The sequence below is a fragment of the Polaromonas sp. Polasp52 genome, assembly GCF_059491565.1.
On record NZ_CP168513.1, the window covers coordinates 3344945 to 3566505 of the forward strand.

216 protein-coding genes, 5 tRNA genes and 1 pseudogene (2 of these 222 running past the window's edge) are annotated in these 221561 nt (G+C 64.5%); 117 read left to right on the plus strand and 105 right to left on the minus strand.

Features of this window, described 5'->3' with window-relative positions; translation table 11 throughout:
• From ACEN9P_RS15615 to ACEN9P_RS15650, 8 genes are all read left to right on the plus strand, one after another.
• Positions 1 to 677 carry the 3' portion of a transporter substrate-binding domain-containing protein gene (locus ACEN9P_RS15615; RefSeq protein ID WP_477661359.1) on the plus strand. It extends 73 nt beyond the left edge of the window, so only the last 677 of its 750 coding nucleotides appear in the window; its start codon lies off the left edge, out of view; it ends in the stop codon at positions 675 to 677.
• A gap of 17 nt (positions 678 to 694) precedes the next feature.
• Positions 695 to 1363: an amino acid ABC transporter permease gene (locus tag ACEN9P_RS15620; protein ID WP_074576377.1), complete on the plus strand. Its 669-nt coding sequence runs from the start codon at positions 695 to 697 to the stop codon at positions 1361 to 1363.
• Entirely contained in the window at positions 1360 to 2154 is a 795-nt protein-coding gene (locus ACEN9P_RS15625; RefSeq protein ID WP_495619750.1) for an amino acid ABC transporter ATP-binding protein, read from the plus strand. The genes ACEN9P_RS15620 and ACEN9P_RS15625 overlap by 4 nt, the downstream gene beginning before the upstream one ends.
• Before the next feature lie 51 nt (positions 2155 to 2205).
• Entirely contained in the window at positions 2206 to 3027 is an 822-nt protein-coding gene (gene hutG / locus ACEN9P_RS15630) for an N-formylglutamate deformylase (protein WP_495619751.1), read from the plus strand.
• Between the two features lie 6 nt (positions 3028 to 3033).
• Complete coding sequence (locus tag ACEN9P_RS15635) at positions 3034 to 4422, plus strand: formimidoylglutamate deiminase (protein WP_495619752.1); 1389 nt, start codon at positions 3034 to 3036, stop codon at positions 4420 to 4422.
• A 123-nt stretch (positions 4423 to 4545) separates the two neighbouring features.
• Complete coding sequence (locus ACEN9P_RS15640) at positions 4546 to 5439, plus strand: LysR family transcriptional regulator (RefSeq protein WP_477661355.1); 894 nt, start codon at positions 4546 to 4548, stop codon at positions 5437 to 5439.
• An 87-nt stretch (positions 5440 to 5526) separates the two neighbouring features.
• A complete protein-coding gene (locus tag ACEN9P_RS15645; protein ID WP_495619753.1) occupies positions 5527 to 6552 on the plus strand; it encodes a Bug family tripartite tricarboxylate transporter substrate binding protein in 1026 nt (341 codons plus the stop codon).
• A complete protein-coding gene (locus ACEN9P_RS15650; RefSeq protein ID WP_495619754.1) occupies positions 6552 to 7496 on the plus strand; it encodes a M14 family metallopeptidase in 945 nt (314 codons plus the stop codon). Before ACEN9P_RS15645 ends, ACEN9P_RS15650 begins: the two co-directional genes overlap by 1 nt.
• A 15-nt stretch (positions 7497 to 7511) precedes the next feature.
• On the opposite strand, the gene ACEN9P_RS15655 is transcribed toward ACEN9P_RS15650, so the two are convergent.
• From ACEN9P_RS15655 to ACEN9P_RS15665, 3 genes are all read right to left on the minus strand, one after another.
• The gene (locus tag ACEN9P_RS15655; RefSeq protein ID WP_477700920.1) at positions 7512 to 9449 is read right to left on the minus strand and encodes a CHASE2 domain-containing protein; all 1938 of its coding nucleotides are present in this window, start codon (positions 9447 to 9449) and stop codon (positions 7512 to 7514) included.
• Between the two features lie 6 nt (positions 9450 to 9455).
• Entirely contained in the window at positions 9456 to 11117 is a 1662-nt protein-coding gene (locus tag ACEN9P_RS15660; RefSeq protein ID WP_495619755.1) for a FecR family protein, read from the minus strand.
• 73 nt (positions 11118 to 11190) lie between these two features.
• Positions 11191 to 11898, minus strand: coding sequence for a response regulator transcription factor (locus ACEN9P_RS15665; protein ID WP_477661350.1), 708 nt, complete (start codon positions 11896 to 11898; stop codon positions 11191 to 11193).
• Between the two features lie 348 nt (positions 11899 to 12246).
• Here ACEN9P_RS15665 and ACEN9P_RS15670 point away from each other — a divergent pair, with 348 nt between their 5' ends.
• Both ACEN9P_RS15670 and ACEN9P_RS15675 read left to right on the plus strand, forming a co-directional pair.
• Positions 12247 to 19848 (plus strand): DUF7933 domain-containing protein, encoded by a 7602-nt coding sequence (locus ACEN9P_RS15670; protein WP_495619756.1) that lies wholly within the window; start codon positions 12247 to 12249, stop codon positions 19846 to 19848.
• Complete coding sequence (locus tag ACEN9P_RS15675) at positions 19845 to 23987, plus strand: OmpA family protein (protein WP_495619757.1); 4143 nt, start codon at positions 19845 to 19847, stop codon at positions 23985 to 23987. Before ACEN9P_RS15670 ends, ACEN9P_RS15675 begins: the two co-directional genes overlap by 4 nt.
• A 13-nt stretch (positions 23988 to 24000) precedes the next feature.
• Here ACEN9P_RS15675 and ACEN9P_RS15680 read toward each other — a convergent pair whose 3' ends face one another.
• Both ACEN9P_RS15680 and ACEN9P_RS15685 read right to left on the minus strand, forming a co-directional pair.
• A complete protein-coding gene (locus tag ACEN9P_RS15680; RefSeq protein ID WP_495619758.1) occupies positions 24001 to 25344 on the minus strand; it encodes a type II toxin-antitoxin system HipA family toxin in 1344 nt (447 codons plus the stop codon).
• A gap of 55 nt (positions 25345 to 25399) precedes the next feature.
• Positions 25400 to 25741: a helix-turn-helix domain-containing protein gene (locus tag ACEN9P_RS15685; RefSeq protein WP_495619759.1), complete on the minus strand. Its 342-nt coding sequence runs from the start codon at positions 25739 to 25741 to the stop codon at positions 25400 to 25402.
• Positions 25742 to 26021: 280 nt separating this feature from the next.
• On the opposite strand from ACEN9P_RS15685, the gene ACEN9P_RS15690 reads away from it, so the two are divergent.
• Positions 26022 to 26408 (plus strand): YkvA family protein, encoded by a 387-nt coding sequence (locus ACEN9P_RS15690; RefSeq protein ID WP_495619760.1) that lies wholly within the window; start codon positions 26022 to 26024, stop codon positions 26406 to 26408.
• 44 nt (positions 26409 to 26452) lie between these two features.
• Here the strand turns inward: ACEN9P_RS15690 and ACEN9P_RS15695 are convergent, their stop codons facing one another.
• The 3 genes from ACEN9P_RS15695 to ACEN9P_RS15705 form a co-directional block, all read right to left on the minus strand.
• Positions 26453 to 27676 (minus strand): MFS transporter, encoded by a 1224-nt coding sequence (locus ACEN9P_RS15695; protein WP_495619761.1) that lies wholly within the window; start codon positions 27674 to 27676, stop codon positions 26453 to 26455.
• A gap of 24 nt (positions 27677 to 27700) precedes the next feature.
• Positions 27701 to 28753, minus strand: coding sequence for a DMT family transporter (locus ACEN9P_RS15700; protein WP_495619762.1), 1053 nt, complete (start codon positions 28751 to 28753; stop codon positions 27701 to 27703).
• A 65-nt stretch (positions 28754 to 28818) separates the two neighbouring features.
• Positions 28819 to 29727 carry a LysR substrate-binding domain-containing protein gene (locus tag ACEN9P_RS15705; RefSeq protein ID WP_495619763.1) on the minus strand — a complete coding sequence of 303 codons (909 nt, stop codon included), beginning with the start codon at positions 29725 to 29727 and terminating at the stop codon, positions 28819 to 28821.
• Positions 29728 to 29833: 106 nt separating this feature from the next.
• Between ACEN9P_RS15705 and ACEN9P_RS15710 the strand changes: the two genes are divergently transcribed.
• Both ACEN9P_RS15710 and ACEN9P_RS15715 read left to right on the plus strand, forming a co-directional pair.
• Positions 29834 to 30814, plus strand: coding sequence for a Bug family tripartite tricarboxylate transporter substrate binding protein (locus ACEN9P_RS15710; protein WP_477661341.1), 981 nt, complete (start codon positions 29834 to 29836; stop codon positions 30812 to 30814).
• Between the two features lie 6 nt (positions 30815 to 30820).
• The gene (locus ACEN9P_RS15715; RefSeq protein WP_477661340.1) at positions 30821 to 32245 is read left to right on the plus strand and encodes an N-acyl-D-amino-acid deacylase family protein; all 1425 of its coding nucleotides are present in this window, start codon (positions 30821 to 30823) and stop codon (positions 32243 to 32245) included.
• Between the two features lie 25 nt (positions 32246 to 32270).
• Here the strand turns inward: ACEN9P_RS15715 and betA are convergent, their stop codons facing one another.
• The 3 genes from betA to ACEN9P_RS15730 form a co-directional block, all read right to left on the minus strand.
• Positions 32271 to 33929 (minus strand): choline dehydrogenase, encoded by a 1659-nt coding sequence (betA, locus tag ACEN9P_RS15720; RefSeq protein WP_495619764.1) that lies wholly within the window; start codon positions 33927 to 33929, stop codon positions 32271 to 32273.
• Between the two features lie 40 nt (positions 33930 to 33969).
• Complete coding sequence (betB, locus tag ACEN9P_RS15725; protein WP_495619765.1) at positions 33970 to 35433, minus strand: betaine-aldehyde dehydrogenase; 1464 nt, start codon at positions 35431 to 35433, stop codon at positions 33970 to 33972.
• Between the two features lie 169 nt (positions 35434 to 35602).
• Positions 35603 to 36637: a GlxA family transcriptional regulator gene (locus tag ACEN9P_RS15730; protein WP_495619766.1), complete on the minus strand. Its 1035-nt coding sequence runs from the start codon at positions 36635 to 36637 to the stop codon at positions 35603 to 35605.
• A 253-nt stretch (positions 36638 to 36890) separates the two neighbouring features.
• Between ACEN9P_RS15730 and ACEN9P_RS15735 the strand changes: the two genes are divergently transcribed.
• From ACEN9P_RS15735 to phnD, 3 genes are all read left to right on the plus strand, one after another.
• The gene (locus tag ACEN9P_RS15735) at positions 36891 to 37862 is read left to right on the plus strand and encodes a choline ABC transporter substrate-binding protein (RefSeq protein ID WP_495619767.1); all 972 of its coding nucleotides are present in this window, start codon (positions 36891 to 36893) and stop codon (positions 37860 to 37862) included.
• 82 nt (positions 37863 to 37944) lie between these two features.
• Positions 37945 to 39021, plus strand: a complete 1077-nt coding sequence (locus ACEN9P_RS15740) for an HAD family hydrolase (protein ID WP_495619768.1) — start codon at positions 37945 to 37947, stop codon at positions 39019 to 39021.
• A gap of 64 nt (positions 39022 to 39085) precedes the next feature.
• A complete protein-coding gene (phnD, locus tag ACEN9P_RS15745; RefSeq protein ID WP_495619769.1) occupies positions 39086 to 40123 on the plus strand; it encodes a phosphate/phosphite/phosphonate ABC transporter substrate-binding protein in 1038 nt (345 codons plus the stop codon).
• Positions 40124 to 40140: 17 nt separating this feature from the next.
• On the opposite strand, the gene ACEN9P_RS15750 is transcribed toward phnD, so the two are convergent.
• From ACEN9P_RS15750 to ACEN9P_RS15890, 29 genes are all read right to left on the minus strand, one after another.
• Positions 40141 to 40944 carry a substrate-binding periplasmic protein gene (locus ACEN9P_RS15750; RefSeq protein ID WP_495619770.1) on the minus strand — a complete coding sequence of 268 codons (804 nt, stop codon included), beginning with the start codon at positions 40942 to 40944 and terminating at the stop codon, positions 40141 to 40143.
• A 189-nt stretch (positions 40945 to 41133) separates the two neighbouring features.
• Positions 41134 to 41562: a dihydroneopterin aldolase gene (locus ACEN9P_RS15755; protein WP_495619771.1), complete on the minus strand. Its 429-nt coding sequence runs from the start codon at positions 41560 to 41562 to the stop codon at positions 41134 to 41136.
• 14 nt (positions 41563 to 41576) lie between these two features.
• On the minus strand, positions 41577 to 42968 hold the full coding sequence (locus tag ACEN9P_RS15760) for an L-serine ammonia-lyase (RefSeq protein ID WP_477712324.1): 1392 nt from the start codon (positions 42966 to 42968) through the stop codon (positions 41577 to 41579).
• A 93-nt stretch (positions 42969 to 43061) separates the two neighbouring features.
• A complete protein-coding gene (gene purU / locus ACEN9P_RS15765) occupies positions 43062 to 43922 on the minus strand; it encodes a formyltetrahydrofolate deformylase (protein ID WP_495619772.1) in 861 nt (286 codons plus the stop codon).
• A gap of 67 nt (positions 43923 to 43989) precedes the next feature.
• Positions 43990 to 45192 (minus strand): formaldehyde dehydrogenase, glutathione-independent, encoded by a 1203-nt coding sequence (gene fdhA / locus ACEN9P_RS15770; protein WP_495619773.1) that lies wholly within the window; start codon positions 45190 to 45192, stop codon positions 43990 to 43992.
• Positions 45193 to 45427: 235 nt separating this feature from the next.
• Positions 45428 to 46504: a GlxA family transcriptional regulator gene (locus tag ACEN9P_RS15775; protein WP_413325359.1), complete on the minus strand. Its 1077-nt coding sequence runs from the start codon at positions 46502 to 46504 to the stop codon at positions 45428 to 45430.
• Between the two features lie 19 nt (positions 46505 to 46523).
• Positions 46524 to 47396, minus strand: a complete 873-nt coding sequence (locus ACEN9P_RS15780; protein WP_477664405.1) for an ABC transporter permease — start codon at positions 47394 to 47396, stop codon at positions 46524 to 46526.
• Positions 47389 to 48426, minus strand: a complete 1038-nt coding sequence (locus ACEN9P_RS15785) for a quaternary amine ABC transporter ATP-binding protein (protein ID WP_495619774.1) — start codon at positions 48424 to 48426, stop codon at positions 47389 to 47391. The genes ACEN9P_RS15780 and ACEN9P_RS15785 overlap by 8 nt, the downstream gene beginning before the upstream one ends.
• A 208-nt stretch (positions 48427 to 48634) precedes the next feature.
• On the minus strand, positions 48635 to 49738 hold the full coding sequence (locus tag ACEN9P_RS15790; RefSeq protein WP_495619775.1) for an FAD-binding oxidoreductase: 1104 nt from the start codon (positions 49736 to 49738) through the stop codon (positions 48635 to 48637).
• Positions 49739 to 49795: 57 nt separating this feature from the next.
• On the minus strand, positions 49796 to 51052 hold the full coding sequence (locus ACEN9P_RS15795) for an aromatic ring-hydroxylating oxygenase subunit alpha (protein WP_495619776.1): 1257 nt from the start codon (positions 51050 to 51052) through the stop codon (positions 49796 to 49798).
• A gap of 13 nt (positions 51053 to 51065) precedes the next feature.
• Entirely contained in the window at positions 51066 to 51833 is a 768-nt protein-coding gene (locus ACEN9P_RS15800; RefSeq protein WP_495619777.1) for an electron transfer flavoprotein subunit beta/FixA family protein, read from the minus strand.
• The gene (locus tag ACEN9P_RS15805) at positions 51830 to 52942 is read right to left on the minus strand and encodes an electron transfer flavoprotein subunit alpha/FixB family protein (RefSeq protein ID WP_495619778.1); all 1113 of its coding nucleotides are present in this window, start codon (positions 52940 to 52942) and stop codon (positions 51830 to 51832) included. The genes ACEN9P_RS15800 and ACEN9P_RS15805 overlap by 4 nt, the downstream gene beginning before the upstream one ends.
• Positions 52939 to 54822, minus strand: a complete 1884-nt coding sequence (locus tag ACEN9P_RS15810; protein ID WP_495619779.1) for a (Fe-S)-binding protein — start codon at positions 54820 to 54822, stop codon at positions 52939 to 52941. Before ACEN9P_RS15810 ends, ACEN9P_RS15805 begins: the two co-directional genes overlap by 4 nt.
• A 1-nt stretch (position 54823) precedes the next feature.
• Positions 54824 to 56884 (minus strand): oxidoreductase, encoded by a 2061-nt coding sequence (locus ACEN9P_RS15815; protein WP_495619780.1) that lies wholly within the window; start codon positions 56882 to 56884, stop codon positions 54824 to 54826.
• A gap of 9 nt (positions 56885 to 56893) precedes the next feature.
• Positions 56894 to 57427, minus strand: coding sequence for a DUF5943 domain-containing protein (locus tag ACEN9P_RS15820; protein WP_477736532.1), 534 nt, complete (start codon positions 57425 to 57427; stop codon positions 56894 to 56896).
• Between the two features lie 181 nt (positions 57428 to 57608).
• Positions 57609 to 58490 (minus strand): glycine betaine ABC transporter substrate-binding protein, encoded by an 882-nt coding sequence (locus tag ACEN9P_RS15825; RefSeq protein WP_495622189.1) that lies wholly within the window; start codon positions 58488 to 58490, stop codon positions 57609 to 57611.
• Between the two features lie 72 nt (positions 58491 to 58562).
• Positions 58563 to 59534, minus strand: coding sequence for a dipeptidase (locus ACEN9P_RS15830; protein WP_477712313.1), 972 nt, complete (start codon positions 59532 to 59534; stop codon positions 58563 to 58565).
• A gap of 12 nt (positions 59535 to 59546) precedes the next feature.
• On the minus strand, positions 59547 to 60821 hold the full coding sequence (glyA, locus tag ACEN9P_RS15835) for a serine hydroxymethyltransferase (RefSeq protein ID WP_495619781.1): 1275 nt from the start codon (positions 60819 to 60821) through the stop codon (positions 59547 to 59549).
• A gap of 12 nt (positions 60822 to 60833) precedes the next feature.
• On the minus strand, positions 60834 to 61487 hold the full coding sequence (locus tag ACEN9P_RS15840) for a sarcosine oxidase subunit gamma (RefSeq protein ID WP_495619782.1): 654 nt from the start codon (positions 61485 to 61487) through the stop codon (positions 60834 to 60836).
• Positions 61480 to 64476, minus strand: a complete 2997-nt coding sequence (locus ACEN9P_RS15845; RefSeq protein WP_495619783.1) for a sarcosine oxidase subunit alpha family protein — start codon at positions 64474 to 64476, stop codon at positions 61480 to 61482. Before ACEN9P_RS15845 ends, ACEN9P_RS15840 begins: the two co-directional genes overlap by 8 nt.
• Positions 64473 to 64781 carry a sarcosine oxidase subunit delta gene (locus tag ACEN9P_RS15850; protein WP_413325329.1) on the minus strand — a complete coding sequence of 103 codons (309 nt, stop codon included), beginning with the start codon at positions 64779 to 64781 and terminating at the stop codon, positions 64473 to 64475. The genes ACEN9P_RS15845 and ACEN9P_RS15850 overlap by 4 nt, the downstream gene beginning before the upstream one ends.
• A gap of 1 nt (position 64782) precedes the next feature.
• Positions 64783 to 66042, minus strand: a complete 1260-nt coding sequence (locus ACEN9P_RS15855) for a sarcosine oxidase subunit beta family protein (protein WP_495619784.1) — start codon at positions 66040 to 66042, stop codon at positions 64783 to 64785.
• A gap of 197 nt (positions 66043 to 66239) precedes the next feature.
• Positions 66240 to 66314 (minus strand) — tRNA-Arg (locus tag ACEN9P_RS15860).
• 65 nt (positions 66315 to 66379) lie between these two features.
• Positions 66380 to 70297, minus strand: coding sequence for a translocation/assembly module TamB domain-containing protein (locus tag ACEN9P_RS15865; protein WP_495619785.1), 3918 nt, complete (start codon positions 70295 to 70297; stop codon positions 66380 to 66382).
• Positions 70297 to 72225: an autotransporter assembly complex protein TamA gene (locus ACEN9P_RS15870; protein ID WP_495619786.1), complete on the minus strand. Its 1929-nt coding sequence runs from the start codon at positions 72223 to 72225 to the stop codon at positions 70297 to 70299. Before ACEN9P_RS15870 ends, ACEN9P_RS15865 begins: the two co-directional genes overlap by 1 nt.
• A gap of 120 nt (positions 72226 to 72345) precedes the next feature.
• Complete coding sequence (locus ACEN9P_RS15875; RefSeq protein ID WP_074576492.1) at positions 72346 to 73560, minus strand: vWA domain-containing protein; 1215 nt, start codon at positions 73558 to 73560, stop codon at positions 72346 to 72348.
• 19 nt (positions 73561 to 73579) lie between these two features.
• Positions 73580 to 74167 carry a GNAT family N-acetyltransferase gene (locus ACEN9P_RS15880; protein WP_477662373.1) on the minus strand — a complete coding sequence of 196 codons (588 nt, stop codon included), beginning with the start codon at positions 74165 to 74167 and terminating at the stop codon, positions 73580 to 73582.
• A gap of 2 nt (positions 74168 to 74169) precedes the next feature.
• Complete coding sequence (locus ACEN9P_RS15885) at positions 74170 to 74397, minus strand: hypothetical protein (protein ID WP_413325310.1); 228 nt, start codon at positions 74395 to 74397, stop codon at positions 74170 to 74172.
• 16 nt (positions 74398 to 74413) lie between these two features.
• Positions 74414 to 75268 carry an AAA family ATPase gene (locus ACEN9P_RS15890; RefSeq protein WP_007863108.1) on the minus strand — a complete coding sequence of 285 codons (855 nt, stop codon included), beginning with the start codon at positions 75266 to 75268 and terminating at the stop codon, positions 74414 to 74416.
• A gap of 136 nt (positions 75269 to 75404) precedes the next feature.
• Between ACEN9P_RS15890 and ACEN9P_RS15895 the strand changes: the two genes are divergently transcribed.
• Positions 75405 to 76058 carry a c-type cytochrome gene (locus tag ACEN9P_RS15895; protein ID WP_074576499.1) on the plus strand — a complete coding sequence of 218 codons (654 nt, stop codon included), beginning with the start codon at positions 75405 to 75407 and terminating at the stop codon, positions 76056 to 76058.
• 55 nt (positions 76059 to 76113) lie between these two features.
• Here ACEN9P_RS15895 and ACEN9P_RS15900 read toward each other — a convergent pair whose 3' ends face one another.
• On the minus strand, positions 76114 to 76548 hold the full coding sequence (locus tag ACEN9P_RS15900) for a DUF1841 family protein (protein ID WP_092131785.1): 435 nt from the start codon (positions 76546 to 76548) through the stop codon (positions 76114 to 76116).
• Positions 76549 to 76739: 191 nt separating this feature from the next.
• On the opposite strand from ACEN9P_RS15900, the gene ACEN9P_RS15905 reads away from it, so the two are divergent.
• Entirely contained in the window at positions 76740 to 76961 is a 222-nt protein-coding gene (locus ACEN9P_RS15905) for a hypothetical protein (RefSeq protein ID WP_074576503.1), read from the plus strand.
• Positions 76962 to 76967: 6 nt separating this feature from the next.
• Here the strand turns inward: ACEN9P_RS15905 and ACEN9P_RS15910 are convergent, their stop codons facing one another.
• Entirely contained in the window at positions 76968 to 77771 is an 804-nt protein-coding gene (locus tag ACEN9P_RS15910; RefSeq protein WP_477662372.1) for an IclR family transcriptional regulator, read from the minus strand.
• A 113-nt stretch (positions 77772 to 77884) separates the two neighbouring features.
• Here ACEN9P_RS15910 and ACEN9P_RS15915 point away from each other — a divergent pair, with 113 nt between their 5' ends.
• From ACEN9P_RS15915 to ACEN9P_RS15940, 6 genes are all read left to right on the plus strand, one after another.
• Positions 77885 to 78601 (plus strand): 3-oxoacid CoA-transferase subunit A, encoded by a 717-nt coding sequence (locus ACEN9P_RS15915; RefSeq protein ID WP_074576507.1) that lies wholly within the window; start codon positions 77885 to 77887, stop codon positions 78599 to 78601.
• Complete coding sequence (locus tag ACEN9P_RS15920; protein WP_477662370.1) at positions 78598 to 79245, plus strand: 3-oxoacid CoA-transferase subunit B; 648 nt, start codon at positions 78598 to 78600, stop codon at positions 79243 to 79245. Before ACEN9P_RS15915 ends, ACEN9P_RS15920 begins: the two co-directional genes overlap by 4 nt.
• 34 nt (positions 79246 to 79279) lie before the next feature.
• A complete protein-coding gene (gene pcaF, locus ACEN9P_RS15925; protein ID WP_495619787.1) occupies positions 79280 to 80482 on the plus strand; it encodes a 3-oxoadipyl-CoA thiolase in 1203 nt (400 codons plus the stop codon).
• 106 nt (positions 80483 to 80588) lie between these two features.
• The gene (locus ACEN9P_RS15930) at positions 80589 to 81344 is read left to right on the plus strand and encodes a sulfite exporter TauE/SafE family protein (RefSeq protein ID WP_477662368.1); all 756 of its coding nucleotides are present in this window, start codon (positions 80589 to 80591) and stop codon (positions 81342 to 81344) included.
• 164 nt (positions 81345 to 81508) lie between these two features.
• Positions 81509 to 82399, plus strand: coding sequence for an adenylate/guanylate cyclase domain-containing protein (locus ACEN9P_RS15935; RefSeq protein ID WP_477662367.1), 891 nt, complete (start codon positions 81509 to 81511; stop codon positions 82397 to 82399).
• Between the two features lie 199 nt (positions 82400 to 82598).
• Entirely contained in the window at positions 82599 to 84899 is a 2301-nt protein-coding gene (locus ACEN9P_RS15940) for a serine/threonine-protein kinase (protein ID WP_495619788.1), read from the plus strand.
• 39 nt (positions 84900 to 84938) lie between these two features.
• Here ACEN9P_RS15940 and kefC read toward each other — a convergent pair whose 3' ends face one another.
• The gene (gene kefC, locus ACEN9P_RS15945; RefSeq protein ID WP_477662365.1) at positions 84939 to 86789 is read right to left on the minus strand and encodes a glutathione-regulated potassium-efflux system protein KefC; all 1851 of its coding nucleotides are present in this window, start codon (positions 86787 to 86789) and stop codon (positions 84939 to 84941) included.
• On the minus strand, positions 86789 to 87493 hold the full coding sequence (gene kefF / locus ACEN9P_RS15950; RefSeq protein ID WP_495619789.1) for a glutathione-regulated potassium-efflux system oxidoreductase KefF: 705 nt from the start codon (positions 87491 to 87493) through the stop codon (positions 86789 to 86791). Before kefF ends, kefC begins: the two co-directional genes overlap by 1 nt.
• A gap of 47 nt (positions 87494 to 87540) precedes the next feature.
• Here kefF and ACEN9P_RS15955 point away from each other — a divergent pair, with 47 nt between their 5' ends.
• Positions 87541 to 88158: a nucleotide-binding protein gene (locus ACEN9P_RS15955; RefSeq protein WP_477700930.1), complete on the plus strand. Its 618-nt coding sequence runs from the start codon at positions 87541 to 87543 to the stop codon at positions 88156 to 88158.
• Between the two features lie 63 nt (positions 88159 to 88221).
• Positions 88222 to 88677, plus strand: a complete 456-nt coding sequence (locus ACEN9P_RS15960; RefSeq protein WP_477662362.1) for a MaoC family dehydratase — start codon at positions 88222 to 88224, stop codon at positions 88675 to 88677.
• A 21-nt stretch (positions 88678 to 88698) separates the two neighbouring features.
• Here the strand turns inward: ACEN9P_RS15960 and ACEN9P_RS15965 are convergent, their stop codons facing one another.
• The 3 genes from ACEN9P_RS15965 to ACEN9P_RS15975 all read right to left on the minus strand — a co-directional run bounded on the left by ACEN9P_RS15965 (position 88699) and on the right by ACEN9P_RS15975 (position 90493).
• Positions 88699 to 89019 (minus strand): hypothetical protein, encoded by a 321-nt coding sequence (locus ACEN9P_RS15965; protein ID WP_477662361.1) that lies wholly within the window; start codon positions 89017 to 89019, stop codon positions 88699 to 88701.
• 177 nt (positions 89020 to 89196) lie between these two features.
• Entirely contained in the window at positions 89197 to 89673 is a 477-nt protein-coding gene (locus tag ACEN9P_RS15970; protein WP_495619790.1) for a tRNA (cytidine(34)-2'-O)-methyltransferase, read from the minus strand.
• Positions 89674 to 89704: 31 nt separating this feature from the next.
• On the minus strand, positions 89705 to 90493 hold the full coding sequence (locus tag ACEN9P_RS15975) for a ComF family protein (protein WP_495619791.1): 789 nt from the start codon (positions 90491 to 90493) through the stop codon (positions 89705 to 89707).
• A 50-nt stretch (positions 90494 to 90543) separates the two neighbouring features.
• On the opposite strand from ACEN9P_RS15975, the gene ACEN9P_RS15980 reads away from it, so the two are divergent.
• The 8 genes from ACEN9P_RS15980 to ACEN9P_RS16015 all read left to right on the plus strand — a co-directional run bounded on the left by ACEN9P_RS15980 (position 90544) and on the right by ACEN9P_RS16015 (position 97159).
• Positions 90544 to 91446 (plus strand): methyltransferase domain-containing protein, encoded by a 903-nt coding sequence (locus tag ACEN9P_RS15980; RefSeq protein ID WP_477662379.1) that lies wholly within the window; start codon positions 90544 to 90546, stop codon positions 91444 to 91446.
• 175 nt (positions 91447 to 91621) lie between these two features.
• The gene (locus tag ACEN9P_RS15985; RefSeq protein ID WP_083336811.1) at positions 91622 to 92122 is read left to right on the plus strand and encodes a DUF2244 domain-containing protein; all 501 of its coding nucleotides are present in this window, start codon (positions 91622 to 91624) and stop codon (positions 92120 to 92122) included.
• A gap of 137 nt (positions 92123 to 92259) precedes the next feature.
• The gene (gene coxB, locus ACEN9P_RS15990) at positions 92260 to 93435 is read left to right on the plus strand and encodes a cytochrome c oxidase subunit II (RefSeq protein ID WP_477662378.1); all 1176 of its coding nucleotides are present in this window, start codon (positions 92260 to 92262) and stop codon (positions 93433 to 93435) included.
• A 91-nt stretch (positions 93436 to 93526) separates the two neighbouring features.
• A complete protein-coding gene (gene ctaD / locus ACEN9P_RS15995; RefSeq protein ID WP_477700931.1) occupies positions 93527 to 95161 on the plus strand; it encodes a cytochrome c oxidase subunit I in 1635 nt (544 codons plus the stop codon).
• A 26-nt stretch (positions 95162 to 95187) separates the two neighbouring features.
• Positions 95188 to 95301, plus strand: coding sequence for a cytochrome oxidase small assembly protein (locus ACEN9P_RS16000; RefSeq protein WP_217631815.1), 114 nt, complete (start codon positions 95188 to 95190; stop codon positions 95299 to 95301).
• 41 nt (positions 95302 to 95342) lie between these two features.
• Positions 95343 to 95954 carry a cytochrome c oxidase assembly protein gene (locus ACEN9P_RS16005; protein WP_477662357.1) on the plus strand — a complete coding sequence of 204 codons (612 nt, stop codon included), beginning with the start codon at positions 95343 to 95345 and terminating at the stop codon, positions 95952 to 95954.
• Positions 95951 to 96166: a DUF2970 domain-containing protein gene (locus tag ACEN9P_RS16010; RefSeq protein ID WP_074576540.1), complete on the plus strand. Its 216-nt coding sequence runs from the start codon at positions 95951 to 95953 to the stop codon at positions 96164 to 96166. Before ACEN9P_RS16005 ends, ACEN9P_RS16010 begins: the two co-directional genes overlap by 4 nt.
• 75 nt (positions 96167 to 96241) lie before the next feature.
• On the plus strand, positions 96242 to 97159 hold the full coding sequence (locus tag ACEN9P_RS16015; RefSeq protein ID WP_413325275.1) for a cytochrome c oxidase subunit 3: 918 nt from the start codon (positions 96242 to 96244) through the stop codon (positions 97157 to 97159).
• A gap of 352 nt (positions 97160 to 97511) precedes the next feature.
• Here the strand turns inward: ACEN9P_RS16015 and ACEN9P_RS16020 are convergent, their stop codons facing one another.
• Positions 97512 to 97745, minus strand: a complete 234-nt coding sequence (locus ACEN9P_RS16020) for a twin transmembrane helix small protein (protein ID WP_477662356.1) — start codon at positions 97743 to 97745, stop codon at positions 97512 to 97514.
• 18 nt (positions 97746 to 97763) lie between these two features.
• On the opposite strand from ACEN9P_RS16020, the gene ACEN9P_RS16025 reads away from it, so the two are divergent.
• Genes ACEN9P_RS16025 through ACEN9P_RS16045 form a run of 5 tightly spaced genes read left to right on the plus strand, consistent with a single transcriptional unit; the run spans position 97764 to position 101980 of the window.
• Positions 97764 to 98525 (plus strand): SURF1 family protein, encoded by a 762-nt coding sequence (locus tag ACEN9P_RS16025; protein ID WP_495619792.1) that lies wholly within the window; start codon positions 97764 to 97766, stop codon positions 98523 to 98525.
• A gap of 35 nt (positions 98526 to 98560) precedes the next feature.
• Positions 98561 to 99238 carry a redox-active disulfide-containing membrane protein gene (locus tag ACEN9P_RS16030; RefSeq protein WP_495619793.1) on the plus strand — a complete coding sequence of 226 codons (678 nt, stop codon included), beginning with the start codon at positions 98561 to 98563 and terminating at the stop codon, positions 99236 to 99238.
• Between the two features lie 39 nt (positions 99239 to 99277).
• On the plus strand, positions 99278 to 100402 hold the full coding sequence (locus ACEN9P_RS16035; RefSeq protein WP_477662354.1) for a COX15/CtaA family protein: 1125 nt from the start codon (positions 99278 to 99280) through the stop codon (positions 100400 to 100402).
• 17 nt (positions 100403 to 100419) lie between these two features.
• The gene (gene cyoE, locus ACEN9P_RS16040) at positions 100420 to 101340 is read left to right on the plus strand and encodes a heme o synthase (protein WP_477662353.1); all 921 of its coding nucleotides are present in this window, start codon (positions 100420 to 100422) and stop codon (positions 101338 to 101340) included.
• Between the two features lie 7 nt (positions 101341 to 101347).
• On the plus strand, positions 101348 to 101980 hold the full coding sequence (locus ACEN9P_RS16045) for an SCO family protein (RefSeq protein ID WP_495619794.1): 633 nt from the start codon (positions 101348 to 101350) through the stop codon (positions 101978 to 101980).
• Positions 101981 to 101989: 9 nt separating this feature from the next.
• Here the strand turns inward: ACEN9P_RS16045 and ACEN9P_RS16050 are convergent, their stop codons facing one another.
• The 3 genes from ACEN9P_RS16050 to ACEN9P_RS16060 all read right to left on the minus strand — a co-directional run bounded on the left by ACEN9P_RS16050 (position 101990) and on the right by ACEN9P_RS16060 (position 105956).
• Positions 101990 to 103702, minus strand: coding sequence for a 7TM diverse intracellular signaling domain-containing protein (locus tag ACEN9P_RS16050; RefSeq protein ID WP_495619795.1), 1713 nt, complete (start codon positions 103700 to 103702; stop codon positions 101990 to 101992).
• Positions 103703 to 103999: 297 nt separating this feature from the next.
• Positions 104000 to 104962 carry an RNA polymerase sigma factor RpoH gene (gene rpoH / locus ACEN9P_RS16055; protein WP_007862907.1) on the minus strand — a complete coding sequence of 321 codons (963 nt, stop codon included), beginning with the start codon at positions 104960 to 104962 and terminating at the stop codon, positions 104000 to 104002.
• Positions 104963 to 105182: 220 nt separating this feature from the next.
• Positions 105183 to 105956 (minus strand): IclR family transcriptional regulator, encoded by a 774-nt coding sequence (locus ACEN9P_RS16060; protein WP_477662350.1) that lies wholly within the window; start codon positions 105954 to 105956, stop codon positions 105183 to 105185.
• 95 nt (positions 105957 to 106051) lie between these two features.
• Between ACEN9P_RS16060 and ACEN9P_RS16065 the strand changes: the two genes are divergently transcribed.
• The 3 genes from ACEN9P_RS16065 to ACEN9P_RS16075 are packed head-to-tail and all read left to right on the plus strand — an operon-like array spanning position 106052 to position 108683.
• A complete protein-coding gene (locus tag ACEN9P_RS16065) occupies positions 106052 to 107023 on the plus strand; it encodes a Bug family tripartite tricarboxylate transporter substrate binding protein (RefSeq protein ID WP_477662349.1) in 972 nt (323 codons plus the stop codon).
• Positions 107024 to 107067: 44 nt separating this feature from the next.
• Positions 107068 to 107751, plus strand: coding sequence for an RraA family protein (locus ACEN9P_RS16070; RefSeq protein WP_495619796.1), 684 nt, complete (start codon positions 107068 to 107070; stop codon positions 107749 to 107751).
• The gene (locus tag ACEN9P_RS16075) at positions 107748 to 108683 is read left to right on the plus strand and encodes an NAD(P)-dependent oxidoreductase (RefSeq protein WP_495619797.1); all 936 of its coding nucleotides are present in this window, start codon (positions 107748 to 107750) and stop codon (positions 108681 to 108683) included. Before ACEN9P_RS16070 ends, ACEN9P_RS16075 begins: the two co-directional genes overlap by 4 nt.
• A gap of 10 nt (positions 108684 to 108693) precedes the next feature.
• On the opposite strand, the gene ACEN9P_RS16080 is transcribed toward ACEN9P_RS16075, so the two are convergent.
• The 7 genes from ACEN9P_RS16080 to ACEN9P_RS16110 all read right to left on the minus strand — a co-directional run bounded on the left by ACEN9P_RS16080 (position 108694) and on the right by ACEN9P_RS16110 (position 114208).
• A complete protein-coding gene (locus ACEN9P_RS16080) occupies positions 108694 to 108987 on the minus strand; it encodes a hypothetical protein (RefSeq protein WP_477700933.1) in 294 nt (97 codons plus the stop codon).
• Positions 108988 to 109056: 69 nt separating this feature from the next.
• On the minus strand, positions 109057 to 109539 hold the full coding sequence (locus ACEN9P_RS16085) for an Mpo1 family 2-hydroxy fatty acid dioxygenase (RefSeq protein ID WP_477662345.1): 483 nt from the start codon (positions 109537 to 109539) through the stop codon (positions 109057 to 109059).
• A gap of 100 nt (positions 109540 to 109639) precedes the next feature.
• Complete coding sequence (locus tag ACEN9P_RS16090; RefSeq protein ID WP_074576576.1) at positions 109640 to 110614, minus strand: Bug family tripartite tricarboxylate transporter substrate binding protein; 975 nt, start codon at positions 110612 to 110614, stop codon at positions 109640 to 109642.
• Positions 110615 to 110635: 21 nt separating this feature from the next.
• Positions 110636 to 111661 carry an Ldh family oxidoreductase gene (locus ACEN9P_RS16095; protein WP_477662344.1) on the minus strand — a complete coding sequence of 342 codons (1026 nt, stop codon included), beginning with the start codon at positions 111659 to 111661 and terminating at the stop codon, positions 110636 to 110638.
• Entirely contained in the window at positions 111661 to 112587 is a 927-nt protein-coding gene (locus ACEN9P_RS16100; RefSeq protein ID WP_477662343.1) for a hydroxyacid dehydrogenase, read from the minus strand. The genes ACEN9P_RS16095 and ACEN9P_RS16100 overlap by 1 nt, the downstream gene beginning before the upstream one ends.
• Before the next feature lie 12 nt (positions 112588 to 112599).
• The gene (locus ACEN9P_RS16105) at positions 112600 to 113775 is read right to left on the minus strand and encodes a UxaA family hydrolase (protein ID WP_007862871.1); all 1176 of its coding nucleotides are present in this window, start codon (positions 113773 to 113775) and stop codon (positions 112600 to 112602) included.
• Between the two features lie 151 nt (positions 113776 to 113926).
• Positions 113927 to 114208 carry a UxaA family hydrolase gene (locus ACEN9P_RS16110; protein ID WP_007862870.1) on the minus strand — a complete coding sequence of 94 codons (282 nt, stop codon included), beginning with the start codon at positions 114206 to 114208 and terminating at the stop codon, positions 113927 to 113929.
• A 112-nt stretch (positions 114209 to 114320) separates the two neighbouring features.
• Between ACEN9P_RS16110 and ACEN9P_RS16115 the strand changes: the two genes are divergently transcribed.
• The 3 genes from ACEN9P_RS16115 to ACEN9P_RS16125 are packed head-to-tail and all read left to right on the plus strand — an operon-like array spanning position 114321 to position 116986.
• Positions 114321 to 115121 carry a GntR family transcriptional regulator gene (locus ACEN9P_RS16115; protein ID WP_477662342.1) on the plus strand — a complete coding sequence of 267 codons (801 nt, stop codon included), beginning with the start codon at positions 114321 to 114323 and terminating at the stop codon, positions 115119 to 115121.
• Between the two features lie 2 nt (positions 115122 to 115123).
• Positions 115124 to 115915, plus strand: a complete 792-nt coding sequence (locus tag ACEN9P_RS16120; RefSeq protein WP_495619798.1) for an inositol monophosphatase family protein — start codon at positions 115124 to 115126, stop codon at positions 115913 to 115915.
• 48 nt (positions 115916 to 115963) lie between these two features.
• Complete coding sequence (locus ACEN9P_RS16125; RefSeq protein ID WP_495619799.1) at positions 115964 to 116986, plus strand: YeiH family protein; 1023 nt, start codon at positions 115964 to 115966, stop codon at positions 116984 to 116986.
• Between the two features lie 9 nt (positions 116987 to 116995).
• Here ACEN9P_RS16125 and ftsY read toward each other — a convergent pair.
• A pseudogene (ftsY, locus tag ACEN9P_RS16130) lies at positions 116996 to 118098 on the minus strand (signal recognition particle-docking protein FtsY).
• 73 nt (positions 118099 to 118171) lie between these two features.
• Between ftsY and ACEN9P_RS16135 the strand changes: the two are divergent.
• The 5 genes from ACEN9P_RS16135 (at position 118172) to ACEN9P_RS16155 (ending at position 122555) form a co-directional block, all read left to right on the plus strand.
• Positions 118172 to 119674, plus strand: a complete 1503-nt coding sequence (locus ACEN9P_RS16135; protein ID WP_495619800.1) for a M16 family metallopeptidase — start codon at positions 118172 to 118174, stop codon at positions 119672 to 119674.
• 20 nt (positions 119675 to 119694) lie between these two features.
• Positions 119695 to 121059, plus strand: a complete 1365-nt coding sequence (locus ACEN9P_RS16140; RefSeq protein WP_495619801.1) for a M16 family metallopeptidase — start codon at positions 119695 to 119697, stop codon at positions 121057 to 121059.
• The gene (gene rsmD / locus ACEN9P_RS16145) at positions 121056 to 121703 is read left to right on the plus strand and encodes a 16S rRNA (guanine(966)-N(2))-methyltransferase RsmD (protein ID WP_477662336.1); all 648 of its coding nucleotides are present in this window, start codon (positions 121056 to 121058) and stop codon (positions 121701 to 121703) included. Before ACEN9P_RS16140 ends, rsmD begins: the two co-directional genes overlap by 4 nt.
• An 80-nt stretch (positions 121704 to 121783) precedes the next feature.
• Positions 121784 to 122284: a pantetheine-phosphate adenylyltransferase gene (gene coaD / locus ACEN9P_RS16150; RefSeq protein WP_477662335.1), complete on the plus strand. Its 501-nt coding sequence runs from the start codon at positions 121784 to 121786 to the stop codon at positions 122282 to 122284.
• Position 122285: 1 nt separating this feature from the next.
• The gene (locus tag ACEN9P_RS16155; protein ID WP_074576597.1) at positions 122286 to 122555 is read left to right on the plus strand and encodes a YfhL family 4Fe-4S dicluster ferredoxin; all 270 of its coding nucleotides are present in this window, start codon (positions 122286 to 122288) and stop codon (positions 122553 to 122555) included.
• A 25-nt stretch (positions 122556 to 122580) separates the two neighbouring features.
• On the opposite strand, the gene pth is transcribed toward ACEN9P_RS16155, so the two are convergent.
• The 7 genes from pth to ACEN9P_RS16190 all read right to left on the minus strand — a co-directional run bounded on the left by pth (position 122581) and on the right by ACEN9P_RS16190 (position 128892).
• Complete coding sequence (gene pth / locus ACEN9P_RS16160; protein ID WP_477662333.1) at positions 122581 to 123204, minus strand: aminoacyl-tRNA hydrolase; 624 nt, start codon at positions 123202 to 123204, stop codon at positions 122581 to 122583.
• 233 nt (positions 123205 to 123437) lie between these two features.
• Positions 123438 to 124133, minus strand: a complete 696-nt coding sequence (locus tag ACEN9P_RS16165) for a 50S ribosomal protein L25/general stress protein Ctc (protein ID WP_092132828.1) — start codon at positions 124131 to 124133, stop codon at positions 123438 to 123440.
• A 129-nt stretch (positions 124134 to 124262) separates the two neighbouring features.
• Positions 124263 to 125237 (minus strand): ribose-phosphate pyrophosphokinase, encoded by a 975-nt coding sequence (locus ACEN9P_RS16170; protein WP_007862847.1) that lies wholly within the window; start codon positions 125235 to 125237, stop codon positions 124263 to 124265.
• A 232-nt stretch (positions 125238 to 125469) separates the two neighbouring features.
• Positions 125470 to 125546, minus strand: a tRNA-Gln gene (locus tag ACEN9P_RS16175).
• Positions 125547 to 125631: 85 nt separating this feature from the next.
• The gene (locus tag ACEN9P_RS16180; protein ID WP_495619802.1) at positions 125632 to 126540 is read right to left on the minus strand and encodes a 4-(cytidine 5'-diphospho)-2-C-methyl-D-erythritol kinase; all 909 of its coding nucleotides are present in this window, start codon (positions 126538 to 126540) and stop codon (positions 125632 to 125634) included.
• A gap of 33 nt (positions 126541 to 126573) precedes the next feature.
• Positions 126574 to 127095 carry an outer membrane lipoprotein LolB gene (locus tag ACEN9P_RS16185; RefSeq protein WP_495619803.1) on the minus strand — a complete coding sequence of 174 codons (522 nt, stop codon included), beginning with the start codon at positions 127093 to 127095 and terminating at the stop codon, positions 126574 to 126576.
• Positions 127096 to 127110: 15 nt separating this feature from the next.
• The gene (locus tag ACEN9P_RS16190; protein ID WP_495619804.1) at positions 127111 to 128892 is read right to left on the minus strand and encodes a tetratricopeptide repeat protein; all 1782 of its coding nucleotides are present in this window, start codon (positions 128890 to 128892) and stop codon (positions 127111 to 127113) included.
• Positions 128893 to 129023: 131 nt separating this feature from the next.
• On the opposite strand from ACEN9P_RS16190, the gene mutM reads away from it, so the two are divergent.
• The 3 genes from mutM (at position 129024) to mutY (ending at position 132959) form a co-directional block, all read left to right on the plus strand.
• Positions 129024 to 129839 (plus strand): bifunctional DNA-formamidopyrimidine glycosylase/DNA-(apurinic or apyrimidinic site) lyase, encoded by an 816-nt coding sequence (gene mutM / locus ACEN9P_RS16195; RefSeq protein WP_477662329.1) that lies wholly within the window; start codon positions 129024 to 129026, stop codon positions 129837 to 129839.
• Positions 129840 to 129917: 78 nt separating this feature from the next.
• Complete coding sequence (locus tag ACEN9P_RS16200) at positions 129918 to 131897, plus strand: dynamin family protein (RefSeq protein WP_477662328.1); 1980 nt, start codon at positions 129918 to 129920, stop codon at positions 131895 to 131897.
• A gap of 3 nt (positions 131898 to 131900) precedes the next feature.
• Positions 131901 to 132959, plus strand: coding sequence for an A/G-specific adenine glycosylase (gene mutY / locus ACEN9P_RS16205; protein ID WP_477662327.1), 1059 nt, complete (start codon positions 131901 to 131903; stop codon positions 132957 to 132959).
• A 5-nt stretch (positions 132960 to 132964) separates the two neighbouring features.
• Here mutY and rapZ read toward each other — a convergent pair whose 3' ends face one another.
• The 3 genes from rapZ to ACEN9P_RS16220 are packed head-to-tail and all read right to left on the minus strand — an operon-like array spanning position 132965 to position 136368.
• Positions 132965 to 133831, minus strand: a complete 867-nt coding sequence (gene rapZ / locus ACEN9P_RS16210; protein ID WP_477662326.1) for an RNase adapter RapZ — start codon at positions 133829 to 133831, stop codon at positions 132965 to 132967.
• Positions 133831 to 135474 (minus strand): DNA repair protein RecN, encoded by a 1644-nt coding sequence (gene recN, locus ACEN9P_RS16215; RefSeq protein WP_495619805.1) that lies wholly within the window; start codon positions 135472 to 135474, stop codon positions 133831 to 133833. Before recN ends, rapZ begins: the two co-directional genes overlap by 1 nt.
• An 18-nt stretch (positions 135475 to 135492) precedes the next feature.
• Positions 135493 to 136368, minus strand: a complete 876-nt coding sequence (locus ACEN9P_RS16220) for an NAD kinase (protein WP_477662324.1) — start codon at positions 136366 to 136368, stop codon at positions 135493 to 135495.
• 48 nt (positions 136369 to 136416) lie between these two features.
• Here ACEN9P_RS16220 and hrcA point away from each other — a divergent pair, with 48 nt between their 5' ends.
• From hrcA to greB, 5 genes are all read left to right on the plus strand, one after another.
• Positions 136417 to 137436: a heat-inducible transcriptional repressor HrcA gene (hrcA, locus tag ACEN9P_RS16225; protein WP_477662323.1), complete on the plus strand. Its 1020-nt coding sequence runs from the start codon at positions 136417 to 136419 to the stop codon at positions 137434 to 137436.
• A 45-nt stretch (positions 137437 to 137481) separates the two neighbouring features.
• Positions 137482 to 137558: transfer RNA gene (locus ACEN9P_RS16230), tRNA-Ile, on the plus strand.
• A 27-nt stretch (positions 137559 to 137585) separates the two neighbouring features.
• Positions 137586 to 137662: transfer RNA gene (locus ACEN9P_RS16235), tRNA-Arg, on the plus strand.
• Positions 137663 to 137820: 158 nt separating this feature from the next.
• Positions 137821 to 138072, plus strand: a complete 252-nt coding sequence (locus tag ACEN9P_RS16240) for a hypothetical protein (protein ID WP_477662322.1) — start codon at positions 137821 to 137823, stop codon at positions 138070 to 138072.
• 44 nt (positions 138073 to 138116) lie between these two features.
• Entirely contained in the window at positions 138117 to 138686 is a 570-nt protein-coding gene (greB, locus tag ACEN9P_RS16245) for a transcription elongation factor GreB (RefSeq protein WP_495619806.1), read from the plus strand.
• 18 nt (positions 138687 to 138704) lie between these two features.
• Here the strand turns inward: greB and ACEN9P_RS16250 are convergent, their stop codons facing one another.
• The 4 genes from ACEN9P_RS16250 to ACEN9P_RS16265 form a co-directional block, all read right to left on the minus strand.
• Complete coding sequence (locus ACEN9P_RS16250) at positions 138705 to 140951, minus strand: RelA/SpoT family protein (protein ID WP_036840818.1); 2247 nt, start codon at positions 140949 to 140951, stop codon at positions 138705 to 138707.
• 109 nt (positions 140952 to 141060) lie between these two features.
• On the minus strand, positions 141061 to 141264 hold the full coding sequence (rpoZ, locus tag ACEN9P_RS16255; protein ID WP_007874743.1) for a DNA-directed RNA polymerase subunit omega: 204 nt from the start codon (positions 141262 to 141264) through the stop codon (positions 141061 to 141063).
• A 41-nt stretch (positions 141265 to 141305) separates the two neighbouring features.
• Complete coding sequence (gmk, locus tag ACEN9P_RS16260) at positions 141306 to 141926, minus strand: guanylate kinase (RefSeq protein WP_074576638.1); 621 nt, start codon at positions 141924 to 141926, stop codon at positions 141306 to 141308.
• 47 nt (positions 141927 to 141973) lie between these two features.
• A complete protein-coding gene (locus tag ACEN9P_RS16265) occupies positions 141974 to 142891 on the minus strand; it encodes a YicC/YloC family endoribonuclease (protein WP_495619807.1) in 918 nt (305 codons plus the stop codon).
• Between the two features lie 77 nt (positions 142892 to 142968).
• On the opposite strand from ACEN9P_RS16265, the gene ACEN9P_RS16270 reads away from it, so the two are divergent.
• From ACEN9P_RS16270 to ACEN9P_RS16295, 6 genes are all read left to right on the plus strand, one after another.
• Positions 142969 to 143976, plus strand: a complete 1008-nt coding sequence (locus ACEN9P_RS16270) for a serine/threonine protein kinase (RefSeq protein WP_007874747.1) — start codon at positions 142969 to 142971, stop codon at positions 143974 to 143976.
• A complete protein-coding gene (locus ACEN9P_RS16275) occupies positions 143973 to 144875 on the plus strand; it encodes a PP2C family protein-serine/threonine phosphatase (protein WP_007874749.1) in 903 nt (300 codons plus the stop codon). Before ACEN9P_RS16270 ends, ACEN9P_RS16275 begins: the two co-directional genes overlap by 4 nt.
• A 99-nt stretch (positions 144876 to 144974) precedes the next feature.
• The gene (rph, locus tag ACEN9P_RS16280) at positions 144975 to 145703 is read left to right on the plus strand and encodes a ribonuclease PH (RefSeq protein WP_477662319.1); all 729 of its coding nucleotides are present in this window, start codon (positions 144975 to 144977) and stop codon (positions 145701 to 145703) included.
• Positions 145704 to 145717: 14 nt separating this feature from the next.
• A complete protein-coding gene (gene rdgB, locus ACEN9P_RS16285) occupies positions 145718 to 146338 on the plus strand; it encodes an RdgB/HAM1 family non-canonical purine NTP pyrophosphatase (RefSeq protein ID WP_477662318.1) in 621 nt (206 codons plus the stop codon).
• 8 nt (positions 146339 to 146346) lie between these two features.
• Positions 146347 to 147537, plus strand: coding sequence for a radical SAM family heme chaperone HemW (hemW, locus tag ACEN9P_RS16290; protein ID WP_495619808.1), 1191 nt, complete (start codon positions 146347 to 146349; stop codon positions 147535 to 147537).
• A gap of 17 nt (positions 147538 to 147554) precedes the next feature.
• Positions 147555 to 147767, plus strand: coding sequence for a hypothetical protein (locus tag ACEN9P_RS16295; RefSeq protein ID WP_007874753.1), 213 nt, complete (start codon positions 147555 to 147557; stop codon positions 147765 to 147767).
• A 27-nt stretch (positions 147768 to 147794) separates the two neighbouring features.
• On the opposite strand, the gene ACEN9P_RS16300 is transcribed toward ACEN9P_RS16295, so the two are convergent.
• A complete protein-coding gene (locus tag ACEN9P_RS16300; RefSeq protein WP_495619809.1) occupies positions 147795 to 148106 on the minus strand; it encodes an I78 family peptidase inhibitor in 312 nt (103 codons plus the stop codon).
• Between ACEN9P_RS16300 and ACEN9P_RS16305 the strand changes: the two genes are divergently transcribed.
• Positions 148105 to 148410 (plus strand): hypothetical protein, encoded by a 306-nt coding sequence (locus ACEN9P_RS16305; protein WP_495619810.1) that lies wholly within the window; start codon positions 148105 to 148107, stop codon positions 148408 to 148410. The genes ACEN9P_RS16300 and ACEN9P_RS16305 overlap by 2 nt on opposite strands.
• Here ACEN9P_RS16305 and ACEN9P_RS16310 read toward each other — a convergent pair.
• Positions 148387 to 148737 carry a lysozyme inhibitor LprI family protein gene (locus ACEN9P_RS16310; RefSeq protein ID WP_477662314.1) on the minus strand — a complete coding sequence of 117 codons (351 nt, stop codon included), beginning with the start codon at positions 148735 to 148737 and terminating at the stop codon, positions 148387 to 148389. The genes ACEN9P_RS16305 and ACEN9P_RS16310 overlap by 24 nt on opposite strands.
• 293 nt (positions 148738 to 149030) lie before the next feature.
• Here ACEN9P_RS16310 and ACEN9P_RS16315 point away from each other — a divergent pair.
• The 14 genes from ACEN9P_RS16315 (at position 149031) to ACEN9P_RS16380 (ending at position 156877) form a co-directional block, all read left to right on the plus strand.
• Positions 149031 to 149120 (plus strand) — tRNA-Ser (locus ACEN9P_RS16315).
• A gap of 376 nt (positions 149121 to 149496) precedes the next feature.
• Complete coding sequence (locus ACEN9P_RS16320) at positions 149497 to 149754, plus strand: hypothetical protein (RefSeq protein ID WP_495619811.1); 258 nt, start codon at positions 149497 to 149499, stop codon at positions 149752 to 149754.
• Positions 149751 to 150953 carry a replication initiation factor domain-containing protein gene (locus ACEN9P_RS16325; RefSeq protein ID WP_495619812.1) on the plus strand — a complete coding sequence of 401 codons (1203 nt, stop codon included), beginning with the start codon at positions 149751 to 149753 and terminating at the stop codon, positions 150951 to 150953. Before ACEN9P_RS16320 ends, ACEN9P_RS16325 begins: the two co-directional genes overlap by 4 nt.
• A 27-nt stretch (positions 150954 to 150980) precedes the next feature.
• On the plus strand, positions 150981 to 151316 hold the full coding sequence (locus tag ACEN9P_RS16330; RefSeq protein ID WP_007870454.1) for a hypothetical protein: 336 nt from the start codon (positions 150981 to 150983) through the stop codon (positions 151314 to 151316).
• 2 nt (positions 151317 to 151318) lie between these two features.
• Positions 151319 to 151546 (plus strand): hypothetical protein, encoded by a 228-nt coding sequence (locus ACEN9P_RS16335; RefSeq protein WP_495619813.1) that lies wholly within the window; start codon positions 151319 to 151321, stop codon positions 151544 to 151546.
• A 23-nt stretch (positions 151547 to 151569) separates the two neighbouring features.
• Positions 151570 to 151710, plus strand: coding sequence for a hypothetical protein (locus ACEN9P_RS16340; protein WP_495619814.1), 141 nt, complete (start codon positions 151570 to 151572; stop codon positions 151708 to 151710).
• Between the two features lie 149 nt (positions 151711 to 151859).
• Positions 151860 to 152051 (plus strand): hypothetical protein, encoded by a 192-nt coding sequence (locus ACEN9P_RS16345; protein ID WP_495619815.1) that lies wholly within the window; start codon positions 151860 to 151862, stop codon positions 152049 to 152051.
• A complete protein-coding gene (locus ACEN9P_RS16350) occupies positions 152051 to 152263 on the plus strand; it encodes a hypothetical protein (RefSeq protein ID WP_495619816.1) in 213 nt (70 codons plus the stop codon). Before ACEN9P_RS16345 ends, ACEN9P_RS16350 begins: the two co-directional genes overlap by 1 nt.
• Before the next feature lie 97 nt (positions 152264 to 152360).
• The gene (locus ACEN9P_RS16355) at positions 152361 to 152618 is read left to right on the plus strand and encodes a hypothetical protein (protein WP_495619817.1); all 258 of its coding nucleotides are present in this window, start codon (positions 152361 to 152363) and stop codon (positions 152616 to 152618) included.
• Positions 152619 to 152754: 136 nt separating this feature from the next.
• Positions 152755 to 154137: a hypothetical protein gene (locus tag ACEN9P_RS16360; protein ID WP_495619818.1), complete on the plus strand. Its 1383-nt coding sequence runs from the start codon at positions 152755 to 152757 to the stop codon at positions 154135 to 154137.
• A 1-nt stretch (position 154138) separates the two neighbouring features.
• Positions 154139 to 154474, plus strand: a complete 336-nt coding sequence (locus tag ACEN9P_RS16365; protein WP_495619819.1) for a DUF2523 family protein — start codon at positions 154139 to 154141, stop codon at positions 154472 to 154474.
• Positions 154471 to 155700, plus strand: a complete 1230-nt coding sequence (locus ACEN9P_RS16370; RefSeq protein WP_495619820.1) for a zonular occludens toxin domain-containing protein — start codon at positions 154471 to 154473, stop codon at positions 155698 to 155700. The genes ACEN9P_RS16365 and ACEN9P_RS16370 overlap by 4 nt, the downstream gene beginning before the upstream one ends.
• A gap of 56 nt (positions 155701 to 155756) precedes the next feature.
• Entirely contained in the window at positions 155757 to 156299 is a 543-nt protein-coding gene (locus ACEN9P_RS16375) for a hypothetical protein (protein ID WP_495619821.1), read from the plus strand.
• On the plus strand, positions 156296 to 156877 hold the full coding sequence (locus ACEN9P_RS16380; RefSeq protein ID WP_495619822.1) for a recombinase family protein: 582 nt from the start codon (positions 156296 to 156298) through the stop codon (positions 156875 to 156877). The genes ACEN9P_RS16375 and ACEN9P_RS16380 overlap by 4 nt, the downstream gene beginning before the upstream one ends.
• A 7-nt stretch (positions 156878 to 156884) precedes the next feature.
• Here ACEN9P_RS16380 and ACEN9P_RS16385 read toward each other — a convergent pair whose 3' ends face one another.
• Both ACEN9P_RS16385 and ACEN9P_RS16390 read right to left on the minus strand, forming a co-directional pair.
• Entirely contained in the window at positions 156885 to 157073 is a 189-nt protein-coding gene (locus ACEN9P_RS16385; protein ID WP_495619823.1) for a hypothetical protein, read from the minus strand.
• A gap of 2 nt (positions 157074 to 157075) precedes the next feature.
• On the minus strand, positions 157076 to 157789 hold the full coding sequence (locus ACEN9P_RS16390; protein ID WP_495619824.1) for an SOS response-associated peptidase: 714 nt from the start codon (positions 157787 to 157789) through the stop codon (positions 157076 to 157078).
• Positions 157790 to 158235: 446 nt separating this feature from the next.
• On the opposite strand from ACEN9P_RS16390, the gene ACEN9P_RS16395 reads away from it, so the two are divergent.
• On the plus strand, positions 158236 to 158946 hold the full coding sequence (locus ACEN9P_RS16395) for a hypothetical protein (protein ID WP_495619825.1): 711 nt from the start codon (positions 158236 to 158238) through the stop codon (positions 158944 to 158946).
• Positions 158947 to 158949: 3 nt separating this feature from the next.
• Positions 158950 to 159681, plus strand: a complete 732-nt coding sequence (locus ACEN9P_RS16400; protein ID WP_495619826.1) for a DUF6602 domain-containing protein — start codon at positions 158950 to 158952, stop codon at positions 159679 to 159681.
• Between the two features lie 45 nt (positions 159682 to 159726).
• Here the strand turns inward: ACEN9P_RS16400 and ACEN9P_RS16405 are convergent, their stop codons facing one another.
• Both ACEN9P_RS16405 and ACEN9P_RS16410 read right to left on the minus strand, forming a co-directional pair.
• The gene (locus ACEN9P_RS16405; RefSeq protein ID WP_495619827.1) at positions 159727 to 159924 is read right to left on the minus strand and encodes a hypothetical protein; all 198 of its coding nucleotides are present in this window, start codon (positions 159922 to 159924) and stop codon (positions 159727 to 159729) included.
• An 11-nt stretch (positions 159925 to 159935) separates the two neighbouring features.
• On the minus strand, positions 159936 to 160583 hold the full coding sequence (locus ACEN9P_RS16410) for a transcription elongation protein SprT (RefSeq protein WP_495619828.1): 648 nt from the start codon (positions 160581 to 160583) through the stop codon (positions 159936 to 159938).
• A 958-nt stretch (positions 160584 to 161541) separates the two neighbouring features.
• Between ACEN9P_RS16410 and ACEN9P_RS16415 the strand changes: the two genes are divergently transcribed.
• Positions 161542 to 161850, plus strand: coding sequence for a hypothetical protein (locus tag ACEN9P_RS16415; RefSeq protein WP_007874756.1), 309 nt, complete (start codon positions 161542 to 161544; stop codon positions 161848 to 161850).
• A gap of 57 nt (positions 161851 to 161907) precedes the next feature.
• Here the strand turns inward: ACEN9P_RS16415 and ureG are convergent, their stop codons facing one another.
• Genes ureG through ACEN9P_RS16450 form a run of 7 tightly spaced genes read right to left on the minus strand, consistent with a single transcriptional unit; the run spans position 161908 to position 167035 of the window.
• The gene (gene ureG / locus ACEN9P_RS16420) at positions 161908 to 162579 is read right to left on the minus strand and encodes an urease accessory protein UreG (protein WP_477662313.1); all 672 of its coding nucleotides are present in this window, start codon (positions 162577 to 162579) and stop codon (positions 161908 to 161910) included.
• Between the two features lie 40 nt (positions 162580 to 162619).
• A complete protein-coding gene (locus tag ACEN9P_RS16425) occupies positions 162620 to 163336 on the minus strand; it encodes an urease accessory protein UreF (RefSeq protein ID WP_495619829.1) in 717 nt (238 codons plus the stop codon).
• 7 nt (positions 163337 to 163343) lie between these two features.
• Entirely contained in the window at positions 163344 to 164003 is a 660-nt protein-coding gene (ureE, locus tag ACEN9P_RS16430; protein WP_495619830.1) for an urease accessory protein UreE, read from the minus strand.
• 32 nt (positions 164004 to 164035) lie between these two features.
• Positions 164036 to 165754, minus strand: a complete 1719-nt coding sequence (gene ureC / locus ACEN9P_RS16435) for an urease subunit alpha (protein WP_495619831.1) — start codon at positions 165752 to 165754, stop codon at positions 164036 to 164038.
• The gene (locus tag ACEN9P_RS16440) at positions 165754 to 166059 is read right to left on the minus strand and encodes an urease subunit beta (protein ID WP_074576680.1); all 306 of its coding nucleotides are present in this window, start codon (positions 166057 to 166059) and stop codon (positions 165754 to 165756) included. Before ACEN9P_RS16440 ends, ureC begins: the two co-directional genes overlap by 1 nt.
• Before the next feature lie 9 nt (positions 166060 to 166068).
• Complete coding sequence (locus tag ACEN9P_RS16445) at positions 166069 to 166686, minus strand: HupE/UreJ family protein (protein WP_495619832.1); 618 nt, start codon at positions 166684 to 166686, stop codon at positions 166069 to 166071.
• A gap of 46 nt (positions 166687 to 166732) precedes the next feature.
• Complete coding sequence (locus ACEN9P_RS16450) at positions 166733 to 167035, minus strand: urease subunit gamma (protein WP_007874763.1); 303 nt, start codon at positions 167033 to 167035, stop codon at positions 166733 to 166735.
• A gap of 169 nt (positions 167036 to 167204) precedes the next feature.
• Here ACEN9P_RS16450 and ACEN9P_RS16455 point away from each other — a divergent pair, with 169 nt between their 5' ends.
• The 4 genes from ACEN9P_RS16455 (at position 167205) to infA (ending at position 172686) form a co-directional block, all read left to right on the plus strand.
• The gene (locus ACEN9P_RS16455; protein WP_495619833.1) at positions 167205 to 170729 is read left to right on the plus strand and encodes a hybrid sensor histidine kinase/response regulator; all 3525 of its coding nucleotides are present in this window, start codon (positions 167205 to 167207) and stop codon (positions 170727 to 170729) included.
• Positions 170713 to 171774: a response regulator gene (locus tag ACEN9P_RS16460; RefSeq protein WP_495619834.1), complete on the plus strand. Its 1062-nt coding sequence runs from the start codon at positions 170713 to 170715 to the stop codon at positions 171772 to 171774. Before ACEN9P_RS16455 ends, ACEN9P_RS16460 begins: the two co-directional genes overlap by 17 nt.
• Before the next feature lie 355 nt (positions 171775 to 172129).
• Positions 172130 to 172366, plus strand: a complete 237-nt coding sequence (locus tag ACEN9P_RS16465) for a hypothetical protein (RefSeq protein ID WP_074576687.1) — start codon at positions 172130 to 172132, stop codon at positions 172364 to 172366.
• 62 nt (positions 172367 to 172428) lie between these two features.
• Positions 172429 to 172686, plus strand: coding sequence for a translation initiation factor IF-1 (gene infA / locus ACEN9P_RS16470; RefSeq protein ID WP_007874777.1), 258 nt, complete (start codon positions 172429 to 172431; stop codon positions 172684 to 172686).
• A gap of 81 nt (positions 172687 to 172767) precedes the next feature.
• Here the strand turns inward: infA and ACEN9P_RS16475 are convergent, their stop codons facing one another.
• Both ACEN9P_RS16475 and ACEN9P_RS16480 read right to left on the minus strand, forming a co-directional pair.
• Complete coding sequence (locus ACEN9P_RS16475) at positions 172768 to 174123, minus strand: dicarboxylate/amino acid:cation symporter (RefSeq protein WP_477662305.1); 1356 nt, start codon at positions 174121 to 174123, stop codon at positions 172768 to 172770.
• Positions 174124 to 174261: 138 nt separating this feature from the next.
• Positions 174262 to 174879, minus strand: a complete 618-nt coding sequence (locus ACEN9P_RS16480) for a DUF502 domain-containing protein (RefSeq protein WP_477662304.1) — start codon at positions 174877 to 174879, stop codon at positions 174262 to 174264.
• Positions 174880 to 175277: 398 nt separating this feature from the next.
• On the opposite strand from ACEN9P_RS16480, the gene ACEN9P_RS16485 reads away from it, so the two are divergent.
• The 5 genes from ACEN9P_RS16485 (at position 175278) to ACEN9P_RS16505 (ending at position 178236) form a co-directional block, all read left to right on the plus strand.
• Positions 175278 to 175637, plus strand: a complete 360-nt coding sequence (locus ACEN9P_RS16485) for a hypothetical protein (RefSeq protein WP_074576691.1) — start codon at positions 175278 to 175280, stop codon at positions 175635 to 175637.
• Positions 175634 to 175807, plus strand: a complete 174-nt coding sequence (locus ACEN9P_RS16490) for a hypothetical protein (protein WP_477662303.1) — start codon at positions 175634 to 175636, stop codon at positions 175805 to 175807. The genes ACEN9P_RS16485 and ACEN9P_RS16490 overlap by 4 nt, the downstream gene beginning before the upstream one ends.
• A gap of 221 nt (positions 175808 to 176028) precedes the next feature.
• Entirely contained in the window at positions 176029 to 176250 is a 222-nt protein-coding gene (locus ACEN9P_RS16495) for a hypothetical protein (protein ID WP_477662302.1), read from the plus strand.
• 97 nt (positions 176251 to 176347) lie between these two features.
• Positions 176348 to 177163 carry a hypothetical protein gene (locus tag ACEN9P_RS16500; RefSeq protein ID WP_477662301.1) on the plus strand — a complete coding sequence of 272 codons (816 nt, stop codon included), beginning with the start codon at positions 176348 to 176350 and terminating at the stop codon, positions 177161 to 177163.
• A 365-nt stretch (positions 177164 to 177528) separates the two neighbouring features.
• Positions 177529 to 178236, plus strand: a complete 708-nt coding sequence (locus ACEN9P_RS16505; protein WP_477662300.1) for a hypothetical protein — start codon at positions 177529 to 177531, stop codon at positions 178234 to 178236.
• A gap of 320 nt (positions 178237 to 178556) precedes the next feature.
• On the opposite strand, the gene ACEN9P_RS16510 is transcribed toward ACEN9P_RS16505, so the two are convergent.
• On the minus strand, positions 178557 to 180893 hold the full coding sequence (locus tag ACEN9P_RS16510) for an ATP-dependent DNA helicase (protein WP_495619835.1): 2337 nt from the start codon (positions 180891 to 180893) through the stop codon (positions 178557 to 178559).
• 149 nt (positions 180894 to 181042) lie between these two features.
• On the opposite strand from ACEN9P_RS16510, the gene ACEN9P_RS16515 reads away from it, so the two are divergent.
• A complete protein-coding gene (locus ACEN9P_RS16515) occupies positions 181043 to 181981 on the plus strand; it encodes a rhodanese-like domain-containing protein (RefSeq protein WP_477700936.1) in 939 nt (312 codons plus the stop codon).
• Positions 181982 to 182347: 366 nt separating this feature from the next.
• Entirely contained in the window at positions 182348 to 187519 is a 5172-nt protein-coding gene (locus ACEN9P_RS16520) for a PAS domain S-box protein (protein WP_495619836.1), read from the plus strand.
• Positions 187520 to 187525: 6 nt separating this feature from the next.
• Here ACEN9P_RS16520 and ACEN9P_RS16525 read toward each other — a convergent pair whose 3' ends face one another.
• Both ACEN9P_RS16525 and ACEN9P_RS16530 read right to left on the minus strand, forming a co-directional pair.
• Positions 187526 to 187981 (minus strand): VOC family protein, encoded by a 456-nt coding sequence (locus ACEN9P_RS16525; RefSeq protein ID WP_495619837.1) that lies wholly within the window; start codon positions 187979 to 187981, stop codon positions 187526 to 187528.
• Between the two features lie 29 nt (positions 187982 to 188010).
• Positions 188011 to 188898, minus strand: coding sequence for a helix-turn-helix domain-containing protein (locus tag ACEN9P_RS16530; RefSeq protein ID WP_495619838.1), 888 nt, complete (start codon positions 188896 to 188898; stop codon positions 188011 to 188013).
• Positions 188899 to 189132: 234 nt separating this feature from the next.
• Here ACEN9P_RS16530 and ACEN9P_RS16535 point away from each other — a divergent pair, with 234 nt between their 5' ends.
• Positions 189133 to 190689 carry an ABC transporter substrate-binding protein gene (locus ACEN9P_RS16535; protein ID WP_495619839.1) on the plus strand — a complete coding sequence of 519 codons (1557 nt, stop codon included), beginning with the start codon at positions 189133 to 189135 and terminating at the stop codon, positions 190687 to 190689.
• 75 nt (positions 190690 to 190764) lie between these two features.
• On the opposite strand, the gene ACEN9P_RS16540 is transcribed toward ACEN9P_RS16535, so the two are convergent.
• Entirely contained in the window at positions 190765 to 191148 is a 384-nt protein-coding gene (locus tag ACEN9P_RS16540) for an EF-hand domain-containing protein (RefSeq protein ID WP_495619840.1), read from the minus strand.
• A 214-nt stretch (positions 191149 to 191362) separates the two neighbouring features.
• On the opposite strand from ACEN9P_RS16540, the gene ACEN9P_RS16545 reads away from it, so the two are divergent.
• Genes ACEN9P_RS16545 through ACEN9P_RS16560 form a run of 4 tightly spaced genes read left to right on the plus strand, consistent with a single transcriptional unit; the run spans position 191363 to position 193405 of the window.
• On the plus strand, positions 191363 to 191821 hold the full coding sequence (locus ACEN9P_RS16545; RefSeq protein WP_495619841.1) for an ArsR/SmtB family transcription factor: 459 nt from the start codon (positions 191363 to 191365) through the stop codon (positions 191819 to 191821).
• Positions 191713 to 192168, plus strand: coding sequence for an SRPBCC family protein (locus ACEN9P_RS16550; protein ID WP_495619842.1), 456 nt, complete (start codon positions 191713 to 191715; stop codon positions 192166 to 192168). Before ACEN9P_RS16545 ends, ACEN9P_RS16550 begins: the two co-directional genes overlap by 109 nt.
• 48 nt (positions 192169 to 192216) lie before the next feature.
• The gene (locus ACEN9P_RS16555) at positions 192217 to 192594 is read left to right on the plus strand and encodes a VOC family protein (protein ID WP_495619843.1); all 378 of its coding nucleotides are present in this window, start codon (positions 192217 to 192219) and stop codon (positions 192592 to 192594) included.
• A gap of 31 nt (positions 192595 to 192625) precedes the next feature.
• Positions 192626 to 193405, plus strand: coding sequence for a DUF899 domain-containing protein (locus ACEN9P_RS16560; RefSeq protein ID WP_495619844.1), 780 nt, complete (start codon positions 192626 to 192628; stop codon positions 193403 to 193405).
• Positions 193406 to 193413: 8 nt separating this feature from the next.
• Here the strand turns inward: ACEN9P_RS16560 and ACEN9P_RS16565 are convergent, their stop codons facing one another.
• Positions 193414 to 193548 (minus strand): hypothetical protein, encoded by a 135-nt coding sequence (locus tag ACEN9P_RS16565; protein WP_477662288.1) that lies wholly within the window; start codon positions 193546 to 193548, stop codon positions 193414 to 193416.
• 107 nt (positions 193549 to 193655) lie between these two features.
• On the opposite strand from ACEN9P_RS16565, the gene ACEN9P_RS16570 reads away from it, so the two are divergent.
• From ACEN9P_RS16570 to ACEN9P_RS16590, 5 genes are all read left to right on the plus strand, one after another.
• The gene (locus tag ACEN9P_RS16570) at positions 193656 to 194453 is read left to right on the plus strand and encodes an SDR family NAD(P)-dependent oxidoreductase (RefSeq protein WP_477662287.1); all 798 of its coding nucleotides are present in this window, start codon (positions 193656 to 193658) and stop codon (positions 194451 to 194453) included.
• Positions 194454 to 194510: 57 nt separating this feature from the next.
• Positions 194511 to 195962 carry a DHA2 family efflux MFS transporter permease subunit gene (locus tag ACEN9P_RS16575; protein WP_495619845.1) on the plus strand — a complete coding sequence of 484 codons (1452 nt, stop codon included), beginning with the start codon at positions 194511 to 194513 and terminating at the stop codon, positions 195960 to 195962.
• 155 nt (positions 195963 to 196117) lie between these two features.
• The gene (locus ACEN9P_RS16580) at positions 196118 to 196582 is read left to right on the plus strand and encodes a hemerythrin domain-containing protein (protein WP_074576723.1); all 465 of its coding nucleotides are present in this window, start codon (positions 196118 to 196120) and stop codon (positions 196580 to 196582) included.
• Positions 196583 to 196611: 29 nt separating this feature from the next.
• Complete coding sequence (locus tag ACEN9P_RS16585; RefSeq protein WP_477662284.1) at positions 196612 to 196755, plus strand: GFA family protein; 144 nt, start codon at positions 196612 to 196614, stop codon at positions 196753 to 196755.
• Between the two features lie 587 nt (positions 196756 to 197342).
• Complete coding sequence (locus ACEN9P_RS16590) at positions 197343 to 197522, plus strand: GFA family protein (protein ID WP_477662283.1); 180 nt, start codon at positions 197343 to 197345, stop codon at positions 197520 to 197522.
• Between the two features lie 12 nt (positions 197523 to 197534).
• On the opposite strand, the gene ACEN9P_RS16595 is transcribed toward ACEN9P_RS16590, so the two are convergent.
• Positions 197535 to 197756, minus strand: a complete 222-nt coding sequence (locus ACEN9P_RS16595) for a SlyX family protein (protein ID WP_495619846.1) — start codon at positions 197754 to 197756, stop codon at positions 197535 to 197537.
• 116 nt (positions 197757 to 197872) lie between these two features.
• Here ACEN9P_RS16595 and ACEN9P_RS16600 point away from each other — a divergent pair, with 116 nt between their 5' ends.
• Positions 197873 to 198589 carry a glutathione S-transferase N-terminal domain-containing protein gene (locus tag ACEN9P_RS16600; protein ID WP_495619847.1) on the plus strand — a complete coding sequence of 239 codons (717 nt, stop codon included), beginning with the start codon at positions 197873 to 197875 and terminating at the stop codon, positions 198587 to 198589.
• A 328-nt stretch (positions 198590 to 198917) separates the two neighbouring features.
• Here ACEN9P_RS16600 and ACEN9P_RS16605 read toward each other — a convergent pair whose 3' ends face one another.
• Entirely contained in the window at positions 198918 to 199928 is a 1011-nt protein-coding gene (locus ACEN9P_RS16605; RefSeq protein WP_495619848.1) for a lysylphosphatidylglycerol synthase domain-containing protein, read from the minus strand.
• Positions 199929 to 200711: 783 nt separating this feature from the next.
• Positions 200712 to 202034, minus strand: coding sequence for a sensor histidine kinase (locus tag ACEN9P_RS16610; protein ID WP_495619849.1), 1323 nt, complete (start codon positions 202032 to 202034; stop codon positions 200712 to 200714).
• Positions 202035 to 202750: 716 nt separating this feature from the next.
• Here ACEN9P_RS16610 and ACEN9P_RS16615 point away from each other — a divergent pair.
• From ACEN9P_RS16615 to ACEN9P_RS16635, 5 genes are all read left to right on the plus strand, one after another.
• Entirely contained in the window at positions 202751 to 203422 is a 672-nt protein-coding gene (locus tag ACEN9P_RS16615; RefSeq protein ID WP_477712218.1) for a hypothetical protein, read from the plus strand.
• A gap of 143 nt (positions 203423 to 203565) precedes the next feature.
• Positions 203566 to 204054: a hypothetical protein gene (locus ACEN9P_RS16620; RefSeq protein ID WP_477712217.1), complete on the plus strand. Its 489-nt coding sequence runs from the start codon at positions 203566 to 203568 to the stop codon at positions 204052 to 204054.
• A gap of 6 nt (positions 204055 to 204060) precedes the next feature.
• Positions 204061 to 204378, plus strand: a complete 318-nt coding sequence (locus ACEN9P_RS16625) for a toxin-antitoxin system YwqK family antitoxin (RefSeq protein WP_074580402.1) — start codon at positions 204061 to 204063, stop codon at positions 204376 to 204378.
• 56 nt (positions 204379 to 204434) lie between these two features.
• Complete coding sequence (locus tag ACEN9P_RS16630) at positions 204435 to 205109, plus strand: hypothetical protein (protein WP_495619850.1); 675 nt, start codon at positions 204435 to 204437, stop codon at positions 205107 to 205109.
• Positions 205110 to 205187: 78 nt separating this feature from the next.
• Positions 205188 to 205523: a hypothetical protein gene (locus tag ACEN9P_RS16635; protein ID WP_477712215.1), complete on the plus strand. Its 336-nt coding sequence runs from the start codon at positions 205188 to 205190 to the stop codon at positions 205521 to 205523.
• A gap of 35 nt (positions 205524 to 205558) precedes the next feature.
• Here ACEN9P_RS16635 and ACEN9P_RS16640 read toward each other — a convergent pair whose 3' ends face one another.
• Together ACEN9P_RS16640 and ACEN9P_RS16645 are read right to left on the minus strand one after the other, a co-directional pair.
• Positions 205559 to 205696, minus strand: coding sequence for a hypothetical protein (locus tag ACEN9P_RS16640; protein ID WP_495619851.1), 138 nt, complete (start codon positions 205694 to 205696; stop codon positions 205559 to 205561).
• Positions 205697 to 205750: 54 nt separating this feature from the next.
• Entirely contained in the window at positions 205751 to 206710 is a 960-nt protein-coding gene (locus tag ACEN9P_RS16645) for a LysR family transcriptional regulator (RefSeq protein WP_495619852.1), read from the minus strand.
• 57 nt (positions 206711 to 206767) lie between these two features.
• Here ACEN9P_RS16645 and ACEN9P_RS16650 point away from each other — a divergent pair, with 57 nt between their 5' ends.
• Together ACEN9P_RS16650 and ACEN9P_RS16655 are read left to right on the plus strand one after the other, a co-directional pair.
• A complete protein-coding gene (locus ACEN9P_RS16650) occupies positions 206768 to 207931 on the plus strand; it encodes a mandelate racemase/muconate lactonizing enzyme family protein (protein WP_495619853.1) in 1164 nt (387 codons plus the stop codon).
• A gap of 80 nt (positions 207932 to 208011) precedes the next feature.
• Entirely contained in the window at positions 208012 to 208986 is a 975-nt protein-coding gene (locus ACEN9P_RS16655) for a tripartite tricarboxylate transporter substrate-binding protein (RefSeq protein WP_495622190.1), read from the plus strand.
• Between the two features lie 141 nt (positions 208987 to 209127).
• On the opposite strand, the gene ACEN9P_RS16660 is transcribed toward ACEN9P_RS16655, so the two are convergent.
• The gene (locus tag ACEN9P_RS16660) at positions 209128 to 209646 is read right to left on the minus strand and encodes a hypothetical protein (protein ID WP_495619854.1); all 519 of its coding nucleotides are present in this window, start codon (positions 209644 to 209646) and stop codon (positions 209128 to 209130) included.
• Positions 209647 to 209928: 282 nt separating this feature from the next.
• Here ACEN9P_RS16660 and ACEN9P_RS16665 point away from each other — a divergent pair, with 282 nt between their 5' ends.
• Positions 209929 to 210366 (plus strand): NUDIX hydrolase, encoded by a 438-nt coding sequence (locus ACEN9P_RS16665; RefSeq protein WP_495619855.1) that lies wholly within the window; start codon positions 209929 to 209931, stop codon positions 210364 to 210366.
• A gap of 94 nt (positions 210367 to 210460) precedes the next feature.
• Here the strand turns inward: ACEN9P_RS16665 and ACEN9P_RS16670 are convergent, their stop codons facing one another.
• The 6 genes from ACEN9P_RS16670 to ACEN9P_RS16695 all read right to left on the minus strand — a co-directional run bounded on the left by ACEN9P_RS16670 (position 210461) and on the right by ACEN9P_RS16695 (position 214363).
• Positions 210461 to 210943, minus strand: coding sequence for a GreA/GreB family elongation factor (locus ACEN9P_RS16670; protein WP_074580397.1), 483 nt, complete (start codon positions 210941 to 210943; stop codon positions 210461 to 210463).
• A gap of 139 nt (positions 210944 to 211082) precedes the next feature.
• Entirely contained in the window at positions 211083 to 211763 is a 681-nt protein-coding gene (locus tag ACEN9P_RS16675; protein ID WP_495619856.1) for a glutathione S-transferase family protein, read from the minus strand.
• A 219-nt stretch (positions 211764 to 211982) separates the two neighbouring features.
• Complete coding sequence (locus ACEN9P_RS16680) at positions 211983 to 212912, minus strand: alpha/beta fold hydrolase (protein WP_495619857.1); 930 nt, start codon at positions 212910 to 212912, stop codon at positions 211983 to 211985.
• Between the two features lie 109 nt (positions 212913 to 213021).
• Complete coding sequence (locus tag ACEN9P_RS16685; protein WP_495619858.1) at positions 213022 to 213435, minus strand: VOC family protein; 414 nt, start codon at positions 213433 to 213435, stop codon at positions 213022 to 213024.
• A gap of 53 nt (positions 213436 to 213488) precedes the next feature.
• Positions 213489 to 213905 carry a YciI family protein gene (locus tag ACEN9P_RS16690; RefSeq protein WP_495619859.1) on the minus strand — a complete coding sequence of 139 codons (417 nt, stop codon included), beginning with the start codon at positions 213903 to 213905 and terminating at the stop codon, positions 213489 to 213491.
• A 41-nt stretch (positions 213906 to 213946) separates the two neighbouring features.
• Positions 213947 to 214363, minus strand: a complete 417-nt coding sequence (locus ACEN9P_RS16695) for a nuclear transport factor 2 family protein (protein ID WP_495619860.1) — start codon at positions 214361 to 214363, stop codon at positions 213947 to 213949.
• A 143-nt stretch (positions 214364 to 214506) separates the two neighbouring features.
• Between ACEN9P_RS16695 and ACEN9P_RS16700 the strand changes: the two genes are divergently transcribed.
• The 5 genes from ACEN9P_RS16700 to urtA all read left to right on the plus strand — a co-directional run.
• Positions 214507 to 215382: a LysR substrate-binding domain-containing protein gene (locus ACEN9P_RS16700; protein WP_495619861.1), complete on the plus strand. Its 876-nt coding sequence runs from the start codon at positions 214507 to 214509 to the stop codon at positions 215380 to 215382.
• A gap of 204 nt (positions 215383 to 215586) precedes the next feature.
• Entirely contained in the window at positions 215587 to 218556 is a 2970-nt protein-coding gene (locus tag ACEN9P_RS16705) for a hypothetical protein (protein WP_495619862.1), read from the plus strand.
• 3 nt (positions 218557 to 218559) lie between these two features.
• Positions 218560 to 219009 carry a response regulator gene (locus ACEN9P_RS16710; RefSeq protein ID WP_495619863.1) on the plus strand — a complete coding sequence of 150 codons (450 nt, stop codon included), beginning with the start codon at positions 218560 to 218562 and terminating at the stop codon, positions 219007 to 219009.
• Entirely contained in the window at positions 219006 to 220145 is a 1140-nt protein-coding gene (locus ACEN9P_RS16715) for a 5'-methylthioadenosine/S-adenosylhomocysteine nucleosidase family protein (protein ID WP_495619864.1), read from the plus strand. The genes ACEN9P_RS16710 and ACEN9P_RS16715 overlap by 4 nt, the downstream gene beginning before the upstream one ends.
• 326 nt (positions 220146 to 220471) lie before the next feature.
• Positions 220472 to 221561, plus strand: the 5' portion of a protein-coding gene (urtA, locus tag ACEN9P_RS16720) for an urea ABC transporter substrate-binding protein (protein WP_495619865.1). Its footprint extends 173 nt past the window's final position; 1090 of the gene's 1263 nt are visible here — the first part of the coding sequence; the start codon lies at positions 220472 to 220474; the stop codon falls past the right edge of the window.

Genomic DNA, 221561 nt, shown 5'->3' on the forward strand with positions numbered 1-221561 from the left:
AGGACGTGCTTCGCGTCGGGACCGATGCCACCTTCCCGCCCATGGAGTTCGTCGAAGGCGGCAAACGCACCGGCTTTGACATCGAACTGGTGGAGGCCGTTGCCAAGACCTTGAACAAACGTGTCGAATGGGTCGATATCGATTTCAAGGGCCTGATTCCCGGGCTGGTCTCCAAGCGCTTCGACATGGCGGTGTCGGCCATCTACATCACCGACGAGCGCAAAAAGGTCGTGGACTTCACCGACTCCTACTATGCGGGCGGCCTGGTGGCCATGGTGAAAGAGGGCAATACCGCCATCAAGACGCTGGCCGACCTGAACGGCAAGAAGGTGACCGTGCAGGTCGGGACCAAGTCCGTGAGCTACCTGGCCTCCAACTACCCGCAGGTGCAACTGGTGGAAGTCGAGAAAAACCAGGAGATGTTCAACCTGGTCGACATAGGCCGCGCCGACGCGGCCGTGACCGGCAAGCCTGCCGCTTTCCAGTATGTGCGCACCCGCGGCGGCCAGCGCGTGCTCGAGCAGCAACTCACCACCGAAGAGTACGGCATGGCGCTGCGCAAGGACACGCCCGAGCTGACCAAGGCCGTCAACGGCGCGCTGGCCAAGCTCAAGGCCGACGGCACCTATGCGCAGATCGTGAAGAAGTGGTTCAGCAACACCACCGCCGCTAAATAAGACCGGGAGCGCATCGGATGGAACTCGATTTCTCCCCGGCTTTCGCGGGATGGCGCAGCCTTCTTTCGGGCGCGCTGGTGACCGTGGAAATCACCGCGGTGGCCCTGGTGCTCGGCTGCATCATGGGTTTGCTGGTGGGGATAGGGCGCCTCAACCCGGCCCGGCGCGTGGTCTACGCGCTGTGCACCGGCTACGTGGCGGCCATACGCGGTACGCCGCTGCTGGTGCAGCTCTTCATCCTGTTTTTCGGCTTGCCGCAGTTCGGCATCATGCTGCCGGCCTTTGTCTGCGGCGTGATCGGCCTGGGCATTTATTCCGGCGCCTATGTGTCGGAGATCGTGCGCGGCGCCATCCAGTCCATCGACAAGGGCCAGATGGAGGCCGCGCGCTCCATCGGCATGTCTTACGGCACGGCCATGCGCAACATCATCTTGCCGCAGGCCCTGGTGCGCATGATCCCGCCACTGGGCAACGAGTTCATCGCGCTGATCAAGAACTCCGCGCTGGTGTCGCTGCTGACCATCCATGAGCTGATGCATGAGGGACAGAAAATCATCAGCGTTTCCTATCGTTCACTGGAGGTCTATCTTGTGATTGCCGTCATGTATTTTGTATTGACCGGCCTGACGACGCTCGCGCTGCGCCGCATCGAGCAGCGGCTGCGCGCCGGAGGCATGGTGCAATGAACATGCCGCAACCCGTCAACGGCACACCGGCCGCCGGTAAACCCATCGTCAACATCCGGGGACTGCGCAAGTCCTTCGGCGAGCACGTGGTGCTGCACGGCATTGATTTTGACGTCCAGCCTTCGCAGGTGGTGGTGGTCATAGGCCCCAGCGGCTCCGGCAAGAGCACGTTTTTACGCTGCTGCAACGGGCTGGAGAAACCCGACAGCGGCCGGGTTGAAATCTGCGGCCGCCTGCTGGCCGACGCCGGCCGCATGCTGGACGACCAGGCGCTGAACCATTTGCGCGAAGACGTCGGCATGGTGTTCCAGTCCTTCAACCTGTTTCCGCACCTGTCGGTCATCGACAACATCACCGTCGGCCCGCGCAAGGTGCGCGGCTTGTCCAGGCAGCAAACCGAAGCCGAAGCCCTGGCCCTGCTCGACAAGGTGGGCCTGCGGCAAAAGGCCCATGCCATGCCGGCCAGCCTGTCGGGCGGGCAGAAGCAGCGGGTGGCGATTGCCCGCGCGCTGGCCATGCAGCCCCAGCTGATGCTGTTTGACGAGCCCACTTCCGCGCTGGACCCCGAGCTGGTCGGCGAGGTGTTACAGGTCATGAAGCTGCTGGCCAGCGAGGGCATGACCATGATGGTCGTGACCCATGAAATGGATTTCGCGCGCGAGGTCGCCGACGTCGTGGTGGTGATGGACGGCGGCGCCTTGATTGAAGCCGGGCCGCCCGATATCATTTTTACCAGGCCCACACAGGCCCGCACGCGTGACTTCCTCCAGGCCGTGTTGTCCCGCAACTGACCGGGCCGCCATCTTCCGGGCTTTCGCGCCCCACTTTTTTCAGGGAATATCATGAGTGACTTCAGCGACGACAGCGAAGTGTTCAGCCTCCAGCGCGGCACGCTGCCGCTGCTGGTCAGCATGCCGCACGTAGGCACGGAGATCCCGGCCGAGCTGAAGGCCGGCTACACGCAAGAGGCGCTGGGCGTCGAAGACACCGACTGGCACCTGCACCGGCTCTATAAGTGCCTGCCCATTGCGGGCGCCAGCGTTTTGCGGCCCCGTTACTCGCGCTACGTGATAGACCTGAACCGTCCGCCCGACGATGCACCCATGTACCCGGGCGCGTCCAACACCGAGCTGTGCCCCACGCGCTTTTTCAGCGGCGCGCCGCTTTACCGGCCCGGCCATGAGCCCGGGCCCGAAGAGCGCGCGCGGCGGCGCGAAACTTATTGGCAGCCTTATCATGCGGCGCTGGCCGCCGAACTCGCGCGCCTGAAGGCGCAGCACGGCTTTGCCCTGCTGTGGGACGCGCACAGCATACGTTCGCACATTCCCTGGCTGTTCGAAGGCAAGCTTCCCGACCTCAACATCGGCACGGCCGGCGGGGCCAGCGCGCACGAGGCCATCACCGACGCGGTGGTGCAGGCCTGCGATGCCGCGCCTCACATCAGCCTCGCCGTCAACGGCCGCTTCAAGGGCGGCTACATCACGCGCCACTACGGCCGGCCTGCCGAGGACGTGCATGCCGTGCAGCTGGAGATGTGCCAGAGCCTGTACATGCAGGAAGTGCCGCCCTATGCTTATGACGAAGCCCTGGCGTGGCAGGTGCAGCCCTTGTTGAAGATGATGGTGACCGGCGCGCTGCACGCCGCCCTCCACCTGTACACCTGAACCGCCATGCGCAGCGATACCAAAACATTTTTCGCGCCCCAGGCCTGGGTGCAGGGGGCGTGGGCCAAGGACGTCCTGCTCACGGTAGCCGCCAATGGCAGCTGGCACAGCGTGCAGCCCGGCGCCACGGCGCAGCAACGGGAAGGCGCCACACGTTTGGGCGGCCCGGTGCTGCCCGGCCTGGTCAATGCGCACAGCCATGCCTTCCAGCGCGCCATGGCGGGCCTGACCGAGCGCCGCAGTGCGGGCGCCCGTGCCTCCGACGATTTCTGGAGCTGGCGCGACCGCATGTACAGCGCGGCCAACCGCATCACGCCGGACCAGCTCGAGGCAATTGCCGGCCAGCTCTATGCCGAGCTGCTGGCCGGCGGCTACACCGAGGTTTGCGACTTTCACTACCTGCACAACGATGTGAGTGGCGCGGCCTATGCCGACCCGGCCGAGATGTCGCTGGCTCTGGTGCGCGCGGCGCAGCGCACCGGCATAGGCCTGACCCTGCTGCCCACGCTCTACATGCGCTCGGGCTTCAAGGCCGCGGGCCTGCGCGAAGACCAGCGCCGTTTCTCGTCGACACCCGAGAGTGTGATGCGCGTCGTCGAGCAGGTGCGGCGCCAAACACAAGGCGATGCGCGCATCCATGTCGGCGTGGCTGTGCATTCGCTGCGCGCCGCCGAGCCGGCCGCCTTGAAGGAGCTCACAGCCGCGGCCAAGCAAGCCGGCCTGCCGGTGCACATCCACATCGCCGAGCAGACCCAGGAGGTCGAGGACTGCATCGCGCACACCGGCCAGCGCCCGATTGAATGGCTGCTGAACAATGCCGAAGTCGACGCCCGCTGGAACCTGGTGCATGCCACCCATGCGACGCCGGCCGAACTGCAGGGCGTGCAGGGCAAGGGTGCGGCCATCGTGATCTGTCCCGCGACCGAGGCCAACCTGGGCGACGGCGTGTTCGACCTGCCGGCCTATGCCGCCGCGGGCGGCAAGTGGTCCATAGGCTCCGACAGCCACGTCACGCGCAGCTGGCCCGAAGAGCTGCGCCTGCTCGAATATTCCCAGCGCCTCACGCTGCGCCAGCGCAATATCGCCGCGCGCGTTCTGGGCAGCGAAAGCAGTGCCGCCGGCTTGTTTGAAGCCGCGCTTGCAGGGGGCTTGCCGGCCACAGGCCAGATGCAAGCCGGCCTGGCACCCGGCCATCGCGCCGACTTCGTCACGCTGGACCTGGAATCCCCCGCGCTGCTGGGTGTGCCGGCCGGCCACCTGCTGGACGCGCTGGTGTTCTCCAGTCCGGGCGCGGCGTTTGGCGAGGTGTTTGTGGCCGGCCAGCGCGTCGCCGCGCCTTCGCCGGAGCGTGCGCAGTCCTTCGTGCGTGCCATGCGGGAGCTGTGGACGGACTGAGCTGATTTATTGGCCGTATCAATTGGCCGTATAGAACGCGAATTCGACAAAGCTACGGCCAATCCCCGCAGGGGTGTCCCGGCAGGCGATACCATCGCCTGATCTCCCCAACAAGGTGCTGCCATGGACCACAAATGGCTGGAAGACTTCATTGCCCTGGCACGCGAGCGCAGCTTTTCGCGTGCGGCCGAGCTGCGCCATGTGACCCAGCCGCAGTTCTCGCGCCGCGTGCGCGCGCTGGAACTCTGGGCCGGTGCCGACCTGGTCAACCGTGCCGTCGTGCCGCTGGCGCTCACGGCCGCCGGGGAGGAGCTGTTGCCCGTGGCGCGCCGCGTCGTGATGGGTCTCAATGATGTGCGTGCCCGCATACAGCACGCGCAGGGCGGCCTGGACTGGGTCACGCTGGCCACCGGCCGCACCTTGTCGCGCACCGCCGTGCCCGGCTGGCTGGCGCGCGTCAAGCGCGGTGCCGGCGAGTTCCGCCTGCGCATACTCACGGGCTCCATCCACGAAGGCGCGACCGCGCTGGAGCAGGGCGCGGCCGACTTCCTGCTGTCCTTCACGCACCCGCGCCTGCCCATGCTGCTGGACGGCCAGGCCTTCGAGGGACAGACCCTGGGCACCGACGAACTTGTGGCCGTGAGCGCGCCGCGCCCCGACGGCCGGGCGCTGCATGCCTTGCCCGGCAGCGCGCGCGAGCCGGCGCGCGTGCTCGGTTACGCGCCCACGCTGGCGCTGAGCCAGATCCTGCAGGACGGGCTGAGCCGCGATGCGCGCGAACTCTTTCTGCACACGGTGACCGAGTCCGACTTCGCCGAATCCCTGCATGAGCAGGCCCTGCAGGGCGTGGGCCTGGCCTGGCTGCCGCGCGGCCTGGTGGGCGATGATTTGCGCGGCGGCCGGCTGGTGGCTGCCGACCCGCAGGGGATTGCCGTGCGCTTCGAGATACGGCTTTACCGCAACCGCAGCCCGCGCAATGAGCTGGTGCAAAAGATCTGGACGGCCTCCAGCGCCTGAACAAACATACGCATGCGCCCATGCGTGATGCGCATGCGCTTGCCGGGCGCCGGTTCCTAGACTGCCTCCACCCACAAGGAGACAGCCATGCCCACACATTCCCCCGTCCTTCCATTTCCCCTGGCCCGCGCTTTGCGCGGGGCCGCGTCGGCTTTGCTGGCGCTGCTCGCCTGTTCGGCGCTTTCCACTGCGCAAGCCCAGGCTTGGCCCGCGGCCAAACCGATCTCGCTGGTGGTGGGCTACCCCGCCGGCGGCAGCGTGGACCTGGTCGCGCGCATCATCGCCGAGCCGCTGTCCAAGCGCCTGGGCACGCCCGTCGTCATCGAGAACGTGGGCGGCGCCGGCGGCACCATAGGCGCGCAGAAAGTCGTGAGCGCCAACCCGGACGGCTACACGCTGCTGCTGGGCTCGGGCAGCGAGGTGTCCATCGCCAGGCTTTACAACGCCGCCATCAAGTACAACGGCGAAACCGACCTGGCGCCGGTGGGGCTGATAGGCGTCACGCCCATGGTGTTTGTGACCAACACCCAGACCGGCGTCAAGACCATGGAAGAAGCCATCGCCAAGTCCAAACGCGAACGCAACCAGCTGAGTTTTGCGTCCTCGGGCATAGGCACGCCGCTGCACGTGTCGGGCGAGCTCATCAACCTGATGGCCGGCACCACGTTTCGCCACGTGCCCTACCGCGGCGCGGGCCAGCAGCTGCAGGACCTGCTGGGCGGCAACATCGAGTTCAGCGTCTCGGTGCTGTCCTCGGCGCTGCCGCACATCGAGTCCGGCAAGATGGTTCCGCTGGGCGTCACCACGCCCACACGCTCGCGCGCCGCGCCGCAAATTCCCGCGCTGGCCGAGAACCCCAGGCTCAAGGGCTATGACATGAACGTCTGGTTCGGCCTCTTCGGCCCGGCCAAGCTGCCCGCGCCCATGGTCGTGCGGCTCAACCGCGAACTCAACGAGATCCTGCGTGACGAAGCCGTCTGGCAAAAACTGCAGAAGGCCGGCATTTCCAACGAAGGCGGCACGCCGCAGGCGCTCACGGCCTTTGTGCGCGCCGAAACCCAGCGCGTGCGCGCCGTGGTCAACAAGGCCGTCAGCACCGGGGCGGCGAGCTGATGCACCATCCGGTCAATACGCTGGCGCCCAACCTGGCGCGCTGGTCGGCCTCGAACACCGGTGTCGACCATGTGCATGAGCGCAGCGGCGCGGCACCCGGCCCCGAGATCCTGGTGACGGCCCTGGTGCACGGCAATGAATACTCGGGCGCCATCGCGCTGGCCGAACTGCTGGCCGCCGGCTGGCGGCCGGCGCGCGGCCGGGTCACGCTGGCGTTTTGCAATGTCGCCGCGTTTGAACGCTTCGATGCCGCGCGGCCCGATGACTCGCGTTTTGCCGATGAAGATTTCAACCGTGTCTGGGCAGCCGAAACGCTGGACGGCCCGCGCCGCAGCGCCGAGCTGGACCGCGCGCGCCAGCTGCGGCCTTTTGTGGACCGCGCCACGCATTTGCTGGACCTGCACTCCATGCACGAGCCCTGCGTGCCCTTGCTGGTCACCGGCACGCTGGCGCGCAACATCGCCTTTGCCCAGGCCCTGCGCACCGCGTCGCAGGTGGTGGTCGACAGCGGCCATGCCGACGGCGTGCGCATGCGCGACTATGGTGAGTTTTCGGACGCGCACGGCGAGCGCATCGCGCTGCTGCTCGAAGCCGGCCAGCACTGGGACCCGCGCGCCGTCAGCGCCGTGCGCGACACCTTGATGCGTTTCCTGGTGCAAGCCGGCGCGCTGGCACGCAGCGAGGCGCCCATGGGCTGGTTATTGCCTGACCGGGAACCGCCCGCGCCCGTGGTGGTGACGGACCGCGTGGTCGCCGCATCCATGGATTTCCGTTTCAGCGACAGCTACAGCGGCGGCGAAGTGATTGCCAGGGCCGGCACGGTGATCGCGACCGATGCGGGCCGCGAGGTGACCACGCCTTATGACGATTGTGTGCTGGTCATGCCTTCGCTGCGGCAATTGCGCCCTGGTGTCACCACGGTGCGGCTGGGTCGGCGGGCCTGAGCCGACAGCGCTCGGCTACAGCAGCGGAAGCCGTATCCACAAACGCGCCCCGGCAGGCGCCAGCGCTTCATAACCCGCCTGGCCGCCGTGGCGCTCCGCCACGTTGTGCACAAAGTACAGGCCCAGGCCGGTGCCGTGAGCGGGGCGCTGCGTGGCTTTCTGCGTGCTGAAGCGTTCAAACAAATGGGGCAGCATTTCCGCGCTGACGCCCGGCCCCTGGTCGGCCACCGACAGCTCGGCCTGCCCGCCTTTGAGGGTCAGCGCCAAGGTGACGGTGGCGCCCGCCGGCGAGAAGCGCAGGGCGTTGTGCAGCAGGTTGTCCAGTGCGCGCTCCAGCAAGTGGAAGTCGCCGCGTATCCACACCGGCTCGTCGGGGATGTGGCGCAGCAGGCGCACCGATCGGGTCTGGGCCGATTCATAGACCGCGTCGACGGCCTGGTGCGCGACGCTGCCGAGGTCGATCTCGCGCAGGTCTTTTTGCTCCAGGCTTTGCACGCGGGCCAGCGACAAAAACGATTGCGCGAGTTTGTGCGCGCGGCGCAGTTGCTGGAACAGCCGGTGCTGATTCGTCTCGTCCAGCGTTCCGCCGCCCAGCTGCTGCACGGCCGCGGCCAGGGGCACGCGGATGTCGTGTGACAGGAAGGCCAAAGTCTCCTCGCGTTCCTTGTGCAGGTCGTGAAAGCGCTGCTGCGCCTGTTTCACATAGTCGATGCGCTGCTCGAACCTGAGCCGGTAAAACGGGCTGTCCGCGGGCGCGCCCGTCAGTTGATGGAGTTGCCAGTCCAGGTAGCGCCTGGCGACTTCAAGGCGGCGCCAGCTCCACAAAGGGTAGGCTGCGATCGCGGCGACCAGGGCGCCCGAGGGCGCGAACCAGATGCCGGACACCAGGGGCAGGGCCAGGGCCAGCCCGGCCAGCACGGCCAGCCAGGCCGCGTTGGCCAGCAGGCCCGGCAGCGGCATGAAGCGCGTCCCCCACAGCAGCGGCACCAGCGCCAGCAGGGCGCTCAGCGCCAGCGTCCAGGCCCTGCCCAGCGGCACGATAAAACGCTCATCGCGCAGGTTCAGCAACACATTGGCCAGCACTTCCACGCCCGGCATGGCGGCGCCATGCGTGGTGACCGGCGTGGACAGGATGTCGCCCATGCCGGCCGCCGTGGCGCCCACAAACACAATCTTGCCGCGCAGCGCCTGGGCCGGCGCGCCGGGCCGCATGAGCTCGGCCGCCGAGACGCTGGGGATGGTGCCGGGCGGCCCGGCGAAACGCAGCAGCCGGGGCTCGCGCCGCAGCAGCGTGGGCGCCTCGTCGGTGACAAGCCGCGCCGTATCGCCGGGCTGCGGCGGGGCCGCGCCGTCCGGGGGTTGCCAGCCGCTGATCTGCAGCGCGGTCTGCGCCAGCAAGGGCCAGTCGGCGCTGCCCACGCCTTCCCAGAGGTCAACGCCGCGCGCCACGCCGTCCTCGTCCAGGCGCACACTCACACGCCCCAGGCCGGCCGCCGAGCGCGCCAGCAGCGGGATGGGCGGCGACTCCAGCAACTGGCCGCCCTGGCGGGCGCTTTCCATCACCACGGGCAGCGACACATTGCCGCAGGCGCGCAAGGCCTTGGCCAGGGCCTGGTTGCCGGCCGGGTCGTCGCCGATCTCGTTGAAGGCAATGTCCACCGCCACGGCTTTGGGCGAGGCCCGGCAGATCTGCTGCAGCAAATCGGCGTGGACGCGGCGCGGCCAGGGCCAGCGGCCCAGCTCCTGCAAGCTGGCCTGGTCTATGGCCGCGATCACCACGCCGGTCGGCGCGGGCTGCGTGCCCAGGCGCTGCGACAGGTCGAACAGAAAATAGTCCAGGCGCGCGAGCCAGCCGCTGGCGCTCACGCCCACGGCCAGCGCGGCCAGCAGCAAGCCCATGCCCAGGAATTCACGCAGGCTGTGCGCGCTGCGGGGCGGGCGCTGGTCTTGCATGGCGGCCTAGAGCAGCAGCAAGGGCAGGCCCAGCATCCACATATAAGGATGGCGCGAGGGCACGTCTATCTTCTGCAGCATGGGCGGGCCCGCGGTGCCGTCCTGGTTGTCGACCAGGCGCACGCCGAGGTACTGCGCGCCGCCCGAGGGGCGGGGCAGGCGGACCTTGCCATCGGAAGAGTTCTGCTGCTGGTCCTCGGGCGCCATGCCGGCCGTGGCCGACACCGAGACCCGGTAGTGATGGTCCGCCGGCGGCGCGGGCAGCTCCAGCAGCAGCGCGTCGGCTTCGTAGCGCAGCGCGGCCTGGCCCAGGTCGGGCTGGCCCGGCGCGGGCTTGTAGCTAAAGGGCGATGCGGCCGACCACGGCCCTTGCTCACCCTGGGCCGTGATGCTGGCGACGCGCCAGTGCAGCTTGCCCTCGGGCAGGTCGTCCGCGGGCAGCCACTCGGTCTGCGCCACCGGCTGGTCCAGCAGCAGTTGCGCGAAGTTCTCCGACGTGGAGGCCTGCACCCGGTAGCGGGCGGCGTCGACGGCACGGGTCCAGCGCAGGGTGGGGCGCGGCGAGCGCACCGTGGCCGACCGGCCCGGCGCCTGCAGCGCGGGCGCGAAGGGGCGCGCCGCCACGGTAAAGCTGTGGCGTGCTTCCAGGCCCTGCAGGCCCAGCGCATCCAGGGACCGCACGCGCAGGATATAGCGGCCGTTGGGCAGGTCGGCAAAACTCAGCACACCGGACTGCGAGGTCCTTTCGGCGAGGATGGCGTCAAAGCTGCTGTCCTGCGACACCTGGCCCCAGAGCACGCCGCCTTGTTCGGCGCGCGCGGGCGGCAGTGAAAAGCGCAGCGGCAATTGCTCCAGGCGGGCCGGCAGGGTAGACACATTGGGCGCGGCGGGCAGGGCGCGCGGCGGCATGGGCGCCTCGCCGGCGCGCGCCAAGGTGCCGAAGCCCGGCCCCACAAGCACGGTTTTGCCGGTGGCGTCCACGCCAACCGAGCCTTCCAGGGTTTCCTCGCGCGTCTGGCCGTCCTCCACCCCGACGCGGAACACCGTGCCGCGCACCACCGCCTGGGCGCTGGGCGTGAGCACGCGCAGGTTTTGCTGTGTGCGCCGTCCCGGGTTGTCGGTGATTTCGGTCTGGCCCTGCAGCAGGCGCACCCGCGTGTCGGCCATCAGCCCGTTGGCATACAGGCTCAGGGTGTCCAGCACCAGCGTCGAGCCCGGGTGCACACGCAGCTGCGTGCCGTTGGCCAGTTCCAGCGTGGCGCTGGCCAGGGCCTCGGTCCTGAGTTCGGCACCCACGGGCAGGGCCTGGCCTGTGGCCGCGGTTTTCCAGCTCCCTTCGGCTTCGCGCCAGCGCACGCTGCCGTGCACGGTTTTCAGCAGGGCCTGGCCGGGGCTGCTGCGCAGCATGGAGGCCGGAATGCGCAGCACCGTGCCGGGCGGGATGCGGTGCGGGTCGGCGATCCGGTTGAGCTTTTGCACCACGTCCCAGCGCTGCGGGTCTATCAGGTGGCGCTGGCCCAGGCTGATCAGCGTGTCCCCGGGGCGCACGCTATACAGCCAGGCCGGCACGGCGGAGGCCTTCTCGGGCAGGCCGGCCGCGGGCGGGGTCTGGGCCAGCGCGGCGAGGCCCAGCGACAGGAGGCCGGCGGCGGCTATGCGTTTGTACATGGGGGATTTTCCAGAACGTGCAGGCTTGGCGGCTTGCCACGCCGGCCCGGGTGAACAAGAAAACGGTGAGTGGTCACTCATGCAGCCACTCAAGCCGGTAGCCCTGGCCGTAGACCGAGACCAGGCGCCAGCCCGATTCGGGAGACAGCTTGAGTTTTCTGCGCAGGGCGCTGGCCTGCACGTCCACCTTGCGCGACTCCACATCGGTGTTGTGCCCCCAGACCGTCGACAGCAAATGGGCGCGCGTCAGCAGCCGTCCCACGTTTTGCAGCAGGTAGAGCGCGAAATCGGTTTCCAGCTCGGTCAGTTCCACGCGCCGGCCTTCCACAAAGAACTGGCGGTTGGCGAAATCCACTTCCAGCCCTCCCCAGGCGTTGCGCCGGGTTTCCTGTTTCAGGCCTGAGCGGTGCAGCACCACATTGAGCCGTGCCAGCAGGATGGGCCGGGACACCGGCTTGACCAGGTAGTCGACCGCGCCGGCCGACAGCATCTGCACCACGTCGTCCTCGCTGTCGCGCGCCGTCAGAAAAATCACCGGCGGGCAGGCCTCCTTGAGCTGCAGCCGCAGCCGCGCCAGCACCTCGGGCCCGGACATGTCTGGCACCAGCCAGTCCAGCAGGCAGGCCGCGTACTGCCCCCTCTCCACGGCCCGCGCGCAGTCGGCGCCGCGATCGAACAGGTCCACCTCCAGGCCGGCTTCCTTGATCCATCCACACACGGCTTCAGCGGTTTCGGGCTCGTCCTCCAGGTAGGCAATTCGGGGGGCGGAAGTGTGGGGCATACGGGTTCAGGGGACCGGGTCGGACAGGCTTGTTACCTGTAGTTACATATTGTGCCGTCTTCGGCGAACCGAGTTTAGTGGTCTGACAACTGCCTGACCACCCCCTGCACCCCTCGACTGTTGGTAATTAGTAAGTGTAAACAAGGATTTACCCTTTGTTTCCGGGAGGCCCCATATGATCCGCCGCGCTAGTACCTTTTACTTCCTGTCACAACTATGCTCGAACATTTCCGACGCTGCGCGAAACTTGTATGCAAGCTGCCGAACCCGGTTTCCCTGGTCCGCCCGGCGTCCGTTCTGCTCGGTCTGGGGCTGCTGCCGGCGGCCGCTTTTGCCCTGACAGCCTCGGTGACGGCCATCATCCCGGCACAGGGTATTTACCCGGGTGAAATAGCCACTTTGCGCATTGCGCTGTCCAACAGCGACCCGGTTCCCGCCACCAACGTGGCCTTCAGCAACAGCCTGCCGGGCCTTTTGCCCAACGGCCTGAAGGTGGCCGGCGCCGCCACCAATGGTTGCGGCGGCGCGTTCACCGCGGCGCTCGGAACGCAAGCGCTGAGCCTCACGGGCGGCGGCATTCCGGCCGCCGCCGGCGGCATCGACGGCCAGTGCGTGATCGACATCCCGGTCACCGCCGGCAGCTCGACCGGCAACGCGACCTCTTACGCCTACCAGATCCTCAACGGCGCGGTGACCAGCAGCGCCGGCAGCAACAGCGGCGACGTCTCGCAGACCTTCAACATCCGCGCGCTGCAGCAGCCGCAAATCTCCAAGGCCTTCGGCAGTTCCACCCTGGTGCTGGGAGGCGCGACCACCTCGCTCACGATCACGCTGACCAACCCGAACCCGGTGGCCATCGAAGGCTTCAGCATCACCGACAACTTCCCGCAGCTGGGCGGCAGCGCCATCATCAGCGTTGCGGCCGTGCCGGGCGCCAGCGCCAGCTGCACCAGCGGGCCCGCGCCCGCCTTCAACCCGGCCCCGGTGGCCGGCGCCACCAGCGTGACCGGCACCGGCGACATTCCCGCCAACGGCAGCTGCAGCTTTGTGGTCGCGGTGGAAGCGTCGCAGACCAACGGCCAGTACACCACCAACGCCCAGAGCAACCTGATCAACCGCAGCAGCGACTTCAGCAACTCGCTGGGCATTCCCGCGCAGGCCAATGCCCAGGCCAACATCACCGTCAGGTCGCCGCTCAGCGTGGCCAAGGCCTTTTCCGGCAGCTCGCTGTCCAGCGGCTCCTCGGGCAGCCTGACCATCACGCTGACCAACAGCGGCAACACGCCGCTCACCGTCACGACCTTTGACGACAGCCCCATCGACGGCCTGGGCGGCGTCAACCCGGCGACCGGCCTGAACGTGACTTCGGCCTCCACCAGCTGCGCCGGCGGCGCGGCCGCCGCCATCAACAGCAACAAGGGCGTGCAACTGACGGGCGGCACCATTCCCGCCAACGGCAGCTGCACGGTCACCGTCAACTACACCGGCTTTGTGCAGGCCTCCGGCGTTCCGGTGACCTACACCAACAACATCCCGCAAGGCGCGGTCGACGTCGGCAACGCGGCCATCAAAAGCCAGAGCGCCTCGGCCACCATCCTGGTGGCCGACGACCTGCGCGTGCTCAAGTCGGCGCTGCCCGCCAGCCCGGTCGCGCCCGGCAACCCCATCCAGTACCAGGTCACGGTGCAGAACTACGGCGCGGCCGCGATCAACAACGTCACGGTGACCGACAACTTCACCAACGGCCAGACTTTCCTGACCGGCACGATAGGCGGCATCAACTACACGCCGACCGTCACCGCGGCCTGCGGCAACGTCAATTCCGCGAGCGCCGTCGGCAGCAGCACGGCGGTGCTCACGGTCGACACCCTGCCGGCCCGCGCCAGCCCCAGCGTGCCCGGCGCCTGCGTGATCACGATGTGGGCCATGGCCTCCAGCACGGCGGTGGCTTCCTCTGCCAACACCATCGCAGCGGGCGGCGTCTGCTATAACGCCGGCGCGACCTGCAACGGCGGCGCTTCCAACTCGACCAGCGTGACGACCAACGCCGCCGTGATGGCGGCCAGCAAGGCCTTTGCACAATCGTCCCCCGGCGTCAGCACCTTTGCCGAAGGCACCATCGTCCGCATGACCATCACGCTGACGAACAAGTCGGCGAACCCGCTGACCAACGTGTCGATCTCCGACACGCTGCAGCTGGCCAACAGCGGCGGCGGGCAGTTGCGCATCGCCAACCCGGCCAACGCGGCCAGCACCTGCGGCAGCCCGGTCATCACCGCGGTCGCCGGCGCCACCTCGGTGGGCCTGAACGGCGGCACCGTGCCCGCGCGCGCCGGCAACGGCCTGGGCGCCGATGGCAGCTGCGTGCTGCAGGTCGACGTGGTCGGCCCGGCCGGCGTCTACCCCAACACCGCCACCGTGGGCGGCACGCAGACCTTCGGCAACGGCACGACCCAAACGCTCACCCCCGTGACCACCAACACGGCGACGCTGACCTACACCTCGGCCCTGAGCGCCAGCAAGAGCTTCAACCCGGCCAGCGTGTCCACGGGCGGCCGCTCCACCGTCACGGTGCAGCTGCTCAACACCAGCGCGCTGGCCCTGACCAATGTCAGCGTGACCGACCCGCTGCCGGCCGGCATGGTGCTGGCCAGCCCGACCAATGCGCATACCACTTGCGCCGGCGCGACCTCCATCACGGGCGCTGCCGGCGCCAGCAGCATTTCCATGACGGGCGCCAGCGTTGCCGGCAGCGGCAACTGCGCCTTGCTGTTCGACGTAGTGGCCACCGGCGCGGCCAACTGGGTCAACACCATCCCGCCCGACTCCATCCTGGCCGACGGCGGTGTGCGCAACGTCGCCCCGGTCAGCGCCACCTTGCTGTTCACCCCGCCCAACGGCATCGCGATCAGCAAGGCCACCTCCATCAGCTCGCTGACCTTTCCGGGCGAAGTCAGCCGCCTGACCATCAACATCGCCAACGGCTCGCAGGCTGTCACCAACCTGAGCTTCACCGACTACTTCACCGTGGGCGGCACGGCAGGCGGGACCAACAACGGCTGGGTACTCACACCCAACCCCGCGCCCAGCACCACCTGCCCAGGTGGTGTGGTGAGCGCGGTGGCGAACACCCGCCAGGTCAGCCTGGCCGGCGCCGCGCTCGCGGTCAACGCCAGCTGCCAGCTCAGCGTCAACGTGACCTCCACCGTGACCGGCGGCAACACCAACACCATTCCGGCCGGCGCCATCACGACCGACCAGAACCTCAGCAACAACAACCCGGCGACCACCAGCCTGGCCATCAGCACCAACATCGGCCTGGTCAAGCAGTTCACACCCAATGTGGTCAAGCCCGGCCAGCGTTCGCGCCTGCGCATCACCTTCTACAACCCGCTGTCGCAGCCCGTCAGCGCGCTGGCCGTGACCGACACCCTGCCGGCCGGCGTGACCGTGCCCAGCGGCGCCAACCCGACGACGACCTGCCAGGGCGCGACCGTGTCCTCGACCGTCAACAGCGTGCAGGTGTCCGGCGGCACCATCCCCGCCGCGTCCGGCAACGTGCCGGCGAGCTGCCAGGCCGAGATCGACGTGCTGGCCGCGGCCCAGGGCGATTACGTCAACACCATTCCCACCAACGCGCTGACCGCCAGCGCCGGCGGCAACCCGCTGTCCAACACCCAGCCCACCAGCGACACGCTGCGCGCCAAATCGCCGGTCGCGGTGCACAAGGCCTTCAGCGCCCGCACGCTGGACGCGGGCAACCCGGTCGGCTTCACCACCGGTTCCGACAGCAAGGCACCCGGCGCGCCGGCCGTGCTGACCCTGCGTTTTGACAACCCCAACAACACGGCCCTGACCGGCCTGGTGCTGACCGACACCTTGCCCGCGGGCCTGGTGGTCGCGCCCACGCCGGCGGCGGCCACCACCTGCGCGGGCGGCACCGTCGTCGCGGCCGCCTCGGCGACCAGCGTGCGCCTGACCGGCGCGACGCTGGCGGCCGCGGGCTCCTGCACGGTCACGGTCAACGTGCTCAGCAACATCTCGGGCGTTTACACCAACACCGTTCCCACCGCCAGCATCACGACCAATGAAGGCGTGAGCAACGAGGAGCCCACCAGCGCGCAGCTGATCGTCTCCACCCCGCCCACCGTCGGCAAGCAGTTCACGCCGGCCGTGATCCCGCCGGGCGGCGTGTCGCGCCTGAGCATCGTCCTGGGCAACAGCAACAGCAGCGCGATGACGCTGAGCGCGAACTTCGACGACGTGCTGCCCACCGCGCCCGGCCAGATCCAGCTGACCGCCACGCCCGCCATGGCGACCACCTGCGGCGGCACCGTGGTGGCCGCGGCCAATGCCACCAGCGTGCGCCTGAACAGCGGCGGCACCGTTCCCGCGGGCGGCTGCACGATTGACGTCAATGTGACCGGCCTCACCGCCGGCGTGCACACCAACAACATTCCGGCCGGCGCGCTGCAGACCAACCTGGGCAGCAACCAGTCGCCCGCCAACGCGCCGCTGACCATCAGCACCCTGGGCTATATCTCGGGCAAGGTCTTCAAGGACAACAACCCCACGCCCAACGGCACCTTCCAGAACGGCACCGACACGCCGATCGCCGGCGTGAACATTGAACTGCGCAGCGGTGCGAACTGCAGCGGCGCCCTGGTGACGACCGGCACGACGGACGCACTCGGCAACTACCTGTTCTCGTCCCTGGCGGCCGGCAGCTACTCGGTGTGCCAGCCCACGCAGCCCTCGGGCACCACCAACGGCATCACCACGGCCGGCACCATCAGCGGCATCAACGGCAGCACCGGCACGGCCGGCACCGCCTCCAACCCGACCATCAGCAGCAGCCAGATCACCAACATCACGCTCAACGGCAACGGTGCGGGCGGCGAGATCTCGGGCTCGGCCGGCAACAACTTCGCGGAAGTCGTGCCTTCGTCCATCAGCGGCAAGGTCTTCAAGGACGTCAACAACAACGGTGTGCAGGACGGCGCGGACGACCCGCTGGCCGGCGTGACCGTTGAGCTGCGCGATGCCGGCACCAATGCGTTGATGGCAACCACGGTCACCGACGCCGCGGGCGGCTACAGCTTCGCCGGTCTGCTGCCCGGCACCTACACCGTGGTGGAACCCACCCAGCCTGCCGGCACCTCCAACGGCATCACCACCCCGGGCGCGGTGCCCAACGGCGGCACGCCGGGCACGGCCACCACGCCGGCCGTCACACCGAGCCGCATCAGCAGCATCGTGCTGCCGCCCAACACGAGCTCCAGCGGCAACAACTTCGCCGAAGTGCCCAACGGCGGAACGATTTCCGGCCGGGTCTTCCTGGATTACGACAACAACGGCGCGGTCAACGGCAGCGACCACGGCATAGGCGGACAGACCATCAACCTGACCGGCACAGACATCAACGGCCTGGCTGTCTCCAAGACCACCACCACGGCGGCCGACGGGCGCTACAGCTTCACCGGCCTGGCCCAGGGCAACTACACCGTCACGCAGCCGCTGCCGCAGGCAACGGGCACGACCAACGGCCAGACCATCGCGGGCAGCACCGGCGGCGTCGCGACCCTGCCGGCCAACCCGGTCTCGTCCATCTCGGCGATTCCGCTGGCCAGCGCCAACGCCGTGTCGGCCGACAACAATTTCGCCGAGATCCCCGGCGCCGCGCCCGACCTCGCGATTGCCAAGAGCCACTCGCCGGTCAGTTTCGCGCAGGGCTCCAGCACCGGCTTCTACACCATCACCGTCTCCAACGTCGGCACGGTCGCGACCTCCGGCACCATCACGGTGGTCGACACCCTGCCCGCGGGCATGACGGTGGCCGCCGTCGCCGGCGGTGCCACCTGGTCCTGCAGCAGTGCCGTCACCACGGTGACTTGCACCACCAACAGCGTGATCGCCGCGGGCGGCACGGCGCCTGTCTTCACGGTGCGCGTGGCGGTGGCCGCCGGCCTGTCCGGCCAGGTGCTGGTGAACACGGCCGTGGTCTCCGGCGGCAATGAACCCGCCGGCTTCAACGGCAACAACACCGCCACCGACCCCACGGTGATCTCCGACGTGGCCGCGGTGCGTGGCACGGTGTGGCGCGACCTCAACCACGACCGCATCAAGGACCCCGGCGAGCCGCTGGTGCCCGGCTGGATCGTGGAGCTCACGCTGGGCGGCGTGGTCGTCGGCACCACCACCTCCGACGCGAGCGGCGCCTATGCCTTCCCGAGCGTGGCGCCCGGCTCGGGTTACCAGATCCGTTTCCGCGAACCGACCAGCGGGCGCATCTACGGCCGCCCGGTCCCGAATGAAGTGGGCTTGCCCTATACCAACGGCGCGGTCAATGCGAACTCGAACCCCGCCGGCGCCAACAACACCGACGGCACGCTGCAGGGCCTGACCCTGGCCGCCGGCACCACCACGCTGGCGCAAAGCCTGCCGCTGGACCCCAGCGGTGTGGTCTACGACGCCGTGACGCGGCAACCCGTGCCGGGTGCCGTGGTGACCCTCTCCGCGCCCGGCCTCACGGCGGCCGACGTGATCGGCGGCAGCCTCACGCAGACCACCGGCGCGGACGGCGCCTACCAGTTCCTGCTGCTGGGCGGCGCACCCGTGGGCGGCACGCTGTACACGCTGACCGTGACCTCGCCGGCCGGCTACCTGCCGGGCCCCTCGGCCATGATCCCGGCCTGCACGGCCACTCTGGGTGTGGGCCTGGCCCCGCCCAGCCCGGACCCGGCGCTGGTGCAGAACAGCAACTTCGCGCCCGGCACCGGCGTGCCGCTGCACAACCCCGCGGCCTGTCCCACCAGCACACTGGCCTTGGCGGGCGGCGCGGCCACCACGCAGTATTTCTTCACGTTCACCTTCGCCGCGATTCCCGGCTCGGCCAATGTGCTGAACAACCACATTCCGCTGGACCCGATTCTGGGCGGCGCCATCGTGATGACCAAGAGCACGCCGCTGGTCAACGTGGTGCGCGGCGACCTGGTGCCCTACACCATCACGGCCACCAACACGCTGAACGCCGTGCTCGGCAACATCAGCGTGGTGGACCTGATCCCCGCGGGCTTCCGTTACCGCACCGGCTCGGCCTCGCTCAACGGCGCGGCGCTGGAGCCCACCATCAGCGGCCGCAACCTGACCTGGGCCAACCAGGTGTTCGCCGCCGGTGAACGCAAGACCTGGCGCATGCTGCTGGTGGTCGGCACCGGTGTGTCCGAAGGTACCTACATCAACCAGGTCGCGGCCCGCAACGCCCTGGTCAATGCGCAGGTCTCCAACACCGCCACGGCCGCCGTGCGTGTGGTGCCGGACCCGACCTTTGACTGCTCCGACATCATCGGCAAGGTCTTCGACGACAAGAACGCCAACGGCTACCAGGACCAGGACGAGCCCGGCATCGCCAACGTGCGCATCGCCACGGCGCGCGGCCTGCTGGTCACCAGCGACCACGACGGGCGTTTCCACGTGGCCTGCGCGGCCATCCCGAATGCCGACCGCGGCTCCAACTTCGTGATGAAGGTGGATGAGCGCACCCTGCCTTCCGGTTATCGCCTGACCACCGAGAACCCACGCGACGTGCGCGTGACGCGCGGCAAGATGGTCAAGCTCAACTTCGGCGCCACCGTGCACCGCGTGGTCCGGCTTGAGCTCTCGGGCGAGGCCTTCACCGGCAAGGGCGACGGCACCGAACTGCAGCCCGCCTACCTCGCCACCCTGGAAAAACTTCCCGAGCAGCTCGCCGCGCGGCCTTCCGTGCTGCGCATCGCCTACCGCCGCGGCGGCGAGGCGGCCGGCCTTGCCGAAAGACGCGTGGCCGCCATCAGCGAGCGAATACAGGGCTTGTGGAAGGCCAGGCGCAAGAAGAGCGACGGGAATGAAGCCGGCGACAGCGAACCCCTGCACCCCCTGATGATTGAAACCGAGCTGGAGACGGCGAAATGAATTTCCGTACACATGCGATAGCCGTCGCCGCCGGCCTGCTTTGCGCTGGTTCCCCGGCCTGGACCGCGACCGAAGTCAGCGGCAAACGAATCGACAACGGCCGTATCGACCTGTTCAGCGTGCCGCCACCGGCGGAAGTGCAGCCCGACATCGCCTACCCCATGCCCTCGGGCGTGACACGCGAGGAAGCGGCCGGCATGAAGGCCCGCGCGGCGCAGACGCCCAAGGCGGTTGCCTCAGTCGACAAGGCACTCCAGGAAGCCGGCGGCCTCAGCCTGTTTGTCTCGGGCAAGGCTGAACTCACGCCTTCGGCCAAAGCCGCGATTGAATCGCTGGCCGGCGAAATCCGCAGCAAGGGCGCGGCCTCCGCCGGCATGCGCATTGCCGTGGTCGGCCACACCGACAACCAGCGCCTGGCGCCGGACACCAAACGCATCTTCAAGGACAACCAGGGCCTGTCTGAAGCGCGCGCGCTGGCCGTGGCCGCCTACCTCAAGCAGCTGCTGAGCAACCCCGCCATCAGCTATTCCATACAGGGCGAGGGCGAGAACAAACCGCTGGCGTCCAACGCGACCCCCGAAGGCATGAGCCGCAACCGCCGCGTGGAGCTGCGTGTGTGGTTCCAGCCCGCGGCGCCGGCAGCGGCGCCTGTGGCCGTGCCCGCTCCGCTGGCACCCTGCACGCCGCAATCGGTCGGCCAGTCGACCGTGCCTTTCCGCATCACCATAGACGGCGAGCCCATCAACACCGCCGAGATCCCCAACGAGGCCGACGGCCAGCGCTGCGCCGACGTCGCGCTCGAGCGGGCCGACATCCAGGTGCGCTACGACAGCCTGGCCGCCGTGCCGCTGATGAACGCCTGGGCCACGCCCTCCACGGCCGTCAAGGGCGAGGCCGTGGAGTTCCGCGCCTGGTCCAACTACATTCCGTGGATCAAAAAGGCCGAGCTGCGCCTCTTCCGCCCTGGGCAAAAGACCCAGGAGCAGCCGTTTGAGATCGTGCCCGTCAGCTGGAAGGGTGCGACCCGCTGGACGGTGCCTGCCAACACCGCGGGCGACCAGGTGTTTTACCTGCTGCGTGTCTACGACGCGCAGGGCCGCTTTGACGAAACCAGCCTCAAGCAGCTGAACCTGCTGGCGCGCGCCATGCCGGCCAATGAAGACCAGGACAAACTGGAGCGCGAGCGCCTCACGGGTTATGGCGAGAACAGCCTGGCCCTGCGCAACATCCCGGTCAGCGGCGGCACGGTCACGGTCAACGGCACAAACCTTAAACCCGGCCAGCGCATAGAAGCCCTGGGCCTGGAGCTGCCCATAGACGCGCAAGGCAAGTTCGCGATGAAGCAGATCATGCCGGCCGGCCCGCAGTCGGTCGAAGTGACGCTCAAGGAAGCCGACGGCCGCGCCAGCACCTTCCGCCGCAACCTCAACATCGCATCCGACGACTGGTTTTACCTGGCGCTCGGCGACCTGACGGTCGGCAAGAACAATGTCTCGGGTCCCGCCAAGCTCGTGACCGGCGACCTGAGCCACTATGAAGACAAGGTCTACGTCGACGGCCGCGCCGCGTTTTACCTCAAGGGCAAGATCAAGGGCGAGTGGCTGCTCACGGCCTCGGCCGACACGCGCGAAGGCCCCATCGAGGACTTGTTCTCCAACTTTTCGAGCAAGGACCCCAAGTATTTGCTGCGCAGCATAGACCCCAACCTGTACTACCCGGTCTACGGCGACGACAGCACCACGGTGGACGACGCGCCCACGCAGGGCAAGTTTTTTGTCAAGCTGCAAAAAGGTGATTCGCACATCATGTGGGGCAACTTCCAGACCTCCTGGAGCGGCACCGAGCTGATGCAGTATTCGCGCGGCCTCTACGGCGCACAGCTGCGCTACCGCTCGGAAGAGGCCACGGCCTACGGCGAGAAACAAACCCAGATCGACGCCTTCGCGGCCGACCCCGGCACCCTGGCTTCGCGCGAGGAGTTCCGCGGCACCGGCGGCTCGATTTATTACCTGCGCCACCTGGACATCACCCAGGGCTCGGAGCGCGTCTGGATAGAGGTGCGCGACAAGGACTCCGGCATGGTGATAGAGCGCCGCGAGCTTGCGCCCACGCAGGACTACGAGATCAACTACCTGCAGGGCCGCATCCTGCTGCAGTCGCCGCTGTCCGCCACCGGCGGCGGCGCGGGGCTGATCATGACCTCGGCGGTCGGCGGCCAGCCGGTCTACCTGGTCACGACCTACGAGTTCGCGCCCGGCGTCACCGCCATCAACAACCTCTCGACCGGCCTGCGCGCGAGCCAATGGCTGAACGACCACGTCCAGCTCGGCGCCAGCACCTACCACCAGGGCGAGACCGGCTCCAGCCAGACGCTCAAGGGCGTGGACGGCACCTTGCGCTACAAGCCCGGCACCTGGCTCAAGTTCGAGGCGGCCCGCTCCAAGGGCCCGGGCAACGGCGCGCAGACCTCGATTGACGGCGGCTTCGGCTTCAACACCCTGAACAACGGCAGCATCCAGTCGGCCGGCGCCGAGCGCCTGGAAGCTTCGGTGGACCTGGCCGAGGTGACCGACAGCATGAAGGGCAAGGTCACGGCTTACGCGCAGAACCGCGACCGCGGCTACTCCGCCCCCGGTCAGATCGGCATCAGCGGCGAGGCCGTCAAGCAGGCCGGCATGTCGGCCGACGTCGAAGTCGCCGCCGGCACCCGCGTGCTGCTCAAGGCCGACAGGCGCGAGGGCGACCTGCAGGACAGCCAGAACGCCGAGCTCGCCGTGCGCCAGACGCTCAGCAGCGAATGGGAAGTCGCGGCCGGCGTGCGCGCCGACGATCGCTCCAAGGTCACGCCCAATGCCAGCGCCTTGCTCTCGCAAACCGGCTCCCGCACCGATGCGCAGCTGCGCGCCGACTACCGCCCCGACCGCGAAGGCGGCAAGCCCGGCGAAAAAGAAAACTGGGAAGCCTACGGTTATGTGCAGGGCACGCTGGAGCGCGACGACACGCGCGACCCCAACAACCGCGTCGGCCTGGGCGGCGCGCTGCAGGTCAGCGAGCGCGTCAAGCTCAGCGGCGAAGCCTCCAATGGCAGCATGGGCGTGGGCGGCAAGCTGGGCGCCGACTACCGCATCTCCGACCGCAGCAATGCCTACCTGGCCTATACCGTGGAAACCGAAAGCCCCGACGTCGCCTGGCGCGGCCGCCAGGGCACGCTGGTCTCCGGCGCCAGCACCCGCGTCTCCGACCAGCTGCGCGTCTTCGGCGAAGGCCGCTCCGTCAACGGCGCGGGCCCGCAAAGCCTCACGCAAGCCTTCGGCACCGACTGGTCGCCCAACGACCGCTGGAACTTTGGCGCCAAGGTCGAGTTCGGCACCGTGTCCGACCCGCTGGCCGGCGACCTCAAGCGCCGCGCGCTGGGCGGCTCGGTCGGCTACAAAAAAGACGGCCTCAAATACGGCGGCAACATCGAGTGGCGCCACGACAAAGGCAATCTCTCGGGCGAACGCACGACCTGGCTGATGCGCAACACCGTGGGCCTGCAGGTGGACCCGGCGTGGCGCCTGCTCGGCAAGCTCAACGTCTCGCGCTCCAGCAACAGCCAGGGCGCGTTTGTGGACGGCAACTACCATGAGTTTGTACTCGGCAGCGCCTACCGCCCCGTCGACAACGACCGCTGGAACACCTTGTTCAAGTACACCAACCTCAACAACGTGCCCACCGCCGGCCAGCTCACGCCTTCGGGCCAGGCCGCCGACTACGCACAGCGCAGCCAGGTCTTCTCGGTCGACACGATTTACGACGTCAAGCCCTGGCTGTCGGTAGGCGGCAAATACGCCTTCCGCATCGGCGAGCTCAAGTCCCCGGTGGCCGGCGGCGAATGGTTCTCCAGCCGCGCCGACCTGCTGATCCTGCGCGCCGACCTGCACCTGGTCAAGGAGTGGGACGCAATGGTGGAGCTGCGCAACCTGCGCGCCACCGAAGCGCAAGACGCCAAAGCCGGCGCGCTGCTGGCTGTGTACCGGCACCTCGGCAAGGGCGTCAAAGTGGGTGTGGGCTACAACTTCACCAAGTACTCGGACGACCTGACTGACTTGTCTTACCGCAGCAGGGGCTGGTTTTTGAACGTGCTGGCGGCGTATTGAGGGGGGCGGCGCGTCAAGGCAATAGCTTGCGTGTGTCCGCCGTGCTGATGTCGTCCAGGTGCCTGAACGCGGGTGCGATCCTGGCCATGTCGTCTGCCGGAACGCCTGAGCGTGCGAACGACACCTTCCACTCCCGCACGACGCGCCAGACCTCATCGATCAAGTCGCAAGCGCGGGCCTGGCTCAAGGAGAACGCCGGATGCCCGCCCAGCGCGTTGTCGAGTGTCGCGAGGCGACCTTGGGGCCCGACTCCCAGGTGAAGAAGGCGCTCGGTCGCGTGGCTCGGCCGGGGCAGCACGTCGTACAGGGGACTGAGCCGCCAGCCGGGCAGGCGGGGATCCCACAGGAAGCCGTGGTTGCGCAGGTGGTCGTCGTCGTTGCTGGCGAGGATGTTGAACACCATGCGCTTGAAGAGTTCTTCGTTGTCCGCGCGGATCACGTCCGGATGGCAATACCGGCGCACGGCGGCGGCCAGGTCGGCGTAGGACTTTGTTCGCGACTCGGTCTCGTCACATCCGACCAGGGTCAGGCCGCTCACAAAACCCATGCGGCGCTCGGTCAGGCCGTCGGCGGGTGGCAGCAGCAAGTCCGTTGCGGCGGTGGGCAGTGTTCCGTGTGCCAGCCAGTAGCGGTCGAAACGCCGGATCATCATGATGCGGCGGCCGCCCAGAAGGCGCGTGGCCACGGGCGGCACGTCCAAGCCGGCCTCCCGCGCGAGCACCAGCGAAGCACATTCGACCGCGGGGATGTCGAAGGCGTCATGTTTGCTTTGGAACTTCGCGAGCCAAAGGGCGCCGCCCTCATCACGCACAGACGCTTTGGGCCGGGCACCGCCGAGTGCCGTCCCGGCTTCAAAAATGTGTTCAAGCCTGGCGGGAACGTCTTCTCCCGCCTCGATGCGCTCCGCGGCCTCCATCAAGTAGCTGAGCGCGTGAACGCCGCCGGCGGCGCCCGTGGGCCCATCAGCCATGCCGGAGCGGATGTCCAGCGCGCCTACCCGCTCGCTGCCCGCATGCAGCAGGTACTGCGACTCGGCCAGGCTGTTCGTGGGCACCTTGAGCTTGGCCTCGATCACCCGGCGCCCCCAGGAATCCGGCGCGGCGTCACGTATGCCGCCGAAGCTCGTCAGGGTGTTGACCGGCAGCAGCAGCTTGCCTGCGACGGACTCCGGGCCGCGGATGGCCAGGCTGACCGGGTCCACCTCCAGGGCATCGCCACGGGCCAGATACTTCAGGCCGTAGGCAAAGCGCGATGCCAGGAGATCGGAACCCTGCTCGGTCATCGTGAGCTGCCCGCAAGGCGCCCAAGCTTCGCCCAGGTAGGCGAAGGTCATCAGCTTCAGGTCTTTGGCCGCCATAAAAATTCTGCTCTGGATAAAGAAGATGAAAGGCGCTGCCGGTGCGGGCCTGGGTTCAGAAATCCAGGTCCTTGAGCTCGGCCGCGCTCAGGTCGCGAACGCGTTTTGTCGATTCGCGGGCCTGCAGGGCGGCCAGCGCGGGGTCGGCCTGCGTCAACAAACCTGCCAGCGTGGTGCCGGGCGCGATGGCGTCGAGGTAGCGAAGCACCTGCCCAATCGCCAGGCCCGGGTCGCCCTTTTCCAGACGGTAGGCGGTATTGCGCGAGAAGCCCGCGCGCAGCGCCGCATCGGCCTGTTTGACCTTGCGCGCCTGGCGCAGGCGCGCAAGAAGATGCCCGAGGTGGGCCGTCTCTTGCGCGAGCTGTGGACTGAGTATTGCGGATTGGTCTATTTTCATGTTCGTTAAATCATTCAATATCACGATAAAGATCGATTTAACGAACATTTTATATACCTACAAATTCACGGTCAACTTATGCTCGATAAATCAAGCTTTATTCAATTAATGATTGATTTAACGATCTTTTTGTCAAAATGCGGCGTGATTGGCTTGATGGAGCTGTGCGGTGTCCGGAGCGAGGGTGGGGCCGCACCCGATGGTCGTCGACGCCCTGGCCGTAGCCCATCCCGCATACTGGGGTCCCGGCCTCAGGCCAGGCATTTTTTGAAGGACCCGTATGAGATGGTCGGAATCCTTGCGAGACTGGGCCGGAAAGCTCAAGCGCGACGGGGTCACGCTGTGGTTTGCCTGCAAACATCCCCAGACACCCTGGTATGCCAAGGCGCTGGGTCTTTTTGTCGTGGCGTATGCCCTGAGCCCCATAGACCTGATCCCGGACTTCATTCCGGTGCTGGGCTACCTGGACGACCTGCTCCTGCTGCCGGGCCTGATCTGGCTGGCCATCTCCTTGACGCCTGCCGAGGTCATCGCCGACTGCCGGCGGCAAGCCGAGGCCTGGCTGGCCAATGAAGGCGCCAGGCCGCGCAGCCTATGGGGCGCTGGATTGGTAGTCCTTGTCTGGATGGGCGCCGCCTGGGGCCTGTGGGTCTGGCTGGCGCCTTGATGTCTTGAGCCGCCGCTTCGCCCGGGCTCCTCGGCCGCGAACGCTCAGCGGCGCTCCTCGCCGGAAACTTCCTCGGGCGGCCGCACCCGGCTGAACATGGCCAGGAGCAGGATGTCGTAAATGATCTTTAATGCGCCGCCCGCCATCAGCGGCCAGCCGAAGGTGGAGACCCCCAGCAGGTAGCCGGCCAACGCGGGGCTGGCAGCCGCGGCCAGGCTGCGCGGCACAGAGGTCACGCTGGCCGCGGCGGCCCGCTCCTGCGGCGTCACGATGGCCATCACATAAGAGCTGCGCGTGGGCACATCCATCTGCGACAGCGCGCTCCTGACCAGCAACAGGACGACGGCATGGCTGAGCTCCGTGCAAAAAGGAATGGCGATCAGGCACAGGCTGGACGGCAGGTGGGTGTAGACCATGGTCTTCACCAGCCCGATGCGGCTGGCGATATGCGCCGCCACAAGGTAAGAAAACGCGGTCAGCAGGCCGGCCCAGAAGAAGATGGTCCCGGCCACCTCAACCGACAGGCCGAAGCGCTGGTACAGCCACAGCGCCACCAGCGACTGCACCACAAAGCCGCCGCCAAAGGCATCCAGGCTGAACAGCGTGGCCAGCAGGTAGACCCGCTTTTTCGAAGGGCCCAGGGCGGACTTGGGCGCCGGGGCCTCTGCCGCGGGCCGCGTCGGCAGGCCGCGGTACAGCGCGGCCATCAGCAGCGCCAGCAAGGCATAAAGGATGAACATGCCCTGGATGGCGGTTTGTGGGGTGATGCCCGCCGTGGGCGCCAGCAGCGCGGGCAGGGCCGCCGCCAGCGAGCCGAAGGCCGCGCACAAAGTCCCGGTCAGGCTGTAGCGCGCAAAGACCGCCGTGCGGGACGGGCCGTCCACATGGTTCGCGAGCATCGCATGCTCCACCGGCATAAACACGCTGACATCGCCGCCCGAGGGATTCAGCGTGCCCACCAGGGCCACCAGCATCAGCGGCCAGAAGCTGCTGAGCGACGCCACGCCCAGGCCCGTGAAAACCATCAAGGCCGAAGCGGCCAGCAGCAAGGGCCGGTGGTCGTAGTGCGCCGCATGCGTGCCGACCAGCAGGGTCAGGATGCCGGAGCCCAGCAAGGTCGTGGTCGCGATCAGCCCGACCTGGAAGGGCGTCAAGCCAAGGCTGAGCAAATAGACCGGCAGCAACAGGCTCACAAAGCCGTCGCCGAATCCCCGTATCGCTTTGGCGGCAATCAGGCGATCCAGGCTTGTGAGCTGGAATTTCAACACGGCCGTTGGCGTCCGCAAGGCCGCTTAATGCGAATGCCGGTGATGGGCATCGGGGAAATGCGCATGGCTGTGGGAGATCGGCAGGTGTTTGTGCGCATGCGCGTGGCGCGTGCCGGGCGCCACCGGTGCTTCGTGCGCATGGTCGTGGTGCTCGTCCCCCAGGCCGTGCGCATGTTCGTGGCTGTGCTCAAGCGGCTCATGGGTGTGCGAATGCTGGTGGCTCTCGGTCAGGTGCAGCCAGACGCCCCAGGCCATCAGCAAGGCCGCGACGAGCAAAGAGGGGGTGACGGGCTCGCCAAGGACGGCAATCGCTAGGGCCGCGCCCACAAAGGGCGCGATCGAAAAATACGCGCCCGTGCGCGCCGTCCCGAGGTGGCGCAAGCCGAGCACAAACAGCGCCAGGCTGGCGCCATAGCTCGCAAACCCCAGCAGCGCCGCCGCCAGCACCACGGGTAGCGCGGGCCACGCAGCGCCTAGGGATAGCGCCAGCACCAAGTTGGTGGCACCGGCCACCAGGCCCTTGGCCATGGCGATGAACGAAGCGTCGGACAGAGACACCTTGCGCGTCAGGTTGTTGTCCACACCCCAGGCAAGGCAGGCGCCCACCACGGCCAGGGCCGGCCACAACTCGCCAAAGCGCGCCTCACCGGGCCAGGAAAGAACCACACCGCCCGCCACAATGGCCAGCATGCCCAGCGCGATGCGGCGGTCAAAGTTCTCCTTGAAAACAAACCAGGCGATCAGGGCGGTCAATACGCCTTCCGCATTCAGCAGCAGCGAAGCGCCCGAAGCCGGCATGCCCGAAAGCCCCAGCATCAGCAGGACCGGGCCCACCATGCCGCCCGCAATCACGGCGCCGGCCAGCCACTTCCATTCCGCGCGAGGCATGCGCACAGGCGGTGACCGGCGCAGCCGCCGCAGCAAAAACAAACCAACACCCGAACCCAGGTAAAGCAAAGCCGCCAGCAGCCAGGGGCTGGCCTGCGCCAGCAAAAGCTTGGCCAGCGGCGTGCCCGCGCCGAACAGGGTTGCCGCGAGGAGGGTGGCCAGCACGCCGGGTTGGGACAGTGGGTTCATGGCGTTCTTTTGGGGTCCAGGGGCGCTTGCCTTGTCCATATTACGCGAGTGTTTGGGTGCCGGTTTTACAAGTCAGCACCACCGCTCCCGGCTGTTGCCTGCGCCAGCAGCCAGGCGCGGAACACCGTGAGCGCTTCGAGCCTGGATGATTCCTCGGGATACACCAGGTAGTAGCCACGGGGAGAAACCCATTGTTTCTTCGACAGCCGGCGTAAACGGCCGGTCGCCAGCGCGTCGCTGGCCATGAAGTCGGGCAGCAGCACCGCACCCAGGCCCGCCACCGCGGCATTCAGGGCCATGGACATCAACTCGTAGCGCGGTCCGTCTTGCCCGGTGCTGATCTGGATGCCCGCATGGTCGAACCATTTTTGCCACGCGTCCAGCACGGTGGTGTGGTGCACCAGCGCGGACCTCGGTGTGCGGGACGTCAGCGATTTCCCATTTTTGGCGATCCATGCCGGGGCGGCATACGGCGCCATCGCCAGGGGCAAAACAAAATCGTTGTGCAGGCCGGCGCGTTTTCCGTCGCCGAATTCGAGCGAGGCATCCACCGCCATGCTCTTGAAATCCACCGACCCCACGCGGGTCGCGAAATTCAGGGTGATCTCGCCGTGCGCGCGCGTGAAGTCCGGCAGGCGCGGAATCAGCCAATAGCTCCCCAGCGACGCGCCTACCGACAGTGCCAGCGAACCCCCGCGCCCCTTGAGCGCCATCACGTTGGCCGTCGCGCGTTCAAGGCGCTGGAGAATGCCGCTGACTTCGTCCAGGTAATAACGGCCGGCTTCGGTCAGGATGACGGCATCCCGCCGCCGCACGAACAGCTTGACGTCAAGACGGCTTTCAAGCGCCATGATCTGGCGGCTGACCGCGCCTTGCGTCAGGTGCAGCTCCTGCGCGGCCGCGGTGAAGGAGCGCAGGCGCGCGCTGGCCTCAAGGCATACCAGGGACATGGTGGAGGGCGCGCGCAGCATCATGGTGCATGAGAAAAAAACATGGAAGACGCAGAAATTGTCGTTTGTAGCCAAAGGTTTGTCCACGCATCATTCGGTTTCCTCATTGCTGAACCCCAAGGTGACCTCCATGACCGAATACCAGACAAAGCGGCGAACCCTCCTCAAACTGGGGGCCGCGGCGATGGCCTCGGCGCCGCTGCTGGCGCGCGCCGCCTGGCCCGACCGGCCCATTCGCCTGATTGTTCCGTCCGCCGCCGGCGGCTCGCCCGACAACATCTGCCGCATCCTGACCGCCGAGTTGATGAAGGCCCTGGGACAGCCTTTTGTGATCGACAACAAGCCCGGCGCCAGCGGCAACATCGGCATGCAGGAGATCGTGCGCGCCGCGCCGGACGGCTACACGCTGGGATACGGCAACGTGGGTACGCTGGCGATCAACAAATCGCTTTTCTCCAAACTGCCCTACGACCCCGAAAAACAGCTGGTTCCCGTGGCGCTGCTCGGGTATGTGCAGAACGCGCTCGTCGTCAGGAATGACCTGGGCGTGAAGAATGTGGCCGAGCTGATCGCGCTGGCCAGGTCCAGGCCGGGCAAACTCAGCATGGCCTCTCCCGGCAACGGCACCACCGGCCACCTAGGCGGTGAGCTGTTCAAGAGCATGACCAGCACCTTCATGACCCACGTGCCTTACCGCGGCAGCCCGCAGGCCATCCAGGACCTGATGGGCGGCCAGGTCGACCTGATGTTCGACAACCTGTCGTCCATCGCGCCGCACATCAAGAATGGGCGCATCAAGGCGCTGGGCGTTTCAGGGCGGGCGCGCAGCCCGCTGTTTCCCGAGGTGCCGACCATTGGGGAGTTCGTCAAGGGCTATGAAACGACGGCCTGGGGCGGCATTGTCGCGCCGGCCGGCACCTCGCGCGACATCGTGCTGCGGCTCAACGGCGAAATCAACAAGGTGCTGGGCAATGCCGCGGTCAACGAGCGTTATGCAGCCATTTCCTTCGAGACGACCATAGGCTCGCCCGACCGCCTGTTTGACCGCGCCCTGCGGGAGACGCGGATGTGGACGGAGGTCGTCAAGCGCGCCGGTGTCCAGGTGGATTGAGCGGACATGTTCGATCTCATCATTGAAGGCGGCGAGCTCATCGACGGCACGGGCGCCCCCCGGGTGCGCGCCGACCTCGGGGTATCGCGCGGGAAAATTCTCTCCATCGGCGACCTGTCGGGCGCGCGGGCGGGCGAACGCGTCGGCGCGCACGGGCGGATTGTCGCGCCGGGTTTCATCGACGTGCACACCCACGATGACCGCTTGCTGCTTTTGCCCGCCGCGGGCGCCCACCCCAAGCTGTCGCAGGGCGTGACGACGGTGGTGTCGGGCAACTGCGGCGTCAGCCTGGCCCCGCTGGAGACCCGCCATCCACCGCCGCCACTGGATATCCTGGGAACGGACGGCTGGATCTACCCGGATTTCGCGGCCTACCTGGATGCGCTGGACCGGTCTCCCCTGGCCGTCAATGTCGCTTGCCTTGTCGGCCATTCCACGCTGCGCGTCAAGCACATGGCGGACCTCGGAAGGCCGGCCACCGCCGGGGAATCGGCCGCTATGGCGGCGGAACTCGCCCACGCACTGGCCGCGGGCGCCATCGGCCTGTCGACCGGCTTGTACTACCCGCCCGCGAAAGCCGCCACGGCCGAAGAGGTGATCGCCGTGGGCGCGCATCTCAAGGCGGCCGGCGGTATCGTGGCCATGCACATCCGCGATGAGGGCGACGCCATCGACGAGGCGCTGCGCGAGGCCCTGCACATAGGCCGGGAACTGGGCGTGGGCACCGTCATTTCCCACCACAAGCTGGTCGGCACGGCCAACCACGGCCGCTCCGTGCAGACACTGGCCATGCTGGAGCAGGCGGCGCGCGGGCAGCCGGTCTGCTTTGACTGCTATCCCTACAACGCCTCGTCCACCATGCTGCTGCCGTCCCGCGTCAAGCAGTCCAGCGACGTGCTGGTGACCTGGTCGCAGCCCGAGCCCGGGGTTGCGGGCCGCTCCCTCAAGGAACTTGCGCGCGAGAGAGGCCAAAGCGAGGAAGAGGTGGCGCGGGCCTTGCAGCCGGCCGGGGCCATCTACTTCGCGATGAGCGAGGAGGACGTCGGCCGCATCCTCAGCCATCCCATGGCCATGGTCGGCTCGGACGGCCTGGCGCATGACGTGCGTCCGCATCCGCGCCTGTGGGGGACTTTTCCGCGCGTGCTGGGGCACTACGTGCGCGAGAGAAAGCTGTTTCCGCTCGAGCTTGCCATCCACAAAATGACGGGACTCAGCGCAAGGCGTTTCGGCCTCGACGGCCGGGGAGTCCTGGCGCCCGGAAATCACGCGGACATCGTCATTTTTGACGAACACCGCGTCACCGCCAACGCCAGCTACGAAAGCCCCACCGAAGTCAGTTCGGGAATTGACGCCGTCTTTGTCAATGGCCGGCTCGCCTGCCGCGATGGCCACAGCGTCAGCGTGGATGCCGGGCGGGTGCTGCGCAGATGAGGCGGCTTGCGCCGGCCAGGCGTGCTCAACGCTGGTGGGTCGCGTGGTTTGCCGCCACATAGACCGGCGCCGCCTGCGCCGGCAACGGTGACCGGCCCCGTATCAGGTCCGCAATTTTTTCCGCGATCATGATGGTCGGCGCATTCAGGTTGCCGCTGACGACATTGGGCATGATGGAGGCGTCCACCACGCGCAGGTTCTGGATGCCGTGCACGCGGCCGGCGCCGTCCACCACCGCCATCGGATCGGTCCCCATGCGGCAGCTGCAGGACGGATGAAAAGCGCTTTCGGCCTTGTCGCGGATGAAGGCGTCGATCTCGGCATCGGTCTGGACCTTGGCACCGGGCGAGATTTCGCCATTGCGGAAAGGCTCGAAGGCCGCTTGGGAAAATATCTCGCGCGTCAGGCGCACACCCGCGCGCATTTCCTTGCGGTCCTGCTCGGTCTGCATATAGTTGAACAGGATGCGTGGATGCGCTTTGGGGTCGGCCGAGCGCAGCGTGATATGGCCGCGGCTGGTCGCGCGCATCGGCCCGACATGTGCCTGAAAGCCGTGCTGTGTGGCCGGTGCGCTGCCGTCGTAGCTGACCGCCATCGGCAAAAAGTGGTATTGCAGGTCCGGATGCGCCACCCCTGCCGCGCTGCGGATAAAACCGCCGGATTCGAAATGGTTGGTCGCGCCCAGGCCTTTTCCGGCGAACAGCCATTGCACGCCGATCTTCAGTTTGGCCAGGGGGTTCATCGCGCTGTACAGGGTGATCGGCTGCTTGCTGGCGTACTGCACGTAGACCTCGAGATGGTCTTGCAGGTTTTGGCCGACACCCGGGAGGTCGACCCGCGGCTGGATGCCCAGGGCGCGCAGTTCCTCCGCCTTGCCGATCCCGGACAGCATCAGGAGCTGCGGCGAATTGATTGCGCCGCCGGACAGGATCACCTCGCGCGCCGCGCCTGCCTGATGCAGGCGCGAACCTTGCGCGTATTCGACACCGGTCGCGCGCGTGCCCTCGAACAAGACCCGCGTGACTCTCGCGCGCGTCACCACGCGCAGGTTGCCGCGCCTGGCCGCCGGGCGCAGGTAGGCCTGCGCCGTGCTCCAGCGGCGGCCCTTGTAGACCGTCATGTCCATGGGACCCAGGCCTTCCTGCTGGTAGCCGTTCATGTCCTCGGTGTAGGGGTAGCCGGCTTGTTGCCCCGCCTCGATGAAAGCGCGGTAGAGCGGGTTCTTGCAGGCCGCGGTGGAGACATACAAGGGGCCGTCCTTGCCGCGATAGGCGTCGCCGCCTTTCAGGCGGGTTTCGGATTTCTTGAAGTAAGGCAGGCAGTGCGCGTAAGACCATTGCGCCAGTCCGGGCATGCCGGCCCAGGCGTCATAGTCAAACGCATGTCCGCGGATATAGACCATGCCGTTGATCGACGACGAGCCGCCGAGCACGCGGCCGCGCGGGCAGTGCATGCGGCGCTGGTTCATGAAAGGTTCCGGCTCGGTGTCATAGAACCAGTTGTACTTGTCGTTGGCCAGCGGATAAGCGAAGGCCGACGGCATGTGGATGAAGATGCTGTGGTCCGCCGGGCCGGCTTCCAGCAGCAGGACGCGCGCGCCTTCGTCCTCGCTCAGGCGGTTGGCGAGGACGCAACCGGCTGAACCGGCGCCGACGATGATGTAATCGTATTGTTCTTGTTTCATGTGAATTCCTGATCGGGAGCCAGCTTGCCGCCGGGCATTCCTATTCGTAAGGGCAAGCCACTTCACCCAGCTCGACGTACACGCTCTTCAACTGCGTGTAATAGTCAATCGTCACCATGCTGTTTTCGTGGCCGATGCCCGACTCACGGATACCGCCAAATGGCATCTCGATGGGCGTGATGTTGTAGTTGTTGATCCAGCACACGCCCGCCTGCAATTGCGCCGCCACCCGGTGCCCGCGCGCCAGGTCGCCGGTGAACACGCCGGCTGCCAGGCCGAAGCGCGTATCGTTGGCGCGCGCCACCGCTTCCGCCTCATCACTGAATCGCAGCACCGACATCACAGGACCGAAAATCTCTTCACGCACGATGCTCATGTCGTCCCGGCAATCGGCAAAAATGGTCGGCTCAACAAAATTTCCCTCAGCCAGCGCGCCGGTCTTGAGCTGCTTGCCCCCGGCGACCAGCCGCGCGCCTTCGGCGATGCCTTTGTCGATGTAGCTGAGCACACGCTGCATATGCGGGCGAGAAATCAGGGCGCCGACCTGCGTCGCCGGGTCCATCGGGTCGCCGATGCGCAGCTTTCGGGTACGCGCCTGCAGCTGTTCCAGAAACGCCTCGTGGATGTCCTCATGCACAAAGACCCGCGTGCAGTTGGTGCAGACCTCGCCCTGCGTATAAAAATTGCCGAGCATCGCGGCGGACACCGCCTGCCTCAGGTCGGCATCGGGGAACACCAGCAGCGCCGATTTGCCGCCCAGCTCCATGGTCGCGCGCTTCAGGGTTTTGGCGGCTTCCGCCATGACGGCTTTTCCGGTGCCCACCGAACCCGTGAGCGACACCTTGGCCACCGCCGGGTGCGACACCAGCAGCCGGCCGGTGCGGCCGTCGCCCTGCAGCACATTGAACACGCCGTCCGGCACACCGGCCTCGGTGTAGATTTCCGCGAGCCTGGCGGCGCTGCGCGGCGTCAATTCGGAGGGCTTGAAAATCATGGCATTGCCGCAGGCCAGGGCCGGCGCCGACTTCCAGCAGGCGATCTGCAAGGGATAGTTCCAGGCGCCTATGCCGACGCAAATGCCCAGGGGTTCGCGCCGCGTGTACGCAAAAGCGTTCTTGAGTCCGTAATGGTGGCCGTGAATCGTCGGCGCCAGGCCGGCGAAGTACTCCATGCAATCGGCGCCGCTGGCGACGTCGACCACTTCGGCTTCCTGGATCGGCTTGCCGCAATCCGCCACCTCCAGCTCGGCCAGTTCGCGGTTGCGCGCGCGCAGCAGTTGCGCCGCCCGGTACAGGATGCGGCCGCGCTCCGCGCCGGTCATCGCCGACCATGTGGCAAGCCCGGCTTGTGCCGCCTCGATCGCACGCTCGAGCTCCGGCGCAAGCGCCAGTTCGACGCGGCACAAGACCTGGCCCGTGGCCGGATTCAGGTTTTCCAGTGTTTCCGAAGCAGTGCTGGCCTGGTAAGCGCCGCCTATGTAGTTGCGTAGTGTTGGGGTCGTCACGAGCTCACCTTGTTCCGATGTTTCGCCGTGCAATCGCCGATGGGTCGATTGCCTTGACGGCTCACTATAGGTTCAGGGGATGCTGCGCTCTTGATGTATTACGACCACGCGATGGCGCAAATTTCCGGGCTCCACCAAGCCCGTCAAGCGGTGTGCGGCGGTGGGAAGTTTATTTGCGCGCCGGTGAAACGGCGCGCCGCATCACCGGCGCCTGCACGGACTGCAGCCGGTCCGCCCGGGGCGGGCAGCCGAACTTGTCCCGGTAGACGCGCGAGAAATGTTCCAGCGACGAATAGCCGGCACCGACAGCCACTTGCGCCACGCTCATGTCGGTTTGCTGCAGCAGCTTGTGCGCGCGCGCCAGCCGCAGGTTGATGTAGTACTTCAGCGGCGGCAGCGAGGTGTAGTGCTGGAACAGGCGTTCCAGCTGGCGCCGCGACAGCCCGACCCGGGTTGCGATCTCGTCGCAGGGCACGGGCTCTCCCACGGTTTCCTGCATGAGGTTGATCGCGGCCTGAACATGCCTGCTGCCTTCGCCGGGGCGCTTGTTGGCGCTGCTCAGCAAGGAGTCCGTCGGGTAGCGGACCTGCGTGTACTGCATGTGCTGCGAAACCTCGTGTGCCAGGTCGGCGCCTTCGCGCTCGCCTATCCACTGCAGCATCATGTCCAGCGTCGACGTGGCGCCCGCACAGGTCAGGCGGCGTCTTTCTATGGTGTAAAACTGGTCCTTCGCATTGACGTTCGGGTACAGCTCCTGGAAGCCTTCCAGGTTGTCCCAATGAATCGCCGCGCTGTAGCCGTCCAGCAAACCAGCGGCTGCCATGATTTCGGCGCCGGTCTCTATGCCCGCGAGTTCCGCGCCGAAGGCCGCCTGCCGCCTCAGCCAGTTTTTGATCTTGCGGTTCTTTGCATACTTCTTGGCCTCGAAGCTGGCGATCACAAAAACCGCGGAGAACTCCATGTCATCAGACAACTCCGCGTCCACCGGCACCTGCATGCCGTGTGTCCCTATCACCGGAGCACCGTCGACCGACAGCGTGGTCCATTCGAACAGCTTGCGTTGCATCAGCCAATTGGCCAGCACCAGCGGTTCCATCACCAGGGCCAGGCCCAGGTTGGAAAACTGCGGGATCAGCAGCAAGCCGACCCGGCGCGCCGCGGGTGTGGCTTTGGGCGACGTGCGCTCCCGGTTTTCTTCCTTCATAGAGACCCGCCATGCGTTGACAAACAGCCTATAAGGTATTTGGGGCCGCTGTTAGCCGGTTGACGTAATACGACATATGTTAGTCGTATTACGTCAATATCGGCCGTTTTCCTAAACCTATAGTTCGTCAACGGAAGAGCACTGCTTACCGGCATGCACCACTCGCCTTGCGGCGGGAACGGCAAGAAAAGCATGCGGTGGGCAGGCCTGTTTCAGTCCCTGTAAATGCGCTATCCAACCAGGAAAACGTGACATGAGGTCTCTGCACATACTCGGCCCGACTGCGGTTCTTGCCCTCGCCCTTTGCGCCGGCCCCGCAAGCGCACAAAACAAATCGCCGGCTGGCACCAAAGAGGCGGAAAGCTGCCGCACGGTGCGTTTCGGTGATGTCGGCTGGAGCGACATCGCCGCCACCACGGGGCTGGCATCGGTGGTCCTGGAAGGCCTGGGCTACCAGCCGAAGACGACGCTGGCTTCGGTGCCCATTACCTTCGCGGGCATCAAGAGCAAGCAGATCGACGTTTTTCTCGGTTACTGGAACCCGAGCATGACGCCCATGATCGAGCCCTTCGTCAAGGCGGGCCAGGTCAAGGTGCTGGACCAGCCCAACCTGGCCGGCGCCAAATACACGCTGGCCGCCAACAGCACCGCGTTTGAAGGCGGCTTGAAGACCTTTGCCGACATCGCGAAATTTCGCAAAGAGCTCGATGGAAAGATCTACGGCATCGAAGCCGGCAATGACGGCAATCTTTTGATCCAGCGCATGATCGACAAGAACGAATTCGGCCTGAAGGATTTCAAGCTGGTCGAGTCGAGCGAAGCCGGCATGCTGTCCGAAATACAGCGCGCGTCGCGCCTGAAAAAATGGATTGTGTTCCTGGGCTGGGAACCGCATCCGATGAATGTGCAGCTCAAGATGAAATACCTGGAAGGCGGCGACACCGTGTTCGGCCCGAACTTCGGCGAAGCCAAGGTGTACACCGCGACCACCCCCGATTACCAGGCGCGCTGCCCCAACGCGGCCAGGCTGATCGGCAACCTGCAATTCACGACCGACCTGGAAAACCAGGTGATGGTGCCCATCACCAACAAGGTCAAGCCCAACGACGCGGCCCGCGATTGGTTGAAGAAGAACCCGGATGTGCTCAAAAAGTGGCTGGCCGAGGTCAGCACCTTTGACGGCAAGGATGGGCTGGCGGCGGTCAACAAGCACCTGGGTCTTTGAGCGCATCACCATCGAAGAGAAAGTTATCGGAAAGTTGTCTGAAGTTGTTGGAAGTCTCGTCAAAAAAACTCTGGAGGTTTGTATGAATTTAGTTAAAAAGCTGTTGTCCGGCCTGCTGCTGGCCGGTGTCGCTTTCGGTTGTTCAGCCGTCGAATTGAAACACTGGCCCGCCGATGCCGCGGCCAAGCTCAATGCCCTGGTCAAGACGCATGCGAACAAGGGGGAGTACGCCGTGTTCGATATGGACAACACGAGCTACAACTTCGACCTGGAAGAGTCCCTGCTGCCTTACATGGAAATGAAAGGCCTGCTGACGCGCGAGAACATGGACCCTTCGCTCAAGCTGATCCCGTTCAAGGATGTCAACGGCAACAAGGAAAGCCTGAACAGCTATTACTACCGGCTCTGCGAAATCGACGACATGGTCTGTTACCCCTGGGTGGCGCAAATTTTCTCGGGCTACACGCTCAAGGAATTGAAAGGCTTCGTCGATGAATTGATGGCTTACGGCAAACCGATTCCGGCGACCTACTATGAAGGCGACACGGTCAAGACCATAGCCATCGAGCCGCCGCGCATCTACCAAGGCCAGCGCGAGCTGATGAACCATTTGATGGAAAACGGCATCGAGGTCTACATCATGACCGCCGCGCATGAAGAACTGGTGCGCATGGTGGCATCCGACCCGCGGTACGGCTACAACGTCAAGCCGCAAAACGTGATCGGCGTCGCGACCATGCTGAAAGACCGCAAGACCCAGGAACTGACCTCGTCCCGCCTGCAAATCCAGAAAGGCAAATACGATCCCGCCAAAAACATGGATCTGCAAATGCATCCCTACCTGTGGACGCCCAACACCTGGATGGCGGGCAAGTATGCGGCCATCCTGACTTACATCGACCAGTGGAAAAAACCCATCCTGGTCGCGGGCGATACACCGACCAGCGACGGCTACATGCTGTTCCACGGGACGGACATCGATCGTGGCGGCGTGCGCGTCTGGGTCAATCGCAAAGCCAAATACATGACACAGATCACCGACATGTGGACCAAAAACGCGGCACGCCAGAAGGAGCTGGGCTTGCCGGTCACGGCCGACAAGAACTGGATCGTCGTCAAGCCGGAAGACATTCATCCGCTCCCTGCTGGCAACAAGTAAGCCGGCCCCATCCGCTCGTTCGCCTGTCCATCCATCCGTCCACCCATCCGCCAGGAGGTGTTGAATGAAACCTGATCGTCTCTGCCCCGGGATGCCCTCCCGGATCCGGCGCGCCCTGTGCGCGGCCTTGTGCATGACCTTCGTGGCCGGGATGGGGCTGTTCCCCGTTCACGCGGCCAACAGCCCGGCGCCTTTGACGCTGGGGCTTATCGTCACGGGCGATACCGTGGAGAAGATGGTGGAGAACTGGAAGCCTTTCACCGACGCGCTGGCCAAAGAGATGCAGCGGCCGGTGCAGGTTCTGGCTTCGAAAGACTTCGCCGAAATTTCCGGTGCCCTGAAGAGTGGGCAGGTGCAGGTGGCCTGGGTCAACAACAAGCTGGCGATCGAACTGGTGGAAGCCGACCAGGCGCTGGTGTTTGCGCAGATGGTTGGAATGGATGGAACGCGCGGCTACAGCTCGGTCTTGCTGGCCCGCAAGGACGCCGCGCCCCAGAGCCTGGCGGAGGTGATAGGCCGCCCGGGCAGCTACACGCTGGGGGCCGGCAACAAGGAGTCCATTTCGGGTTTCCTGGCGCCGAACTACTATGTGTTCGCCAAGAACAAGATCGACCCTGAGAAACACTTCAAGAAGATCAACCGCACCAGCCACCGCGACAATTTTCTCGCGGTCGCCGACGGCCAGGTGGACCTGGCGACCAACAACACCGCGGACATGCTGCGCTACAAGGTGGAGTTCCCGGACAAGATGGCGCGCGTGAAAGTGATCTGGGAGTCCCCGCTGATTCCCAACGACCCCATCCTGTACCGCAAGGACCTGCCGGCGGCCACGCAGCAACGCATCCGGAAGTTCTTCCTGGCCTACGGCCGCGACGAGGCCGAAAAAGCCACGCTGAAGAATATGTATGACCTGTCGGCGTTCAAGGCTTCGTCGAACTACCAGTTGCGGCCCGTGGCCGACCTGTCATTGTTCCAGGCGCTGACCAAGGCAATGGGAAGCCCCCAGGATGGCGGCGATTTCAGCGCAACGCTACAGCAGCTGACCCAGCGGGCCGCCCGCCTGGACACGCTGCTTAATTCCACGCGGATTGAGAGCCAATAGCCGGGGCCCAGCAACGCCTACCGTATCAACGGAAAAGTCCGAAAGTACTCCGCTTCCAGCTGCGCCGGGTCCAGCTTCTTGAGGGCCGTATCAAATGCATCGCGCATCTCCAGTCCCGCGGGGCTGCGCTTGAAGCAGACATGGAGGGTCAGCTGCGCGATGGGCCTGGGGTTGAAGACCACTTGCTCGGCGCCGCCCAGGCGCGACAGGGTGTAGTTCAGCACGTTCTTGTCGATGACGATGCCGCGTACCTTGCCTTCTCTGAGCTTTTTGACGTTTTGCGCATCGCTGGTGCCGGCCTCGACGGCCTGGCGTTTTTCCTTGATGGCGTTGTCGAAGGCTTCGCCGTTCACATAGCCTTCCACCACACCGAGCTTGTAGGGTTCAAGGTCAGAGATGGTGTTCCAGGTGATGGGCGCGCCTTTTAATGTCGCCACGCCCAGCAGGCTGGTGCCTATGGATTGGGACAGGTGGCAAGCTTGCTCCCGCTTGGTGTTGAAGTAGACGGGAAAGTAGCCCTCGTAATTGGGATCTTTCTCGCCCCTTTCCACGGTGGTGGCCCAATCCGAGGAGGCGCTCATCAAGCGGTAGCCGGCGCTCTTTGCCACCACGGTGGCAACCCGGGTCGAGAGCCCGTCCTGCGGCAGCAGCTGGCCGTTGTAGGGCGGCCATTCCAGCGTGGCCAGGCGCATCACCTTGGCGGTGGGCGCCCCAGGGGTGGCAAAGCTTGTCTGCGCGTGGCAGTTCAGCGTGGTCAAGGCGGTCAGGGCGCAAGCTGTCCAAGTTGCGCGAGCCAGCAGAGAGTACGAAATAACGTTCATAAAAACTCCTCAGGCTCTACGTTCAATGAACACAAAAGATTACAAATTTGTGAGCCCGCGCCCATTGTTGGGCGGCCTTGCTGCGTGCAGTGGTGCTGAGTGGACGCGCATTTGTCCAAACTCGACAGCGGCGCGGCATGGGAAGCGGCCGGCCGTGCCGGTGCTGGATCGCGAATCAGGCCTGCAGAGTTAAGCCCGGGCCAACAGGGCCAGCAGGCGCTGCTGTTCCTCGAACTGAAGCCGCGTGATGTCGCGCTCCAGCCCCACACGACTGGCCTGGGGAATGGCTTGCGTTTTGTACAGGCCCACCCAGACATCGGTGATCCGGCTGTCGGCAAACACGCGGCTCACCAATTCGTTGAGGCGTGTTTCGAGCAAAGGCGTGTGCGCGCTGAGCGGCCACTCGTCGAGCATCCAGCGGCAGATGGGCTCATAGTCAAAACACTGGGCCAGGCTGTCGGGGCATGCCTCTGCGAGCCCACTGATGCGCAGGCTCACCAGGATGGGCTGGGGTTCGTGTTCATGCGCGTACACGCCGACGCGCAGCCGTGTCTGCAGCGACTCGACACGGGCCGTCCATCGGGAGCGCGGCGCCATGGATGGTTCGCGTTCACCCATGCTTTTCTCAAACACTAGCATTCAACAATATTGACCGCCAGCCCGCCGCGCGCGGTCTCCTTGTACTTGGTCATCATGTCGGCGCCGGTTTCGCGCATGGTCTTGATGACCTTGTCCAGGCTCACATGGTGGGTGCCGTCGCCGTGCAAGGCCATGCGGGCCGCGTTGATGGCCTTGACCGAGGCAATGGCGTTGCGCTCAATGCACGGAATCTGGACCAGACCGCCGACCGGGTCGCAGGTCAGCCCCAGGTGGTGCTCCATGCCGATTTCGGCCGCGTTTTCGACCTGCTCGGGTGTGCCGCCCATGACGGCGCACAAGGCGGCCGCCGCCATGGAGCAGGCCACGCCGACCTCACCCTGGCAACCGACTTCGGCGCCCGAGATGGAGGCGTTTTCCTTGTACAGCATGCCGATGGCGGCGGCGGTCAGCAGGAAGTCGATCACGCCGCCGGGCGTGGCCGTGGCGACGAAGCGCGTGTAGTAGTGCAGCACGGCCGGCACAATGCCCGCCGCGCCGTTGGTGGGCGCGGTGACGACGCGGCCGCCCGCGGCGTTCTCTTCGTTCACCGCCAGGGCATAGAGGTTGACCCAGTCCAGCACCTGCAGCGGGTCGCGCAGCGAAGCCTCCGGGTTGGAGCGCAGCCGCTGGTGCAGCTCGGCGGCGCGGCGCTTGATCTTGAAGCCGCCGGGCAAGACGCCCTGGGTGCGGCAGCCGCGTTCCACGCAGGCTTGCATCACGTCCCAGATCCTGTGCAGGCCGGCGTCGATTTCGGCATCGCTGCGCCAATGGCGTTCATTGCGGCGCATGAGTTCGGCTATCGAGATGCCGGCGCTTTTGCATTGCTGCATCAGCTCGTCGCCGCTGTGGAAAGGGTAGGGCAGCACGGTGACGTCGGGTGCCAGCACTTTCTGCTTGCTGCCGTCGGCCGCCACTTCATCGCTGACCACAAAACCGCCGCCCACCGAGTAATAGCAGCGGTTGAGCAGCTCCTCCCCCGCGGCGTCATACGCGATGCAGCGCATGCCGTTGGGGTGAAAGGGCAGGGTCTCGCGGCGGTAAAACGCCAGGTGCTCTTTCTCGCGGAAGGCCACCGCGTGCCGGCCCCCCAGCTGCAGCTGGCCCGTGCTGCGTATCGCCTCCAGCATCGCCGGAATGGCTTCCACGTCGACGTTTTCCGGGTCATGCCCCTGCAGCCCCAGCAGCACGGCCTTGTCGGTGCCATGGCCCTTGCCGGTGGAGCCCAGGGAGCCGTAGAGCTTGACCTCCACGCGCGCGCAGGAGGCCAGCAGGCCCTGGTGCGCCAGACGCTCGGTGAACAAATGGGCCGCCCGCATCGGGCCCACGGTGTGCGAGCTGCTCGGGCCTATGCCAATCTTGAAAATATCAAAAACACTGACAGCCATGGTGGGGGATCTTCTGGCGCGGTGCGCCTGGGTAAAAAATGGAAGAAATGAGGGAGTGGATGAATCAGCCCGTCCGTTCGGGGCCAGTGTGCCCTAACGCAGCACCACGGTTTTCATGCCGTTGATGAACACCCGCCGCTCCAGCACAAAACGCAGGGCCCGCGACAGCACCAGGCTTTCCACCAGGCGGCCCGCCTGCGACAGGTGTTGCGGTGTATCGGCGTGGTCCACACGTTCGACCGACTGCTCGATGATGGGGCCCTCGTCCAGGTCGGTGGTGGCGAAATGGGCGGTTGCGCCTATCAGCTTGACGCCGCGGTCGTGGGCCTGCTGGTAAGGCTTGCCGCCCTTGAAGCCGGGCAGGAAGGAATGGTGGATATTGATGACCCGGCCGTGCAGCTGCCGGCACAAGCCTTCCGACAGGACCTGCATGTAGCGGGCCAGCACCACAAATTCGGCGCCGGTGTCGGCGATCAGCCGGCGCAGCTTTTCTTCCTGCGCGGGTTTGGTTTCGGCGCTGATCGGCAGGTGGTGAAAGGGCAGGCCCTCGGCCTCGGCCAGGGGCGCCAGGTCGGCATGGTTGGAGGCAATGGCCACAATGTCCATCTTCAGCTCACCGCGCCGCCACTGCGCGATCAGCTCGCGCAGGCAATGGTCGAACTTGGACACCATGACCAGCACACGGGTGGGCTGCGCCAGGTCATGCAGCTGCCACTGCGCCTGCGGGAAACCCTTTGCCAGCTCGGCGAAGGCGCCGCGCAGCACTTCCACCGGGCTGCGCAAGCTGAAAACGCTGCGCACAAAAAAGCGCTCGGTCGTGTGGTCGTCAAACACCGAAAACTGCTCGATATACGCCCCATGTTCGTTTAACAAGGCGGAGATGGCCGCGACCTGGCCCTGGGCGCTGCCGCAGGCCAGGTTCAGGCAGAAATGGGTGTTGGTATCCGGGGTCATGAACAAAGAAAGTTTTGGAGTTTGGGTTCTTGCATGGATACGAGGCGCCGCCTCGTATCCATGCCAGTCAGGCCGCCATCTTCAGCTGCCTGTGCGGGTCAATGACGAATTTCTTGGGCGCACCGGCATCGAACTCGGCATAGCCCGAGGGCGCCTCGTCCAGCGATATCACCTGCACGCCCACCACATCGGCGATCTTGATGCGGTCCCACAAGATGGCCTGCATCAGCGCGCGGTTGTATTTCATGACGGGTGTCTGGCCGGTGAAGAAGCTGTGCGATTTGGCCCAGCCCAGGCCCAGGCGAAGGCTGAGCGAGCCGGTCTTGGCGGCCTTGTCGACGCCACCGGGATCCTCGGTGACATACAGGCCCGGGATGCCGATCTTGCCCGCGGCGCGCGTGACTTCCATCAGCGAATTGAGCACCGCGGCCGGCGCTTCCGTCTGCGAGCCCGCATGGCCGTGGCCGCGTGCCTCGAAGCCCACCGCATCCACGGCGCAGTCGACTTCCGGCGTGCCCAGGATCTGCGCGATCTGCTCGCCCAGGCTGGCATCCTTGGACAGGTCGACGGTCTCGAAACCGACCTTGCGCGCATGCTCGAGGCGAGACGGGTTGATGTCGCCGACGATGACGACGGCGGCCCCCAGCAATCGTGCCGATGCGGCGGCGGCCAGGCCGACCGGGCCGGCGCCGGCCACATACACCGTGCTGCCCGGGCCGACCCCGGCCGTCACCGCGCCGTGGTAGCCGGTGGGCAGGATGTCGGAGAGGCAGGTCAGGTCGCGGATTTTTTCGACGGCCTGTGCGCGATCGGGAAACTTCAGCAAGTTGAAGTCCGCATAGGGCACCATGACGTACTCGGCCTGCCCGCCTATCCAGCCGCCCATGTCGACGTAGCCATAGGCCCCGCCCGCGCGCGAGGGATTCACGCTGAGGCACACGCCGGTGTGCTGTTCCTTGCAGGTGCGGCAGCGCCCGCAGGCCACATTGAAGGGTACCGACACGATGTCGCCGCGCTGCAGTGTTTCGACGTCGCGGCCGACTTCGAGCACCTCGCCCGTGATCTCATGGCCCAGCACCAGGCCGGCCGGCGCCGTGGTGCGGCCGCGCACCATGTGCTGGTCGGAGCCGCAGATGTTGGTGGTGAGCACCTTCAGGATCACGCCGTGTTCGGCCTTGCCGCCCAGCGGGTTGAGCAGTTTGGGAAACGGGATGGACTGGACTTCAACCTGGCCCTGGCGCAGGTAGACGACACCGCGATTAGCTGACATTCTGGGTCTCCTTGTGTTGGTATGGAATGGCTTGCCTGGCTGCCGCATCCGGCGCGTCGCATCTCAAAGGCAGGAGGGCGTCCTTGCTTGCAGCTTCATGCCCCGTTCCTTGTCAACGTGAAATTGCGCGGTGCTACGGCACCACTGCACTTTTACAGGTTGAGGCTGCGCAACTTTGCTGGGAACGACGCGGAGTTGTCCCGCAGCGGCAGGCGCGTGGCCGCTGGCGCGCGCTTCAGGCGGCGCGTTTGAGGGGCACCACGCGCTTGCGCGAGGCCCTGGTGCGCGCTTCGCTCTCGCCCACCTTGCCGCGGCGCTCCTCGCTGGGCGCGTGCCCGAACAGGCTGCGGTAGGCCTTGCAGAAATGCGAGGACGACTGGAAGCCGCAGGCCACGGTGACCTGCATGATGGGGTGGCTGCTGTGCGTGAGCAGTTCCTGGGCGCGGCGCAGCCGCAGGTTCATGTAGTACTGCGCCGGGTTGATGCTGAAGTAGCGGTGGAACAGGCGCTCCAGCTGGCGCAGCGAGAGCCCGACGGCGCCGGCCAGCTCGGCCAGGGGCAGGGGGTCTTCAATGTTGGCCGCCATGATTTCGGCGGCCTCCGTCAGGTGCTGGTAACCGGGGCCTATGCATTCGGGCTGCGGGATGCGCTGGCGGTCGTTGCTGGCGCGCAGCCGCTCCACGATGAATTGTTCGGAGATGTCCATCACCAGCTTGGCGCCGTGGGCGCCGCGGATCAGGTGCAGCATCAGGTGCAGGGGGGCCGTGCCGCCCGAGCAGGTCATGCGGTCGCGGTCGAGAATGAAGACCTCGGGCGCGAAGCGCACCTTGGGAAACTCCTCGCTGATGGCCGCCAGGTTTTCCCAATGGATGGCGCAGCGGTAGCCGTCCAGCAGCCCGGCGCTGGCCAGGGCAAAGGAGCCCGTGCACAGCGCGCCCATGACCGCGCCGCCGGCGGCGCAGCGGCGCAGCAGCTGGCGCACGCCGTCGTTCGTGACGCTGCGGATGTTGACGCCGCCGCAGACAAAAACCATGTCGCAGCCGGCCAGCTCGGCCAGCTCCCCGGTTGTTGCCAGTGCCAGGCCGTTGCTGGCCACTGCGCTGGCCTGTTCGGGGTTGACCACGGTCCACCGGTACAGCGGGCGGCGGCTGATGTAGTTGGCCATGCGCAGCGTTTCCACGGCGTTGGCAAAGGCGATCATCGAATAGTCGTGCAGCAGGATGAAGCCGACATGGGTGCCGTCTTTTTTGGACTTGACCTCGTCGGCGCCAACTGTTTTTGGCGCGGGAGGCTCAACCGGAACGCGTGGCATGGAGTGATCCTTGTGACACCTAGCTGTCGCTACTCTCGCGGGCCACGCCAAAACTCTCGGTGAGGCGGTCGAGGATGATGGCCAGCAACACCACCGCCAGCCCGCTCTCGAACCCCAGGCCGATGTCCAGTCGCTGGATGCTGGCGAGTACGTCGTTGCCCAGGCCGCCCGCCCCCACCATGGAGGCGATGATGACCATGGACAGCGCCATCATGATAGTCTGGTTGACGCCGGCCATGATGGTCGGCAGGGCAATCGGGAGCTGCACCTTGAACAGCAGCTGGGTGGAGGTGCAGCCGAAGGCGTTGCCCGCTTCGACTTGTTCTGAGCTCACCTGGCGTATGCCCAGGCTGGTCAGGCGCACCACGGGCGGCATGGCGAAGATCACGGTGGCGATGATGCCGGGTACCCGGCCCAGGCCGAACAGCATGGCCGCGGGGATCAGGTAGACAAAGGCGGGCATGGTCTGCATGAAGTCCAGCATGGGCCGTATCGAGGCGTTCACGCGCGGCGCGCGCGCGCACCAGATGCCCAGCGGTATCCCGAAAAACAGGCTGATCAGGGTGGCCGAGAGCGTGAGCGCCAGGGTGACCATGGTTTGCAGCCAGAAACCGGTGACCACGATCAGCGCCAGGGACAGCGCCACAAAGGCGCCGAACTTCCAGCCCAGCCGGCGCACGCCCACTGCCGTGGCCACCAGGATGACCAGCCAGAAGGGCAGGGCCAGCATGCCCATCTCGACCCACGTGGCGAATTGTTCGACCACCACGCCTATCGAGTCGAAGACGGCGGCGCCGTTGTCCAGCAGGTGTTTCACCCCGGCGTTGACCCACTTGCCCAGGGGCAGGACGTCGTGCGAAGCCTGGGTGATTTGAGAAAGCAGATTAGACATGGCGGGCCTCTTGAGCCATTCGGACGAGCAGGCTGCGCGCGGAGATGCAGCCCAGTAATTGGTCGGTGGCGTCGAACACGCCCACCGGTTGGTCCATGCCCAGCACAATCTTCATGGCTTCGGGCAAGGTGGTGTGGGACGGCAGGCGCGGCCCGCCGTTGTAGGAGTGGCCGTTCAGGCCGGGGTCCAGCAGGTCGGCCGCGGTCAGGTAGCGTGAAGTGTCCACGCCTTCGAAAAAGCGCCGCACATAGTCGTTGGCCGGCTGGGTGATGATCTGGTGGGGCGTGCCTTCCTGCACCAGGTTGCCGCCTTCCATGATGGCGATGCGGGTGCCTATGCGCAGGGCTTCTTCGAGGTCGTGCGAGACGAACAGCACCGTGCGCTGCTGTTCGCGCTGCAAGTCCAGCATCAGGCCTTGCATCTCGACGCGCTTGAGCGGGTCCAGCGCCGAGAAGGCTTCATCCATGAGCAGGATGTCGGGGTCCACCGCCAGGGCGCGCGCCAGCCCCACGCGCTGCTGCATGCCGCCCGACAGCTGCGAAGGGTACTTCGCCGCGTAGGTCTGCAAGCCCACCTGGGCCAGCACTTGCATGGCCCGGTCCTCGCGCGCCTTGCGCGGCGTGCCCGCCATTTCGAGGCCGAAGGCGGCGTTGTCCAGCACGTTGCGGTGCGGCATGAGCGCGAAGGACTGGAACACCATGGCCACCCGCTTGCGCCGCCACTTGACCAGGTCGCACTGCGGCAGGGCGGTGATGTCTTCACCGTCGATGTTGATGGCGCCTGAAGACGGCTCGACCAGGCGGTTGATGAGCCGGATCAGGGTGGACTTGCCCGAGCCCGACAAACCCATGAGCACGTAGATCTCGCCCGGCATGACGTCGAAGCTGACTTTGTTGACGCCGACGACATGCCCGGTCCTGGCAAACACTTCGTCCTTGCTCAGGCCTTCCCCCAGCAACTTCACGGCTTCTGAAATATTGCTTCCGAAAATCTTGTAAAGATTTCGGACGCTGATCTTGGGTTTTGTCATCGTATGTCTCCGGGGAAATTTCGCTGCATGTTTCGGTTCTTTTTATGAGCAAGCAGCGTGCCACGATTTTGTCGGGCGCAGGGGTTTCAAGCTATAGGGTTTGTCCATGGAGGGCCTCGATTTCTGCCGTTAAACGCCAAAAAAATTTGCATAACTTCCAATGCGTGTTCAAAGCGATTCTTGATTCGGTGCATGCACGTTTTTGAGCTCACCGATCCAGTGCGACATCACTCACGGGTTTGCTGCAGCAAGGCAGGATCCAGCCCTGGTCGATCTCGCGCGGGCGAATGCCGCCGGCGTGTTTCATCTCGACCTGGCCGGATATCTTTTTGGTTTTGCAGGTGCCGCAGATACCGCTGCTGCAGGAGGACGGCAGGCGGAGGCCCGCGGCCGTGGCCGCCTGCAAAATGGTCTGGTCGGCGCGGCACGAAAAGGACTGGCCCATCTTCTGCAGCTGGATGCTGTGTGTGGCTGTGGCGTCGCCATCGCCGTCGCCCTGCGCCTGCGCTTGCGCCTCGGGCTGCGCCTGGTCGGCAAACGAAAAACTCTCTTCGCGGTAGCGCCGCATGTCGTAGCCCGCTGCCGCCAGCAGCTGGCGCACCGCCGCCATGAAAGGCGCCGGGCCGCAGGTGTAGACGTCGCGCTGCAGGAAGTCGGGCGCGATGTGGGCCAGCCGCGCCGCGTCCATGCGACCGATATGCCCGGCATAGGCGCTGCCCGGCGTGTGCTGTTCGCACACCGTGGCCAGCCGCAGCTGCGCCATGTTGCGCGCCATCAGGGTCAACTCTTCGGGGAACAGCACGTCCGCGGGGCTGCGCGCGCAATGCGCGAACACGATGTCGGCATCGCTGCCCAGGTCGTGCAGCGCGCGGGTCATGGACATCAAGGGTGTGATGCCGCTGCCGCCGGACAGGAACAGGTAACGCTGCGCTGGCGCCTTGAAGCAGCTGAACTCCCCGGAGGGCCCGATCACGCCCAGCGTCATGCCGGCGCGCAAGTTGTCGTGCAGCCAGTTGGACACGGTCCCGCCTGGCACGCGCTTGACGGTGATGCTCACCAGGTCGGGGCGGGTGGGCGTGCTGGACAGCGTGTAGCAGCGGTTGACCCTGCTGCCCGCGATGTCCAGCTCCAGCGTGATGAACTGGCCCGGCAGGTAGCGAAAGCTGCGCGGCCCTTGCGCCGCGAGCACAAAGGTTTTGACGTCGTGCGTTTCCTGGCGCACCTGGACGCAGCGCAGGGTTTCGTCCCGGTCGGAAGACCAGGGCGGGGAGGCGGGCGCCGCGAAGTCAGGAGCGTGAAGAGAGGTGGACATGGGGATGGGCCAGAACGCTGGGAATGTAGTCGGGTGTTTACCGGGATCTACCGGGATCTACCGGGTCAGGGCACTGAGGCGGTTCACATACCAGTTGCAGAATTTTTCGACCAGGCCTTCGGTGTACGGTGAATACGGCCCGGGCTGGTAGGCGCCGGTGGCGATGCCGATCTGCGACTCCTCCACCAGGCGGCGGTCCTGGGCATTGGTGGCATTCCACACGGCGGTCAGGTTTTCCACGGTGTAGTCCACACCCTCCACCGCATCCTTGTGCACGCACCAGGTGGTGCGGACCAGGGTTTTGGTGGCGGAGATCGGCAGCACCGAGAAGCTGACGATGTGGTCGCTCATGAAGTGGTGCCAGGAGTTGGGCTGCGTCCAGAACGACAGGCCGCCCAGCGCCGGGTCGACAAAGTCGGCCAGCAGTTTTTTGGAGGCGACCTCTGCGTTCATGGTTTGCGACTGGCCGGAGCGGTCTATCGGCAGGCGCTGGGTGCGAAAGCCTGTCACGCGGTCGTCCAGGGTGTCGATCTCCGCCGAGGGCAGGCCCATGGCTTCCCAGCGTTTGTGGCTGGCGTCCATGATGTCCTGGAACTGTTGCTGCCCGGCGGCGTTGTGCTCGTCCGGTTTGTAGCCGAATCCGTACTCGTACAGGGAGATGGTCAGCTCGGGGTGGTTGCTCATGCAGTGGTAGCACTCCCGGTTGTTTTCCATGGTGAGCTTCCAGTTGCAGTCTTCCACGATGTCGACCTGGGCCGCCACCTTGCACTGGCTCAGCTGGTGGGGCGCCAGGTAAGGCGTCATCTCCGTCACCATCTGCTCGAAATCTTCGGGCGGGTTGTCGGCCAGGCAGATGAAGATCAAACCCGCCAGGCTGCGCACATGCACCGGCTTGAGGCCCAGGCCCGAGGCGTCGAAGTCATCGCCCATGTGTTTGGCGTGGATCAGCTTGCCGGTCAGGTCGTAAGTCCATTGGTGGTAGGGGCAGACGATGTTGCCGACCACGCCCTGCCGGCTGGCGCACAGGCGCGAGCCTCGGTGGCGGCAGACATTGTGGAAGGCCCGCACCTGCATGTCGTCGTCGCGCACGATCAGGATGGAGTTCTTGTCGAAGTCCACGGTGATGTAGTCGCCGGCTTCGGCGATCTGCGGCTCGACGGCGACGAAGATCCAGTGCTTGCCGAAGATGTGCTCCATGTCGGCCTGCAGCACCGTGTCGCTGAGGTAGAACGGCGCCTCCAGGCTGTAGCCTGGGCGGCGGCGGGCCAGCAGCTCACGGGTCAGCAGGGTTTGCGCGGAAAGGGTCTTTGTCATAGTGGGCGTTTCGTCAAAAATGAACAAGAGAATGGGTGCGCAGGTAGTCCAGTACCGCCTGCGCCTTGGTGTGTGGGTCGCCTGCCTGCAGCACGGCGCCGCCCGTCGAGGGCGACTCGATCGCGCCCAGCATGCGGGCGTGGCCGCTTTGTTGGGTGCGGGCCTCCAGCAGCTTGCGGCGCTTGCTGCCGGCAACCCGCTGGCCCACGGGGGCTGATGGGGATGCGGATGCGGGCTTGGTCGCCTGAAGCGGCTTGCGCACGATGCGCCCCGCCATGGCGTCCGCCAGCGAATGGCGCAATGTGGGTGATGCGGCGGCACTGACCACCAGCACGGCCGGTGCCTGCACGCGCAGGCGGCGCCGCGCGCCCTTGGGCAGGGCCTGGGTCACGATCCAGGCGGAACCTTCGGCTTGTATGCCCAGCACATCGGCGACCACGGGGCGCTGCAGCGCGGCCGCCAGGGCATACGGCAAAACGCCGGTGCCGTGTTCGGCTTCGGAGCGGGTTCCCGCCAATACCCAGGGCACATCGCGCAAGGCCGGCAGCAGGCGTGCCGCGATGTCGGCGTCTTCGCCGCATTCCAGGACTTCCAGCAGCGGCGCGCCCAGGGCCAGGTAATCGCGGGCGACCGCATCGGGCAGCGGGCCTGCCGTCAGCAGCCGCACGCCGCCCGACACACCCAAGGCCAGGGCGGCCGCGGCCGCATCGGCGCGGCTGCGCACGGGCCGGCCGCTGACCGCATGGTGGCGGGCCGCCACGAGTACGGTGATGTCGCTCATGCGGCCTCCTTTTGCTGGCGCACCAGTTCAAGCAGCGCCCGCATCAGGGCCGCACTGTCTTCCACCACGGTCAGGTCGGCGCGGCGCGCGATGGGCGCCGACGCATCGAGGTTCACCGCGATGACGTGGCGGCAATCCTTGATGCCTTGCAGGTGCTGCACCGCGCCCGAAATCCCCAGCGCCAGGTAAGCAGAAGCGGACACGGTTTTCCCCGTGGCGCCGATTTGCTGGGCACGCGCAAAGCGGCCGTCGTCCACCGCGACGCGCGAGGCGCCGACGGCGGCGCCCACTTCCAGCGCCAGCGAATGGAACAGCGGCAGGTCGGTGACGCCGTTGCCCGCGGCCAGGATGAAGTCGGCTTCCTCGAGCGCCAGCGTCTTGGGGTCCCCGGCCTGCACACCGAGGTCCTCGATGCCGTTCTCGGAAATAGCCGGCACAGGCTGCGCAGGTTCGCGCACGCCGAGCCCGACAAAAGGCAGTTTGGTGCTGGCCACGCCCTTGGCCAGCAGCATGACCTGGGCATGCGGGCGCAGCCAGTCCTGGCCGGCGCCGGCGGGCACGCGCAGGCTGTCCGCCCCCAGCTCGACCACGCCGCAGGCCAGGCCCAGCCCGGCCTGGACGGCAAAGCGGCGGCCCAGCTGGCCGTCAAACCCGCTGTCGGCAAACAGCCAGTGTTGGGGCGCCCAGGCGGCCTGCAGGCCTTGCAGCCATTGCACGCAGGCCGCGGGCTGGTAGCGGTTCGCCTCAAAATCCTCAGCCACCAGCAAGCGGTCCGCGCCCAGCGCGGCCACATCGTCATGGCAGGGCCCCAGCACCGCGAGGATGACTTCGGTATCGGCCGAGGCCAGGATCGCCGCCGCCGCAACCGCCTGGCGTGCCGCGTCGCCCAGCGCGCCGCGCTCCGCGCGGGCCACCACCATGGTGGCGCGGTGAAAGGGGCCGGCGCTGCGCGTGGCCTTGGCCACCGGCGCATCGAGGCGGTTTGCGCTGATGCGTTCGCCCTCGCTGCTGCCCAGCACAATGCGCCGCAGGCCCGCGGGCGTGATGATGGCGGGCCGGCGCGGGTCCACGCGGCGCAGCGGGCCGGAAGGGGCGTACGCGGTACTCATGCGACCTCCAATGCATGGGCCAGCAGCTCGGCCACATCGAGCACTTCGGGACGCGGGCCCACCACGCCTTCAAGCATGGCGGTGCAGTTGGGGCAGGCCACGGCCACCACGCCTGCGCCGGCAAGTTTTGCATCGGCGATGCGGATATCGGGAATGCGCGTGGTGCCGGGAATGTCGGTGAAGGGCGCGCCGCCTCCGCCGCCGCAGCAGCGGCCGCGCTCGCGGTTGCGTTCCATCTCCACGACCTTGATGCCTATGCCTTTGAGCACGGCGCGCGGCGCGTCCACTTCGCGGCCGTAGCGGCCCAGGTAGCAGGGGTCGTGGTAGGTCACGGCCTCCACGCTGCCGGCACGCGTGGGCTGGAGCTTGCCCTCGGCCAGCAGCTGGGCCAGCAGCTGGGTGTGGTGCCAGACGTCGAAGTCGCCGCCCATGGCCGGGTACTCGTTTTTCAGCGAATGGAAGATATGCGGGTCGGGTGTCACGATGTACTGGAAGCGGCGGGCCTTCAGCGTGGCGATGAGCTGGCGCGACAGGCGCTGGAAGCCATGCTCGTCGCCCAGGCGGCGCGCCAGGTCGCCGCAGTCGGTTTCCGCCGCGCCCAGCAGGGCGATCTGCAGGCCGGCTTTTTGCAGGGTTTTGATGAAGGCGCGCAGGGTGCGCTGGTAGCGCATGTCAAAGCCGCCTTCGCCCACCAGCACCAGCCAGTCGGTCCGGCCGCCGGCATCGAGCACCGGCACATTCAGGTCGGCCGCCCAGTGGTGCCGGGCGCTGAGCGGGAAACCGCCGGCGGTGTCGGTGTCGCGCAGCTGCTCCAGCACTTCCATGCCCTTGTTCGGCACCACGCCGTCCACCAGGGTCATGTGGCGCCGCATGTCGACGATGGCATCCACATGTTCGATCAGCATGGGGCATTCCTGCACGCAGGCCCGGCAGGTGGTGCAGGACCAGAGTGTCTCGCTGTTGATCAAGCCGTTCACGATGGGCAGGCCGGGCGCTCCACCGTGCTGGCCTATGGGCTGGCCTGGATAAGGGCTGCCCGCGTAGCCGGCGTCGGTCCTGGCGCTCATACCGACGACCAGGTCCTGGATCAGCTTCTTCGGGTTCAGCGGCTGGCCCGCCGCGAAGGCCGGGCAGGCGGCTTCGCATTTGCCGCACTGCACGCAGGCATCAAAGGACAGCAGCTTGTTCCAGGCGAAGTCGGCGGGCTTGCCCACGCCCATGTCGTCCGCGGTGAGGCGCAGCGGCTTGAGGGCGGTGGCGAAGCGTTTGTCACCAAAACGCTCGGGCCGGGGATGCAGGCCCAGGTGCAGCAGGCCGGCGACGGCATGTTTCATCGGGCCGCCCAGGCCTATACCAAGGGCGAGTTCCGCCGCGCCGGCGGCGAAGGCCAGGCTGACCACGCCGGCCAGCCAGGGCGCGAGGGCGGTGCCGGTGAAGGCCACTGCACCGACCAGGGCCACGGCGGCCGCGAACAGCATCAGCGAATAGGGCAGGCGGCTCCATGGGCCTTTGGACAGGCGCGCCGGTGCGTTGCGGCGGCGCGAAGCCATGGCGATGGCACCGGCGAGCATCATCAGCCCGGCCAGCAGCAGCGCCGCATCCAGTACCCGCAAGTACAGGCCCAGGCCGTAGTTCAGCGCGACCAGCGTCAGGGCCAGGATGGCGCCGCCGGCCACGCCGACATGGGCGCGGGCCACAAAGGGCTCACGGGCCACCACGTCGTGCAAGTCCACAAAGTAGCGCTTGGGGATTTGCAACAGCCCGCGCAGGTCCACGCTGGCCTGCCGGCCGGTTTTCCAGATAAGCGCGCGCCTGCCCATGCCCCAGGCCAGGGCCAGGACGGCCAGCCAGAACACGGCGCTTACAAGCTGGGGGAGCATTTCAAAAGTCCTTGCACAGGCGCAGCGAGTCGTAAATCGCGGCGTGGATGTTGTGCATGGAGACGCAGTCGCCAACGCGGTAGAGCAGGAAGTCTCCCTTGCCGGTGGCCTGGCTCAAGCCGGGCTGCGGCTGCGCGTCGTACAGGGCCTCGATGTCGGTCTGGCCCTTGTTGAGCGACAGCGGCTTGAGCTGCCAGTACAGGCCGTCATTGGGCAGGATGCCGTTTTCGATGACCACCTGGTCCACCGCGCGCTCTTCCAGCGCTTCGGTGTATTCGTTCTTCAGCACGGCGATCAGTTTGTCGTCTTCGCGGTAGACACGCTCCAGCCAGAAGTTGGGCGTCTGGATCACGCCGCTGGCGTACAGCTGGCGGTAGAAGATCGGGAAGGTGGTGCCGCCCACGTCGTCGGCGACCTTGACGTCGGGCGTCACGATCTCCACCAGCTTGCCGCGCGCGGCGATGAAGTCGGCCGCGCCGGTGCCCGCATGGGTGCTGATGCTGTCGTACACCAGGACGTTTTCGCCCGGCGCGACCGCGCCCGACAGGATGTCCCAGCTGCTCACGCACAGGCCCTGGTCCGCGCCCCAGGCGGGCGTTTGTTCCATGTGCGGTGTGCCGCCGGTGGCCAGCACCACGATGTCGGGCTGCTCGGCCAGGATCATCGCCATGTCGGCCGCCACGCCCAGGCGGCGCTGCACGCCCAGGCGCTGGGTCTCCATGTCGAACCAGCGGATGATGCCGGCCATCTGCTCGCGCTTGGGCGGCTTGGCCGCCAGGTTCACCTGGCCGCCGACGACGGTGTTTTTCTCGAACAGCACCACCTCGTGGCCGCGCTCGCGGGCCACACGCGCGGCCTCCAGGCCGGCCGGGCCGGCGCCGACCACCACCACCTTGCGGCGGACACCCGTGGTTTTTTCAATGGTGTGCGGCATGGTTTCTTCGCGGCTGGTGGCGGCGTTCTGGATGCACAGCACGTCCAGGCCGTTGTACTGGCGGTCTATGCAGTAGTTGGCGCCCACGCACTGCTTGATCTGGTCTTCCCGGCCGTCGCGGATCTTGATGACCATGTGCGGGTCGGCGATCTGCGCGCGGGTCATGCCCACCATGTCGACCATGCCGGTGGCCAGGATGCGTTCGGCCTGCGAGGCGTCGCGAATGCTTTGCGCGTGCATGACGGGAACTTTGGACACCGACTTGATGCCGGCGGCCAGGTGCACAAAGGGTTCTGGCGGCAGCGCCATGGGCGGCATGCAGTTGACCAGGGTGTTGTGGGTATCCGCGCCGGAGCCGACCACGCTCAGGAAGTCGATCAGGCCGCTTTCCGACATGGCCTGGGCAATCTCCTTGGCCATCTCGTGGCTGATGCCGTCTTCATGGAATTCGTCGCCGCACATGCGCATGCCGACACAGAAATCGGCGCCGACCTGCTCGCGCACGGCCTGCAGCACTTCCATGCCGAAGCGCAGGCGGTTTTCCAGGCTGCCGCCGTACTCGTCGGTGCGGTGGTTCACGCGCGGGCTCCAGAACTGGTCGACCAGCTGCTGGTGTGCGGCGGAAATTTCGATGCCGTCCAGGCCGGCATCCTTCACGCGTTTGGCGGCCCGGCCGTAGTCGGCCACGATGCGGCGTATCTCTTCGATCTCTATGGTCTTGGCGTTGCCGCGGTGCACCGGCTCGCGTATGCCCGAGGGGCTGACCAGGTGCGGCCAGTCGAAGCCGTGCCAGGCATTGCGCCTGCCCATGTGGGTGGCCTGGATCATCAGCTTGGCGCCGTGCTTGTGCATGGTCTCGGCCAGCTTGGCGAGAGGCTCGATGACCGAGTTCTTCGCCAGGTTGACGGAACTCCACCAGGACCAGGGGCTGTCGCGCGACACCGGGCTGGAGCCGCCGCAAATTGCCAGGCCCACGCCGCCCTTGGCTTTTTCCTCGTAATACCGGATGTAGCGCTCGGTCGGGTTGCCGCCTTCGGCATACACCTCGGCATGCGCGGTGCTGACGATGCGGTTGCGCAGCAGGACCTGGTTCAGGCGTATGGGCTCAAACAAATGCGAGTAGCGCATGGCGGATCTCTAGAGGGGGCTGACGGTGAACACGCAGTGCTTGTGGCCCTCGGCCGCGCACTGGGTTTCGGCGCTGGTGGTGCGCACGGCCGAGCCGCTGGTCTCCAGCACCCAGTCCATCGCGCCCGAGAACCAGCCGGCGAAGAGGTAGCAGACCTTGCTGTGGTTCACCGGCACGCCGGCAATGCCTTGCGCGAGCACGAACACCGAGTGCTCGAGCTTGATCTTTGCGCGGCCGGTGGCGGCGTCCGATTCGATGAAGGAAAACAGGCCCCAGCCGCGTTGCGACAGGCGCTTGAGGTAGTGCTCGTAAACCGCCATGCCGGACAGGCCGTGCGTGGCCGCCTCTTTCTGGCACCAGAAATACGCCGAGCGATGCCCCGCCTTGTAGAGCGCGGGCGCATAGACTTCCCGGCCCACCACGGCCTCGGTTTCGACATGGTTGTTGACAAAGAAGTGCCGCGGCACATAAATCATCGGCAGGCCGTCGGTGGTCCAGATACCGGTCTGTGCATCGACTTCAATGGGGAGTTGCGGGTTCATCTTGGGAGTCTCGTTATGGATGTCGGAACACGGCCTGGAACACGGCCTGTTTGTGTCTGGCGGAAAGCAAAGGTCAAACCACGGGGCAGGGGAAGGCTTCACCCCCGATCCGATGGCGGCCGGTGGTCCCAGGCCGGCTGGGACCACCGGGCCGCTATCTGCGCCCGGTGTTTGCGGCGCTTTAGCCGAGCCAGCTTGAAACACGCGCGGCGTTGTCGTTCATCCACTTCTCGGCTGCCGCGTCCGCCTTGGAGCCGCCTTCGACGGCCAGCATCACGGCGCCGATCTCTTCCGGCTTCCACGAGAATTTCTTCAGGAAAGCCACGACAGCCGGCGCCTTGGTGTTCAGCGCCGGGTTGATGACGCTGTCCACGTGCTCTTCAGCACCGTAGATGTTTTTCGGGTCGGCCAGGAAGCGCAGCTTGTACTTGGCGAACATCCAGTGCGGAATCCAGCCGGTGACGGCGATGGATTTGTTCGCGCGGTAGGAGCGGTCGAGTTCGGCGGCCATGGCCGGGCCCGAGCTGGGCAGCAGGCGCATGTCCAGGCCGTAGGCCTTGATGGCTTCTTCGGTCTTGCGCATCACACCCGCGCCGGCGTCAATGCCCACAATGCGGTTGTCGAAATCGGCGCGGAAGTTGTTGAGGTCGGTCAGGCTGGTGGCCTTGACGTAGTCGGGCACGATCAGGCCGATCTTGGCGCCGGGGTAGTTGGCGCCCAGGATCTGGACCTTGTCCTTGAAGCTGCTCAGGTAGGCTTCGTGCGTCACCGGCAGCCAGGCCGACAGCGTCATGTCCAGGTCGCCGCGCGCCACGCCTTGCCACATGATGCCCGCTGCCAGCGGCACCAGCTCAACCGGATAGCCCAGCTTGCTGCGGATGATGGCCGCGGCAAGGTTGGTGGTGGCCACGCTGTCGGACCAGCCGTCGACAAAACCGATCTTGATCGTGGGCTTGGCCTGGGCAAAGGCGCCCATGCCCGTGGCGGCCAGGGCCGACGCGCCCAGTGTCTGCGCCAGGAATTTGCGGCGCTGGCCGAGGGAAATATTTTTTTGCGGTTTCATCATGGTACGAACACTCCTGATTGATTGGAAGAAGGCAAAGAAAGCAAGAACAACCCTGTCGGGGAGTGTGAACTACACGCCCCACACCTCACCAAAAACACGGAGCCAGTTGCGCCCCATGACCTTTGTGATCTTGGCCACCGGCCAGCCCGCGCGTTCCATGGCGGCTGTCAGGTTGGGCATTTCGCCGATGGTGCGTATGCCCAGCGGGTTTTGCACGGTGCCGAAATTGGTGAGGCGGCGGAACTGCCCCTTGTCGTGGGTCAGCATGTCGAAGAATTCCTTGCCATAACCCTGGGTGTGGTCGGTTCCCACGCCTACGCAGTCTTCGCCCACGATGTTGATCACATAGTCCAAGGCTTCGACGTAGTCCTCCACCGTGGCTTCGGGGCCGCGCTTGAGAAAGGGAGGAAACATGGTCACGCCGATAAAGCCGCCGCGGTCGGCGATGAACTTGAGCTGCTCGTCGCTCTTGTTGCGCGGGTGTTCCTTCAGGCCGGCAGGCAGGCAGTGGCTGTAGGTGACGGGCTTCTTGGATTCGAGGATGGCTTCTTCCGAAGTCTTGGCGCCTACGTGTGACAGGTCCACCATGATGCCGACGCGGTTCATCTCGCCGATGACTTCGCGGCCGTAACCGGAGAGGCCCCCGTCGCGCTCGTAGCAGCCGGTACCGATCAGGTTCTGCGTGTTGTAGCAAAGCTGGACCACGCGCACACCCATGTCGGCAAAGGCTTCGACATAGCCCAGTTGGTCTTCAAAGGCGTGGGCGTTCTGGAAGCCCAGGATGATGCCGGTCTTGCCGTCTTTTTTGGCCTGCTCGATGTCGGCCGTGGTGCGCACCAGCGACAGCAGGTCGCTGTTTTCGCGGATGGACTTCTTCATCTCGGCGATGTTGTGCACCGTGCTCTTGAAGTCGTCCCACACCGAGACGGTGCAATTGGCGGCGCTGAGGCCGCCTTTTTTCATGTCCTCGAACACCTCACGGCTCCACTTGGAGATGATCAGGCCATCGATGATGAGGGAGTCTTGGTGCAGCGTGCTCATGGTGTTTGTCCTTTAGGCGTACAGAGGGAAACGGGTGGTCAATGCTTTGACGCGGGCATAGACCGAAGCTTCTACGGAGGAGTCGCCGGCGGGGTGGGTCTTCAGGCTGTTGAAGACTTCCAGCATCAGGCGGCCGACTTCTTCAAACTCGGCCACGCCGAAGCCGCGCGTGGTGCCGGCGGCCGTGCCGACGCGTATGCCGGAGGTGATGGTCGGTTTCTCGTCGTCGAAGGGAATGCCGTTCTTGTTGCAGGTGATGCCGGCGCGCTCCAGCGCCACCTCGGTGGTATTGCCTTTGAGGCCCAGGGGGCGCAGGTCGACCAGCAGCAGGTGGTTGTCGGTGCCGCCGGTCACCAGGTCCAGGCCGCCGGCCTTGAGCACTGCACCCAAAGCTTTGGCGTTGGCCACGACCTGCTGTGTGTAGGCCTTGAAGCCCGGTTGCAGCGCTTCGCCAAAGGCCACGGCCTTGGCGGCGATGACGTGCATCAGCGGCCCGCCTTGCGAGCCGGGGAAGACGGAGGAGTTGATCTTCTTGGCGATCTCCGCGTCGTTGGTCAGCACCACGCCGCCGCGCGGGCCGCGCAGGGTTTTGTGGGTGGTGGAGGTCGTCACGTGGGCGTGCGGCACCGGGCTGGGGTAGACGCCGGTGGCGACCAGGCCGGCGACATGGGCCATGTCCACCATCAGGAAGGCGCCGACCTTGTCGGCAATCGCGCGAAAGCGTGCCCAGTCGATGGTGCGCGGGTAGGCGGAAAATCCCGCGATGATGAGTTTGGGCTTGTGCTCCAGGGCCAGGGCTTCGACCTCGTCATAGTCGATCAGCGAATCGGCGCGGCGCACGCCGTACTGCACGGCCTTGAACCACTTACCCGAGAGCGCCGGCTTGGCGCCGTGCGTCAGGTGGCCGCCGGCCGACAGCGACATGCCCAGCACCGTGTCGCCGGGCTGCACCAGCGCCAGCATCACCGCGGTGTTGGCCTGCGCGCCGGAGTGGGGCTGCACATTGGCGAACTCGCAGCCGAACAGCTTGCACAGGCGTTCAATCGCCAGGGCCTCGACCACGTCCACATGTTCGCAGCCGCCGTAGTAGCGCTTGCCGGGATAGCCTTCGGCGTATTTGTTGGTCAGCACCGAGCCCTGGGCTTGCAGCACGGCCTGGGAGACGATGTTTTCCGAGGCGATCAGCTCGATCTGCTCGCGCTGGCGCTGCAGTTCGTGGTCCATGGCCAGGCTGACGGCCGGGTCGGCCTGCGCCACGCCTGTGGAAAAGAAAGCTTCAGTTTGCATGGGGACGCTCTTTCAAACGATTTCTAACAAGGGGGTGAATAGCGGGTCGGCACAGTGCGCCGGGCTGGTGATGCACAGGCGGTAGGGTTTGGCGGTGCGCTCCAGCAGGCGCCAGGTGTAGTCGGCGAAGCTGCGGCGGAACACCAGGACCACACCCTCGGTGTCGGTGCGCACCACGGTGAAGCCGGTCTTGGAGGCCACGGTGCTGGCGCAGCGCCCCACGGCCAGGCTTTCGTAGTCATAGGGGCCGAGCTGGCGCAGCAGCAGCAGGTGGTCGGGGCCGCTGATGCGCAGCGCCGTCAGGCCGCCGCTGTTGTCCACCACCTGGGCGAACACGTCTCGCAGCGCAGTCGTCAGCGCGGCCAGCAGGGCATCGCGGGCCGAGCGCTTGCAGGCCAGCAGCCATTCGTCGGGCGAGACCCACAGCACCGCGCCGGCAGTGGTGGCCACGACCGACATCGGCCGGGTCGGCAAGGCCTGGCCCAGCACGCCGGCCACGCCTTGCATGAAGGCGGTGTCGTCGGCTTTGCCGCGCAGCACGATATAGCCCAGGTGGGGCAGCTCGCTCATGGCCACGCGGTTTTCTTGGGCGGGCGCCGCCGCGCGGGCGGGCAGGCCGAAGGCGTGCAGGGGGGATTCCAGCATGACGTTGGGGGGGTTAAACATTTTGGCGGTCGCCTTTCAGGTCCACGAACACGCTGCCGCTGACCTTGGCGGGCGTGACCTTGCCGTGGGCGTGCACATACAGGGTCTGCTCCTTGCGCTGCAGGCCGCCGGCGACCACGGCCATGGCGATGGAGCGGCCCAGGAAGGCGCTGTGGTAGCTGGAAGTCACATGGCCCAGCATCTGGTTGCTTGCGCCGGCGGTGGGGCTTTCCATGATTTGCGCGCCTTCCACCAGCACGCTGGCCGGGTCTTCGGGCAACAGCCCCACCAGCTGCTTGCGGCCTTCGCGGGCCGTGTCGCTGCGCGACAGCGAGCGCTTGCCCAGGAAGCTGAAGGGCTTTTTCATGCCGACGGCCCAGGCCATGTCCAGGTCCATCGGGCTCATGGAGCCGTCGGTATCCTGGCCGACGATGATGAAACCCTTTTCGGCGCGCAGCACGTGCATGGTTTCGGTGCCGTAAGGCGTGATGTCGAACTCGGCGCCGGCGGCCATCACCGCCTCCCACAGCGCGCGGCCGTAGCCGGACTCGACGTTGAGCTCATAAGACAGCTCGCCCGAGAAGCTGATGCGGAACACGCGCACAGGCAGGCCGTGCACCGTGCCCGCGCGCCAGTCCATGAACTTGAAACTGTCGGGCGAGAGGTCGATGTCGGCGCAGAGCTTGGCCAGCACCGCGCGTGATTTGGGCCCGACCAGGGCGATGGTGGACCAATGGTCGGTCACCGAAGTCATCCAGACCTTGAGTTCCGGCCATTCGGTCTGGTGCCAGCGCTCCAGCCAGTTCAGCACCCGGGCCGCGCCGCCGGTGGTGGTGGTCATGTAGAACTGGTTTTGCTCGATGCAGGCGGTCACGCCGTCGTCCATCACCATGCCGTTTTCGTCCAGCATCAAGCCGTAGCGGCATTTGCCGACGGCCAGCTGGGTCCAGGCATTGGCGTAGATGCGGTTCAGGAATTCGCGCGCGTCCGGGCCGTCGATCTGGATCTTGCCCAGGGTGGAGGCGTCCATCACCGCCACGCCGTTGCGGGCGGCCAGGCATTCGCGGGCGACCGCGGCATGCAGGTCTTCACCGGGCTTGGCAAAGTACCAGGGCCGCTGCCATTGGCCGACCGGCTCCAGCGCCGCGCCGCGCGCCACATGCGAGGCATGGATGGCACCGTAGCGATTCGGGTCGAACAGCTCGCCGGACATGGTGCCGGCCAGGGCGCCCAGGCTGACCGGCGTGTAGGCCGGGCGGTAGGTGGTGGTGCCGACCTCGCTCACAGGGCGCTTGAGCGCACGGGCCGTGATGACAAAGCCGTTGACGTTGGACAGCTTGCCCTGGTCGGTGCCGAAGCCCAGCGCGGTGTAGCGCTTGACATGCTCGATCGAGTGGTAGTTTTCGCGCACCGCCAGTTCGATGTCGGCGGCGCTGACGTCGTTCTGGTAGTCGACAAAAGCCTTGGCGCCCGCGCCTTCGGCCTTGCCGTCGGGCAGGCGGAACATGGGACGTGGCTGCAGGCGCCGGGGCTGGGGGCAGGACGGAACCGGCAAGGTTTCGGTCTTGCCGCAGGCGGCCAGCACCTTCTGCATCGCCTGGGTGGTTTGCGCCAGTGCGTCGGCCAGCTCGAAAGCGCCGGTGACCGAACCGGCGCAGGCAACACCTTTGCGCCCCGTGTGCGGCGCCACAAAGGCCGCGAGGGACTCGTCCCACTGCGGGCGGCTGCCGTCGTGGCAAAACAGGTGCACCGTGGGCGACAGGCCGCCGGAGCTCAGCACCACGTCGCAGGCCATGAAGCTGCCGGCGCCGGTCGCTTCGTCGCGCGTGGGATGCAGGGGCACGAGCCTGACGCCCTTGACTTCGCCGCCACCGGTGGCTTCGGCAATGCAGTGGCCGGCCATCACCGTGTAGCTGCTGTTGCGCGCCACCGCGCTGTGGCGCACGTCGGCCACGGTGACCTGGGCGCCGGCCTTGGCCAGGCTTTCGGCGCAGTCGTGGATCAGGTCGCTGGTGCCGCAGATCACCACGCGCTGGCCGACACGCACGCCGTAGCGGTGCAAAAAGGTCTGGCCGGCGGAAACCGTCATCACGCCCGGCAGGTCGTTGTTGCCGAACACCAGGGGGCGCTCGATGGCGCCTGTGGCCAGGACCACCTGGTGGGCGCGGATCTTGTGCATGCGGTGGCGCGGCAGGTGGGCCTGGCGCTGCCCGGGCGCGATGTGGTCCTGCAGCAGCTCCACGGCCTGCACCAGGTTCTGCTCATACATGCCGAAGGCGGTGGTGCGCACCAGCACCGTCACATGCGGCATCTCGGCCAGGGCGGCCTGCACCGAGCGGATGTAGGCCTCGCTGCCGCGGCCGTCGATCTGCGCGTTGGGGTCGGACAGCAGCCAGCCGCCGAGTTCGTTCTGCTCGTCCAGCAGCAGGGTCTTGAGCCCGGCGCGGCCGGCTTGCAGCGCGGCCAGCAGGCCGCAGGCGCCGCCGCCGACGACCAGCACGTCCACGTGGTGGTGCAGGTGGTCGTAGTCCTCGGGATCGGGTTCGGCCGGCGCGTCGCCGAAGCCGGCGAACTTGCGGATCACGGTTTCATACAGCGGCCAGAGCTTTTGCGGCCACTTGAAGGTCTTGCTGTAAAAGCCGGCCGGCATGAAGCGCGAGCCCTGGCCCAGCACCGACTTCAGGTCGAAGTCCAGCGAGGGCCAGCCCGAGGTGGAGCGGGCGCTCAGGCCTTCATAAAGCTCGGCCTGGGTGGCCTTGACGTTGGGCGTGGTCAGCGCGCCCGTGCCCAGCTGCACCAGCGCGTTCGGCTCTTCCGCGCCCGCGCCTATGATGCCGCGGGGACGGCCGTACTTGAAGCTGCGCGCCATGCGGCGCACGCCATGGGCCAGCAGGGCGGAGGCCAGCGTGTCGCCGGGGTGGCCGCTGTAGTCGCGGCCGTCAAACGTGAAGTTGACCGTGCGCGTGCTGTCGATGCGCGTGCCGGCCTGGGGAACCCGGGTGCCGCTCATTGGGTTTGCTCCTTGGCCATGTCGGCCAGAAACAGCGCCTTGCCTTCGGCCAGGGTCCAGGTGCCGGCGATTTCATAGGTGGCGGTGTTGCGCTTCACGGCAAATACCTTGCGGCAGGCCGCGGTGTGCTGCCATTGCTCCCAGAACCAGCCCTTGGTGTTCCTGCGCATGAACACATAGTCGCCCCAGGTGGCATCGTCCACAGCCTCGGGCTGTAGCGGGCGGGGAATATAGGCTTCACCGGCGTTGCTGAACTCTTCTTCGTCCCGCGTTTCGCCGCAGTGGGGGCAGTGCAATAAAAACATATCAGTGGGCGACGCCTGCGGCGCCGTGTTCGTCGATGAGGTGGCCGGTGTGGAAGCGGTCCACGGAGAAGGATCTGGCGAGCGCGTTGGGCTCGCCCTGGGCCAGCATGTCGGCAAAGACATGGCCGGAGCCCGGCGTGGCCTTGAAGCCGCCGGTGCCCCAGCCGCAGTTGAAGAACAGGCCTTGGACTGCCGTCTTGGAAATGATCGGGCAGGCGTCGGGCGTCACGTCCACAATGCCGCCCCATTGGCGGTTCATGCGCACGCGGGAGAACTGGGGGAACAGCTCGATGATGGCGGCGGCCGTGTGCTCGATCACATGCGGGCTGCCGCGCTGGCCGTAGCCCAGGTAGCTGTCGATGCCGGCGCCTATCACCAGCTCGCCTTTATCCGACTGGCTCAGGTAGCCGTGGACCGCGTTGGACATGATCACGGTGTCAATCACACGCTGCATGGATTCGGACACAAAGGCCTGCAGCGGGTGGCTTTCCAGCGGCATGCGCAGGCCGGCCATTTTGGCCAGCACCGATGAATGGCCGGCGGCCACGCAGCCCACGCGCTCGGTTTTCACCATGCCCAGGTTGGTTTGCAGGCCGCGGATCTTGCCGCCGGAGATGTCCATGCCGGTGACTTCGCAGCCTTCGATCAGGTCCACGCCCAGGCGGCTGGCGGCGCGGGCAAAGCCGCGCGCCACGGCGTCGTGGTGGGCAATGCCGGCGCGCGGCTGCCAGCTGGCGCCCAGCACCGGGTAGCGGCGGCTGCGGCTGCAATCGAGCTGGGGAATCTTTTCTTTGACTTCCCGCGCGTTCAGCACATGGGCGTCTATGCCTTGCAGCGCATTGGCGTTGACCCGGCGCTCGATGTCGCGCATGTCCTGCAGGGTGTGGCCCAGGTTGAACACGCCGCGCTGGCTGAACATCACGTTGAAGTTCAGGTCCTCGGTCAGGCCTTCCCAGAGCTTGAGCGAATGCTCATAAATGGCAGCCGACTCGTCCCACAGGTAGTTGGAGCGCACGATGGTGGTGTTGCGCGCGGTGTTGCCGCCGCCCAGGTAGCCCTTTTCCAGCACCGCGATGCGCCCGACCTGGGGATGGTTTTTGGCCAGGTAGTAGGCGGTAGCCAGGCCATGCCCGCCGCCGCCGACGATCACCACGTCGTAGGACGGCTTCAGGGCCACCCGTTCCCAGGCGGGTTCCCAGGTCTGGTGGTTTTTGAAGCCATGCTTGAGCAGGCTCCAGAGAGAGTAGTTTTGGCCGCGCATAGTCGCTTGTGGGGAGGTCCAATGAATCTGCGCTCATTGTTGGATTTCCCAGATGCGCGAACTTGCGCCCGGCAGACGCACACTTGCTCAAATCCGACATGGTGTCGGTTTGCTTATCTTCGGGGGGTATCGGGCCAGGCCGACGGATTGCCGGGCCGGGAGGGCTGGCAAGGGGAGCGGGGGGGCGGTTGAGGTTTTGGTACCACCAACAGGAATCGAACCTGTATCTAGCGCTTAGGAGGCACTCGTTCTATCCATTGAACTATGGCGGCACTTCTCGGGGAGAAGCCGTGATTGTATTCGGTGGCGGATGCCTTCCAGGCGCCTGGGTTTTGCCTCAGTCATAGGGCACGGTGAAGATCAGGTCCACCGCGCTTTGCTGGCCGGCCTGGGCGCGCACGGTGAAGCGTTGCGACAGGTCGTAGAACACATACAGCGTGCCCAGTGCGCCCGAGATGGTGCGCTCGTAGGCCGCATAAAAATTGCGAGAAAAGCGCTTGCCCAGGGTCAGGGCGCTTTCGGTGGTGCTGCCGTCGGTGTTGCTGGATGCGCCGCGGTAAGACAGCTCATCGAGGCCCAGCGAGGCGGCCAGGCCGCCCGACATGCCGCCTGTGCCTTTGCTGCCCAGCAAGGCCAGGGCCGCCTGCTGCAGCATGGCGGCCTCGGCGCCGCCCGAGGCGGAGGAGCGCCCCACCACCAGCCAGGAGAGTTTTTCGGCATCGGGCAGTTCGGGCTGGGCGTAGAGGCGCACGCGCGGCAGCAGGGCGGTGCCGGTGATCTGCACGCCCACGCGCTGCGTGAGGTTGGGGCGTATCGCCAGGATGTCGAGCGTGGGGTTGTCGATGGCGCCGGTAAAGCGCAACATGCCTTGCTCCACGTCCAGGCGCTGGCCGTAGGCGCGGTACTGGCCACCTGCGGTGTTGATGGTGCCGTTGAGTTTCGGCTCGCGCAGGTTCTCGCCGCTCAAGGCCAGGGTGCCGCGCACGCGCGTGTCTATGCCCTTGCCCTGGATGCGGAAGTCGCGGCCCAGGTCCAGCTCCACGGCCAGCTTGACGGGCCTTGCGTCGCGGTCTGTGGTGTCGGCGCTGGTCTGCGCGGGTGCCTTCTGGCCGGCCGCCGCGCCGCGTGTGCTGCGCACCACCACGTCGTCGCCCAGCTGGGGCGTGCCTTCGTCGGGCAGGATGATGCGGGCCTGGTCGACCAGCAGCTTGCCGGTGAGTTCGCTCTGCTGGCCCTTGAGGCCGGCCTGTATCTCGCCGGAGACGGTGATCTGCCGGTCCGTGCGAATGCTGGCGCGCAGGCGTTCTATCTTGGCGCTGAGCTGAACCTGCGGTTTGCCGTCCACCCAGCCGGCTTCGCCCTGCGCCGTGAGAATACCGCCCGTGCCCTTGTCGCCCGCGCCCTGCAGCGTGAACTCGTTGATGCGCATGCGGGTGCCGTCGAGCTTGGCGCGCAGCCGGCCGTTGCCGAATTCAATGCCGTCGACCACCGAGCGCAAGGCCAGGTCGTCGGCCTGCAGGTCGCCGGCCAGTTGCGGCGCGGCGCGTGTGCCGCTGATGGCGACGTCGGCGCCCAGCGAGCCGCGCAGCCGCCAGCCGGGCGGCGCGAGCACCGACCACACGCCTATGCGCGGCAGCTGGGCGCGCAGCTGGCCGGCCAGGGGCGCATCCGCGGGCCAGAGCCAGCCGCCGCCGGCCGCGGCTGGCGCGCGCGCCAGGCGTGTGCGCAGTTGGCCGTCGGCGGTGCCCGCGCGTTCGCTGTCCCAGCGCAGCGCCAGGCTAACGGCCTCGCCTTCGCTGGCCAGCGAGAGCCGCGCTTCCTTGACGCCGGCCGCGACGCGTGCCGACGTGCCTTGCGCGGTTTCGGCCTGCACCGTGATGTCGCCGCTGCTGCGCGCGAGGCTGGCCTTGAGGCGCAGGCTGTCGCCCAGCGTGGCGTCCCAGTCGCCGTCCAGCAGCAGGGTGCCGCCCAGGCCGGCGCCGGCCATTTGCGGGCCGGCAAAGAGTTCTATCCAGGCCAGGGGCAGGCCGCTGAGCTTGCCGGCGGTGACGAGTTCGCGGCCCGGCCGCCAGCGCAGCGGCTGCCAGGCCAGTGTGGCCTGTGAGGGTGTGGGGGCGCCTGAAGTGCCCGAAGTGCCGGAAGCCGGTGCAATCAGCAAGGCCTCGCCGGCGCCGCTTTCAAACGTGCCGCCGCTGCGTGCCGGTGTCCATTTGAGCGGCACGGCGCCGCGCGTCTTGAGCTGCCAGGCGCCTGTGCCGAGCGCGGGATCTTGCACGCCGAGGCTCAGTTGCTGCAGCAGGCCTTGCCAGGGTGATTCGGCCAGCGGCGTGCTGCGCGCCGCACCGCCGCGCCCGCCCTGGGCCGCGAGCTGCAAGGTGTAGCGGCGCGTGCCGGCTTCCAGGCGGCCCTGGGTGTTGAGCTGGGCCTGGCTCAGGCGGCCCGAGAGTGTGGCTTGCAAGGCGCGGACCTTGAAGGCCTCGGTGTCCGCCGCCGCCATGCGCCAATCGAGGGATGGCAGCTCCAGCCGCGCCTGCAAGTCCGGGTCCTGCCAGCCGCCTTGCCAGCTCGCCTGCAGCTCGGCGCTGCCGGTGGCCGCGGCGGATTTCAGCGCATCTGGCATGCCCGGCAGCTTTTGCAGCCAGCGCAGGGCTTGTGCCATATCGCGGCCGCGCAGGCTCAATTCGCCTTTGCCACTCGTGGGACGCAGTTCGCCTTGCACCTGGGCGTCCAGCCCGGGCGCTGTGAGTACCAGCTTGCCTTTGCCGCCTTGCGCTGCGGGTTGGGCCTCAAGGTTTCCGTTCAGTTCGGCGTCGTCGCTGCGTACACGCAGGGCCGAAAGCAGCAGGGTGCCGCCGGCTTGCTCGCCATTCCAGCTGCCGGTGGCGCTGGCATCGCGCAGGCGCAGCGCGCCCAGGGGATTGTTCTTCGCGGCCGCATCGTTGCGCGCCGCCTGCAGGTTGGCCTCAAGCGCAATGGCGGTGCCTTGGCTGTGGGCCTGGGCTTTGCCGTCCAGCGGCAGCGGGGCGAGCTGGCTGTGCAAGAGGGCGGGGTTGACCTGTTGCAGGCTGGCCTGCATTTTCCAGGCGGGGGTTTTGGCTGTAGCGGCCCCCGCTGGTGCATCGGCCCATTCGCCGCTGGCCAGCAGCTCGCCGCCGCCCAGCCTGGCCTTGAGCGTGCGCACCAGGGCCGCGCCGCCGCGCCATTCACCCTGGGCCTCGAGGCGTTCCAGCGGCAGCTTGTGCTGGTCCCAGGGGCCGGGCTGGCTGTTGGCGAGCTGCAGCTGCAGCCCCCATGCGGAAACGGATGACACCGGAGCGCTGTCCGCCGGCCGCACGCCGGCACTGCCTGTGAGCTGGGTTTGCGGGCCGTCGGGCCAGAAGGCGGCGACGTCAAGGTCGCGAAATGTCGCATCGGCCTGCGGCAGCGGCTGCGCGGCCCAGGGCATGACACTGGCCGTGGCGTTGGCCTGGGGCCGCGGCTGGTTTTTTTGCGCGGCGGCGTTTTCCATTTGCAGCTCGGCCTTGAGCAGCAGTTCGGTGAGCGGGCCCTTGGCGGTGGCCTTGAAGGCCAGCGGCACCCTGGTCTTGCCGCCAGCAAACCCGGGAAGAGGCGCATCAAGCGCGCCGTCAAGGCTCGCATCAAGCTGCAGCTTGCCGTGCGCGGCGAGCGTGGCCTTGCCGCTGTAACGGCCTTGTGCGACCTGCGCGCCCAGCAGTTCAAGCTGGTGCGAAAAGCCGTTGAAGGCATAGTTTCCGCGTATGCCCGACGCGGAAAAATCCGCGCCGCCATGCCATTGGAATTGCCCGACAGAAAAGCCTTCGAGCAGCACCGGCAGCGGCAGCCCGAGTGCCGAGGGCGGCACCGAGGGCTCGGTGGAGGGTGGGCGCTGGTCGTCGACCCGCACGCTGGCGGCGGCCAGGCGATTGACCTGGAGTGTGCCCTGCAGCAGCGACCAGGGCTGCCAGGCCAGCGTGAGTTCGCGCAGGTCCACACGCAGGCCGTTTTGTTGCCAGACCAGTTGCTCAATGCGGCCGCCGGCGCGCAAGGAGCCTGTGACGCCTTCGGCGCCCAGCGGCTGCGAGCGGGCGATCCAGCCCAATGCGGTGGCCAGCGAGCCGTCGGTGCCAGCCCACCACCAGGCGCCGCCTGTTGCGGCCACGGCCAGTGCGACGACGCTGCCCGCGGCCCAGGCCGCGGCGCGCAGCCGGCGCCGCGGAGGGCGAACGGATTTGGTGGGCGTGGTGGATGCGTCCATCAGAAAACAAATCCCACGCTGACGTGCAGGCGCAGCTGCTTGGCTTTGACGCCATAGGCCACATCCATCTGCAGCGGGCCTATGGGGCTTCGCCAGCGCATGCCCGTGCCTATGCCGACGGAGGGTTTCATGTCCTTGGGGTTGTCGGCGACGGCGCCCGCGTCGATGAAAAAAGTGTTCTCCCACTCGCTGGGCCGGCCGTCCCGCAGCAGGGGGCGCTGGTATTCGACGCTGCCCACGGCCATGTAGCGGCCCGGCCCTGTGACGCCGTTGTCCAGCTTGATGCCGATGTCGCGGTAGCCGTAGCCGCGCACGGTGGTGTCGCCGCCGGTGCGAAACAGCAGGGTGCCGGGAATGCGGGCCGAGTCCTTGGCGATCACGGCGCCGCCTTCGGCGCGCATCGCGATGCGGCCGCGCTCCAGCGGCACAATGCCCAGCCAGCGGCCCACGGCGCGTGTGAAGGGCAGGTGCTGCGTGCCCATGGTGCTGCCGCCGCCGAGTTCAAAGCCCAGGCCGTAGCCCTTGTTCGGGAAGGGCAGGCTGTCGAAATAGCGGCCGGTCCAGACATAGTTGACCGACACGGCAGAGCCGTCGCCGATGTCGGCGGCGCTGCTGTTGAGCTGGCCGCTGCCGCTGACGCTGGCCCTGTCGTACTGCACATACATATTGCGGTCTATGCGATCGCCGGCCTGGGTGCGGCCAAAGCGCAGGCGGCTGGAGCGCGTGACCAGGTCGTCGTCGTCGACGCGCTCGGTGCGCGCCAGTGCCACCCAGCGCCAGTTGGATTCGTCGGGAATGGAGGTCCATTCGGTCTGCGCGTAGGGCGCCTTCTTTTCAAGCTGCAGCTTGGTGACGGCGCGCCAGTTGGTGCCCGGCACGCGCTGGTGGGTGTGCTCGACGGAGGCGCGCGGGCCGCTGTCGGTGGTCACACCCACGCCCAGGATGACTTTTTGCAGCCTGGCTTCGCGCACCTGCACCTGCACGGGCGCGGCGTTCGGGTCGCTTTCGGGGTCGACAAAGATATAGGCCGAATCGAAGTAGCCGCTGGAGGCCAGGCGCAGCTGCGCTTCGTTCAGCTGGTTCTGGTCGTAGGGCGTGCCCGGGGTCAGGCGCGCCAGGCGCGGCACCAGCACCGGGTCGTAGCGCTCCACGCCGCTGACCTGCAGCGGGCCCAGGCGGTAGAGCGGGCCGGAGTCGAGCTTGAGGCTGAGCGCCGCGCTGTTGGTGGGTGCATCCACGTCGGCGAGGCTGCCGGCCAGCTTGCCGGCCGGGTAGCGTCGCGCCACCAGCTCGCGCAGGGCTTGCGTCTTGGCGCCGTCCCAGGCGTCCTGGGTGAAGCGCTGGCCCGCGGGCAGGCGCCAGTCGCGCTCTATCCCGGCGCGCTGGGCTTTGGCGGCCGGGTCGGGGGAGTCGGCGATGTCGCCCGCGAAATCGATGGCGACCCCGCCCACGGTGGTGGCTTGGCCGGGCTCCACGGCGACCACAATGGTCGGCTTCTGGCCGGCCGCGCCTTCGCGCGTGATGTGGATGCTGGGGCTGAAGTAGCCCAGCGTGCCGGCCAGGTTGCGCACATTGCGCTCGGCCAGCACGATGAGGCGCGCGAGTTCGGCCTCGTCGAGGTCGGTCACCGCGCGGTAGCGCTGCAGCTCCAGGTGTTTGTCGAGCAGGTCCTTGAGGGGCTGGGGCGCGCGCACCGTGATGTCGAAGGCCGTGACCTCGGGCTGGGCGCTGGTGGGCCCTGTCGCGCCCTCCGGCGTGGGCCCGGGCGAGACTTTTTCAGGTGGGGGCGGCGGGGCGGGCGCGGTCTGCGTGACGCCGGAAGGCGGCGTTGTGCTGTTGTCCAGGGGCGCAGCCGTCTGCGCGCCGGCCGAGGGCGCCAGCAGGATCGCAAAGAGGGCGAAAGCAGGGATGAAACCGGCGCTAGGCATTGCTCAGTCCTGCCGGGGTGGCCGTCCGTGCGCAGTGGGTACTGTGGGTACGGGTACTGGGGTGGGTCACGGGGGCAGTTTACTTGAGCGCTCTTGTGCCCAAGCGTAGGAGGCGGTCTCTTATTTGGAGAGCATGCGCATGGCTTCCTCAAGCCCTTTGATGGTCAGCGGGTACATGCGCTGGTTGACCAGCTGCTGGATCACGCCAATGCTTTGCCGGTATTGCCAGACGCCTTGCGGCTCGGGGTTGATCCAGGCGAACTTGGGGAAGGCGTTGGTCAGGCGCTGCATCCATTCGGCGCCGGCTTCCTCGTTGTTGTATTCCACGCTGCCGCCGGGCTGCAGGATTTCATAAGGGCTCATGGTCGCGTCGCCGACGAAGATGAGTTTGTAGTCCTTGTTGTACTTGCGGATGATGTCCCAGGTCGGGAATTTTTCGCTGAAGCGGCGGCGGTTGTTCTTCCACATGAAGTCGTAGACGCAGTTGTGGAAGTAATAAAACTCCAGGTGCTTGAACTCGGCCTTCACCGCCGAGAACATTTCCTCGACGCGGTGTATGTGCTCGTCCATGGTGCCGCCCACGTCCATGAGCAGCAGCACTTTCACGTTGTTGTGGCGCTCGGGCACCATCTTGATGTCCAGCCAGCCGGCATTGGCCGCGGTGGAGCGTATGGTGTCGTCCAGGTCCAGCTCCTCGGCATTGCCCTGGCGCGCGAACTTGCGCAGCCGGCGCAGCGCGACCTTGATGTTGCGCGTGCCCAGCTCCTGGGTGTCGTCGTAGTCCTTGTAGGCGCGCTGGTCCCAGACTTTCACCGCGCTCTTGTTGCGGCTTTTTTCCTGGCCTATGCGTATGCCTTGCGGGTTGAAGCCGTTGGCACCGAAGGGCGAGGTGCCGCCCGTGCCTATCCATTTGCTGCCGCCTTCGTGGCGCTCTTTCTGCTCTTCAAAACGCTTTTTGAGCGTTTCCATGAGCTCGTCCCAGCCCATTTTTTCGATCTTGGCCTTTTCCTCGGGGCTCAGTTCGAGTTCGAGGTTTTTGCGCAGCCATTCGAGCGGGATGTCTTTCGTGAAGTCGGCCAACATCTCGACGCCCTTGAAGTAGGCGGCGAAGGCGCGGTCGAACTTGTCGTAGTTTTTTTCGTCCTTCACGAGCACGGTGCGGCTCAGGTAATAGAAGTCGTCGATCTTCCAGGCGCCTTCACCTTGTTGCCCCTCGAGCTTGTCGCTGTTGGGCCCGACCACGCCGGCCTCCAGCGCTTCCAGCAGCATCAGGTATTCCTTGACGGAGACCGGCAGCTTGGCCGAGCGCAGGGTGTAGAAAAAATCGATGAGCATGGAGAACTCCTGGTGCGCTTCAGGCTCGAGGTTTGTCCAGTAAATAGAGCAGTTGTGCCTTGACCTCTGGCCATTCGCCGGCGGCCAGGCTGTACATCACGGTGTCGCGTATGGTGCCGTCGCGGCGCAGCGCATGGCCGCGCAGCACGCCGTCCTTGCGCGCGCCCAGGCGTTCGATGGCGCGCTGCGAGGCGTGGTTGAAGTTGTCGGTGCGCCAGCCCACGATGTTGCAGCCCAGGGTTTCGAAGGCATGGGTGAGCATCAAGAGCTTGCAGGTGGTGTTGACATGGGTGCGCTGGCAGCGCGCGGCGTACCAGGTGTAGCCGATCTCGACGCGCTTGAGGTTGGGCACGATGTCGTGGTAACTCGTGGAGCCCAGCACCTCGCCGCTGGCCGCATCGGTCACCGCGAAGGCGAAGCGGTTTTCTGTGGCCAGGGCGGTTTCGATGTAGCCACGGGTTTCATGCGGCTCGGGCACGGAGGTGATGCGCAGCTTCCAGAGCTCGCCGTCGGCGGCCGCGGCCTTCAGGCCTGCTTCATGTTCCAGCGCGAGGGGCACCAGGCGCACGCCGCGCGCCTGCAGTGTCACGGGTTCGACAAAAGCCATGCTCAGTTTTCTCCTTCGGGTTTTTGCCGTTTCCTCCAGCGCCTGGCCAGCTGCAGGCCCAGGCCGCCGCCCAGGCCCACCAGCACGATGCCGCCTATGGCGGCATTGCCGTAGCCGTCCGCAAAAATATCCAGGCCCAGCAGGCGGCCGGCCCAGAAGCCCAGCAAGGCGCCGCCAACAAAACCGACCGCGTCGGACAGGCCTTCGAGCAGCAGGGATTTTTGGTTCATGAATCGGCCCTGTGCTTCAGCGGTTGTTGCGCTGCATGAAAACCAGCTTCTCGAACAGGGTCACGTCCTGCTCGTTCTTGAGCAGCGCGCCCACCAGCGGCGGCACAGCGACCTTGTCGTCCTTGCTTTGCAGGGCGTCCAGCGGAATGTCCTCGGCGACCAGCAGCTTGAGCCAGTCCAGCAGCTCGCTGGTCGAGGGCTTCTTCTTGAGGCCGGGCAGGTTGCGCACGTCGTAAAACGTTTTCATCGCGGCCGTCAGCAGTTCCTTCTTCAGATCCGGGAAGTGCACGTCCACGATCTGCTTCATGGTGTCGGCGTCGGGGAACTTGATGTAGTGGAAAAAGCAGCGGCGCAAAAACGCGTCAGGCAGCTCTTTCTCGTTGTTGGAGGTGATGAACACCAGCGGGCGGTGCCTGGCCTTGATGAGTTCGCGTGTTTCATACACATAGAACTCCATGCGGTCGATTTCACGCAGCAGGTCGTTGGGGAATTCGATGTCGGCCTTGTCGATCTCGTCGATCAGCAGCGCCACCGGCGTTTCCGAGGTGAAGGCCTGCCAGAGCACGCCCTTGACGATGTAGTTGTGGATGTCCTTGACCTTCTCGCCGCCGTCCACCGTGGACAGCTGTGAGTCGCGCAGGCGCGACACCGCGTCGTATTCATAGAGGCCCTGCTGCGCCTTGGTGGTGGACTTGATGTGCCATTGCAACAGCGGCAGGCCCAGGGACTGGGCCACTTCCTCGGCCAGCATGGTCTTGCCGGTGCCGGGCTCGCCCTTGACCAGCAGCGGCTTTTTCAGGGCGGCGGCAGCGTTGACGGCGAGCATCAGGTCCTGGGTGGCGACGTAGTTTTTTGAGCCTTGAAATTTCATGTTCTTGGGTCAGGGAGGTGATGGTGGAGCGGGCTTTTGCGGGGTCTGGCCGGCAACAGGTGCCTGGCCGCGGCGGGCCCAGATATAATCCAGGGTTGTTTTATACGATGAATCCCCACCTGATTGTGCGCGCAAAATGAATAAGCTGTTCACCACGATATTCGCCGTTGCTGTCTCTTGTGCGACGGCTGCCAGCCTGGCCCAGGAGATCAAGGGCGACGCCAAGGCCGGCGAAACCAAGAATGCCATGTGCATAGGTTGCCACGGCATCAAGGGCTACCAGGCCTCTTTCCCCGAGGTCTACAAGGTGCCCATGATTTCCGGCCAGGGCGCCAAATACATCACCGCCGCGCTCAATGAATACAAAAAAGGCGAACGCAAACACCCGACGATGCGCGCCATCGCCGACTCCCTGACCGACCAGGACATCGCCGACCTCGCCGCCCACTACAGCGCCGACGGCGCGGGCGAGCCGGCCAAGGCCGCCAAGGAGCCCAGCACCGAAGTCAAGGCCCTGCTGGCCAAGGCCAATTGCGCCTCCTGCCACGGCGACAACTTCAGCAAACCGATTGACCCGGCTTACCCCAAGATCGGCGGCCAGCACGCCGACTACCTGTTCGTGGCGCTCAAGGCCTACAAGACCGAAAACAACCCCAAGGTCGGCCGCGGCAACGCCATCATGGCCGGCATGGCCAAGCAGTACACCAATGCCGAACTCAAGCAGCTGGCCAACTACCTGGCCTCTGTGGACGGCGATCTGAAGACCATTCCGCAGAAGAAATTCCGCTAAGCCGGAGTCTCCCGCACACAAAAAAGCCGCTTCACCAGGCGGCTTTTTTTATTGTCTAGTCTTTAGTGGCCCTGCGTTGCACGCAATCGATATAGGCCGCACCGTCAGGCGGGCGCCCCGCGCGCTGGCTTTCCCAGACCATCTGCCCCAGGCAGTCCATGGTTTCGTGGTGGGCGTCATGCAGGGAGTTGCGCCTGGCCGTCAGCAGTTCCACCGCCTGGCGTATGCCGCGCGGCTGGTCTATGGAGCATTGCTCGCTGATGGACAGGTGCATGGACAGGTGCAGAAATGGGTTGGTCTTGCCGGCCTCCACGTCGTACATTTTTTCGAGTGCGGCGTCGGCATCGGCGAAATCCGCGTGGTATTCGGGGTGCTCTTCAATCCACTGGCTGGCGATGGTCTCAATCGCCTCCATGGGCTGGCCGGCGCGGGCCTTGGCATAGACGGAACAGAAGAAGCGCCGGACGTCGGCTTGCGAGGGCGTGAACATGGGCGAAAGCGTATCACGCAGGGGTTTTCCACTGCCGGCGTGTGCCTGTTTTCAGCGCTTGGGCCACAGGGGCCGCGGGCTGCGTCCTACAGACAGTTTGCGCGTCCCTGCCTACGCTGCTACCAGCGAGTGGCGCAGTTCCGGGGCGGGGCCACTCCCACCATTCACAGCCCGGCGAGGAGATCGACACCATGAACGCAGCACGCATCACAGGCATCGTCCTGATTGTTTTGGGCCTGGCCGGCTTTTTCACCGGCGGCTTCAGCTTCACCAAGGACACCACCGCCGCCAAGATAGGCCCGATACAGCTGACCGTGAAAGAAAAAGAGTCGGTCAATATTCCGCAGTGGCTGAGCCTGGGTGCCATTGTTCTGGGTGCTGTCGTCCTGGTCGTTGGCTTCAAGAAGTCCTGACCCGCCTCAACTGCGCTGAACGCTTAGCAGGCGCGAGATCGCCTGGGCCGCTTCGAGCAGCTGCGGCAGCATGGTCTCCTGCATGGCCTTGGCGCTGGTGCGGTTGGCCTGGCCGCTGATATTGAGGGCGGCCACGGTCTGGCCGGCGCGGTTGGTAATGGGCGCCGCCATGGACACCAAACCTTCCTCGAGTTCCTGGTTGACCAGCGACCAGCCCTGCTTGCGCACCTGGGAGATTTTGGCCGCGAGTTCCTTCACGTCGGTCACGGTGTATTTTGTGCGCGCCTCCAGCGTGGAGGCCTGCAGGCACTTCATGAGTTCGGCCTCGGGCAGGGCCGACAGCAGCATGCGGCCCATGGAGGTGCAGAAAGCCGGCAGGCGCGAGCCCACGCCCAGGCTGATGCTCATGATCTTGTGTGTGGGCACGCGCAGCACGTAGACGATGTCCGTGCCGTCCAGCACGGCGGCCGAGCAGGATTCCTTGACCTCGGCGACCAGCGCTTCCATCACCGGTTCGGCCAGGTTCCAGATCGGCATGGACGACAGATAGGCAAAGCCCAGGTCCAGGATGCGCGGCGTGAGGCTGAAAAGCTTGCCGTCGCTGCTGACATAACCCAGTGTTTCCAGCGTCAGCAAGATGCGGCGCGCGCCCGCGCGGCTCAGGCCGCTGCGCCCGGCGACTTCGGTCAGCGTCTGGCGCGGCGCGTCGGCGCTGAAGGAGCGTATGACCTCCAGCCCGCGCGCGAAGGACTGCACATAGCCGTCGCCCGGCTTGTGGGCTGTGGTGGGCGTGGATGCGGCGTTTGCCATGGTGGGCGAAATCTCCTAAAATTCATTATACGAACTCTTGTTCTAATGTCGAACAATATTTTGGCGCTGGCCGATGCTTCATTGGCCTGGCCGCCGTTCCTGGAGACGATTGAATGATCAACAAGATTGCCGCTTCCGTCGCCGACGCGCTGGCGGACGTGAAAGACGGCGCCACGGTGCTGATAGGCGGCTTCGGCACCGCGGGCATTCCCAATGAGCTGATCGACGGCCTGATAGCGCAGGGCGCCAAAGACCTCACGGTGGTGAACAACAACGCGGGCAATGCCGAAGTCGGCCTGGCCGCGCTGCTCAAGGCCGGGCGCGTGCGCAAGATCATCTGCAGCTTCCCGCGCCAGGCCGACAGCCAGGTGTTTGACGGCCTGTACCGCAGCGGCAAGCTGGAACTCGAACTGGTGCCCCAGGGCAACCTGGCCGAGCGCATTCGCGCGGCGGGCGCCGGCATAGGCGCCTTCTTCTGCCCCACGGGCTACGGCACCGAGCTGGCGCGCAATGCCGACGGCAGCGCCAAGGAAACCCGCGAAATCAACGGCCGGCAGTATGTGCTCGAGATGCCCATACACGGCGATGTGGCGCTGATCAAGGCCGAGCGCGGCGACCGCTGGGGCAACCTGACCTACCGCATGGCAGCGCGCAACTTCGGCCCGGTGATGGCGACGGCGGCGAAAAAAACCGTTGCCACCGTGCATGAGATCGCCGAGCTTGGCGAGCTGGATCCCGAGACCATCGTGACGCCGGGTATCTTTGTCCACCACATCGTGAAGATTCAACGCACGGCCACCCAGGCCGGCGGTTTCAAGAAAGCGGCATGACCATGACTTACCAACGCCGCAGCAAGGACCAGCTCGCCGCCCGCGTCGCGCAGGATATTTTTGACGGGGCCGTCGTGAATCTCGGCATAGGCCAGCCCACGCTGGTGGCCAACCATTTGCCGGCCGGCCGCGAGGTCATCCTGCAAAGCGAGAACGGCATCCTGGGCATGGGGCCGGCGCCCGCCGAGGGCCAGGAAGACTACGACCTGATCAACGCCGGCAAGCAGCCGGTGACGCTGCTCAAGGGCGGCGCCTTTTTCCACCACGCCGACAGCTTCGCGATGATGCGCGGCGGCCACCTCGACATCTGCGTGCTGGGCGCCTTCCAGGTTTCGGCCACGGGCGACCTGGCCAACTGGAGCACCGGCGAGCCCGGCGCGATTCCGGCCGTGGGCGGCGCCATGGACCTGGCCATAGGCGCGCGGCAGACCTGGGTCATGATGGACTTGTTGACCAAGCAGGGCGCCAGCAAGCTGGTGAGCCAATGCACCTACCCGCTGACCGGCATAGGCTGCGTCAAGCGCGTGTATTCAGACCTGGCGACACTCGAATGCACACCGCAGGGCCTGAAGCTCATAGACACCGTCGACGGCCTCACGCATGCCGAGCTTGAAAAACTGGTCGGCCTGCCGATCGCCGCTTGACGCCTGAATTCCACCCTCTTCGAAAAGACACACCATGACCCAAGCTTTTATCTGCGACGCGATACGCACACCCTTTGGCCGCTACGGCGGCGCGCTCAGCAGCGTGCGCACCGACGACCTGGGCGCGATCCCGCTCAAGGCGCTGATGGCGCGCAACCCCAAGGTCGACTGGCAGGCCGTGACCGATGTGATCTACGGCTGCGCCAACCAGGCCGGCGAGGACAACCGCAACGTGGCGCGCATGGCAGCCTTGCTGGCCGGCCTGCCCATGGATGTGCCGGGCGCCACCATCAACCGCCTGTGCGGCTCCGGCCTGGACGCGCTGGGCACGGCCGCGCGCGCCATCAAGTCGGGCGAGGCCAGCTTGATGATTGCCGGCGGCGTGGAAAGCATGAGCCGCGCGCCCTTTGTGATGCCCAAAGCCGAAAGCGCCTTCAGCCGCGCGAACGCGGTTTACGACACGACGATTGGCTGGCGCTTCATCAACAAGCTGATGAAGGAAAAATACGGCGTCGACGCCATGCCCGAAACCGCCGAAAACGTGGCGACCGACTACAAGATCAGCCGCGAAGACCAGGACAAGATGGCGCTGGCCAGCCAGCTCAAAGCCGTGGCCGCGCAAAAGGCCGGCTACTTCGACGCCGAAATCACGCCGGTGACGATTGCCCAGAAAAAGGGCGACCCCATCGTGGTGGGCAAGGACGAGCACCCGCGTGAGACCTCGCTCGAGGCGCTGGCCAAGCTCAAGGGCGTGGTGCGGCCCGACGGCACGGTGACCGCCGGTAACGCCAGCGGCGTGAACGACGGCGCCTGCGCGCTGCTGCTGGCCGATGAGGCCACCGCCGCGAAGAATGGCCTCACGCCGAAGGCGCGAGTGGTTGGCATGGCAACTGCCGGCGTCGCGCCGCGCATCATGGGCATAGGCCCTGCGCCCGCCACGCAGAAAGTGCTGGCGCTCACCGGCCTCACGATGGCGCAGATGGACGTGATCGAGCTCAACGAAGCCTTTGCCGCGCAAGGCCTGGCCGTGCTGCGTCTGCTGGGCGTGCGGGACGACGATCCGCGCGTCAACCCCAATGGCGGCGCCATCGCGCTGGGCCACCCGCTGGGCGCATCGGGCGCGCGGCTGGCCACCACGGCGGTCAACCAGCTGCATAAAAGCGGCGGGCGTTATGCGCTGGCCACCATGTGCATAGGCGTGGGGCAGGGCATCGCGGTCATCCTCGAGCGCGTCTGAGCGGCGGCATGAGGCGCTGCTGCCGGATTTCCGGCCGGCGGATAACATGGCGCCTTTCTTTCCTTGCGCCTGCACGCCACGGCCTGGGTAAACCGAAAGACATGCCGTGAGCTTCCCGCTGATCACCGACCCTTTTTTCTACGCCGTGGCGATTCCCGCCGTGCTGATGCTGGGCGTCAGCAAGAGCGGCTTCGGCGCGGGCTTTGGTTCGCTGGCGGTGCCGGTGATGGCGCTGGCCGTCACGGTGCCGCAGGCCGCCGCCATCCTGATGCCGGTGCTGCTGCTGATGGACTTGCTGGGGCTGGCGGCCTTTCGCCGCGACTTTGATTTCAAGTTCCTGAAGTTCCTGGTTCCCTTCGGCCTGCTGGGTACGCTGGTGGGGGCCTTGCTGTTCAAACTGCTGGACGCCAAGGTCGTCGCAGCCCTGGTGGGAATATTCACCTTGTTGTTTTTGGCGCAGCGCCTCTTGTTCCCGCCCCGGCCCGACAGCCCGCCGCCGCCGCGCTGGCTGGGCGCGATCCTGACGGTGACCTCGGGCTTCACCAGCTTTGTGTCGCATGCCGGCGGGCCGCCGCTGAGCGCCTATGTGATCCCCATGCGCCTCTCCCCGGTGAAGTTCACCGCCACCATGGCGGCCTTCTTTTTTGTCATCAACCTCTCCAAGTGGATTCCCTACGCCTGGCTGGGACTGCTGGACCTGCGCAACATGGCGACCTCGCTGGCCCTGCTGCCGCTGGCGCCGCTGGGTGTGTGGATGGGCGTGCGCATGGCGCGCAGCATCAGCCCGGTGCTGTTCTACCGTTTGCTCTATCTGGGCATGCTGCTGACAGGCTGCAAGTTGCTCTGGGACGGCTTCCACTGAGCACTCGCCCCTAGCGCGATTCGCCACTCGCGTCCAGAACGGCCCCTGGCCTGCGTGGGGTTTTGGGCGGGCACCCGGAGTTTTACCGGCCTGCGTTTCGCGAATTTCTGTGAGAATCACGTGGATGAGAACAATATGCTTACATTGCGTTTGACCTCCCCTTCATGACCACTGTTGTTTTCGCCGATCTTGTGGGCAGCACCAGCATGTTTGAACGGCTGGGCGATGAGACCGCGTCGCGTTTCGTGACGCAGCTCATAGGCGTGCTCAGCCAGGTCTTCGAGCAGCACCAGGGCCGGGTCGTCAAGCTGCTGGGCGACGGCCTGTTCGTGGTCTTTCCCAACGAGGGCGACGCGCTCTCGGCCTGCATCAGCATCCAGAAGCGCCTGCAGGAAAAACCCATCAAGCCCGGCGGCAGCGGCGCGCCGGTGCAGATGCAGATGGGTATCGAGTCGGGCGAAGTGGTCGAGATCGACGGCGACTGCTTCGGCGACACCGTGAATTCCGCCGCCCGCCTGGCCGACCTGGCCGGCGCCGCGCAAATCCTCACCACCGAAAACGTCTGGACCGCGCTGTTGCCGGTGCAAAGGTCGGCCCTGCGCAGCATGGGGCCCATGTACCTGCGCGGCCGGGCCGAAGCCAGCCATGTCTACCGCGTCGAATGGATGGCCGGGCGCGACGAGGACGCCACCATGGCGGGCCGCTCCATGTTCGCCTCGCCCAGCCAGGCTTTCCTCGAGCTGAGTTTTGCCGGGCAGACCCTGAGGCTGGACGCCAAAAGCAGCAAGCTGGCGCTGGGCCGGGGCGCCGATGCCGCGCTGAACCTGAACGACCCGCGGGTCTCGCGCATGCATGCCACGCTGGAGTGGCGCGGCGGGCAATTCGTGCTGACCGACGCCTCCAGCTACGGTACCTGGGTGTACCTGGGCAACCAGAGCGAAGCCGTGGTGCTGCGCCGCACCGAGTGCTACCTGGTGGGCAGCGGCCACATCGTGCCGGGCTGCGACCGCACGGACGAGAACGCGCCGCTGGTCGCGTTTGCCATCCGCAGCTGAGAACCTGCCCATGGCCGCGTATGCGGGCCGCAACAGGCGCGGCGCATCGGGAAAAGTTACGCTTTCCGAAGGCTTGTCCGCCTGGCGATGCAGGCTAGAATCGATTTTTGTTTCAAGACGTAGCCGGGCCGCTGGGTAGCCCGCAGGCCATCCCGCCTTTTTTGCCTCTTCAGCCCATCTCGCCCAATTCCACCTCCTCATGAGTCTCAAGAAGCTTGGCCGATACGATCTGATCAACGTCCTCGGCAAGGGTGCGATGGGGCTGGTGTACGAGGGGCGCGACCCCAACCTGGACCGGCGCGTCGCCATCAAGACCATCAAGGTGGAAAACCTCTCCGAGGAGGCCGCCGCCGAATACGAGGTGCGCTTTCGCACGGAGGCCCGCTCCGCCGCGCGCCTGCAGCACCCGCACATCGTCAGCGTCTACGACTCCGACCGCGACGGCGACATCGCCTTCCTGGTCATGGAGTTCGTTGACGGCGACGACCTCAAGCACCACCTGGACAAGGGCAACCTCTACACGCTGGAGCAGACCCTGGGCATCATGGGCGACCTGCTGTCGGCGCTGGAGTACGCGCACCGGCAAAGCATCGTGCACCGCGACATCAAGCCGGCCAACTTGCTGATAGAGACCAGCGGGCGGGTCAAGCTGACCGACTTCGGCGTGGCGCGCATCCAGGATTCGGGCGAGGCCACGCGCACGCAGGGCTCCATGGTGGGCACGCTCAAATACATGTCGCCCGAGCAGGTGCAGGGCCGCCCGATTGACGCCCGGGCCGACCTGTTCGCCGCCGGCATCGTGCTGTACCAGCTGCTCACGGGCAAGCGGCCTTTTGACGGCGACACCGATTTCGCGACCATCCAGCAGATCGTGGGCCACACGCCCGTGCCGCCCAGCAGCTTCAACCCCATGCTGCCCGCCGCGATCGACGCGGTGGTGGCCAAGGCCCTGGCCAAGTCGCGCGACCAGCGTTACGCCAGCGCGCAGGACTTCCTCTCGGCGCTGCAGGCCGCGGCCCGAGAAGCGGCCGACACCACGGTGCAGCCGCCGGCCATACCGGTGGGGCCGGGCAGCAACTCGACCTGGACCTCCACGCTGCTGGCCGGCGAAGCCCTGGTCGGCCTGCAGTCGGGCACCAGCGCCGACATCCCCATGGTGACGCAGGAGCTCGAGCTGGTTTACTGGAAAGAGATCAAGGAGTCCATGGACGTCGAGGACATCCAGGGCTTTCTCGCCAGGTTCCCGTCCGGCATCTATGCCGACCTGGCCCGCCGCCGCCTCAAGAAAATGGGCGTGCCGGGCGGGGAGGATTCCGACATCGGCAGGCGCCTGGGCACCGGCACACTGATCGTTCCGCGCCCGGCCGGCCAGGACACGGCCGCCGGTGCGACCCATCCGGGGGCGACCAATACCGGTGTGACCAACCCCGGAATCACCAACCCCGGAATCACCAATCCCGGGATCGCTCGTCCCGCTGTGACCAATCCTGGGGTGAGCAGTCCCGGGGCGACAAATCCAGGGGTGACAAATCCCGGCTCGGCGACCGACCTGGCCTGGAAGGCGCTCGAGGAAGCCGCGGCGCAGGCGCCGGTGGTCCCCCCGCCCTTGCCGGCCGCCCCCGCGGCCGACGACCCGGATGCCACGCGACTGGGCGCACCGGTCATGGCCGTGCCACCGGCACCGGCTGTGCCGCAGCCGCAGCCGCAGCCGCAGAGCGAGCCCTCTGAATGGCCTGAAACCGTGTTCAGCGATGCCGGCCCGGTGACGGTCCAGTTCGAGGCCGCCGAGGCAAAAGCCAAGGCCGAGGCAGTGCCCGTCACAGCCGCGAGCGCCGCCGTGCCCGAGGCCAAGCCGGAGTCCTCGCGCAAGCGCCGCAGCGCCGAGCCGGGCGCGCCCGCGAAGGCGTCCGCAGCCTCTCCTCCTTACCTGGTGTGGGGCGGGGTCGCCCTGGTGGCTTTGGTCATCCTGGGCGTAGGCGTCAGGCAACTCTCGAAACCGAAGGTGCCGGCACTGGCGGCGGCCCAGCCGGCCGCCCTGGCGGCCGATGCCGGCCAGGCGAAGCCCGCGACGCCGGCCGCTCCCCAGCCGGCGGTACAAGCCGCGCAGGCACAGCCCGCGGCGGCCGCGGCATCCGCACCGGCTGCGGCGGCATCGACGGCGGCTGCGCCGCTGTCTCCGGCCTCCAAGGCCGCGGCGGCGCAGGCCATCGCGGCCAAAAAGGCCGCCCTCGAGAAAGAGCGTCTGGCCAAACAGCAGGCGGCGCAGGCCAAACCCGGCGGCAGCACCGCCGTGCCCGCGGCAGCCGATCATGCCCCGGCACCGGCGCCATCCGCGAATGCCGGCAATCCGCGCCAGGCCTGTGAAGACCGCGTGCTGATCGGCTTCCAGATCTGCATGAATGAGCAGTGCGCCAAGCCGGCCTTCACCAACCACCCGGTCTGCGTGGACCGCCGCGCGATGGAGCAGCGCCGGCGCGAGGCCGAACAGCTCAGGCGCTGAGCCGCGGCGCCGGCCCGCAAAGGGCGGGCGTCCTCCAGTTTATTCTTCGTCCGGTGATTGCTGCTGGCCGTACCAGCCGGCGGGCCGGCGCTGCGCCTGCTGCTGGCGTTCCTGGGCCAGTTGCTCCTCAAGCTGCAGCCGGCCCTGCGTGGCCACGGCGATGACCTTGGTGCGGTCCTTGCGGTGCGGGTACATGCGTTCGAACAGCTCGAGGTTGTGCCGGCGAAAACGCATGGCGGCCTGGCGCGCCTCGTGCGGCGGCTGGCCCAGCAGTTCCAGCACGCTGCGCGCGCTGCGCAGGCTGGACTCGAAAACCTCGCGTTCGACCAGCATCACGCCGCGGTCGCGCAGCGCGTTCCAATGCGTGACGTCGCGCGCGCGGGCCACGATCTGCATCTGCGGGAAGTTCTCGCGCGCGATGTCGACGATCTTGAGCGACTGCTCCATGTCGTCCACTGACAGCACCAGGATCTTGGCGGTGGCCGCGCCGGCGGTGCGCAGCAGGTCCAGGCGCGTCGCGTCGCCGTAGAAGACGCGGTAGCCGAAGGCCCGCACGGTTTCTATCATCTCGGCGTCGTGGTCCAGCACCGTGGCCTGGACACCCTGGGCCAGCAGCATGCGGCCGACGATCTGGCCGTAGCGGCCGAAGCCGGCGATGATGATGGGCGCTTCCTGCTGCTCGGAGATTTCCTCGAGCTGCGGCAGGTTGCAGTTGGCGTAGCGCGGCACCCAGAGCTTGTCCACGGCCACCAGCAGCAGCGGGCTCAGCAGCATGGACAGCGCCACCGCGCCTATCAGCAGCGAGGCGGTTTCGGCGGAAAACACCTGGGCCCCGGCGGCTGCCTGGAACACCACGAAGGCGAATTCGCCGCCCTGCGCCAGCAGCACCGCGAACACCGGACGCTCCTGGAAGGGCAGCTTCATGAGCCTGGCCAGCCCGTAGATCACGGCGAGCTTCAGGCCCAGAAAACCCACCAGGATGACGGCCATGAGGCCGGGCGAGCGCCACAGCACGCCGAAATCGATGCTCATGCCCACGGCGATGAAAAACAGGCCAAGCAGCAGGCCCTTGAAGGGCTCGATGTCGGTCTCCAGTTCGCGCCGGTATTCGCTTTCCGCCAGCAGCACACCGGCGAGGAAGGCGCCCAGTGCCATGGACAGGCCCACGAACTGCATCAGCGCCGCGATGCTGACCACCAGCAGCAGCGAGGCGGCCGTGAAGATCTCGGGCGTGCCGCTGTTGGCGATCCAGCGCAGCAGCGGGCGCAACAGCAGGCGGCCGCCCAGGATGATGGCGGCGATCGCGCCGACGATTTTCAGCGCCTCCAGTGCCCGGCCGCTGTGGCTGGCGGCTTCGCTGTCGCCGGCCATGGCGCCCAGCAGCGGCAGCAGCGCCAGGATGGGAATGGCCGCCACGTCCTGGAACAACAGGATGGAAAAGCCCGCCTGCCCGCTCGAGGTCGGCAGCAGGTGACGCTCGCCCATGGCCTGCAGCGCGATCGCGGTGGACGACAGCGCCAGGCCCAGGCCGGCGACCAGCGCCGTCTGCCAGCCCACGCCGAAGGCCATGGCCGCGCCGGTCAGCAGGGCGGCGCAGCCCAGCACCTGCGCGCTGCCCCAGCCGAAGATGGGCCGGCGCAAATTCCACAGGCGCTTGGGCTCCAGCTCCAGGCCGATCAGGAACAGCATCAGCACCACGCCGAACTCGGCGAAATGCAGGATGTCCTGCACATTGGTGACCAGGCCCAGGCCCCAGGGGCCTATGGCAATGCCGGCGGCCAGGTAGCCGATGATGGAGCCCAGGCCGAGTTTTTTGGCCAGGGGCACCGAGATGACGGCAGCCGCTAAATAGATAAAGCTGTTGACCAGCCAGGTGGGCGCGTGCTCCATCAGGCAGCTCCCCCGGCATTGGCCGCCGCTGAATGTTCGACCAGCCGGTCCCTCATGGGCACGACGCAGGCGGCGCATTGCTCCAGGTCTTCGAGCTCGGGCCAGTCGGGATAGCTTTGCAGGCGCTGGCTGAAGGTGGCGATGTGCTCGGCCACGGCCTGCCGGCCTACGCTGTGGGCGCCGTGCAGCACCAGCGGCGGCAAAAAGCGCATGCCGCACAGGGCCGCGCTTTGTTCATAGGGCGGCAGGAAGGCATCGAAAAAATAGCGGTTGTAGCCTTGCGGGTGGTAGGAGGCCTCGGGGCCGCCCGTGGTGGCGACCAGCCACAAGTCCTTGCCCTGCAGCGCCCGGCCCCGGCCGCCTTCATCGCCGGCCTCGCCTTCGCCGTAAGCCCAGCCGTAGCTGAACACTTCGTCGAGCCAGAGCTTTTGCAGCGGGGGCATGGAATACCACTGGATGGGGTGCAGCAGCACCACCAGCTGCGCGCGTTCCAGGGCGGCCTGCTCCTTGGGAACGTCGATGGCGTAGTCGGGATAACTTGAATAAAGGTCTTGCACCTGCACCCGCGGCAGGGCCTGCGCGGCCTCCATCAAGGGGCGGTTGACCCGCGATTCGCGCCAGGCCGGATGGGCCGCAATGACATAAATGTCAGTGTTGGCCGCGCCGCCCGTGGGTTTGTCAGTGGTTGTGATAAGGCTGTCCATGCCGTTACCATAGCGGAAAAGCAAGCTTCCATAACAAGGAGATTCGCATGCCCGTGGTTGTGATCGCCAATCCGAAGGGGGGCGTCGGCAAGACGACGCTGGCCACCAACGTTGCCGGATTTTTCGCCAGCCAGGGCCATACGGTCATGCTGGGGGATGCCGACCGGCAGCAGTCTTCGCGGCTGTGGCTGGGCCTGCGCCCGCCGGCCGCCCGGCAGATCGCCACCTGGGACGTCAACGCCGACCTGATCGTCAAGCCGCCCAGGGGCACGACGCATGTGGTGCTGGACACCCCCGGCGGCCTGCACGGCTGGCGCTTCAACGACGTGCTCAAGCTGGCCGACAAGGTCATCGTGCCGCTGCAGCCCAGCGTCTTCGACATCTTTGCCACGCGCACTTTCCTGGACCAGCTCGCCGAACACAAACATGCCGGCAAGATGCAGGTCGGCATTGTCGGCATGCGCGTGGATGCGCGCACCATCGCCGCCGACAAGCTGCGCGGCTTCGTCGAAGGCCTGGGGCTGCCGGTGCTGGGCTATTTGCGCGACACGCAGAACTACATCCACCTGGCGGCCCGCGGCCTGACCCTGTTCGACGTGGCGCCCAGCCGGGTCGAAAAAGACATGGAGCAGTGGAAGGGCATCTGCGAGTGGCTGGAACGCTGAGAGCCGCTGTCGCTTGTCGCTGAGCCGACAAGGGGCGGGCGGCCGGGCCGCTACAGTGGCGGCATGAGAATCTTCGCAACATTGGCCGAGCTGGCCGCCTGCACCGGCCAGGAAGTCGCCGTCAGCGACTGGATCACCATCACCCAGCAGCAGGTCAACCTGTTTGCCGAAGCCACGGGCGACCACCAGTGGATACACGTCGACGTGGAAAAAGCCGCCGCCGGGCCCTTTGGCGGGCCTATCGCGCACGGCTTTTTGACCTTGTCGCTGCTGCCGCGCTTTTTTGAGTCCTCCTTTGACATCACCGGCTCGCGCATGGGCGTGAACTACGGGCTCAACAAGGTGCGCTTTACCGCGCCGGTGCCGGTGGGCAGCCGCCTGCGGGCGCGCATGAAGCTGCTGGCGGCCGAGGCGATAGACAACGCCGGCATGCAGATGAACTGGGAAGTGACGGTGGAGCGCGAGGGCTCGCCCAAGCCAGTGTGCGTGGCCGAGTCGCTGGTGCGGCGCTATCCCTGAGCGGTCGGGGAGTTCGGGCGCCTAGATGCGCAGCAGCTGGCCGGCCGGCAGCCAGCCTTCAAACACCTCGATCAGGCTGTTGATGCGTTCTGCCGCCTCGCTCTGGCTGTGCGTCTGGGCGATGCACTGGTGCAGGTCGCTGCGCAGCAGCCACAGCTCGGCCGGCGTCTTGGCAACATTGACTTTGTAGATAAGCCGCTGGGTGCGCATGTCGCGGCAGTCGTGCAGCAAGGCCAGCAGGCTTTCGCGGATCTGTTCCACCGGCACGCGGTTGACCGGCCGCCCCGAATCGGAAAAAGCGGGCGCCGCAAGGCCCAGAATACGCTGGATAACCGTGTTCACAGAAGGCTCCTGCCAGTCTTGTGAACTGGGCGATGGGGAAGGGGTAAGGCTGGGATGGCCGGGTATCGGCATCCGCTCGCTTAAGTTTGAGGGACGAATAATAGGGTTTTTACCTAGTTTCTGGCAAGGAATTTGGGCCGGTCCCAGGTTGGCCAGCGTCAGGCCGTCAGCCCTTCGTCAGCCTTGCGCCGCGCCGGCAAAGCCGTTTTGCCGCCAGGCCTCGAACACCGTGACGGCCACGCTGTTGGACAGGTTCAGGCTGCGCTGGCCGGGCCGCATGGGCAGTTTCAGGCGCTGGCCCGGGGCGAACGATTCCCGCAGTTCGGGCGCCAGGCCGCGGGTTTCCGCGCCAAACACCAGCCAGTCGCCGGGCAGGAAGCGCGTCTCATACAGGCTGGCCGAACCCCGGGTGGTCATGGCAAACAGGCGGTCTGCGGGTGGTTGCTCACTTTCGAGCAGGGCCTGCCAGCTGGCATGGCGCAGCAGCTGCGCGTACTCGTGGTAGTCCAGGCCGGCGCGGCGCATGTGTTTGTCGTCCATGGAAAAGCCCAGCGGCTCCACCAGGTGCAGCCGGCAGCCGGTATTGGCCGCCAGCCGGATCACATTGCCGGTGTTGGGCGGGATTTCGGGTTCGACCAGGACGATATTGAACATGCGGGAGAGCGGTAAGGCGGAGCCCGGGATTCTAGGCGGGGGCGGTTCTGGCAAACACCACAGCGGTGATATGCGCGGCGCCCGCATCGCGCAAAGCCTGGGCAGCGGTGTACATCGAGGCACCGCTGGTCATCACGTCGTCGACCAGCAGCACGCGCCGGCCTCGCAGTTCCGCTGCGCGCAGCGGGTCGACCTGGAAGGCGCCTTTGACATTGGCCAGCCGCTCCCGGCGCTTGAGCTGGCTTTGCGGGCGGGTGTGCCGCACGCGCAGCAACAGCTGGGCGTCGGTACGGGCGGCGGTGTGCGTCTGCCGGACCAGCGCCGCACACAGCTCCCAGGCCTGGTTGAAGCCGCGTGCCTGCAGGCGCTGGGCCGACAGCGGTATCGGCAGCAGCCAGTCCTTGGGCCCCAGTTCGGCCAACACATGTGCCAGGCCGGGCGACTGCAGCAGCAGGCCCGCAAAAAAGCCGGCCCAGCCGTGCCGCTCGCCGAATTTGTAGCCGGCGACCAGCGTGGACCAGGGGTAGGCGTAATCAACGCCGGCGAAGGCGCGGTCCAGCGGCGGCGGCTCGACGGCGCAGGCGCCGCACAAGGGCGGGCCGGCTCGCAAGCCCATGGAAAGGTCGGCCGGCAAGGCCAGCGCGCAGCGGGTGCAGCGCGCCTGTGCTTGCGCGAAGCGGGCCACGCAGGGCTCGCACACCTGGCGTGCGGGCCAGCCGCGGCAGACCGCGCACTGGCTGGCGATTCCCGTGTTGAAGCCGCGAGCAAAGCCGCTCCAGCGGGGCAGGAATGCGGAAGGAGCAAGCAGGCGTGTGAACACCGTGCCAATATACTCGCCTACCTTTTGAGCGAGACGCCTTGCCTTCTTCCATGACCCCCACCGAGCGCCCGCCCACGCTGGACCCGATCGCCGTCAGCCGCTGGGAGCGCAGCGCGCCCCTGGCCTCGCCCTGGCTGCATGAGGAAGTGGCGCGCCGCATGATGGACCGCCTGCAGTGGATCAAGCTGCAGCCCCAGAGCTGGGTGCACTGGGGCGCGCTGCGCGGCGGGCTGCAGGCCCATGCGCAGCTGGCCAAGACCTACCCGGGCGCCACGGCCTTTGTGCTTGAGAACAACCCGCAGCGCACGCGCGAGGCGATGAAGGGCCTCGTGCAGCCATGGTGGACGCCGCGGCGATGGACGGCCGCCCCCGTGCGTTTTGAAGCGCCGCCGCCCGGCAGCGCCGACATGCTGTGGGCCAATATGGCGCTGCATGAATCGGCCGACCCGCAGGCCTTGCTGGCGCAATGGCGCGAGGCGCTCAAGGTCAACGGCTTCCTGATGTTTTCATGCTTGGGCCCGGACACCGCGAAGGAGCTGCGCGAGGTCTACGCGCAACTGGGCTGGCCGCCTGCGGGCCATGAGCTGACCGATATGCACGATTGGGGCGACATGCTGGTGCAGACCGGTTTTGCCGAGCCGGTGATGGACATGGAGCGCATCACGCTGACCTATGCGACGCCCGCGCGCCTGCTGCAGGACCTGGCCGAGCTGGGCCGCAACTTCCACCCCGCGCGTTTTCCCGCGCTGCGCGGGCGTGCCTGGAAGGCCAGGCTGGAGGAGGCGCTGGCCCGCCACCTCGTCAAGGGCGAGGATGGGCGTTTGTCCCTGACCTTTGAGGTCATCTACGGCCACGCGCTGAAGGCGCCGCCCAAGGTCAAGGTCAGCGCGCTCAGCGCGGTGTCGGTGGCCGACATGCGCAGCATGCTGCAGGGCGGGCGGCCCGGCGCCTGAGCGCTGGGGCTGTTGCGCGGGCGCCCATACGGCCCGCCGCGAGGGCTGATTTGGGGGCTTTTTCAGGGGAACGGCAGGGCAAACCGGCTACAATTCAACACAGATTTTGGGGATGTTCCCAAGCCTCGCGCGGCCCGTGCCCGGCATGGACCGCTGTTTTTTTGGGGGTTGCCGCATGCTGCAGCCAACGCCAGCGTTTCGTTTTGCCACCTCGCCCGCTCAGGGTACCCACAGCCACGATGCTGTGCTGTGGCTTCTCAAGCGTCACTGTTCACTCACCCCGGCCCAGCTCGGGTGGCTTTACGTGTCGCTGTGCGGCGTTTCGCTGGGGATTGCGGCATTCTTCTGGGCCCAGGGCGCCACCATGGTGATGCCTTTTGCCTGGGCTGAATTGCTGGCGGTGGGCGCGGCCTTTGTGGTGTATGCCCGCCATGCGGGGGATGGTGAAAAAATCGTCCTCGAAGGCGGGCAGCTGGTGGTGGAGCTTGAAACGGCGGGGCGCACCGAGCGCGCGGAGTTCAACCGCGAATGGGTGCGCATCGAACCCAAGGATGGGGATGGTTCGCTGATTGAAGTGTCGGGGCAGGGGCGGTCGGTGCAAGTGGGGCGGCATGTGCGGCCCGAGCTGCGTCCCGCGCTGGCCCGCGAGATACGGATGGCGTTGCGGGGCGGTTGAAGAGGCGCTGAAAGTCTCGCGTCAGTTCAGGTGCGGCGGGGGGACCCGCCGCTAACTTTATAATCAGCCGGTTAATTTGGTCGGTAATTGAAGCAGAAAAAGTGATCACGATGAACGTAAGCAACACCATGAGCAAAATGACACGGCTTGGCATGCAGCATGCAGGCGCAATTCTGGTATCTGCGGCCGCCTGGGTCAGCACCGCCGCTTACGCCGTCAATGACCTTCAGGGCGGCCCCGCCGTCAACCAGCTGAACCTGCACCCGGCCGTGACCAAGATCGCCGAAGAACAGCAGTGGCTGCACTGGTTCATGATGGCCATCTGCCTCGTGATCTTCGTGGCGGTGTTCGGCGTGATGTTTTATTCCATCCTGAAGCACCGCAAGTCGGTGGGCCACAAAGCGGCCAACTTCCATGAGTCCACCGCCGTGGAAATCGCCTGGACCATCGTTCCCTTTCTCATCGTGATCGGCATGGCGCTGCCCGCCACCAAGGTGCTGGTCGCCCAGAAGGACACCACCGGCGCCGACCTGACCATCAAGGCCACCGGCATCCAGTGGAAATGGGGCTACGACTACATCAAGGGCGAAGGCGAAGGCATAGGCTTTGTCTCCACGCTCGACAACACCCACCGCGAAATGTCCGACAACGGCGGCCCCAAGGCCGGCGAGGCGCCCGACAACTACCTGCTCAAGGTCGACAACCCGCTGGTTGTTCCCGTCAACAAGAAAATCCGCATCATCACCACCGCCAGCGACGTGATCCACGCCTTCGCGGTGCCGGCCTTCGGCATCAAGCAGGATGCGATTCCCGGTTTTGTGCGCGACACCTGGTTCCGTGCCGAAAAGCCGGGCGACTACTACGGCCAGTGCCAGGAGCTCTGCGGCAAGGAACACGCCTACATGCCCATCCACGTGAAGGTCGTCTCCGCCGCCGACTACAGCGCCTGGGTCGCCGTCAAGGCCAAGGAAGCCGCCGCCAAGGCCGATGACCCGACCAAGGTCTGGACCCTCGTCGACCTGAAGGCCCGCGGCGAAAAGGTTTATGCCGCCAACTGCGCCGCCTGCCACCAGCCCAACGGCAAGGGCGCCGGCCCGATCAAGCCGCTGGACGGCTCGGCCATCGTGCTCGACGCCGACCACAAGAAACAGATTGCCACCGTGCTCAACGGTGCCGCCGGTGGCGCGATGCCGTCGTGGAAGGCTTTGAGCGACACCGATCTCGCGGCTGTTATCAGCTACACCAAGAACAACTGGTCCAACCAGACCGGCCAGATCGTCCAGCCCGCCGAAGTGCAGGCCGCCCGCAAGTAAGCCGATCCGCCCCACGACCAGAATCCGCCGGCGCCTTGCGCGCCGGCCGCCAAGATAAAGCTACAGGCCAAAGCCACCAAAGGAAGCCAAGATGAGTGCAGTTCTAGACCATCACGACCACGCGCACGACGACCACCACGACCACGCCCCGGTGGGCTGGCGCCGTTGGGTCTTCGCGACCAACCATAAAGACATCGGAACGCTCTACCTGCTGTTCAGTTTCTTCATGTTGATGTTCGGCGGCGTGCTGGCCTTGCTGATCCGCGCCGAGCTGTTCCAGCCCGGCCTGCAACTGGTCAACCCCGAACTGTTCAACCAGCTCACCACCATGCACGGCCTGATCATGGTGTTCGGCGCCATCATGCCTGCCTTCGTGGGCTTCGCGAACTGGATGATTCCGCTGCAGATCGGCGCGGCCGACATGGCTTTCGCCCGCATGAACAACTTCAGCTTCTGGCTGATGATCCCCGCCGGCATCATGCTGGCCGGCTCCTTCTTCATGCCCGGCGGCGCGCCCGCCGCGGGCTGGACGCTCTACGCGCCGCTCACGCTGCAAATGGGCCCGTCCATGGACGCCGGTATTTTCGCGATGCACATCCTGGGCGCCTCGTCCATCATGGGCTCGATCAACATCATCGTGACCATCCTGAACATGCGCGCTCCCGGCATGACGCTGATGAAGATGCCGATGTTCTGCTGGACCTGGCTGATCACCGCCTACCTGCTGATCGCCGTGATGCCCGTGCTGGCAGGCGCCATCACCATGACTCTGACCGACCGTCACTTCGGCACCAGCTTCTTCAACCCCGCCGGCGGCGGCGACCCGGTGATGTACCAGCACATCTTCTGGTTCTTCGGCCACCCCGAGGTCTACATCATGATCTTGCCGGCTTTCGGCATCATCAGCCAGATCATTCCGGCCTTCTCGCGCAAGCGCCTGTTCGGCTACGCCTCCATGGTGTACGCGACCGGCTCCATCGCCATCCTGAGCTTCGTCGTGTGGGCGCACCACATGTTCACCACCGGCATGCCGGTCACGGGCCAGCTGTTCTTCATGTACTCCACCATGCTGATCGCCGTGCCCACGGGCGTGAAGGTGTTCAACTGGATCGCCACCATGTGGCGCGGTTCCATGACCTTTGAAACCCCCATGCTGTTCGCGGTGGGCTTCATCTTCGTGTTCACCATCGGCGGCCTGACGGGCGTGATTCTGTCGGTCGCGCCGATCGATATCCAGCTGCAGGACACGTATTACGTGGTGGCCCACTTCCACTACGTGCTGGTGGCCGGTTCGCTCTACGCGCTGTTTGCCGGCTACTACTACTGGTCGCCCAAATGGACCGGCGTGATGTACAACGAAACCCGCGGCAAGATCCACTTCTGGTGGTCGCTGATTTCCTTCAACGTGACCTTCTTCCCAATGCACTTCCTGGGCCTGGCCGGCATGCCGCGCCGTTATGCCGACTACCCCATGCAGTTCGCCGACTTCAATGCCGTGGCCAGCGTGGGCGCCTTCTTCTTCGGCTTCGCGCAGCTTTATTTCTTCCTGTTCATCGTGGTGCCCACGATGCGCGGCAAGGGCGCACCGGCCAAGCAGAACCCCTGGGTCGACGAAGGCGGCAAGGGCGCCGAAGGCCTGGAGTGGGAAGTCCCGTCCCCCGCGCCTTTCCACACCTATGAAACCCCGCCCAAGCTGGATGCCTCGGCAACCCGCGTGATCGGCTGATTCAAACTCCTAATCGGTCAACCGCCATGACGACACCTGAGCAAAAGAAAAGCAACCTGAGGCTGGCCCTGATACTGGCCTCGGTCGCGTTGGTCTTTTTTCTGGGCTTCATGGCCAAGATGATTTTCCTGGCGCACTGAACCGGTCCGTCCGGCACCAGGCTCAAAGCGATACCACTGTGATGCGGCTCAAGCGCGAAAACTTCAAGATGATGGGCAAGCTGGGCGTGATCGTGCTCGGCATGTTCGCCTTCGGTTATGCGCTGGTGCCGCTTTACAAGGCGATTTGCGAGATGACCGGCATCAACGTGCTGGCCCTGTCCGACCGTCAGATTCCCGGGGCGACTTCCAGCCTGCCGGCCAATACCCAGGTGGACTTCAGCCGCACCATCACCGTCGAGTTCGACGCGAATTCGCGCGGCCCCTGGCAATTCAAGCCCGCGACAAACACGCTGCAGGTGCATCCCGGCGAGCTGACCACGGTGATGTACGAATTCCAGAACGTGCAGAACCGGACCATGTCAGCCCAGGCCATTCCCAGCTACGCGCCCGCGCAGGCCGGCGCCCACTTCAACAAGCTGGAATGCTTCTGCTTCAGCCAGTACACCCTGGCGCCCGGCGAGAAAAAGCAGTGGCCGGTGGCCTTTGTCATCGACCCGAAGCTGTCGAAAGACGTGAGCACCATCACGCTGTCCTATACTTTTTTTGAAGTCGGCGGCAAGACGCCGGCCGCACCGGCCACGCCCAAGGCGACGACGGCCGCCGCGGTACCTGAAAAACAGGCAGGCGCATGAGCAGCATGGCCGCCGCACCCGCCAAAAAACCTTCCTTCTGGCGCACGGTCAAGGCCGTGGCCTGGTCTTTCGTGGGGCTGCGCGCGCGCGGCGATTACGAGGAAGACGTGAAAAATTTGAACCCCCTCCACATCATTGTGGTCGGGCTGATCGCCGTGGTGGTATTTGTCGCAGTCCTGGTGCTGCTGGCGAAGTGGATGGTCGCGCGCTGAGGCCGCATCCGCCAGCGCATCACGGTGTGAATTAAAAGATTATTGGAAATTCGAGAGAAAAACAGGAGTCCAGCGATGTCATCAGCAACCCACGGGTCTACCCCCCACTATTTCGTTCCCAGCCCATCGAGCCATCCGGTGATGGCGTCTATCGGCCTGTTTTTTGTCATTCTCGGTGCCAGCCAATGGATCAACGGCCACGACTGGGGCAAATGGTCGGTGGCCTTCGGCATGATCTGGTGGCTGACGACGCTGTACCGCTGGTTCAGCCAGTCCATCGCCGAAAGCGAAGGCGGCATGTACGGCCGCAAGATCGACATGTCCTTCCGCTGGAGCATGAGCTGGTTCATCTTCTCGGAAGTGATGTTCTTCGGCGCCTTCTTCACCGCCCTGTGGTGGGCCCGCGCGCACTCGCTGCCCGCGCTGGGCAGCCTGGACAACGCGCTGCTCTGGCCCGACTTCAAGGCCGTCTGGCCCAGCCTGGCCGCCGGCGTGACCGCTTCCCCCGCTGACATCATCGAGCCATTCACCGCCATGAAGCCGCTGGCCATTGGCGGCGGCATCTGGGCCAGCATCATGGGCTCCCTGCCGACGGTCAACACCGCGCTGCTGCTGAGCTCCGGCGTCACCATCACCATCGCCCACCATGCGCTGATCGAAGGCAAGCGCGCCCGCACCATCGCCTTTATGTGGGCCACGGTTCTGCTCGGCGTGGTCTTCCTGTTCGTGCAGGGCTATGAGTACTTCCATGCCTACCATGAGATGAACCTGAAGCTGTCGTCCGGCGTGTACGGCTCGACCTTCTTCATGCTCACGGGTTTCCACGGCTTTCACGTGTTCGTCGGCATGCTGATGCTGCTGTTCATCACGCTGCGCCTGCAAAAAGGCCATTTCACGCCTGAAAAGCACTTCGGCTTTGAAGGCGCCGCCTGGTACTGGCACTTTGTGGACGTCGTTTGGCTGGGCCTGTACATCCTGGTGTACTGGCTGTAAGAACCTGTTCGCGGCCTAAACGGGGCCGCGCAAGTACCTTCTCGGGATGGGATGCAAGGCGCGGTGCGACGCCCATAGTTCACCTATGGGCTAGCGCCGCAACGCCGCAGACCGCCCGAGAAGGCACTTGCCCTCCGGGTTGGGGTGAAATCGGGCGATTGAGCCACCCGAGCCCTTGCATGGGCATTAGCCCATGCGGCGTTCCCGGTCGGCCCACTCATCCCGATTGCACCCCAACGCGGCCCCGTTTAGGTCGTGAACAGGTTCTTTGGAACCAATCGCGGCCCAGGCCGCTCAACCAAAGGCCGCTTGATGCGGCCTTTGTTCTTTATTTCGCCACCTGGCGTGACGTTTATTTGCCCGCGGGAATACCGGTGGGCTGTATGTAACCGAGCTTCCACGCAATCAGAATGCAGATGAACAGCAGCACAGAGAACCCGATACGGAAGGCCAGCGCGCGCGCCATATTGCTGGCTTTGCGCTTGCCGTCCTTGTTGTCGCCGCTGCTGCCCCTGAGCATGAAAAAAAGCGCGGAAGCCAGGCTGGCCAGGATGGCGATAAACGCCAGTGCAACGAGGTAGTTCATGAACAGGATTATCGGCGCATGACACCGGCTTTGCATTCCCCGCGCTTCTGGCTGCTGACCGCGGCCGCCGTGCTGGTGGCCGGCACCACCTTCTCGCTGGGGCAGTGGCAGCTGCGCCGTGCCGCGCAGAAGGAAGCCCTGCAGGCCGCCGTCGAGTCCAAGGGCCGCCTGCCCGCGCTCGATGCGCGCGCGCTGCTCGCGGTCCCGAACATGGCGGATGAGATACACCGGCCGGCCGTGCTCAAGGGCAACTGGCGGCCGGAACACACGGTCTACCTCGACAACCGGCCCATGGCCGGCAAGACCGGTTTTGTGGTGCTCACGCCGCTGGTGCTGGAAGGCAGCGCCCAGGCCATCGTGGTCCAGCGCGGCTGGGTGCCGCGCGATTTCGCCGACCGCACGCGCCTGCCGCAGGTGGCGACGCCCACCGGCAGCGTCACCGTGGAGGGCCGTATCGCCTCGCCACCTTCCAAACTTTATGAGTTCCAGGGCATAGAGACCGGCCGGATACGGCAAAATCTTGACTTGCCGGCCTACCGGGCGCAAACCGGCCTGCCGCTGCTGGAGGTTTCCCTGCTGCAGACCGGCGCGGCCAGCGAAGGCCTTCTGCGCGAATGGGCTGCCCCGAATCTCGGCGTCGACAAGCACTACGGTTATGCCTTCCAGTGGTTCGGCCTGTGCGCCCTGGTGAGCATTCTTTATGGCTGGTTTCAGCTGGTTCTTCCTTTCCGTGCCCGTATCCACTCACGCCGCCCAACAAGCCGCGATCAACTGCCGTGACCACTACGCCTGACACCTCCCCCAACTCTGCCACTGTGCCCGCCTCACAGGACCAGCCCCTGGGCCTGACCGTGCACACCATGCCCGTGCTGGACCAGTCCAGCACGCGCGAGCCGAACACCGTCGCCGGCCGCTGGAAGATGCTGGCCGTGCTGCTGGTGTGCGCCGCCCCGGTGGTCGCCTCCTATTTCACCTACTACGTGGTCCGGCCTGAAGGCCGCCGCAATTTCGGCGAACTGATAGACCCGCAGCGTCCGCTGCCGCCGCTGGCCACGCGCGCGCTTGACGGCCGCACCGGCACGCTGACGGCGCTCAAGAACCAGTGGCTGCTGATCAGCGTGGCCGGCGGCGCCTGTGATGCGCGCTGCGAACAGAACCTGTATTTCCAGCGCCAGCTGCGCGAGTCGCTGGGCAAGGAAAAAGAGCGCGTGGACCGCGTCTGGCTGGTCGCCGACGACGCGCCCGTGCGCGATGCGCTGCTGCCGGCACTGGCCTCCTCGGCCGTGCTGCGCGTGGCACCGGCCGAACTGGCGCAGTGGCTGGAGCCCGCCGCCGGCAAGCGCCTGGAAGACCACCTCTACCTGGTCGACCCCATCGGCAATTTGATGATGCGTTTCCCGGCCGACATGGATACCGCCGCCGCGGCCAAGGCCAAGCGCGACCTGGAGCGCCTGCTGCGCGCCTCGAGCAGCTGGGACAAGGAGGGTCGTTAAACCGGCGAAGCCGGCTTAACGCCTGTCTCACATCACACCATGTCCAGTACCGCCCTTTACGACCTGAGCCCCGCCCTGCGCCTGATGATCATGGGCCTGGTGGTCGCGCTCGGGCCGCTGGCCTGGGTCTGGGCGCACAACAAGAACGCGCCGGTGGCGCAGCGCCTGCGCGTGCTGACGCTGGTCACGCTGTTCCTCACTTTTGACTTGGTGATCTTCGGCGCCTTCACCCGGCTCACCGATTCGGGCCTCGGTTGCCCCGACTGGCCGGGCTGCTACGGCAGCGCGAGCCCGGTGGGCGCGCAAATGCATATCGAGGCCGCGCAGACCGCGATGCCGACCGGGCCGGTCACGCATTCGAAAGCCTGGATCGAGATGGTCCACCGCTATCTCGCGACGGGCGTCGGTGTGCTGATCCTCACGCTCACGGTGACCAGCTGGCTGGAGCGCAAGCGCATAGCCGTCTCGCCCTGGTGGCCCACTGTCACCTTGGTGTGGGTGTGTTTGCAAGGCGCTTTCGGTGCGCTCACCGTCACCATGAAATTGTTCCCCGCCATCGTCACCCTGCATTTGCTGGGCGGCCTGGTGCTGCTGGCTTTGCTGCGCGCGCAATCGCTGCGTTATGCCGGGCTGCAGGCGCCGCCGGCCCAGGGTTTGGGCAAGGGCCTGCGCCTGGCCGCGCTGGCCGCGTTTGCCTTGCTGTGGCTGCAGATCGCCCTGGGCGGCTGGGTCAGCACCAATTACGCGGTGCTGGCTTGCACGGACTTTCCGGGCTGCCAGAACTCGCTGTGGCCGGCCATGGACTTTCGCCAGGGTTTCACGCTGTGGCGCGAGCTGGGCGCGGGCCATGACGGCGCCAACATCAGCTTCCAGGCGCTCACGGCCATCCACTATGTGCACCGCCTCACGGCCTACCTGGTGTTTGCCGTGTTCCTCGTGCTGGCTTTCTTTCTGCACCGCCTGCCGGCGTTTCGCGCGCCCGCGCGCTGGCTGGCCGGGCTCATCGTGCTGCAGGCCGTGACCGGCATCAGCAACGCCGTGCTGGGCTGGCCTTTGCTGGCCGCCGTCATGCACACCGGTGGCGCCGCGGCCCTGGTCATTGTGCTCGGCGGCGTGGTCTTTTCCGGCCGCGGCGAGCCCCGGCGCCACATGCGTCAAAATTGAAGGTCTAGCGACTCCCCATGAACCCCAGTACCCCGTCCGCCGCCCCGGCTTCCGCCGCGCCCCACGTTCCGTCGAAGTTCGCGCAGTTCTATGCGCTGACCAAGCCGCGTGTGGTGCAGCTCATTGTGTTCTGCGCGCTGATCGGCATGGTGCTGGCCGTTCCCGGCGTTCCCACCTGGCCCGACGTCAGGCTCGCGCTCATCGCCTGCGCCGGCATCTGGCTGGTTGCCGGGGCCGCCGCGGCCTTTAACTGCCTGGTCGAGCAGCATATCGACGCGCGCATGCGCCGCACCGCCTGGCGTCCCACGGCCAAGGGCGAGCTCAGCAACCCGCTCACGCTGGCCTTTTCGGCCGCGCTGTGCGCGCTGGGCTCCTGGATCCTGTACGTGTGGGTGAACCCGCTCACCATGTGGCTGACCTTTGCCACCTTCATCGGCTATGCGGTGGTCTACACCGTGATCCTCAAGCCCATGACGCCGCAGAACATCGTGATCGGCGGTGCCTCGGGCGCCATGCCGCCGGTGCTGGGCTGGGCCGCGATGACGGGCTCGGTCGGCCCCGAGGCGCTGATCCTCTTCCTGATCATCTTCCTCTGGACGCCGCCGCATTTCTGGGCGCTGGCGCTGTACCGCGTCGAGGATTACCGCAAGTCCGGCCTGCCCATGCTGCCCGTCACCCACGGCAACGCCTTCACGCGCCTGCAGGTATTTTTGTACACGCTGGTGCTGTTTCCGGCCTGCCTGATGCCTTTCATCTTCAAGATGAGCGGCTGGCTTTACCTGGTGGCCGCCGTGGCGCTGAGCATGGGCTTTAGCTGGTACGGCTGGCGCCTGTGGCGCAACTATTCCGATGCGCTGGCGCGCAAGACATTCCGCTTTTCGCTGATCCATCTTTCGGCCTTGTTCGCGGCACTGCTGCTGGACCACTACCTTGTCTGAATCCCGTATGAAAACCCCAAACACCTTGCCGCCCACGCGCCGCGGCGCGATTCGAACCCTGGCCGGCGGCGCCGCGCTCGCGGCCACGGCCTGCCTGCTGGCGGCCTGCGCGCCCGACAAGCCGCAGTTCAAAAGCATAGACCTGACCGGCGCCGACTATGCGCAGGGCTTCACGCTGGCCGACCACAACGGCCAGGTGCGCACGCTCAAGGATTTCCCCGGCAAGGTGGTCGTGGTCTTCTTCGGTTTCACGCAGTGCCCCGACGTCTGCCCGACCTCCATGGCCGAGCTGGCCCAGGTCAAGAAGCTGCTGGGCCCCGACGGCGACAAGCTGCAGGCCATCTTCATCACCGTCGACCCCGAGCGCGACACGCCCGAGCTGCTCAAGGCCTATATGGGCAACTTCGACCCGGGCTTCCTGGCACTGCGCCCCACCATGGCCCAGTTGCCGGAAGTCGCCAAGGACTTCAAGGTCTATTACAAAAAGGTCGACGGCAAGACCCCCGGCAGCTACACCATGGACCACTCCGCGGGCAGCTATGTCTTTGACGGCAAGGGCCGCATACGCCTGTACAACCGTTATGGCGGCGGCGCGGAAATGCTGGCGTCCGACATCCGCCTGCTGCTGAAGAACTCCTGAGCAGCCCGGTTAAAAATTCACCGTCTTGATGGACTTGCGCGTGTTGGCCGGCATCTCGCGCAGGGACTTGAGCATGTAAGCCACATGCAGCGCGGCGTCCGGCTGCGCGCCGCACTGCGCGTCCGGCACCATGGCGATCGCGACGTGCAGCTTCAGGTGCGAGCCCACGGGCAGTAAATCGGATGGCTGCAGCGCGCGCGCCACCAGCTGGGTGGCCGCGGCCACGGCCTGCGCGGCGGTCACCGGCCCTTCTATCAACAAGGCAAACTCGCTGTCGCCGACGCGCGCGGCGATGTCGATGTCGCGCGCGAGTTTGCGCAGGCAGGAACCTGCCAGCACCAGCGCGTAGTCGGCAATCTGCCGCCCGTGCTCCCTGGCGAACCAGCCATGGTTGGAGAGCTCGATCATCAGCAGCGCGCTGCGGTGCCCGTAGCGGCTGGAGCGCAGCAAGGCCTCCTGCAGCCGCGCCTCGAAGGTGTGCAGGTTGCTCAGGCCGGTGAGCGGCTCGGTTTGCGCCAGCGCCGCGGCGCGCGCCCGGGCTTCGCGGCGCTGCGCGCCCCGCCGCAACAGGCCGTAAAACAGCAGCGGTGTTTCCAGCGCCGCGCCCAGGGTGAGGCCATACTGGGTGAGGAAGCTGATCGGGATCAGGCCCAGGTCGCGCAGTATGGGAAAGGGCACCGCGACCGCGACCGGCACAAAGCCCAGCGCGATCCAGCGCATGGTGGGCTCGCCGCCTCGCCAGGCGATGAACACCATGACGCAGATCAGCACCAAGGCCGCGACGATCAGGGCCGTGACGGCGATAAAGCCCGCGCGTGTCGGCAGCGCTGTGTCCAGCAGCGTCAGCAGCGCCAGCACGGTGATCAGCCTGAGCGACAGCCAGTCCAGCACGGCCGAGAACTGGCGCGGGCGGGTCACCACACGGGCAAACCAGAGGCCGCTGCAGGTTGCCAGCACCGGCAGCAAAAAGGCCGAAAGGTCGTTCCAGGTCGGCCAGTCCGGCCAGAGGTATTGCCCGCCTATGCCCAGCAACGCGGCCTGCGCCGCCGCCAGCGCGCCGATGTAAACGGCATAGGCGGCGAAACTCCTGTCCCTGAATGCCACGGCATTGGCGGCGGCCACCAGGGCCATCAGCAGCGCCAGGCCGAAGTAGGCGCCCAGCAGAAACTGCTCCTGCATGCGCTGCGCCAGCAGGGCAGGGTGCTTGTAGATGTAAAGAGGCGCTGAAAACGGCCTGCGCGCCTGCTCTATGCGTATGAAATAGGTGACCGGCCGCGTCTGCTCGCTGTCCAGGTCGAAGACCGGAAAGCGGTCGGGGCGCGGCCACTGGTTCACCGGGATTTTGTCGCCCGCCTTTTGTTCGACCCAGTTCCCGGCGGCGTCGCGGTAATGCAGGCTCACGCGGTCCACGCCGGCGCTGCTCACTTCCAGCGCCCAGCGCTGCGACAGGTCGGGCTGCATGGCGTTAAAGCGTACCCACATCACCTTGCCCTCCAGCATGGCGGTGTGGCCGGCCGGCCGCATCGCAAACGGCAGGTCGTACTCCCAGGCTTCCACCTGTTCCAGCACGGCCTTGCCGGTCACGTCGATCCAGAACTGGCTGTGTTCGGCCAGTTCGATCTGGCCGTCGGGCGCGTTGAGCTGAAGCACCGGCAGCCGCGCGTCGGCGCCTGGCTGCGCCCATCCCGGCATGGCCGCACCCAGCAGGTACGCCGCCAACATTCCCCGGAAACAACCCACGGAGAAAACAGGGAAGAGGGCGCGCATGAACCGCTGAACACGCCTTGGCAGGCCTGAAAGCGCGTTAAGGATCAGCACAAATTCATTGTGCGACTATGCGTAACAAATTGCGTTTTAAATTTGCGTTGGTGCGTGCGAGCAACTGCAATTTAGTGCAGCAAATCACGCTGCAGGCCGTATTGAGAGTGCCGAAAGTGTTTTCAGGCAACACGCGCCCACAAAAAAGCCCGCAGTTTTGACGCTGCGGGCTTTGCGAAGAACGCGGTGGGTGAAAGCGCTTCAGGCGTAAGCGGCCAGCACCTTCTTCATTTTCTTCATGGCCGCCACTTCGATCTGGCGGATCCGTTCGGCGCTGACCTTGTACTCGGCGGCCAGGTCGTGCAGCGTCATGCCGCCCGAACCGTCGTCGTTCACCTTGAGCCAGCGCTCTTCCACGATGCGGCGGGCGCGCGGATCCAGTTCTTCCAGCGCGGCCGTGATGCCGTCCGAAGCCAGGTTGTCGCGCTGGCGCGATTCCATCAGCGCGGTCGGCTCCTGCGTCGCGTCGGCCAGGTAGGCGATGGGGCCGAAAGCGTCCTCGCCGTCATCACCGGGACTGGGGTCCAGCAGCACGTCGCCGCCCGACATGCGCTGCTCCATCTCTATGACTTCCTCGCGCTTGACGTTCAGCGTCTTGGCCATGGAGTCGATCTGGCCTTCGGTCAGCGTGTCGCGGTGCGTCGCCACGTCGGCGTCGTCCTTGAAACCCTGCTTCATGGAGCGCAGGTTGAAAAACAGCTTGCGCTGGGCCTTGGTCGTGGCGACCTTGACCATGCGCCAGTTCTTCAGGATGTACTCATGGATCTCGGCTTTGATCCAGTGCATGGCATAGCTCACCAGGCGCACATTCTGGTCCGGGTCGAAGCGCTTGACGGCCTTCATCAGGCCGATATTGCCTTCCTGGATCAGGTCGCCGTGCGGCAGGCCGTAGCCCAGGTATTTGCGCGAAATCGACACCACCAGGCGCAAGTGAGAGAGCACCAACTTACCGGCCGAGTCCAGATCGTTGTTTTCCTTGAGGTTTTTGGCGTATTCCTGCTCCTGCTCCAGGGTGAGCATGGGCAGGCGATTGACGGCGGAAATGTAAGCGTCCAGGTTGCCCAGTGGGGGAACCAGCGACCAAGGGTTGACGGCTGCGACGGCGCCCGATTGGGGCACGGCCACGGCAGCGGTCAGCGATTGGGGGGAAAGAGCATATGACACTGCAGAACTCCTTTTCTCTAGTGCTAAATATTAGCACTCTGTTAGAGAGAGTGCTAAGCAATAGGTTCAATGACTCGGATAGCGCAAGGCTAATAAGTGAAAACCCTTGGTCCCCAGTATGAGCGCGATGCCCGGGGTTTGGTTCGGGCGCTTTGGTTTCCGGGATGTAAATGCGGGTAATTCTTCCAATTACCAGATGGGCCAGATGCAGCAAACAATCCTAGGGATGCCACGCGGCCGGGGTCCCTGCCGTCCCGGGACCGGGTTTGCGGCTTCCCGCCAGCGCATAGGACAGCTGGTTGGCCGCCCGGATCACGGTTTGGGCCAGCTCTTTCAGGCGCGGCTCCGTCAGGCGCGAGGTCGGCCCTGAAATACAGACCGAGCCCAGCAGCCGCCATCCCATGCTGAACACCGGCGCCGACACGCTGGACACCTCCGGCTCACGTTCGCCCAGCGACAGGTGGTAGCCGCGCTGGCGGATCGTTTCATAGGGCTCGCCGGGCTCACCCGAAAAAGCCAGGATCACCCGGCCCGGCGCGCCCAGGTCCAGCGGCAGCCCGATGCCGACACGCACGTGGTGGCGAATGGTGCGCGGCCCGTCAACCCGGGCCAGGCAAGTGCGCTGGTTGCCTTCGCGCACATAAAACGAGGCGCTTTCGCCGGTTTCTATGGTGAGTTCCCGCAGCACGGGTTCCACCACTTCATGCACGTTGAAGGTCGCCTGGTAGCAGGCGCCCAGCCAGCCGGCGGCCCGGCCCAGCCGCCAGCTGCCGTCTTCCTTCTGCACCAGGTAATGGTCCGTCGCCAGCGTGCGGGCGATGCGCAGCGCCGTGGTCTTGTGCATGCCGGTGCGGCGGCTTAACTCGGCCAGGGTCAGCTGGGCATCGCTGGTGCCGAAGGCCTCCAGCAGCCGCAGCGCGCGGGTGACGGCGCTGACACCCGTGGATTCTTCTTCTGCGGCCGGGCCAGGGGTGTTGGGCGGGGATGCGCTCATGACATGAACCTTGTTGCGACAGATGAAACTGTATTTTAACAAACGGAACGCTGCATGACAATTTGCGGGCGAGTTCATAACAACGGAGACATTTCATGATTTTTCTGCGCCGCAGCTTGCTGGCTGCCTTGCTTGCCATGCTGGCGATACCCGCACTGGCCCAGCAGGCCTACCCCAACAAACCGATACGCCTGGTCGTGCCTTTCCCGGCGGGCGGGGGCACGGACATCATTGCGCGGGAGGTGGCCCAAAAGCTGTCCACCACGCTGGGCTGGACTTTTGTGATCGACAACAGGCCGGGCAGCGGCGGCAACCTGGGTGTGGACACCGCGGCCAAGGCGGCCCCCGACGGTTACACGCTGGCGCTGGGGCAAACCAGCAACCTGGCCATCAACCCCGCGCTTTACAGCAAGATGCCCTATGACCCGGTCAAGGACCTGGCGCCGGTCGGCCTGGTGGCCAGTGCGCCGCTGGTGCTGGTGGTGGCCGCCGATTCACCCTACAAAACGCTGGCCGACGTGGTCAATGCCAGCAAGGCCAAACCAGGGTCCCTCAACTTCGCATCCCCCGGCAACGGCACCGTGGCCCACCTAGCCAGCGAGTTGTTGCAGAAGACGGCGGGGGTCAAATTCATCCACGTGCCGTACAAAGGCATGGCCCAGGCGGCAACCGACGTCATAGGCGGCCAGGTGCAGCTGTATATGTCATCGGTGCCCACGCTGCTGGGCCACATCAAGAACGGCAAGATGCGCGCCATCGCCGTCACGTCCCTCAAGCGCGTGGACGACCTGCCGCAGGTGCCGACGGTGGCCGAGTCGGGCTACAGGGGTTTCGAGGCGGTGACCTGGTTCGGCGTCGTGGCGCCCGCGGCCGTGCCCAAAGACATCGTGCTGCGCCTGAACACCGAACTCAACAAGGCGCTGCAAACCGCCGACGTCAAGAAAAAACTCGGTGACCAGGGCGCCGCCGTGCTGGGTGGAACACCTGAACAGTTGGGCGCGCTGATCAAGGCGGAAATCACGCGCTGGGCACCAGTCGTCAAAGAGTCCGGCGCCAAGCTGGATTGAGAACGCCAGGCAAGTTTTCCAACACTTCCTTATTGAACACATCCATGAACCAGCGCAACATCATTAAAAACTTCGACCGCGTACCCGCCGACATCGTCGCGCAGGCCGCGCAATACCAGCCCGCCATCCTGGCCGACGTGGCGGGCCGGCGCGGCGCGCTGCACGGCCGCATCAAGGCCCTGCGCCCGCGCATGAAGTTCGCCGGCACGGCTTTCACCGTCGAGGTCCGCCCGGGCGACAACCTCATGATCCATGCCGCCATGGCGCTGGCCCGGCCGGGCGACGTGTTAGTGATTGACGGCAAAGGCGACCAGACCAGCGCGCTCATGGGCACCATCATGATGACGGCATGCCGTCAGCTGGGACTGGCCGCTGTGGTGATCGACGGCGCGGTGCGCGACAGCCTGGAGATCGACGAGATGGACTACCCGGTGTTCTCGGTCGGCACCAATCCCAACGGCCCGACCAAGCAGGCGGGCGGCCGCATCGGCCATCCGGTGTCGGTGGGCGGTGTAACGGTCAATCCCGGCGACTTCATCAGCGGCGACGGCGACGGCGTGGTCGTGGTCGAGCGCGAAAAGATTGAATCGCTGCTGCCGCTGGCGGCGCACAAGGTGGCGGCCGAGGCCAAACGCATCGCCCAGATCAAGGAAGGCAAAACCAGCGCGCCCTGGCTGAATGAGTCATTGGTGGCCGCCGGCGTGCTGCAGGCAGGGGAAAGCCTGTGAGCGCCAAGCCCGCCATCCTGGTCACCGCCGCCGACCTGGCCCCCCAGGCGCTGGCCTTGCTCGAGGACTTTGAGGTGGTCTACGCCGGCAGGGCGCCGCAGGTGGCCGACCTGGTGGCCCTGTGCCAGCGCCACAACCCGGTGGCCATCATCGTGCGTTACAGCAGCATCACGCTCGAGGTCATGGATGCCGCGCCGGCCCTCAAAGTCATCTCCAAACATGGCAGCGGCACGGACACCATTGACAAGGCGGCGGCCGCCGCGCGCGGCATTGAAGTCACCGCCGCCGTGGGCGCCAACGCGGCCGCGGTCGCCGAGCAGGCGCTGGCCCTGTTGCTGGCCTGCGCCAAGTCGGTGGTCCAGCTCAACAGCCGCATGCACGCGGGCCACTGGGACAAGGCCACACATAAGAGCGTAGAGCTGGGCGGGCGCAGCATAGGCCTGATCGGCCTGGGTGCCATAGGCCTACGCTTCGCGAAGATGTGCGACGCCATGGGCATGCGCGTTCTGGGGTTTGATCCTTTTGCCAAAAACCTGCCGGCCTATATTCAGCCCGTTGACCTGGACACGCTCTGGCGCGAGTCCGACGTCATTTCCCTGCACTGCCCGTTGACGGCCGACAACAAGCAGTTGCTGAACGCGAACACGCTGGCACAGTGCAAAAAAGGCGTGATCGTGGTGAACACCGCGCGCGGCGGCCTGGTTGACGAGCCCGCGCTGCTGGCGGCCGTGCAGTCGGGCCAGGTCGGCATGGCCGCGCTCGACAGTTTTGCGGTGGAGCCCATGACGGCGCCGCACATCTTCCACCATCAGCCCGGTTTCATCCTGAGCCCGCACATAGGCGGCGTCACCAGCGATGCTTACGTCAACATGGGCGTCGCCGCCGCGAACAACACGCTGGCGGTGCTGCGGCAAAAGCCCAGCGCGCCTTGACGGCAGGGATTTAAGGCAGGCGCTTGTCGTTACGCACTTCGCGTACTTCGACATCCACGACATCGTCGGTGCGCGCCGTGTTGCCGGCCTCACGGCCTGCGCCGCCCGGCCACATGCCCTGCGGCGAGTAGCGCTGGAAGCGGCCAAACACCATGGCCGGTGCCGGCTTGCGGCCGGTGACCAGGGACTTCAGCAGGCTCAGCACCACGACGATCAGCGCGGCCGCCAGCAGGCTGAGGGCAAACACCGCCGCAAACAGGCCCAGCACCAGTTTGAGGAAAAAACGCAGAATTTTGCTGATCAAGCGAAACACCTGTGAAAAGGTTTAAACCTCCCACATGGAGGCGAAAGGCGCTTTTTCAAGCTGGATGCATCACCAGCGTATGCCCAGCTTGCCGAACAGCTTGCTCAGCACGAACAGCGGGCCGACCCAGAGGTACTGGATGTCTTCGAAAAACGAGGGCTTTTTGCCTTCTATCTTGTGGCCTATGAATTGCAAGATCCAGGCGCCCACAAAAATGGCGATGCTGAGCGGCAGTACCAGCGGCCCCATGGCGAACACCAAGCCCAGGAACAGCACCGACCAAACCGCCATGGTCATGAAGAACACCGCCGACAGACGGGCGTAGTACACCATGCTGGCCGCGACAAAGGCATAGGCCACATAGGGATGCAGCGCAAACAGCATGCCGACCAGGCTCAGCATGATGAGGGGAATGGCGATGAAGTGAATCAGCTCGTTGCGCGGGTTCTGGTGGCTTTCGCCGTAATGCGCGAGCAACTGGTCGACTTTGCGGGCTTCGGCCGGTGCGCCGGCAGTGTTGGGGGTGTCGTGTGTGTCCGCCGTGTTGTCCATGTCTGTCTCCTTTGGGAAAAAAGGCGCAATCAGCGCCTTTTTCTTCCACTTTAATACAGCCGCGGTGTTTTACAAAGCCGGGCACGGCGCCCGGGCGACATCAGGTGGGCGTGATTTTCGCGGTCTTGATAATCCGGCTCCAGCGGTCTATTTCGCTTTTCAGGAAGCGGCCGAACTCGTCTGAGCCCTTTTGCGAGACACGAAAGCCTTGCTGCTTGGCGCGCTCTTCCACTTCGGCGCTGTACATGATCTTGATCATCTCGCGCGAGAATTTGTCCACGATGTCATCCGGTGTCTTGGCCGGGAGCATGGCGCCTGTCCAGTTTTCGACAAAGAGGCCAGGCATGCCCGCTTCCAGGGCGGTGGGAACATCGGGAACTCCCGGGTGCCGGCCCAGGCTGCAGATGGCGATCGCGCGCAGCTTGCCGCCTTTGACGTGAGCGATCGATTCTGGATAGTTGGAAAAGACCACGTCCAGCTGGCCGCCAATCAGGTCGACCATCGATGGCGCGCCACCACGGTAGGGTACATGGATCATCTTCGTTTTGTTCAGTTCGTTGAACAAAGCCATGGTCAGGTGCGCCGGTGTGCCGTTGCCGCTCGAGCCCGCGCTCAGTTGCTTGGTTTTGGACACCGCCATCAGGTCCTTGAAGTCCTTGATCGGGCTGGCGGTGGGGACAACCACCAGCATCGGCGAATTGGCCAGCAGGGCGACGGGACGCAAATCCTTGGTCAAGCTGTAGGGCGCGTTGGGATAGAGAGAAACGTTAGCGGCATGCGTCAACGTGATGGCGAGCACCGTATTGCCGTCGGGCGCTGATTTGGCGACCTGTTCCGCGCCAATCTGCGCGTTTCCGCCGGCCTTGTTTTCGACAATCACGGAGGTCTTCCACGCTTCGGAGAGCTTTTGGGCAACCGTGCGGGCCATCATGTCGGTCAGGCCGCCGGGCGTAAACGGAACCACATACTTGATGGTGCTGCCCGGTTTGGGAAAGGTCTGCTGGGCCAGCCCCAGGCCCGGAACGCCCGTCAGGGCTGCACCTGCTGATGCCAATACGATGTCACGACGCTTCATGCCAATCTCCTTGAGTTTTAACTAAACAACTGATCCCTCACTGACTAACTGATCCAATTGAAACTTGAGCGCGTCGGGGATGGTGATCCCCGCCTGCTGTGCCTTGGCTTCGAGCGCGATGCGCCGCGCGCCGGCCAGGCGCACGCCGTCGTCCTGCAGCATTTCGGCGATCAGGGTTTCCATGCGCTCAAAGTAGCTGTCGGCGCCGGCCAGGGCGCCCGGGTCTATCAGGATAAAGGCCTGGCCTATGCGCGGCTGGTTGCCTTCATCGACAAAAAAGGAGGATGCCTCAAAAGAAAAGCGCGCGCCTATCACGGCGGTGACAAGCAGCTCCACGACCAGCGCCAGCATGGAGCCCTTGGGGCTGCTCACCGCGCCCAGCGGCAGCATGGAGCCTTCCAGCGCCGCCTGCGCGTCGGTGGTGGGCCGGCCCTCGGTGTCCAGTGCCCAGCCCAGCGGAATCGGCTTGCCTTCCTTGGCGGCCAGCATGACCTTGCCGCGCGCGACCTCACTGAGCGAGAGGTCGACCATCAGCGGGTCGGCATCACGGCGCGGAAAGATCGCGGCCAGGGGATTGGTGCCGAACACCGGGTGTTTGCCGCCGGCCGCCGGCATGGCCGCCGGCGCGTTGGCAAAACCCAGGCCCACCAGGCCGGCATCGGCCGCGGCGCGCAGATGGTCTATCAATACGCCGCAGTGGTGGCTGTTGGTGATGCCCACAAAACACACGCCCATCTCGCGCGCTGTCGTGATGGCCGTGGCAATCGCCAGGTCGCAGGCCGGAAAGGCCAGGCCTTGCCCGGCATCGACCAGCACCGTCGCGCCTTTTTTCCGCGCCACCACGGGCACGGCCTGGCCGTCGGCGCGGCCGTTGCTCAGGTGGGTGGCGTATTGCGGCACGCGGCTCAGGCCATGCGAGGCCAGGCCTTGCGCGTCCGCGCGGACCAGCGCCTTCGCGGTGCTCAGCGCCATTTCTTCGGACGCGCCCGCGCAGCGCAGGGCCTGCGCGCCGAGGCGGGTGGCTTCTTCAAGGGACAAATGGGCCATCAGCTCAGACTCTCCAGAACTTTTTCTGCGACCATGAACGATACACGTTCATTCGATTGTGTGCTGACGCCCGAAATATGCGGGGTCAGCACCAAGTTGGGGCAATCCTGCAGCGACGCCGTCGCGGGCAGGGGCTCCACATCGAAGACATCGATGGCCGCGCCGCCCAGCCGGCCGTCCCTGAGGGCTGCGGCCACGGCTGCCAGGTCCACGATATGCCCGCGCGAGGTGTTGACCAGCACGGCGCCCTTTTTCATGCGGGCAATGCGCTCGGCGTTGAACAGGCCGCGTGTGGAGTCCACCAACGGCACATGCAGCGTGACGGCGTCCGCGCCGGCGATGAGCTCATCGAGCGCGGCGTAGCGCACGCCGGCCTGCGCGAAGACCGGCGCATCGGGCGCCAGCATGGCGTCGTAAGCGATCACTTGCATGCCCAGGCCCCGCGCCAGGCGCGCCGTGGTCTGGCCTATGGAGCCGAAGCCTATGATGCCCAGCGTTTGCCCGGCGGTCTCGCGCCCGTTGCCCAGCGCCGCGCGCGGCCACTGGCCGGCGGCCACCGCCGCGCTGGAGGCAAAGGCGCCGCGCAGCAGCAGCATGGTGCTGGCGATCACGTATTCGGCCACGCTGAGCGCATTGGCGCCGGTGGCCGGGATGACCTTGATGCCCCGGGCTTCGCAGGCCGGGACATCGATGTTGTCCAGGCCCACGCCCAGCCGGCCCACCACCTTGCAGCGCGTGAGCGCGGCCAGCAGTTCGCCGCGCACCTGGGTCAGGTTGCGCACGACCAGCACGTCGGCCGTCGCCGCCTCGGCCCGCAGGCGGGCCGCATCGCCCACCAGCTGCGGGTCGTAGAGCACCTCATGCGCCGCCGCAAGCCGCGCCACGGCGCGCTCGTCCATGAATTCACAGATGACTATGCGCGCCATGCGTCCTCCGCTCTAGGCTGATTCGAAGAGACGCGTCAGCACGAACTCGCGGTGGCCCAGGGCTTCGGCCGCGGTCAGGCGGCCGTTGGCCGTGCGCAGCATGTTCTCCAGCAGCTTGTCGCCGGCCTGGTCCAGCGTGATCTCGCGCTGCAGCAGGCCCGAGGTGTCCACGTCAATGTGCTCGCTCATCAGGCGCACGGTGCGCGGGTTGGAGCAGATCTTGATCACCGGGACGATGGCGTTGCCGATCACGTTGCCCTGGCCCGTGGGGAAGAAGTGCACGGCGTAACCGGAGGCGGCGCACAAGGTCACCATTTCGGCGGCGGCGCTGGACGAATCCATGAACCACAGGCCTGGGTGCGTGGGCATCTCGGCCTTGTCGATGACGCCGTCCACCGTGCAGACCTTGCCTATCTTCTGGATATTGCCCAGGGCTTTTTCCTCGATGGTCGTCAGGCCCCCGGCGATGTTGCCCTTGGTGGGCTGCGAGTCGGACAGGTCGCTGGTCTTGTGGCGGTTGATCATGTCCTGGTAGCGGTTGAACATGAACATGAAGCGCTCGCGCACCGCGTCGTTGGCGCAGCGGTCGGCCACGATTTTTTCGCCGCCGGTGATTTCCGAGGTTTCGCCGAAGCACAGGTAGTTGCCCAGCGGGTGCAGCTTGTCAAAAGCGTTGCCCACCGTGGGATTGGCGCCGCAACCCGAGGTGGTGTCGGACTCGCCGCATTTGGTGGAGACCCAGAGTTCGGAGATGCCGCAGACCTCGCGCTGCTTTTCGCTGGCCCACTGCACATACTCACGCGCCGCCCTGGAGGCCTTCATGATGGTCTCGTGGTCGCCGTGGCCCTCGATGCCGAAGCCGACCACCGGTTTGCCGGTGGTGGCGATGCCGTCGACGACTTTTTTGGTCCAGCCGTCTTCGATGCCTATCACCACCACGGCCGCGACGTTGGGGTTGCAGCCCGCGCCTATCAGCGTGCGAAAGTGCAGCTCCAGGTCGGCGCCGAACTGAAGCCGGCCGTAGGGATGCGGGATCGCCATGCAGCCCTTGATGTTGTGGGCCACGGCCTCGGCCGCCGCGTTGGACAGGTCGTCCAGCGGCAGGATGATGACGTGGTTGCGCACGCCGACGCGGCCGTTCTCGCGGCGATAGCCCAGGAATGTGGTGTCTTTGTTAATTACTGACATAAGGAATCCTTCTTCAAAAAATGATCGGATTGATGGTGCGCCCGGCGTAGCGAGCGGGCGGCAGGCTAGGCGCAAACCACAGCCGGGCTACTGCCCGGCGAGGATTTGCAACGACGCATCCCGCCCGCGCAGTAGCCGGCAGCGCCGTCAATCACCAGCGTTTGGTTTTGATGTTATGTACGTGTGCATGCTGGCCCGCCTTGATGTTGGCGACGACCTTGCCCATGTCGATGCCGTACTTGAGCACCGTATCGCCGACGGCCATGTCCTTGAGCGCCACCTTGTGGCCAATGGGGATGTCCTGCTGGGCCTGCACATTGATCATGCGGTCCTCGTCCATGATCCAGCCGGTCATGGCGGTTCCGGCCTTTACACCTTCCACCACCACGACGGCCACGGTGTCTTTGGCGTCATGCAATACAAAATGAATCATGGGTTCTCCATCAAGGGGCTGGGTTGAATCGAGCCGCCAGTTTTATGGAGGGCCCGCACCTTGTCAATTCACTCATATATATGACTTGTACGACCCGCCCATCGGTGTTTCAATGGGCGCCGTGAACGCGAAAACCAGACCCACCTCCCTGCGCCCGCTGGCGGGCGGGGACACCATGCCGCTGTACCGCCAGGTCAAGCGCGAGCTGCAAAAACTCATTGAAGCCGGCCACTACGGTCCGGGTAAACCCCTGCCCAGCGAGGCTGAAATCGCCACCGGCCTGCAGGTCAGTGTGGGCACCTTGCGCCATGCGGTGGACGAACTGGTGCACGAGCACGTGCTACTGCGCCGCCAAGGCAAGGGCACGTTTGTGGCGCCGCACACCGATGCCCGTTTCATGTTCCAGTTTTTCCATGTGGAGCCGCGCTGGAATTTCGGCGACGACGATGAGGCGCGCGAGCGCGACTACCCCGAAATCGATTGCATCGCCTTCGCGCGCGAGCGGGCGACGGAAGCCGAGGCCGGCGCCTTGCGCATCAAGGCCGGCGAGCCGGTGTTCAGGGCCGAGAACCGGCTCGCGCTGCGCGGCCGCGTGGTGATGCACGACAGGCTGGCGATTTCGGCAGCGCTGTTTCGCAATCTCACCGAAAAGCGTTTTGTCGAAAGGCCCAGCACGATTTACGCGCTGTACCAGACCGACTTCGGCATCACCGTGCTGCGCGCGCAGGAGCGCGCGCGCGCGGCGGCGGCCGACAAAACCACGGCCCGCGTGTTGGGCGTGGCGGCCGGCGCGCCGGTGATGGAGGTGCACCGGCTGGCGCTGACCTTTGGCGACAAGCCGGTGGAGTATCGCGTGTCGACCATCAACACCCAGGCGCACGACTACGTCAGTGTGCTGTCCAAGAGAGCTTGAGCATGGACCTTGTTTTTTTACTGGAGAAGGCCAGGCTGGCCGGCATGGAAGCGGCCGCCCGCATCCAGCAAGCCCAGGCCGGCCTGAAACCGGCCGACGTGAGCCAGAAAGCGCCCGGCGATTGGGTCACGCGCTTTGACCGCGAAGTGGAGGAGGACCTGCAGGAAGCCCTGCAGCATGCGCTGCCGCAGGGCCGCTTTGTCGGCGAGGAGGGCGGCGGCGAGTTGACGGACGGCCCCACCTGGCTGGTGGACCCGATAGACGGCACGGCGAACTTCGCGCGCGGCTACCCGCAGTACGCGGTGTCCATCGCCCTCTGCGTGGGCCGGGAGCCGGTGCTGGGCGTAATCGTTGATCCTTCTCGCGATGAGGTCTTCACGGCCGCGACTGGGCTGGGCGCCCGGCTGAACGGGCGGCCCATCGCCTGCGCAGGCCCGCGCCTGCCGGGCCAGTGCCTGGTCGCCACGGTGTTCCCCAAACCCGGCGCGCCCTTCATGGACGACTACCTTGCCGAATTCGGCCGCGTGTTGAAAACCTTCGGCCAGGTGCGCCGCAGCGGCGCGATGGCGCTGGAGCTGGCCTATGTGGCGGCCGGCAGGGTAGACGCCTTCTGGGAGCGCGGCATGGGCGCCTGGGACGCGGCGGCAGGCGCCGTGCTGCTGCGCGAAGCCGGCGCCGTGATGCAGGCGATGGACGGCCTGCCGCTGCTGGAGAGCCGGATGCTGGTGGCCGGCAGCCCGGCAGGCGCCGCCCTGCTCGAAGGCGTGCTCAAGCCCCAAGACAAGCGCTCATGAGGCGGGCGCCTCACCCACCACTTTTTCTGACATTTTTATTGGGTTCCGATGATTCACACATGGCGCATGCAGCTGGCTTCCTTGAGCACGTATTTCCCGGGTGTGCTGGTGTGCATGGTGATCGCACTGGCGGCCACCTTTGTGTCCGAGCATTACGGCGGGCCGCAGCTGTTGTACGCGCTGCTGATAGGCCTGGCCTTTCACTTTCTGAACAGCCATCCGCAGGCGGCCAAGGGCATAGGTTTTTGCGGGCGTGTGGTGCTGCGTGTCGGCGTGGCCCTGCTGGGCGCGCGCATCACTTTTTCGCAGGTGGCCCAGTTGGGCCTGGGAACCGCGGCGGTCATCGTGCTGGCGGTGTTGCTCACGATAGGGCTGGGCGTGTTGCTGGCGCGCTGGCTCAAGTGTTCGCGCGACGAAGGCCTGCTCTCGGGCAGCGCCGTGGCCATTTGCGGGGCGTCGGCGGCGCTGGCGGTGTCTTCGGTGCTGCCGCAAACCAAAGAGAACGAGCGCTTCACGCTGCTGGCCGTCGTGGGCGTCACGGTGCTGTCGACGCTGGCCATGGTGGTCTATCCCTTCAGCCTGCAGGCCCTAGGCCTGCTGCCGGGGCAGGCCGGCATCGTGCTGGGCGGCTCCATCCATGATGTGGCGCAGGTGGTGGCGGCCGGCATGATGCTGGGGCCGCAGGCCGGCGACACGGCGACGGTGGTCAAACTGTTCCGCGTCATGATGCTGATGCCGGTGGTGCTGGCGGTGGCCGTGATGTACCGCAAGCATCCGGCCGTGAAGGTGCCGGAAACCGAGGTGCCGCTGGTGCCCGGCTTTCTGCTGGCCTTTGTCGTGCTGGTGATGCTGGCCAGTGCCGGCCTCATCAGCCCGCCGCTGGTTCAGCTGGCCGGCGATGCCTCGCGCTGGATGCTGGTCACTGCCATTGCTGCCGCGGGTGTCAAGACCAGTTTTGAGGACCTGCTCAAGCTGGGCTGGAAGCCGGTGGCCATGCTGGTCACCGAGACCGTGTTTATCGTGGCCTTTGTGGTGGCCGCGGTGCTGCTGTTGCGCCTGGGCGGCGCCTGAGGAAAGCGCCTAACCCAGCAGGGCCTGCGCGAATTCGCGTGCGTTAAAGGTTTCCAGGTCTTCGAGCTGCTCGCCCACGCCGATGAAATACACCGACACGGGGCGCAGCGCCGGCGAGGCCAGCGCGCGTTCGCGGGCCCACAGCGCAATGGCCGCCAGCACGCCACCCTTGGCCGTGCCATCCAGCTTGGTCACGATAAGGCCGGTCAGTTGCAAAGTGTCGTCAAAGGCCTTGACCTGGGCCAGGGCGTTTTGCCCGGTGTTGCCGTCGATCACCAGCAATACTTCGTGCGGGGCCGTGGCCTCCGCCTTTTGCACCACGCGCTTGATCTTGCGCAGCTCTTCCATGAGGTGCAGCTGCGTGGGCAGGCGGCCGGCGGTATCGACCAGCACCACATCCTTGCCGCGCGCCTTGCCGGCGCTCACGGCGTCAAAGCTCACGGCAGCCGGGTCGCCCCCTTCCTGGCTCACGATCTCGACGGTGTTGCGGTCGGCCCAGACGCTGAGCTGCTCGCGCGCCGCCGCGCGAAAGGTGTCGGCCGCCGCGAGCAGCACCGAGGCACCCTCGGTGGCCAGGTGGCGTGTGAGCTTGCCGATGGAGGTGGTTTTGCCGGCGCCGTTCACGCCGGTGACCATGATCACGGTGGGCTGGTACTGGCCTATCACCAGCGGCTGCTCCAGCGGCTTGAGCAATTGCGCGATGGCGTCCACCAGCGCGTTCTTGACGGCCACGGGATGCGTCATGCCGCCTTCGCGTACGCGGCGCTTGACGTCGGCCAGCAGGTGTTCGGTGGCCTTGGTGCCCGCGTCGGCCATCAGCAGCGCGGTTTCAAGGTCTTCGTAAAGCGCGTCGTCGATGCGGCTGCCGGTGAACACCGTTGAAATGCTGGAGCCGGTCTTGCGCAGGCCGGCCTGCAGCTTGCTGAGCCAGCGCTCGCGTTCCGGCGGGACGGCGCCGGGTGCCGGCATGGCGATGGGGGTGACCAGCGCGCTGCCTATCAATCCACCCCCGGCGGGCGCCGGCGCGGGAACGGCGTCTGCCGCCGGCGCGGGCGACGCCGTGGAAGGCACGGCGGCGGGAGGGGGGATTTTTTCTTGAAAAAACTGAACATTGGGTATGCTTGCGGAGTCCTAGTGGGCTGTTGCACCGTTGCGGGGCAACGTGCGGCGCCACCCATCTATTCTATGAAACACCCCAGACAAGCCCTTTTGACGCAGCCAGTACCCCTTTCCTGCCCCGTTTTCCGCCTTCCCCGCGCCCCGGCCGCCCTGCTGGCCTTGTGCCTGGGAGCCGCCGCTTTCGCCCAGGCACCCGCCCCGGCGCCGGTGGTGGAGAAGTTCACGCTGGCCAACGGCCTCACGGTGATTGTCAAACCCGACCACCGCGCGCCCACGGCGGCCCACATGCTGTGGGTGCGGGTAGGCTCCATGGACGAAGTGGACGGCACCTCGGGCGTGGCCCATGCGCTGGAACACATGATGTTCAAGGGCACAGCCACGGTAAAGCCCGGTGATTTTGCCAAGCGGGTTGCCGCGCTGGGCGGGCGCGACAATGCCTTCACCACCCGCGACTACACCGGCTATCACCAGCAGATTCCGGCCGGCAAGCTGGAGGAGGTGATGCGGCTGGAGGCCGACCGCTTTGCCCACATGCAGTGGCCTGACGAGGAATTCAAACGCGAGATCGAGGTGGTCAAGGAGGAGCGCCGCCTGCGCACCGAGGATTCGCCGCGCGCCATGCTCCACGAGCAGGGCACGGCCGTGACCTTCCTGGCCTCGCCTTACCGGCGCTCCGTCGTCGGCTGGATGAGCGACCTGGACGCCATGACGCCGGCCGACGTGCGTGATTTCTACCGGCGCTGGTATGTGCCGGCCAATGCGGCCGTGGTGGTGGCGGGTGACGTGGAAGTCGCCCAGGTCAGGAAACTCGCCGAGAAATACTACGGCGGCATCCCCGCGCGGCCTGTGCCCGAGCGCAAGCCCCGCACCGAGCCTGAGCAGGACGGCCCGCGCCGCCTGGATTACAAGGCCCCGGCCAGCCAGGCTTACGTGAGCATGTCCTTCAAGGTGCCCAAGCTGGAGCCAGCCGATCTCATGGACCCGGCCGCCGGCGCACCGGCCTCGCCGACGGCGGCGGGCAGCCGCGACGCGCTGGCCTTGACCGTGCTGGCCGCGGTGCTTGACGGCTATGGCGGCGCGCGCCTGGAGCGCGCCCTGGGGCAGGGCGACAACCGGCTGTCCGACGGCGCCGGGGCTTCCAACGGCCTGATGGGTCGCGGGCCGCAGCTGTTTGTACTGGACGGCGTTCCCGCGGACGGCAAGACCACGCAGCAGGTGGCCGAGGCTTTGCGCCGGGAAGTTGCCCTGGTGGCGCGCGAAGGCGTGAGCGAAGCGGAACTCAAGCGCGTCAAGACCCAGTGGGTGGCCGGCGAGATTTACAAGCTCGACTCCGTGTTCAGCCAGGCGCGCGAGCTGGGCTCCAACTGGATACAGGGCCTGCCGCTGGACGGCAGCGAACGCGTGATCGCCGGCCTGCGCCGCGTGACGGCCGCCGAAGTGCAGGCGGTGGCCGCCAAATACTTCGGCGACGACCAGATGACGCTGGTCACCTTGCTGCCCCAGCCCGCAGACCCCAATCGCAAACCCCGAAAGCCGGCGCTCCCCATTCGCCATGGCGACGGCTCCTGAACCCGATAACCCGAATCCCCATGACCATCGCCATGAAATACAGGGCCAAGCGCTCTCTTACCCACTGGGTTGCCGGCTTTATTGGCCTGTGCCTGCAGGCAACGGCCGGCGCGGCCATCCCCATCCAGCAGTGGACGCAGCCCGGCGGCGCGCAGGTGTACCTGGTCGAAAGCCCGGCCATCGCCATGCTCGACGTGCAGGTCGATTTTGACGCCGGCACCCGGCGCGACCCGGCCGCCCAGGCGGGCCTGGCGAGCATGACCATGACCATGCTGGACAAAGGCCTGGAAGCCAAAAACGGCGAACCCGCCATGGACGAGAATGCGCTCAGCGAGGCCTGGGCCGACCTGGGCGCGCAGTTCGGCGTCAGCGCCACGGGGGAGCGCCTGGGTTTTTCGCTGCGCTCCCTGACCGATCCCGAACTGCTCGACAAGGCCGTGGCGCTCGCGGCTCGCCAGATCGCGCAGCCGTCCTTTCCCGGCGCCATCTGGCAGCGTGAACGCGAGCGCATGGTGGCATCGCTCAAAGAGTCCTACACCCGGCCCGGCAGCATCATTGCCCGCGCCTACGCGAAGGCGGTGTACGGCACGCATCCCTACGGCTATGAGGTGACCGAAGCCACGCTGGCGCGCATCAGCATCGCCGACATGCGCGCTTTCTACAGCGCCGGCGTGGTGGCCTGCCGCGCGCGCATCAGCATGGTGGGCGCGGTGACGCGCGCGCAGGCCGATGCGATCGCGGCGCGCCTGCTGTCGCGCCTGCCGCAGGTGCCGTGCGCCAGCCTGCCACCCATGCCGCAGGTGCCCGAGGTGGCGCCGCTGGCCCAGGCCGAGGAAAAACGCATTCCCTTTGATTCGGCGCAGGCCCACGTGCTGATGGGCCAGCCCGGCTTCAAGCGCGACGACCCCGATTATTTCGCGCTGACCGTGGGCAACTACATCCTGGGCGGCGGTGGTTTTGCCTCGCGCCTGACGCGGGAAGTGCGTGAAAAGCGGGGGCTGACTTACGGCGTCTACAGCTATTTCTCGCCCGGCCTGCATGCCGGCAGCTTCACTGTGGGCCTGCAGACGCGGCCCGACCAGGCCGACCAGGCGGTGGCGCTGGTGCGCGAGGTGGTCAAGGACTTTGTCGCCAAGGGCCCCACCGAGGCTGAACTGAAGGACGCCAAGGACAACCTGGTAGGCGGTTTTGCGCTGCGCATAGACAGCAACCGCAAGCTGCTGGACAACATCGCCAGCATCGCCTGGAACGGCCTGCCGCTCGATTACCTGGACACCTGGACGCAGCAAGTGGACAAGGTGACGGTGGCCGACATCAAGGCGGCCTTCGCGCGCAAGCTGCAGCCCGAGAAAATGGTGACCTTGATCCTGGGCGCCGCGCCATGAAATACACCGCATCCACCCCCGCCAAAACCGCCGGGGCAAAACCCAAAGGCGGCAAGGTGGTGGGCCGCAAGACCGTGCCCCCCGGCGAAATCCGCATCATCGGCGGCTTGTACAAACGCAGCAAGCTGCCGGTGCCCAGCAAGCCTGGCCTGCGTCCCACGCCCGATCGTGTGCGCGAAACGCTGTTCAACTGGCTGGGCCAGGACCTGACGGGCTGGCGCTGCATGGACGTGTTCGCCGGCACCGGCGCGCTGGGCTTTGAGGCCGCCTCGCGCGGCGCGGCCGACGTGCTGCTGTGCGAGCAGGACCCGGCCCTGGCGCTGCAGCTCAAGGCGGTGCAGGCCAGGCTCAAGGCCGATATGTGCCGCATCGAGCGCGGCGATGGGCTCAGCGCGCTCAAGCGGGTCGCCCCGGGCAGTCTGCAGCTGGTGCTGCTGGACCCTCCCTTTGAATCCACGCTTTTCGAATCCGCGCTGCAGGCCGCCGCGCGGGCCATAGGCCCGACCGGACTGGTGTACCTGGAGGCGCCCAAGCCCTGGAGCGACGAGGAACTGCAGTCCCTGGGCCTGCAGGTGCACCGCAGCGGCAAGGCTGGCGCCGTGCATTTCCATTTGCTGGCGGGATTGGGCGCCCTGGCGGCCTGAGAAGGCCTCAGCCTTGCCTGCCTCGTGGTTACAAGGGCCTAGAGGCAGGTTTCGGCGGCGGGGCGGGCATAATTCCAGCCATGGCCACCCCCCGCATTGCTGTCTATTCCGGCACGTTTGACCCCTTCACACTGGGCCATGATGACGTGGTGCGCCGCGCCGCGGGGCTGTTTGACCAGGTCGTCATCGCCGTGGCCGTGGCCCACCACAAAAAAACCCTGTTCACGCTGGAGCAGCGCGTGGCCCAGGTGAAGGCCGCGACCGAAGGCATTGCCGGCGTGAGCGTGCTGCCCTTTGACGGCCTGATCATGGATTTTTGCGCGGCGCAAAAGGCCTCGGCCGTGGTGCGCGGCATACGCAACATCACCGACTTTGACTACGAAGCGCAAATGGCGGCCATGAACCGCAAGCTGCGGCCGGAAGTGGAAACCGTGTTTTTGCTGCCCGATGCGTCCCTGCAATGCATCAGCAGCACGCTGGTGCGCGAGATCAGCAAGCTGGGCGGCGACGTCGCGCAGATGGTGAGCCCGGCGGTGGCGGCGGCCCTGGCGGCGGCGCACCGATCGGCAAAAGGGGGCTGACATGGCCTTGATGATCACCGACGAGTGCATCAACTGCGACGTCTGCGAGCCCGAATGCCCCAACCAGGCGATCTACCTGGGCAAGGAAATCTACGAGATCGACCCGCACAAATGCACCGAATGCGTGGGCCATTTCGACGAGCCGCAGTGCGTGCAGGTCTGCCCCGTGGCCTGCATTCCCATCAACCCGCAACACATCGAAACGCGGGAAACCCTGTGGGAAAAATACCAGCGCCTGCAGGCCGTTATTCCCATCATCACGGCTCGCTAGGCCGGTAAGGGCAGGGGATTGACCCTCAGTCTTCGGCGGCGGGCTCGACGGGTTTGCGTGGCGGCTTGGGCCGCGGCGGCGTGCTGGTGTGGATCATCATCGTGGCCTTTTCCATCTCGCCCTTGAGCAGCTCCGGCACGGCCTTGAGGCTGCGCGCGATGCAGTCCTCAATGGCGATGCGGTGTTCGGCCGAGGGCTTTTTCAGCACCCAGTTGACCACTTCGGCCTTGACGCCCGGGTGGCCCACGCCTATGCGCAGGCGCCAGTAGTCGGGCGTGCCCAGCTGCGCATGGATGTCGCGCAGGCCGTTGTGGCCGGCGTGGCTGCCGCCGAACTTGAGCTTGACCTGGCCGGGCACGATGTCCATCTCGTCGTGCGCCACCAGCACCTCTTCGGGCGCGACCTTGAAGAAACGGGCCAGCGCCGCCACCGATTTTCCCGACACATTCATAAAGGTCAGCGGCTTGAGCAGCCAGACGTTCTGGCCGTTCACCGTGATGCGGGCCACCTGGCCGTGGTAGCTTTTGTCCAGGCTGAGCGGCGCCTTGAGCTCGCGCGAGAGGGCGTCTATCCACCAGAAGCCGGCGTTGTGGCGCGTGGCCTCGTATTCAGGGCCGGGGTTGCCCAGGCCGACAAATAATTTGATCATTCGGAAATTTCCATAAATCCAATTCTAGGGCGCATGGCCGCGTTGCACGGTGCTCGGAATCCTCATGCACTGGAGTGCATCCCGGTGTCCTGTGCGCCGTGCGCCTTGCCCTGCATCCCTAGAATTGAATTTCTGGAAGTTTCCGTTCGGGGTAAGACTGGCAAAGAAAAACGGCCCTTGTCCCGCGAGAGGACAAGGGCCGTGGGCCTTTTCAGGCCTGCGCGCGAAGTGGATTACTTCTTGGCGGCAGGCTTGGCGGCGTCAGCCTTGGCGCCGGCTTTGGCTTCCTTGGCTGCAGCGGCCTTGGCGGCTTTCGGGTCCACCGGTGCGGCGGCGGCAGCGGCTGCTGCGGCATCGGCCTCGGCTTCTTCGGACACTGCGGACACCGACACCAGAACCGGGTTGTCCTGGCCCTTGGCGACAAACTTCACGCCCTTTGGCAGCGTGATGTCCTTGATGTGCAGCGGCGAACCCTTCTTCAGGCCCTTCAGGTCGACGGCGATGAATTCGGGGATGTCGGCCGGGAAGCAGGACACGGTTAATTCGGTGATCACGTGGTTGACCAAGCAGTTCTCAGTCTTGACGGCTGGAGACTCTTCTTCACCGCTGTAGTGCACGGGCACTTTGACGGTCATCTTGGTCTTGGCTTCCACGCGCTGGAAGTCGATGTGCAGGATCTGCTGCTTGTAGGGGTGCATTTGCAGGTCGCGCAGCAGAACTTTGTGTTCTTTGCCGGCCAGTTCCATCTCGAGGATGGAAGCATGGAATGCTTCTTTCTTGATGGCGTGGAACAGCGCGTTGTGATCGATTTCGATCAGCGTGGGTTCACCGGTGCCACCATAGACGATACCGGGCGTGCGGCCCGTGATGCGGAGACGGCGGCTCGCACCCGTGCCCTGCTTTGCGCGCTCAAAAGCGACGAATTTCATAATCAACTCCAATAAAGAACGGACCGCGACCAGTCTCGTTCTGCTTTAAAAAGCTGCCTCGAGCCGATGAACCGGTGAAGTCCCTGGACTTCGGGGTTCGCGGGTAAGGCAGCCGCTTTTTGTTTCAGATCAGAACAGGTTGTCCTGGTCCGAAAACAAACTCATGACCGACTCTCCCTTGGCGATGCGCTGTATGGTCTCAGCGATCAACGGCGCCACGGAGAGCTGGCGAATCTTCTTGCAGCCTTCGGCGTTCGGGCTCAGCGGAATGGTGTTGGTGATCACCACTTCATCGAGCGCGTCGCCCTTGGCGATGCGGTCTATGGCCGGGCCCGAAAAAATCGGGTGCGTGCAATAGGCGTAAACCTTCTTGGCGCCGCGCTCCTTGAGCACCTCGGCCGCCTTGACCAGCGTGCCGGCCGTGTCGATCATGTCGTCCATGATCACGCAGTTGCGGCCTTCGATGTCACCGATCACGTGCATCACTTCCGACACGTTCGCCTTGGGGCGGCGTTTGTCGATGATGGCCATGTCGCAGCCCAGCTGCTTGGCCAGCGCCCGGGCGCGCACCACGCCGCCCACGTCGGGCGAGACGACCATCAGGTCGGCGTAGTTTTTCTGCCGCAAATCGCCCAGCAGCACCGGCGACGCATAAATGTTGTCGACCGGAATGTCGAAGAAGCCCTGTATCTGGTCGGCATGCAGGTCCATCGTCAGGACACGCGACACGCCCACGGCCTGCAGCATGTTGGCCACCACCTTGGCCGTGATGGGCACACGCGCCGAACGCGGGCGGCGGTCTTGCCGCGCATAGCCGAAATACGGGATCACTGCGGCGATGCGCTCGGCCGAAGCCCGCTTCAGCGCGTCGACCATGATCAGCAATTCCATCAGGTTGTCGTTGGTCGGCGCGCAGGTCGACTGCACCACGAACACATCGCGGGCCCGCACGTTTTGCTGGATCTCGACGGTGACTTCACCATCCGAAAAACGCCCCACGTGGGCCGCGCCCAGCGAAATACCCAGGTTCTGGGCAATCTCGGAGGCCATGCTCGGATTGGCATTGCCGGTAAAAACCATGAAATCGGGGTGGTGCGTTTGCATGTGGGGCCCAGCTGCTACAAGGACTTGAACGTGGCTGAAATTTCTGATCGAAGCAAAATACGCACGGGGACAACACGTTGCAAGAGGGGCTTGGCAGTGAGCGCCGCTTGCCTGGCGTGTTTCCAAAAACACACAGACCCGCCGATACACATCATGCGGGTCTGTCAGGAGTCATGCGGTCCCGCTCCGGGCGGGTCCGCAACACCGGGGCTGTGGCCCACAGTCTTAAATTTGGCAGGGGTGGAAGGATTCGAACCTGCGAATGCCGGAATCAAAATCCGGTGCCTTAACCAGCTTGGCGACACCCCTACACAGGACAGTTGTTGTTGCCAACAACAGACCTATAACTTATTCATTTATGGTCGCTTGGAAACACATTTCGAGAGCGGTTATTTTACCAACCGGCCAGGGGATGCGCTTCCAAATTACCGCATTTGCGGACTTTCCAGCCCTCGGGCAATCCTGAGGTATTCGGCAAATCTGCTTCGTGCGGCAGTTGCGCAAATACAGCACTTCCGGAGCCGGTCATGCGCCCTTGGAAATGTCTGCTTTTAAGCCAATCGAGCGATTGGCCTATCTGCGGGCACATCTTCTGCGCTACCGGCTGCAAGTCGTTGCGGCCGAATCCGAAATCAAAGGATTTCGACTGGCCTTCAGCATTTGCAGCAAAGCCTTGGATTGTAGCAGTTTCTGTGTCGCGTTTGAGCCCCGGGGCGCTGAAAATACCTTGGGTGGGCAGCCCGGCGGCCGGCTTGAGCACCAAAAAATGGGCTGGCGGCAGGGCCAGCGGGGTGATTTTTTCGCCTATGCCCTCCACCCAGGCATGGCCGCCCGAGAGGAAAAAAGGCACGTCGGCGCCCAGCGACAGGGCCAGGGCTTGCAGCTCCTGGGGCGGCAGGCGCACGCCCCACAGCCGCTGCAGCGCCAGCAGGCAACTGGCCGCGTCCGAGGAGCCACCGCCCATGCCGGCCTGCGAGGGAATTCGCTTTTGCAGGCCGATATGCACGCCCAGCGAGGTGCCGCAGGCGGCTTGCAGCGCCCTGGCGGCGCGCACCGCCAGGTCGTCCGCGGGCAGGGCCTCTGCCGCCTGGCCGTCGGTTTCCAGATCCTCGCGGCTGATCCGGCCGTCGGTGCGCAGTTCAAGGTGCAGGGTGTCGCACCAGTCGATCAGCATGAAAACGGACTGCAGCAGGTGGTAGCCGTCGGGCCTGCGGCCGGTGATGTGCAAAAAAAGGTTGAGCTTGGCGGGCGCCGGCACGTCATAGAGGGCCTTGAGCGGGGGCATGGAAACGCTTGAAGTCATAAAAACACAAAAGCCGGTGCAAGGGCGCGGTGGCTACTGGTCGAGCACGACACGCAGGTCGGCCTGCGGCATTGGCTGGGATCTTTTGGCCGAAATGCGGCCGTCCTGGTAGCGAGAGAGATCGGCCGACCAGCCGCTGGCGGCGGCATTGTCACCCCGCAGCCAGGCAAACAGCGCGCCCAGCGGCACGGCCGCGCCCGTGGCCTGGGCCATCAGCTCGTCAACGGAGGCAAAGCGCTGGACCTTGCCATTGCCCGAATCCAGCAGCGCCTCGCCGGGCGCCCAGCGCAGCACGCCCAGCACATTGCCCAGGGGGCTGACCAGCGAAAGCTCACCGTGTTCGGCCCCGCCCCTGAGCTCGAAGCTGGCTGAAAAAGACTGTGCCGGCTCGCTTTGCACCTGCAGGCTGATGCGGCCGGTCCAGAATTCGTTCCTGAGCCCGTCCTGGGCCGTGGCCCGGGGCGTTTGCGCGCAGCCGGCCAGAAAAAGTGCCGTGAAAAAGCCCGCAAAAACAAGGAGCAGCCGGAGCCGGCGCGTAGGGAGGGGGGACGGCAAGGTCGGGGTTCCGGATTACAGCTTCACGCGCAGGCGCTTGAGCGTCTCTAGCAGCGTTTCGTTTTCGGGGTTGAGCAGCCGGCCTTCCTTCCAGATGGAGATGGCGCGATCGCGCTGGCCCATGGCCCACAGCACTTCGCCGAAATGCGCCGCGATCTCGGCGTCGGGTTTGGCCTTGTAGGCCGCCTCGAAGATCTTCACGGCTTCGGCGTTGTTGCCCATGCGAAATTCCACCCAGCCCAGGCTGTCGCCGATAAACGGGTCGGAGGGGGCGAATTCCAGCGCCTTGCGGATCAAGTCGCGCGCCTCGGGCAGCCGCACGCTGCGATCGGCGAGCGAATAGCCCAGGGCGTTGTAGGCGTGGTGGTAGTCCGGCTTGAGCTGAATGACCTTGCGCAGCAGGCTTTCCATTTCGTCGAGCTTGCCCAGCTTTTCGGCCATCATGGCCTGGTCGTAGAGCAGCTCGGTTTCGTCTGGCGTCTTGGCCAGGGCCTGCGCCAGCACCTCGTGGGCCAGCTGGTACTGCTTGAATTCGCGCAACAGGGACACTTCGGCGTTGAGCTTGACCCTGGCCTCGGCCGCATTGCGCTCGGGCAGCTTGCGAATCAGTTGGCGGCCTTCTTCGAGCTTGCCCTGGCTGGCCAGGATGGACGCGCGCCGGGTCTGCGCCAGCGCCAGGTCGGAGGGATTGTCGATCTTGGCGAGCCAGCTTTCCGCCGCAGCGTAGTCCTTGCGTTTTTCCGCCAGTTGCGAGAGTGACAAATAGGCCTGCGCCAGGCCGCGGTTGCGTTCGCCCTCGGAGGTCTGCTGCTGAGCCAGGCCGACGTAGCGCTCGAGCGAGCTTTGCGCCTGCGCCAGCTGGTTGTCCTGCAGTTGCAGGGAACCGAGCACCAGCCAGCCCTCGGGCATGTCGGGTTTGTCGCGCGTCACGATTTGCAACTGGGCGGAGGCCTCGGCATAACGCTGGGCATCCAGCAGGGCGCGGGCATAACCCATCCTGATTTCAGGCAGGGCCTTGGGGTTGCCTTCGAAATAGCCGCGCACCACGCCTTCGGCTTCGGGCATCTTGGGGTCCATCAACTCGAGCGCCACCAGGGCCGGGCCTTCGGCACGCGGCGCGGCGGCCTGGCCTCGCCTGGCAGCGGCCAGCGCGACGTTGGTGTCCCCCGCGGCCAGGCGCATGCGGCCCACCGCCGTCCAGGCAGCGCCGGCGGTGGCGGGTGTGCCCAGGTAGTCGGCAAGCGCTTCTTCCACCACGGTGCTGGCCAGTTTTTTGTCCGCCACGCGGGCATAGACGCGCGGCACCGCGCTCAGGACGGCGGGCCGTTCCACATCCGGGGCCAGCTTGATTTCGGTTTGCAGCGGCTCCACCGTGTCGGCGATCCGGTTGAGCGCCACCAGGATCTGCAGGACGTAGCGGTTGGCCTCGCGCGAGGTCGGCTGGTCCTGCTTCCAGGCGCGGGCCGATTGCAGGGCCGCGTCGCCCGAGCGCGACTGCAGGGCGATGTCGGTGGCGCGCTGGTAAAGCTGCGCGTCGCCGGTTTTGCGGGCAGCGTCCAGCATGAGGGCGAAACCCGCGGCGGGCTCGCCGTCCTGCAGGGTCATTTCGCCGACCAGCAACTGGTAGAACAACGCGCTGTCCAGAAGGGAAGACGGTGCGGCCTCCTGCACTGCCTTGGCCTCGCCCAGCGTGGCGGGGGCCGCGGACACAGGGTCGTCGGTCTGCGCCAGCGCCAAGGGGACGACAAACCACAGGCCGCTGAGGGCAAGGCCGGCAAGGCCAGTTTTTTTCTTCATCGAACCATGATAATTGATGCTCCCTCGCGGCGCTCCCGCTTTACCCGGCTGTCATGAAAGCTTTTGTGCCGGCCCCGCGTTGCTGTCAATTACCTTGCGCCTGCGGACCGGCGCCCCCAGCTGCAAAACCTATGCCTGAACTGCCGGAAGTCGAAGTCACCCGCCTGAGCTTTGCGGACCGCATTGCGGGCGCGTGCATAGAGCGCGTCGAAATGGGTAAACCCCTGCGCTGGCCGCTTGGCTGCCAGCCGCGCCAGCTTGTGGGCCGGCAGGTGCTGGCGGTTCGCCGGCGCGGCAAATACCTGCTGGTGGACCTGAGCGACGGCCTGCTGCTGATTCACCTGGGCATGTCCGGCAGTGTGAGTTTTGGCACCGGCTTTCCCGCGCCGGGCAAGCACGACCACTTCGAGATGGTCACCAGCCTGGGAACCCTGAGGCTTAACGATCCGCGCCGTTTTGGTGCAGTGGTCTATGCCAGCGATGAAAATTCCCCGGCCGCCCAAAAGCTGCTGGGCCGCCTGGGCGTGGAGCCGCTCAGCGAGGCTTTCGACGCGGCCGGCTTTCACCAGGCGCTCAAACTGCGGCAGACGCCCATCAAACAGCTGCTGCTGGGCGGGGAGGCGGTGGTGGGCGTCGGCAATATTTACGCTTCGGAGGCCTTGTTCCTGGCGGGCATACGCCCCACCACGCGGGCCAGCCGCATCAGCAAGCCGCGCGCGGCGTTGCTCCACGCGGCCATACGCCAGGTGCTGGCGCAGGCTGTTACAAAGGGCGGCAGTACCTTGCGGGACTTCTCGAATGCCTGGGGCGAATCGGGCTATTTCCAGCTGGAGGCCATGGTTTACGACCGGGCCGGCCAGCCTTGCCGGGTCTGCGCAGCGCCCATTAAAAGCATGCGCCAGGGCCAGCGTTCCACTTTTTATTGCGCGACCTGCCAGAAACCTTGAACCTGGGTCCGTAGTCGCGCCAATAGGCCTTTCGGGGCTGCGATGCTATATTGACCGACCACACTTAACGGAAGACCGATGTCTTTTAACGAACAATTTGACCAGCATGGCCAGTGGCGGCGCGAATTTGCGCTTCGCCTGAAGCTGCTTGCTGAGTGGATGAAAGACCATGACCTGCTCGACGCTGCCGTCGAGGAGCGCCTGCAGCGGCTGGAGTCGCAGGTGCGTTCCGACAAGGTGATGGTGGCTTTTGTGGCGGAATTCTCGCGCGGCAAGTCCGAACTGATCAATGCGATCTTTTTCGCCGGCTACGGCCGCCGCATCATGCCGGCAAGCGCCGGCCGCACCACCATGTGCCCGACCGAACTCGGTTACGACGCGGACGTGCCGCCCTGCCTGCGCCTGCTGCCCATAGAGACGCGGCTGCAAAAACAGGCGCTGATGGAATGGCGCTCGGCGCCCGAGAAGTGGACCCGGCTGGACCTGGACGTCAACGACCCTGCGCAGTTGGCCCAGGCACTGGAAAAAGTCGCCGAAGTGCGGCACGTCACCAAGGACGAGGCGCGCGCGCTCGGCTTCTGGCACGACAACAGCCCTGACGACAACCCTCTGGCCGGCTCCGACGGCCTGATCGAAGTGCCCAAGTGGCGCCACGCGCTCATCAATATCGCGCATCCGCTGCTCAAGCAGGGCCTGGTGATCCTCGACACCCCCGGCCTGAACGCCATAGGCGCCGAACCCGAACTGACCGTGAGCCTGATTCCCCAGGCGCATGCCGTGGTGTTCATCCTGGCAGCCGACACCGGTGTCACCAAATCCGACCTGTCGATCTGGCGCGAGCACCTGATCACCGAGGGCGAAGGCAGCGACGCCCGCCTGGTGGTGCTCAACAAGATAGACACGCTCTGGGATGCGCTGAGCACGCCTGAGCAGGTCAAGGCGCAGATCGACCGGCAACGCGCGACTTCGGCCGAAATCCTCGGCCTGCCCGAGTCCCAGGTCATTCCCGTCTCGGCCCAGAAGGGCCTGGTGGCCAAGGTGACCCGCGACAAGGCCTTGCTGGAGGCCAGCCACCTGCCGGCGCTTGAGGCGGCGCTGGGCCAGGGCGTGATGGGGCAGCGCCAGAAAATCCTGCGCTCGGCGGTGGCCGCCGGCATCGGCGAGCTCAGGACGGAGGCCGGCCGTGCCATGCACATACGCCGGCGCGACCTGGCCGAGCAGATGATCGAGCTGCGCGGCCTGCGCGGCAAAAACGTGTCGGTGATCAAGCACATGCGCAGCCGCATCGAGCAGGAGCAGGCCGAGTTCGACACCAGCGGCTCCAAGATTCACGCGGTGCGCTCGGTGCACCTCAAGATGCTGCGCGACCTGTTCAACCTGCTCAGCACGCCTACCCTCAAGGCTGAACTGGCCGAGCTCACGAACGCGCTGAAACAGCCGGGCATCAAGCTGGGCGTCAAAAAAGCCTATGGGCAGACCTTCTCGCGCCTGCGCGAGGGCCTGCAGAAGTCCCAGGTTCTGAGCGGCGAAATCCAGTCCATGCTGACCGCGTCCTTTCGCCAGCTCAATTCCGAATTCAGCTTTTCGCTGCAGGCGCCCAAGGAGCCGGAGCTGATCCGCTACGAACACGACCTCGAGCAGATAGAGCGCAGCCACCTGCAGTATCTCGGGCTCGGCAATGTGATCAAGCTGTCGCAAGCGGACTTTTCCGAGCGCCTGGTGCGCGCGCTGGCCACGCGCCTGCGCGTGGTTTATGAAACCGCGCTGGGCGAGGTCGAGCTCTGGAACAAATCGGCGGCGTCACAGCTGGACGCCCAGCTGCGCGAGCGGCGCCGCAATTTCGGGCGCAGGCTGGAGGCGATTGAGCGCATCCAGCAGGCCGCATCGGGCCTGGACGAGCGCATCGCCGAGATCGACGAGCAGGAAGGCGTGCTCAATGAGCTGGACACCAAACTCACCGAGCTGACCGCGCACCTGATGGGCGGCCCCTCGGCGCAGGACAAGGCGCAGGGCGCCGCCGCGGCCGCCAGGAATGCGGCCCTGCCCGAGGCAGCCTGAGCCTTGCCTGCTGGTTTTTCCGCGGAAATCGTCCGCTGGCAAAGCACTCACGGGCGCAACAGCCTGCCCTGGCAGAACACGCGCGATCCCTATCGCGTATGGCTGTCCGAAATCATGCTGCAGCAGACCCAGGTCGCGACCGTGCTCGATTACTACGCGCGATTCCTGCAGCGCTTCCCCACGGTCGCCCAATTGGCCGCCGCGAGCGAAGATGAAGTACTGGGCCTGTGGAGCGGGCTGGGCTATTACAGCCGCGCGCGCAACCTGCACCGCTGCGCAAAAGACGTGGTGGCCCTGCACGGCGGGCAATTTCCGGGCACGGCGGAGCAGCTCCAGACCCTGCCCGGCATAGGCCGTTCGACAGCGGCCGCGATTGCCTCCTTCTGTTTCGGCGAGCGTGTCGCCATCCTGGACGGCAACGTCAAGCGGGTGCTCACGCGGGTGCTGGGTTTTTCCGCCGACCTGGCCCAAAGCGCCAATGAAAAAGCGCTGTGGAACCTGGCGACGGAGCTGCTGCCCAAGCGAAACCTTTCCGAAGCCATGCCGCGCTACACCCAGGGGCTGATGGATCTGGGCGCGTCTATCTGCGCCGGGCGCCAGCCGCAGTGCCTGCTGTGCCCCGTCCAGAAGCTGTGCCGCGGTTTTGCCGAGGGTGAGCCCGGAAAATACCCCGTCAAGACCCGCAAGCTCAAGCGCAGCGCCCAGGGTCTGAGCCTGCTGTGGGCGCAGCGGCCCGACGGTTCCGTCTGGCTTGAAAGGCGCCCGGGTCGGGGTGTCTGGGGCGGGTTGTATTGCCTGCCGGTGTTCGACAGCGATGACGAACTCAAGGCGGTGCTGCCGGCTTCGCTGCAATCCCGGCTCGACCCGCTACCGCAGTTTGTCCATGTGCTGACCCACAAGGATTTGTATTTGTCGCCGTGGGTTGCGGGCTTTGGCGCCGGCCAGGCCCTGCCCAAGGCCATGGTGTCGGAGGAGCGGCCGGGCGCCTGGTTCAGCCCCGATGCCTGGCCCGGCCTGGGCCTGCCCGCGCCCATACGCAAGCTGCTCGCGCAGGACGCCTGACGCCCCTAGCCGGCGTCCAGTTCGCGGTGCCGCTTCAGCGTGCGCCAGTGCGGGCTGAAGGTCACCGCCAGTTCTTCAACCAGGTAGACCGAGCGGTGCTGGCCGCCGGTGCAGCCTATGGCAACCGTCACATAGCTGCGGTGGTCGCGTACCAGCGCATTCAGCCAGTGCTTGAGGAATTGCTCGATGTGGCTGAACATTTCACCGACTTCGGCATGCCCCCTGAGGTAGTCCGCCACCGGCTGGTCCCGTCCCGTCAGCTCGCGCAGGCCTGACTCATAGTGCGGGTTGGGCAGCATGCGCACGTCGAACACATAGTCGGCGTCCAGCGGCACGCCGCGCTTGAACGCGAAGGATTCAAACACCAGCGTCAGCTGCGTGATGGGTGCGGAGATCAGCGATTTCACGTAACCCTGCAGCTGCGACGACCGGATCATGCTGGTGTCCAGCACATGGGCCTGCTCGCGCATTTCACCGAGCAGCTCGCGCTCCAGTTCGATGGCGTCCACCAGCGCGCGGTGCTGGTCGGAGGCGTCTATGCGCGACAGCGGATGCAGCCGGCGCGTCTCCGAAAATCGGCGCACCAGGGTTTCGGTGTTGGCGTCCAGGAACAGCGACTGCACCACCACGCCGGATTCGCGCAGCTGGCGCAGCTGCTGGGGCACCAGCGGCAGCGAGGTGGCGCTGCGCACGTCCATGGCAATCGCCACCTTTTGCGCGCCGTGCTGCTGCTCCAGCGCGACGAAGGGCGTGAGCAGTTCCGGGGGCAGGTTGTCGACGCAGTAATAACCGGCGTCCTCCAGCGCATGCAGGGCCACGGATTTACCCGAGCCCGACATGCCGGTGATGAGGACCATTTCCAGCGCCGCCATCACTGCCCCAGCATTTCCTTGGCATGGGCCAGCGTGGTGCCGGAGAGGCGCTCGCCGCCCAGCATGCGGGCGATTTCGGCCACGCGCTGTTCGCCGTTGACATGGTCCACGGCGCTCAGGGTGACGCCGTTTTCGGCGCGCTTGGCCACCACCAGGTGCTGGTCGGCGCAGGCCGCCACCTGGGGCAAATGGGTGACGGCCATGACCTGGCGGTCCTTGCCCAGCTGCTTCATCAGGCGGCCCACGGTTTCGGCGACGGCGCCGCCCACGCCCGAATCCACCTCGTCAAAAATCAGGGTTTCGGCCTGCCCGAGCTGGCTGGTGGTGACGGCAATGGCCAGCGCGATGCGCGACAGCTCGCCGCCCGAGGCCACCTTGCCGACCGGGCGCGGCGTGCTGCCGGCGTGGCCGGCCACCAGGAACTCGGCCTGTTCGAGGCCGTGCTGGGCGGGTTGCTCCAGTTTGGCCAGCGCCACGTCGAATTTGCCGCCCTGCATGCCCAGCCCCTGCATGGCCTGGGTGATGGCCTTGGCGAGTTTGGGCGCGGCCTTGCCGCGGGCCTTGGACACCTGGCCGGCTTCCTCGAGGTAGGCGGCCTTGGCCTGGGCCTCGTTCTTTTCCAGCTGGGCCAGGTCGGCCGCGGCATTGAGTTTTTGCAGCTCGGCCTGCCAGGAGGCCAGCAATTCCGGCAGCTCGGCCGGCGTGCGTTTGTAGCGGCGCGCCAGGCTGACCCACAGCGACAGCCGCTCGTCCAGTTCGGCCAGGCGCTGCGGCTCGAGTTCGGCATGGCGGGCATAGCCGTTGAGCGAGTGCACGGTGTCTTCCATCTGCGCCAGCGCGCCGTTCAGGACCTCGATCATGGCCTTGAATTCGGGCTCTATGTGTTCCTGGTTCTGCAGTGCGGTGATCGCGCGGCCCAGCAGCGCGTTGGCGTTGTCGTCGGACTCCTGCAGGGCGTCGACGGCGGTCTGCACCGCATCGCGCAGGGCCTGGGCATTCGACAGGCGCCCGTGCTGGGCATTGAGTTCATCCCACTCCTCGGCGCCGGGCGCGAGCTTGTCCACTTCGCCGATCTGCCAGGCCAGGCGCTCGCGTTCGCGCTGCAGGCTGTCCTGGGCATCGCGCGCTTCCACCAAGGTCTTTTGCGCCAGGCGCCACTGCTGCCAGCGGCGCGAGAGTTCGTCCGTGGAAACGTCCGCATAAGAGTCCAGCAGGCCGCGCACCGCGTCGGGTCGCGTCAGGCTTTGCCAGGCATGCTGGCCGTGGATGTCGACCAGCTGGTCGGCGATCTCCTTGAGCTGGGTGGCGGTGGCCGCGCTGCCGTTGATCCAGGCGCGGCTTTTGCCCTGCGCGTCTACCGTGCGGCGCAGCAGCAGGGTGTCGCCGCCGTCGAAGCCGGCCTGTTCCAGCCAGGGGGCCAGGCTGTGGGGGCTGTCGAATTCGGCGCTGATCTCGCAGCGCGCCGCGCTTTCGCGCACCACGCCGGCATCGGCGCGCGCGCCCAGCGCAAGTTGCAGCGCGTCGATCAGGATGGATTTGCCGGCGCCGGTTTCACCGGTGAGCACCGTGAACCCGCCGGACAGGTCCAGTTCGAGTTCGTGGACGATGACAAAATCGCGAAGCGAGATGCTTTTGAGGCTCATAAGGTGGATACGGGCCGGTCAGGCCCCGCCTTCATTCCAGTGGAGTTTTTTGCGCAAGGTGTCAAAGTAGCTCCAGCCCTTGGGATGGAGAAAACGCATCTGGTGCTCCGAACGCCTGACGGTGATGCGGTCGCCGTGCAGCAGGCTGGCCAGCGACTGCATGTCGAAATTGGCGCTGGCGTCCCGGCCGGCGACGATTTCAATCGTGATCTCGCCCGAGTCTGACAGCACGATGGGCCGGTTCGACAGGGTGTGCGGCGCAATCGGCGCCAACACCCAGCCGGCAATCGAGGGGTGCAGCAGCGGGCCGCCGGCCGACAGCGCATAGGCCGTGGAGCCGGTGGGCGAGGCGATGATCAGGCCGTCGGCGCGCTGGTTGGCCACGAAGCGGCCGTCCACCTCCACGCGAAGCTCCACCATGCCGGCGGTCGCCCCGCGGTTGACCACCACGTCGTTCATGGCGGTGGCGCTGAAGACGCAGCGGCCGTCGCGCACCACCTTGGCCTGCATCATCCAGCGGCGGTCTTCCTCGTACTCGCCGCGCAGCATGGGGATCAGCGTGGCCTGGTAGCCCTCAAAGGCGATGTCCGTGATGAAGCCGAGCCGGCCCTGGTTGATGCCCACCAGCGGGATGCCGAACTGCGCCAGCAGCCGGCCTATGCCCAGCATGGTGCCGTCGCCGCCGACCACCAGGGCCAGGTCGCACTGGGCGCCTATGCCGGCCGCGTCCAGCGTCGGGAATTGCGTGAGGCCGGTGTTGCTGGCGGTGTCCTGCTCTATCGCCACCTCGCAGCCCTGGGTGCCCAGGAAATGCGCGATATCCTCCAGCGCCGACCGGGAACCTTGCGCGTGGTACTTGCCGATCAGGGCGACATGGCGGAATTGCGACTTCATCGGCAAATTACATCACAACATCCGGCCCAGGCTTCGTAGAATGTCGGCATGCTTGATGATCGTGCGCGGTTGCTTCTCAAGGCGCTGGTGGAGCGCTACATTGCCGACGGGCAACCGGTGGGTTCGCGCACGCTGTCCAAGGCCTCGGGCCTGGAGCTGTCTCCCGCCACCATCCGCAATGTCATGAGCGACCTTGAGGAGCTCGGCCTGATCGTCAGCCCGCACACCTCGGCCGGCCGTATTCCCACGGCGCGCGGCTACCGCCTCTTCGTCGACACCATGCTGACCACGCAGCGCGACCCGTTCCCCGCCGCCGGCCAGATAGGCGCGCCACGGCTGGCGCCCGACCAGCCGCAGAAGGTGCTCAGCAACGCGGCGCACATGCTGTCCAGCCTGTCGCAGTTCGTCGGCGTGGTCATGGCGCCGCGCCGGACTTCGGTGTTCCGCCATATCGAGTTTTTGCGCCTGTCGGAAAAACGCTTCCTCGTGATCATCGTGTCGCCCGACGGCGACGTGCAGAACCGGGTCATCTTCACCGAGGCCGACTACACCCAGTCGCAGCTCGTGGAGGCCGCCAATTTCCTCAATTCGCACTACGCCGGCATGGCCATCGAGGAAGTGCGCGAGCGCCTGAAAAACGAGGTCGAGGCGCTGCGCGGCGAGATCGCCACCCTGATGCAGGCCGCGGTCAAGGTCAGCTCCGAGGCCATCGAATCGCGCGACGAGGTCGTGATCTCCGGCGAACGCAACCTGCTGGCCGTCAGCGATTTCTCCGGCGACATGGGCAACCTGCGCAAGCTGTTCGACCTCTTCGAGCAAAAAGCGCAGCTGATGCGCCTGCTCGACGTGTCCAGCCGCGCCGAAGGCGTTCGCATCTACATAGGCGGCGAAAGCCAGGTCGTTCCCTACCAGGAGCTGTCGGTGGTGACAGCGCCCTATGAGGTCGACGGCCAGGTCGTGGGCACGCTGGGCGTCATAGGCCCCATGCGCATGCCCTACGAAAAAATGATCCAGATTGTCGATATCACCTCCAAACTGGTCAGCACCGCCCTCAGCCACAGCAAGTAGGCCCGGGAACCGGCCCCGGACGCCCTTACAATCTCCCTCTTGTGTGGGGCGTTAGCTCAGTTGGTTAGAGCAGAGGACTCATAATCCTTTGGTCGAGTGTTCAAGTCACTCACGCCCTACCATTTAAATAAGCTATAATTTGAGGCTTAGCGGCTGTAGCTCAGTTGGATAGAGTACTTGGCTACGAACCAAGGGGTCGTGGGTTCAATTCCTGCCAGCCGCACCACTTTCATTAGTGATTTCAATAGCTTAGAGGCTCACCCCTCTAGGCTATTTTTCTTTCTGCCTGGGGTTTAGTGGTTTTCCTGGGGCCGGGCGGCGCCGTATGGGCTGTACGGCCGGCGGGTGCTCCGCTATTCTGGATGCTCATTCCGGAGGAGAGACATGGAAGCACTGAAGGTCGAGGACCACGGCGAGTGGCTCAGTTTTGGGATTTCGCATGCGGGCCAGGCGATTCCCGTGAAAATTTCACGCGAGGTGATGCAGGAATTTTTCGGCGCCGCGCCGGGAGACTCCCTGAAAAAAGCCTATGAGCTGGATGCCGAGATGATCCATGCCCGGGCCGCCGACCTCGTCGTGGCGGGCACGAGCTACACGCCTGACAATCCCCTGGTCCTGAGGATGGAAGATTTTTAGGGGCATTCGCGGCTGGCGGCCATGAATGCTAAGGTGGCCGGAGCATGAACAAAGCCTTTACCAAAGAAACCGACGAGTCCGAGGACGACGAGCCCGCGCTCGCGCCCCTGCCCGGCGGGGGCAAAAACTACATCACGCCGCAGGGCTACGAGCGCCTGCGCGGCGAGTTGCTGGACCTGATAGACAACGAGCGACCCAAGATGGTCGAGATTGTTCACTGGGCCGCCAGCAACGGCGACCGCTCGGAGAACGGCGACTACCACTACGGCAAAAAGCGCCTGCGCGAAATCGACAGGCGCATCCGCTTCCTGACAAAAAGGCTGGAAATCGCGGAAGTCAGCAATCCCTCCATCCACCACGGCAGCGACCAGGCCTTCTTCGGTGCCACCGTGACCTATGCCGATGACGAGGGCGTCGAGCGCGTCGTGACCATACTCGGGATCGACGAGGCCAACAGCGCCCTGGGGCAGATCAGCTGGATATCGCCCGTAGCCAGGGCGCTGCTCAAGTCGCGCGTGGGCGATGAGGTCAGCCTGGTGACGCCACAAGGCGTGCAGACGCTGGAAGTGCTCAAGGTGGACTACCCGGCGCCCGATGGGCGCATGGCCGGCTAACTGCCCCTAAGAGCCGTTCTAACCGGTTGATTTGGCGCGCTGAACCCTCAGGACTGAGGGCGTGCGCTTGACGCTGCGCAAGGCCGAGGCCAGGTGGACGCGGTCGCGCACCGCCACGCCAAAGCGCAGGTCGGTCGCGTCGTGCGAAGGTTCCTGCTCCATGTCGACGTGGGTGATGTCGGCTTCGGCGCTGGCCAGCGCGGCCGCCACCCTGGCCAGCACGCCCTTGCCGTTGGACACCGTCACCAGCAGGTTGGTCTCAAAAGTGCGCACCGGTTCGTCCGACCAGTCGACCGCGATGAAGCGCTCGCTGTCGCGGTGCTGCAGGCGCTTGGCGACGGCGCAGTCGTCGGTGTGTATCACCAGGCCCTCGCCGCGGCCCAGGTAGCCGACGATGCCGTCGCCCGGGATGGGCCGGCAGCAGGGCGCGAACTGCACCGAGGCGCCTTCGCTGCCGTCTATCACCAGGCCGCCTTGCGACACCGACTCGTGGGCGGTGTAGCGCTCGCGGCTCATCAAGAGCGCATTGGGTTTTTCGCCGGTCTCGGCCAGCAGGGTCACGATGCGCTTGGCGACCATGCTGGCGATCCGTTTGCCCAGGCCGATGTCGGTCAGCAGGTCGGCGCGCGAGCGGTTGCCGGTAAAACGCAGGATTTTTTCCCAGGTGGCGTGGTGGGCCTCGTCGTCCTCGGGCAGGCGCTCGCGCTCTATGCCCTCTGCGCGTAGCGCCTGGGCCAGCATTTTTTCGCCCAGGTCCTGCGACTCCGACAGCGCCATGGTCTTGAGGTGGTGGCGAATCTTGGAGCGCGCCTTGCCCGTGCGCACAAAGCCCAGCCAGCCCGGATTCGGGCTGGAAACCGAGGCCGTGATGATCTCGATCACGTCGCCGTTGTGCAGCTCGGAGCGCAGCGGCACCTGCTCGCCGTTGACCTTGGCGGCCACGGCGCGGTGGCCCACGTCGCTGTGGATGGCGTAGGCGAAGTCGACGATGGTGGCGCCGCGCGGCATGGCCATGATCTGGCTTTTCGGCGTGAACACATACACCGCCTCGGGGAACAGGTCGATCTTGACGTGGTCCCAGAACTCGGCGGCATCGCGCGTTTCCTGCTGGATATCGAGCAGCGACTGCAGCCACTGCGTGCCCAGGCGCTGCGAGGCATCGCTGTCCGGGTCGGTGGCCTTGTAGAGCCAGTGAGCCGCCACGCCGGACTCGGCCACTACATGCATGGCCTCGGTGCGCATCTGGAACTCGATGTTGGTGCCGAAAGGGCCGACCAGCGTTGTGTGCAGCGACTGGTAGCCGTTGATCTTGGGAATCGCGATGTAGTCCTTGAACTTGCCGGGCAGCGGCTTGTAGAGCTGGTGCAGCACGCCCATGGCCGTGTAGCAGGCGGTCAGGTCCTTCACGATCACGCGAAAGCCGTAGAGGTCGGTGACCTGGGCGAAGGACAGGTGTTTTTCGTCCATCTTGCGGTAGATGGAGTACAGCGTCTTTTCGCGCCCCGAGATGACCACCGGCACCTGTGCATTGGAAAAGGCCGATTCGACCTCGCCCTGCACCCGCTTGATCACGTCACGGCGGCGGCCGCGCGCCTTTTGCAGGGCCTTGGTCAGGGTGGCGTAGCGCCAGGGGTGCAGGTGCTGGAAGGAGAGGTCCTGCAGTTCGCGGTAGGTGGTGTTCAGGCCCAGGCGGTGGGCGATGGGTGCGTAGATGTCCAGGGTTTCACGCGAGATGCGCGTCCACTTGGCGCGCGGCACGTCGCCCAGCGTGCGCATGTTGTGGGTGCGGTCGGCCAGCTTGATCAGGATGACCCGGACGTCGCGCGCCATGGCCAGCAGCATCTTGCGAAAGGACTCGGCCTGGTTTTCCTCGCGGGTGTTGAATTCCAGCTTTTCGAGCTTGGTCAGCCCGTCCACCAGCTCGGCCACCGGGGCACCGAAGCGGTCTATCAACTCGGGCTTGGTGACGCCGCAGTCTTCAATCGCATCGTGCAGCAGGGCCGCCATCAGGGCCTGCGCATCGAGCTTCCATTCGGCGCACTGCTGCGCCACGGCAATCGGGTGGGTGATGTAGGGCTCGCCGCTGTTGCGCAGCTGCCCCAGGTGGGCCTCGTCGGCGAAACGGTAGGCGCGGCGGACATTGTCGATGTCGGCGGCGCTCATATAGTCCAGCCTGGCCGTGAGCGCGGCAAAACTCGCGGCCGCGGCATTGGCGGCGGCCGGGGTCGATTTGCTGGCAACAACAGGCGAAAGCATGGCGCTCATGCCTTAAATGTATCGCGGCATGAATAAAACGTGAAAAAAATGGACTTTTGGGGGGTGGAAATGAAAAAAGCACCGATATTCGGTGCTTTTTGCGAAGCTGAACGGTGTCTCAGGTGGGGACTTTTTTCAGCATTTCCAGGCCGATCTTGCCTTCGGCGATTTCGCGCAGGGCGGTCACGCCGGGCTTGTTCTTGCTTTCAATCTTGGGGGCATGGCCCTGGCTCAGCATGCGTGCGCGGTAGGTGGCGGCCAGCACCAGCTGGAAGCGGTTCGGGATTTTCTCGAGGCAATCTTCGACGGTAATGCGGGCCATGGTGATCTCCGGTGTGATCGATAAGGGAAAAAGCGCTGAAATCAGGGAATTTGAAGGGCCTGAAAGGTCTCGGCACGGGCGCGCCGCTGGGCCGAAAACTTGAGCCTCTGGGCATGCACAATGGTTTTCAGGTCGAAAACCGCCCGCTCAAACAACTCGTTGATTATAACGAAGTCGAATTCCCGGGCCTGGGCCATCTCCAGGGCGGCATTCTTGAGCCGCAACTCGATGACTTCGGGGCTGTCCTCGCCGCGCCGCTGCAGGCGGGAGCGCAATTCTTCCCAGCTGGGCGGCAGGATGAAGATCAGCACCGCATTGGAAAAAATCCGTTTGATGTTGATGGCACCCTGGAAGTCGATTTCCAGGATCACGTCGGCGCCGTGGGCCACCCGCTCTTCAATGGTCTGGCGCGAGGTGCCGTAGCGGTGGCCGTGCACATGGGCCCATTCCAGGAAGGCGTCGCGCGCCACCATGCCGTCGAATTCCTCGGGGGACAGGAAAAAGTACTCCCTGCCGTGTTTTTCCTGGCCGCGCGGTGGGCGGGTGGTGTGCGACACCGAGGGCTGGATACCTGAATCCAGTTCCATCAAGGCCTTGACCAGGCTGGATTTGCCCGCCCCGCTGGGGGCGGCCACGACAAATAGGTTTCCGGGATAGTCCATGCGTTCGGGGCGGTGAGTGCTTATATGTATGAGGGGGTGGCCGGGGGCTATTCGATGTTCTGGACCTGCTCGCGGATCTGCTCGATCAGCACCTTCATGTCCACCGAAATACGGGTCAGCTCCAGCGACGCGGATTTGGAACCCAGTGTATTGGCTTCGCGGTGCAGCTCCTGGATCAGGAAATCCAGGCGCTTGCCGAGCTCGCCGCCGCTGGCCAGCAGGCGGTCGATTTCGTCGAGGTGCGACGACAGCCGGGTGATTTCTTCGGCCACGTCTATGCGTATGGCGAAGGCCGTGGCCTCGGTCAGGGCCCGGTCCTGGGCGATTTCCGGCAAGGTGCTGCCGTCCGACAGGGCCATGGCCTCTTTCCAGCGCTCCAGGAAGCGGTTTTTCTGCTGCTCCACCAGCTTGGGCACCATGGGCACCGCCAGCGCGGCCAGCGCGCGCAGCTGCGCGGTGCGGTCCAGCAGCATCTCGGCCAGGCGGGCACCCTCGCGTTCACGGGCGGCCATCAGCTCTTTCAGGGCTTTTTTGGCCAGCTTGAGCAGCTCTTCGCTGTAGTCGTGTGGTTTTTTGTCTTCATTCGTCGCAATTCTGAGAATATCTGCGACGCTCAGCGCCCCGGCCTGCGGCAGCCAGGACTTGATGCTGTCCTCCAGCGAGCCCAGGCGCTGCAAGGTGGCCGAGGAGGGCGCGCGCAGGTTGCCCGACGAGGCGCTTTCCAGCGAAACCCGCACCTCGACCTTGCCGCGCTTGAGTTTGCCGGTCAGCAGTTCGCGCAGCGCCGGTTCGGCCTGCCGCAGCTCATCGGGCAGGCGGAAAGCCAGATCCAGGAAGCGGCTGTTGACGGAGCGTATTTCGACGCCCAGACGGGAACTGGCGTCCGGGCCCGATTCAGTTTCCGGGGCGGATTGCGCCATGCTTGATTGCACGGTCGCATAACCCGTCATGCTGTAAACTGACATTTTTAGATACGCTTTACTAGACTAGAGAGAGAAACAAGACCCAGGTTGACATTGTCATGTCTGGGCAACCCCAAATTATGTCAAAGGTCAAGCCTGCACCATTGCCGCCCGACACCGTGATTGGTGGCTATCGTGTTGTGCGAAAGCTTTCGGCCGGGGGCTTCGGGGTAGTTTACTTGGCCGTCGACAACGAGGGCCAGCAGGTCGCCATCAAGGAATACCTGCCGTCTTCCCTGGCCAGCCGCTCGCCGGGCGAGCTGCTTCCCCAGGTCCAGCCCGAAAAACTCTCGCTGTACCGCCTCGGCCTCAAGAGCTTCTTTGAAGAAGGCCGCTCCCTCGCCCAGATTTCGCACGGTTCCGTGGTCAGCGTGCTGAACTTCTTCCGCGAGAACGAAACCGTCTACATGGTGATGAACTACCTGGAGGGCGGCACCCTGCAGGACTTCATCATCACGGCCCGCGAGCTCAAAAAGCAGAAGGTCTTTCGCGAATCGACCATACGCTCGCTGTTCGACGAGATCCTGCGCGGCCTTCGCATCGTGCACCAGCACAAGATGCTGCACCTGGACATCAAGCCCGCCAACATCTTCATCACCGACGACAACCGCGCCGTCATGATCGATTTCGGCGCCGCCCGCGAGGTGCTGAGCAAGGAAGGCAACTTCATCCGTCCCATGTACACGCCCGGCTTCGCCGCGCCCGAGATGTACCGCCGCGACTCCTCCATGGGCCCCTGGACCGATATTTACGCGATCGGCGCCTGCATTTACGCCACCATGCAGGGCTACCCGCCCAACGACGCGCCCCAGCGCCTTGAAAAAGACCGTCTGTCGCTTGCCCTGTCGCGGCTGCGCGGCGTCTATTCCGATAACCTCATTGAGGTTGTAGAGTGGTGCATGTCCCTCGATCCGCTGTCACGGCCCCAGTCGGTCTTCGCCCTGCAAAAAGAGCTGAGCCGGGAAGGCGAGCGCCGCTACACCAAGCTCACCGTCAGCGAAAAGGTTCGCCTGCAGTTTGACAACATGGTGTCCGACACCAAAAAATCCGCGCGCAAGGCCACCGGCTACGCGACCAAATTCAAATGAAATTCTCAGTCTTTCAGGTCAGCCGCAAAGGCGGGCGCGAAAAGAACGAAGACCGCATGGGCTATTGCTACACGCGCGAATCGGGCCTTTTCGTGCTGGCCGACGGCATGGGCGGCCATCCTGAAGGCGAGGTGGCGGCCCAGCTCGCCCTGCAGACCATCTCGGCGCTCTACCAGAAGGAAGCGCGCCCCGTCATTGAGGACACCACCGAATTCCTCTCCACCGCCCTGATGGCGGCGCACCACCAGATCATCCGCTACGCCAGCGAAAAAGGCATGCTGGACACGCCGCGCACCACACTGGTGGCCGCCATCCTGCAGGGCACGGGCGCCACCTGGGTGCACTGCGGCGATTCGCGCCTGTACGTCGTGCGCGACGGCGAACTGCTCACGCGCACACGCGACCATTCCTACCTTGAGCAGCAAAGCGCCGGCGTCATCAAGCTCGAGCGCATCAACCGCAACATCCTTTTCACCTGCCTGGGCTCGCCGACCAAGCCCGTCTTCGACGTCGCCGGCCCCGTCACCCTGCAGCAGGGCGACAAGCTGCTGCTGTGCTCCGACGGCCTCTGGGGCAGCCTCAGCGACGCCGAGATCGTGCGCCAGCTGGCCAGCAAGGGCGTGTCCGACGCGGTGCCCGACCTGGTCGAGAACGCCCTGCGCACCGGCGGCGAGCACAGCGACAACGTCACCGTGCTGGCCATGGAGTGGGAAACCCCCGACGCCTTCGAGTCCACCCGCGGCGTTTCCACCGACAGCATCATGGACGGCGTGTTCGCCTCCACCATCCAGGCCGGCGTGCTCGACTCGGTGGTCGACGACCTCGACGAGGCCACCATAGAGCGCTCCATCGCCGAGATCAACGAAGCCATACGCCGCTCGGCCGCCAGAAAAGCCTGATACCGGCGGCCTTTTTTCAGGTGCCGGCCGGCCATCCCGCTTTTTCCCTGTTTTTTCACTTCGCTGATCCCCCGGCGTTTTTGCCAGAAAGCCATTCCCATGAGCCAGTTTGAACGAAGCGGCGCGCGCGCCGCCGATGCCCTGCGCAGCGTGCGCATCACCCGCCACTACACCGCTTACGCCGAAGGCTCGGTGCTGATCGAGTTCGGCGGCACCAAGGTGCTGTGCACCGCCTCTGTCGAAGAAAAAGTCCCCGGCCACAAAAAAGGCAGCGGCGAAGGCTGGGTCACCGCCGAATACGGCATGCTGCCCCGCGCCACCCACACCCGCAGCGACCGCGAAGCCGCCCGCGGCAAACAAAGCGGCCGCACGCAGGAAATCCAGCGCCTGATAGGCCGCTCCATGCGTTCGGTGTTTGACCTGAAGAAACTCGGCGAGCGCACCATCCACCTGGACTGCGACGTCATCCAGGCCGACGGCGGCACCCGCACCGCCAGCATCACCGGCGCCTTTGTCGCCGCGCAGGATGCGGTCAACACCCTGATCGCCGGCGGCAAGCTCACGCAAAGCCCCATCATCGACCACGTCGCCGCCATCTCGGTCGGCATCGTGCAGGGCACGCCGCTGCTGGACCTCGAATACACCGAAGACTCCGCCTGCGACACCGACATGAACGTCGTCATGACCGGCGCCGGCAATTACGTCGAAGTGCAGGGCACGGCCGAAGGAGCGGCCTTCTCGCGCAAGGAAATGGACGCGCTGCTGGTGCTCGCCGAAAAAGGCATCACCGAGCTGGTGGGCCTGCAAAAGCAGGCGCTGGCCGGTTGATTCGCCCGCCGCCCATGAAAAAAATCGTACTGGCCTCCAACAACCCCGGCAAGCTCGCCGAGCTCAAGGCCATGTTCGCGCCCCTGGGGCTGGAACTCGTGAGCCAGGCCGAGCTGGGCCTGCCCGAGGCCGAAGAGCCGTTTCGCACCTTTGTCGAAAATGCCCTCGCCAAGGCCCGCCAGGCTTCCCGCTTGAGCGGCCTGCCCGCGCTGGCCGACGACGCGGGCCTGTGCGTCGACGCCTTCGGCGGGCTGCCGGGCGTCGACACCGCTTTTTACGCCACGCGCTTCGGCTACACCAAGGGCGACGACAACAACGTCAAGGCCTTGCTTGAGCAGATGGCCCACCTGGTCCAACCCGCCCAGCGCCGCGCCGCGCTGGTCAGCACGCTGGTGGCCGTTCGCTCCGACAAAGACCCCGAGCCGCTGATCGCCTCCGGCCGCGTCGCCGGGCAGATCGCGCCGGCACCCGTGGGTGACAACGGTTTCGGCTTCGACCCCGTGATGTTCATCCCCGAGTTCGGCAAAACCTTTGCGCAGTTGCCCGTTGAGGTCAAGAACGCCAACAGCCATAGAGGCAAGGCCGCGCGCCGCATGATCGAACTCATGCGCGAGCAGTGGTTACCCACATCCTGAGGCCGGCCATGGCGCAGCAAGACATCCAGCACTACATGCGCAGCGGCACGCTGCAGCTGGCCGCGCTGCCGCCGCTGTCGCTTTATGTGCACCTGCCCTGGTGCATACGCAAGTGCCCCTATTGCGACTTCAATTCGCACGAAGCCGTCGGCGAAATGCCTGAGCAGCGCTATATAGACGCGGTCATCGCCGACCTCGAGGCCGCGCTGCCCCTGGTCTGGGGCCGCACCGTGCACAGCATCTTCATAGGCGGCGGCACGCCCAGCCTGTTTTCGCCGCAGGCCATAGACCGCCTGCTGGGCGACATACGCGCGCGCTTGAGGCTCGAAGCCGATTGCGAGGTCACGCTTGAAGCCAACCCCGGCACTTTTGAAAAAGACCGCTTCAAGGCCTTTCGCGCCGCCGGTGTCACGCGCTTGTCCGTCGGGGTGCAAAGCTTTGACGACCAGCACCTCAAGGCCCTGGGCCGCGTGCATGACCGGGCCCAGGCCATCGCCGCGGTCGAGGAGGCCGCGCAGGCCTTTGACACCTTCAACCTCGACATCATGTACGCGCTGCCCGGCCAGACCATGGAAAGCCTGGAGCGCGACATGCGCCAGGCCTTGGCCCTGCAGCCGCCCCACATCTCCATCTACCACCTCACGATAGAGCCCAACACCTACTTCGCGAAATTCCCGCCCGTGGTGCCCGAGGAAGACACGGCCTACGCCATGCTCGACAAAATCACTGAGCTGACCGAGGCGGCCGGCCTGCGGCGCTATGAAGTCTCGGCCTACGCCAAGGCCGGCCACCCATGCTTTCACAACCTCAACTACTGGCAGTTCGGCGACTACCTGGGAATAGGCGCGGGCGCCCACAGCAAGCTCAGTTTTGCGCATCGCGTGGTGCGCCAGGTGCGCTTTCGCGAACCCAGGCTCTACATGGAAAAAGCCCTGGCCGGCGAAGCCGTCACGCAAGAGACCGAAGTCAGCCGTGCCGACCTGCCGTTTGAGTTCATGCTCAATGCGCTGCGCTTGCGCGAGGGCTTCAAGCTGCAGGACTTCACCGAAAAAACCGGCCTGCCCATCACCGCCATCCAGCAGGGCCTCGAAGAAGCCGAGCGCAAGGGGCTGATAGAACGCGACTTCGCGCGCGTCAAGCCCACCGAGCGCGGCTTTGATTTTTTGAACGACCTGCAGTCACTGTTCCTGGCCGGCTAACGCAAGGCCCGAATCGCATGGAAACTCCCGCCCTTATCTTCCTGGTTGTCAGCTGCGCCATCAGTTTCGGCCTGGGCCGGCTCTTTGTGCATTTCCGCGACAAGAAGCGCAAGAAGGCGGCCGAGGAGCGCGAAGCCCAGGCACTGCGCAACCGCCCGCCCGAACCCGAATCCCTCAACAAGGCCAAGCGCAAACGGCAGCTTCAGCAAGCCGCCAAAGGCAAGCGCTGATTCAGCGCATCGGTTGCGCGGGGCCCATCAACCGCAGCTGACCCGCGTCACACGGCCCGCGTCATCGACCGTGAGGTTGAGCCGCTCGGCGCTGAACTCCATGGTCACGACCTGGTTGGGCCTGAGCACCCGCACCGCCTTCGCGCCGGCGCGTGTGCGCGCCTCATTTTCAAGCGCGGCATCCGCAGTGCGGCCCACAGCGAACTGGGCCGGGGCGGCGTTGCAGCGGGTTGAGACGGGGGCGGGATCGGTGGACTGGCCGGGGGCGGGGCTGCTGCCGCAGGCAGATAGCAGCAGAAAGGTGGTGGCGGCAAAAGCCGCAAGTATTGGCAGACGCATGATGAAGTTCTTTCGAAAGATAGCGGCTGGAGCCAATGCCGCGCGATTGGTTTGTCAAAACTTGCAGGGGTGCTCCTTAGCTGAGTATGAACAGAGATGGCAAGGCGGCATGGCCGCCACCCCAACAGGAAGCTACGCCAAATGCGCCGGCAAAGAGCTGAAGTATCACAAGGATGCAGGCTCCGAGTGCCTTCATGAACGAGCCAAACGACGACCCGCTAATTTCTCCTCAGCGATTGTTCTCTCCCTTGCCCTTGCGCCTATTGAGGATCTGGGCGTTTTACTTCGCGTGATCGAGATTTGACATGGGCCACAGTGCCGGCTTGCCGTCCAGGCCGGCGCGTAGGTTCTTGAGTTGTCCAAGCCTCTGAAGGGTGTAAACCGATACGCAGTGGTCAAGCACCGCGTCCGAGTTGCCCGCGCCGGCGGCGTCAAGCCAGCAGGTGCTGTCAACGTGCTGCTTCCATTTGGTCTGGGAATCGGCAAGGTCCTTCGCGTTAAATGCGGTGCGCCCCGACTCAGCCTCGCGTGCGATGGCTTTCACAACCGTGGTCATCTGAACATTCAACGCGGCCAATTCCCGTGCAAAGCACGCCCGCGCTTCAACCGAGCCTGGTGTTCCGACAAGCATGTCTGTACAGGACTCCACTCCCGCCTGCACTGCCGAACATGCGCATAGAGCAAACACTGTGACGAACTTTGAGAGCCTCATGTAGTTATACATTTCGCGTCCAATGAAGTTATTTGGTTGATGCGGGGGCGTCAATGAATGTGACGCGTCTGAGTGTATGCCGAGGAGGTTTGGCCATCGGATCGGTCGGGGCAGCAATGACGTCCATGGTCGTGGAAAAACCGAAGCGGCCCGTCGCTGAGAGGTGGGCCTAGTGCAGTGGCCCATAACGATGCGGTTAAACTACCCGACTCGGAAGCGTGGCAGAGCGGTTGAATGCAGCAGTCTTGAAAACTGCCGAGGATGCAAGTCCTCCGTGAGTTCGAATCTCACCGCTTCCGCCAGCTATTGGCACTAGTCTTTAGACGTGCTAGTAGTTCACTGTCTGGCTCTGCCTCAAGAGCCGCGACTGCAATCCAGTGCTCTGGATTCTCTCCTAATTTGATAGCAAGGTTTCCAGCAAGGACGGGGCTCAAGCGCCCACGTTTCTTCGCGATGGACAACGCCGATTCTGTCAAATTCAACTCCCGGGCCCACGCCGACGCGCGCTGTTTTTGAAGCGCTTGATCCAGTAATTGCATCGTGTTTGGCATGGTTTACCCCTTCGGTTAACTATGGATTATGCACACCCTGTTAAGAAAATGCTTGACGGGTTGTTAAGTCTATATCTACATTCGAGCCACTTAACGCCCCGTTAAGTCACTTACATGGCTCGCACACATGCAACAGAAAAAACCGATTCAAGGGCAGTCCGGCGCGGCGATGGTTCATTCCAACATTGGCCACCTTGCCCGTTCTGAGTTTTTGAAGACCTGGCCCTTCATGGCCAGCAAAACCCTTGACGAGATTTACGCCTTTGGTCGCGAGGCGCACGCAGCCGAGCGCGCCAAAGGGGCCCCGCTTGCGGGGAAGGGCGCGAGCGGCTGCGGGCCCGTCCAAAACCTCCCCGTTGGTAATCACGGGGATAACAACCTATGACACGCCCCAGCCGCTCATCACTGGTCCTGGACGGTTCCGAAGTTAAATACCGCCTCGAAGCCGAACGCATGGCTTCCAAGACACCGGTCCACGTCGATTGGGTCCGCTTCACCGTCCTGCGGCGCAACGCTCCGTATGTCCCGGTTGATCTGCTCTTTCCCCATCCCGATACCAACATCTGGGACGAGAACTACAGGGCTGCGCAGCAAGCCCGCGTCTTGCGCGAAATACCCGACTGCGACTTTGACGCCTCCACCCAGGCCCTGGACCTGGCACAAACCGTTGCGATGGCCCTCGGCCCTGACTTCGTCGTCAATCCCGAGTTCAAGAAGGGCCACGACTTCTACAAATTCCGCTGGTGCATAGAGCGCAACGGCGCTGAATGTGGATGGGTCGGCTTCCTGTCCTCCGGCGACTCGCCGCGCCAGAAAGCGCAAGCCCAAACCATCCATTGCAACCTGTTCGGGATGGCTTGCACTTTCGCCAACCACGGCTGGCGCGACCGCCTGGCCGACATCCTCGAAGAACGCGAAGCGACCCTCACCAGGTGCGACCTGGCGCTTGACTTCTTCGACGGCTACCCCGGCGGCATCAAGGCCATACGCGACGACTACAACGAAGGTCGCTGCAACGTCGGCGGCAAGCTGCTCAAGGTCAACTTTGTAGGCGACTGGTCCGAGCACTCCCACGGCGGGCGCTCCATCTACTTCGGCTCCAAGGAGGCCGGCAAAGAAACCAACGCCTACGAAAAAGGCGACCAGCTGTTTGGCATAGACGCGGGAAGCCCATGGCTTCGCCTGGAGCTGCGCTACGGCAACAAGCTGCGAGTGCTGCCGGTGGACATGCTGCGCCGGCCGGCCGACTTCTTCGCGGGTGCATCGGAGTGGCACGCTTCAGCGCTGGCCCTGGCTGATGCCGCAGCGGCCCCGCAAAAGGTATCCACCACAGCGCGCCTGCCCATGGAAACCGTCGAAGCCGAATGCGTAAGAAACATCCGCTGGACCCTGCAGACCGCCGCACCGTCCCTTGCTGCTGCTTTCAAGTTCCTCGGCAATGAAGAGTTCCTGGCCTTTGTCTGCCACCAGAAGCTGCCCGGACGCCTTCAAAAATTCATGCCCGCAGAGCTGGGCCGTTCATTCGCGGCGGCATTCGGTCGCCTTTCACAGCCAGAAGGCGCCCCGGCCTTCGCGATGGCTTAACAAAAGGGGAGAGGAGTTAGTTCAACCATGAAAATGAAAAGCCAAGCCATCTGCACTGGCATCAAAGAGTCGTCAGGCACCTTCGAGGAAACCAAGAAGGCCTTCAGCTCGACCACCTTCCACCTGATCGTGGACGTCGCGGAAAACTCCGCCGGCCGCTCCATCGGCTCCGTCTCGCGCCCCTTCAAGTTCGGCGACGCGACCGAGTTCGAAAAGTGGGCACACCTGGGCAAGTCCTGGCCCGTCACGGGCCTGCTTTGCGACTGCGAATTCGACGTGGTGGCCGGCGCCGACAACGCCTCCAAGCTCACCCTGGTGGGCATCAAGCCCGCGCCACAACAGCAAGCCAGAGCGGCGGCCTAACCATGCGCCTCCTCATCCAGTCCAAAACGACCGGGAAGTTCCTCTGTCCTGCACTGGATGGGGGTCAGCCCGTGTGGGTCGCATCGCTGCGCGAAGCCGGCGGCGGTGTCGTCTCCGACCTCGAAACGGTCAACCAGCTTGTCGAAGACAACTGCGACTTTGAAGACATGCCGCAACTCATTGACCTGGACCGCCTCGGCACGGAACGCGATTACAGCAAGAGCACATGAAACACCCCAATTCATCGTTTCGCATGCGAAACCCCGTCCGCACCCACAACCGCTTTGCGGCGGCTTGGGTCTACATCCACCAGGCGCTGATCACCTGCGTCGAGGTCCTGCGCCTCGGCGTGCGTGATGCCCGCGCCACATTGCGCCACCGCGCTAAACACTAGGAGAACGACATGGCCTGGTATAGCTGCCACGCCTGTGGGCATGACGCCCACTTCGTAGATTTCAAGGTTGATCCGGAGTCGGACGCGGAAGAGCCGGACCTGGAATGCCCCGAGTGTGGCTCTGACAAGGTTTCGGAAGATTGATTCGCGTGCAACTTTTCGCCGTCGGGCGAGCTGAAAGAGGGAATGCAATGTCTGATTGTTCTGGTGGTGATTCTTCGTTTGTCGGTGTTTGCCAAAACTGTCGCTACGTGATTGAGGAAGAAGAAATCGATGATTCGCAAGCGGGGGTTGAATGCCCTTCGTGCGGCTCGGATGACGTGGTGTTTGAGGAGGCTTGATGCGCTTCCTGATCTGCACGGTAGACCTGGACCCATGCCCTCCAGAGAACCTGTCCTCGCTCAGCCTGGCTGAGTCGCTAGACCCGGGCCTCTTGGGCATCACACCACAAGGAGTTTTGAAAGCTTATTCAGCGGGATTAGGTGCCGTGCTGATGCTTTGGGTCATCGGCTACGGCATCGGGTTGGCGACTGGGTTGATACGCAAGGTTTGACTCCAGCCGGGAAGCCGCCAGCGTTGTGAAACGTCGTGGCTTCTCGGGTGTAGTTCCGGGGTGTTCCCGGAAAACACCATTTGAAAAAGGAATTCAAATGAAGTTGTTCAAAACCGCCAAGAAGTATGGCAGCACGGCTGCCGCCAAAGTCGCAGCCGTCGGCACCACCCTGGCCCTGCTGGGCTCCCGCGCCATGGCTCAGACCGCCGACCCCAGCGTCCTGGACCAGTTCTTTGACGCCATCGGCCTCAATACCGTGGTCGGCAAGGTGGTCGCCATCGGCCTGATCATCGTCGGCATCGCGCTGGCGTTCAAGGGTCCGGACCTCGCCAAGCGCGTTATCCGCAAGGTGTAATCGTGCTCACCGGTGCCCTCATAGCCCTGTTCTGGGCCATCATCGCCCTGATCGGTGCTCTGAGCGGCATCGGTTTCTGCATCGCGGTTGGAGGCGGCAAATGAAGCGCCTTCGCCCGTTCCTAGCGGTAGCGGTCTTGCTGCTTCCTCTGTCCCTCTTCGCGGGCACCGTCGCCGCGCCCTCCGCGTTTGATCGCTTCATGGGCCTGGCCACCGGCGCCGGCAAAACCACCGTCACCCTGGCCTCCGACGGCACCCCGCTGGCCGCGCCAGGCGTGCCCACCATCACGACCGATGGCGGCCTGCCCAAAGCCACAGCGACCGGCAGCATCACCAATCCCGCCGGCAACCGCGTCGCCGTCTCCGCCGCAGCCCGCGTGCCCGCCGCAGAGGTGGCCGCCGCCACAGGGCGGCTCTTCGTCAACCTGGGCCTGAAAGCCGCCGCCGTCATCGGCGTCGGCATCGTGCTTTACGACTTCGCCAAGGAAATCAACTTCATCCTGTCGCGCAATCCCGACGGCACGATCAAGGTCGAGAAGGTCAATCCCGATTTGTGCACCGTAGCGCCGTGCTTCACCTACAAGTACACCTACGTCGCCTATGACGGCACTCCGTTGACTACAGGCGAACAACCCACGAGGCAAGCTGCTTGTGTGGCCGCTGCCGCTATGTTCACCCTCAGTAATTCACATTCACCGTTTGTTCAGGGGTATACACAGCGCAACCCGCGTCTTATTGGCAATGACTGTTTCGATGACGGCTATGACGCCAAAGGTGTCTTCATCATGACTAATAATCGCGGGCCCGGCATACAAACACCCGTTGCTCCGTCGCCGGTTACTAATCTCCCGTCGAGTCGGCAGGAATTCATCGATGCTGTAGCCGCCAAAAGCGGATGGCCCACCAGCTCCAAGGTCGGCGAGATGTTGGAGGAATCCGCCGCGCAAACCGGCGTCAAGGTCAAGACCGAGCCCATGACCGTTACCGGCCCCGCCACCTCGCCAGGCGGCCAGAAGGTCACGCAAAACACCACCAATAACACCACCAAGACCGAGAACACCACCTACAACCACACCTATAACGGCGACACCATCAACACCACCACGGTGACGGTCACCAACATCACGAATACCACCACCGGGGCACCCATTTCCAGCGAGACCACCACCGAGACCCCGGCCAAGGAGGAGGACCCGCCCAAGGTGGACGTTACCGACACGCCGCTGCCGGCGCAGCCCAAGCTCTACACGCCCAAGTACCCCAACGGCTTGGAGGGCGTCTGGGCCCAGCAAAAGGCAGCTCTCAACGCCACGCCACTGGCGACCCTGGCCGGCAAGCTGATGCCCCATGTCGGCAGCTCGGGCACCTGCCCGGTCATGAACATGGACCTGTCCCTGGCGGTCTGGGCCGACTTTGGCGTGCGGGACGTGGCCCCGCCTTGCTACGTCTGGGACTGGGCCCGGCTCATCATCCTGGTCGGTGCGCTGCTGCTGGCCCGGGCTTTGATCTTCGGAGGCTGACATGTCCGCCTTCTTCTCCATGCTGCTTGCCAAGGTCGCCGCCGTCCTGGAATGGATTGGGGCGCTCTTCGTGGCCGTCTTTGTCGCGCTGTGGGACCTGGTCAAGGATGGTTTCGCCTGGCAGTTTGAGCAAATGCTCAAGATCGCCATTTCGGGCATTGGCTCGATCGACACCAGCGCGGTAGATGCCTACGCTGCCCAGGTCGGCCCCTTGCCAGCCGAGCTGCTTAACATCCTGGGCTTGCTTGGGGTGGGGCCCGCGATCAGCGTCATCACGGCAGCTATCCTGATTCGCCTGGTCCTGCAGCTGATACCTTTCGTGAGGCTCGGATCATGATCAACGGGCTTGAAGGCATCCCGGGCTCGGGCAAGAGCTATGAGGCCGTGGTCTACCACGTGCTGCCGGCGCTGCAGAAAGGGCGCCTGGTCATCACAAACCTTCCGCTGCTGGTGGAGATGTTCGCCGCGGTGAACCCCGATTACCGCGACCTGATCGAGCTGCGCACCCGGACCCAGCCGATACGCGGCACCTGGGACGCGGAGCGCGTTGACGAAAAGGGCAACGGCAACGCCTTCGAACTCTTCGAGGACGGCCATACCGAAAAACCCGACGTGAAGGTGTCGCTCTTCGGCCATGTCTGGGACTACTGGAGCGACTGGAAGCACCCGACGACGGGGCAAGGGCCGCTCTTCATCATCGATGAATGCCACGTCGGCATGCCCAAGCTCGGCACCGACCCCCAGGTGATCGAGTGGTACAAGCTGCACCGGCACTTCAACGTAGATGTGTTGCTGGGTACGCAGAACTTCCGGGACATGAATTCATCGATTGCCGGCCTGCTGGCGATCCTGATCAAGGTGCGTAAGGCTGACATCCTGGGCAAAGCCGACCACTACATCCGCAAGACGCATGGCGGCTATCGGGGCGGGGTGGTGTCCACCGAGGAGCGCAAGTACAAGCCGGAGTTCTTCAAGTTTTACAAGAGCCATACGCAGGGCAACAGCGTGGCCGAATCGGCCGCGCAGGACATGTCCCCCTTCATCGTCAAATTCAACCGCTTCAAATGGGGCGTGTTCGCCCTGGGCGCCGTGGCGGTGGTCTGGGCCTTCTGGCCCGAGCCGGACAAGCCAAAACCCGCTGCAAAGCGCCCGGCAGCGGCCAGCCTGGTGCAGGCCTCAAGCGCGGGGCAGGGGGTCGCCAAGGCCGTTTCAGACCCGGTCAGCGCCGTTACCGGCGTGATCGGCAAGCAGGTGAGCGACCAGCCGGTCGGGATCAATGAGTTTCCGGAGCCCTACGGGCTCAAGGGCCTGCATGTGATGGGACAAATCACGATGAGGGGTAAAACTATTTATGTTTTGGCCGTTAGCCAAAATGGGGCGCAAATTACGACAGTGACCAGCTCGGAGCTGGAGCAGATTGGCTACAAGTGGAAGGCGCTGACGGACTGCGCGGCCTCGCTGCAGTGGAAGGACAAGGTGAGGGCGCTGACCTGTGACAGTCCGCAGATCACTATGGCTCTACAGAAAACCGCGTCGGTCGCTATGCCAGGCGCCCCGAATTGATGCCACGCCTGGCGGTTTTAGTTCGGAGGCGGTCGTTTGCCGCTGGTCCATATTTCGTGCGCCACTTCGACAGGGTTGCGATGCCCGTGCTGCATCTGAGCTTTGCTTGCCCAATCAGGCATTCGCAGCTTGCTGGTGTTATCTGCGGCGAATTGTTGGATGGCAATGGTGAACGTGCTGCACCATTCTTTACTTGGAATCATGGTTGTGAATCTGGTGAAATGTTGTTGACGATCACGCTCTGCAGTATCTACGAAATCGAGGGCGATCCAAAAAGGCGGTGTGCGCAACACTTCAATGGCTGCTATATTTCGCTCCCATGGGAATGGAAGAGCGGGACTGGTACAGGGAGAGATACGCAAGAAGGAATGGCGGTCGCTATGACCGTCGTAGTGGTCGGTACTGGTGGGGTGGTCGTAAGCCTTCCCCGGTTGAGCGCGATCTTTCCTACGAATCGCACATGCCTCGTGCTATGCGGAAAACGCCAACGCCCTGGCATCCAGTACTTTTATGGCTCCTCTTCTTGGCAATTTGCCTCGGCGTGTTCATCGCCTTCAAACTTGCTTCAAAAATTGCCTGAGTCGGTGCGGTCGGTGTGATTTACGGATACGCACGGGTATCCACCACGGAGCAGGAAACCACTCTACAGCTTGATGCGCTCTATCGCGCAGGGGTCGAGCAGGTCTTGCAGGAAAAGCGCAGCTCAGTGGGCACCCGGCCTATTTTGCAGCTCCTCCTCTCAATGCTCCGCCCTGGTGATGTGGTCAAGGTCTACAAAATCGACCGGTTCGCCCGGTCGCTCATTGATCTACTCTCAATCCTTGAGCGCATTGAGAAATCCGGTGCGTGTTTTCAAAGCCTCACAGAGCCAGTAGACACGTCAACCGGCGCCGGACGCATGATGATGCACATGCTCGGCGCGTTCGCAGAGTTTGAGCGTGGAATCATTCGAGAGAGGTCTATAGCAGGTCAGCGGGCAGCGATGCAGCGCGGGGTGCACTGTGGCCGCAAGCGCTCCCTTCCAAGCGACGTAGAGGCCGATATCGTCAAGCTGTACAGCATGCCGGGTAACTGGTACACCTTAAACAGCCTGGCGATAGTGTTTGATGTGCATCCGTCTACCGTTAAGCGGGCGGTGTACCGGGCTTTGAAGCCGGGGCATTCCAGCTTGCGGTAGATGCCAGCTAGAGGCTAGGCGGTGCGCCGACTGCAAACTCCCTAGTTGCAACTTCCTTAGGGTCTTGGTCGCCCTGCTGCTGCTGCGCCACAATGGCCCAGCTCGCAACTTGCAGCATGTCGGCCTCGCCGGCGGCCAGTTCCATGATGGTGTCAGCGAAAATTCTGCGCCAGTCTTCGCGCTCGTTGGTTTGCATGCCTACTCCTCAAAAAGTTGATCTGTGCTGGAAGGGACCGGTTCTGCGATTGCAGTCAGGCGATCAGCGGGGTATTGAACTAGGAATTCTCGGGAGCGATCTGCCGGTGCGTCTAGCCACGCCTGGTAGGAGTCTTCGTTGAGGATGACAACCATACGCTTGTCCTGGAGTTCGGGCGGTCGTTTGGGATCAGGCCGGTGCAGCTCTTTGAAAATTGGGTGTGAATCGGCATTGATGGTGAGCATGGTGAACGAATTCAGCCACTCCCCGGAGGGGGACTTCCACGGCTGCCACAAGCCTGCGACTCCCAGTGATTCACCGTCAGTTCGGCTAATTCGTGTGGGAACAAATCGACCGGTCCGCCAATCGGGTTCATAGATCGCCTCGGCTGGAATAATGCAGTGCCTGGCCTTTGCCCAGGCACTCTTGAAGCTTGCCAGCTCATGGACGGTTTCAGCACGGGCGTTATAGGTCCGCACGCCGTATTTCAACTCTTTGGCAAAGCCAGGCAGCATGCCGAAATGGGCCTCAATGACTTCTGTTTCGGGTACGGCTTCATCCCCTGACTCGCGTTCTGGTGGCCGTCTGATGATCGGGGCGGGTTTGGTTGGGTAGATGTGAGAGCCTCCGGGCGGCGGCGTCCAGCTGGGCGGCACCCTGAACCCCATACGTTCCAGCTTTTTCCTGGAATTTTCGGCTTGATAGTGGCTGCACATACTTGAATAGTACTGCTTAAATACTGTATGCTTATACAGTGTTTTGTACTATTTATCGTATGCGCCAGAAGGGCGTAAAGCTGTCGCCGGAGGCGATCCGAGCGACCGGGAGGGTTGCACGCCTAAGCTATAAACCGCATCCTCTCGGTGAGCCAACGCATTGGACCAAGATTCATGACGTAGTGACTGGGGAGGAAATCGGCTTCCTGGAGGGGGCAAACATCAAACTGATTGACGGTGGCATCAAGATCGCTGGGTGGGACGGCGGGGGAAAGGTGCAGATCTGGTGGTGTGTGCCGTTGACGCCTGAGCAGAACGCTCAACTCACAGCTACCCTTTCTAAGGTTCGTCCCTCTCGCTGAATTTACGCTGGCGTCTTGTGATTCAGAAAGAGGTGCTCCTCTGGTATTGTTACGATCGAACACAGTTCATGGGGAGGAGCAAAAATGACCGAAGAACACTCTCGGGCGCGAAGCATTCTTAGATGGCTGCTGGGCCTATGTGGCGCGCTGGTTGTTGGGGCGCTTGGGAATGGCTTGTGGGAGTATGCATTGAAGGCCGGCTTGGCATGGGTCGGGAATGCGTTACTGGAGATGACAGCGTTTTTGTGGGTTGGTTATCTTGACGGTGTCTACGCGGCGGTAGGGGCGAACCGTTCAGATCAACTTAGCTTTATTCCATTTGTATTGGCGTTTGTGGCGCTTACTATGCTGCCGTTAATGGGCTCCTTCGTATTTGTCGAGGAGGTTAGGTCGCTCCAACGTAGGCTTGTGGCTCTCCAGCGTCGGGGTGAGGACGCTATTTCTGACGACTCGCTTCCCGACGTTGAGGCCCTTGTCAAACGCATGGAATACCGCATTAAGTCATTGAGGTCGAAGATTTTTCGAGTTTTCTTGCCTCTCACCGTCTTCATTGCGGGTTTGTCGTTCACACTTGCTGCGGAACTGCTGTACGTTCGACAGGCCTCTAATTGGACGGAGAGATCCATCGAAATACTTGCGCCAGTGATGACCTCGTTGCAGCTGGCCCAATTGAGAAGTTCTTTTCGGTCTGTCCAGACTTCAAGGCAATTCTTTGACTTAGAGCGGAACTTGCAGGCCATTGCGGCGGCAAATGGCACGAAGCTTCCTCCATTTTCGCCAATAGGCAAACCCTAGGCAATGCAACTCCACTACTCTGGGCTGACTACCCGAATGCTCAGCGAGATCGACACGATTTCTGACAGGATGTCGCATCCGGGTGAGAAGGGGCGCAATAACGAAGCGATCCTTGTGGAGTTGCTTGGTCGCCTTCTTCCCACTCGCTACACCGTGTCTACTGGAAAGGTCATCGCTGTGGGCGGTTTGGAAAGTGGACAGATTGACGTAATCATTCACGATAGGCTGGAGACACCGAGCTTTATCGAGTCGCATGCATGGAGTCTCGTGCCTGTCGAGGCGGTGCACGCCGTTGTCTCGGTTAAGACGACGTTGACTAAATCTGAACTGCGCGATGCAATGGAATCGGTTTCATCTGTTCGTGCATTGCCTAGGCGCGCGGCTTGCAATGAGGTCGACAGTCACCTTGTACCAATTGTCGAGGGTAGCGTGCTTCGACCAAGGGCATTCGTATTCGCTTACAAGTCTAGCTGGAGCAATGTTGATTCACTGAATGCTGCCTTCGTTGATCTATTGAATGGCTTCAACGATAGCCTCAGGCCCAATGCGGTTTGCGCACTTGATCAGGCATTTGTTGCTAGACGTCCGTACACGACGGATGTGAGTGTTTACGCGGAGCATCCCCTTCTGCATTTCTTTCTTTTCTTGGTTAAGGCAATGGATTCGAGACCTAGATACAGGGTTGACCTTACCAAATACATCACTGAGGACTATGGTCAGAGTGGATCGACTTAGTGCTCTGTTCGATTAAAGGATGACGGCTCGGGGTCAGTTTGATACTTAGCGCTTTCGAAGCAGTTGGGTCCTAACGAGCTTCGTAATCACCGCGGCTTTCGTTAGATTCTTGAACCTCATGTATTCCTCGATACCGGCGACGATCTCGGCCGGCACGTCGACGGACAGCGTCACGAGCTCGTGCCTGGCGCGGTAGGCTGCAACGCGCTCGGCGTCGCTTGCGTATTTGCGTGGTCTTGGCATTACGTTACCCGTTACGATTCGTCGCCATCGTCTTCATCGGCTTCACTATTCATTCTTCCGTGGCCCTTTCTCGGGCAGATCGGTGCGCCCGCCTCATCCAGCCATTTGCGAGTGGTCCGCACCGTGTAGCCGCATTCTTCGCACTCGCACTTGAGCATGCGTGCGCCTTGCTTCTTCTTCTCGCCAACCTGCACCAAAGCGTTTAAACGCTTGTGCGGATACACGCCTACGGCGCTAATAAGTGGAGCTGCCCACAGCATGAATTCCTCGGTCGGTTCGCTGGTGGTGAATGGCTTCGTGTGCCCGATCTTTGCGGCCGCCACCTGGAACGGGCGTTTGTGTCCTGCAAGCGGGAGGGCCGCGTGAATCAGCTCGTGTGCCAGGATCGCCGCTATCTTGTCGGCGTCGTCCTCAACGGGCGATATGAATATCTCGGCGTGCTGATCATCGCTCGCGGCTGCGCTCCAGCACTGGCCGCGCACCCTGGTCTTGTTGCCCAGCTCACCGCCCTTGCTCGGAAAGCCGCACGCAACGCGGTAAGCTGGAATTTCGATGCTTGCTTTCGCGTCGATGATTGGTTTCATCCTGGCGGCTAGGGCGTGTAGCCATTGCTCCCGCAGTGCGATGGTGCTCGGTTCGCTGATCTGTCGTTTCGCCATGTCGTCACTCCTTTAAAAGTTACCGGGTCCCTAGATTTCTCGCCCTCCCCGAATTGGGGTTCTGGTCTTTCCACCAGAGAGCGAACATCTGTCACCGTTTCCCTGAGTTCCTGCGCCCGGAGGATGACGGCACCAGGAATGGCGCGGATGTGCGGGGAAGGTTTGTAAAGCGACTAGCGCGAAGCGCCACCTGAAAGCTTTATGAATACCCCGCGCAGCCGGGACAGGCCTGGGGCAGGCTTCCGGAGGAATGGCGCGGGAACTCAGGGAAATGGTGCGCGCGGCGGGGGAAAGACCCGGCTGTTGCGTTAGGGATGGTTACCCGAAGGGCTGAGACTTCAGGCTCAGTGGCGAAGCCATACAGCCCGCCCCGAAGGGAACGCCCGAAGTTCGAAAGTCTCCGCACTTCTTAATTCACGGATTTCGCCGCAAAAACCGCTCGAATTTGCGCGACGAAACAAAAAAGCCCGGGAGTTCCGGGCCTTTGTGTGTTGTTCGTAAGCCACCGCTTCCGCCACTTTCAAATAAGTGGCACCGGCTTTAACGCCACCCCAATCGCACATGCCGATTCAGCCTCTCGGGGCTGCAACCGCAGCCCTGGTGCGCAGACATTCCCTGATTCGATAACAAGGCTCACGGCCCGCGCGGCGGCTGTCTTTGCCGGGGCCTGGTGGCTTGTGGGGACATTTCGGGCGCTTTCGCCCTCATTTGCGTGGTTTTTTTGCAGGACTGCGTCCGACGGACGATTTGCAACCAAAAAGCCTCACCAAATAGCGCTTGGGACGGGCAAAGTACGCCTTATGTTTCCAATGCAACAAACAGACCCGAAAAAACGGAATTATTTCCTGGAACTATTCCCGCCCAATTCTGAAAACCTTTTTCAGGGCAGTGACGAGAAGCGTGGGCAGGGCCATCATAGAAACATTCCGTTACAGCGTAGAAGGACGCCCTAAATCCTATGACAGTTCCTGCTTTCCACCCCGAAGTCGCCGAGAAGGTGGCTACCGCTTTTGTCAAGGCAACCGGAGCCCGCTGGTCCTTTCCGCGGGTCGATATGCAGGACAAGGGCACTTTCATGTTGATTAGCGTCGATGCGGTATCGCCCGAGGTCCGGGAGGTGGCGCTTCCGGTCAAGGAGTCGATCACGCTGGCGCTCAACGAGGTCATTCCCTCTCATCCGTCGCAAAAGTTCGGCAACTGGATGGTGGTGTTTTTCCACGAGGGCAAGATGTACGAAACCGTGCATCCCAGCGAATTCCACACCTGAGTTCGCTGGCGTGAGCCTTCAAGCCGCCCCGGTGGCACCGCGGCGGCCGCCCCCGCTTCAAGCGGTTTCGGCCTGGTTTTGCTGCAACATGCCCCGGGTTTCGATAAAGCTGATCACCTCGGCCAAGCCGGCCTGGGTTTTAAGGTTTGTCATTACAAATGGTTTCAAACCCTTGGCCGTGGTGCGCATGCGGATGGTGTCTTTTTTCATGACCTCGAGATCTGCGCCCACATAAGGCGCCAGGTCGGTCTTGTTGATCACAAACAAGTCGCTTTTTGTGATACCGGGGCCGCCCTTGCGCGGAATCTTCTCGCCAGCCGCCACGTCGATCACATAAATCGTCAAATCGCTCAATTCGGGGCTGAAGGTGGCGGCCAGGTTGTCGCCGCCGGATTCAACGAACACGACGTCGGCATCGGGAAAATCCACCAGCATGCGGTCTATGGCCTCCAGGTTGATGGAGGCGTCCTCGCGAATCGCGGTGTGCGGGCAGCCGCCGGTCTCCACGCCCATGATGCGTTCGGCCGCGAGCGCGCCGCTCACGGTCAGCAGGCGCTGGTCTTCCTTGGTGTAGATGTCGTTGGTGATCGCCACCAGGTCGTACTTGGCCTTCATGGCCTTGCACAGCATTTCGAGCAGCGTGGTCTTGCCGGAACCTACCGGCCCGCCTATGCCCACGCGCAGGGGCGGAAGTTTTTTGCGGCGGTTGGCGATATGGTGCAAGCTCATGGGAATACCTTGAAAAAGAAGATAGGCGGTGTCAATCGGCTCAGGAGCGGAACAGCCGTGAATACTGGGTTTCGTGGCGGGCCGACAAAATCGCCAGCATGGGGGAAAAAGCCTGGCGCTCGCCGTCCGGCAGGCGCAGCGCCGCTTCCACGGCGGGCGGTATGTCGCGGCTCAGCCTGGCCAGTATGCGCTGGCCGGCGCTTTGGCCCAGGGGCACGGACTTGATCGCGGCCTGCATCATGTTCTCGGCCCAGCCAAAAGCGTAGGCCAGCAGGCAGTCGCGCACGCCGGCTTCGGTCTGTGAGGCCGCCAGCGCAAAGGCCACGGGGTAGGTCGGCTGCAGCGCGGCGCAGGCGTCGATGTGCGTGGCGCTGGCCCCTTCATGGTTGCGCAGCCATTCGAGCAGCGAGCGGCCCATTTGTTCGGTTTGGGCGCGCAGCTCGCTGGTCTCGCGGGTTTGCAGCAGCCAGGCATTCAGGCCTGCGATGCGCGCCAGCCTGCCTTCGCGCCAGGCTGGAATGGCCTGGGCAATCACCGCCAGGTCGCCGCGGGCCAGGGCCAAATGGAGCTGGTCGCTGAGCCAGCTTGCGGCCTGGCTTTCCGTCGTGACCTCGCCGCATTCGACAGCAGCTTCCAGGCCTTCTGAATACGAGAAGCCGCCCACCGGCAAGGCGGGCGAGGCCAGCCAGATCAGCTGCAGCAGGCTGGGCGCCGCAAGCTGTTCGGTCGAGGCTGCGGGCGGTGCGGGCGCGTCCACGGCAAGCCTAGTGGCTATGGGGTTTGTGCTTGTGGACCTGGACGGCCACGGGTTTGGCTTCATGCGCGTGATCGTGGTCATGGTCGTCATGCCCATGGTTGCAGCCTGGCCCGTGCACATGGGGTGCCGGCGCGGCGGCCGCGGCAACAGCTTCTTGGCTGTGCTGCTGTTCACCGTGGCCATGGCCATGGCCGTGACCATGCCCATGTCCGCCCGAGCTGTAGGCGCCGCCCTCGGGTTCAAAGGCTTCTTCAGCCTCATTCACGATCAGGTGCATGGCGCGCAGCATGTCGGCCAGCACGTGGTCGGGTTCTATCTTGAGGTGGTCGGGCTTGAGCTCTATCGGCACGTGCCGGTTGCCCAGGTGGTAGGCCGCGCGCGTCAGGTCAAAAGGCGAGCCGTGCGAGGCACAGGCCGTGATGCGCAGCACCGGCTGCGGCGCGGCAATCACCCTGACCATGGAGCCGTCCTCGGCCAGGAGCACATCGCCGCCGCGCACCAGCGTGCCGCGCGGCAGGAACACGCCCAGCTGGCGGCCCTGCGAGTCGGTCGCGTCAAAGCGGCTTTTCTGGCGCACGTCCCAGTCGAGCTCGACGGTGGCGGCGCGTTTGACGAGCACGGGGGCCAGGCCCGCGCCCTGAGAAATCACTTTGGAAACCTGAAGCATGAGGCCTTCACAGCAAAGATTGGGAACAAGACTTAAAACAGGAAATACCGCTGCGTCATCGGCAGGCTGGTCGCCGGCTCGCAGCCCAGCAGCTGGCCGTCGGCGCGCACCAGGTAGGTCTGGGCATCAACTTCCATCCTGGGCAGGTAGGCATTGTGGACCATGTGCTGCTTGCGCACGCCGCGCACGTTCTTCACCGCGCTCAGGGTCTTGGCCAGGCCGAAGCGCTCCTTGACGCCGGCATTCAGCCCGGCCTGCGAGACAAAGGTCAGCGAGCCCCTGGCGATGGCGCCGCCGAAGCCGCCGAACTGCGGGCGGTAATGCACCGGCTGCGGCGTGGGGATGGAGGCGTTCGGGTCGCCCATGGCCGCCATGGCGATAAAGCCGCCCTTGAGGATGACTGAGGGCTTGATGCCGAAAAAGGCCGGTTTCCAGACCACCAGGTCGGCCCACTTGCCCAGCTCGACCGAGCCGACCTCGTGCGAGATGCCGTGGGCGATCGCCGGGTTGATGGTGTATTTGCTGATGTAGCGCTTGGCGCGGAAGTTGTCGTGGCGCTCGCTGTCGCCGGGCAGCTTGCCGCGCTGCAGCTTCATCTTGTGCGCGGTCTGCCAGGTGCGGATGATGACCTCGCCGACGCGGCCCATGGCCTGGCTGTCGGAGCTGAACATGCTGATCGCGCCCAGGTCGTGCAGCACGTCCTCGGCGGCGATGGTCTCCTTGCGGATGCGGCTCTCTGCAAAAGCCAGGTCTTCGGCGATGCCGGCGTCCAGGTGGTGGCACACCATCAGCATGTCGACGTGTTCGTCGAGTGTGTTGACGGTGTAGGGCATGGTCGGGTTGGTGGAGGAGGGCAGGAAGTTCTCCTCGCCCACCACGCGCAGGATGTCGGGCGCATGGCCGCCGCCCGCGCCCTCGGTGTGGAAGGCGCACAGGCTTCGGCCCTTGGTCGCGGCAATCGTGTTCTCGACGAAGCCCGACTCGTTGAGCGTGTCGCTGTGGATGGCGACCTGGGTGTCGGTGGCTTCGGCCACGTCCAGGCAGTTGCTGATGGCTGCGGGCGTGGTGCCCCAGTCCTCGTGCAGCTTCAGGCCTATGACGCCGGCGTTGATCTGCTCATGCAGCGCGGCCGGCAGGCTGGCATTGCCCTTGCCGAGGAAGCCCAGGTTCATCGGGAAGGCGTCGGCCGCCTGCAGCATGCGCTCGATGTTCCAGGGGCCGGGTGTGCAGGTGGTGGCGAAGGTGCCGGTGGCAGGGCCCGTGCCGCCGCCCAGCATGGTGGTGATGCCCGAGGTCAGCGCCTCCTCGATCTGCTGCGGGCAGATGAAATGGATGTGCGAGTCTATGCCGCCGGCGGTGACGATCATGCCTTCGCAGCTGATGATCTCGGTGCCCGGGCCTATGATCATGTCCACGCCGGGCTGGGTGTCGGGGTTGCCGGCCTTGCCGATGGCGGCGATGCGCCCGCCCTTGAGGCCTATGTCGGCCTTGACGATGCCCCAGTGGTCGATGATGAGCGCATTCGTCATCACGCAGTCCATGGCGCCTTCGGCCCGCGTCTTTTGCGATTGGGCCATGCCGTCGCGTATCGTCTTGCCGCCGCCGAACTTGACTTCCTCGCCGTAGCTGCCGGCGCGCAAGGTGTAGTCGGCCTCGACTTCGACCAGCAGCTCGGTGTCGGCCAGGCGCAGGCGGTCACCGACCGTGGGCCCGAACATTTCCGCGTAGGCGCGGCGTCCTATGGTTGCCATCAGAGTTTTCCTTGGATCAGGCCGCGAAAGCCATAGACGTTTCGTTCACCCGCGAAGTCCACGAGCTCCACCGTGCGCTGCTGGCCCGGCTCAAAACGCACGGCCGTGCCCGAGGCGATGTTCAGCCGCATGCCGCGCGCCGCGTCGCGGTCAAAACCGAGCGCGCCGTTGGTCTCGGCGAAGTGGTAATGCGAGCCCACTTGAATAGGGCGGTCTGCCGTGTTTTGCACCACGACAGTCAGCGTGCGCCGGCCCGCGTTGAGCACGTGGTCGGGGCCGTCGGTGATGAGTTCTCCGGGAATCATGGCGCGCCTTCAGGCCAGCTGGGCCAGCAGGGCCACGCCGAAAATGGCGACAACTGTGCCGGCCGCGCGCGGCAGCCAGGCGTTGGCACTGCGCAGCGCCCAGCCGGCGCCCAGGCCCACCAGGTGCAGCAGCACGGTGGCGGCCAGCATGCCCGAGAGGGTGGCCCAGGCGCTGGGCGCTTCGGCCAGTTCATAACCGTGGGCCAGGCCGTGAAAGACGGCGAACACGCCGACGATGAGCGCGGCCGCGATGCCAGGCACATGCCAGCGCGTGGCGACCAGCAGGCCGGTGACCAGCAGCGAGGCCGCGATCATGGGCTCGACCGCCGGGATCTGCACACCCTGCAGGCCCAGCAGCGCACCCGCCAGCAGCATGCCGGCAAAGCCCAGCGGGCCCCACAGCAGGTCAGGGCCGGCGCGGCGCGCGGCCAGCGCGCTCCACAGGCCCACAGCCACCATGGCCGCCAGATGGTCCATGCCCGTCAGCGGGTGCAGCAAGCCGGTGAAAAAATCCAGGTGCGTGTGGCCGTCCACGCCGGTGTGCGCGAAGGCCGCCGCGGGCAGCGCGGCCGCCAGGGCCAGCAGGGCGCGCAATGCGCGGGGCGAGGGCAGGGCAAAAAAACTCACGGCAATCTCCTGTGGGGTGGGTGTTGTTGGCGGCGTTCAGAGGCGTTCAGACAATGGGCTGGTGCACGGTGACCAGCTTGGTGCCGTCGGGAAAAGTCGCTTCGACCTGGATGTCGGGGATCAGTTCGGGAATGCCGTCCATCACGTCGGCGCGGGTCAGCACGGTGCGGCCCTCGCTCATGAGCTGGGCGACGGACTTGCCGTCGCGCGCGCCTTCCATCACGGCGGCGCTGATCAGCGCCACGGACTCGGGGTAGTTGAGCTTCAGGCCGCGGGCGCGGCGCCTTTCGGCCAGCAGGGCAGCCGTAAAAATAAGCAGCTTGTCTTTTTCGCGGGGTGTCAATTCCATGGGGCTCTCTCAGGGCAGGCTGCCGGCTTGGGGATGCTGCCGGGGTGCAAGAATGGTGCCATAAGACGCCGTCCGCGGTCCAGCCTGGGGCGGGCCGCCGGGGTGCATGGCACAGAACATGCACCTGAAGACGCTCAATCACTACGCGCCCGGCGCATCTGCCCCTCCCATGGACGCCCCGCTCACGCCCCTGCAGCCGCCCCTGCCGCCCGAAGCGGCGGCGGCCGCGCCCATGGCGGGCGAAGCAGCGCCGCTGCAGCGCATCATCAAGGTCAGGCGCGACTACAACAGCTGGGTCGCCAGCGAAACCATGGAAGACTACGCGCTGCGCTTTACGCCGCAGCGCTTTCGCAAGTGGTCGGAATGGCGGGTCGCCAACACCGCCTTTGGCGCGGCCTCCTTTCTGATCCTCGAGGCGGTGGGCGCCACCTTGCTGGTCAAGTACGGTTTCACCAATGCCTTCTGGGCCATCGTCGCCACCGGCCTCATCATCTTCCTGGCCGGCCTGCCCATCAGCATTTATGCGGCGCGCTACGGCGTGGACATGGACCTGCTGACGCGCGGCGCCGGCTTCGGCTACATAGGCTCGACGCTGACCTCGCTGATCTACGCCTCCTTTACCTTTATCTTTTTTGCGCTGGAAGCGGCCGTCATGGCCTATGCGCTGGACCTGGCCCTGGGCATTCCGCCCAGCTGGGGCTATCTGGTCTGCGCGCTGGTGGTGATCCCGCTGGTCACCCACGGCGTGTCCGTGATCTCGCGCCTGCAGGTCTGGACCCAACCCCTGTGGCTGGTCATGCTGGTCGTGCCCTTTGTGTTTGTGCTGCTGCGCGATCCTGGTGCTTTTTCGGGCGTGCTGCACTATGGCGGTGAGAAGGGCGTGGGTGGTGAGTTTGATTTGCACCTGTTTGGTGCCGCATTGACCGTAGGCATCGCGCTGATCACCCAGATGGGCGAGCAGGCCGACTATTTGCGCTTCATGCCGGTGCAGACGCCGGCCAGGCGCTGGCGCTGGTGGGGCGGCGTGCTGGCCGGCGGGCCGGGCTGGGTCTTCCTGGGCGTGGTGAAGATGCTGGGCGGGGCCTTCCTGGCCTACCTGGCGATTAGCAATATGGTGCCGCTGGACCGCGCGGTGGACCCCAACCAGATGTACCTGGCGGCCTATGAATACGTGTTCCCGCACTACGGCATGGCCGTGGCCGCCACCGCGCTCTTCGTGGTGGTGTCGCAGCTCAAGATCAACGTCACCAACGCCTATGCCGGTTCGCTGGCCTGGTCGAATTTTTTCTCGCGCATCACGCACAGCCATCCGGGCCGCGTGGTCTGGGTGGTGTTCAACACGCTGATCGCCTTCATGCTGATGGAGATGAACGTCTTCCAGGCGCTGGGCGACGTGCTGGGCCTGTACTCCAACATCGCCATCGCCTGGGTCATGGCCGTGGTGGCCGACCTGGTCATCAACAAGCCGCTGGGCCTGAGCCCGCCGGGCATAGAGTTCAAGCGCGCCCACCTCTACGACATCAACCCGGTCGGCGTGGGCGCCATGGCCCTGGCCTCGGCGCTGTCCATCACGGCGCACCTGGGGATGTACGGCGAGATGGCGCAGGCCTTCTCGGCCGTGATCGCCATGGGCACGGCCTTTGTGGCGGCGCCGCTGATCGCCTGGGCCACCAAGGGCCGTTACTACATCGCGCGTGGCCCGGCCGTGGCGGCGGGTGAGGGCGCCTACAAGCCGTATGCGCTGCAGCAGTGCGTGATTTGCGAGCGCGCCTACGAAGGCCCGGACATGGCCCACTGCCCGGCCTACCAGGGTCCCATCTGCTCACTGTGCTGCACGCTGGACGCGCGTTGCGGCGACCTGTGCAAGCCGCACGCCAGCCTCTCGGCGCAATGGTCGGGCGCGCTGCGCTGGTTGTTGCCGCGCCGCGCCTGGCCGTACCTGGACACCGGCCTGGGCCACTTCCTGCTGCTGATGCTGATCATCGTGCCGCTGCTGGCCAGCGTGTTCGGCCTGCTTTACCACCAGGAAATCAGCGCGCTGTCGGACTTAACGCCCTCGGAGCCGGCCCTGAAGTCGGGCTTTCTGAAGGCCTATATGGCGCTGCTGGTGATCGCCGGCCTGGTCGCCTGGTGGCTGGTGCTGGCGCACAAGAGCCGCCAGGTGGCGCAGGAGGAATCGAACCGCCAGACGCATTTGCTGATGCGCGAGATCGAGTCGCACCGCCAGACCGACGAGGCGCTGCAGCAGGCCAAACGCGTGGCCGAAGAAGCGCGCCACCATGCCGACCAGGCCAACCAGGCCAAGAGCCGCTACATCAGCGCCATCAGCCACGAGCTGCGCACGCCGCTCAACAGCATCCTGGGCTATGCGCAGCTCATGGGCGAGGACAGCGCGATACCGCCGCACCGCAAGCAGGCCGTCAGCGTCATCAAGCGCGGCGGCGAGCACCTGCTGTCGCTGATCGAGGGCACGCTGGACATCGCCCGCATCGAGGCGGGCAAGCTCACGCTCAATGTCAAGCCCATGCATTTCGCCGATTGTGTGCACGAGATGGCCGGCATGTTCGAGCTGCAGGCCGCGGCCAAGGGCCTGGCCTTTCACTTCGAGGCCAGCGGCAACCTGCCCGAGCTGGTGCGCGCCGACGAAAAACGCGTGCGCCAGATCCTCATCAACCTGCTGGGCAATGCCATCAAGTTCACGGTGCAGGGGCAAGTGACTTTCCGGCTGCGCCATGCGCGCGAGATGGCCTACATCGACATCGAGGACACCGGCCCCGGCATGCGCGAGGCGGAACTCGCGCGCATCTTCGAGCCCTTCGCGCGCGGCACCGCGGCCGGCCAGAGCGCCGAAGGCACACCGGGCGCCGGCCTGGGCCTGACGATTGCCAAGATGCTGACCGACCTGATGGGCGGCGAGATGACGGTGGTCAGCACGCCGGGCCAGGGTTCCGTCTTCCGCATACGGCTGTTCCTGCCCGAGGTGCACCTGCCGGCGGGCGCCGCCAAAGAGGCCGCCGTGCCGGCGCGGCGCCGGCCGCGCGGCTATGAGGGTCCGCGCCGCAAGCTGCTGGTGGTCGACAACGAAGAGCCCGACCGCGAACTGCTGGTGCAGCTATTGCAGCCCATGGGCTTTGAGCTGCGCACCGCCGCCAGCGGCCACGACTGCCTGGACCTGCTGGCCGCCGGCTACCAGCCCGACGTGATCTTCATGGACCTGGCCATGCCGGGCATAGACGGCTGGGAGACGCTGCGCCGTGTGCGCGGCTCCGGCCATGAGGGCATACACCTGGCCGTCGTCTCGGCCAATGCCTTTGACAAAGGCATGGAAAACGACGCCGGCATTCTTCCCGAGGACTTCATCTTGAAGCCCGTGCGCCACACCGAACTGATCGCCTGGCTGGAGCGGCGCCTGTCGCTCACCTGGCGTTATGACGAGCCGGCTGAGGAGCTTGTGCCCGCGGCCGCGCCGCCGCGGCGCGTGCTGCCGCACGCCCCGCAACTGGCCGCGCTGCAGGAGGTGGTCAGCCTCGGTTTTTACCGCGGCATCATGAACATGCTGGCGGAGATAGAGCGGCAGCAGCCCGCCACCACCGCATTCGTCGAAGACATGCGCGTGCTGGCGCGGCAGTTCCAGTTCGAGGCCATGGGCCGCCAGCTCGCCAACCAGGAGGCCAGCCATGAGCAGCGTGCTTGAAGATTCCCCCACCACACTGAACCGGCTCAACCGCAGCCTGGACCACACGCTGGACCGGGCCAACAGCGACGTCGTGCTCATCGTGGACGACGTGCCCGACAACCTCTCGGTGCTGCACGACGCGCTCGATGAGTCGGGCTACACCGTGCTGGTGGCCACCAGCGGCGAGGCCGCGCTGCAGCGCGCGCTGCAGGCCCGGCCCGACATCGTGCTGCTGGACGCGATGATGCCCGGCATGGACGGCTTTGAAGTCGCCAAGCGCCTGAAGGCCATGGCCGAGACCGCCCACATCCCCATCATCTTCATGACTGGCCTGACCGAAACCGAGCACCTGGTGGCCGCGCTGGAGGCCGGCGGCGTCGACTACGTGAACAAGCCCATCAAGCCCAAGGAAGTCATGGCGCGTATGGGCGTGCACCTGCAGGGCGCGCGCCGTGCCCGCCAGGAGGCGCGCCAGGCCGGCCAGGCGCGCAATGCCCTGGACGCCTTCGGTTATGCCAGCATCACGGTGCGCATGGGCGGCGCGGCCGACGGCCGGCTGATCTGGCAGACGCCGCTGGCGCGCGAGCTTTTGATGCGCTACTACGGTACCTCGGCGCCGCAAACGCCCGAGCCGGTGCTGGCCTGGCTGCGCAGCCACATCGCGGACGCCGAACGCCAGGTCGAGCCGCCGCGCCTGGCGGTGGAAATGGGCCCGCGCCGGCTGACCTTCCGGCTGCACCAGCAGACCGGCGACGGCGGCGAAAGCGGCGACGCCGCCGGCCGGGGCGACTGGCTGATCGTGATGCGCGAGATTTCCGACGACGCGGTGGTGGAGGCCATGAGCCTGAGCTTCAAGCTCACGGCCCGCGAGGCCGAGGTGCTGTACTGGGTGGTCAAGGGCAAGACCAACCGCGACATCGGCGACATCCTGGGCTCCAGCCCGGCCACCGTGAAGAAGCACCTGGAACGGGTCTACGCCAAGCTGGGCGTGGAAACCCGCACCGCCGCCGCAGGCATGGCCATGAACAAGATCCGACAATTGCACCCGCAGTTTGAGGGCTGAGAAACCCGGTCCAACAGGGCGAAAGGCGCGATTTGCGCCGGGCGGTTACAATAGCAGCTTCGGTAAAGCATCAGCTTTTTACATCGAAGCCTTTTCCCAACAGGTTTCCTTCTCAATAGCGGCGCTTCCCAGAGCCCGAATCCACAGTGTTTTCAGTGCCCATACAGCCCTGAACCCTCTCAGCACTGTTCCGTTTTTCCGGCGAGCACTCTTCCCGACAGTGCCCACGCATGGCTCAACCAGCCCAGCCCCTGACAAGGGCCAGGCGGGTGGACACCGAACACCCGCCGGCTTGCTCGCAAGCCGATTCTCCTTATTTATCAAGCCGGGACACATAACCCGGCACGGACTTTTTATGAACGTAGATCACACCAAAATCGCGGTGGGCAAGTACCTTGTCTCACCACTGGCCAAGCAGCAAGGCGAAGGCTACGCTGCATCGGTCTCCATCCGCTCCGGCCGCGGCAGCGCCACGCACGACCGCGTGCTGCGCTTCAGCGGCCTCTTCGACAGCGCGGCCTCGGCCGTGCAATACGCGACGGAACACGCCCTGCGCTGGATCCACGAGCGCTCAACGCCGGCCTGCGCATAAGCCTTGCCAGCCCTGACAACAGATATCACGGACAACTTTTTCAATTCCCTAGGAGTTACATCATGGCCAAAGAAGAACTGATTGAAATGCATGGGCTGGTCGACGAAGTGTTGCCGGATTCGCGCTTTCGCGTCACGCTCGAGAACGGCCACAAGCTTGTGGCTTACACCTCGGGCAAGATGCGCAAAAACCATATCCGCATCCTGGCCGGCGACCAGGTGTCGCTGGAGCTCTCGCCCTACGACCTGAGCAAGGGCCGGATCACCTTCCGCCACATCGCAGGCCGCGGCCCGGGCCCGGCGCCGCGCCAGGCCCGCTAAACCGGCCTTCGCAAAAAACACAAAGCCCGGCAGGTGGAGAGGAATCTCCGCCTGCCGGGCTTTGTCATTTGCGGTGTGTTTTCAGTGGCGGCCGGCCGCCATGTGCTCGGTCTTCCTGTTGATCAGCACCTCGGGCTCCTGGGCCTCGACCCAGCTCTCGTTGTTGAGCCCGGCCTTGAGCCTGTCGGTGTCCAGGTCATTCGTCCATTTGGCGACCACGATGGTGGCCACGCCGTTGCCTATCAGGTTGGTCAGCGCACGCGCCTCCGACATGAAACGGTCTATGCCCAGGATCAGCGCCAGCCCCGCCACGGGCACGGTGCCCACGGCCGACAGCGTGGCGGCCAGCACGATGAAGCCGCTGCCCGTGATGCCGGCCGCGCCCTTGGAGGTCAGCAACAGCACCGCCAGCAGCGTGAGCTCCTGTGTGAGCGTCATCGGCGTGTTGGTGGCCTGCGCGATGAACACCGCCGCCATCGTGAGGTAGATGGACGTGCCGTCCAGGTTGAAGGAGTAGCCGGTCGGAATCACCAGGCCCACGGTGGTCTTTTTCGCGCCCAGGTTCTCCATCTTTTCCATCATGCGCGGCAGCACCGATTCGGACGAGGAGGTGCCTAGCACGATCAGCAGCTCTTCCTTGATGTACTTGATGAACTTCCAGATGCTGAAGCCGTGCACGCGCGCGATGGCGCCCAGTACCACAAAGATGAAGATCAGGCAGGTCGCGTAGAAGGCGGCCATCAGCTTGCCCAGCGACACCAGGCTGTCCACGCCGTAAGCGCCTATGGTGAAGGCCATGGCGCCGAACGCGCCTATGGGCGCCACCTTCATGATGAAACCGACGATGGTGAACAGCACGTGCGAGGTTTTTTCGACGAAGTCGAACACCAGCGTGCCGCGCCCGCCGAAACGGTGCAGCGCGAAGCCGAACATCACCGCGATCAGCAGCACCTGCAAAATCTCGCCTTTGGCGAAGGCGTCCACCACGGTGGACGGGATGATGTTCATGATGAAGTCGGTGGTGCCGACCATCTTGCCGGGGCCGGTATAGGCGGCAATGGCCTTGGTGTCCAGCGTGGACACGTCGACATTCATGCCCTGGCCCGGCTTGAACACATTGACCAGCACCAGGCCTATGATCAGCGCGAAGGTGCTGACGATCTCAAAGTAAAGCAGCGCCAGGCCGCCGGTCTTGCCGACCTTCTTCATGTCCTCCATGCCGGCGATGCCGATCACGACGGTGCAGAAGATGATGGGCGCGATCATCATCTTGATGAGCTTGATAAAGCCGTCGCCCAGCGGCTTCATGAGCTTGCCGGCATCGGGGTAAAAATGCCCCAGCAGCACGCCGGCGATGACCGCGCAGATCACCTGGAAATAGAGCGATTTGTAGAGGGGCGGCTTGCGCTTGGTTGTCTCTGTTGTCGTTGTTGTCATGGCCGGGACGCGTCAGGCTGCGCGCAGTGGTGGTCGGGTCACCAAATATAGCCCCGCCACGCGATTTGTCCATGTGGGAAACCACAGATCACAAACCTTTACGCGGCCCTTTACCCAGCCGCTGCGCGGCCTGAAAACTCAGCCGGCCGGCGTGCCGCTGCCGCCGCCCGTGGCCGGCGGGCGCGCCATCCAGGCGATCAGCGAGGAGCGCATGGCTTCCTCCACCGACATGTCTATGGGCTGCACCCAGTCGGCCGGCACGAACACCGTGTAGCCGCCTATCATGTAACCCATGGGCAGGTAGACCGCCACGCGATCGCCGGGCAGGAAGCCTGGCCCCAGGTCGGCGAAGCTGCGGCGCGTGATCAGGCCCACGATTTCCATCGCGTGGCCGGGCATGCGCAGTATCACCACGCTTTGCTCGCCCTGCTTGCCCGAAGGCGAAAAGTAGTCGGCGAAGCTTTTGAGCGAGGAGTAAATGCTTTTGACGACCGGCAGGTTGGTGAAAGGCATTTCCGCGAAAGACAGCAGCTTGCGCACGCTCCGCTTGGACACCAGGTAGCCGATCACCAGGATGCTGAGCACGCCGAACACCAGGCCCAGGCCCGGGATGTAAAAGCTGCCGATCAGCGGCCGCAGAATCCACAGCGCCGCGGTCTCCATCCAGGCCAGGAAGATGTAGAGCAGGTAGACCGTCAGGGCTACCGGCAGGATGGTGATGAGGCCGCGAAAGAAATATTTGTAAAGGCTTTTCATGGATTTTGGGTGTATGCCGGCACGCACGATGCGGGGCCGGCCATGCTCTGCAATATAACCATTTCAGTTGACGCTCGGCCCGCTGGGCGCCTGTCGGCCTTTTCCTACGTTTTTCGGGTACTAATCACCGCAGCTTGTCATATTTCCATGCTTAAACTGGCGTCATTGCGAACACCTGATATGAACGCCCACGCAGCTGCAGAGACGACACCGGACACGGGCCGGCACGCCTTTGCCCTTGTGCTTGATTCATGCCTGCGGCGCCGGCCGTTTCAGCGGCCTTCGGCCCCTGCGCCGAAAGTTACGTTTGCACCCCTTGATATTTTTTTGCGGCGCTCCAAGCTGCGTCTGCAAGGCCACGTCCGGCCTGCCCGGATATTTTTGAGGATTCCTGTTTCATGAGCCACTCCACATTGGTCAACGCACAACTCAAAGTCCCTCTTCGTTCTTTGGCCCTCACCGTCGAGGAGCCCGCCCCCGGCGAATTCTGCTGGCGCATTCTTGAAAGCCGCGAAGACCCGCGGGTGTTTGAATCGATCTCCTGCTCCGACATCACCTTCGCGGCCTATGACACGGCCCTGGCCACCGGCTACGGCGAACTGCAGCGCCTGGTCGGCCCCGACCTTCAATACGGGCCGCGCAGCGAGGAAGACTTGCAGGCCGAGCTCTTCGTCGCGCCCGCAGCCAAGGCCGCCGAAGGCGGCAGCGACAAGCGCGGCTCCGTCAACGGCTTCAAGCCCGGCCCGGTGCCGGCATGAAGCGCGACCTGGAGGCCGACTACGCGGACCTGCGCGCCCGGCTGCAGGCCTTGCAGGCGGCCCCGGTCAAGGATTTCGCGAAGATAGACCAGCTCATCGACGAGCTTGAAAAACTCCAGCTCGCAATCAAGGCCGAACACGGCCTGCACGGCAACAACCCCATCGAATAGCGGCGAGCGCTGCAGGGGTAAGCAGCTGTTCCCGCATGTGCCATCCTGCATGCGCCTGTGAGGCGCGTAGCATTTTGTGACCTCGCTTGTCCTACATGGCGCGCTGTACCAGGCCGACGAAAAAGGCTCCGCTCCCTACCGTAAATTGAACCCAGTCGGCAATACGGCCGGCGATTTACCAACCCGATTGCCTGTGATGGGCATGACCTTAGGAGTACACCATGAGAGCATCGAAAACCCTGGCTTCCGCCGTTGCCGCAGCCGCAGTGGTTGGCGCCATTGGCCTGGCTTATGCCCAGGACACCAGCACCACCACGCCCGCCACGCCGGCAGACCAGACCCTGCAGAACCAGGGCAGCACCAGCCCCAGCACCTCGCCGTCGAGCGGCACGGACATGGCCGTCACCCCGACCGAGCGTCCCGCACAAGCTGACCGCAACTAAGCCAGGCCACTCATGCATCTGCGCATGAAATCGCTCCGGATCGCCTCGGCGGCCCGGAGCGTTTTATGTGGGGCGCAGTATTTTTTGATTCCTGTCCATGGCCGCCTCCCCGCCTGATGTTCAGCAGCGGCCCGCTGCTGAAGGACCGACCCCGGCGCTGGTGGACACGCGGCATTCCGATATTCTTGACGGCATCAAGCAGGGCGTTCTCTGGGGCGCCGCCATCGCGGTGCTGGTCCTGCCGCTTTTCCGGCCCCATCCCGTGGCCCCGCCGGCGGCCGCCGGCCTTCAAGCCACGGCACCCACGCCCATGACGCCGCGCACGGCGGATTTCGGCGGCGAGGAGGCTTCGAACGAAGCGCGCGAAGTCGCCAACTGGGTGGTCAGCTCCGGCGACAACCGCAAACTCTTTTTTGTGATCCTCGACAAGATCAACACCAAGGTGTTTGTCTTCGAGCCCTCCGGCAAGCTGCGCAGCGCCACGCCGGTGCTGATAGGCGCCGCGCGCGGCGACGACTCGGTGGACGGCATAGGCGGGCGGCCCATCGCCCAGGTGCAGCCGCAGGAGCGCACCACGCCCGCGGGCCGTTTCGTCGCCGAACCCGGGCGCAACGCCACGGGCGAGGACGTGGTCTGGGTCGACTACGACGCGGCCGTCTCCATGCACCGCGTGCGCACGCTGGAGCCCAAGGAGCGCCGGCTCGAGCGCCTCGCCTCGCCGACCACCGAGGACAACCGCATCTCCTACGGCTGCATCAACATGCCGGTGGAGTTTTATGAAAACGTGCTCAAGCCCGCCTTCAACGCGAGTTACGGCGTGGTCTATGTGCTGCCCGAAGTCAAGCCGCTGGCCGAGGTGTTTCCGGCGGCGCATGAACTCGCGGTGAAGCAGGGCACGGTGCCCGCCGGCTGAGGTTTCCGTTCGGCCAATTCTCTCTCTCCTGATTTGTAACTTGTAACGGGCACCAGCGCGGTGTCCCGCCCGGTGTTGCGCGCAGGCATCTGCCGCGCCAAAAAATGCCGCCTCCGGCGACTGTTACATGCCCCCGCGGGTGCTTCCGTTGGCCTGCTAAAACCGCTTCGCTTCGGCATTTCAAAAGGATTCATTGCTATACAAGTCATAGCGAGTATCCGAGGCAGTTCAGGGTTTCTCCGTTGAGCACAATTGCTTGCATCGTTAACATGGTGCAACCGCGCCGGGGTGCGCTCCACACACAGTGACCCCGTTTTTTTGGATGTGCGTTCGCGCACTTTTTGGTGCCACGCACAGGACCCCGGATGTTGTTCGCAGGCAGGAAACACGCAGCAAAAATCGCCCGCACGGCGGCCCTCGCCGTTCTTGCCGCCGCGCCCTTGTTTTCCGTCGCCGCGCCGCTGGCCCCCTACACCGACAGTGCCGCAGCGCCGGCCGCAAGTCCCGATGCCGGCATGGTGCTGGTCTCGGCCTCTTCCGATGCACGCCAGGCCTTGCGCTGGGTGGTGCAGGCGCACGACAACGAAGGCCTGCCTTTTGTGATCGTCGACAAAAAAGGCGGGCGCATTTTTGTGTTCGAGGCGGGCGGGCAGCTGCGCGGCACATCGCCCGCGCTGACCGGCCTGGCGCCCGGCGACCACGGCGTGCCCGGCATGGCGCAGCGCAGCGTGGCCAGCCTGCGCGAGGATGAACGCACCACACCGGCCGGCCGCTTTGTCTCCGAGCCCGGCCACAACCTGCAGGGCGAGGCCATTGTCTGGATCGACTACGCGGCCAAGCTCGCCATACATCGCCTGCGCCCCGCGCCACCGGCCGAGCGCCGCGCCGAGCGCCTGGCCTCGGAAACGCCCGACGACAACCGCATCTCCATGGGTTGTGTGGTGGTGCCGGTCCGCTTTTACGAAACCGTGGTCGGCCCCGTCCTCGGAAAAAGCCGCGGCATCGTCTACGTGCTGCCCGAAACCCAGCCGCTGGCCAGCATGCTGGGCGCGCTGCAGCTAAGCCAGCGCTAGTCCTTCCCGGGCCGCAGCCCCTGACTGCCTGGGTACGGCCCCGGCCTGCAAGCAGCTGCCTGCACAACTACACGCGCGTCAGCCATGCCCTACTTGCAGCGGGCCTGGAGGCTGGCATGGGGCGCGCGGCCCGCCGCCTACATTGGATTTGTCTCTTCAACCCTGACCACTTTTTAGGAGAAACAAATGCCCATCATTGCCTGGCTACTGGGTGTCCCCCTCAGCGTGATCCTGATCCTCATGTTGCTGGGCGTGTTTTAGGCCCGCAAGGCGGCCTCAGGGCCGCTCCAACAAAAAGCCCGCGAATGCGGGCTTTTTGTTTACAGCGCGTCGGCGGCTTCCCTGCGCCGCGCGCGCAGGCGCGCCACTTTCCACCAGCCCGGCAGCAGGCTTTGTATTTCGGGCCGGGTAAAGCGGTCGTCTATGAGGTAGACGACGCCGCGGTCGGAGGTCGTGCGTATCACCCGGCCGGCCGCCTGCACCACTTTCTGCAGGCCGGGGTAGAGGTAGGTGTAGTCATAACTCTGGGCCGCGCCGAAGTTGGCGCCCATGCGCTCGCGGATCTGCTCGTTCACCGCATTGACCTGGGGCAGGCCCAGGGTGGCGATAAAAGCGCCTATCAGGCGCTCACCCGGCAGGTCTATGCCCTCGGCGAAAGAGCCGCCCAGCACGGCAAAACCTATGCCTTGCGAGGCCGGCGTGAAGCGCGCGAGGAAGGCGTCGCGCGCGGCTTCCTCCATGCCGCGCGTCTGCTCCCATACCGGAATCTGTGGATAGCGCTGGCGGAACAGCGCCAGGAGTTGCTGCAGGTAGTCGTAGCTGCTCAGGAACGCCAGGTAGTTGCCGGGCCGGTCCTCGTACTGCCGCGCCATCAGGTCGATGATGGGCGAGAGCGAATCGCCCCGGTGCTGCAAGCGCGTGGAGACGTCGCTGACCACCGAGACCTGCAGCTGTTCGGCCAGAAAGGGTGACTCCACCTCGGTCCACACCGTGCCGGCCGGCAGGCCCAGCGTGTCGGCGTAGTAGTTCTGCGGGCTCAGCGTGGCCGAAAACAGCGCCGCCGACTGCGCGGCCGCAAAGCGTGGCGCCAGAAAGGGCGCGGGCACGACGTTGCGGATATTGAGCAGCACCAGCGGCTGGCCCAGCGCCTGGCCGAATGCGCCCGGCCCGGTATCGGTTTGCAGCGTCACGTCAAACAGCGAATGCTCGCCAAAGGCCTCGGCCATGCGCGAGAAATGCAGGGCCTCGAAATAAAAGTCCTGCAGCTCGCCGTCCATGCGCGTCGGGTTGGCCAGCAGGAAGTCGGTGACCTGGGTCAGGGCCTGGCCCAGGGTCTTGAGGAAGGGCGCGGGCAGCTCGGCATGAACCTCGTAGGGCTCGCTTTGCGCCTGCTGCAGCTCCTGCAGGCCGCGGTTGAGCCGCTCCAGCGCGCCGCGCACGGCGCGCGGCGCGCCGGCGTGCACCTGCTGCAGCTGCGCCTGGCTCAGCGTGGCCGAATACATTTTCCGCGCGCGTTCCACCAGGTTGTGCGCCTCGTCCACCAGCACCGCCACGCGCCACTGGTTGCCCTGGGCCTGGCCGTGCAGCAGCGCGCTGGTGTCGAAGTAATAGTTGTAGTCACCCACCACCACGTCCGACCAGGTCACCAGCTCCTGGCTCAGGTAGTAGGGGCACACATGGTGGGCCAGCGCCAGTTCGCGCAGCGCGGCCTTGTCCAGCGGGCCGTGCGTGGCGGCGTGCTTCACGGCGGCGCTGCGCGCCTGTGGCAGGCGGTCGTAAAAACCCTTGGCCAACGGGCAGGCATCGCCGTGGCAGGCCTTGCCCGGGTGTTCGCAGGCCTTGTCGCGCGCCACCAGTTCCAGCACGCGCAGCGGCAGGGCCTGGGTGCTGCCCTTGATGCGGTCCAGCGCGTCCAGCGCCAGCCTGCGGCCCGGGGTTTTCGCGGCCAGGAAAAACAATTTGTCGAGCTGCTTTTTGGGCACTGCCTTGAGCAGCGGGAACACCGTGCCTATGGTCTTGCCTATGCCCGTGGGCGCCTGCGCCATCAGGCAGCTGCCGGCCTGCGCGGTCTTGTAGACGGCCTCGGCCAGTTCGCGCTGGCCGGGCCGGAAGGTGGGATGCGGAAACGCCAGCGCCGTCAGCGCCGCATCGCGCGCCTGGCGGTGCGCCAGTTCCTGCTCGGCCCAGGCCAGGAAGCGTTCGCACTGCGCTTCAAAATAGTCCTTGAGCGCGGCCGCCGTGAAGTGCTCGGTCAGCGGCGTTTCCTGCGTGCTGGCCACGTCGAAATAGACCAGGCTGAGGTTGATGTCGGGCAAATTCCTGTCCTGGCACAGCAGCCAGCCGTAGACCTTCAGCTGTGCCCAGTGCAGGTGGCGGCGGTTGTCGGCCATGGCATGCAGGTCGCCCCGGTAGGTCTTGACCTCTTCGAGCTGGTTCTGCTCGGGGTCGTAGCCGTCGGCGCGGCCGCGCACGGTCAGCGACTTGTAGTCGCCCTCCAGGCTGACTTCCGACTGGTAGCTTTCCCCACGGCGCGACGCGACCAGCGCATGGCCGGCCATGCCTTCCTGGGCCGAAGGCGAGGGGGTAAAGCGCAGGTCCAGGTCGCCATGCTTGGCGGTGAACTCGCACAGGGCCCTGACGGCCACAAGGTATTTCAATCGGGGTGCGCTCTCTGGAAGTCGGGAATGGGGGGCAGGGCTTCATGGTAGCGCAGCCGCCCCCTCGCGGAGATTGTTCCCCCTGTGGAAACAGAACATTACCGCGCCCTCCATTTACCGATGCGCCGCAGCCGTCTACATTGGCGCCCATGGACCAAATTGTTGTGTGGCTGGAGCAGTACGGCCTGGCTGCCGTTTTCCTCAACATCGTGCTGGAGCAGCTCGGCCTGCCGGTGCCGGCCTACCCGGTGCTGATACTCACCGGCGCCTTGAGCTATGGCGGCCGGTATTCGGCCGGCGGCCTGCTCGCGACGGCCGTGCTGGCCTGCCTGATCGCCGATTGCCTCTGGTACTGGGCCGGCCAGCGTTACGGCAGCCGCGTGCTCAAGACCTTGTGCCGGATTTCGCTGTCGCCCGATTCCTGCGTGCGGCAGACCGAGTCCATCTTCACGCGCTGGGGCGCCAGGTCGCTGGTGCTGGCCAAGTTCATTCCGGGTTTCGCCTCGCTGGCCACCGCGCTGGCGGGGCGCACCGGCGTGCCTTTCGGGCGCTTCCTGTTCTTTGATGCGATAGGCGCGGCCTTGTATGCCGGCGTGGGGCTGGCCATAGGCATGCTGTTCCATGACGCGGTGGCCGACGTGCTGGCCGTTTTCGAGCAGATGGGCCGCATAGGCCTGATGGTGCTGCTGGCCGCCTTCGCGCTCTTCCTGGCGCACAAATGGTGGCAGCGCCAGCGCTTTTACCGCCAGCTGCGCATGGCGCGCATCACCCCGCAGGAGCTGCTGCAGCTCACGCGCGGCGAGCAGCCGGCCGTGATCCTCGACGTGCGCACCGAACTGAGCCGCGGCGCGGGCGGCATCATCCCGGGTGCCCTGCTGTGGTCGGACCCGGACCGCAAGATGGCCACGCTGGACCTGCCGCACGACGTGCCGGTGGTGGTGTACTGCGCCTGTCCCAACGATGCCTCGGCCGCCCAGGTGGCCAGGCGACTGATGGCGGCGGGCTTCAAGAACGTGCGGCCGCTGCATGGCGGCATAGACGCCTGGCAGGCGGCCGGGCTGTCGCTGGAGTACCCGCATGCCGTGTGAATGGGATGAATGGGTAAAAGTACCTTTGCCTTGCGGGGGAGGGTGGCGCTAAGCTCTTGTGCCCAGGCCGTTTTATCCAGCCCACCGAAAAAGAGGTCTTAAGTTTTCAAATCTGGCATGTGCCGATGACTGCCGCACCCAAAAGAAGACAGGGTGTTGTCCTATGGCGGATTTTCCAGCGGCGCAGCACACTCGGTTTCGCAAACGCCGTGCAAAATGCATGAAGGCACCTCGCCTTTGCCAAGAAAGTAAACAGCAGCGCATGAAGCCCTCTTCGCCAGGCGAATTGACCGCAGCCCACCGCCCGCATGGCGCGGCGGGAGGGACCGGCAACGCGTTGGTGGGCCCGTTCACCGGGGCAAGGCCGTGAAGCGGGACGAAACCCTGGCCCAGGCCAACGAACGCCTGCAGGCCGAGGCACTGGCGCTGGCTGAGGCCAACAAGGCCCTGGCGCAGGAACTTGCCGAGCAGCGCCGCGCCGCCGAGGTGCTGCAGGACGACGTGGACAGCCTGCGCAGCCTGGCGTCCATTTCAGCGGACTGGTACTGGGAGCAGGACGCCGATTTCCGTTTCACCGCCTTTGCCGCCGAGCGTAGCGTGGGCAGCGCGGGCAGGAGCAGTGCGGACCCGGACCTCAGCAGCGCCATCGGCAAGCAGCGCTGGGAGCTGGAGGGCGCTTACCCCTTGAGCATGTCCTGGGATCACCACCGCGCGGTGCTGGAGGCGCGCCAGGCCTTCCGCGATTTCGAGTACATCCGCGTGCTGGACGACGGCGTGGCCCACTATTTTTCCGCCAGCGGCGTGCCGGTGTTCAACAAGCAGCAGGAGTTCGCCGGTTACCGCGGCATCACGCGGGACACCACGGTGGCCAGGCGCATCGAGGAAAAAGAGCGCAAGGCCGCGCGCTTCCTCGACGACGTCGTCGACAACATGCCGGTCGCCGTGCACCTGAAGTCGGTGCAGGACGGCCTGCGCATCGTGGCCTGGAACAAGGCCGCCGAAAGCCTCTACGGCATACGGCGCGAGGACGCCATGGGCCGCACCGTGCACGACCTCTGGCCGCAGGACCACGCGGACCGCATCAATGTCTCCGACGTGGAGGTGGCGAACACCGGCTTCATGCAGGACTTCCCCGACCGGGTCATCATGACGCGGGACCGCGGCAGGATACGCGTGCACATGCGCAAGCTGCCGCTCAAGGACGGCGGCGGCAGGGTCACCCACATCCTGATCACGGCCGAGGACATCACCGAGCGCCTGGCCGCCGAGGACCGCCTGCGCAGTAGCCAGGCGCGGTTCAGAAGCCTCACCCAGCTCTCGTCCGACTGGTACTGGGAACAGGACAAAAACTTCCGCAACGTCTTTGTCTCCAACGATCCACAGCGCTTTGCCCTGGGAACCCAGGTCATCGGGGAAGGGCTGTGCCGATGGGACCTGCCCAACTCCGCGCCGCTTGTCGGCACGTGGGAGGAGCACAAGGCCGCCTTGCAGGCGCATTTGCCGTTTCGTAATTTTGAGTACCAGCTGACCAAGGCGGATGGCGGTGTCATTTACCGCAGTGTCAGCGGAGAGCCGGTGTTTGGTGACAACGGAGCCTTTGAAGGTTACCGCGGCGTGGGAAGCGACATCACCGAACGCAAGCAGACCGAAACCGCGCTGCGCACGAGCAACGCGCGTTTCCGGGCGGTGGTCGGGGCGCTTGCCGAGGGCGTGATGCTGCGTGACGCCGAAGGCAAAATCATCGACTGCAACCCCAGCGCGGAGCGCATTTTCGGCAAGACCATGGCGCAGATGAAGGGCCAGACCTCGGCGGCGCCGGATTGGGAGCGCTTGCGCGAGGACGGCACCCACATGCCCGAAGTTGAATGGGCCAGCGTGCGCGCCGTCAGCAGCGGCCAGGCGCAGAGCAATGTCGTGCAGCGTTACCGCAGGCCCGACGGCAGCACCTTCTGGGGCCTCATTAACGTGCAGCCTCTCTTTGACGGCAAGAGCGACAAGCCCATCGGCTTTGTCACTTCCATTTCCGACATCACCAAACGCAAGCAGGCCGAGGTGGAAATCGTGCGGCTCAACGTCGACCTGGAAAACCGCGTGCTGCGCAGGACGGCGCAGCTCGAGGCCGCCAACAAGGAGATGGAGGCCTTCTCCTATTCCGTGGCACACGACCTGCGCACGCCGCTGAGCACCATAGACGGCTTTTGCGCGCTGATGGAAAAACACATGCCGCCGGCCGCCGGCGAGCGCGCCCTGCATTTCCTCGAGCGCATACGCAGCAGCGTGCGGCGCATGGGCGAGCTCACCGACGGGCTGCTGGCCCTCACCCGCCTGTCGCGCACCAGCATGGTCTGGGACACGGTGGACATCAGCGCCGAGGCGCTGCGCGTGGCCAAGCGGCTCAAGGACGCCGAGGCCGGGCGCGAGGCGCGCATCGCGATCGAGCCCGGCATGGCGGCGCGCGGCGACCAGGCCATGCTGGGCCAGGTGCTGGAGCAGCTGATCGCCAATGCCTGGAAGTTCAGCGCCAAGAAGGAGCGCGTCGAAATCGAGATCGGGCGCCAGCGCGACAAGGACGGGCAGCCGGTGTTCTTCGTGAAGGACACGGGCGCCGGCTTCGACATGGCTTACGTCGACAAGCTGTTCGGAAACTTCGAGCGCCTGCACTCGCCCGAGGAATTCGCCGGCAGCGGCATAGGCCTGGCCACGGCCAAGCGCATCATCGACCGGCACGGCGGCAAGATCTGGGCGCAGTCGGTGGTCGGCGAAGGCAGCACCTTTTATTTCTCGCTGGGCGGCGACCAGACCGGCCTCGGGCAGGACGGGCGTGGGACTCAGGGCGCCCAGGCCGCCGAAACAGAGCACGAATCGGGCTTCTCGACGCTGGAGACGCCCAGCAGCGCGCCCCTGAGCAGCGACAACGACGCCTTCATGCTTAACGACCAGCAGTTCAGCAACGCGTTTGAGCATGCCGCGATCGGCATGACGCTGATAGGCATAGATTCGCGCCGCCTCAAGGTCAACACCGCCTTCTGCCAGATGCTCGGTTATTCCGAGGCCGAGATGCTGGCGCGCACCATCCACGACCTGACCCACCCCGATGACATCGAATGGGACTTGAAGCAGCGCCAGCGCGCGCTGGCCGGCGAGATCGAATCCTTCCATACGGAAAAGCGCTACATCCACAAGGACGGCCACATCGTCTGGGGTTATATGAGCTGCTCCCTGGTGCGCGACGAGGACCGCAAACCGCTGCGCTTCATCGCGCAGATCCAGGACATCACCGAGCGCAAGCAGACCGAACAGGTGCTGCGCGAAAGCGAGGAGCGCTTCCGCGCGCTCACCGAGCTGTCCTCCGACTGGTTCTGGGAGCAGGACGAGAACTTCCGTTTTGTCGAGGTGTCCGGCGAGGCCCCCAACGCTTCGGGCGTCCAGAAATCAGCCTATGGCAAGACCCCCTGGGAGCTCAACTACATCCAGATGAGCGACGAGGGGTGGGCCCACTACAAAGGCGTGGTGCAGCGGCACGAGGTTTTCCGCGATATTGAAACCACGCGGCGCGACTCCAAGGGCCGGACTCGCTACTTCAGCATCAGCGGTGTGCCCAAATTCGATGCCAACGGCAAATTCACCGGCTACCGCGGCACCGGCCGCGACACCACCGAGATGCGCCGCGTCACCGAGGCGCTGCGCACCAGCGAAGCGCAACTGCGTGAAATCACCGACACCATACCGGCCTGGATCACCTACGCCGACGCCGACCAGTACCTGCGTTTTCACAACCGCGCCTACGAGGAAGTCTTCGGCATGACGAGTGCGCAGCTCGAAGGCAAGACCATACGGGAAATTGTGGGCGAGGAGATGTACGCGCTGATCAGGCCCCGGGTTGAGGAGGTGCTGCAGGGCTACCCGGTGGTCTACGAGCGCGCGCAGAAAACCGCGCGCGGCGGCACGCGCGACTACGTGGTCAACTACTTCCCGCGCTACGGCGAAGGCAGGGACGAGGGCAAGGTGATCGGCTTCTACACCCTGGCCAACGACGTTACCGAGCTCAAGCGCATAGACCGCATGAAGAGCGAATTCGTCTCCACGGTCAGCCACGAGCTGCGCACGCCGCTCACCTCGATACGCGGCTCGCTGGGCCTGATCTCCGGCGGTGTCGCCGGCCAGCTGCCCGAGGCCGTCAAGACCCTGGTGGGCATCGCCAAGAGCAACTGCGAGCGCCTGATCCGGCTCATCAACGACATCCTGGACATCGAGAAGATAGAGTCCGGCAAGATGACCCTGGACCTGCAGGTGATAGAACTCAAACCCCTGCTCGAGCAGGCGCTGGCCGCCAACGAGGGCTACGGCGCCGCCAAGAACGTGAGCCTGAGCCTGCAGTTCCCCGACGAGGAACTGATGGTCAGGGCCGACGGCGACCGCCTGATGCAGGTCGTCACCAACCTGCTGTCCAACGCGATGAAGTTTTCCCCGTCCGACGGCGTGGTGGAAATCCATGTGGGGCGCAGCGCGAGCGGGGGCGTGCGCGTCGAGGTGCGCGACCACGGGCCCGGCATTCCCGAGGAGTTCCGCAAGCGCATCTTCCAGAAATTTTCCCAGGCCGATTCCTCCGACACGCGCCAGAAGGGCGGCACCGGGCTGGGCCTGAACATTTCACGGGCCATCATCGAGCGCCTGGGCGGCAGCATAGGCTTTGAAACCCATACCAACGAAGGCACCACCTTCTACTTCGAACTGCCGGAATGGGTGGAGCCGCCACCCACGCGCCCGGTGGAGATGACCGGCGACAGGCCCTGCGTGCTGGTCTGCGAGGACGACCACGACATCTCCCGCCTGATCGGCATGATGCTGGACAAGGGCGGCTTCGATTCCGACCCGGTCTACAGCGCCGAGGAGGCACTGGCCCAGTTGGGGCGGCGGCACTACGACGCCATCACGGTCGACCTCAAGCTGCCCGGCCAGGACGGCATCGCGCTGATACGCCAGCTGCGCGGGCGGCTGCTCACGCGCGACGTGCCGGTGGTCGTCATCTCGGCCTGGGCCGGCGAAGGCAAGGTGCAGTTCAACGACCAGGCCCTGACCGTCTCGGACTGGCTGGAAAAACCCATAGACGAAAACCTGCTGGTGCTGGGCGTGCGCCGCGCCATCGAGGGCGCGGCCGAAAACAAGCCCGTCATCCTGCACGTCGAGGACGATCCCGACATCCAGCGCATCGCGGCCACCATCGCGCAGGACTTCGCGACCTTCGTCTTCGCGGCAACCCTGCAGGAAGCCCGCGCGCGGCTGGAGAGCCAGCCCTTCGACCTGGTCCTGCTGGACATCAACCTCAAGGAAGGCTCGGGCTGGGACCTGCTCACCGACATCGAGGCGCTGGAGTCGCCGCCGCCCGTGGTGGTGTTCTCCGCGATGGAAGCCACCCGAGCCCAGGCCGCGCGCGCCACCGCTGTGCTGGTCAAGGCCAAGACCTCCAACGAGGAACTGCTGGCCACCCTGAGGCGGGTGCTGGGCCTGGCGCGCCCGCCTGAAATAGAACTCGAGTAGCGCCGCCTAGGCGCCGGGCGATTCCGATTCCAGCAGCGCGGTGTAGCGGCGCTGCATCTCCTCGGGCGTCAGCGTCTCAATGCTGTGGCCCACGCTCCAGCGGTGGCCGAAGGGGTCGCGAAAACTGCCCGAGCGCTCGCCGTAAAACTGGTCCTGCGCGGCCATCTCCAGCGTCGCGCCGGCTTGCAGCGCCCGTGCAATCACCGCATCGCAATCGTCGACATGCAAGTGCAGGGTCACACTCACCGGTGTGCCCTTCGCGGGCGCGCCCGTGCCGCATTCCGGGAACTCGTCCGACAGCATCAGCGTGGTGCCGCCGAACTCCAGCTCGGCGTGGCCTACGCGTCCGCTGGGTTCGGTCAGGCGGAATTTTTCGGCCACCCCAAACACCGAGGTGTAGAACGCCAAGGCTTTTTCAGCATCCTTGACGTGGATATACGCAAACAGTTCGTGAATCGCCATGCGGCCTCCTGAAAGTGAATACGCGAAGTCTAGAGACCCGCGCCCGCCCGGTCTTGAACAAAATTGACATGCGGCCGTGAAGGGGATGAGACGGACGCGCAAGACCTGGGCACCAGCACATGGTTGGCCGACACGGGCCGCGCCAGCCGGTACTGCTCGGGCGTGAGTCCGGCGAATTCGCGGAACTCGCGGTTGAAATGCGGCTGGTCGCTGTAGCCGGCCTCCATCGCCACGCCGGCCAGGCCCAGCGGGCCCTGCAGCAGCGGCAGGGCTTTCTGGAAGCGCCGCAGCCGGCAATACAGCTTGGGCCCCAGGCCCACGGCCTGTGAAAACAGGCGTATGAACTGCCGATGGCTGTAGCCGCTGCGGGCCACCGCATCCTCCACGCCCATGCCCGCCTTGAACTGCCGCAAGGCCTGCGTGACCAGCGGGTGCGCCGGCTGCGCCGGGCCGGCGCGCAGGCGCCGCAGCAGCAGGGCCTCCAGGCGGCGCAAGGCCTGCTGCGGCGTGGCGGCCGCCAGCAGTTGCTCGCGCGCCAGCTCCGCATGGTTTCCCCAGAGGTCTTCCAGGCTCACATGGTGCCCGGCCAGCTCATCGGCCGGCAGGCCCAGCAGCGCCTGCGCCGCGCCGGGCAGCAACTGCACACCCACCGAATGCGAGGGCGCGCCCACCTCCTTGGCATAAAAGCCCGCGCGCGGCCCGCCCACCAGGGCCTGGCCCAGCGGCCGGCCCTTGCCGTCCGCGGCGTGGTCGAAGATGCGCACGCCCGGCCCCGAGAGGCGGAACACCAGGTGCATCAGGCCGGTAGGCAGCACATGCTCACGCGCCGGCGCCGGCTGCACCTGGGCAGCGGCGGGCAGGCTGGCCCACGCGGTCTTGACGAAGTTGGCCAGCAGGGGATGAGGTGCGCGTTGCATGGCTTGGAAGCGATGGTTGGCCTTCAGTCTAGGCCCTGGCAGGCCCTTGCGCCATGCCGCCGGGCATGCGGCGGCCCGGCCTGCGGGCTTTCCGGTCCGCAGGCCTTATTTACCTTGGATGAGAAATTTAATTTCAGAATAAGTGCACACCACCCAGGGTATTCACTTACATAAAGTCACATTTAGCCAAATATCCTACGGATTCTGAAAATTACTTTCACTTAGGAGTGCTTTATGGTTAACCATCGCCTACATACGCGCCGGCTGCTGCCGGCCCTGGTTTTTGGCCTGATGGCCGCCCTGCAGGGCGCCGCGCCCGTCCTGGCGCAGGCGCCGGCCTCCGTGGCCAACCTGGCCATGGTGGGGGAGCCGCCCTCGCTGGATCCCATGCAGGCCACCACCGACCTGGTCGGCACCATCATGCAGCACGTGTACGAGCCGCTCTACACCTTTGACGCCAAATGGAATGTCGTGCCCATGCTGGCCGACGGCATGCCGCGTTTCTCGGCCGACGGCAAGGTCGTCACCATCACGCTGCGCAAGGGCGTGAAGCTGCACTCGGGCCGCGCGCTCGACGCCGAGGACGTGGTCGTCAGCCTCAAGCGCTGGATCAAGGAGGCGCCGCGTGGCAAGGCCGTGGGCAAGGAAATCGTCGATTTGAAGGCCGCCGGCCCGCTCACGGTGGAGTTGACGCTCAGGGGGCCTTACGCGCCGCTGCTCGCGCAGCTGGCCCTTCCCAGCGGCATGGCCGCCATCATGGCCAAGGAGGCCGTGCAGATTCCGCTGCGCGATTTCATAGGCACGGGCCCCTACAAGTTCAAGGAGCGCCGCACCGACCAGTTCGTGGTGCTCACGCGCTTTGACGGCTACAGCGCGCGCAAGGAGCCGGCCAACGGCTACGGCGGCAAGCGCGAGGCCTTCATCGAGGAGCTGCGTTTCATCCCCGTGCCCACGCCCGGCACGCGCGTGGAAGGCGCCTTGTCCGGCCAGTTCCACTTCGCCGACCTGCTGCCCATAGATGCGCTGGCCCGCCTCGAAAAATCCGGCGGCCGCGCCGCGCCGGTGATCACGCCGGCCTTCGGTTTCCCGTACCTGGTGTTCAATACCCGCGAGGGCATCAACGCCAACAAGGGCATGCGCCAGGCGATACAGACCGCCATAGGCCCCGGCGAAATGATGGCCGCCGGTTTCGGCGACACGCGCTTCTTCACGGCCGAGGCCAACCACTTCCCGCAGGGCTCGCCGTATTACTCCGCCGCCGGCAGCGAGAGCTACAACCAGCGTGATCCCGCCAAGGCCAAGGGCCTGGCCGAAGCCGCCGGCTACAAGGGCGAGACCGTGCGCATCCTCACCAGCCGCCAGTACGACTTCCACTACAACATGGCCGTGGTCATGGCCGAGCAGCTCAAGCGCGCCGGCATCAAGGCCGAGCTCACCGTGGTCGACTGGTCCACCCTGGTTCAGCGCCGCAACGACTCCTCCGCCTGGGACATCTACGTCACGCACTCAGGCCTCTTGCCCGAACCCATGCTCTCGCCGCCGCAACTCGGCGACGGCGCGCCGGGCTGGTGGAACACCCCGGCCAAACAGGCCGCGCTGCTCGAGTTCAACCACATCCCGCTTCCCGCCAAGCGCGGGCCGCTGTGGGGCAAGGTGCAGCAGCTGGTGTACGACGAAGTGCCCTACATCGACATCGGCAAATTCAACAGCCTGTCGGCCAAGTCCACCAAACTCGAAAACTACCAGCCCGCGCTCTGGCCCTTCTTCTGGAACGTGAAGCTCAAGAACTGATCGCAACCAGCGTTCAGAAAAACAAAAGCCGTGCGGCTGCAAATCGCACGGCTTTTTTCATGGGCGAGGAATTCCTCAGGGTTGCCGGCTCTGGTTCATCGCGTTGTCGAATTCTTCGCGCGAGAGAAAGTTGTCCTTGTTGAGGTCGGCCTCGTCAAAGTGTTTCGAGACGCCGCGAAAGTTCGAGGCCTCGTCGCGGCTGACCTTGCCGTCGCCGTTCTTGTCCATGAACTTGAAGGCGCGCTCCAGGTCCTTGGGGTCGTACTTGGCGACCGCGGGGGGCGCGGCTGGCTCGGAGGCCGCTGCGGCCGGCTGCGCCGTCTGGGCCTGGGCCTGCGCGGCCAGCAGGGCGGCCGCGGCGGCCAGGGCCAGCAAAGACCCCAGCATCACCATGCGGGGGCGGGCCGGGCTGGAAGGCGCGCGGAGGATGGGGAGGGTCTTTGCCGTGGGCTGCTTCATGGGCTTCCTCTGTGAGTGATAGGTCATGGTCATCATTGGATGCTACCCCCGCCCTCAATACCAGTGTTCTTGCAGGGTGTTGCGCCGCTTTACCTGCGCGTGCGCCGGGGACACATTTCTTTGCAGGCCGGCGGCGGGTGCGATCACACAAAAAAACATCTTTGTTCCGGGCCCCGGTTGACAGGCGGTGGCCGCTTGCTCAATACTAAGCCAAATGGTTAAGTATCAAGACAATGCCGATGAGGCCCTGAACGCCGTGTTCGCCGCGCTGGCGGACCCGACACGCCGCAAGGTGCTGCAAGACCTGGAGCGCGGCCATCTCTCCGTCGGCGAGCTGGCCCAGCCGCACGGCATGTCCTTGCCCGGCTTCATGAAGCACCTGCGCGTGCTCGAGGACGCCGGCCTGGTGACCCGCGCCAAGGACGGGCGTGTCGTCAACCTGGCCCTGTCGCCCGAGCCCATGCAGGAGGCCGCCATGTGGCTGTCCCGTTACGAGAAGTTCTGGTCCGAGCGCCTGGACGCGCTGGGCCGCTACCTGTACCACCAAGAGGAGTTGAACCCGCCATGGAAAAAAGCGCAACGCAAGGCAAACCGGCCTCCGTCCACTTCACCCGGCACTACCCCGCCAGCTGCGAAAAAGTCTGGCGCGCGTGGACCGACCCGCAAGCGCTAGCGCAGTGGTTCGGCCCCGACCCGGCCGGCGTGGTGACCTTGGCCGAGATGGACGTGCGCGTGGGCGGGCGTTATCACATCCGCTTCGGCGTGCCGGGCCAGGAGACCCACAACGTGGCCGGCACCTACCTGGAGGTGGAGCCGCCCCACAAGCTGGTGTTCGACTGGGGCTGGCAGAGCACGCCCGAACGCGTGTCGCGGGTCACTGTCACGCTGCGGCCCTCGGGCGGCGGCACCGAACTCGTGTTTGTGCACGAAAAATTCTTCGACCAGGCCGCACGCGACAGCCACAACCAGGGCTGGGCCGGCGCCTTCCTCAAACTCGACAAGCTCTTCCCCGCTGCATAGTCCGCGCCGTCCGCCGCCTGGAGCGCATCACCCAGAAAGGAGTCCACCATGCTCGCCAACCGAAACGCCATGCCCACCATCGCCGTCAAGGACTTGGCCGCCGCCCGCAAGTTTTATGAGGGCAAGCTGGCCCTCACGCCGCTGCAAGGCAGCGAAGAGGGCGTGCTCACTTACCAGAGCGGCACCGCCACCGTCGTCGTGTATGTCTCGCAGTTCGCGGGCACCAACCAGGCCACCGCCTGCACCTGGAGCGTGGGCGACGAGTTCGACGGCGTCCTCAAGGCCCTCAAGGCCAAGGGCGTGGTGTTTGAGCACTACGACCTGCCCGGCATGACCTTGCAGGGCGACGCCCATGTGGCCAGTGACTTCAAGGGCGCCTGGTTCAAGGACCCGGACGGCAACATCCTGCACATCCTCAACCGCTGATTCCTCCCATCCCTCCCATGGAGTCCCGTCCATGAACACCCCCACCGCCATGCACGCCATCGTGTCCCGAGAGGAATGGCTAGCCGCCCGCCGCCTGCTGCTGGCCCGCGAAAAAGAACTCACCGCCCAGCGCGACCTGGTGAGCGCCGAGCGCCGCCGCCTGCCCTGGGTGCCGGTCGACAAGCCCTATGTGTTCGACGGCGCCAACGGTAGCGAAAGCCTGGCCGGGCTGTTTGACGGGCGCAGCCAGCTCATCGTCTACCACTTCATGTTCGGCCCGGACTGGGAAGAGGGCTGCCCCAGCTGCTCGTTTCTGGCGGACCACATCGACGGTACCCTGCCGCACCTGGCCGCGCGCGGCATCACGCTGGCCGTGGTCTCGCGCGCGCCGCAGGCCAAACTTGCCGCCTTCAAGCGGCGCATGGGTTGGCGCTTCAAGTGGGTGTCATCCTTTGGCGGCGATTTCAACTACGACTACCACGTCTCCTTCACACCCGAAGCACTCGCCGGCGCAAAGGTAGCCTACAACTACCGCATGGAAGACGTCGGCGGCATGGAGGACCTGCACGGCTTCAGCGTCTTCGCGCGCGACGGCCAGGGCAACGTTTTCCACACCTATTCAAGCTACGCCCGCGGCGCGGACGCCCTGGTGGGCAGCTACCACTACATGGACCTCACGCCCAAAGGACGCGACGAAGACGGCCTGCCCTTTCCCATGGCCTGGGTGCGCCACCACGACAAATACGGCGCGGCTGAGCCCACGGCGCAGGCCGCCCCGGCCTGTTGCCACGCCGAGGCTCCCGTTGCATGAAGGGCCCTCTAGAAACGCACCTTGAGGAAAGCCGACGGCCCCTTGAGCTTGACGCGAAAGCGCGCGTTGCTGTTGTCCTCGTAGCGCAGGTCGGTATCGGTCAGGCCGTAGCTCAGCACCGCACCGGCAACCGTCCGGTCCATCGGCAATCCAAAATACCCTCAAGAGAGAAAGGGCTGCAGCCCATTAGGCATACCTGTGAGGTGCTGCCAAATTAATAGCAATTGACCATCACAGACACGGAGGACCCATGCAGCTCAAGGACAAGGTCGCGGTCATTTACGGCGCCGGCGGTGCCATCGGGGGTGCCACCGCCCGCGCGTTTGCGCGCGAGGGCGCCCATGTGTTCCTGGCCGGGCGCACACCGGCCCGGCTGGAAGCCGTCGCGCGCGACATCGCGGCGGCGGGCGGCGCGGCCGAGGTCACGCCGCTGGACGCGCTTGACGAGCAGGCCGTGCACCGCCATGCCGACACCGTGGCGGCCCGCGCCGGCCGCATCGACATCGCGCTCAACGCCGTCGGCATCCCGCATGTGCAGGGCACGCCTTTTGCCCAGCTCGCGCTGGAAGACTTCGCGCTGCCCGTCAACGCCTACCTGCGCAGCTACTTCATCACCGCCCAGGCCGTGGCCCGGCACATGGCCCGCCACAAGTCGGGTGTCATCCTCACCCTGTCCACCCCCGGCGCCAAAATGACGGGCAGCGGCTTTATCGGCAATGGCGTAACATCCGCGGCCACGGAATGGTTTTCGCGCCTGCTTGCCGCCGAACTCGCGCCCGGCGGCATACGCGTCATCTGTCTCAGGCCGCACGCCATCCCCGAAGCGGTGGAGATGGGCTCTTACACCGGCGAGGTGTTCAGGTCCAACGCCCGCAGCGCCGGCATGGCGATGGACGACTGGCTGGCCGGCGCCGCCGCGGGCACGCTGACGCAGCGCCTGCCCACCCTGGCGCAGGTGGCCGATACGGCGGTGTTCATGGCCTCGGCGGCTGCCGGCGCGATGACGGGCACCGTCGTGAACCTGACCAGCGGCACGGTGCTGGATTGATCTGGATTGATGTGACTTTGACGTAAGGCATTCATTCAAGCAGAGGAGAAAGCGCAAATGAGACAACACATGGACAGCCGCAAGCGCTGGTGGGCCCTGATGGTGCTGTGCCTCGGGGTGCTGATGATCGTGCTCGACACCACCATCGTCAACGTCGCCCTGCCTTCCATACGCACCGACCTGCATTTCACCGAGACCTCGCTGGTCTGGGTGGTCAATGCCTACATGCTGACCTTCGGCGGCTTCTTGCTGCTGGGCGGCCGGCTCGGTGACTTGTACGGCCACCGCCGGCTCTTCCTCGCGGGGCTCAGCCTCTTCACCCTGGCCTCGCTGGCCTGTGGCCTCGCCAACTCGCAGGCGCTGCTCATCGTCGCGCGCGCGGTGCAGGGCCTGGGCGGCGCTGTGGTGTCGGCGATTTCGCTCTCGCTGATCATGAACCTCTTCACCGAGCCGGCCGAGCGCGCCAAGGCCATGGGCGTCTACGGTTTTGTCTGCGCCGGCGGCGGCAGCATAGGCGTGCTGCTGGGCGGTGTGCTCACCGATTCGCTGAGCTGGCACTGGATCTTTCTGGTCAACCTGCCCATAGGCGGTGCGGTCTTCGCGCTGTGCCTCTTGCTGCTGCCCGGCGGCAAGGGCCAGGCCACGGGCGCCAGGCTTGACGTGGGCGGCGCCGTCACCGTCACGAGTTCGCTGATGCTGGCCGTCTACGGCATCGTCAACGGCAACGAGGCCGGCTGGCTCTCGGGCCAGACTTTGGGCTTGCTGGGCGCGGCCGCGGTGCTGATGGCCGTCTTCCTGGCGATTGAATCCAAAGTGCAGACGCCGCTGATGCCGCTGGGCCTGTTCCGCCTGCGCAACGTCGCCACCGCCAATGTCGTGGGCGTGCTCTGGGCGGCCGCCATGTTCGCCTGGTTTTTTATCTCGGCGCTCTACATGCAGCTGGTGCTGGGCTACAGCGCTATGCAGGTCGGCCTGGGCTTTTTGCCGGCCAACCTCATCATGGCCGCCTTCTCGCTGGGCCTGTCGGCCAAGATCGTCATGCGCTTCGGCATACGCGCGCCGCTGGCCGCCGGCCTGCTGCTGGCCGCCGTGGGTCTGGCGCTGTTCGCGCGCGCGCCCGTGGCCGGCAGCTTCGCGCTCGACGTGCTGCCCGGCATGCTGCTGCTGGGCCTGGGGGCCGGCATGGCCTTCAACCCCGTGCTGCTGGCCGCCATGAGCGATGTGGACCCCAGCGAATCGGGCATTGCCTCCGGCGTGGTCAACACCTCTTTCATGATGGGCGGCGCCCTGGGCCTGGCCGTGCTGGCCAGCCTCGCGGCCGCGCGCACCACCTCGCTGGGCGGTGCCGGGCTGGACGCGACCGCGGCGCTCAACGGCGGCTACCAGCTGGCCTTTGTGATCGGTGCGGTCTTCGCGGCCGTGGCCGCCGTGCTGGGCGCCGTGCTGCTCAGGCCCGGCGCGGCCCCGGGCGGTGCCGGCGAACCCTCGCCCGCCAATTCGCCGGGCTAGGCCGCAGGGCCAAGGCCGCCGTCGCCGTGGCGCGCGGTTTCCTACATGCGCTGGCAAGCTTGGCCTACCCCGAGGCGGCGGTCGCTTCCCAAGAATCGCGTAACAGCCCGCCCCGGGTTGCGACCCATCCGCACCACCCCATTAAAGGAAATACCATGCCCACCACCAAGGCCACACCCGTGCACAAGGAAGCCACCGCCATGCTCAGGGCCGACCACAAGCTGGTCAGCGAGCTTTTTGAACAGTACGAAAAAAGCCGCTCACCCGCCAAAAAGAAAGAGCTGGTCGCCCAGATCTGCAAGGAGCTCACGGTGCATGCGCAGGTCGAGGAAGAAATTTTCTACCCCGCCGTCAAGGCCGCCCTCAAGGACCATGAGCTGATTCCCGAGGCCAGCGTCGAGCACGCCACCCTCAAGGACCTGATCGCCCAGGTCGAGGGCCTGGAGCCCGACGGCGAAATGTTTGACGCCAAGATCAAGGTCATGTCCGAATACGTCAAGCACCACGTCAAGGAAGAGCAGAACGAGATCTTCCCCAAGGCCCGCGCCACCCGGCTCGACATGACCGAGCTGGGCGCGCAGATCAGCGCCCGCAAACAGGAACTCATGGCCGCCGCCTGAGGCGCCCGGTTCACGGCAGGAGACGGCCCATGGCCACCATCACCGGAAGCTGCCATTGCGGCAAAAACGCCTTTCGCATAGACGGCGAAATGCCGGCCCAGCTCACGCGCTGCACTTGCTCGTTCTGCAGCAAGCGCGGCGCGCTGCTGGCTGAGAACCTGTTCACGGCCTAAACGGGGCCGCGTTGGGGTGCAATCGGGATGAGTGGGCCGACCGGGCACGCCGCATGGGCTAATGCCCATGCAAGGGCCTGGGTGGTTCAATCGCCCGATTTCACCCCAACCCGGAGGGCAAGCGCCTTTTCGGGCGGTCTGCGGCGTTGCGGCGTTAGCCCATAGCTGGGCTATGGGCGTCGCACCGCGCCTTGCATCCCATCCCGAAAAGGTGCTTGCGCGGCCCCGTTTAGGCCGTGAACAGGTTCTTACACACCCGAACAATTCCACGTCACCACACCCAAGGACGCCGACGCGGTTTACCGCTGGCAGACTAGGGCCTGTTAACGCTATTTATGCAAGATGCGTTGCGAGTCAAAAAGGCCTTGAGCAAGGCGCAAAACGCAGGCGGGGCGAACCCCGTCAAGGCTTTGCAACGCCGCGCAAGGCCTTTTTGATCGCAACCCGGAGGGAATGGGGCGAAAACAGCCCCACTCCGCGTTGCGCTCCTAGCGCAGACGCCCGGTCTGGGCGTCGTCGCGCGCCTTGATTGGGGCTGTTTTCACCCCATTCGCATTTGCATAAATAGCGTTAATAGGCCCTAGCTGGTGGACCACCACTTCTGCGCCGAGTGCGGTGTTTCCACCTACTCCGACAGCCCGGCCTTCGAGATGGACGGCAGCTGGGACGGCAGCACCCGCCGAATAGGTGTCAATGCGCGGCTGTTCGATGATTTCGACGCGGCCGAGGCGCCTGTTGCCGTGATAGACGGCAAAAACCTCTGGTAGCGGGGGGCGCGCTCAGAAATGCGGCGGCAGCTCGTCGCGCAGGCTGCGCGTGGTGGTGATGTCGCCGTCGCGCACAGGCGCGGCCTTGAGTTCGGCCACCTCGCGCAGCAGGGCGTCGATTTGCTGCTGCTGGCGCACGATGATTTTGTCGAGCTGCTCCAGCAGGTCCTCGGCAAAGCTGGCCTTGATCTCGAGTTCGGTCAGGCGGCTGTCGGTGTGGTTCTCGGCTTGCATGCCGCTATTGGACACCATCAGGCCGCCCGGGCCGGGGAAATAACCGGCGCCCTGCGCGTTTGCCCGGCTTGGGCTACGCTTGGCGGCTGTCGTTTATTTCCTGCCGCACACACACCATGACCCCATCCAAAGCCTTCCCCCAAGACTTCCCCATCACCCAGAAATGGCCCGCCCAGCACCCTGAGCAAATCCAGCTGTACTCGCTGCCCACGCCCAACGGCGTCAAGGTCTCCATCATGCTCGAGGAGACCGGCCTGGCGTACGAGCCGCACCTGGTGAGCTTCGACACCAACGACCAGATGTCGCCGGCCTTTCTCTCGCTCAACCCCAACAACAAGATCCCCGCCATCATCGACCCCAAAGGCCCCGGCGGCCAGCCGCTGCCGCTGTTCGAATCCGGCGCCATCCTGCTCTACCTGGCCGAAAAAACCGGCAAATTCATCCCCCAGGACGCCGCAGGCCGCTATGAAACCCTCCAGTGGCTGATGTTCCAGATGGGTGGCATAGGCCCCATGTTCGGCCAGCTCGGCTTCTTCCATAAATTCGCCGGCAAGGCCTATGAAGACAAGCGGCCGCGCGACCGCTATGTCGCCGAATCGAAACGCCTGCTCGGCGTGCTCGAGCAGCGCCTGGAAGGCCGGGCCTGGATCATGGGCGATGAGTACACGATTGCCGATATCGCCATCTTCCCGTGGGTGAGGAACCTGGTGGGGTTTTATGAAGCCGGCGATCTGGTGGAGTTCGCCAGCTTTCCGAATGTCAAGCGGGTGTTGGAGGTTTTTGTGGTGCGGCCGGCGGTGGTGAAGGGGTTGGCTATTCCCAAACGGAGCTGATGCCGGGTCTTGCTCCGGCGGGTGCGTTCTCTTACCTCTCTTTCCTCTATGGAGGGCGGCTGGCCGGGGTTGCCCGGCGGCAACTCACTTTCTTTTGCTTCGCCAAAAGAAAGTAAGCAAAGAAAAGGCGACCCTGGTGTCTGCGTCCCTCCGCTTCGCTGCGGGCAACCTGCGGTGCTCGGTCCAGCCGGGGTCTGGCTAAACTCGCTACGCTGCGCTTCGCTCAGACAACGCCAGCCCTGATCCGTCTGGCCCTGCGCTCCTCGGCGCATACACAAGGGGGGGATAGGAATACCAACAGCCAAATACAGAAACCACAAAAAAGCTTTCATTCGGCAGCGGGTGCGGCCCCTGCATGGCTGGCTGCATATTTCTCCAGCAACACATACAACAGCAAGCCCCCAGCCAAGGGCAAAAGGTAGTACAGCGCCCTGTACGCCAATACGGCTCCCATGAGAGTGCCCTGCTTCACACTGCCCGACAACAGCGCCAGATACACCGCCTCCAGCACCCCCAGGCCTCCCGGGATCGGCATGATCACTCCCACGATGGAGGCCGCCATCAGAACTCCCAGCACCTTGCCGTACTCCACCTGGCCGCCCAGCAGTGCGTACATGGCCGCGCCCATCAGTGCCCAGTTGGCGGCCGAGAGCAGCAGCTGCACCAGCGCCAGGCCGGGCGAGGGCAGGGTCAGCCGCTTGCCGCGCACACGCCACTCGCGTCCGTGCGCAAACTTGCAGGCCGCCACATAGGCCAGGGCCAGCAATACCATGGCCGCGCCCAGTCCGCGCAATGCCGTTGCGCCTATGTGGGCCTGGCTGGGCGGGGCGATCAGGCCCGCGGCGAACAGGCTGCCGGCCACCAGGCCGTAGCCCAGCCAGTTGGTCGCCAGGCTCAGGCCCACGATTTGCGCGATGGTTGCTTCGTCCAGCCCCGCGCGGGTGTACAGGCGCGCGCGCAGCGCCACGCCGCCCACCAGCGAGCCCAGGTTCAGATTAAAGGCATAACTCGTTACCGCGATCGCCCAGGTCTGCAGGCGCGGCAAGGTGTGGCGCGTGTGGCGCCGGCCTATCAGGTCAAAACAGCCATAGAGTGCATGGCTGGCCGTGGCCAGGCCCAGCACGCCCAGCAGCAGCCAGGGCGAATAACGCCACAGCGCCTGCCAGGCGCCGGCCCAGTCCACCTTGTGCGCATGCGACACCAGCAGGCCCAGCACCAATATCCCCAGCGCCGGAAACACCCAGCGCCGCACGCGCGGCCACAGTGATGCCGCCGCGGCGGGAGACGGGCTGGTACCGGGATTGGTATCGGCGCAAGCGGGCGCCGCGGTGCTGGCCATGATGGCTGCATCTTGCCCCGGGGCGCTTGCCGTGCGCCAGACGGTGGCGGCGCTGCTTTCTGTAGGCGCAGACCGACGGGGTGGGGGCCGGGTCTTGCTCCGGCTGGGCGCGCTCCTCCTCCTTCCTCTTCTTAGTTCAGCTGGCCGGGTCTCGCCCCGGCGGGCGAGGCACTTTTCTTTGCTTCGCCAAAGAAAAGTACCCAAAAGAAAGGCGACCCGCAGTCTGGGTCCCCTGCGCTGCGCTACGGGGCAACCTGCGGTGCTCGACTACGGCGGGGTCTCGCGCAAACTCGCCTTCGGCTCAGACAAGCGCGATCCCTGATCCGCCTACGTCTGCGCTCCTCGGCCCAGCCAGGACGGGGCAATCGGGAGCGGGAACCGAATACCGAAATACCAAGAAGATAAATACAAACAAGGACACGCCGTGGCGTGTCCTTGTTTCTTAGGTATTCGGTTGTTTGGTATTCCTGTCCCCACCCCTTGTGTATGCGCCGAGGAGCGGAGGGCCAGACGGATCAGGGCTGGCGTTGTCTGAGCGAAGCGCAGCGTAGCGAGTTTAGCCAGACCCCGGCTGGACTGAGCACCGCAGGTTGCCCGTAGCGAAGCGAAGGGACGCAGACACCAGGGTCGCCTTTTCTTTGCTTACTTTCTTTTGGCGAAGCAAAAGAAAGTGAGTTGCCGCCGGGCAACCCCGGCCAACCACTCTTAGCAGAGTAAGCAGAAAGACGAAGAGAGGAGAAAAAGAGAAGAGGAAGAGCGCGCCCGCCGGAGCAAGACCCGGCCTCAACCCTTCTCATACCGAGCGAGCTCAACCCAAAAAACACTCCCCCGCCCCTGCCGGTCCGCCATCCCCACCGGATGCCCCAGCAGCTGGCTCAGGCGGTAGATCGCCGCCAGTTCCAGCCCGAAGCCCTCGGCCGTGCCTTGTTGCGGAATGCCTTGCGGGAAAGTTTGCTGGCGTTCGTGCGCGATGCCCGCGCCCGTGTCCCAGAGTTCTATGCGCCACTGGCCGCGGCGCGGCCTGGCCGCCAGCAGCACGCCGCCGCCGTGCGTGTTGCGCAAGGCGTTCGACAGCAGGCTGCCCACCAGCCGCGCCAGCAGCACCGGGTCCGACAGCGCCTGCCCCGAGGCCGCCCTTGTGCGCAGGCGCAGGCCTTTTTCGCGTGCCAGCGGCATATGCTCTTCGGCCACCGTGTGGATCAGCGCGGCCAAATCCACCGGCTGCGTGTGCACCGTCAGCGAAGCCGGGTCCAGCCCCGCGAGGCTGAACAGCGAATCAAACAGGTCGTCGATCTTGCGTGTCGAATCGGCGATCTTGCGCGCGATCTGCGTCGCGAACTCCGGCTCCAGCGTCAGCCAGTCGGCATACAGGCCCAGCGAATGCACCGGCCGGCGCAGCTCATGCGCGGCGCTCGCGATAAAACGCGTGCGCACCGCCTCCGCGTCCGCCACCGCGCGTTTTCGCTCCTCCAGCGCCTTGATCAGCTCCTGGCGGTCGAACTGCCGCTCCAGGCTGATGTGCCGGGCCCGGAACATGCGCCGCCCCGTCACATGCGCCACCGCCAGGAACACCAGCACCACCGCCATTTCGGCGCCGGTGTCCAGCGCGGCGGGCACGCCGCCCCTAAAGTCCATGCGCCAGACAAAGGCCGCCAGCACCGAGGCGCCCAGGCCGTTGCAGTACGCCGAGAAAGTGCGCAAACACGGCGGCGACGAAGACACCGCCGTCGCCGCGAGGCCCGACAGCATCAGCATGCAGATCAGTTGTTCCTCCACGGGCGCCCGGTGGTAGACCACAAACATCAGCGCGCCCCAGACCACCGCGCTCAAGGGCCAGGCCCAGCTGTGCAGCGACATGAACTCCCGCAGCGCCACCCCGTCGGCCTCCGCCAGGCGCGTGCGGTAGGCGTGCAGGATGGCATAACGCAGCAAGGTCATGGAGCTTGCCGCCACCGCCCATACCCCAAGGTCCAGCGGGTCCACATGCCGGTACAGCATCGCCACCGTCGCCATGATCGCCAGCACCGCCGTATGCAGCGTGGGCTGCGCATGCCGCATAAAGGCGTGGGCCAGTTGTGTGTTGACCCAGGACTCGCGTGGGCTCATCGGTGGGCGCTTCCGGTGGCGGCTGGCGGCATGGGCGTCATGGAGAAAGAAGAAGAAAGGGTTTTTTCCGTAAGCGGGAACACGATGACGATAACAACAACCATATCAGAGGGAAGGATGGGGATCCTACGTAGCCAGCTTAGGGAAATCCACCATGCTTTTGCGCCGGGAAGGTCTGCATGCAGACATTCTTTGCGGGGTTTGGTGAATTGGCCGCGGTGCGGCTGTTTAAAGGCTTAACGGCAGCCGGGGCGCGGAAGTTTTGCCTTGTGCGTGCCCGGCGTGCGGCTCCCTCCGGCCCCAGGCCGATCTTGCCAGTGTTGGCGGGCTTGGGCGAGCCGTCTTTGGTTGTCGTTGGGGGGTGCTTGTGGGGGTGGAACGCATACCTTTTTATTCATGGCTGTGAGGAAACAAGCCCGGCAGTTGTTCCATGCAAGGCATAGGAGGCGGAACGGTTCGGGGCTTTGGGCTCTATGGGTCCTGGATCTCCTGGATAAGATGCCGGTTATTGTTCAGGAGCAGACATTCAACCAAGTGGCCTTCGGCTAAGGGCTCTTCCCGATTGAGAAAGCGTCTTCACTGGCGACATTACTAAAACCCATGATCGGCGATGATCCGAAACATCGCAGTTTGCTGGCGGTTGATTGAATTTCAAAAAAAGCTCCGGAAAACGCCATTCATATCTACCCATAAAAACTTGAAAGCCAACTTTGACAATGACCTCACTACTTGCCTTCCGTCTGAGTTCAACAAGCTGCCAGCCTCGCCGCCTCTTGCTGTCGCAGTTTTTAATTTTGATTTTGGTCTTCATGGGCGGGTGCGCGACACGCGAGAAGCTGGCCATGGCGGATGTTCCGGAGCAGATCGTGTTGACAGATAAAGTGTCTTACAAGGTGAAGGCCTTCAACGGCATGCAGTGGGAATACATTGCGTTGCCAGGAATCTATGACGCAGAGCGCAAGGACTCCGGCGGGGTCTATTTTTATGGACCCGGTCGATCTATCGTTGAAATAGGCGAACTGTGGGGAAACGTGCCGCGAGTAAAAGTGGGCGGGATTTATTTGCCGAACGACAAATTACGACCAGTGGAGATGGTGTACGCATTTGAAAACAAGGTCCAAACCACCACCGACCTGAATCAGTACATCCTTGACCGGGCGATCACCACCACGGCAATGCCCGCCCTCCGCCCGGGCATTGGCGCCGGCGCAAATATAGTGGGAAATGCAGTAGGTGGGGCCGTGGTATCCGCGATGTTAGAAGCCAGCGAAGGCGAAATTACCCGCATAACCATCAAGGATCAGGCTATCGCCGAATTGCTTCGCTCGGCACGAAGCCCCAAGGCGGTGCCAGAAACAAATGCAGTGCGTTCAAGCACGGCAAAGTGAACGGAGGCCCGCTATGGGCCAGGGCGTCTGCTGCCGGCTAGAAGCGGACATTGGGAGAGAGCCATGAATGGCGTTGTGAGTTTCCCCGGTTTGCCAGGAGCCCGGGGTTGAAAAATAGAAACAAATATCGGACGGAGGGGGCCATGAAAAAAACGATCGCACTCGCTTGCATCACCCTATCCGCGCAGGGAATGCACGGCAATGTGTCTGCCCAACAAGGGCTACTGTCTGCCGGTGATTACTACCGTGACATGGGCGTCATTTTTGGTGTCATCGAAGCCGCACACGATATTGCCGACATATGTTCAGAAGAGTTTCCAGAGACCCGGGAAACCAATGAAAAGCATTACCAGGCATGGCGCGCCGGGCATCAGGATCTTTTACAGGAAGTAGAGCGCCACAGGGCCAGAATTCTGGAGCACGCCGTTCTGGGTGCCCGGTATAAGCTTGATCTGCATAACCGGAATCTCACGTTTAAAACAAACCAAAGACTGGCCCTGGCGAAGGATGGAGCGGCAACATTCCGCGCCAACTGTAATCAATACGGTGATATGACCCGATTACAGCAATGGGACATCAATAGCTCACTTGCGAAACAAGTAGCGACCATGCGCCGCGGTCCACCGCAATAGGTTCCAATGGCCGTTCAAACTGAGCTCAACATCGCGGAAATCCTGCATGAATCAGGTGCCGTCAGATTCCGCTACGCCCGGATCCTGGCTTCCGATGGCGCGAGATGGATTCGCCATGGCCTTTTCGTTGAGTACGGCCAAGACGGCACCGTCGTTTCGGAAGGGCACTATCTCAATGACAAGGAGAATGGCCCGTGGCGTGACTATCACCTCAATGGGAAACTGGCTTCAGAGGGCCGTTACCTTGAAGGTAGGGAAGTTGGCATATGGCGTTTCTGGAATGCCGAGGGAGTTGCAGAGGAATCGACCAACTACGGCTCCTGATGGCCGCAATCTGCCAGAAGCAGAGATCGCCACAACAGCATGATCAATCCCAAAGTATGAAACTCAAGCAACCACTCCTCGCTGCTCTTTGGGTCCTCAGCCTCAGCCATGCCGCCATGGCCGCACCGCCGGTGACCACCGTGGACCCCCGCAACATCGGCTTCACCATGGCTACCATCGCGGCGGACAAGCTGCAGTTTGAAGCGCCCACGGCGCAATCCTCTGCAGGTGCGCCGCAATTCCACGAGGATGAATGGCGCCAGATTGAGTTCTTTCCCGCGGCCCGCCTGCCGGAGCTCCAGACGCGGCTCAAAGAGTTCAAGGCATTCGAGCAGCAAAACCGCGTTCCGCAGGGCTGGAAGAACATCTACGCCCGGCGTATGGCGGGCACGCCCCTTGCCGGCACGCCAGGCCCCAAAGAAGTGGCTGCCTTGCTTCAAGGCAATATGGCACCGGCGCCGATTCTGAGCACCACCTCGGCCCCTTTGGGCCAGGTCAAGGGCGGCTTCACCATCCGGCTGACAGGCTCGGTATTTCTTTACGGCATCGCCGATGGGGCCACCGTCACTTCACTGGCGGCCATGGTGGAGCGCGGTGGCGACGAGCGTGTCCTGACTGCCGCCTTCATCCGCCTGTACACGCAATACAAGCTTGTTCTGGTTGACTGGCGTGGGCAGATGATGCTGACCTCGGTGGAGCCCAATGGGGAGCTTGGGATTTGGCGGCCGTGAGTGTGAAGTGCGCCAGGGCCCATTCAGGTCGCAGTTTTCATGACAACCATCGGTCGGAAGCGAAGACTGGAGGATTCAGTGAACAGACTCGATGAAGGGCAGTTACGCAAGGTGTATGACGAAGTCGTGAGCGCTGCGAAAGAACTCGCGGCGGGACAGGTCAGCTTCGTTGATGGCATTAGACGGGTCGCGGCCATGCGCTGGCTGGCTTCGCCGATTGACCATGATCCCGACTTCATGCTCTTTGTAGGCATTGACAGTGAATCGGATCATTTGCCAGGAATCGAGAATCGCCCGCAATGTGCACAAGCGTGGCTGGACCAATGCGACAAGGAAGCCCGCGAGTTGGAGAGTTTCTGGAGCGCCGAAGTGCGAACCGCGTGCGCCGTGCTGGTGGCACGGTTTTCTGGTTGAGCTAGTGTCCGCCTGGTGCACTGCGCCAATCTCCGTCAGCTCGCCTCCGTCGCGCCTTTAAACACCGCCAACTGCGCCGCAAAAGCCCGCCGGTAAGCTGGCCGCGCCTCACCACGCGCGACAAACATCCACGTGATCGTGCCGGATTCGAACAGCGCGCCCGCCTTGCTCATAAGCGGGTATCACCCCGAAAGGGTACAAGGCCAGGAGCGAACGCCAGAGGAGCGTCAGGAAGTAAGGTCATGCGGCTTGGTCACAGCATCCCACAGCGCCTCCGCGGCTCGCCCCATTGAATTGCGGGAGCGGAAGAGCCTGATTTCAAGGGGAAGGCGTAACGCGGGTGCTCCTGCTTCGACCACACGGCCGCTTGCCAGGTCGTCGTGAATCAGGGTTTGCGGCAGCCATGCCACGCCGCGGCCTTCGAGGACCATGGTTCTCAACACCGAGGCCAGGTGCGCGGTGAACACCGTTTGTGTGGAGACCTTCTCCATGGCCTCAAACCTTGTTTCGCGCAGGATGCGGCCAAGCCCTGATTCGGCGCTGTAGCCGAGAAGGGATACCGGCGTCTTGCCCGCTTTCAGTCTGTGCAGGGCTTGGCCTGAGGCATCAAGCGCTGTCACCGGCATCAGGTAGTCGGCGCCAATTTGAATCGAGGGAAAACCGCCGGCCTCAAGACCCCCTGGCGCGTCTGGGTGGGCATGGCACACCACAAACTGCACCTTGCTTTGCTCCATCAGTGCCTCGCAGCGCGCCAGCACGTCGGACTCCAGGTGCATGGTTCCGGCCATGGTGTGCGCCTCAAAACTCCGCAGCCAGGCCGGCATGAAGGTAAACGACAGCGCGTGCGTTGCCGCAAACCGCAGGGAATGCGAACTTGCTTCCGCAATGATCCGGGCCTCGCCCGGTATGCGGGCCACCTGGGCCGTCAAATCATTGGCAATGCCCTGGAACCACCGGCCGGCTTCGGTCAGCCGGACCGGCTGTGAGCTTCTGTCAAAAAGGTCCGTGCCTATCCATTCTTCCAGGGCGCGCACCCGGCGCCCGAAAGCCGGCTGCGTCATGTGGCGCTCTTCGGCCGCGCGGGAGAAGTTGCCCGTTGCAGCCAGTGCGGAAAAGTCTTCGAGCCAGGAGAAATTCATGCCCGGTGCTTTGAAAGCATTGAAGAAAAGAAAAACAGCATTGGTCAAATGCGGCGGCCTTCGCGATCATAGCGACCATCATCACAGCCCGTCATAGAGACCCCCATGAAAATCGTTGAAATCAGGGAGAAGACCCTCCCCATCAGTTCCCCCATCCGCAACGCCTACATCGACTTCAGCAAGATGACCTTGAGCCTAGTGGCCGTGATCACGGACGTGATTCGGGACGGCAAGCCGGTTGTGGGCTACGGGTTTAACTCCAACGGCCGTTACGGGCAGGGCGGGCTTATCCGCGAGCGCTTTTGCGGCCGTATTCTTGAAGCGGCACCTGAAAGCCTCATCGACGCCAGGGGCACCAACATCGACCCGGCCAAGGTCTGGGCGGCAGCCATGAGCAACGAAAAACCGGGCGGCCATGGCGAACGCTCTGTTGCCGTGGGCACGCTTGATATGGCCGTATGGGATGCGGTCGCCAAGATCGAGGGTAAACCCCTGTTCCGCATGCTGGCCGAGCGGCATGGGCGCGAGGCCAATCCGCGCGTTTTTGTCTACGCTGCGGGCGGTTATTACTACCCGGGCAAAGGCAACGAGGCGCTCTGCGCCGAGATGCGCAGCTACCTGGACCGCGGCTACAACGTGGTCAAGATGAAGATCGGCGGCGCTTCCATCGACGAAGACCGGGGCCGCATCGAGGCGGTCTTGAAGGAGATCGGTTCAGAGGCCCGGCTTGCGGTGGATGCGAACGGCCGGTTCGATCTGGAAACCGGCATTGCCTATGCAAAGATGCTCCGCGAATTTCCGCTGTTCTGGTACGAAGAGATCGGGGACCCGCTGGACTACGCCTTGCAGGCGGCGATTTCAGAGTTCTATCCCGGCCCCATGGCCACCGGCGAGAACCTGTTCTCGCACCAGGACGCCCGCAACCTCCTGCGGTATGGCGGCATGCGCCCCGATCGCGACTGGCTGCAATTCGACTGCGCGCTGTCCTATGGCCTTGTGGAATACCTGCGCACGCTCGAAGTGCTCAAGCAGTTCGGATGGTCGCCCGCGCGTTGCATTCCCCACGGCGGGCATCAGATGTCCCTCAACATCGCGGCCGGCCTCGGCCTTGGCGGAAATGAAAGCTATCCCGACCTGTTCCAGCCCTACGGGGGTTTCCCTGATGGTGTGAAGGTGATCGACGGCCATGTAAGCTTGCCTGAACTGCCGGGTATTGGTTTTGAAGGCAAGGCGGACCTTTACGCCCAGATGCGGGCGCTTTCAGCCTGATTCCGCTTGATTCGGGTTCGCGGTTAACGGTTCGCGATTCGCGACCACAAGGGAAACAACACATGAAAAACCATCAGCTGATGTTCCAACGGGTTCTTGTTTCGGTGTTGCTCAGCCTGTCGGCCGCGCCGGCGGCCTGGGCGCAGTACCCGGACAAGCCGGTGACGCTGGTGGTGCCCTTCGCCGCTGGCGGGCCCAGCGACAAAATCGCGCGCGACCTGGCCGAAGCCCTGCGCAAGCCGCTGGGCCAGACCGTCATTGTTGACAACACCGCGGGTGCCGGCGGGACCATTGGCGCGGCTCGCGTCGCGCGTGCCAAGGCCGACGGCTATACCCTGCTGGTGCACCACATCGGCCTTGCAACCGCCCCGGCCCTTTATAAAAAATTGCCCTATGACACCCTGAAGGACTTCGAGTACCTGGGCCTGATCAACGAAGCGCCCTCCGTGCTGATCGGCCGCACGACACTCGCGGCCAACAACCTTGCCGAACTGCGCAAGTGGGTTGCGGATTCCGGTGGCCGCGTGAACCTGGCCAACGCGGGTGTCGGGTCGGCTTCACACCTTTGCGGCTTGATGTTGCAAAGCGCGCTCAAATCCAAAATGGTGGCGGTCCCCTACAAGGGAACGGCCCCGGCCATGACCGACCTGATAGGTGGACAGGTGGATCTGATGTGCGAACAGGCCACCAACGCCGTGCCGCAAATCGAGGGCAAAAAAGTGAAGGTGTATGGCGTCAGCAGCAAGGAGCGCCTGAACCTGCCCTCGCTTGCGCAAACGCCCACATTGGCCGAGGCCGGCCTCACGGACTTCAACGTCACGGTCTGGCATGGGGTGTATGCGCCGCACGGCACGCCGCCGGAGGTTCTGGCCAGACTCAATGCCGCGCTGCGTGAAGCCCTCAAGGACCCGGAGCTGATCAAGCGCCAGGAAGCGCTGGGCTTGCGCCTCGTGACCGACGCCAGGCTCAGCGCAGCCGGCCACAAAGCCTATGTCCAGGCGGAAATGGCGCGCTGGGGAAAAGTGATCAAGGACTCGGGCGAGACGGCTGAGTGAGTTTCCAAGATGCACACGACGTGATGCGCGGGCTATTGGAAGAGTGGCGCTTCGTGGATCGCATCTCAATTGGCACGGAATGGGTGGTGAGCCCAACGCCCGCTTTGGGCTCTCATCAGGCATCATCGGCGCTGCCACGATTTAATTTCTATACAAGCGATCCAGTTCCACGGTGGTTCCAAATCTGATGGTTGACGAGCTTGGGTTCACTGCGTTGCTAGCGTAGATAACGCGAGCATCAGGCGTGATCTGCCAAGTCAACGTTCGAAATTTGAGAGGAACAGCTCCACGCCGGCCTAAAGGATCAGGGATCTCACCCAAGAGAGTCTTGCTGGGCGGGCCAAATTTTTCAATCAAGAAATCTTTGGCACTTTCGGCTTTGTCGTTCAGGTGAAAGTCAATCCTTTTTACCATTCCGTCATCGCTGAGGATGACGTATATTTCTCCGCGAGACCCGGCATACGTTCCAGCTGTCAATACGCATAGCGTCCCCATGGGTGGAGATGGAAGCGAACACTTGGCGCCTGTCGCCATTTCGATTTCTTTAGGCGATGGCTTCGATCCGATGGCGATGCCTTTGAACGCAGGCGGCTCCGCCGCCAGACAACTCAAGCCTTGTGAAGCGATGCCTATAAGCAGTACAGCGGTATAAATTTTCAATGCAATTTCCCTTCTGGCCGGAATCAATCATCTTACCTGCGGCTGGGGTCTGCACCAGTCATGAACATCGCTAAGCATCGTTCGCAGTCGCAGGGCCAAGTTTGTCCCGAGCGATCTCTCATCAACCGCTCACCGCCTTTCCCGTAAACACCGCCAACTGCGCCTCAAAAGTCCGCTGGTAAGCTGGCCGCCGGCCACCGGTAAGATGACTGTTGTCGGCCACAAGCGGACATTTCAGTACGTTCAACGGAACCCATCTTGCGACGACGCCCCTCATCCCGATTGCTCGTTCTCAACCGCACGGGAAACCTGCTGCTCTTTCGCTTTGTGCATAAGACCGGGGCATTGGAGGGGCAAGACTACTGGGCGACTCCTGGCGGCGGGCTGGAGGCCGGCGAAACCTTCGCCGAGGCGGCAGTGCGTGAGCTGGAAGAGGAAACGGGCATCTTTGTCGCCGACGTAGGCGACCCCATTGCGCAACGAGAGTTCGTCCTGCGCTTGGTGGATGGCGAAGAGGTCATGGCCGATGAACGGTTTTTTGTTGTCACCGTGGAAGACCACCAGGCAGTCCTGCAAGACCGCTGGACCGCCGAGGAGGTCGAGGTCATAAAGGACCACAAATGGTGGAGTGCGCTTGAACTCAAGTCGACTGACGAGATCGTGTGGCCTGTCGACCTCCCGGAAATGCTCACATCTGCGGGCTGGTGGCAGCGCAGCTGACTTCGGTTGTCTGTGGCGGATTCGCCGCCCGAAATGAAGGTTTGCGTGGAAGGATGTGCAAAGACCCTTTGGGCCCGGATGAGTCGTTTACGGCTCAATGAACCCGCAGCACCTCAAACTGCTGTCGGATTGGAGCGACCTGTATCCACACCTCATCTCCCTCGCATTTACCCAGCATGGCCCTGCCCAAAGGGGCTTCGCTGCTGATGACCTGAACGAGCTGAGCGCCGCTGACCAACTTCATGCTGCCCCCATCCGGCCCGAGAAAGAGCTGTTGCTGCTTGTCGTCGGAATCGACCAGGCAGACCAGCGCGCCAAGCTGTATACCTTTGCTGGAGTCGTAGGGGCGCGGGCGGAATTGGCGCCAATTGGCCATCGCCTGGCGGATGCCTTCGGCGCGCCGAGCTTGGCCGGTGGCCAGGTATGCGGCTTCGAGTCCCAATGTGTCGTATTTGTTTTCGGCGATGTTTTCTTCGTGAGTCGCCGTTTCATAGGCCACCCGCATTGCCTGTTCGGCTTGCAGCAGGTCTTCGGCGAGCCGTTCCAGCACCTGCTGCTGCAGCAAGAATTTATCCATGATGAAAGGTAGGCATCTCGAAAAAGCGGGGGCAGGTCTTGATTATGAAGGGCTCCAGCAGCCTTGGACGCTTCTGTCGGCTGCAGCTTAACTTCAGCTAGGCGTTGAATTATGTAGCGCTCATGGTTGCACGATCTCGTCAGCCGCCCGCTGACGAACCCGTAAACACCGCCAGCTGCGCCGCAAAAGCCCGCCGGTAAGCCGGCCGTGCCACAGCCCGCGCGATATAGGCCGACAGCGTCGGATATTGATCCAGCAGGCCCGAGCTCTCCAGCCTGCGCAGCACCGTCACCATCAGCAGGTCACCCGCGCTGAAATCGCCGTCCAGCCAGTCGGCATTACAGTCGGCATTACCCAGGTGTTTTGAAAGCTCGGCCAGCCGTGCGTGCACGCGCTCCTCCAGCATGGGCTGGCGTTCCGCATACCAGGGCTTGTCCTGCTCGAAGATAAAGGCCATGGAGCGTTCCACAATCGGCGGCTCCACCGTATTGAGCGCGGCAAACATCCAGGCGATCGCGCGGGCGCGGGCATTGGCATCCTCGGGCAGCAGGCCTGCGTGCTGCTCCGCGATATGCAGGATGATGGCGCCCGATTCGAACAGTGCCAGCCCGCCTTCTTCATAGGTCGGGATCTGCCCGAAAGGGTGCAAGGCCAGGTGCGCGGGCTGCTTCATTGCCGCGAAAGACAGCAAACGAACCTCGTAAGCCTGGCCCACTTCCTCCAGTGCCCAGCGCACGCGCATGTCGCGCGCCAGGCCCCGGCCGCGGTCGGGCGAGCGTTCAAAGGCGGTGAGGGTGGGGATGGTTGTCGTTGGGATCATGGCGGTGTTTTCCCGGCTGGGTGTTTGGTTGAGGGGCGGGGCTTGTTGTGACAGACAAGCTGTGCCGCCCCTGCGAGTTTTCTTGCTCCTTCCCCCGCTGGGGGAAGGCGGGGATGGGGGCTCTCGGCCTGCGATCTAAAGCCGACTATGCCTCAAGCGCTGCAGGCCCCCATCCCAAGCTTCCCCCAGCGGGGGAAGGAGGGGCGCACCGGTTAGTCGCTACTTGCGCTCATTGACCTGCTGCGCCCAGCTGGCCGCATTGCTCTTCCCATCCAGGAAAGGCAGCACCGTAGGCACCAGGGCGGGCGCCAGGAACAGGTCGTAGTGTGTGTACCCCGGCAATATCGCCAGCCGGTTCTTCGCCATGTTCTCGCGGCCCCAGCCCGCGTCCTTCAGCCCGCCGCCCAGCAGCTGGTAAAACTTCACGATGTGCTCGGGGCGGTACATATCGCTGTCGCCATACACCAGCATCACCGGCATCGCGAGTTTTTTGACATCTTCCGAATAGTCATAGGGCTTGCGCATCATGGCGCCCATCTGGTCCAGCAGCTTGGGGAAATCCTGCGGGCGCGGCGCCACCGCCACATAAGACTTGTACATGGGCGTCTCCTTCATCATGTCGGCCATGGCCGCGCCGACCTGCGCCTGCATAGGCAGCATTTCCGGGAAGAAGCCGTCTTGCGCATAACCGGCCGACACCAGCACCAGGCGCCGCACGCGCTCGGGGTGTTGCACCGCCATGCGGAATGCGACGCCCCCGCCCATGGAATAACCCATCACATCCACCTGGCCGTAACCCAGCTGCTGGATGATCTGCGCCATGTCCTCCCCCATGTCGATGAGGCTCACGGGCCTGTCGGTCAGCGCCGTGCGGCCGTGCCCATACAGGTCCACGCCTATGACCTGGCGGGTCTTGACCAGCCCGGCCAGCACCGGCCCGAACATCTCGAACTGGCCCAGGCCGCCATGCAGCAAGAGCAAGGGCTCGCCCTTGCCATGCACCTGGTAGTGGTAGTTGACGCCGTTGACGCTGAGGTAGCCGCTTTTGACGGGCTTGCTTTCCTGGGCGTGAGACGCGACCGGGAGGAGGGTGGCAAGGGCCACCGCGGCGCTCAGCAGCGGTACAAAAAGGGTGCGCAGGAACTTCATCGATTTCTCCTTGAGTTAAAAAAGGAACAGGCCCCAGGCCGTTCGTGTGGCTTACACAAGCACGACGAACGGGGCCGGCGGATTCGACAAAGTCCGGCTACGTATTTGCCTACGCAGCGGCTTGCGCCGCCGCCATGTCCATCCACACCGGCTCGAACACATGGCCGTCCGGGTCCTGGAAGGCGCGCGAATACATAAAGCCCATGTCCTGCGGTGGGCGCACATCGGCCTTGCCGCCGGTGGCCGCCGCGGCTTGGGTGATGGCGTCCACCTCTTCGCGGCTGTCGCGTGACAGGGCCAGCAGCACTTCGCAGCTCTGCTGCGCGTCGGCGATGCGCTTGGCGGTAAAGGTGCCGAAGTACTCGTGCGTCAGCAGCATGAAGCTGATGGCCTCCGACCAGACCATCATCGCGGCCTGCTCGTTGCTGAACTGCAGGTTCTGCTCGCAGCCGATTGCCTTGTAAAAGCGCGTGGCGGCGGCAAGATCCTTTACCGGCAGGTTCACAAAAATCATCTTGGGCATGGTGGCTCTCCTTGGGGTTGGGGTGAATGAATCAGGCGTGAATCAGGGGTGGATCAGGAAATCTGCGCGCGAAGCCGCTCTTCCTGCTCGCGCAGCTCCGGCGTGAAGGCCTCGCCAAAATCGTCCGCTGTGAAGACCTGCCGGATCTCGATTTCCGAATCGCCCGGCATCGGGTTGGGGCAGCGCTTGACCCAGGCTATCGCCTCCTGCAGTGACTGGCACTGCCAGATCCAGAAGCCGGCCACCAGCTCCTTGGTTTCGCTGAACGGCCCGTCGATCACCGTGCGGTTCTTGCCAGAAAAGCGCACGCGGGCGCCTTTCGAACTTGGGTGCAGGCCTTCACCGGCTTGCATGATGCCCGCCTTGACGAGCTCTTCGTTGTATTGGCCCATCTCCGCGAGCAACTGCTCGCTGGGCATGACGCCGGCTTCGCTGTCGGCAGTGGCTTTGACGAGGACCATGAATTTCATGTCGGTTCTCCTGTTTGATGGTTGGTTGGTGGGTGGGTGAATCAATGGGTTTGCGCGCGGCGGTACTTGTCGCCCACTTCCGCGCGTATCGGCGCTGTGTCGTAAACAATGGTCATGGCCTCAACCAGGCCCTGCTCGTCGAAATCAAAAATATCCACACAGCGAAAGCTCACCTGCGAGCCATCGGCCAGCTCCCACAGGTAGGTGAATGCGACCGAAGCCCGGCGCGAGCCGGCCGCGCTCACAAACACCTCGGCATCCTCCAGCACACTGCGCCGCGTGGCCGCCTTGAGCTGGTCAAAGAACTCGCCCGCCGGCTGCATACCCAGAAAAGGCGAGTTCACCATCCCCTGGGGGCTGAACAGCGACACAATGCCCCGCACGTCTCCCGCGGCCAGCAGGGCCAGGTAGCGGTTAATGACGTCGATATAGGCGAGGGCGTTCGAACTGATGACCATGGCGTGGGGCGGTGTGATGGAGTGATTGAACAGGGCGCCATCGTAGGAGCGCCCGCGCCGCAGCACCATCGAAAGATTTTGGGGTCAGCCATGTGCGGCGCGCATGGCTGCTGCGCACCGTGCCGCCACGATAAACTGCGCCCATGCCCGCCTTGCCGCCCCTTTACGCCCTGCAGGCCTTTTTGGCCGCCGCCGATTGCGGCAGTTTCACCGGCGCGGCCACCCGGCTTAACCTGACGCAGGGCGCGGTGAGCCGGCAAGTCCAGCTGCTGGAGGAGTATTACGGCTGCCCGCTGTTTGTGCGCGTGGCCCGCGGCCTCACGCTCACGCCCGAAGGCCAGCAGCTGCTGGCACCTGTGCGGCAGGCCTTGGAAACCCTGGCCCAAGCCAGCGCGCGCGTGCGGCGCGGTGCAGCCGATGTGCTCAGAGTCCAGTTCCCGCCCACCATGGCCGTCAGGTGGTTTTTGCCGCGCCTGCCGGCGCTGCAGGCCGCGCTGCCCGGGACTGAAATCCGCGTGGCCACCCACTGGACCGATGCGCCCGATTTCAGCAACACCGATGCTGACGTCATCATTGCCCACGGCAAGGGCGATTGGCCCCAGCTGGTCGAGGTGCCGCTGATGCGCGAGCGCCTGGTGCCCTTGTGCGCGCCCCAGCTGGCCGCCAGCCTGCGCGAGCCGCGCGACCTTGCCGGTGCAACCCTCTTACATGCCACAGCCCGGCACCATGAATGGCTGACCTGGCTGCGCGGCGCCGGCGTGCCCGACCTGCAGGCCGCGCGCGAGCAGCTGTTTGACACGGTGGATATGTGCGTTCAGAGCGCCGAGCGTGGCCTGGGCGTGGCGATTGCTGATGCGGCGCTATTCACCGACCTCATCGCTTCGGGCAAGGTGATGAAGCCCTTTGACATTGAGGTTGACAGCGGGAACGGCTACTTTCTGACTTATCCGCCGCAGCGACGAGAGCAACGGAGTATTCGGTTGTTTGAGGAGTGGATGATGGCTGTGCTGCGGGGGTGAAGGTGCTCGTACTGCGCAGGCTTATACCTGGGCTGTTGCGCGCATGCGGCTCATAGGCCGGGTCTACCACGAGGACCTAAGCGCGGAGGGCAGGAGCAAACTGGTGAACAGTCTCCTCACAAATGAGGATTCTCAATTTGCTCTTTTGTGCTATACCTGAGACGGATTGTTACATCCTGCTCGTGATAGGTAGAGGAGATTCACTTGTCGAGAACCCAAAAAGTCTATAGGCCAGCGCATATATATAAATTGATCTCTGGCATCAAGGATATTGATAAGCGAAATCTACTGCGGGGCTACAGCGCAAAACCAAGACTCCTGTCACAAGATGCTGAAGAAATACGCAAGGAAAACTCACTTCATAACAGTGTGATTTCCGGCGCCGTGCTTAAAGGACCTCAAGGTCTTTGGGATGGACACGCCCAATCGAAGAAGAGGACCAGCGAAGACCTTTTCAGGATGACTTCGTTTCCTTCCATCGCGTGGAGACACGAAGTTTGTTATACGGCCGGGTATATCAATTCGTTCATGTCTACTGCCGTTGAAATACTCGATGTGATGGATAAGTTGTCTCAAATTGAGGTTCTAGGTTGCGATGACGCTTTAGAAATACTTCTGGAGGCAAGTAAAAAATATGGGGCGTCTAACTATCTGTCATACAAGCTGGCCTACCTGAGAACGGCGCGCTCTCTGGATCCCCGTCAGCTAGCGAAAGTGAATGAGATTGAGGGGCAGATATCGCATCGGGCGAATGTTGGATTGCATTTCAGCGCGTTGGAGAACCTGAGTTCAAAAATATCCTTGTTCGTCGTGGCGCGAAGGCGAGTGAGTGGAATGGTCGGAAAAGTGAACGGGAACGTTCGTAAATCCATTTCGCTAAGTAACTTCATACCCACACCTATAAATGAAGACGATGTTGGTGGTTTTTTATTACGAGCGACTGAATCCTGTTTAGTTGACGGAATCTATGCGGTGATCGCTCTTTTCAATCTTCACGCCGATTTCTCAGCAGTTAAAAAAGAATTTGAGAATCGCTTGGATCCGAATTTTGTTGAGAGACTACATGCAGTCATTGGTCGCGCAGGTGAACCTAACCCCGAAGAGTTGGTTACGGAGCACTTCCGAGCACAAAACGTGAATAGCGAGCCAACGTTGGATTTGTATCGGACGTCTGCAGCGTTTCTTGAACGTCCTAGCCTAGCTTTCTATCGCAACAAACTGGATCAAGTAATCGGGGCTCGTTTGTTGGCCGAAATTCACGGAAAAAAAGGCGGCGCAATAGAGCCCTTTGACTCCAAAGAGCTGTTGTTCGCACCGGACGGCTCCCCGGTAGAAGGTAGTTTAAACATCAAGCTCGATTCCTTCTATCGCACCTTTTTGTTTCTTCGCTATATCGGCAACCCTGCGAATATCTTGACGCTGACGAAAGATGATGTTCGGTTTATCTTTGAGAACACCCTTGGACTAGAAGCTCTTTTGACCGAGTCAGAAATGAGATCCCTTTACCTCACGGTGCCTCCTGAGGCTAAGAGCTTGGTCGCGGTGCTAGCGTTAGCTTTGTTTAGGAAAAAGTCTGTTGATCCAGACGTTGACTTTGAATTTAGAACTGATTTCATCTCTCACGTCAATCAGGAACACAATGGTTCTGTTGTCGGTTTTATTGAGTATTTGCTGAGCGATTCTCCTCAAGTTGCTAATTACATAGTTAGCTCGCTAGATGAGTTCACACTCGAAAAAATGTATTCCTTAGTTGGCAACGCATCACAGGCATCGCAAATTCGTTGCGACATATTGAGGGCAGTTGGCAAGAGGCTTAATCGCATTGAGTACTTTGTCGAGGCCGATGCAATTACCACTCGAGCCAAAGTGGCTACCCTCCAGCAGTACTTTGATAGCAGTCGAATGTACGTTGACAGTGTCTCAATGAAGAAGTGGTTGGATAGCAATCCCACGATGTCCACGGAGCAATACCGCGCTTTGTATCCCCGGGTAGAAGCGCGACTGTCAACTATCGATGCAGAGGATGGCAGCGAGGAAAATGTTCTTGTTATCAAACTGAATGATCAAGACGATTACTTGATATCTGAGGTGGCGAAGGATGCATTCGAGCAATTCTGTTTGAACACAGAATTCGGTATTGAGTCCTATCTGGGTCGGCGTATAAGGCACAACACTCTCGACGGGGTGACAACCGAAACGGTAGATGCTGTCTTTAATAAAACTGAGTACAGAATTCTTCTATCCAATGCAGTAATGCGCCGCACAGTTGACGCTTGGAAGATTTCCTACGGATCGATCATAGATAAGCTACGCAGGGAGTATCTCCAATTCAAATCCCCGAATTCTCTTTTTAAACATTCGTTGGACTTGAATGACATAACAACAAAAGCAAACATACGTCAGCTCTCAAACACATTGCAGTCTGCTGGAGGAAGCGAATTACTGAATGATTTAATCATTGCGTTTTGCTGGAAGCAGATCACGCCTCAACTTGAGAATGCAGCATGGGTCATAAAAAATACGCTGCTGCGCGAGGCAAACGCTTCGATTGACAAGTTTTTCGTGCACGTTGGTACCGACGAGGGGCGTATGAAAGCCGCGTTGCATGAAGCCGTGAACGAGGTCTTTAAGAAGGTTGCGGACTGGTTTCGAGTTCCGCGAACTGGTTTTATTCCCGCCTCGGTTAAGGATTTGTGCCAAATTATTGAGATCGACCTCAATCAGCAGGGTCGAGTTCAATTTACTGGTGATGCAGTTGACGTTAGATACACCGGAATAAGTGTTCACCGTCTCTATGATTGCTTGGCCGTTCTTCTCCAAAACGCGAGCAAGCACGGGCGACACGATCTGCCGATCATCGTTGATGTAAACGCAACGCGAAATGCTGGCGGAACTCCGCTTGATCTCATTTGCGTACGAGTGAAGTCTGTCGCTTCTCGTGAGAAATATGCCGATTCGAAAAGCCGAATCTATAAAGCGATTGATACGGCCGAAGAGGGTGCCGATATGGTCACCGAGGGCTATACCGGAATTAAAAAACTGAAATTTATAACTCGAAAAAGTGAAAGCAATCACACAATTCGCTGCGACGCGAATGACGACACTTTGGAGTTATTGCTTCAGTTCTCGCTTCATGCCGAGGTCGCTACAGACGATTCTGTAGGAGGAGCTTGACCTGTGAACATACTGTTGGTAGAGGATGAGATCCATAAACGGGATGAAATGAAGCAATGTGTGTACGACGCTTATGGACTCGAGCCGGAAATTGTTGATGGTGTTAATAGCGCGGTGCTTGCTGTAATGACCGCGGATTATGACCTCATCATTCTTGATATGGCGTTGTCGACATTTGGTGATAACGCTGATGATAAAAAAAAGGGACACGACCAGGCTCAAGGTGGGATCGAAGTTCTCCGAGCGCTTAAGCATGCGAAAAAGACGACAAAGATATTGATTGTTACTCAGTACGGAGATTTCTACATTGCGGGTACAAAAGTAAAGCTTAAGGATTCTCCAAAAATTATTAAGAGTCGCTATGAACAAGAAGTTATAGGCGCTGTTTTATATCACTACAAATCGCGCACGACTCTACAGAAGATTGTTTCGATTCTGAGGCTGCATAAATGAAAATAATGGTTATCGAGGATGACGAGCCAAAGTGGCGAGCTATTAACGGATACCTTAAGGTTAAGGGGGTGTTAGCTATCGACATCATCCGCGCAAAAAACATGGCCGAATTTGCGGCCCAGCTCAATGCGGACATAGGACTATTTATTATCGACTGCAAGGTTCCTGGATATGAAAAAGCGGTGCCAGCTCAAAATGGAACTGCGATCCTGGAGGCGATAGTTAAGGCTGGGAAAAATGATGCGCATCTGTTGGCGATTAGTTCTTATCCCAAAGATTTTCCGGAGTTGAGGGCGACCTTCGAGGCGCGTGGATGCATTTTGGCGGACTACACGAATAAGAATGCGTGGCAATCCACCTTGGATCATCTGCTGGTACAGCTAAAGAAGAGTGTCAATTTTGATTTCTTGATATTTTGTGCTTTGCACGAAGAACGTGCACCGTACACCGCATTGCTACAGGGCCGGCAGGTAAATCGAGGTGGTGTTGATTGCTTCGATGTTGAGATTTCAGGGAAGAAAGGAACGGTGATTCTTCTCCCGCGAATGGGGCTTGTGAATGCTGCGGTTGTTGCTGGCTCGTGCATTGATAGATTCAAACCGTCCGTTGTCGGAATGAGTGGTATATGTGGTGGATTCAAACGAAATGCGAAATTGGGGCAGCTCTTTGTATCGTCAATGGCATATGAGTACCAATCGGGAAAATGGGCTTCAGACGGCTTCAAACAAGAGCCGTACCAAGTACAAACTGATCACGTCACTCTCACCAAACTTAAGGTGCTGCTCGGAACTCCTGGATTGATTTCTCAACTAGAGATGGGATTCAGTGGAAATCGGCCACAGACTGCTCAGTCGCCAAAGCCAGGAATATTTACTAGTGGCTCGGCGGTGATAGCTGACAATGAGCATCTGAAGCAGATAGAAGCCATTCATAGGAAAGTGGATGCGCTGGATATGGAGATTTTCGCTTTGCAGCGTGCGGCTGAACTGTCGCCGTACAAACCGGTATGCATTTGCGCTAAGACTGTGGTCGATCTGTGCGATGCAAAGAAGAATGATGATATTCATGCTTATGGATCGTTCATCTCGGCTCAATTTTTGATGAGAGCTATCGAGAATCACTTCCAGAATGGATGATTTTGTGTGAATCAGCCCTAGGGGCGGCGCTACTGTTTCCTGCTCTGTTGCCTCGATTCTTACCCTTGCTGTCAGTTCCTGATGTAAGGATTCGCTGATCTGTGAAATTGACATCTAAGTTCTCAGCCTAACGGCTGATGACATTCGATGTCGCCATGTGAAGTCCGTGCGCCCACCCCACATACGCCACCCGGCGTATTCCCCAATCCCCCTCCGGTCCCCAGAATCCACTCATCGTTGCGCCAAAGCCTTGTTTTCCTGGCTTTTGCGCAGCGAAACGCGATTCACCTACCCCCTACCTATCTATTACCGGAGAGGATCACAACATGCAAGAACGTCGATTTACCCTCAAGGCGATGACCGCCGCCGTCGCACTGGCCGCCCTGGGCGCCGTGCCTGCTTTTGCCCTGGACACGATCAAGGTTGGCGTGCTGCACAGCCTGTCGGGCACCATGGCGATTTCTGAAACCACGCTGAAGGACACGGTGCTGATGGCGATTGAAGAAATCAATGCCAAGGGTGGCGTGATGGGCAAAAAGCTCGAGCCCGTGGTGGTGGACCCGGCCTCCAACTGGCCTCTCTTCGCTGAAAAAACCAAGCAGCTGCTGGGCCAGGACAAAGTGGCCGTGATTTTCGGCTGCTGGACGTCTGTGTCGCGCAAGTCGGTGCTGCCGGTTGTGGAAGAAATGAACGGCCTGCTGTTCTACCCCGTGCAGTACGAAGGTGAAGAGCTGTCCAAGAACGTGTTCTACACGGGTGCGGCGCCCAACCAGCAGGCCATTCCTGCCGTTGACTATTTGATGAGCAAGGCTGGCGGCGGCGCCAAGCGCTGGGTGCTGCTGGGTACCGACTATGTGTATCCCCGCACGACCAACAAGATCCTGCGCGCCTATTTGAAGAGCAAGGGCGTGGCCGACAAGGACATCGACGAGAAATACACCCCGTTTGGCCACAGCGATTACCAGACCATCGTGGCCGACGTGAAGAAATTCTCGCAAGGCGGCAAGACGGCCGTGGTGTCCACCATCAACGGCGACTCGAATGTGCCTTTCTACAAAGAGCTGGGCAATGCCGGCCTGAAGGCCAAGGACGTGCCCGTGGTGGCCTTCTCGGTCGGTGAAGAAGAGCTGCGCGGCGTGGACACCAAGCCCCTGGTCGGCCACCTGGCCGCCTGGAACTACTTCCAGTCCATCAAGAGCCCGGCCAATACCGAGTTCATCAAGAAGTGGTCGGCTTACGCCAAGGCCAAGAAGCTCCCGGGCTCCGACAAGCCTTTGACCAACGACCCGATGGAAGCCACCTACATCGGCATCAATATGTGGAAGCAGGCTGTTGAGAAGGCCAAGTCCACCGACACCGACAAGGTGATCGCCGCCATGGCCGGCCAGACCTTTAACGCGCCTTCCGGCATCGTGT

Excerpts from the sequence above, each read along its gene's own strand:
- ACEN9P_RS15620 (WP_074576377.1), top strand. The coding sequence starts at position 695 with ATGGAACTCGATTTCTCCCCGGCTTTCGCGGGATGGCGCAGCCTTCTT.
- ACEN9P_RS15625 (WP_495619750.1), top strand. The coding sequence starts at position 1,360 with ATGAACATGCCGCAACCCGTCAACGGCACACCGGCCGCCGGTAAACCC.
- hutG (WP_495619751.1), top strand. The coding sequence starts at position 2,206 with ATGAGTGACTTCAGCGACGACAGCGAAGTGTTCAGCCTCCAGCGCGGC.
- ACEN9P_RS15635 (WP_495619752.1), top strand. The coding sequence starts at position 3,034 with ATGCGCAGCGATACCAAAACATTTTTCGCGCCCCAGGCCTGGGTGCAG.
- ACEN9P_RS15640 (WP_477661355.1), top strand. The coding sequence starts at position 4,546 with ATGGACCACAAATGGCTGGAAGACTTCATTGCCCTGGCACGCGAGCGC.
- ACEN9P_RS15645 (WP_495619753.1), top strand. The coding sequence starts at position 5,527 with ATGCCCACACATTCCCCCGTCCTTCCATTTCCCCTGGCCCGCGCTTTG.
- ACEN9P_RS15650 (WP_495619754.1), top strand. The coding sequence starts at position 6,552 with ATGCACCATCCGGTCAATACGCTGGCGCCCAACCTGGCGCGCTGGTCG.
- ACEN9P_RS15655 (WP_477700920.1), bottom strand. The coding sequence starts at position 9,449 with ATGCAAGACCAGCGCCCGCCCCGCAGCGCGCACAGCCTGCGTGAATTC.
- ACEN9P_RS15660 (WP_495619755.1), bottom strand. The coding sequence starts at position 11,117 with ATGTACAAACGCATAGCCGCCGCCGGCCTCCTGTCGCTGGGCCTCGCC.
- ACEN9P_RS15665 (WP_477661350.1), bottom strand. The coding sequence starts at position 11,898 with ATGCCCCACACTTCCGCCCCCCGAATTGCCTACCTGGAGGACGAGCCC.
- ACEN9P_RS15675 (WP_495619757.1), top strand. The coding sequence starts at position 19,845 with ATGAATTTCCGTACACATGCGATAGCCGTCGCCGCCGGCCTGCTTTGC.
- ACEN9P_RS15680 (WP_495619758.1), bottom strand. The coding sequence starts at position 25,344 with ATGGCGGCCAAAGACCTGAAGCTGATGACCTTCGCCTACCTGGGCGAA.
- ACEN9P_RS15685 (WP_495619759.1), bottom strand. The coding sequence starts at position 25,741 with ATGAAAATAGACCAATCCGCAATACTCAGTCCACAGCTCGCGCAAGAG.
- ACEN9P_RS15690 (WP_495619760.1), top strand. The coding sequence starts at position 26,022 with ATGAGATGGTCGGAATCCTTGCGAGACTGGGCCGGAAAGCTCAAGCGC.
- ACEN9P_RS15700 (WP_495619762.1), bottom strand. The coding sequence starts at position 28,753 with ATGAACCCACTGTCCCAACCCGGCGTGCTGGCCACCCTCCTCGCGGCA.
- ACEN9P_RS15705 (WP_495619763.1), bottom strand. The coding sequence starts at position 29,727 with ATGATGCTGCGCGCGCCCTCCACCATGTCCCTGGTATGCCTTGAGGCC.
- ACEN9P_RS15710 (WP_477661341.1), top strand. The coding sequence starts at position 29,834 with ATGACCGAATACCAGACAAAGCGGCGAACCCTCCTCAAACTGGGGGCC.
- ACEN9P_RS15715 (WP_477661340.1), top strand. The coding sequence starts at position 30,821 with ATGTTCGATCTCATCATTGAAGGCGGCGAGCTCATCGACGGCACGGGC.
- betA (WP_495619764.1), bottom strand. The coding sequence starts at position 33,929 with ATGAAACAAGAACAATACGATTACATCATCGTCGGCGCCGGTTCAGCC.
- ACEN9P_RS15730 (WP_495619766.1), bottom strand. The coding sequence starts at position 36,637 with ATGAAGGAAGAAAACCGGGAGCGCACGTCGCCCAAAGCCACACCCGCG.
- ACEN9P_RS15735 (WP_495619767.1), top strand. The coding sequence starts at position 36,891 with ATGAGGTCTCTGCACATACTCGGCCCGACTGCGGTTCTTGCCCTCGCC.
- ACEN9P_RS15740 (WP_495619768.1), top strand. The coding sequence starts at position 37,945 with ATGAATTTAGTTAAAAAGCTGTTGTCCGGCCTGCTGCTGGCCGGTGTC.
- phnD (WP_495619769.1), top strand. The coding sequence starts at position 39,086 with ATGAAACCTGATCGTCTCTGCCCCGGGATGCCCTCCCGGATCCGGCGC.
- ACEN9P_RS15750 (WP_495619770.1), bottom strand. The coding sequence starts at position 40,944 with ATGAACGTTATTTCGTACTCTCTGCTGGCTCGCGCAACTTGGACAGCT.
- ACEN9P_RS15755 (WP_495619771.1), bottom strand. The coding sequence starts at position 41,562 with ATGGGTGAACGCGAACCATCCATGGCGCCGCGCTCCCGATGGACGGCC.
- ACEN9P_RS15760 (WP_477712324.1), bottom strand. The coding sequence starts at position 42,968 with ATGGCTGTCAGTGTTTTTGATATTTTCAAGATTGGCATAGGCCCGAGC.
- purU (WP_495619772.1), bottom strand. The coding sequence starts at position 43,922 with ATGACCCCGGATACCAACACCCATTTCTGCCTGAACCTGGCCTGCGGC.
- fdhA (WP_495619773.1), bottom strand. The coding sequence starts at position 45,192 with ATGTCAGCTAATCGCGGTGTCGTCTACCTGCGCCAGGGCCAGGTTGAA.
- ACEN9P_RS15775 (WP_413325359.1), bottom strand. The coding sequence starts at position 46,504 with ATGCCACGCGTTCCGGTTGAGCCTCCCGCGCCAAAAACAGTTGGCGCC.
- ACEN9P_RS15780 (WP_477664405.1), bottom strand. The coding sequence starts at position 47,396 with ATGTCTAATCTGCTTTCTCAAATCACCCAGGCTTCGCACGACGTCCTG.
- ACEN9P_RS15785 (WP_495619774.1), bottom strand. The coding sequence starts at position 48,426 with ATGACAAAACCCAAGATCAGCGTCCGAAATCTTTACAAGATTTTCGGA.
- ACEN9P_RS15790 (WP_495619775.1), bottom strand. The coding sequence starts at position 49,738 with ATGTCCACCTCTCTTCACGCTCCTGACTTCGCGGCGCCCGCCTCCCCG.
- ACEN9P_RS15795 (WP_495619776.1), bottom strand. The coding sequence starts at position 51,052 with ATGACAAAGACCCTTTCCGCGCAAACCCTGCTGACCCGTGAGCTGCTG.
- ACEN9P_RS15800 (WP_495619777.1), bottom strand. The coding sequence starts at position 51,833 with ATGAGCGACATCACCGTACTCGTGGCGGCCCGCCACCATGCGGTCAGC.
- ACEN9P_RS15805 (WP_495619778.1), bottom strand. The coding sequence starts at position 52,942 with ATGAGTACCGCGTACGCCCCTTCCGGCCCGCTGCGCCGCGTGGACCCG.
- ACEN9P_RS15810 (WP_495619779.1), bottom strand. The coding sequence starts at position 54,822 with ATGCTCCCCCAGCTTGTAAGCGCCGTGTTCTGGCTGGCCGTCCTGGCC.
- ACEN9P_RS15815 (WP_495619780.1), bottom strand. The coding sequence starts at position 56,884 with ATGCGCTACTCGCATTTGTTTGAGCCCATACGCCTGAACCAGGTCCTG.
- ACEN9P_RS15820 (WP_477736532.1), bottom strand. The coding sequence starts at position 57,427 with ATGAACCCGCAACTCCCCATTGAAGTCGATGCACAGACCGGTATCTGG.
- ACEN9P_RS15825 (WP_495622189.1), bottom strand. The coding sequence starts at position 58,490 with ATGAAACCGCAAAAAAATATTTCCCTCGGCCAGCGCCGCAAATTCCTG.
- ACEN9P_RS15830 (WP_477712313.1), bottom strand. The coding sequence starts at position 59,534 with ATGAGCACGCTGCACCAAGACTCCCTCATCATCGATGGCCTGATCATC.
- glyA (WP_495619781.1), bottom strand. The coding sequence starts at position 60,821 with ATGCAAACTGAAGCTTTCTTTTCCACAGGCGTGGCGCAGGCCGACCCG.
- ACEN9P_RS15840 (WP_495619782.1), bottom strand. The coding sequence starts at position 61,487 with ATGTTTAACCCCCCCAACGTCATGCTGGAATCCCCCCTGCACGCCTTC.
- ACEN9P_RS15845 (WP_495619783.1), bottom strand. The coding sequence starts at position 64,476 with ATGAGCGGCACCCGGGTTCCCCAGGCCGGCACGCGCATCGACAGCACG.
- ACEN9P_RS15850 (WP_413325329.1), bottom strand. The coding sequence starts at position 64,781 with ATGTTTTTATTGCACTGCCCCCACTGCGGCGAAACGCGGGACGAAGAA.
- ACEN9P_RS15855 (WP_495619784.1), bottom strand. The coding sequence starts at position 66,042 with ATGCGCGGCCAAAACTACTCTCTCTGGAGCCTGCTCAAGCATGGCTTC.
- ACEN9P_RS15865 (WP_495619785.1), bottom strand. The coding sequence starts at position 70,297 with ATGGACGCATCCACCACGCCCACCAAATCCGTTCGCCCTCCGCGGCGC.
- ACEN9P_RS15870 (WP_495619786.1), bottom strand. The coding sequence starts at position 72,225 with ATGCCTAGCGCCGGTTTCATCCCTGCTTTCGCCCTCTTTGCGATCCTG.
- ACEN9P_RS15875 (WP_074576492.1), bottom strand. The coding sequence starts at position 73,560 with ATGCTCATCGATTTTTTCTACACCCTGCGCTCGGCCAAGCTGCCGGTC.
- ACEN9P_RS15880 (WP_477662373.1), bottom strand. The coding sequence starts at position 74,167 with ATGGCTTTTGTCGAACCCGTGACACTGCAGGCGCGCGGCGTGCGCCTG.
- ACEN9P_RS15885 (WP_413325310.1), bottom strand. The coding sequence starts at position 74,397 with ATGAACCAAAAATCCCTGCTGCTCGAAGGCCTGTCCGACGCGGTCGGT.
- ACEN9P_RS15890 (WP_007863108.1), bottom strand. The coding sequence starts at position 75,268 with ATGAAATTTCAAGGCTCAAAAAACTACGTCGCCACCCAGGACCTGATG.
- ACEN9P_RS15895 (WP_074576499.1), top strand. The coding sequence starts at position 75,405 with ATGAATAAGCTGTTCACCACGATATTCGCCGTTGCTGTCTCTTGTGCG.
- ACEN9P_RS15900 (WP_092131785.1), bottom strand. The coding sequence starts at position 76,548 with ATGTTCACGCCCTCGCAAGCCGACGTCCGGCGCTTCTTCTGTTCCGTC.
- ACEN9P_RS15905 (WP_074576503.1), top strand. The coding sequence starts at position 76,740 with ATGAACGCAGCACGCATCACAGGCATCGTCCTGATTGTTTTGGGCCTG.
- ACEN9P_RS15910 (WP_477662372.1), bottom strand. The coding sequence starts at position 77,771 with ATGGCAAACGCCGCATCCACGCCCACCACAGCCCACAAGCCGGGCGAC.
- ACEN9P_RS15915 (WP_074576507.1), top strand. The coding sequence starts at position 77,885 with ATGATCAACAAGATTGCCGCTTCCGTCGCCGACGCGCTGGCGGACGTG.
- ACEN9P_RS15920 (WP_477662370.1), top strand. The coding sequence starts at position 78,598 with ATGACCATGACTTACCAACGCCGCAGCAAGGACCAGCTCGCCGCCCGC.
- pcaF (WP_495619787.1), top strand. The coding sequence starts at position 79,280 with ATGACCCAAGCTTTTATCTGCGACGCGATACGCACACCCTTTGGCCGC.
- ACEN9P_RS15935 (WP_477662367.1), top strand. The coding sequence starts at position 81,509 with ATGACCACTGTTGTTTTCGCCGATCTTGTGGGCAGCACCAGCATGTTT.
- ACEN9P_RS15940 (WP_495619788.1), top strand. The coding sequence starts at position 82,599 with ATGAGTCTCAAGAAGCTTGGCCGATACGATCTGATCAACGTCCTCGGC.
- kefC (WP_477662365.1), bottom strand. The coding sequence starts at position 86,789 with ATGGAGCACGCGCCCACCTGGCTGGTCAACAGCTTTATCTATTTAGCG.
- kefF (WP_495619789.1), bottom strand. The coding sequence starts at position 87,493 with ATGGACAGCCTTATCACAACCACTGACAAACCCACGGGCGGCGCGGCC.
- ACEN9P_RS15955 (WP_477700930.1), top strand. The coding sequence starts at position 87,541 with ATGCCCGTGGTTGTGATCGCCAATCCGAAGGGGGGCGTCGGCAAGACG.
- ACEN9P_RS15960 (WP_477662362.1), top strand. The coding sequence starts at position 88,222 with ATGAGAATCTTCGCAACATTGGCCGAGCTGGCCGCCTGCACCGGCCAG.
- ACEN9P_RS15970 (WP_495619790.1), bottom strand. The coding sequence starts at position 89,673 with ATGTTCAATATCGTCCTGGTCGAACCCGAAATCCCGCCCAACACCGGC.
- ACEN9P_RS15980 (WP_477662379.1), top strand. The coding sequence starts at position 90,544 with ATGACCCCCACCGAGCGCCCGCCCACGCTGGACCCGATCGCCGTCAGC.
- ACEN9P_RS15985 (WP_083336811.1), top strand. The coding sequence starts at position 91,622 with ATGCTGCAGCCAACGCCAGCGTTTCGTTTTGCCACCTCGCCCGCTCAG.
- coxB (WP_477662378.1), top strand. The coding sequence starts at position 92,260 with ATGACACGGCTTGGCATGCAGCATGCAGGCGCAATTCTGGTATCTGCG.
- ctaD (WP_477700931.1), top strand. The coding sequence starts at position 93,527 with ATGAGTGCAGTTCTAGACCATCACGACCACGCGCACGACGACCACCAC.
- ACEN9P_RS16000 (WP_217631815.1), top strand. The coding sequence starts at position 95,188 with ATGACGACACCTGAGCAAAAGAAAAGCAACCTGAGGCTGGCCCTGATA.
- ACEN9P_RS16005 (WP_477662357.1), top strand. The coding sequence starts at position 95,343 with ATGCGGCTCAAGCGCGAAAACTTCAAGATGATGGGCAAGCTGGGCGTG.
- ACEN9P_RS16010 (WP_074576540.1), top strand. The coding sequence starts at position 95,951 with ATGAGCAGCATGGCCGCCGCACCCGCCAAAAAACCTTCCTTCTGGCGC.
- ACEN9P_RS16015 (WP_413325275.1), top strand. The coding sequence starts at position 96,242 with ATGTCATCAGCAACCCACGGGTCTACCCCCCACTATTTCGTTCCCAGC.
- ACEN9P_RS16020 (WP_477662356.1), bottom strand. The coding sequence starts at position 97,745 with ATGAACTACCTCGTTGCACTGGCGTTTATCGCCATCCTGGCCAGCCTG.
- ACEN9P_RS16025 (WP_495619792.1), top strand. The coding sequence starts at position 97,764 with ATGACACCGGCTTTGCATTCCCCGCGCTTCTGGCTGCTGACCGCGGCC.
- ACEN9P_RS16035 (WP_477662354.1), top strand. The coding sequence starts at position 99,278 with ATGTCCAGTACCGCCCTTTACGACCTGAGCCCCGCCCTGCGCCTGATG.
- cyoE (WP_477662353.1), top strand. The coding sequence starts at position 100,420 with ATGAACCCCAGTACCCCGTCCGCCGCCCCGGCTTCCGCCGCGCCCCAC.
- ACEN9P_RS16045 (WP_495619794.1), top strand. The coding sequence starts at position 101,348 with ATGAAAACCCCAAACACCTTGCCGCCCACGCGCCGCGGCGCGATTCGA.
- ACEN9P_RS16050 (WP_495619795.1), bottom strand. The coding sequence starts at position 103,702 with ATGTTGGCGGCGTACCTGCTGGGTGCGGCCATGCCGGGATGGGCGCAG.
- ACEN9P_RS16060 (WP_477662350.1), bottom strand. The coding sequence starts at position 105,956 with ATGAGCGCATCCCCGCCCAACACCCCTGGCCCGGCCGCAGAAGAAGAA.
- ACEN9P_RS16065 (WP_477662349.1), top strand. The coding sequence starts at position 106,052 with ATGATTTTTCTGCGCCGCAGCTTGCTGGCTGCCTTGCTTGCCATGCTG.
- ACEN9P_RS16070 (WP_495619796.1), top strand. The coding sequence starts at position 107,068 with ATGAACCAGCGCAACATCATTAAAAACTTCGACCGCGTACCCGCCGAC.
- ACEN9P_RS16085 (WP_477662345.1), bottom strand. The coding sequence starts at position 109,539 with ATGGACAACACGGCGGACACACACGACACCCCCAACACTGCCGGCGCA.
- ACEN9P_RS16090 (WP_074576576.1), bottom strand. The coding sequence starts at position 110,614 with ATGAAGCGTCGTGACATCGTATTGGCATCAGCAGGTGCAGCCCTGACG.
- ACEN9P_RS16095 (WP_477662344.1), bottom strand. The coding sequence starts at position 111,661 with ATGGCCCATTTGTCCCTTGAAGAAGCCACCCGCCTCGGCGCGCAGGCC.
- ACEN9P_RS16100 (WP_477662343.1), bottom strand. The coding sequence starts at position 112,587 with ATGGCGCGCATAGTCATCTGTGAATTCATGGACGAGCGCGCCGTGGCG.
- ACEN9P_RS16105 (WP_007862871.1), bottom strand. The coding sequence starts at position 113,775 with ATGTCAGTAATTAACAAAGACACCACATTCCTGGGCTATCGCCGCGAG.
- ACEN9P_RS16110 (WP_007862870.1), bottom strand. The coding sequence starts at position 114,208 with ATGATTCATTTTGTATTGCATGACGCCAAAGACACCGTGGCCGTCGTG.
- ACEN9P_RS16115 (WP_477662342.1), top strand. The coding sequence starts at position 114,321 with ATGGGCGCCGTGAACGCGAAAACCAGACCCACCTCCCTGCGCCCGCTG.
- ACEN9P_RS16120 (WP_495619798.1), top strand. The coding sequence starts at position 115,124 with ATGGACCTTGTTTTTTTACTGGAGAAGGCCAGGCTGGCCGGCATGGAA.
- ACEN9P_RS16125 (WP_495619799.1), top strand. The coding sequence starts at position 115,964 with ATGATTCACACATGGCGCATGCAGCTGGCTTCCTTGAGCACGTATTTC.
- ACEN9P_RS16135 (WP_495619800.1), top strand. The coding sequence starts at position 118,172 with ATGAAACACCCCAGACAAGCCCTTTTGACGCAGCCAGTACCCCTTTCC.
- ACEN9P_RS16140 (WP_495619801.1), top strand. The coding sequence starts at position 119,695 with ATGACCATCGCCATGAAATACAGGGCCAAGCGCTCTCTTACCCACTGG.
- rsmD (WP_477662336.1), top strand. The coding sequence starts at position 121,056 with ATGAAATACACCGCATCCACCCCCGCCAAAACCGCCGGGGCAAAACCC.
- coaD (WP_477662335.1), top strand. The coding sequence starts at position 121,784 with ATGGCCACCCCCCGCATTGCTGTCTATTCCGGCACGTTTGACCCCTTC.
- ACEN9P_RS16155 (WP_074576597.1), top strand. The coding sequence starts at position 122,286 with ATGGCCTTGATGATCACCGACGAGTGCATCAACTGCGACGTCTGCGAG.
- pth (WP_477662333.1), bottom strand. The coding sequence starts at position 123,204 with ATGATCAAATTATTTGTCGGCCTGGGCAACCCCGGCCCTGAATACGAG.
- ACEN9P_RS16165 (WP_092132828.1), bottom strand. The coding sequence starts at position 124,133 with ATGAAATTCGTCGCTTTTGAGCGCGCAAAGCAGGGCACGGGTGCGAGC.
- ACEN9P_RS16170 (WP_007862847.1), bottom strand. The coding sequence starts at position 125,237 with ATGCAAACGCACCACCCCGATTTCATGGTTTTTACCGGCAATGCCAAT.
- ACEN9P_RS16180 (WP_495619802.1), bottom strand. The coding sequence starts at position 126,540 with ATGACTTCAAGCGTTTCCATGCCCCCGCTCAAGGCCCTCTATGACGTG.
- ACEN9P_RS16190 (WP_495619804.1), bottom strand. The coding sequence starts at position 128,892 with ATGAAGAAAAAAACTGGCCTTGCCGGCCTTGCCCTCAGCGGCCTGTGG.
- mutM (WP_477662329.1), top strand. The coding sequence starts at position 129,024 with ATGCCTGAACTGCCGGAAGTCGAAGTCACCCGCCTGAGCTTTGCGGAC.
- ACEN9P_RS16200 (WP_477662328.1), top strand. The coding sequence starts at position 129,918 with ATGTCTTTTAACGAACAATTTGACCAGCATGGCCAGTGGCGGCGCGAA.
- rapZ (WP_477662326.1), bottom strand. The coding sequence starts at position 133,831 with ATGGCGGCGCTGGAAATGGTCCTCATCACCGGCATGTCGGGCTCGGGT.
- recN (WP_495619805.1), bottom strand. The coding sequence starts at position 135,474 with ATGAGCCTCAAAAGCATCTCGCTTCGCGATTTTGTCATCGTCCACGAA.
- ACEN9P_RS16220 (WP_477662324.1), bottom strand. The coding sequence starts at position 136,368 with ATGAAGTCGCAATTCCGCCATGTCGCCCTGATCGGCAAGTACCACGCG.
- hrcA (WP_477662323.1), top strand. The coding sequence starts at position 136,417 with ATGCTTGATGATCGTGCGCGGTTGCTTCTCAAGGCGCTGGTGGAGCGC.
- ACEN9P_RS16240 (WP_477662322.1), top strand. The coding sequence starts at position 137,821 with ATGGAAGCACTGAAGGTCGAGGACCACGGCGAGTGGCTCAGTTTTGGG.
- greB (WP_495619806.1), top strand. The coding sequence starts at position 138,117 with ATGAACAAAGCCTTTACCAAAGAAACCGACGAGTCCGAGGACGACGAG.
- ACEN9P_RS16250 (WP_036840818.1), bottom strand. The coding sequence starts at position 140,951 with ATGAGCGCCATGCTTTCGCCTGTTGTTGCCAGCAAATCGACCCCGGCC.
- rpoZ (WP_007874743.1), bottom strand. The coding sequence starts at position 141,264 with ATGGCCCGCATTACCGTCGAAGATTGCCTCGAGAAAATCCCGAACCGC.
- gmk (WP_074576638.1), bottom strand. The coding sequence starts at position 141,926 with ATGGACTATCCCGGAAACCTATTTGTCGTGGCCGCCCCCAGCGGGGCG.
- ACEN9P_RS16265 (WP_495619807.1), bottom strand. The coding sequence starts at position 142,891 with ATGTCAGTTTACAGCATGACGGGTTATGCGACCGTGCAATCAAGCATG.
- ACEN9P_RS16270 (WP_007874747.1), top strand. The coding sequence starts at position 142,969 with ATGTCAAAGGTCAAGCCTGCACCATTGCCGCCCGACACCGTGATTGGT.
- ACEN9P_RS16275 (WP_007874749.1), top strand. The coding sequence starts at position 143,973 with ATGAAATTCTCAGTCTTTCAGGTCAGCCGCAAAGGCGGGCGCGAAAAG.
- rph (WP_477662319.1), top strand. The coding sequence starts at position 144,975 with ATGAGCCAGTTTGAACGAAGCGGCGCGCGCGCCGCCGATGCCCTGCGC.
- rdgB (WP_477662318.1), top strand. The coding sequence starts at position 145,718 with ATGAAAAAAATCGTACTGGCCTCCAACAACCCCGGCAAGCTCGCCGAG.
- hemW (WP_495619808.1), top strand. The coding sequence starts at position 146,347 with ATGGCGCAGCAAGACATCCAGCACTACATGCGCAGCGGCACGCTGCAG.
- ACEN9P_RS16295 (WP_007874753.1), top strand. The coding sequence starts at position 147,555 with ATGGAAACTCCCGCCCTTATCTTCCTGGTTGTCAGCTGCGCCATCAGT.
- ACEN9P_RS16305 (WP_495619810.1), top strand. The coding sequence starts at position 148,105 with ATGATGAAGTTCTTTCGAAAGATAGCGGCTGGAGCCAATGCCGCGCGA.
- ACEN9P_RS16300 (WP_495619809.1), bottom strand. The coding sequence starts at position 148,106 with ATGCGTCTGCCAATACTTGCGGCTTTTGCCGCCACCACCTTTCTGCTG.
- ACEN9P_RS16310 (WP_477662314.1), bottom strand. The coding sequence starts at position 148,737 with ATGCTTGTCGGAACACCAGGCTCGGTTGAAGCGCGGGCGTGCTTTGCA.
- ACEN9P_RS16320 (WP_495619811.1), top strand. The coding sequence starts at position 149,497 with ATGCAACAGAAAAAACCGATTCAAGGGCAGTCCGGCGCGGCGATGGTT.
- ACEN9P_RS16325 (WP_495619812.1), top strand. The coding sequence starts at position 149,751 with ATGACACGCCCCAGCCGCTCATCACTGGTCCTGGACGGTTCCGAAGTT.
- ACEN9P_RS16330 (WP_007870454.1), top strand. The coding sequence starts at position 150,981 with ATGAAAATGAAAAGCCAAGCCATCTGCACTGGCATCAAAGAGTCGTCA.
- ACEN9P_RS16335 (WP_495619813.1), top strand. The coding sequence starts at position 151,319 with ATGCGCCTCCTCATCCAGTCCAAAACGACCGGGAAGTTCCTCTGTCCT.
- ACEN9P_RS16340 (WP_495619814.1), top strand. The coding sequence starts at position 151,570 with ATGCGAAACCCCGTCCGCACCCACAACCGCTTTGCGGCGGCTTGGGTC.
- ACEN9P_RS16350 (WP_495619816.1), top strand. The coding sequence starts at position 152,051 with ATGCGCTTCCTGATCTGCACGGTAGACCTGGACCCATGCCCTCCAGAG.
- ACEN9P_RS16355 (WP_495619817.1), top strand. The coding sequence starts at position 152,361 with ATGAAGTTGTTCAAAACCGCCAAGAAGTATGGCAGCACGGCTGCCGCC.
- ACEN9P_RS16365 (WP_495619819.1), top strand. The coding sequence starts at position 154,139 with ATGTCCGCCTTCTTCTCCATGCTGCTTGCCAAGGTCGCCGCCGTCCTG.
- ACEN9P_RS16370 (WP_495619820.1), top strand. The coding sequence starts at position 154,471 with ATGATCAACGGGCTTGAAGGCATCCCGGGCTCGGGCAAGAGCTATGAG.
- ACEN9P_RS16385 (WP_495619823.1), bottom strand. The coding sequence starts at position 157,073 with ATGCAAACCAACGAGCGCGAAGACTGGCGCAGAATTTTCGCTGACACC.
- ACEN9P_RS16390 (WP_495619824.1), bottom strand. The coding sequence starts at position 157,789 with ATGTGCAGCCACTATCAAGCCGAAAATTCCAGGAAAAAGCTGGAACGT.
- ACEN9P_RS16395 (WP_495619825.1), top strand. The coding sequence starts at position 158,236 with ATGACCGAAGAACACTCTCGGGCGCGAAGCATTCTTAGATGGCTGCTG.
- ACEN9P_RS16400 (WP_495619826.1), top strand. The coding sequence starts at position 158,950 with ATGCAACTCCACTACTCTGGGCTGACTACCCGAATGCTCAGCGAGATC.
- ACEN9P_RS16405 (WP_495619827.1), bottom strand. The coding sequence starts at position 159,924 with ATGCCAAGACCACGCAAATACGCAAGCGACGCCGAGCGCGTTGCAGCC.
- ACEN9P_RS16410 (WP_495619828.1), bottom strand. The coding sequence starts at position 160,583 with ATGGCGAAACGACAGATCAGCGAACCGAGCACCATCGCACTGCGGGAG.
- ACEN9P_RS16415 (WP_007874756.1), top strand. The coding sequence starts at position 161,542 with ATGACAGTTCCTGCTTTCCACCCCGAAGTCGCCGAGAAGGTGGCTACC.
- ureG (WP_477662313.1), bottom strand. The coding sequence starts at position 162,579 with ATGAGCTTGCACCATATCGCCAACCGCCGCAAAAAACTTCCGCCCCTG.
- ureE (WP_495619830.1), bottom strand. The coding sequence starts at position 164,003 with ATGCTTCAGGTTTCCAAAGTGATTTCTCAGGGCGCGGGCCTGGCCCCC.
- ureC (WP_495619831.1), bottom strand. The coding sequence starts at position 165,754 with ATGGCAACCATAGGACGCCGCGCCTACGCGGAAATGTTCGGGCCCACG.
- ACEN9P_RS16440 (WP_074576680.1), bottom strand. The coding sequence starts at position 166,059 with ATGATTCCCGGAGAACTCATCACCGACGGCCCCGACCACGTGCTCAAC.
- ACEN9P_RS16450 (WP_007874763.1), bottom strand. The coding sequence starts at position 167,035 with ATGGAATTGACACCCCGCGAAAAAGACAAGCTGCTTATTTTTACGGCT.
- ACEN9P_RS16455 (WP_495619833.1), top strand. The coding sequence starts at position 167,205 with ATGGACGCCCCGCTCACGCCCCTGCAGCCGCCCCTGCCGCCCGAAGCG.
- ACEN9P_RS16460 (WP_495619834.1), top strand. The coding sequence starts at position 170,713 with ATGAGCAGCGTGCTTGAAGATTCCCCCACCACACTGAACCGGCTCAAC.
- ACEN9P_RS16465 (WP_074576687.1), top strand. The coding sequence starts at position 172,130 with ATGAACGTAGATCACACCAAAATCGCGGTGGGCAAGTACCTTGTCTCA.
- infA (WP_007874777.1), top strand. The coding sequence starts at position 172,429 with ATGGCCAAAGAAGAACTGATTGAAATGCATGGGCTGGTCGACGAAGTG.
- ACEN9P_RS16475 (WP_477662305.1), bottom strand. The coding sequence starts at position 174,123 with ATGACAACAACGACAACAGAGACAACCAAGCGCAAGCCGCCCCTCTAC.
- ACEN9P_RS16480 (WP_477662304.1), bottom strand. The coding sequence starts at position 174,879 with ATGAAAAGCCTTTACAAATATTTCTTTCGCGGCCTCATCACCATCCTG.
- ACEN9P_RS16485 (WP_074576691.1), top strand. The coding sequence starts at position 175,278 with ATGAGCCACTCCACATTGGTCAACGCACAACTCAAAGTCCCTCTTCGT.
- ACEN9P_RS16490 (WP_477662303.1), top strand. The coding sequence starts at position 175,634 with ATGAAGCGCGACCTGGAGGCCGACTACGCGGACCTGCGCGCCCGGCTG.
- ACEN9P_RS16495 (WP_477662302.1), top strand. The coding sequence starts at position 176,029 with ATGAGAGCATCGAAAACCCTGGCTTCCGCCGTTGCCGCAGCCGCAGTG.
- ACEN9P_RS16500 (WP_477662301.1), top strand. The coding sequence starts at position 176,348 with ATGGCCGCCTCCCCGCCTGATGTTCAGCAGCGGCCCGCTGCTGAAGGA.
- ACEN9P_RS16505 (WP_477662300.1), top strand. The coding sequence starts at position 177,529 with ATGTTGTTCGCAGGCAGGAAACACGCAGCAAAAATCGCCCGCACGGCG.
- ACEN9P_RS16515 (WP_477700936.1), top strand. The coding sequence starts at position 181,043 with ATGGACCAAATTGTTGTGTGGCTGGAGCAGTACGGCCTGGCTGCCGTT.
- ACEN9P_RS16525 (WP_495619837.1), bottom strand. The coding sequence starts at position 187,981 with ATGGCGATTCACGAACTGTTTGCGTATATCCACGTCAAGGATGCTGAA.
- ACEN9P_RS16530 (WP_495619838.1), bottom strand. The coding sequence starts at position 188,898 with ATGCAACGCGCACCTCATCCCCTGCTGGCCAACTTCGTCAAGACCGCG.
- ACEN9P_RS16535 (WP_495619839.1), top strand. The coding sequence starts at position 189,133 with ATGGTTAACCATCGCCTACATACGCGCCGGCTGCTGCCGGCCCTGGTT.
- ACEN9P_RS16540 (WP_495619840.1), bottom strand. The coding sequence starts at position 191,148 with ATGAAGCAGCCCACGGCAAAGACCCTCCCCATCCTCCGCGCGCCTTCC.
- ACEN9P_RS16545 (WP_495619841.1), top strand. The coding sequence starts at position 191,363 with ATGGTTAAGTATCAAGACAATGCCGATGAGGCCCTGAACGCCGTGTTC.
- ACEN9P_RS16550 (WP_495619842.1), top strand. The coding sequence starts at position 191,713 with ATGGAAAAAAGCGCAACGCAAGGCAAACCGGCCTCCGTCCACTTCACC.
- ACEN9P_RS16555 (WP_495619843.1), top strand. The coding sequence starts at position 192,217 with ATGCTCGCCAACCGAAACGCCATGCCCACCATCGCCGTCAAGGACTTG.
- ACEN9P_RS16560 (WP_495619844.1), top strand. The coding sequence starts at position 192,626 with ATGAACACCCCCACCGCCATGCACGCCATCGTGTCCCGAGAGGAATGG.
- ACEN9P_RS16565 (WP_477662288.1), bottom strand. The coding sequence starts at position 193,548 with ATGGACCGGACGGTTGCCGGTGCGGTGCTGAGCTACGGCCTGACCGAT.
- ACEN9P_RS16570 (WP_477662287.1), top strand. The coding sequence starts at position 193,656 with ATGCAGCTCAAGGACAAGGTCGCGGTCATTTACGGCGCCGGCGGTGCC.
- ACEN9P_RS16575 (WP_495619845.1), top strand. The coding sequence starts at position 194,511 with ATGAGACAACACATGGACAGCCGCAAGCGCTGGTGGGCCCTGATGGTG.
- ACEN9P_RS16580 (WP_074576723.1), top strand. The coding sequence starts at position 196,118 with ATGCCCACCACCAAGGCCACACCCGTGCACAAGGAAGCCACCGCCATG.
- ACEN9P_RS16585 (WP_477662284.1), top strand. The coding sequence starts at position 196,612 with ATGGCCACCATCACCGGAAGCTGCCATTGCGGCAAAAACGCCTTTCGC.
- ACEN9P_RS16595 (WP_495619846.1), bottom strand. The coding sequence starts at position 197,756 with ATGCAAGCCGAGAACCACACCGACAGCCGCCTGACCGAACTCGAGATC.
- ACEN9P_RS16600 (WP_495619847.1), top strand. The coding sequence starts at position 197,873 with ATGACCCCATCCAAAGCCTTCCCCCAAGACTTCCCCATCACCCAGAAA.
- ACEN9P_RS16605 (WP_495619848.1), bottom strand. The coding sequence starts at position 199,928 with ATGGCCAGCACCGCGGCGCCCGCTTGCGCCGATACCAATCCCGGTACC.
- ACEN9P_RS16610 (WP_495619849.1), bottom strand. The coding sequence starts at position 202,034 with ATGAGCCCACGCGAGTCCTGGGTCAACACACAACTGGCCCACGCCTTT.
- ACEN9P_RS16615 (WP_477712218.1), top strand. The coding sequence starts at position 202,751 with ATGACCTCACTACTTGCCTTCCGTCTGAGTTCAACAAGCTGCCAGCCT.
- ACEN9P_RS16620 (WP_477712217.1), top strand. The coding sequence starts at position 203,566 with ATGAAAAAAACGATCGCACTCGCTTGCATCACCCTATCCGCGCAGGGA.
- ACEN9P_RS16625 (WP_074580402.1), top strand. The coding sequence starts at position 204,061 with ATGGCCGTTCAAACTGAGCTCAACATCGCGGAAATCCTGCATGAATCA.
- ACEN9P_RS16630 (WP_495619850.1), top strand. The coding sequence starts at position 204,435 with ATGAAACTCAAGCAACCACTCCTCGCTGCTCTTTGGGTCCTCAGCCTC.
- ACEN9P_RS16640 (WP_495619851.1), bottom strand. The coding sequence starts at position 205,696 with ATGAGCAAGGCGGGCGCGCTGTTCGAATCCGGCACGATCACGTGGATG.
- ACEN9P_RS16650 (WP_495619853.1), top strand. The coding sequence starts at position 206,768 with ATGAAAATCGTTGAAATCAGGGAGAAGACCCTCCCCATCAGTTCCCCC.
- ACEN9P_RS16655 (WP_495622190.1), top strand. The coding sequence starts at position 208,012 with ATGTTCCAACGGGTTCTTGTTTCGGTGTTGCTCAGCCTGTCGGCCGCG.
- ACEN9P_RS16670 (WP_074580397.1), bottom strand. The coding sequence starts at position 210,943 with ATGGATAAATTCTTGCTGCAGCAGCAGGTGCTGGAACGGCTCGCCGAA.
- ACEN9P_RS16675 (WP_495619856.1), bottom strand. The coding sequence starts at position 211,763 with ATGATCCCAACGACAACCATCCCCACCCTCACCGCCTTTGAACGCTCG.
- ACEN9P_RS16680 (WP_495619857.1), bottom strand. The coding sequence starts at position 212,912 with ATGAAGTTCCTGCGCACCCTTTTTGTACCGCTGCTGAGCGCCGCGGTG.
- ACEN9P_RS16685 (WP_495619858.1), bottom strand. The coding sequence starts at position 213,435 with ATGCCCAAGATGATTTTTGTGAACCTGCCGGTAAAGGATCTTGCCGCC.
- ACEN9P_RS16690 (WP_495619859.1), bottom strand. The coding sequence starts at position 213,905 with ATGAAATTCATGGTCCTCGTCAAAGCCACTGCCGACAGCGAAGCCGGC.
- ACEN9P_RS16695 (WP_495619860.1), bottom strand. The coding sequence starts at position 214,363 with ATGGTCATCAGTTCGAACGCCCTCGCCTATATCGACGTCATTAACCGC.
- ACEN9P_RS16700 (WP_495619861.1), top strand. The coding sequence starts at position 214,507 with ATGCCCGCCTTGCCGCCCCTTTACGCCCTGCAGGCCTTTTTGGCCGCC.
- ACEN9P_RS16715 (WP_495619864.1), top strand. The coding sequence starts at position 219,006 with ATGAAAATAATGGTTATCGAGGATGACGAGCCAAAGTGGCGAGCTATT.